The sequence below is a fragment of the Arthrobacter sp. JUb115 genome (genome assembly GCF_004365035.1).
Taxonomy (GTDB): domain Bacteria; phylum Actinomycetota; class Actinomycetes; order Actinomycetales; family Micrococcaceae; genus Glutamicibacter.
Window position 1 is genome coordinate 171,728 of the sequence record NZ_SOBS01000001.1, and the last position, 228,899, is coordinate 400,626.

The window sequence follows — 228,899 nt, forward strand, 5'->3', positions numbered from 1 at the left end:
TAGCCTGCCAGCGCGCCAATGGCACCGCCGAGCAGCACCACGATGAGGGTAGTGAATACGCCTACGAGCAGCGAAGCACGCGTGCCGTAGATCGTACGGGCGTAGATGTCGCAACCCTGCAGGTTGAAGCCCATGATATGTCCTTGGCGTGCTGGCTCATTGGAATTTTCCAGCAAGCATGCCTGGTTGCCAGTCGGATCAATGGACGTGAACAGCTGCGGGAACGCAGCTACAACCACGACGGCGATGATCAGAAGCGTGGAGATGATGAACAGCGGCTGCTTGCGCAGTGAACGCCATGCTTCAGCCCACATGGACAATGGCTTGCCGGTTTCCTTGACAGAATCCACCGCCTGCAGCGGAGTCTCCTCCAATGGGGCCACGTAGTGCTCAATTTTGTACTTGGAAACTTTGCCGGCACGGGTGTTTCGGATGGGAAGGCCGTCTTCGGGATTAAAGTTCTGGTTCTCAGGCATAACGGATCCTTGGGTCAAGCAGTGCGTACAGCATATCCACGATCAGGTTGGCGATCACGAAGACGATCACCAAGACGCCTACAACGGCAACCACCGTCGGGGTTTCGCCCTTCTGGATTGCCTGGTAGAGCAAGTGGCCGACACCGGGGACATTGAAGATACCCTCGGTAACAATGGCGCCGCCCATGAGTGCGCCCAAGTCGGCGCCAAGGTAGGTCACGACTGGAATCAGCGAGTTGCGCAAGATGTGCACGGTGACAACGCGGTTGCGGCTCAGGCCCTTGGCAGTTGCGGTGCGCACATAGTCAGCGGTTTTGTTCTCAATGATGGAGGTACGCGTCAGTCGCAAAACGTAAGCCAGAGAAACGAGTCCCAGGACCAAGGCCGGCAGGATCAGTTCGCCCCAGGTTGCCGAACCGGAAACGGTTGGCTTTGCCCATTCGAGCTTGACTCCGACCACGTACTGGAGCAGGAAGCCCAGTACGAAGGTTGGAACTGCGATGACCAGCAGCGATGCGATCAGGACGGTCGAGTCGAACAATTTGCCCTTGCGCATGCCGGCGATGACGCCGAAGATGATGCCGAAGACAGATTCGATCAGCAACGCCAGTATCGCCAGGCGTGCAGTGACAGGGAATGCTCGTGCGAGCATCTCCTTGACTTCTTGGCCCGAGAATGAAGTTCCCAGGTCCAAAGTCACCAGGTTCTTCAAGTACAGGCCGTATTGGACCCAAAAAGGCTTATCCAAGTTGTATTGCGCAGTTAGGGCCGCTTGGGTGGCATCACTCATTGGCTTGCCGCCGGAGAGTGCCGCGATTGGGTCACCGGGAGTCGCGAAAACCAAGAAGTACACCAGCAAAGTAGCACCGATAAACACCGGGATCAGCTGCGCGATTCTCTTCAGGGTAAAACTTAACATGCTTGCATCTCACCTCGAGACACATGAGGGCACAAGGCCATTTTTATCCTCTTTCCGTCGATAAAGTAATCGACGTTTATTTTTGCGAGGCAGGACGGACACGCCAAAGGGAGACCCTGAGCTGCTCGGATCTCCCTTGACGAGTTTTCAGCTTCTATTCGCTCTGATTAGGCCGAATGCTGAAGGAAACTTATTTGCCAGTGATTTGCTGGTACATAGGAACACCGTTCCAGCCGAACTCAACGTTATCCACGTTTTCGCTCCAACCACCCTGAACTGCCTGGTACCACAGCGGGATAGCCGGCAGATCCTTGAACAGGATTTCCTGTGCTTCGTTGAAGATCTTCGCACCCTCAACAGGATCCGTGGCGGACAGGCCCTCGGTCAGCTTGGCGTCGAATTCCTTGCTGGAGTACTTGCCGTCATTCGAACCAGCCCCGGTACCGAATAGTGGACCAAGGAAGTTGTACAGCGATGGGTAGTCGGCCTGCCAACCGGTACGGAATGCACCGGTCATCTCGTAGCTGGTGACCTTCTCGCGCAATTCCTTGAAGGAGCTGAATGGCTTGGCCACGGCGTTGATGCCCAGGTTGCTCTTCAACTGGTTGACGACAGCTTCGACATATTCCTTGTTGCCAGCGCCATCAACGTTGTAGCCGACGGAGAATTCATCGCCGGAGTCCCACTTGCTGATTGCATCAGCCTCTTCCCACAGCTTCTTGGCTTCAGCCCCGTCGAAGTCCAGGACTTCGCTGCCTGGAACCTCTGCGTTATAGCCTTCAAGTACCGGTGCGGTGAAGTCGTCGGCCTTGATCTTGCCGCCGTTGTACACCTTGTCGATGATCAGCTGGCGGTCAATGGCGCGGGAGATCGCTGCACGGCGGAGGTTGCCCTCTTCACCCTGCTTGAAGTGCTCCAGGTAACCCGGAATGGTAATGGTTGCGTTGCCAGCGTAGGGCGAGTTGATCGAGCGGTCGCCCAGATCAGTCTCGTAGGAAGCCAGCGAGCTTGGCGGGATCTGGTCCAGCACGTCCAAGTTGTTGGACTGCAGATCGCTGTACGCCGAGTCGGTGGACTGGTAGACCTTGAAGTCGATGCCGGCGTTAGCCGCCTTGCGTGGTCCGTCGTAGCTCTCGTTGACGTCCAGCTTCAGGTTCACATCGTGGTTCCACTCGGTCAACGTGTATGGGCCGTTGCCGATTGGCTTTTCGCCAAAGGCCTTTGGATCCTCGAAGGCCGCTTCAGGCAACGGCATGAACGCCGTGTAGCCCAAGCGCAGCGGGAAGTCGGACTCAGGCTGGGACAGCTCGACGGTGAAGGTGGTGTCATCCACTACCTTCAGGCCTTCCATCTCTTCCTTCTTGGAGCCTTCCTTGTTGACCTCATCGAAGCCCTTGATGGATTCGAAGAAGTACGAGTTCAGCTGTGCGTTCTTTGCCGCGGCGCCGAAGTTCCAGGCATCCACGAACGAAGCAGCAGTTACTGGGGAACCATCCGAGAAGGTATGTCCGGCCTTCAGCTTGATGGTGTAGTTCTGGGAGTCTTCGGTTTCGATGGACTCAGCGAGTTCATTGACCGGAGCGCCCTTTGCGTCATAGCTGACCAAACCGGTGAAGATCAGGTCCATTACGCGGCCGCCGCCAACTTCGTTGGTGTTAGCCGGCAGAAGGCCATTCTGCGGTTCGGTGGTGTTTGCGGTGACGACGTACGAGCCGTCACCTTCGCCACCGGCGGTTTCATTGGAACCGCCGCCACAAGCGGACAGGGTCAGCGCCAAGGCTGCAGATAAAACGACAGCCTTAGATGCGTGCGAGTATCGCATCCTATTTCTCCTCAACAGATCGTTGCTGCTTCTGCATTTCGCAGAGCCGTGCAGGCAAGCGTGAGCTATAGCACGTAGTGAATGAGATTACATCAAACATTGCGAAACAACCAATGAATAGTCATGAAAGCAATGCTTGAAATCGGGTTACTCACCCGGCTGAAATAACTTCAGCCGGGTCAGTTTTTATTTAAGCTCAAATAAAAATATTCATCATTCCGGGGTCTTCCAATACCGAGCCGACACCTGCGAGGAACTCGCTTGCTTCCTTGCCGTCAACCACTCTGTGATCGAAGGACAAAGCCAAAGTCATGGTATGGCGAAGGGCAACTTGGTCTTGGTATTCCCAAGGCCTTCGTTTCACTTGGCCTAATGCCAGGATTCCAGCCTGCCCCGGAGGTAGAATCGGGGTCCCGGCATCCACGCCGAAAACCCCCACATTGGTAATGGAGAATGTGCCACCGGTCAATTGGGCTGGTGACAACGTTCCTTCGCGGCCCTGGAGAATAATCTCGCTGAGTTCAGTTGCCAATACGGGCAACGTCTTGGCTTGGGCATTTTTCAGCACCGGAACCAGCAAGCCGCGGTCACTTGCCACAGCCATGCCCAGATTCACTGACCCGAACTCAATGATTTCGTCAGCCTTTTCATCCCACGTCGAGTTCAGCGCAGGATAAGTCTTCAGCAATCTCGTCACCACGAGCGCCGCCAACGTTGTGATGTTGAGTTTCCGGTCCTTCAGCAAGCGATGCGAACGCATTCTTTCCACCAACGCCATGGATTCGGTGACGTCAATAGTGAGGAACTCGGTGGCATGCGGTGCAGTAAACGCCGACTGCACCATCGCTTTGGCTGTGGCTCTGCGGACGGCGGTGATCTTCACATGGCGGTCCACATCCGGCGAGGACGCTGGCTCATTTCCCCTTGCCGATGAGGTGCTGGTACCTACGGAATCGATGGCCTGCTGAACATCCCTACGCAGCACCAGCCCACCCTCGCCGCTGCCGGCGAGCGCCGAAATATCGACTCCATGATCGCGTGCCAGCTTGCGTACGGGCGGTGTGCATCGAGTCGTCTCATGTTGCTCGCGCTCAGGACTGGCCGGCGCGGCATCCGGTGCGGATGCAACTGGTTCCGCCAATTGCGCCGCTCCCCCGTTGCGGGAGCCACGAGCTTTTCGCGTTGGACGGTTGCCGGTGTCTGCCGGGGCACCGTAGCCAACGAGGGTTGGGGTGCGCTCGACGGCCGCACTTTCCCCATGATTTCCGGGACCTGCTGCTGGCGGCTGCCCGCCGGAAGCGCCTGGCTCCTGATCAAAAGTGACCAGCGGACCGCCAACCTGCACTGTTTCACCTTCGGTGGCATGCAGAGCCTGAACGAAGCCGGCATACGGCGAGGGCAGTTCAACCACTGCCTTGGCGGTTTCAACTTCGGCAATGATCTGGTTGAGCGCAACATGCTCGCCAACCTTGATTTTCCAATTCAGCACCTCGGACTCGGTGAGCCCTTCGCCGAGGTCCGGGAGTTTGAATGTGTGGGCGGTCATCACTTGGCAGCTCCTTCGGTTGCCTCGTTGTGGCGCATCACGGTATCAACCGCGTGCATCACTCGATCCAAATCGGGCAGGTGGTGGCTTTCGAGCCGCGATGGCGGATACGGAATATCGAATCCGGTGACGCGCAATGGGGCGTGCTCCAGATAGTCGAAGCAGCGCTCGGTGATTTCGGCACAGATTTCTGCACCGATACCGCTGGTGCGGCTGGCTTCATGGACTACAACCAGCTTGCCGGTGCGCTTGACGGATTCGGCCACGGTGTCGATATCCAACGGATCCAGGGTGCGCAGGTCGATGACCTCCAGACTGGTACCTTCATCTTCTGCGGCCTTGGCCGCATCCACCAAGGTGTAAGTGGTCGGGCCATAGCCGACCACGGTGACATCTTCACCGGGTCGGATGATCTTGGCCTTTGGCGATCCGTCTGGCGTTGGAGCCAGAAGTTCAGCTGTGCTTTTCTCGTGGTAGCGGCGCTTCGGCTCGAAGAAGATGACCGGATCATCGCAATCGATGGCCTGGCGCAACATGCTATAGGCATCTTCGACACTTGAAGGCGCGAAGACGCGCAGACCGGCGGTGTGGGCGAAATATGCTTCCGGCGATTCGGAGTGGTGCTCCGGTGAACCGATTCCTCCGCCGTAGGGAATTCGAACTGTCACCGGCATCTTCACACGGCCCCGGGAACGGTAATGCAATTTAGCCAGCTGGGATACTAGCTGGTCAAAGGCCGGGTAGGTGAAGCCGTCAAACTGGATCTCCACTACTGGGCGATAGCCTCGGTAGGCCAGGCCGATGGCGCTGCCGACAATGCCGGATTCTGCCAGCGGGGTATCGACGACGCGGTGCTCGCCGAATTTGGATTTCAGGCCATCGGTGACCCGGAAGACGCCGCCGAGGGTTCCGATGTCTTCACCAAGCAGGATGACTTTCTCGTCCTCGTCCAGGGCATCGTGCAGCGACTTGTTCAGCGCCTTGAGCATGGTGGTTGCCACAGTTACTCTCCACCTTCAAAATCTGCCAAGTAGTCCAGATAGTTCTTGGCTGCGCGTTCGGTTGGTTCGTGCTTCTCGGCATATACATTGGTGAACAGCTCTTCCACCTTGGGGTCCTCCATGGTGGTGATCGCGACGCGAAGCTTCGCGGCCAGATCATCGGCTGCGTTCTGGGCACGCTGCTCGTAGGACTGCACATCGGCACCCATCTCATGCAGGTACTTCACCAGGCGGTCGATAGGGTCCTTGGCTTTCCACTCTTCGAGCTGCTCGCTCTTGCGGTAGCGGGTTGGATCATCGGCGGTGGTGTGCGACCCCATGCGATAGGTGACCGCTTCAATGAAGGTTGGGCCCAGGCCGTTGCGCGCGTGATTCAGGGCGGCCTTGGTGGCTGCGTAGACTGCAAGGATGTCATTGCCATCCACCCGCCAGGTCTTCAGCCCGAAGCCGTGGGCACGGTCGGCAATCTGGGTGCGGCTTTGCAGGTGGACTGGTTCGGAAATGGCCCACTGGTTGTTCTGGCAGAAGAACAGCACTGGCGCCTGGTAGCTGGCGGCGAAGACCATGGCTTCGCTCACGTCGCCCTGGCTGGTGGCGCCATCGCCAAAGTAGGCCACAGAAACTTGCTTGCCCCCGTCGAATTTGATTCCCATTCCGTATCCGGCTGCGTGCAAAGCCTGGGAGCCAATGACAATCTGCTGGCAAGCAATATTGACTTCATTCGGATCCCAGCCGCTAGCCTGGGCCCCGCGCCACACGCTGAGCAGATCTTCTGCTTTCACTCCCCTGGCCCATGCGACGCCATGCTCGCGGTAGGAAGGGAAAATGAAGTCATCCGCTTCGGTGGCGCGGACCGAGCCGATTTGTGCGGCTTCCTGGCCTAGCAACGGGGCCCAGAGTCCCAGCTGGCCCTGGCGCTGCAATGCGGTGGCTTCATTGTCCATGCGGCGCAGGACCACCATGTCGCGAAGGAAATCTGCAAGGTCCGCTTCTTTGAGGTCCTTCAGATAATGGTCAAGTTCTTCGTCCGGGATTCGTTTCCCGTCGACGTTCAGCAGCTGATGCGTGGGTAGGCATCCGGCGGCTACGTCAATGTGCTGTGTGGACACGATCGGCATCCTTACTCTCACGTAGTCGGTTGCGGGTTTTCATTCACAAACACCGCTTAATGTGATGCTACTCACGCAAGGCAGGATGCACAATGGTGTTTTTGGAATTAGAGCAAAACGCACTGTTTATGAGAACCGGTCAGTGCTAACGTGCACATTATGCTACTTCTGGACACTACCGACCGGCGCATCCTGCTGGCCCTCTCGACCGCAGCCAAGCGCACCGGCTCGGCTATCGCCACGGCTTTGAACCTCGGGCGAAATACCGTGCAGACGCGGATGACCCGCCTGGAGAATGAAGTTCTTGATTCCATTGACCGCCGCATCCCGCCCGAAGTGCTGGGCTACGGGCTGCTTTCCTTTGTCGAGCTGCATGTTGAGCAACGCCATCTCGGGGACATCGCCGCCAAGCTCGAAGCCATCCCCGAGGTGCTTGAAGCACACGGGCTCACCGGCTCTGCCGACATCTTGGTGCGGGTAGCGGCCAAAGACGCCGAGGAGCTGTTTCGGGTCCATGGACAGCTGCTGCATATAGACGGAGTGAATCGTGCCGACTCGGCACTATCCATGGCCGAGCTCGTCCCCTATCGCACCACCGCTTTGCTTCAGCACTCGCTAGCCGACAACGCGTAGCACTCAGGGCAGCAAAAAAGTTCCGGGAACCAGCCTGCTGGCTGGTTCCCGGAACTTCGCTATTGAGTTTTATGTATTCTTCGCCTTAGTGGTCGACTGCCTTCTCGGCACCGACACCGGTCAGCGAACGAACTTCCATTTCCGCCTGCTTGGTAATGTCCTCGAAACGCTTGTCGGTAACCGAGCCCAGCCAGCCTAGGAAGAAGGCCAGCGGAATGGAGACGATACCCGGGTTAGCCAGCGGGAAGATCACCATATCGATGCTTGGGATCATTGCGGTCTCCGAGCCCGAGAACACTGGCGAGAAGATGATCAGCAGCAAAGCCGAACCCAGGCCGCCGTACATGGACCACACTGCGCCGCGGGTCTTGAAGCCCTTCCAGAACAGCGAGTACAAGATGGTTGGCAGGTTAGCCGAAGCGGCCACCGCGAAGGCCAATGCCACCAGGAAGGCCACGTTCTGCCCCTGGGCACCGATGCCGCCAGCGATAGCGAAGACTCCGATAACCAAGACCGTGCGGCGGGCAATCTTCATTTCCTTCTCTGGAGTGGACTTGCCCTTGGCAATCACCGACGCGTACACGTCATGGGCGAAGGATGCCGCCGCGGTGATGGTCAAGCCCGCCACCACAGCAAGGATGGTTGCGAAGGCCACTGCAGAGATCAGGCCCAGCAGCACTGTGCCGCCCAATTCGTAGGCCAGCAGCGGTGCCGCAGAGTTCACGCCGCCTGGAGCCGCCTGGATTCGATCCGGGCCAATCAGTGCACCGGCGCCGAAGCCCAGCACCAGGGTGAACAGGTAGAAGGCGCCGATCAGCCAGATAGCCCAGACGACGGACTTGCGGGCTTCCTTCGCGGTAGGAACGGTGTAGAAGCGCATCAGCACGTGCGGCAGGCCGGCGGTGCCAAGCACCAAGGCCAGGGCCAGCGAGATGAAGTCCAGCTTGGCAGTTTCAGAAACACCGTACTTCATGCCCGGATTCAGGATCTCAGGGTTGCCGGCTACTTCAGCTGCCTTGCCCAGCAGGTCGGAGAAATTGAAGCCGAACATGGCCAGCGTCCACACGGTCATGATCAGCGCGCCGGCGATCAGCAGGCAGGCCTTGATGATCTGCACCCAGGTGGTGCCCTTCATGCCGCCAACCAGCACATAGAGGATCATCAATGCGCCAACGATAACGATCACCAGCGACTGTCCCAGCTTCTCGTCAATACCCAGCAACAGGGAAACCAGCGCGCCGGCGCCAGCCATCTGCGCCAGCAGGTAGAAGACGCACACTGCCAGCGTGGAGATGGCCGCGGCGATGCGCACCGGACGCTGCTTGAGGCGGAAGGACAGCACATCGGCCATGGTGAATTTGCCGGTGTTGCGCAGCAGCTCCGCAACCAGCAGCAAGGCAACCAGCCAAGCAACCAGGAAGCCGATCGAGTAGAGGAAGCCGTCGTAGCCCTGGATGGCGATAGCGCCAACGATCCCCAGGAAGGAGGCTGCCGAGAGGTAGTCACCGGCAATTGCGGTGCCGTTCTGCGTTCCCGTGAAGGAACGGCCGCCTGCATAGTAATCCGCAGCGGTCTTGTTGTTCTTGGAGGCGCGGAGCACGATCACCATGGTGACGCCCACGAAGGCCAGGAAGATGGCGATATTGACCAAGGGGTTGCCGACCTGGGTCGACTCTCCCGCGGCCTGGGCCAGGATGCTGAGCTGGTTCATTTAGTTCACTCCCTCGCTCTCTAGGCGTTCACGGATTTTGGTTGCCTTGGGGTCGAGCTTCTTATTCGAAAAACTGACGTAGGCCGCGGTGATCGCGAAGGTCGACACGAACTGCAGCAACCCGAGAACAATACCCATGTTGATATTGCCGAGAACCTTGATGGACATGAAGTCGTGGAAGTAGTCGGCTAGCAGCACATAGGCGAAATACCAGACGAGGAAGAAGACTGCCATCGGGAAAACAAAACTGCGGTGGGTCTTTCGCAGTTCCTGGAATTCCTCGGATTGGCTCTCCTTGACGAAATCAACGTCAGCAGCGACGCCGTGTTCCGGGTTGGCACTCATGATGCCCTCCTTGAGCGAGTTGATGATGTGACTGGGCGCACATCGGTTTTGTGACTAAGTTCACTATTGGCGATAAACCCGTTGGCGACTAGGGGGCTTGCACAGCTCGTGGCTCAACGGACTGCTTTCTGCGCCCAACGGCGCAGCATGGCGCGCTGAACGGTCGGCAGATCAGGCAGGGCCCTAAGATGGGATACATGTCTCCAGCGCTGCAAGTCACCCTGATCGTCGCCATTGCGATGGTCGGAATCGCTCTTGTCGGCTACATCGGTTTCAGGATTTCCCGCTCCACCAAGGAAATGGGTACCGACGTCGAGGAAGCCACCTACAAGACGTTGCACCACATGTCCGTTGCGGTTCCCCATTTGGAGCGCGGCCTGACTGAGGACGGGGCGGCCAAAAGCGCCAAGGCGCTGCGCAGGCTCTTGAACTGCCAGGTATTGCTGATCAGCGACACCACCCATGTGCTGGCCACCGATGCAGGGGCCGATTTCACCGCGGAACTCGAAGAAGCAGCCTCCAAGGTTTCCAAAAGCGCGCTGGCAACCGGCAAAACCCAGGTAGAACGTTCCTCCGGCATGGACTTCGTGTCCGCGCCGATCACCGTAGGAGATCAAAGCGTGGGAACGGTGACCGCGCTATCACGCAGGGCCGGCGCCAGCTTCGTTCGGGCAGTTTCCGAGGTAGCGGTCTTTGTATCCGCGCAAGTTTCCACCGCCCAGCTCGATGAATCCAAGGCCATGCTGCTCGAAGCGCAGATGCGTGCCTTGCGCGCTCAGATCTCCCCGCACTTCATCTACAACTCGCTGAATGCGATCGCCTCGTTCATCAATACTGATCCCGCTCGAGCCCGTGAGCTGGTCATAGAATTCGCCGACTTCACCCGGTACTCTTTCCGCCGCCGCGGTGAATTCACCACCCTGGCCGAAGAACTGGAAGCCATTGACCGCTACCTGTTGCTGGAAAAGGCCCGTTTCGGTGAGCGCATCAAGGTCTCCTTGCAGATCGCTCCCGAGGTGCTGCCCACGCAAATTCCCTTCCTGGCCTTGCAGCCGCTGGTTGAAAACGCGGTACGCCATGGACTCGAAGCCCGGCCAGATGGCGGAGTCATCTCCATCACGGCCACCGAAGACGGAATGCACGCAGTCATCAGCGTGGAAGATGACGGCATGGGCATGGATCCCGAGCAGCTGTCCAGTGTGCTAGCTGGCGATACCCCGAATATGCACGTAGGCCTGCGCAACGTCGACCTGCGCATGCGCCAGCTCTACGGCAATTCCAATGGACTGGTGGTGGAGACCGCGCCGGGGGCCGGAACGCTGATCACTTTGCGTGTCCCGAAGTTCCGTCCGCCCAACACGATCACTTCCGATGCATAGAAAAATCCAATAAACGGTAGAATTTTCGCATGATTAACGTGGTGGTCGCCGATGATGAACTTCCAGCGGTAGAAGAAATCGCTTTTCTGCTCAGCCAGGATTCCCGCATCGGGAAAATTCACCGCGCCACCTCTGGTGCCGCGGCGCTGAAGGCGCTGGAGGAAAATACTGTCGACGCACTTTTCCTCGACATCCACATGCCGGCTTTGTCAGGCCTGGACATTGCCGGCGTCATCTCCCGGTTCACCAATCCCCCACTGATTGTTTTTGTCACCGCCGATGAAGATCAAGCGCTGCAAGCATTCGAGTTGGCCGCCATCGACTACGTGCTCAAGCCCATTCGCCCGCAGCGCCTGGCCGAATCCGTTCGCCGCATCTGCGAGCTGGTCGAGGAGACCCCTGCCAAGCCGGAAATGATCACGGTGGACCAGGGAGGCATCACCAAGCTGATCCCTCGGGCGGATATCGCCTACGTTCAAGCCCAGGGAGACTACGCCCGGCTGCACACCAAGGATTCGAGCTATCTCATCCGGGTTCCGCTCAACGATCTGGAACAGCAGTGGGGCGAGTCCGGTTTCGTTCGGATCCACCGTTCCTACCTGGTGTGCATGGATAAGATCGAAACCGTTCGCTTGCAGACCGGCAAGGCCGCTGTGCTGGTCAACAGCACCGAACTTCCGATTTCTCGTCGCGCGTTGCCATACCTGCGGGAACGCTTGGCTGCCAACCGCGTCCGCCCGCTGTAGGAAGCTGCTGGCCTTCCGTGGAGCACCTTCCCCAAGACAACAGCCGGCGAGAGCCCCTCATGCCCGGACGTTTCGCTGAGCAGCGTCCAAAACGCGTGCGTGTCCAGGCTCCGCAGGATGCATCCTTGACTGTCTCCCCCGACCGTCCCGAGCACACAGCAGAAGAATTCTATGTTCGCCAGCTGATCCGCTCCCAGCTGCGGCTGGCCTGTGCCGTCGCGGCGGGCCTGCTGGCGATGCTGGTAGGCATCAGTGCATTGCTCGTCTTTTGGCCGGTCTTCGAGGACATCCACCTGCTGGGCCTGCCCCTGCCATGGTGGGTTTTGGGCATCGGCATGTATCCACTGATCATCGTGGCCGGAATGCTCTACAACAGGGCCGCGGGACGCAATGAAGAACGGTATCGGAGCATCAGCCGTGGCTAGCCTGCTGTCCGTTTCCTCCCTGGTGATCGTTTGCCTCACCACCATGCTGATCGCCTTCCACGGCCTGCGCCTGTCCCGTACAACTTCCGACTTCTACGTAGCTTCACGCACCGTACGCCCGTGGTGGAATGCCTCTGCTATTGGCGGCGAATACCTGTCGGCGGCTTCGTTCCTGGGCGTTGCCGGACTGATTGTGCTCTCTGGGCAATCAGGTTTGTGGTTCCCCATCGGCTACACCGCAGGCTACTTGATGCTGCTCCTGTTTGTTGCCGCTCCCCTGCGACGTTCCCGGGCATACACAATTCCCGATTTCGCGCAGATCCGTTTCGAAGGCTCGCCGATGCTGCGGAAAATCACCACCTATCTGGTGGTGGTGATCTGCTGGCTCTATATCGTTCCGCAAATGCACGGAGCAGCCCTGACCCTATCCATCGCTACCGGATTCCCGAGTTGGGCCGGTCCGGTCATTGTTGCCGCGGTTGTCTGCGTGACGGTGCTGTCCGGCGGGATGCGCTCGGTGACCTTCGTCCAGGCCTTCCAGTACTGGTTCAAGCTGGCGGCCTTGGTTATTCCCACGATTTTCCTGCTGGGGCGGGCCATCCCCGAGCATTCGGCATCCGGGCATGCCCAGGCCCTGTATGCGCAGCTGGAGTCCGTGAACGCGATGAACCTCTACGAGACGGTATCCATCATCTTGGCATTGCTCTTCGGCACCCTGGGGCTGCCGCATGTGCTGGTGCGCTTCTACACGAACCCCACAGGCCAGGCTGCGCGTACCACCACGGTGATTGTGCTGTGCCTGCTCTCCGCGTTCTACCTCTTGCCGACGACTTTGGGCGTGCTGGGCTTGCTCTACACCCCGGAGCTCGGTGCCACCAATGAAACCGATGCCACCATCCTGCTCTTGCCCGGGCGCCTCTTCGACGGATTCCTGGGCGACGCCTTGACCGCAATTGTCGTCGGTGGCGCATTCGCAGCTTTCCTCTCCACCACCTCCGGTTTGGTGGTATCCCTGGCTGGTGCGCTGTCCCAGGAATTCTTCTCGGGTACCGTGCGGGGCTTCAGGATCTCTACCGTGCTGGCCACCGCCCTGCCCGTCCTGGTCGCGGTGGTGACCAATTCATTGGCCTTGGCGGGCGCCATTGGAAACGTCTTCGCCTTCACTGCATCCACCATCTGCCCGCTGCTGCTCTTGGGCATTTGGTGGCGTTCACTGACCGCTCGAGGTGCTGTTGCCGGACTGCTGGCTGGCGGCATCTCCTGCGGGCTGGCCTTGATGACCGGCGCCTTCCTGCCCCAGGAAGATGAGATCTGGATCCACCTCTTGCGCCAGCCTGCGGCGTGGAGCGTTCCCTTGGCCTTCATGGTGATGATCTTCGTATCGCGCAGCACCAAGCGGAGCGTGCCCGCCAACGTTGAACGCGTCATGGCGTTGCTCCATGTCCCGGACTGGCGGGCGAAGTTCTAGCCAGTCTCCACGGATTCTCCGGCAGGCGCGTCGCGGCCAGATGCTTCGCGTGCCGAAGCTGATCTGCGCCGGGATCCCTTGGCCAGCCCCAGAAGGACTCCGCCGAGAACCAAGCCCATCCCGATCAGGCTTTGGAGGCCGAGGCTTTCCGCTGCCAGCAATGTTCCCAGCAGGACCCCTGTCACTGGATTGAGCAGGCCAATGAGGCCAACTGACGATGCAGGGAGATGGCGCAGCCCGGTGAACCAGGCAAGATAGGCAGCCGCGGTGGCAATGAGGCTGACATAGCCGAAGCCCGCCATCGCCTGCAGGTCAAGCGCAGGGGGTGCTCCATGCACGAACAGCGCGCAGGGGACCAGTACTGCCCCTCCGGCCACCAGCTGCCACGCGGTGACACGGATAATCGGCATCCCTTCAGACCATCGTTTGGTCAAGATGAACCCGGCACTGGATAGGACCATTGCTACCAGCGACAAGACGATCCCCAGGATATCGATGCCGGCCTGTGCATCGAATACCATGATGCCCACGCCGACGAAGCCCAAGAGGGCCCCAACCAAAGGCCAACGTGCAGGACGTTCACCGAGCAATAGCCATGCGAACAGCATGAGCACACCGGCAGAAATCGCCATGGTCGTAGCAGCGACACCCGATGGCAAAAGTTGCGCCACCACGTAGATCAGGGCAAAGAAGGCACCGATATTCAGCACGCCCAGAACCGCGGATTTCCACCACCAGCTGCCCTGCGGGAGTTTCCTGGCTAGCCCCAGCAACACCAAGCCCGCCGGCAATGCGCGGATCGCCGCACCCCAGAGCGCTGAGCCGTCGGGAAGAAATTCCTTGGTGACATAGTAATTGGAGCCCCACGCGATCGGGGCTATCGCGGTCAGTGCTACCCAGCCCAGCGTTCGAAGCCGGTGCCCCGCGGAATTCAAAATATCTTCCATGGAAGATACTTTAGCTTCCTTGGAAGATATAATAAAGGCATGGAGCAAAACGACCACGTATCGCGCATTCAACAGCAGTGGGCAGAACAACGGCCGGATCTCGACCCAGCGCCCCAGGGAATCATCGGCCGGCTGCATCGCTTGGCTAATTACCTGACCGAGGAGCTCTGCACGGTTTATGCAGAGCATGGGCTGACCGAAGCTGAATTCGATGTGCTCGCGGCCTTGCGGCGGGCAGGAGAACCCCACTCCCTGGCCCCCGGCGAGCTGGCACAGCAGACGATGGTGACCACCGGAGCCATGACCAAGCGGCTCGACAAGCTGGTCAGCAACGGCTGGGTCACCCGCGCGCTATCCGGTGATGACAGGCGTGGGCGCCGCATCTCCTTGACGGCTAGCGGCAAGAAGAAAATCGATGAAGCGTTTACCGCCCACATGCGCAACGAAAAGCGCCTCGTGGACCAGCTGGCCCCCGCTGATCGTCCTGCGCTCGAAGAAATGCTGCGAAACTGGTTGGCCCACTATGAACAGACCCGGCCCTAGCCATATGGGCCAGCGCGTCGCCAAGAATGCAAAAAGCCGCGCAGGGCAGCGGGAAGAATTTCCCACTGCCCTGCGCGGCAATGCGTTTGCGCTGGAGACAGCTGCTAGTCGATCGAAGCCATCAGCTCGACCACGCGGTCAAGGAATGCATCGACCTGCGATTCCTCGTAGCCATCGGTTCCCTGCGAAGAGCGGAATTCCACGCGGCGTACGGTGTCAACGGCCATGGGCACGTCGTTCTCGAAATAGTCGATGAGCTGATCGCATAGGCGATCGACATCTTCGATGTTGTAGCTCGACGCGTTGGAACGCGACGGGCGACGGAAACGCTCACCCTTGGCACGGTGCAGGCGGCCACGCAGGATCGCGGCCAGGCGGCCTACCTGCTGCAGCCAGACCTCCTCGCCCTGATGGGCAATCAAGTCGTCGCGCTCGCGCTTGGCAAAGACATCTTCCAAGCGGTCCAGCGCACCATCGACTTCGCGGGCCTGGTACCCGCCCTTCTGCGGCGCAAAAGTGGTGCGGCGGATCAGGTGGCTGGTGACCACACTGTCGTCGTTTCCTCCACCGTTGAAGGTGGCGCGGGCACGGCTCAGGAATGCATCAACTTGCTTTGCATTGTAGCCGAATTCCGAGTCCGGTACGCGGGAAAACGGAGCATCTTGCTGCTGCGACACGACAGTTCCTTTTTCTCTAGAGAGATATCAGTTGGGTACCCCGGTAAGGCGATACCCCTCATATTCTATTGGCTTGGGCCAATAGTTGGCTTAATGGCCACACCAGCCAGTGCATTCCAGTAGAGGATCACACCCGCTGGCGGGACCGGTCAGAAGACTTCGACGCTCCAGGCCAACACATGCGAAATCACGTAGCCCAGAGGAATGACAAACAATATCGAGTCCAAGCGATCCATGATTCCGCCATGGCCCGGCAGCAAGTTGCTCATGTCCTTGATGCCCAGTTCACGTTTGACCATGGATTCCGCGAAGTCGCCAGTGGTCGCGGCAATGGTGGTGAAGAACGCCAAGATGACGCCCGTCCACCATGGCATTTCCAGCCAGAAGTGCATTGCGCAAGCACCAATAGCCATCGAACCAATCATTGATCCGGCGAAGCCCTCCCAGGACTTTTTCGGAGAAATCTTTGGCGCCATCGGATGCTTGCCTATTAGCACACCCACGATGTAGCCGAAGGTGTCGTTGGCGACCGCGAGCAGCAAAAGCGTGGCAATGAGCCATTGGCCATTCTCGGAATCAAGAATCAGCAGGGCGAAGGAAAGCAGCAGCGGCACCCAGCTGATGATGAACACGCTGCTCATCACCGAGGCCACAGCACCCTTGAGTCCTTCCATGAGCCGGAAGAGCAGAGCGATGAGGATACAGGCAATGTAGCTGAATCCAAGGGCTTCCACCCCGCCCCAAATGGCACTGACCGGCAGCAAGACCGAGGACAGGTACAACGGCAATTGAGGCACCGCGGTCTTGGCGTGAGTAGTAGCTCTCGCAACTTCCCAGCAGCCAATGCCGCTGAGCGCAATCAGCGCGATGACCAGCAATGGCTGCGACCACATCAGGCCAACGAGGACGACGCCGAGCATCAGCAAGCCTACGCCGATTGCCGCGGGCAGGTTGCGTCCGGCGCGCGATTTCTTCGGCTCCGGGGTTCCTATCAACAGCTCGGCAGGGATGTCTGCTTCTGCCGCGTCGGGCTGGCCGGTCTCGGCCAGGTCCGTGGAGTCGGAAACCGGTGGAGCAGGCACCTTGCCCTCGGCAGGCGCTGGATTCTGCGCCGCTGATTCGGCGTCCGGTTTGGTCGCTTCGCCCTTCGCTGGCATACCACCCTGGGCAGCTGGGGCCGCTAAGATCTTGGCTTTGCCGGGTTCCGCCGATTCTACGGGCTCAGCCGGTTCCTCGGCTGGTCCGGCCTGCTGGGCAGCTACCGGCCCCGGAGCCGCCACCGACTTGGACGTATCAGCCTTGAAGGCTGCCTTGGCACGCTCTTTCGCTTGCCCGGTATCAGCCGTAGCGGCTGCATCCTTGCCTGGGGAAGCCTCGGCTGCCGGGTTCGCGCCAGCCCCTGGCTGAGGGGTCGGCAAAACGCCATCGGTGCCGGCAACTTGCTCCACGGCTGGTGCCGGTGCTGGCGTGGCCATTGGAGCAGCTACCGGATTGGCCGGTCCAGTCGTGACCGGTTCTTGGATTCCAGTGGCAGGTTCTGGAGTTTCCCTAGCCGCACGGTTCTTCATGAAACCGCGTTTTTTCCCCTTGGCGGCAGCCTCGCGCTGGGCACGAGCTTCACGTCGGGTCAGGGGCTGGGATTCTCCGGATGCCACTGAGGGCACCGCCGAAGCGTTGCCCTCAGTGTTGTCTGTCGAGCCTGGCATTAGACTTCCAGCAGCTCTGCTTCTTTTTTCTTCAAGATCTCGTCAACTGCGTCAACGTGCTTCTTGGTCAGCGCGTCGAGGTCCTTTTCTGCACGGGTGCCCTCGTCCTCGCCAATTTCGCCATCCTTGACCAACTTGTCGATGGAGTCCTTGGCCTTGCGGCGGTGGTTACGCAGCGCAACGCGGGCGTCCTCACCCTTGGCCTTGGCCAGCTTGACGTATTCCTTGCGGCGTTCTTCGGTCAGCACTGGAAGGACAACGCGGATCATCTTTCCGTCCGAAGATGGGTTTGCCCCAACTTCTGGATCGCCCAGAGCCTTTTCGATTGCGCGCATAGCGGTCACATCGAATGGGGTGATGGTGATGGTGCGTGCTTCTGGCACTGCAAAGGAAGCCAACTGCTGCAGTGGGGTCGGGGAACCGTAGTAGTCCACCATGACCTTCGAGTACATGCCTGGGTGGGCGCGACCGGTACGGATCGTCGCGAAGTCCTCCTTGGCGGCCTCAATGGTGCGTTCCATCTTTTCGGCGGTTTCCGCCAGCGTTTCGTCAATCACCGGTACTCCTCAAGTACTTCATCTGTGTTTCCGCTACGGGAAATTAAATCTACTTCAATCCTAAGCCACGATCACCGATTAGACGGTGACAGTGGTGCCAATCCGCTCGCCGCGAATTGCCGCGGCCACGTTTCCTTCGCCTTCCATGCCGAAGACCAGCATATTGAGCTTGTTGTCCTGGCACATGGTCATGGCGGTCTGGTCCATCACGCGGATGTCGTTGACCAGCGCGTCGCTGTAGGTCAAGGTCTCCAGCTTCTTGGCGGTCGGATCCTTCTTCGGATCCGCGGTGTACACGCCATCGACGCCCGACTTGGCCATCAGAACTTCGTCAGCATCGACTTCCAGGGCACGCTGCGCGGCCACGGTGTCGGTGGAGAAGTACGGCAGGCCTGCGCCAGCGCCGAAGATGACAACGCGGTCCTTTTCCATGTGGCGGATGGCACGGCGTGGGATGTAGTTTTCTGCGACCTGGGCCATGGCGATGGCCGACTGGACGCGGGTTTCGACGCCGCATTGTTCCAGGAAGTCCTGCAGTGCCAGGCAGTTCATGACGGTGCCAAGCATGCCCATGTAGTCTGCGCGCGAGCGGTCCATGCCGGAGGCCGAGAGTTCTGCGCCGCGGAAGAAATTGCCGCCGCCAACCACGATTGCGACCTCTACTTCGCCTACGGTTTCAGCGATCTGCTTGGCGATGCCGCGAACGGTATCCGGGTCAACGCCGATCTTGCCGCCGCCGAATACTTCACCGGAGAGCTTGAGCAGTACGCGGCGTCGTTTGGTTTCTGGGGTGCTTGGCATGAGGTGTCTTACTCCTGGAGGTCGGAATCAAGCTGGGGGTACTACTTCCCAGATCCCAAGCTATCGTGAGATCCGGGCTCAAGAAAAGGGAGGCGAGTCACCGAGTTTTCTCTCGGTGCTCACCTCCCTTTGATCTTGTGCACTCAGGTTGCCCTGAACGCGGTTCGCTTAATGCGTACGGCTAATGCTTAGAGCTGTAAAAGCTTAGGCACCAACGCGGAAGCGTGCGAAGGCAACTGGCTTGGTGCCAGCTTCTTCGAAGACCTTGCCTACGGACTTCTTTGCGTCCTTGGCGAAAGCCTGGTCAACCAAGACGATTTCCTTGAAGAAACCGGTCAGGCGGCCTTCAACGATCTTGGTGAGTGCAGCTTCTGGCTTGCCCTCCGCGCGAGCGGTTTCGTCTGCGATGCGGCGCTCGTCGGCAACCTTGTCAGCTGGAACCTCCTCGCGGGACAGGAAGGTAGGAGCCATTGCAGCGGTGTGGACAGCAACGTCGTGTGCGACGGTTGCGGCAGCTTCGCTGTCAGCGTCAACAGCCATCAGAACGCCAACCTGAGCTGGCAGGTCCTTGCTGGTCTTGTGCAGGTACGAAGCAACCTTGGCACCCTCGATGCGTGCAACACGGCGTACAACAACCTTCTCGCCGAGGATTGCGCCCTCTTCGATAACGATGTCGCCAACGGTCTTGCCGTCCAGCTCGTAAGCCAGCAGTGCTTCTGCATCTGCAGCACCGGAAGCCACAGCGGCATCCAGGACCTTGTTGGCCAGTGCGATGAACTTCTCGTTCTTGGCAACGAAGTCGGTCTCGCAGTTGATCTCGATCATGACGCCGACGTTGCCTTCAACCTTGGCAGCAACCAGGCCTTCAGCGGTCGAACGGCCTTCGCGCTTGGTAGCGCCCTTCAGGCCCTTGACGCGGATGATCTCGATGGCCTTCTCGGCGTCGCCGTTAGCCTCGTCCAGTGCCTTCTTAACGTCCATCATGCCGGCGCCAGTGCGCTCGCGCAGTGCCTTGATATCAGCAGCGGTGTAGTTTGCCACGTGCAATCCCATTCAGCTAGGAGTTTCAAGTTTATTTTGCTTATGGGACGGGTCGGATTTCCGGCCCGTCCCACAAGACTTGGTGAAGTTCACCCCGAGCTACACGCTAGTGCGCCCAGGCAAACTTCTGGAGTCACCGAGGTGACTACTTGGCTTCTGGTGCCTCAGTTGCATCGTCTGCAGCTGGTGCTTCAGTTGCAGCTTCTGCAGCTGGAGTTTCGGCCTTGGCCTTCTCGCCCTCAAGCAGCTCGCGCTCCCACTCAGCCATTGGCTCAGCAGCACCCTCAGTCTTGCCGGCAGCCTTGTTGTTCTTGGCGATAAGGCCTTCGGCCACAGCGTCAGCAACAACGCGGGTCAGCAGGTTGACGGAGCGGATTGCGTCGTCGTTGCCTGGGATTGGGTAGGTAACTTCGTCCGGATCGCAGTTGGTGTCCAGGATGGCCACAACTGGGATGCCCAGCTTCTGTGCTTCGTCGATAGCCAAGTGTTCCTTCTTGGTGTCAACGATCCAGATAGCGGAAGGGGTGCGGGTCAGGTTACGGATACCACCGAGGTTGTTCTGCAGCTTGGTCAGCTCGCGCTTCAGCAGCAGCAGTTCCTTCTTGGTGTGACCGGAGCCAGCAACGTCCTCGAAGTTGATCTCTTCCAGTTCCTTCATGCGCTGAACGCGCTTGGAGACGGTCTGGAAGTTGGTCAGCATACCGCCGAGCCAACGCTGGTTCACGTATGGCTGGCCAACGCGGTTAGCCTGCTCGGCGATCGATTCCTGAGCCTGCTTCTTGGTACCGACGAACAGTACGGTGCCGCCGTGGGCAACGGTCTGCTTGACGAACTCGTAAGCGCGGTCGATGAACGACAGCGACTGCTGCAGGTCGATGATGTAGATGCCGTTGCGCTCGGTGAAAATGAAGCGCTTCATCTTTGGGTTCCAGCGACGGGTCTGGTGGCCGAAGTGGACGCCGCTGTCAAGCAGCTCTCGCATGGTTACGACTGGCATGTCGCAACTCCTTTCAGCAGTGGCGGACCGGGCGCGCATGCGCCCGCGGTAACTGCTCTTGTTTGTTCGGGTTGATGCAGATAGCCATTGTGGATATCCGCCCTAGCATGAATACCGATAGATGCTTGGCATCTCGCCTTCGGTCCACCGATTCTCTCGGACCACTGGAACCTCAGGCCACAGCTCATGAAGCTGTGGATACTCATACGCGAAGTCAATCCCCTGCCCGACGCACCCAGTTTTGGACACACCTGTGACAGGACACTGCTGTTTCAAGTGTACTACAGAGAACTCAACGCTTTACACGGCGATATCGGTGATCTGCAGCCCATTCGCTTGCCCACAATTCGCTCTTCCAACTGCTTAAGATCCGGCTATTGGGTCCATCCTGAGAGGATGAAATCCAAGTATCTAGTCGCCGGGCTGCAGGTTTTGCTGCTGGCCTTCAGTGGTCCTCCGGCCTCGCCCCTGACTGCGGCGCCACAACCAGTCCAAGCACAAGCTGCACTCGCCGCCGGCAACGGCTGGCGTTGGCCGCTAGCTGGCGAACCGGAAATTCTGGAGCCCTTCGATAAGCCGGAGGAGAATTGGCTTCCCGGTCATCGCGGCGTGGATTTGGCTGCCAGCTCCGGAGACTCGGTCTTCGCGCCCCAGCGCGGCCAAGTCGCCTTCGCTTCAGTGATCGTGGATCGACCCGTGCTGGTCATCGACCACGGTTCCGGATTCAGGACCAGCATCGAACCGGTAGCCGCCGGAGTCTCGGTGGGCGATTGGGTCGAGGCTGGCGCGAAGGTGGGACAGGTAGCAACCGGGGCGCACTGCTCGGGCCGATGCATTCACTGGGGCGTGCGACTCGAAGGAGAATACATTGACCCGGTGTTGCTGATCCGCGACATGCGTCCATCAATACTCTTGCCGCTGCACGAATGACCGTGAAGGCTCCCAGGGGTGCACCATGAAGAGCCACGGTTACTGTCGCGGGTCTTGCAGACCGGATCCTCTGCGTGTTCTTGCCCCTGGCGAGAGCTCCATGCCGCGCAGCCGCGTGGCCTGTTCCTTGGACTGCCATGAGAGTTGCAAGTTGGCACCGCGCAATGGGCCGGGAACTGGCTTCTTCCATTTTCCAGACCCCGGAACGAAAAATCGTCCAGCAGCTTTTTTGCATAAGCTGCTGGACGATCTTGTTTGGTAGGGAGTATGGGACTTGAACCCATGACCAAGGGATTATGAGTCCCCTGCTCTAACCAACTGAGCTAACTCCCCACATGGGCCCATCGCCGAAGCGGCGTAACCACACTCGAAATATTCTAGGGCATCACTAGCCGAAACACCGACTTGACGCACCCGATGACGATGAACCTATTAATGGGTGGAAACTTCGTGGCCGCGGTAAAGGGCTTCGAAGGAGTTCATTGTCTTTTCCTGCGCGTGGTTCTTCACCTTTTCGTGCCCGGCTTCACCCATCTTGGCACGGCGCTGCCCATCCAAGGCAAGAACCTGGTCTAGCTTGTTGGCCAGATCCTGCCGGTCTCCCGGCGTGAACATGTAACCATTGATGCCTTCGTCTACCAGGTGCGGCAGGGCCATCGCGTTGGCCAGAACGACGGGTTTGGAAGCCGAGAGTGCTTCCAGGGTTACCAATGACTGCAGTTCGGCGGTGCCTGGTTGGCAGAACACATCGCAACGCAGGTAGGCCTGGCGCAGTTGTTCATCACTTACATGCCCAAGGAAACGGACACGGTCTCGCAGCTGCAATTCGTCGGCGATCTTCTCCAAGTGAGCGCGTTGCTCTCCCCCGCCAACAATTTCAATGATGGCATCCGGCACCTGGCTCATTAAAGGCAATGCCTCGATGAGTTCATTGATGTTCTTCTCAACGGCAAGACGGCCTGCGAACAAGATCGTGGGGAACTCGTTTTTAATGATTTCTTCCCCTGCCGCCAGCTCGTAGTTGCCGATCTCGATCCCGTTAGACAGCGGAAGCACCCGGTTCAGTTTGGCACGCTCACGCATTGCCTTGGCCGCCAGTGGAGTCGGGGTCGTGACGGCGTCTGCCCGCCCAAAGATCTTCCCCATGTCTCTCCACGAATTCTGCGCGACAATTCGCTTGAACCACTGCGGGAAAGGCAGGAAGGGGTCAAGGTTTTCCGGCATGAAGTGGTTCGTGGCGATGGAACGAACCTTGTTCTTGCGAGCCCATCCGATCGTGCGCTGGCCAATCATATAGTGGCTCTGGGCGTGGACTACATCGGGCTTGATATCCGAGAGCAGCTTGCTGATCTGCCGATTGACTTCCCACGGGAACACGATGCGGAAGTACTCGTGGGTAGGTACCGAATGCGATTCCAGACGATGCACAATTGCTTCATCACGGATCTCGGTGTAGGTCTTGCCCTTATCTCCACGGGCCGCCAGCACATGCACCCGGTGGCCGCGTGCATGCATCGCAGTAGCCAACCGGTAGCAAAACATCGCTGCACCGTTGACGTCTGGCGGATAAGTGTCAGCAGCAATGACGATGGTCAGCGGTTTTTCCTTGGCCACGAGCATCCTTCGGCGTTCACACGCGTTGTAGTTTCTATTAAAATCTGCAGCTTCAGTCTATTTGGAATCAGGCATGGATTTTTCTGCTTCAGACTGGTTCCGGCGTTCAATAACATCCGGGTGATGTCTGGACAGTGCGGTCACACCGACGATAGCCAAACCAGCAGCCACCAGCATCAGCACGGTGACCAGTACCGGAACATCAGGACGCAGCTCCCCTAGGATGCCGATTCCAATGGCAATGCCAATTATCGGGTCAATCACCGTCAACCCTGCGATGACAAGGTCAGGAGGTCCCTTTGAGTAGGCCTTTTGCACAAAATACGAGCCGAGAAGGCCAGCTACAACTACCGCTAGGCCAGCCAGCCAAGGCAGCTGGACAAAGCTGCCGTCGCCGATATTCATCACGGCGATTGCAATGGTTCGAACCAGTACGGCGACGAATCCGAATAGGACGCCAGCACCGAGGATGAAGAAGAACGCACCGAGCTTCTTGTGGAAGAAGATGGTGGCCAATCCCACGATGGCAACGACTACCGCCAAGATCATTTCAATCAAGTGCGCTTCGTAGTCGTTTACCTCCTGGTTGCTGCTAGTGGCAGTGACGGCCAGAAGCACGAAGCCAACCGAACCCACCATGCAGCTGATGATCGCCAATACGGTGGGACGATTCATCGTCAGGTCGGTTTCCTTGGCATTGACCATCGCAGTGATCACCAATGCAATGGCACCAATTGGCTGCACCACCGTCAAGGGCGCGCTGGCTAGCGCGAAAACATTCAAGGCCATGCCAAGAGCCATCAGCCCCAGTCCGCTCATCCAGCGTTTGTTGCGGGCCAGCTTCCCGACATTCTTAATTGTCAGGTCCAGACCGCCAACAGCACTGCGGACTGCCTGCGATTGGAAGTGCGCTCCAAAGGCAAGACAAAAGGCACTGCATAGTGCCGCTGCAATAGCGATCCAAACCATGTCAGTGCCTTTCTAGCCTAAGTTTTCATACGACGGGGCACGCGCACGCTTGGTACGGCTAATGCCTGGCCCCGTCGGCGAAAGACCTAGGAGCGCTTGAACAATGCGCGGACAACAGCCATCAGCGCCAGCCCGGAACCTGCCATCACGATATACGGTCGTGCCTGCTCTAAGCGGTTTGAGCCGGCTCTGTCAGCCTCCGATTGGTCTTCGGAAGACGAAGACGGGGAAGGGCGAACGAATCCCTTCGCCTTGGCAGCTGCTCCGGAGAACTTTTCCCCAGCTCCCTGGGTGAACGAACGAATCTTGTCGATCTTGGCCAGTGGCGCTTGCACGCTCTCGCCCAGGTTGTCACGCAGAGCCTGGATCTGGCGGCGGCGACGCTTGGTGCGAAGGATCAGCTCATCGGCACTCGGTGCCGGAGGCTTCGGTTCCTTCTTCTTTTCAGCCTTCTCGTCATCCTCAGCCGACTTCTTCTTCAGCGGCTCATCAAGAGTGCTGACATCGAAGGCGCTGCCGTCCTTGAGCACGCCCAAGTCGTGGCGGAGTCCGCGAATAGCTGCTTCCGGCTTCAGCGGCAGTGCCTTCTTGACCTTGGCATATCCAACCAATCCCAAGATGGCAGCAACCAGCAAGAAGAATCCTGCAACGATCAATGCGGCTGCCCAACCGGGCAACCAGAGAGCCAATACATTGACCAGGGTAACTACAACAGCAATGACGAAGAGCAGCACTACGAGCAGTGCAGCTCCGGCGAGCGCCGCCGCCATGCCAATGCTGATTCCCTTGCCTTTGAGTACCGTAGTCGCGAGTTTGATCTCGTCCGAGAGCTGTTGTGGAACAAGCTCCTTGAGACCATCAACCTGCGTCTTAGCACTCTTGACACTCGACTTAAGGCTTTCGTCAGCTTGCGTCGATTCAGCTTCAGACATGGTTTCTCCATATTCTCGATCGCTCAGCAACCGGTACATCAAACGCTAACACCCCGGTTGCCGCATACGACTCAGTCTTCAGGCGTAAAACCCACTGCATTTATCTCATGCTGTGGGTGTAACTGTTAACGATTCGAAAGTCTATCGTCTAATCACCTGTGGTTATAGGAGGTTCGGGTGTTGCTGGGTTTTCACTTCGAATTTGCGCATGGCAACGACCGCTTTTGGGTAAAACAAAACCTCCCAGCTACTTGCGGAGCTGGGAGGTTTCTTTGGCTCCTCCAACTGGACTTGAACCAGTAACCCTTCGATTAACAGTCGAATGCTCTGCCAATTGAGCTATGGAGGAATGCAACGAGTAATACTTTAGCACTGGCCAAGTGCCGTTTTCAAATCGGAAGTTCCCGTTGCGGAGCATGCGTTCCCTGCCCCGAAATTCCGCCATTTTCCGGGCGAGACCGGATGCTTATCCACCAAGCAGCAGCAAACTACTTTCTGTGATCTGCCGCATATCTGGCCAAATCCAGCAGCTGCTGCGCTGATTGTTCCCATGAGTAGTGCCCGGCTCGTTCCACGGCGCGTTGCGAATACTGTCTCCAGGTAGCCTGCTCATCCAAAGTGCGTACTTGGTCCGCGAAGCCTTGTGCATCATCTGCCGAAGCGTACAGCGCGGCGTCATCCGCGACTTCCCTGAAAATCGGCATATCGGTGGCAATCACCGGAGTTCCCATGCTCATCGCTTCGACCAGGGGAAGCCCGTAGCCTTCTTCTCGCGAAAGGGTTACCAAGGCAGTGCATTCGCTGAGCAGCCGCTCGTATTCCTCATCGCTGACACCGCGGTGGAATACCACTGTGGATTGCGAGGGGATGAGCTTGGATAATTCAGCATGACGTTGCTCGTTGATCCCGCTTAGCAGGTGCAGCTCATAGTCCGGCAGGTGCGCCATACCGCGGATGAGTGTCTCGACGTTCTTGTATTCCATGAAGGAACCCATATAGACCAAGGTCTTCTTTGGGCGCTTCGCTTGGTCTCGACGAGCAAAATTTCCGGTGGGGGCGTTGGACACCAGTCCAATGCGCTTCTTGGTCAGTCGATGCCTGCGCATGAGTTCGGCTGTGGTGTTGGAAACGGTAGCCACCGCGTCGGCCCGATTCAGGAGCATCCGCTGCGGCCAGTAGACCTGATGGAACAAGAACCATCCAGCGCGAATCGGAGCAGGCAGGAACTTCGGTGCATGCGGATGCGAGTAGTAGATCAAATCATGCAGGGTCAAGACCAAGGGATATTTCCGCCCCAACGATCCGATGGTCTGCATGGGCGAGAACACGACATCCGGCTTGAGCTTGTTGATCTGCAGGGCGACGAATGGCTCGAGCACGCTCGTGGGGCCGGAAATCTTCAGATACGGAACATCGGGGAGCATTGCCAGCTGCCTGGTGTCATTGACCAGCATCGTGACCTCGGCAAGCTTGCTGGCGGCCTCGATCAACCCGGCGGTATACCGGCTAATGCCATCATGGTGGGTGATGCGGGTGTATCGAGCGTCGATAACGAGTTTCACGTGCGCGGTTGCCTTTACTTCGTGGTGCGTATGCTTTCCAGCCTAACGGCTTGCGGGGCCGCGCATCACTAGGTAGCTAATAACTGAGAGGGTTGCGGCAACGACCCAGGCAAGCAGTCCAGCGGTAATCCCCCACGCGCTGGCCAATGCGCCGCCCGCCAATCCGCCAACGGGTACGACTCCAAAGGTGAATAACCGGCGTGCGCTTAGGACCCGGCCCAGCAGCTGCTCCGGAACGATCTGCACAATCCAGGACGAGGCAGCAATGTTGAAGAGCAGCACGACGATTCCCCATCCCAGCGCGAAAATTCCCAGCAGCGCCATGGACCACATTTCGGTTGCATAAGCCGCGGCCAATACGCAGCCCGCCAAAACTGCCTGCATCGAACCGGTGTAGATCAGCAAGGTTGCCGGAGCGAATTTTCCAGCCAGCGTTCCTGCGATAGCAGCTCCAATTAGCCCGCCAACGCCACCCACCGAGGCGAAAAGGCCGTACCCGAATTCGCCAAAGCCGAGCTCGTTGATAATGAAGATCGCTTCCACGGATGACCCGATGGCCAGCCCCAAGTTGGAGAACATCACTGCAACGGTAATTGCCAAGAGCAGGCGGTGCCGGGCCAGATACCTGAGGCCAGCCAGGATGCCGCCCTTTTCAGTCGACGGCCCGGGGCGGCGGCCAGGGCCTTGCGACAGGCGAGAGGAACGCACCTGCAGCGCCATCAGCATTGCCAGCAGGCCCAGAGCCGTCGAGATGCTCAGCAGCGCTGGCGCTCCCCACAGCGCGAAGCCGGTTCCCGCCAAGGCCGGGACAATCACGGTCATTGACTGGTCCGCAGCTCCCAGCGAGGCGATCAGCTTGCTAATGCTCGCCGCTCGGACTTCAGGCTCATCTCCGATGAGCTGCGGAACGGCAGTGGTTTGGGACGTTTCGGAAAAAACATTGCAGAAGCCGAGCAATGCGCACAACAGCATCCCCAGCGGGATCGTTAGCTCCTCGGCGAAGGACAGCGCCGCTAGGCACCCCAGCAGGAAAAGCTTGGACCCGAGACCGATGCGCAGGACCCGCAACGCGGAATACTTGTCGACCAAATGGCCCGCGGGGATGCTGGCGAGCACAAAGGAAAGGGAACCAAGCGCATTGAGCACTCCCATCTGCATGGCAGTTGCGCCAAGGGTACCTACGAACAGCAGATCAATCGTGATATCAAAAAGTGAGCGTCCTGCCGCGTCCGTTGCGTTCGACCCGAGGAGCAGACGCTGGGATCGCTGGACTTTTCCTGGGCTTGCCGTGGCCACTTGCCCTCCCTTGCTCTAACTGTTTGATCATACAGTTCTAGCTTGAAAGTGCAATCAAACGATTAGTGATAATTCCGGGACATTGGAAGTCGAGAAGTTCTCTCCATTTCAACCTCGCAGGGTTCCAACTTCAGCCTCGCTCAGATGCAGGTCAGCGGGTAACTTATCACAGCCGGGCGCCACCCGCAGGAAAATGTAGAAACTTTTCTTCTGGCGGAGAGAGTGAATTACTCGGCTTGCATTAACTAATTGAAGTGTGTTGTTAATAGATTCTTGTTAGGTGAGCCTGACCAACTATTGATTGTCTCTATCTGAGGAGCATGCTTTTGGGTGCCTCACTGCCTACCCTGCAAATGCCTGATCTACCACTGCCGATCTACGATGATTCGTTGCTCTGCGCAGACACCGCCCGTGTCTACGAAAACGAGTCGCGTGAAGCCATTTCACGCGTGGCCCACCGATTGGCATCGGTGAACGCGCCGACGACCGGACCGACTCCGCAGCAGTTGCAGGAACGCATCGACCTGGTCGACCTGCATAGTCCGTTGGGTTCAACCCAGGACTCGTTCACCGAGCTGAATGAGTTGTATTTCAACGACGCGGTCTACTTCCACGACCCGAAGTACGCGGCGCACTTGAACTGCCCCGTCGTGATCCCTGCGGTGGTCGCCGAGAACTTCGTCACTAGCATCAACACCTCGATGGACACTTTTGACCAGAGCGCTGGAGCAACACTGATCGAGCGCAAACTCATCGATTTCACCGCCGATCTGATCGGCTTCGGGACCGGGCAGGCAGACGGAATCTTTACCTCTGGCGGAACTCAATCCAACCTTCAGGCCATGCTGATCGCACGAAACACCGCAACCGCAAAGCTGCGGGGCACCTTGCCTGAACGGCTGGCTAATCTGCGGATCTATTGCTCGGAAGATGCGCACTTCTCGATTCGCAACGCCGCGATGCTCCTTGGCCTGGGCTACGACGCGGCCGTGGCGATCCCTACAGACGCCCAGCACCGCATGGATGCGCAGGCATTGCGCGTGCGCCTGGACGCAGACCTCGCCGCCGGTTTGGTGCCCATGGCCATCTCCGCCACCAGCGGGAATACCGACTTCGGGGCCATCGATCCGTTGCCCCAGCTAAGTGCTATCGCCACAGAAGTAGGCGCGTGGTTCCATGTGGATGCCGCATACGGTTGCGGCCTGCTCGTCTCCAACTCCCACCGCCACCGGTTGGACGGCATTGAATTGGCCGACTCGGTCACCGTGGATTACCACAAGTCCTTCTTCCAGCCCATCGGCTCCAGCGCCTTGGTGGTCCGCTCGGCAGCCTCCTTGGAATCCATCGCCCACTATGCCGAGTACCTGAACCCGCGTGCGGAGGCCGAGTCCACCCCCAACCAGGTCTCGAAGTCCCTGCAGACCACACGGCGCTTCGATGCGCTGAAGCTGTGGGTCACGTTGCGCTCTTTGGGGGCCAGCCGTTTGGGTGCCATGTTCGACCAGGTCATCGCCTTGGCAGAGGACGCTCAACAGGAAGTTGCCATGCGCGCCCAGCTTCGGATGGCAGCCGACGTGCAGCTGAGCACGCTGGTCTTCTCCTTTGAAGATCCACAGCACCCACTGGAACTGGACGAGCACAATGCCCTGGCCAACCAGATCCGCCAACGCCTCTATGCCAGCGGCGAAGCGATGATCGCCGCCACCACGGTCAAAGGCAAACGCCTGCTGAAACTGACGCTGCTCAATCCGAATACGACCCTGGCCGATATCAGCGAGATCCTCGACGCTATCTGCCGGATTGGTTCCGGACTGCTGGCCGAACGCACCCTTGGAGAGAAGAAATGATTGAACCTACCGAGCACTTTGACGTCATCGCTATTGGCGCTGGCCCTTTCAATCTGGGTTTTGCCGCCTTGGCCGATGGATTGGATGATCTGCACGTTGCAGTTCTGGAAGCCGGAGAGAAGTTCGTCTGGCACCCTGGCATGATGCTTCCCGGAACCCATCTCCAGGTTCCCTTCATGGCAGATCTGGTGACCATGGCGGACCCGACCAGCAAGCATTCGTTCTTGAACTATCTCAAGGAAAAACAGCGGCTTTACCCGTTCTATATCCGCGAAGACTTCTACGCCTTGCGCGAGGAGTATTCCAACTACCTGGCGTGGGCCGCAGAAAATATTCAAAGCGTACGATTCGGGCACCGGGTGCTCGAAGCCGAATACCACGACGGGGTCTACCTGTTGTCGGTGCTCACTGCCGCAGGACTGACCCGATTCACCGCAGACAAGTTGGTGCTGGGCACCGGATCCCAGCCTTATCTGCCGCCGGTTCTCACCACGGAAGCACAAGCCACCGGCAACGTGGTGCACTCAAGCGACTACGCCTTCCACCGCGAGAAACTCCTATCCTCCCGGACCGCAGGTTCCGGCCCGAAAGTAACTGCTGTGCTCGGCAGCGGCCAGAGCGCCGCAGAAATCTTCTTGGATCTTCTGCGCAGCTTGCCAGAAGAGGATCATCTGGTGTGGGCAACGCGTTCAGAACGCTACTTCCCGCTGGAATACACCAAGCTCACTTTGGAGATGACATCTCCGGAATACATCGACCACTTCCATGCCCTGCCCATGGATCAGCGGGATGTCCTGTCAGCAGAGCAAAAGGGGCTCTACAAGGGGATCAACGCGGACTTGATCAACGAAATCCACGAAGAGCTCTACCAGCGAAGCGTCAATGGCGCAGCGAATGTGCACCTGCGTACCGGCTGCGCGGCCACGAGCATCGGCGCTGACACGGATCACCTGGCCATCAGCTTGCGCCATGAACGCACCGGTGAAGACCTGGAATTCCTCGCCGACCACCTTGTCATGGCAACCGGCTACCGCGCAGGCACTCCGGACTTCTTGCAAGGCATCAGCCAACGCATCGATTACCTTCCCGATGGCCGCTTCAATGTAGATCGCGAATATTCCATCGGGTTGGACCAGGACATCTTCGTGCAGAACGCTGAACTGCACACCCACGGCTTCACCGCTCCGGATCTGGGCATGGGAGCCTACCGCAATTCAGTAATTATCAACCGCTTGGCTGGACGCGAGGTCTACCCGGTCGAGCGACGGATCGCTTTCCAGCGATTCGGCGCCGCCGAACTCAGCGGCTTGCCCACTTCCGCCAATGCCAGCGCACGAGCCTAAGGAACTTCCGATGACCAACTACACTTTCCGTTCCGTGACGTTGCCCGGGGATACTGCGCTGCTGCATTCGTGGATTGCCACCGCGCATGCCTCCTTCTGGGGCATGGCCAACGCAACCGAAAAGGAAATCGAAGCAGAATACCGCACATTGCTTGGCACCCCAGGCTACGAAGTCCTCTTCGGCATCGACGCGTCAGGGGACGAGAAATTCCTTGTCGAGCTCTACGACCCAGCAGCATCGCCACTGGCCGATGCGTACAACTGCGTCCGCGGCGACCGTGGACTGCACTTCCTGGCTCCGGCAGCCACCGAGCCGCAGCCTGGGTTCACCCTCGACGCTCTCTCCTCGGCCATGGTCCAGGCTTTCGCCCTGCCCGGAACCGAACGAATCATCGTGGAACCTGACCTGCGCAACAAAGCCATCCATGCCCTGAATGCCCGCGTTGGCTTCAGCCCGGTACGTCCAGTGGAGCTTTCCGAGGCAGACGGCTCAATCAAGCAGGCTCTGCTGTCCATCTGCACTCGCCAGGATTTCGAAACCGCTACCGGCCGCGGCTTGGAATCCTCATTCCTCTCCCCTGCACGTTGGGACATCGCCAACCGCCATGTCTTGGCCAAGGCCCTGGGCGAATTTTCGCATGAGCGCCTCCTGGAGCCTGCCGGCCATGGAGAAAACCGCTACTCAGTCCAGAAGGATGCCCACCGCTACAGCTTCAGCGCCCAGCGGTACCAGCTGAACCACTGGTTGGTTTCACCGCAGTCCGTGGAACACCACCACTTCGTTGACGGCAGCTGGCAGCAGGCAGAGGTGGGCGCCATTGAGTTCATCACCCACTTCTGCCAGGAACTCACGCTTTCCCCGGTGCAGCTGCCCACCTACCTTGAAGAGCTCTCATCCACGCTGGCCAGCCACTGCTACAAGCAGGTTCATGCAACCCATAATTCAGCACAGCTGGCCCGGTTCGACGGCACAGCCGCACAGTCCTTCCAGCTCATCGAATCTTCCATGACCGAGGGCCACCCGTGCTTCATAGCCAACAACGGAAGAATGGGCATCGGGCGCACCGACTACCTGAGGTACGCCCCCGAAACCGGTTCCGCCCTGCACCTTGGCTGGGCTGCCGCCCACAAGTCCCGAGCACAATTCGACGCCGTGGATTCGCTGGATTACGAAGGGCTGCTGGCCGCCGAGCTGGATCCAGCCGAGCGCCAGCGCTTGGATGCGGCCCTGGAGGCCTCCTTGTTCGGCACCGGCTATGCAGCCGGGGACTACATCTTCATTCCGGTGCACCCTTGGCAATGGGAGAACCGCCTGTCGATCACGTTCGCCAATGATATTGCCCGCAAGCAATTGATCTGGCTGGGCACCAGCGTTGACGAGTACCAGGCGCAGCAGTCGATCCGCACCTTCTTCAACCGGTCCAACCCGGAACGACACTACGTCAAGACGGCAATGTCGATCTTGAATATGGGGTTCATGCGCGGGCTCAGTGCCGAGTACATGAAGGTGACTCCCGCGATCAACCAGTGGTTGGGCGAGCTGTTCGCAAAGGACCCGGTGCTCTCGATCCAGCCGGTCGCCCTGCTGCGTGAAATTGCGGCCGTAGGCTACCGCAACCCGCAGTTCGAAGCAGCCACCGGCAAGAGCGATCCGCAGCGGAAGATGCTGGCTGCGCTGTGGCGGGAGTCCCCGATCAGCCTGCTGGGCCCGGAAGAAAAGTTGGCTACGATGGCCAGCCTATTGCATGTCGATGCATCCGGCAGGTCCTTTGCCGGCGCCCTCATTCGCCGCAGCGGGCTAGCACCGGCCGACTGGCTAAGCCGTTACCTCGATGCCTACCTCATTCCGCTGGTGCATTGCCTGGCTGCCTATGATTTGGTGTTCATGCCGCATGGCGAAAACGTGATCATGGTGCTTGAGAACGGTGCTGTGAAGAAGGTCCTGCTCAAGGATCTGGGCGAAGAGATTGCCGTGCTCTCGGACCGGGTGGAACTCCCGGAGGAGATTCGCCGGGTACGCACCGGTGGAGATCCGGTATTGTCGGTCTTCACGGATGTCTTTGATTCGTTCTTCCGCTTCCTCGCGCCGCTGCTGGATGCCGAAGAACTGCTTTCCGAAGCAGATTTCTGGAAGACCGTAGTTCAACGGCTGCTGGATTATCGCGGGCAGCATCCGCAGTTCGCTGAACGCTTTGATCAGCTGGGACTTTTCGCGCAGAGCTTCCCGCTGTCGTGCTTGAACCGCCTGCAGTTGCGCAACAACCAGCAGATGCTGGATCTCGCCGACCAGTCCGGAGGCCTGCTCTACGCAGGCGATCTGGAGAACCCGCTGGCCACCGCCCTCATTCCCGCTGGCTGATTTGCCGGCTTCCCCAGCATCGCGCCGTACAGTCATCGTGCGGCGCGATGCTTGCTATTTCCGCGGCTGTGCCGTGATCCTGCGTGCCAGCTCGCCGACCCCTGCGCCCTGAAGCCGCGGGAGGACCTGTTCCCTTCCGGCCATCGCCAGGACCAGATCCAGCAGTTCGCCACGCACCTCGGGACCGTTCCCGCAACTGAAAGCGTCGTCCGCCGCCGACATCCGCAAGCCCTTGACCAGGGTGCTGCTATTGACTGCGAAGTCCTTGGAGGCGAAGAATCCTGCCACCGCTCGCAGTGCCGTGGGTTCAGGCCGCAGGATCAGATCGAGTGCCTGGGCGATGTCCTGCCCGTGCACTACCACTTCGCCCAGCAAACCGGTCACCGATTTCAGCGGGGCAATGGATTTGCTGGCAGAACGATTGAAATTATCCAGCGTTTGCCGGGCGCCGTCCCCGAGCTGCAGGCGCAGCAGCCGCTCGTTGTGCCGGTCGGCATTGAATCCGGAACGAGCCATATTCACCAGCCAGCGGGCGGTCGAGGTGGATCCGGCGGCCGCCAGATGCGCCGCCACATCGCGGATCTGCCAGTTCGCGCAGAGCGATGGGGCGTTCCACTGCTCCGGAGCCAAGCTGCCCAGCAATCCTGTCAACCGCGCACGCTCGGCATGGACCAGCTCCCAATGCCATCTCGCATCCTTCATGGCGCCTCATCTCCATAGATCCAGTACCGGCTCAGCTTCCAGGAGCATACCGGATTTCCGGTTGCGCCATCTTGCCACTGGTCAAATGGCGGTTCTCCAAAGCTCCGAAAAATATCTGGAAAATCTTGGTACTAAGTATTGCTAAATACCGCTACTTAGTTCTACTATCTACTTGTACTCAATGACACTAAGTAGAGAGGGGTGCACCATGGCCACACAGATGACCGAGATGCTCAAAGGCACCTTGGAAGGGATCGTCCTGGCGATCCTGGCCGAACGCCCGGCCTACGGATACGAGATCACCACGGAACTGCGCGAACGCGGCTTCACCGATCTGGCCGAGGGAACGATCTACGCGCTGCTGGTGCGCATCGAGCAGAAAGGCCTCGTCTCGGTGGAGAAAGTCCCGTCCGAAAAAGGGCCTCCCCGCAAGGTCTTCACCCTCAACCCCAGCGGCAAGCAGCAGCTCGACGACTTCTGGACCATCTGGAACCTGCTCGTCTCCCGCATCAACAACCTCCCCCACCCGAGCACCCCGCAGAAAGGGCACTGATCATGGTCGCCAAATGGATTGAAGCTTTCACCGGCTCACTGGAGCAGAAGAAGCAGTACAAGCAGAGCATGGCACGCCTCAAGGCCCTGCCCCAGCCCTATGCCAAGGCCGCTGCAGGAGTGCAGCGCTACCTGCTGAACCAGAGCGGGGTCACCGACGCCGAAACGATGATCTCCATGTATTCGGACCTGGCCGACCTCTTCGAAGGAGCAGCCGCCAACGGCACCGCGCTGCGCGAACTGCTTGGCCAGGACCCGGCGGAATTCGCCGATGACTTCGCCCAGGCCTACGGGGGCAAGCGCTGGACCGACAAGGAACGCACCCGCCTGGCCGACACCATTTCCGAAGCAGAGAACGAATCGAAGGAGCAATGACATGAATACCGCATTGGCCCCGGAACCGGCCATCGAGGTCACCGGACTGGCCAAGTCATTCAAGAAGCTGCCCGTGCTGCGCGGACTGGACTTCACCGTGCAGCCCGGCAGCATCTTCGCCTTGCTCGGTTCCAATGGCGCCGGCAAGACGACGCTGGTGCGGATCCTGGCCACCCTCCTTCCCGCCGATGCGGGAACCGCCCGGGTCTGCGGAGCTGCAGTGCGCGAGAACCCGGTCCAGGTCCGCCGGTCGCTGGGCCTGACCGGGCAATTCGCCGCAGTGGACGAGGTCCTGACCGGGCGCGAAAACTTGCTGCTGATCGCGCGGCTGCTCCGCTTGGAGAATCCGCGGTCCATCGCCAACGGCTTGCTGGAGCGCTTCAACCTCTGCGACGCAGCGGACCGGCCCGCAGGAACCTACTCCGGCGGGATGCGCAGGCGCCTTGATATCGCCATGGGACTGGCCGGCAACCCGCCGGTGCTCCTGCTCGATGAGCCGACCACGGGACTGGATCCCCAATCGCGCCGCGAGACCTGGCAGGTGATCCGCGACTTGGCCAAGTCCGGCACCACGATCCTGCTCACCACCCAGTACCTGGATGAAGCAGAGCACCTGGCCGATCAAATCGCCATCCTCCACGAGGGCACCATCATCCACCAGGGCACGCTGGCCGAACTCCAGGCCCTGCTGCCGCCGGCCACCACCGAGCTGGTGGCCAAGCGGCCGAGCCTGGAGGAGATCTTCCTGGAACTGATCGGCCACCACCAGCGAACCGAAGGGAGCAAGCCATGAGCATCGCGACACTGCGGGAAACCAGAATCCTCACCGGGCGCTCGATGCGCCACGTTGTCCGCAGCCCCGACACCATCATCACCACGGCCATCACCCCGGTGGCCATGATGCTGCTGTTCACCTACGTTTTCGGCGGGGCTATCGGCACCAGCGCCACCAGCGCCACCGGGCCGTATATCAACTACCTGCTGCCCGGGATCCTGGTCATCACCATCGCCTCCGGGGTCGCCTACACCTCCTACCGGCTGTTCCTGGACCTGCGCGATGGGCTGGTGCAGCGCCTGCGCTCCATGCCGATCTCCCGCTCCAGCGTGCTCTGGAGCCATGTGGCGACCTCGTTGGCGGCGAACCTCCTGTCCCTGGCGCTGGTACTGGGGGTCGCTCTGGCCATGGGCTTCCGCTCCTCCGCCTCCATGGCAGCGTGGATCGCCGTGCTCGCGCTGCTGTGCCTGGTGACCCTGAGTCTGACCTGGGTAGCGGTGCTTGCCGGCTTGAGCGCGAAATCGGTGGATGGCGCCAGCGCCTTCAGCTACCCGCTGATCTTCCTGCCCTTCATCTCCTCGGCGTTCGTTCCCACCGAGTCAATGCCCGGGCCGGTGGCCTGGTTCGCCGAGCACCAGCCGATCACTGCTATCGTCGATTCGCTGCGCGCCCTGCTGTCGCAAGAACCCGTGGGTTCCGAGCTCTGGATCGCCCTGGCCTGGCTGGCAGGCATCTTGATCCTGGCTTGGGCGCTGGCCACGCGGATCTACCGGAGCAAGACCTCCAGCTGAGCGGCGGGCGCTCCGCACGGGACGCGCGCCGTCTGCAACTGCTGTGGAAAGCAGCGCAAGCTCCCGACTTGAACATTGTTCGAGTCGGGGGCTTTTCGTGTACATTGGTGCCAGCAATTGAACACCGTTCAAGAATGGCTGCACCTTGGCAGGCAGCCATCCAACCAGGCGAAGGAACCCATGAGCATCCACGCGCAGCGCACCGACACCGCAGATTTCACCGAGCTGGCCGCACGCATCTCCGCTGGCCACCAGCTCACCGCAGCAGAGGCCCTCGGGCTGCTGGCCACCAGCGACGCGCAGACGTCGGCACTGGTCAGTGCGGCCGGGGTGCTGCGGCGCAAGCATTTCGGCAACACCGTGAAGGTCAACTACCTGGTCAACCTGAAGTCCGGCTTGTGCCCCGAGGACTGCACCTACTGTTCCCAGCGTCTGGGCTCCAAGGCCGAAATCCTGAAATACACCTGGCTCAAGCCCGGCGAAGCGGTGCGCCAGGCAGGTTTGGGCATCGCCGGCGGCGCCTCGCGGGTCTGCATGGTCGCCTCCGGCAAGGGACCCACGGACCGCGATGTGGAACGCGTCGCGGACATGATCGGCGCATTGAAGGAAGCGCATCCGCAGGTCGAGGTCTGCGCCTGCATCGGCATCCTGAAGCAGGGGCAGGCCCAGCGGCTCAAGGAGGCCGGTGCCGACGCCTACAACCACAACCTGAATACGGCCGAGTCCCTCTACCCGGAAATCTGCAGCACCCACAGCTTCGCCGAGCGCGTCTCCACCGTCCAGCAGTCCAGGTCAGCCGGCCTCTCCCCCTGCTCGGGGCTCATCGTTGGACTGGGCGAAACACCCGAGCAGCTGGTCGAGGCGATCTTCGCCTTGCGCGCACTGGAGGCCGATTCCATTCCGGTGAACTTCTTGATGCCTTTCGACGGCACTCCGCTGGAAGGCACCTGGAACCTGACCCCGCGCGCCTGCCTGCGGATCCTGGCCGTAGTGCGGCTAGCCTGCCCGGACAAGGAAATCCGGATGGCCGGCGGACGCGAAATGCACCTGCGTTCCTTGCAGGCCAATGCCCTGGAAGTGGCCAATTCGCTGTTTCTCGGCGACTATCTGACCAGCGAAGGGCAGGATGCGAAAGCCGACCTGGCGATGATTGCCGACGCGGGGTTCGTGGTGCTGGGCCAAGAAGGCCAGGACCCGGCGCAGCTGGCCAGGACGCTGCGCGAAGCCGCCGGCCATGCTTCGCGCCAGCCGGAGGATGCGGGCAACGCCGGGGCCAGCGGGTGCAGCGGATCGTGCTGCACCTCCGTTGCTTCCCCGGCCTGCGGCAGCGCCTCCTCGGGCTGCGGCACCGGCAGTGCCGAACCGGTGCTCCGCCGCCGCGGCGCCGGCACCGGGGAAAGCCCGAACGCCTGATCGCCGCCATGCCGGCCTCTGCCTATGCCGAGAGGTCGGTGGGCAGGGTGAGAATCTCCGCGCCAGTTTCCGTGATGGCAATGGTGTGCTCGGTGTGCGCCGTGCGGCAGCCGGTGGCGCTGCGCAGGGTCCAGCCATCGCGGTCGGTCACCAGCTTGCTGGTATCGGCCATGACCCACGGTTCGATGGCCAGCAGAAGACCGGGACGCAGCGTGTACCCGCGTCCGCGGCGGCCATCGTTGGAAACGTGAGGATCCTGATGCATGGTGCTGCCGATGCCGTGGCCGCCGAATTCCATGTTGACCTTGTACCCTTCGGCGGTCAGCACCGATCCGATGGCGAAGGACAGGTCGCCGATCTTGGCTCCGGGACGCGCCTCGGCGATAGCCGCAGCCAGGGCGCGCTGCGTGGTCTCGATCATCTTCAGGTCTTCTGCACGCGCAGCCGTGCCGACAATGAAGCTGATCGCCGCGTCGGAGGCGATGCCTTTCAAGGTGACGGCCAGATCCAGGGTGAGCAAGTCGCCATCGGCCAGCTGGTAGTCGCGAGGCAGTCCATGGAGCACCGCATCGTTGACTCCCGTGCAGATGTAATGGCCGAAGGGGCCGCTGCCGAAGGACGGGGCGTAGTCGAGGTAGCAGGAGACCGCGCCGGCCTCCTCGATCATTTCCTTGGTCCAGGCGTCGATTTCCAAGAGATTGGTGCCGACCTGCACGCGGTGCTTGAGCGTATTGAGGATGTTTCCGACAAGGCGTCCGGTCTCGCGGGCGCGCTCTACTTCGCTGGCTGTGAGAATCTCGATCATTCCAATTACTATACCGGTATTTTAATACCGGTATAATGGTCTCATTATGGTCAGACTGCCGCTTACCGCCCGGGAAATCGAACAGGGCAAGAACCTCGGCGCGCTGCTTCGGCAGGCACGCGGCGAACGAACAATCCTCGACGTCGCGATCCAAGCCGGCCTCTCCCCCGAAACCCTGCGGAAAATCGAAACCGGCCGCGTCGCCACTCCCGCTTTTTCCACCATCGCCGCTGTCGCGGCCGCGCTGAGCCTATCGCTCGATGAGATCTGGTCAACCATCAACTCGCAGAATACCTGCGGCTCTCCAGCGCTTCACCCCTCACAGCTATCGCACCGCTAATTCGCAGGGCCTGATCCCTTCTGCATGTACATGTTGACGCGTACATAACTAGTATGTACACTTTTTTGCGTACATGCACGCCTTTCGGAGTTAAGGAAATGAACGTGGCAAGCCGCCTCACTCGACCTCTAACCATTCCCTCCGAAGAGGAAATGGACCTATTCGAAATCATGGCCGCTCTGGCCGATCCGGTCAGGCGCGCCATCATCGCTCACATTGGCGCAACCCCCGGTGGCGCGTGCAGCAGCTCGGACTTTGGTGTCTCAAAGTCGGCACTCACCCGGCACTGGCGCATCCTCAGGGAATCCGGCTTGATCAGGCAAGAGGTTGATGGCACCCGGCACCGCAACTGGTTGCGCACCGAAGAACTGGATCATCGATTCCCTGGACTCATGGATACGGTTCGCCAGGAACTTGCCCGCACCACATAAAATTCTTCACCCTTAGATACCTCATCGACCACAAGATAAGAATTCGGAGCAACCCATGAGCACAACCAAGATCGGGATTATCGGTAGCGGAAATATCGGCCAGGCCATTGCTCGCCTAGCTGTGGCCGCTGGCGCCACCGTGGCCATCGCGAACTCACGCGGCACCGCCTCGCTCGCCGACGTGGTGGAAGAACTCGGCGACAACGCGCACGCGGCAACCGTTGCTGAAGCCGCTGAATATGGCGATATCGTCGTGTTGGCCATCCCGCTGTCGGCTTATTCGGACCTTCCAACCCAGGTGCTTGCCAACAAGACGGTCCTATCCACCGGCAACTACTACCCATCCCGCGACGGGCGCATAGAAGTTCTCGATTCCTTGAAGTCCACTACTGCGCAATTGGAAGCATCGCTCCTTCCCGGCGCCCGCATCACCAAAGCCTTCAACAACATCGTGGCGCATCACATCCCGCTTCTGGTCAATTCAGCTCCGAGGACCGCGTTGCCAATATATGGCGATGACCTTGCTGCCAAGACCGAAGTGCTGGAACTTGTCCAAGCGTTGGGCTTCGACACGGTCAATGCCGGAACCTTGGCTGATTCGTGGCGCGCCGAGCCCGAATCCGGTGGCTACACTCACGTCTACGCCCAAGATCCCGCTAATTTCTACTCCGCGCACCTTGCCGATCGCGGTCAGCCAGTGACTATCGCGCAGCTCGAAGAGGCGCTCGCCACTGCGCATCGAGCCGGCGTCGCCGCCCGCCAGTTCTAGCAGACCACGAGGCTAGGACTGGAATAACCATTCGAGACTACTTGTTGCCTCAAGCATGAAGAACATCGGATTCTTGTCCTTCGGCCACTGGACCGACCACCCGCAATCAGGCACCCGCACCGCCTCCGATGCCCTGCTGCAGGCCATCGATCTGGCGGTCGCCGCCGAGGAGCTCGGCGCGGACGGCGCCTATTTCCGCGTGCACCACTTCGCCCAGCAATACGCCTCCCCGTTCCCGCTGCTGGCTGCCATCGGCGCGCGAACCAGCCGCATCGAGATCGGTACCGGCGTCATCGACATGCGCTACGAGAACCCGCTGTACATGGCTGAGGATGCAGGCTCCGCCGACCTGATTTCCAATCGCCGCCTGCAGCTGGGCATCAGCCGTGGTTCGCCCGAGCAGGTCATTGACGGCTGGCGCCACTTCGGCTTCGAGCCGCGCGAGGGCGAATCGGATGCCGATATGGGCCGCCGGCATACCGAGCGCCTGCTCGAGGTGCTTTCCGGGGAAGGCTTCGCCGAGCCTAGCCCGAACCCGATGTTCCCCAATCCCCCGGGCCTGCTGCGCATCGAGCCGCATTCGGACACCTTGCGCGAACGCATCTGGTGGGGTTCCGGATCCAATGCCACTGCAGTGTGGGCCGCGAAGCTGGGCATGAACCTGCAGAGCTCCACGCTCAAGGACGATGAATCGGGCAAGCCCTTCCACGTCCAGCAGGCCGAGCAGATCCAGCTCTACCGCGACGCCTGGAAGGAAGCCGGCCACTCACGCGAACCGCGCGTCTCGGTGAGCCGCAGCATCTTCGCACTGACCGATGAGCGCGACTGGCAGTACTTCGGCCGTGACCGCTACAGCTCGGACCAGATCGGCAACATCGATGAGAAGACCCGTGCGGTCTTCGGCAAGTCCTATGCCGGGGAACCAGATGAACTGGCCAAGAAGCTGGCCGAAGACGAAGCCATCGCCGCGGCGGATACGCTCCTTCTCACCGTTCCAAACCAGTTGGGCGTGGACTACAACGCCCACGTCATCGAATCAGTGCTCAAGCACGTGGCCCCGCTGATGGGCTGGCGCTGAACCGGCTCATTCGTTACGCGGATCCCTTCCCCATTTATTCCATTGAGACCCACGCCACTAGGCTAGATCAAAAGACTTAGACATTTGCACGCAGAATCAGGGAGCAACTCATGAGCAAGCCATTGAACGTCGCCTTCATCAAGGCCAGCTGGCATGCGGATATCGTCGACCAGGCCCTGGCCGGCTTCAAGGCCGAGATGGATTCTTCCGGGCAGGAATACACCATCAATGTCGTCAGCGTACCCGGCGCCTACGAAATGCCATTGCAGGCCCAGCGCCTGGCGAAGACCGGCAAGTACGATGCAGTGGTAGCCGCAGCCCTCGTGGTTGACGGCGGCATCTACCGCCACGACTTCGTTGCCCAGGCGGTAGTGGACGGCTTGATGCGGGTCCAGCTGGATACCGATGTACCTACTTTCTCGGTCAGCCTGACCCCGCACCACTTCCACTCGAATGATGAGCACCAGGGCTTCTACTTCGAGCATTTCCTGAAGAAGGGCGCCGAGGCGGCACGCGCGGTTCAGGCCGTGGCGGCTATCGAGCTCTAGGGAATACGCGAAAAACAGGCGTGCTGCCTTGAACGCCGTTGTCAACGGTCAAGGCAGCACGCCTGAGCCGATTCTGGGCCAAGCCCTAGGCGCGATTTACGAATGCCTTATTTCGCGCTTTCCTTGCTTCCATAATGCAATATCCAAAACTCGTAATAACGACAAGTGAGGTTGGCCAGCCTCAGCCCTGATCGCTCTGAGCTTGTCTACAAATTCCGCGGCCTCGGAGGAACCGTCGTGGAAGGCTGAGTACCAAACGATCCACTGTTCTCCACTGCCTTTGATCCCGGCAACTGCTTCGACAACCGAATCGTAAACCGGAATCAAGTCCGGCCGCTTGCGAGCCATGATCTTGCTTGCCGTGGTTTGTCCAACCTTCCAAGGGTCTTCATGTTGCCGTAGAAGCGACCACAATTTATCCGCAGGCGATCCCTCAGCGAGATATTTCTCGAATGATTCTGGTGTCAAATTCTCAAACTTCAAGTCCTGCGGAATCTGGGACAGCAATTCGCTGATTTGCTCGGCTAGCGTTTCGAGGATTCCCAAGGAAGCCTGCGCTGGCACGTCAACGGAGAGCATCGATACCGCCACCAAGTCGGTCGCAGTGATTCGATGTGGATCAGTATCGACACCTTCACCCAGAGTTTCAAAGCGCGATCCAGAATACTTGGGCCGACCGTTTCCCATGGTCCCGAAATAGTCCCTTACATCTTCTACCGCAGTGCTGAAGTCTACTTTTGATCGAAGTTGCATTTACACTGACCCCCATTATTGGTTGAAGATTTGATTATTTCACCGTACCTGAAAGTACCGACAAGTTGGGCTCTCAGCCACGATTCGGGAAATTAGTCGTCGCCTATTTGTCCCTCATCCTTCGTACGCTCTTTACATGATTGATTTCAATAATTCCTCTGTCTTCAAATTGGGCCCATGGGACCTTTCACAAGTCGCACCGGAGATCGTACCCATGATGGTCACTGGCGAAGAGCTACTAAGCGCTTTCAAGGGTGCACGCGACTACGTGGTCTTCAGCAACAAGCGACTCATCGCCGTCAATGTGCAAGGCATGACCGGCAAAAAGCGGGATTACACCTCGTTACCGTATTCGAAAGTCCAGTCGTTCTCCGTTGAAACAGCTGGAACCTTCGATCTGGATGCGGAGCTGGACCTGTGGTTCAGCGGGTTGGGCAAAGTTCGTCTGGAGTTCAAGGGCAAAGTTGATGTCCGGGCCCTCTCTCAGCTCATCGCCTCCTACGTGCTCTAGCAAGGCAGCACGCTTGTTCCTATTCAGGGCGCGACCGCTGGCTGCTACCAAGCCTCGCGCGGGCTGAGCCGGGCTGCTGCCATTGATGCACCCAGGATGATGGTGCGCATGAAGCGTTCGGCCGCTTCGATCAGCAGCCGCTCCCCGTCATCCACTGCTTCTTGCAGCGTCATCGGGATCGGCATGATCGAGGCAATGGCGTCAATTCCGATATCGTGCACGTCTCGGCAGCCGCGGCCCAGAGTTCCTGCCAAGGCCACTACCGGCACCCCATGCAGCGCCGCGCGCCGTGCTACCTCCGCCGGCACCTTGCCCTTGGGCGTCTGGAAGTCGATGGCGCCTTCTGCGGTGATGACCAGATCCGCTCCGCGCAGCATCGAGTCCAGATCGATGCCGGCCAAGCCCGAGTCCAGGATCGCCTCGAAGCGAGGCAAGAGCACCGCCCCCACCGCCGCCAAGCCAGCACCCAGCCCGCCCGAAGCACCCGTCCCCGGGGCCAAAGCGAAATCCGTTGAGCGCGAGGACTCCAACGCATCGCGGCGCAGGATCGAGGCCCAGCGTTCGAAACCTGCTGACATGATTTCGACCTGTTCCGGAGTTGCCCCCTTCTGCGGACCAAAAACGCGGGCCACTCCGCGCGGGCCGGTCAGCACATTGTGCGGGTTCAGCGCCATGGTGATCCGGACATTCCCGGCAGCCAGGGCCGGGTGCAGGCCGGACAGATCCAACCGGTCCACCGATCCGAGGTAGTTGCCGCCGGCCTTGACCTCATGGCCGCTGGCATCAAGGATTCGTGCACCCAGCGCCTGCAATGCACCCATGCCTCCATCCGAGGTACCCGAGTCGCCGCAGCCCACGAGGATCTTGGAGGCCCCGGCATCAATGGCGGCCGCGATCAGCTCGCCCACACCGTAGCTGGTGGTGGTTCCCGGATCCCGCTGGTCGCGGGGAACCAGCCGCAGGCCCGCAGCGGCGGCCGTTTCGACGACTGCCGTTCCGGCCGCTTCGCCACCGAGCATGGCGTAGTGGGACTCGACTTGCTGGCCGACCGGACCGGTGACTGCCATTGGCACCAGGTGGCCGCCGGTAGCGCACGCCAGGGTTTCTGCGGTGCCTTCGCCGCCATCGGCGATGGGCACTGCCTTGACCGTGGCTCCGGGCAAGGCCCGGCGAACCCCGGCGCCGATGGCCGCCGCGACTGCCGCCGCGTCGAGGGATTCCTTGAATCCGGAAGGGGCTACCAGGATGCGTTGTGGAAGTGCGTGTGCCATGATTCGTTGTCCTTTTCAGTGAGGATGAATGCGATGAGATGTGAAGCTATGAGGTGGTTCAGAGGAACAGCGGCAGTCCCATGGCCGGCCAGATCCAGAAGGCGAAGACCAGGACCAGCAGGACCATGAGCGGTCCGAGCACCGCGCTCAGGCGCAGCAGGTCTGCCGGCTTATAGGTTTCGATGCCCTCGATCTCGGAGAACAGGTTCACCGGCTTCGCGCTGCTGGTCAGGGTGTGGCAGAAACCGGCGGCGGCGGTGGAAGCCAGGGCAATGGCTACCGCGTTGACCCCGACGCCCGGGGCCAGCGAGACCACCAGCGGAATCAGCACCGCTGAGCGGGCCGAACGGGACTGGATGACCAGATGCGCCGCGGCAGAGACCACCACCACGAGGACGGTGAAGACCCAGGGTGCGGCAGCGCCGAGCTGCTCGACAGGGCCAAGCACCTTGCGGGCCAGCCATTCGGCGGCTCCGCTTCCGGCGAGCGCCGTGCCCAGGGTGAGGGTCGCGGCCATGAAGATGAGCATCGACCACGGCACCGCCTTCAATGCCTTGGCCAGGCCTACAGAGCCATATCCCGGGCTGGCTACCAGCAATGAACCAAGCAGGGCCACGATGGCGGGATGGAGCTGGTGCAGGGGCTCGGTGCACCAGAGCACCACCACGGCCGAGACCAGCAGCGCTGCCCTGGATTGCCCCACCGTGAGCGGGCCCGAGAGCGGCACCGGCGAATACTGCTGCAGCCGCTCGATGCCCACCGCCAGCGGTTCTGCGCGGTCCTCCTTGCGGGTGAACATCCACAGCACCAGTTCGGCGCACAGATGGGAGGAAACGAAAGCCAGCGGCAATCCGTAGACCAGCCAGCCGGCGAAGGAGAATCCTTCATGGCCCGCGGTGGCGAGGATCTGGCTGGTGATCAAGTGCGCTCCGGCTCCCAGATAGGATGCCACGGCCGAAAGCAGGATAACCGAGGGGAAAACCAGGGACAGGGCCAGGACGATGCGGCGGCGATCCGCCAGCGCCTTGGCCAGGGCAATGAAGACCGGAATGGCCAGGGCCGCGCGCCCGGAAGTGGACGGCACCGCGAATGCGGTAGCGACCAGCACCCCGGTGGTCAGGTGGATCAGCTGCCGCGGGGTGTTCGCCCCTGCGGCTATCCATGCTGCGGCGCGGGTAGCCAGTCCCGTGGCGGTGATCCCCGCCGCGATCACGAAGGCGGCCAGCAAGAGCCAAATGGTGTCTTCTCCCAGCGAGGAGAACAGTTCGGCTTCGGGCAGCACGCCCATGAGCACCAGCACCACTGCTGCGCCCAAGGCGATAAAGGTATCGCCTACTGGCGAGAAGACCCAGAGCCAGATGGCCAAGGCGAAGACCGCCAGGGTCAGGGCCCCTTGTGCCGGCAATGCCTGCGCTGTCCCCGCATCTGGGCCGAAGGCTCCGTAGGCGCACCAGCCGAGAAAGCCCAGCAAGACCAGTGCGGCGATGATTCGCGCTGCGTTCTGCTTGCTCCACCGGTTTCGTACCGCACCGTCGTTGCCCTGTTCCGCGGCCTGGTCCGTGGACCGCTGGGCGGTGTAGCGGAATCCCGAGCGTGGCGCAGTTGGCTTGATGCTCATGACTCACCGCCCAGGCTGCTGGCCATGGATTGGGCGAATTCTTCTTCGCAGCGGATGCCTTGTCCGGCATCAGCTTGCGGGAGGGAAAATCCGAAACTGGTCCCGTTGCCGTTTCCGGATTCCACCCAGGCCGTGCCGCCGTGGGCTTGCGCGACCGCTTTCACCACGGCCAAGCCCAAGCCCATGCCGGATCCCTGCTGGCCGGCTTCCGGGGCACTGCGATAGTTTTCCAGCAGGGCACGGGCCTGGTCCGGGTCCAACGCCGGTCCATCGTTGGCAACCCAGAAGCTGGCCATGCCCTTTGCTGCGGCAGAACCGATCCGGATGCTTTCTCCATCCTCGGTATGCGCGACGGCATTTTGAATCAGTTGGTGCATGGCCTGGGCAACGCGCAGCGGATCCAGCCACGCCTGGGCCTTGGCAGACTCGGCTATGCGGAATCGGCGGTCCGGGTAGGCGCCCGGGCGGGCGGCTGCCGCGGCAACGTCCGCCGTGACTTCGCCGACGGGCACCATTCGGCGCTGGATGAAGTCCGGGTCCGAGCTTTGCGCCAGCAATTCCAGGTCGGCAAGCGTCTGCCCCATCAGCGAAATGTGCGCCTGCGCGGTGCTGATGATCCTGCCGCGTTGCTTCCGGGGCACCTCTTCCTCGTTGAGCTTCTGCAAGGCAGCTGCCATCTTGCGTTGCGGGCTTCCCAGGTGCTCTCGTGCTTCGGCGATGAAGTGGCGTTGGGCCAGATGCGAAGCTTCAACCCGGTCAAGCATCGCATTCAGTGTCCTGGCCAGCTGCGCCAAGTCGTCGCGTCCTTCAACCGGAACGCGGGCCGAGAGGTCATTGGCGCTAATCGAGGCGGCGGTTTCGCTCATGGTGCGGATGGGACGCATGATCTGCCCAGCTGCCAACCAGGCGATCCCCGCGGTCAAGGCCAGTCCCCCGGCGGCCACGCCGAAGAGCATGGTTGCCTGCCGGTTGGCTTCTTCCTGGGCCCCGCCAATGAAGTGCGCGACGACCAGATGGGCTTGGTGCCCCGCCCCGCTGGCTCCGGAGGCATCCTTGGCCTCGGCCTTCGCCCAGCGAACCGTCCCGTGGTTGCTCTCCAGGATTCCGGAGGTCTTCGCGTCATCGAGAATACGGCCCAGGAGCACGGGGTCATCAGCCAGCCAGGTCCCGGCCTGGTTGGCTGCGGTGCCTGCGGTGAGCACCCGTCCATTGGCCTGCGCGAGAATCGCTTCGCCGGCCATCGGCTGCTGGCGGGCCAGATAGCGTTCCATCAATTCACCGATCGAGGAAAACGGGCGAGCTGTCTTCGGGTCCAGTCCCTCGGCGGCGAAGGTCCGGAACTCCTCGATTTCCTGCGCGATGCCCACGTTGGCAGCTTCGGCTACTTGGCCGGACATGATCGAACGCATCGAAACCGTTACGGCCAGCAGGGCCAGTGCAGTAGTGAGCACGATCCACCCGACAATGCGCAACCGTGCCGACACCGTTGATCCCTGGTGCTCATGGATATCAGCCATTGGCGATCAGCTCCTCAGCTTGCGCTTGTGCAGCAGCGGGCTCGGGAGCCGGTGAGAGCTGGACAATGATTGGCTGCTGATGCGGGATGGGCGGATTGGCCTTGTCGGCAAGTGCCTGGCTGGCACCGGCCAGTCCCGCTGGCACGGCCAACACCATGAGGATGAGAAGTATGCGGCGATTCATGCTTTGAACATTAAAAGACCCTTGTGAGGAGCGCATTAGGCGGTGGTGAGAGGATTATGGCGCGTCCATGAGAAGCAAATGAGAGCGAGCGAATCGCCCCGGGTTCTCGCGTATTTCCGAGGTCCGGCAGCGCGGGGAATTCCTTGAAAATTTTTCCGATCTTCCTATTTTCGGTGTTCATGTTGTGGTCGCAATCCGCGAGCTGCGGGCTTCCTCGCCGCCAGGGCAAAAGAAAAGAGGTTCCGCCACCCCTGATGGGATAGCGGAACCTCTGCGAATTCGAGCTACTTCGCAGCCCAGAGCACCGAGTCGTCAGTGAACGAGAGCGTTTCGCTCATGCGGATTTTCGCATCTGCCACGGCCTCGGCCGGCACGTCGAAGACCACCTGGTAGCTTCCCTTCCCGCCCTTGGCCAAGGTAGGAACGTCCATGCCCGGCTTGGCGGTGATCGCAGTCGCGCTGCTGGTGCTGTAGATGCTTGCATCCGAGCCCACCAGCTCTGGATTAAGGTCCAGCCATGCGTCGCCTTCTTCTTCTCCGTTGTAGACAACAGAAAGGTCCACGAGGACATACTGGCCTTCGGCCTCCTGGTTGAACTCATTTGCCTTGGCGATCTGTGCGCCGGCATCCAGGTTCACCGCACTGACATTGACCGAATACTCGCCAACAGCAGCGGCCTGCCCCAAGGCCAATACCTGTGTTTCGTCTTCGGCTTGCTCGATGATCTCAGCCGGTGCCGCCACTTCGCCGTCGGAAGCGTCGGCAATGCCGTTGGCGACCTCGTCGATCGCCTTCACATAGGCTGCCTGGGTGGCGAACACAAGAACGATGGCTACGATGGCGATGATGCTCGATGCAACGCCCAAGCCCTTGCTGCCACGGCGCTTGGAAGCGACAATGAGCGAGACGATGCCCAGTACCAGAGCAATGAAACCGAGCACGGCGGCAAAGTTGTTGACGATCGGTACCCAGCACAGGGCCAATGCAACGATGGCCACGACCAGGGCCGCAATGCCCAGGCCCTTGCCAGCTGAGCTCTTGGCAGGCGGTGCCGGTGGCACCATGTTCGGATCGACCGGATTTTGTACGGACATGAAAGCTTCCTTCGAGTGAAGACGGCGCCACGCTGGCGCCGAGGCGGATATCAGCCCAAGCGGATGAGGACTTCGGCCGAAAAGAGTCTTTGTTGACTCTTCAAGAATCATGCCAGTGCCTACGACAATTTAGCTTGTCCCGGATTCGGCTCCAGCCGAGCTGCCCAAGGCAGCTGCAGTTTCCGGAAGCCAAGTGCGGGCGATTGACGTGCACCATTCAGGTGTTCCAGCAGGTGCATCTGGCCCGCGGACCGATGCCTGCGATTCTCCCGGGAATTTTCCTGCGCTAGGCGGGCCCGTTGGCAAAACCTGGGTGATTCATTACAGAATGCACTTATGGCCACTTCCCTTGAACACTCCCCGGGCCGCAGTACATTGCGCTATGTGCGCCTCATGCTGCTCGCGGTGCCCCTGCTCCTTGTCGTTGCCATCGTCATCTATGGCATTGCCAACCAGCGCATTGAAGACTCCCTGAGTTCCTATTACCTGGGTCCAGCACGGGACTTGTTCGTTGCGATGCTGGTGACTACCGGAGTGCTGCTGGTGGTTTACACCGGAGACGAGCTGGAGGACTATGCACTGAATTTGGCCGGCTTCTACGCCATGTTCGTCGCCTTGGTTCCCACCAAGCTGGGTGAAACGCTGGCGCAGCTGCCCCTGGGCGAGCAGAGGCGGCTCATCTTCTCCGTGCAGGTATCGGTTATTGCGGTTCTCGTCGTCAGCTCGGTATTCATCTGGCTGGGAATCAGGACTAGCCGCGCTCCGCACCGCGCGCTGTTCCACAGCACCGCGACCAAAGCGCTCGGTTTGCTGAGCACCCTGCTCCTGGTCGGCTTTGTCCTGCTGCTGCTGTGGCGGACCGTTGAAGGCAAGCAGTTCGCCGGCGTGCATGCCAGCGCTGCATTCCTGCTGATCTTCTCCATGGGCATCGCCATCGCCAGCCACCTGGACCACAAGCCGCTGTGCGCGATGGACACCAGCGGAGGCAAGAAGCTGCACTACGCAATCATCCTGGTGCTGATGCTCATCGGATTGATTGCCTGGCCGATCCTGCTGGCCGCGGGCATCCAGGAGGCCCTATTCATTGTCGAATGGTTCGAGATCAGCCTTTTCTCGTATTTCTGGTATCTGGAATCCCGGCGCTTATGGAACCCGGCTGCCTGAATCCGCTAGGCAAAAAACCCGCCGCTGGTCCAGCAACTGGCCCCTGCTACCTAACTCGGCTTTTTCCTGGCGAGGCTAGTCAGGACTAGGTGCCAGAATTCCGGTTTCAGGCGAAAATAAAAGGTTCCGACTCGCGAATGCGAGCCGGAACCTTCTTGTAAGCTCCTCCAACTGGACTTGAACCAGTAACCCTTCGATTAACAGTCGAATGCTCTGCCAATTGAGCTATGGAGGATTGCAACGAGATATAACTTTACCCAAGATTCCCGCGAATGCAAAATCGGGATCCTAGGTTCCGCGAAGGATCCTCCGGCGCATCTCCAGTTCCATCAGTTCCCGGTTGATCTGGGCATATTCTTCACCCTCGGGTGCCATTTCAGCACGCTGCAAGCGGCCGATCAGCTCAGCCTTGCGGTGTGTGATTTGAAGCTCAATCAAGCCGTTGATGATATCGGCGCAGTAGCGGTTCAGGCTATGTTCGTCAGATGCCGGAATGCTGGTCACTGCGAGTTCTGAAACGAAGCTGCGCAACTGCTCGGGGACTTCGTCGCGAATGACTTCAACCCAGGAGGTCGCCGAAGCGCCTGCGCTGGACGCGGCAACGACGCCATCGTGGACAGCAGAGTGCGCCGGGGCCAGGAAGCGAGCCTCGTAGAACGCCTGCCATTGCTCGTCCTTCAACCGCTGCGGCTGCTGGATCACCACTTCCAGGGCCTGTCGTTCAAGGCGCATCACCGGGTCGCGGTGATCCGGGCGTTCAAAGGCCGCCGCCGGGATTGCCTGTTCAGCCTCCCCCGGTTGCGGGTGTGGTGCCTGCAGGTCGGCGTTCTTCGGCAACCGGGCGCGTTTGATGGAGGCGCCCACCGAGCGGTTGACGTCCTCATTATTCATTCCCAGCCAGCCGGCAAGCTCACGGGCATATGCCGGACGAATGGCCGAGTCGCGGATCTGCGCAACGATCGGAGCGGTCTGGCGCAAGGCCTGGACACGTCCTTCAACGGTGTTCAGATTGAATTTCTTCAATTCGGCACGGATGGCGAATTCAAACAGCGGACGCTTGAGCTCGATGAGCTCGCGTACAGCTTCGTCTCCGCGGTGCAAACGCAAGTCGCACGGGTCAGCACCGGTTGGTTCAACACAAACGTAAGTCTGGGCAATAAATCGCTGGTCTTCTTCGAAGGCGCGCAGCGCGGCCTTCTGGCCTGCGGCGTCACCATCGAAGGTGAAGACGACTTCGCCACCGGTGCCGTCATCCTGCAGCAGGCGACGGGCAATCTTGATGTGGTCCGTGCCGAAAGCGGTACCGCAGGTGGCCACCGCGGTGGTGATGCCAGCCAGATGGCAGGCCATCACGTCGGTGTAGCCTTCCACCACAACGATCTGGCGGCTCTTGGAAATCTGCTTCTTGGCCAGGTCCAGGCCATAGAGGACCTGGGATTTCTTGTAGAGCTGGGTCTCCGGGGTGTTCAGATACTTCGGGCCCTGGTCATCCTCGTAGAGCTTGCGTGCACCGAAGCCGATGGTGGCACCAGACAGGTCGCGGATCGGCCACATGACACGTCCTCGGAATCGGTCATAGATTCCGCGATTGCCCTCGGAGAACATGCCCGTCAGCTTCAGCTCATCATCAACGAAGCCCTTGGAGCGCAGGTGCTTGAGCAGCGAATCCCAGCCCTTGGGCGCATAGCCCACGGAGAATTGGGCTGTGACTTCCTGGTCAAAACCGCGACCGGCAAGGAACTCGCGGCCGGCGGCTCCTTCCTCGGTAGCCAGCTGCGCGCGGAAGAATTCCTCGGCGACCTTGTGCGCGTCGACCAGGCGCTGGCGCTTGCCGTAGTCTTCGCGGCGCGGTCCCGGTCCCCCGTCTTCATAGCGAAGCTCGTAATTGATCCGGGCAGCCAGAAGTTCCACAGTTTCGGTGAACGAGGAGTGGTCCATTTTCTGGATGAAGGCGATCACGTCGCCGGACTCGCCACAGCCAAAGCAGTGGAAGGTTCCTAGCTGCGGGCGAATATGGAAGGACGGACTGCGTTCGTCGTGAAAAGGGCACAGGCCCTTGAACGAGCCAATGCCCGCGGATTTGAGCGTGACATAGGATTCGACGACCTCACGGAGGTCGGTGCGGTTACGCACCTCGTCGATATCTTCACGCTTGATCAGCCCTGCCATGATTCCCTTCTAGAACAACTTTGCGTCAGGGGCTTCGCCCTTGACCAGATACGAGTGCCATTCGGTGGCTGAGACGTCAGTGAGCGAGGCGACCTGGTCAATCACCACACGCAGCTGGGCCGCTTCATCAGCGGCGTCTTCCCAGTCAGCTGCGAAGATCGGCTCCAGATTATCCCGGCCCGTTTCACAGAGCAGTTCGACCAGCTCGGTCAGCAGCGTGCGCTGATCCAGATAGAGCGGCTGGCGCACTTCCGAAGCCATCACGTAGCTGGCCGCGATGCCCTTCATCACGGCAATCTCGTGCTCGGTTTCCTCGGGCACAATCAGGTTCGCGTTATAGCGGGTGAGCTTGCCTTCCCCGAAGCGTGCCCGGGTGGCATCCATTGCGGCGGCGGCGAAGCGGCCAATGAATTGGCTGGTCATGTCCTTCAGCGCCGCCATGGAACGCCGTGAGCCGTCAAAATGCGAAACCCACTCATCGCTGATTTCCAGGCGGCGCAACGCCGCGTCGATGTCGGCCTCCCCAGTGGTCGGCAAGTACCAGTCCTTGGTCACCTGCAACGCGCGCTCGCGCTGCAGATCCTGCTTGAGCCAACGCAGTTGCAGCTTGCCGCCGACAATTGCGTCTTCCACGTCATGGACCGAGTAGGAAATGTCATCAGCCAAGTCCATGACCTGGCCTTCCATGCAGACTGCTCCGGCGGTGGCTTCCGGGACATTGCGCAACCAGTTGAAGACGGTGGCGTCATCCTCGTAGACACCGAACTTCTTGGTTTTCTTGCCGTTGACCTCTGGCGCATCGGTTTTGAGCCACGGGTACTTGCACGCTGCATCCAGGGAGGCCCGCGAAAGATTCAACCCGGCCGAATGCCCGTTGTGCCGGAAGGTCTTGGTTTCCAAGCGAGTGAGCAAACGCAAGGTCTGGGCATTGCCCTCGAATCCGCCTATGTCCTTGGCTGCCTTGTCCAGCGCCTTCTCGCCGTTGTGGCCAAAGGGCGGATGACCCAGGTCGTGCGCCAAGCAGGCGGTGTCGACAACATCCGGATCGCAGCCAAGGGCCGCACCGAGCTCGCGGCCCACCTGGGCCACTTCCAATGAGTGGGTGAGCCGGTTGCGCACGAAGTCATTCTGGTTCGGTGCCACTACCTGGGTCTTGGCGCTCAAACGGCGCAAGGCGGAGGAATGCAGCACGCGGGCACGGTCCCGCTCAAAGGCAGTACGGTAGGACTTCTTCGCTGGTTCAGGCACCCACCGCTGCTGGTCGGCTTCGGTATATCCGGGGATCTGAGTCATAGTTCCTAGTCTAGTAACTCTTTGCCGGCATTGAGGAGTTATCCACTAGTGGCGTAGCCGTGGCTATCCCGGGGTGGCTAGCCGCCGGAGATATCCAGCTCGGCGGCCTTGATCATTTCGCGGTGGGCATCGCTCATCACGCGGTTATCCAGCCAGCCGTCGGGGACGTGCGTCTTCTTCGGGTGGCCCGCACGTCCGCGGGTGCCTTCTGCGGCAACCCCCGGGTACGGCAGGTCCAGATCCAGCTGGTCCAGCAGTTCGCGCAGCACTGCCAGGGATGGCACCTGGGCCAGCTGCGAGCGGATTTCGCCGCCTACCGGGTAGCCCTTGAAGTACCAGGCAATGTGCTTGCGGATATCGCGCATGCCCTTGCCCTCGTCCTCGAAGAATTCGGCCAGCAGTTCGCCATGGCGGTATACGGTGTCGGCGACCTTGCGCACGCCCGGGCGGAAACGGTCTTCACGGCCCTCGAAGGCCGCCTGCAGGTCGCCGAAAATCCATGGCCGGCCCTGGCAGCCACGGCCTACCATGACGCCGGCGGCACCGGTCTGCTCAACCATTTCAATGGCATCCTCGGCACTGAAGATATCGCCGTTGCCCAGCACCGGCATGTCATCCATGGCTTCGCGCAAGGTCGTGATCGCGTCCCAGTCGGAGTGCCCCGCGTAGTACTGGCCGGCGGTGCGCGCGTGCAAGGTGACTGCGGCCGCACCGTGGTCCCGGGCAATTTTCGCTGATTCCAGGTAGGTCAGGTGGTCCTTGTCGATGCCGATGCGCATCTTCACGGTCAGCGGGATATCGCCCTTGGCGGCCTCTGAGGTCGCGGCTTCGATGATGGAGGTGTAGAGATCCGACTTCCAGGGCAGGGCCGAGCCGCCGCCCTTGCGGGTGACCTTTGGAACTGGGCAGCCGAAGTTCAGGTCAACGTGGTCCGCCAGGTTTTCGTCAACCACCATGCGCACGGCAGCGCGCACGGTGCCGGGGTCCACGCCGTAGATCTGGATGGAGCGGATCTCCTCGTCGGGATCGTGGGAGATGATGCGCAAGGATTCGGGGTTGCGTTCCACCAGTGCCCGGGCGGTCACCATTTCGGTCACGTACAGCCCGCCGCCATATTCGCGGCAGAGGCGGCGGAAGGCGCGGTTGGTCACCCCAGCCATCGGAGCAAGAACCACCGGGGTATCAATGGTCAGCTTGCCCAGCTGCAATGGAGGCAGCTTGAGGGTCGGGGTGTTGGTTGGCGCATCAGTCAGGGTCGTCACCCATCCATTATCCCGCACGAACGCAAAACAGTAACTGAGATCTTCATCAAATCTTGATGCCGAGGCGCTGGATTATTGTCCTGATGTGGACCAAAATGATGCAATGACAAGTAAATTTTCGGCGGCGCGGGTGGTTCTGCTGGCCCTTGCCGCCGCCATTGTGGCTTTGGTTATAGCCGCATTGCTCGTGGTTTCGCTGCGTTCGGCACCAGAGGTCCACGGGGAGAACACTCCGGAAGGGGTCGTGCAAAGATATCTGATGGCTTTCGAGGCCGAGGATTTGCCGGCCATGCAGGGCTACACCGTTGAAGGCCAATCCAGGACGCTGTGCTCTCCCGAACCCTATGCCCCGCAGCCGCTTGATGTGCAGCTGCTGCGCAGCAGCGTCGAGGAGTCCAGTGCTACCGTGCGCACCAGGTTCAATACCCGCGACGCCCAATTCCTGCCCTTGGGGAATCTGTCCTCATATGAAGAGGCGTTCGAGCTGCGCAAGATCGATGGAGCATGGCTGATTGACCGCATGCCGTGGCAGGTCGGCCTGTGCACCGCCGAGGAGATGGGTTACTGATGGCCGCAACCGCCCCGGCGTTCCACGTGCAAAGCAGCAGCGTGCTGCGTCCAGTGATCCTCCACGGCTTGCTGTTCGTGCTGTTGATGGTCTCGGCTACGGGCTTGTCTACGCTCTTTACCGCGCTCTTCCATGGTTTCGATTCCTTGCTGGTCAGCACCGAGCAGCTGGCGATGGCCTTCACCTTCACCCTGGTTGGAATCCCCTTGGCCTGGCTGTTGTGGCGTTCCATCCGCAAGCGCTTGGCCCGGCCGTCGGCCTTCGACTCAGCCATCTGGTCCTTGCAGGCCTCGGCCGCGTACCTTGCCACCCTGGCTGCCAGCAGCTGCGCCGCGCTGGCGTTCCTGGCGGGACTTGTTTCCGCAGCCCGCGACGGTGCATGGCAGTCGACGCTGGCGGTGGCCTTGGGCTGGGGCACGGTGTGCGCCTGGCAGCACCGCCAAATCACTTCATCGCGTACGGCACCGCGGCAATTCGCCCAGCTGGCGGCCACCGCGGGAAATTACTTCAGCATGGTGCTCTTCGCGCTTTCGCTGATTGCCACGCTGACGGTCGCGTTGGAAATCCTGGTCGTGCCGGAAAACACGCTGGTGGGCCCCACCGGCATGCCGAATCTGCTGATGGCGCTGGTCTGGCTGGCAGGTTCCTCGGCCCTGTGGTTCTGGCATTGGAAACTGCGCAGAGTCCAGAAGATGTCCAATCTCCTGAACAGCGTCCTGCTGGTTGTATTGGGCCTGGCCGCACCGGCGTTGGCGTTCCTGCTGGCGATCGCCGAGCTGGTTTCCTGGGTGTGGCCGCAGGCATGGACGGCGCAGGAACGCACCGAGCTGTTCCTCGACGGCGGTCCAAGCCTGCTGGCCATCATTGTGGCGGCCGCGGTTCTCTGGATTTACCACCAGTCCCAGCTGCGTTCCGGGCTGCACCCTGCCGCCGTGGTTGGCGCAGCGCACCTGGCGCTGAGCGGTGTCAGCCTGGCCGTGCTGGCTACCGGGCTGGGCATGGTGGTCAATGCGCTCTTCGCAGCACTCGGGTCCAGCGTCTCGGTGGGCTACTCCGCGGGTTTGCTGGGCCATGGTCTCGGCTTGCTCGCCTTCGGAGCCGCCGCATGGCTTTGGTACTTCAAGCCCTGGAAGCCCTTCCCGGCAGACTCGCGCAGCGCCTATTTGGTCCTGTTCTTCGGAGCCAGTTCCGTCGTCGCGCTGGTTTCCCTGCTGGTCTTCGGGTACCGGATTTTCGAGTTCTACCTGGAACCCGATTCTCGTCTTGATTCCCTCCTGGACACCGTTCGCGGCACGCTGGGCTGGCTGGTTGCGACCGCTGCCGTGGCCGGCTACCACTTTGCGCTGTGGCGTTCGGATAAGGATTCCAGAGCCGGTTCTTCCGGAGAATCCATTGCCTCTCAGGGGGCGATAACACGTCGAGCAGTGGTAATCGTTGGCCCGGCGGCTTCCGAGCCGATGGCGGCTCAGCTCAAAGCGCGCCCGGAGCTAGCGGTGACGTGGATGGCTTCGTCCGGCCCTGCATTGGACGACCGGGCCGAGGTGTCGGTGCTGGCGCGCATCGAGGAATACCTGGCAACTCATCATGATTCCTTCATGGTTCTTGCCGAAGCTGACGGGTCGGTGCGTTTTATCAATCTCGCCTAGTCGGAACGCATTCAGCACCAATTTGTAAATAGGTGCGTCTATTGTGACTTATTTTGCCCTAAACTAAAAACATCATGGTAGTGTGACTTTTTGTGCTCGCGATTCAGTGAGTGTTCCCTAATTACGGAAAGTCGCATGACCCTCCTTGCGCCGCATCAGCCCGCCAACAAGTCCGATCAAGCCAAAGCCGCCCATGGATCAGCAGGATTGGCCGCCAGCAATGCTTGGAAGTCAGCGGCGTTGGCCCTCTGCCTCGGCTTGCTCGCAGTCGCCCTCTTCGCGTCTTTGGGCATTGGAGCAAAGGCGATTGCGCCGCTGGCTGCCGGGCAGGCGCTATGGGGAATTGGCACACCCGAAACACTGGTGATCATCAACGAGCTGCGCCTGCCGCGCACCGCGATTGGGCTCCTGGCAGGAATGTCCCTGGCTGTTGGCGGCGCATTGATTCAGGCACTGACCCGCAATCCGCTGGCAGATCCCGGTATCCTCGGGGTCAATGCGGGCGCCGGATTCGCCGTCGTGCTCGCTGTGGCGTTCCTCGGCATCACCCACATTTCCCAGTACATCTGGTTCGCCTTCGCCGGAGCCGTGCTGGCCACCCTCGCGGTATACCTCATTGGATCGCGTGGCCGCGGTGGAGCGACACCGGCCAGGCTGACCTTGTCCGGCGTCGCACTGGGCGCCGTGCTGGGAGGAATTTCCAACGGGATGACCCTGCTCAACCCCGAGGCTTTTGACCGCATGCGCTATTGGGGCGCGGGAACCTTGAACAACCGCACCCTGCCCATGGTGGGCGTCATCGCCCCTTTCGTTATCCTGGGGCTGGTCTTGGCGGTGCTGTGCACCCGCTCGCTGAACACATTGGCCTTGGGCGATGAGGCCAGCCTCGCGCTGGGTACCAATATCGGCCTGACCCGCGCAGTGGTGATTGTGGCGGTCACCCTGCTCTGCGGCGCAGCGACCGCCGCCGCCGGCCCGATCGGCTTCGTGGGCTTGATGATCCCGCATATCAGCCGTTGGATCGTCGGACCGGATCAGCGATGGATCCTGTGTTTCTCGATGATCCTCGGCCCGGTGCTGTTGCTCGTTTCCGATGTGCTCGGCCGCATCGTTGTCCCGCCCGGCGAAATGCAGGTGGGGGTCGTCACGGCCTTGCTTGGCGCTCCGGTGCTGATTTGGCTGGTTCGGCGCAAGCAGGCTAGCGGACTATGAGTGCTGTGGATTTTGGCCCGGGCCACCGGGTACTGCGCATTGGACGCATCTGGTTGCGCGTGCAACCACGTCAGCTGCTTCTCGCCGCACTCCTCTCGGTGTTGGCGGCCGCCCTGGGCCTCTACGCGTTGGCCACTGGCGACTACACGCTGGGCTTGGGCGAAGTGCTCAATACCCTGGCTGGAGCCGGGGAGGCCAGCAGCCAGCGGGTGGTGCTGCAATGGCGGCTGCCCCGCGTTCTGATGGCACTGCTATTGGGCGCAGCGCTAGGCGCCAGCGGGGCAATTTTCCAATCCATGACCCGCAATCCCCTGGGTTCTCCAGACATTATCGGATTCAATACCGGTGCCTATACCGGTGCGCTGGCCGTCATGCTGGTCTTCGGCGGCGGGTATTTCCAGGTGGCACTCGGTGCATTGGCTGGTGGCTTGGCCACCGCGGCCGTGGTGTATGCCTTGTCCTTTAAGAACGGCTCTGAGGGATTCCGGCTGATCATCGTCGGGATCGCGGTCAGCGCGATCCTCGCTTCGGCCAACACCTGGCTGATCTTGCGCAGCGAGCTGGAGGACGCCATGTCCGCGGCCATCTGGGGTGCCGGCTCGCTGAATGCCATCGGCTGGGACCAGGCCATACCGGCCGCAGCGGTCGCGTTGCCTCTCGCGCTGGGCGCCATGGCCTGCACGCGCAGGATGCGCCTGCTGGAATTGGGCGATGACGCTGCTGTGGCGCTGGGCGTCAACACCGAATCCAGCAAGCTGTCCTTGCTGGTGATCGGGGTGGCGTTGACTGCCCTGGCCACCGCGGCGGCAGGCCCCATCGCCTTCATCTCGCTAGCTGCTCCGCAAATCGCGCGCCGGATCATGGGCAGCGCAGGCGTGTCGTTGGCTTACTCGGCATTGCTCGGCGCCGTGCTGCTGCTGGCCAGCGATGTGCTGGCCCAGCGCGTTTTGGAGAACACTTCCCTGCCGGTTGGCGTAGTCACCGTCAGCATCGGCGGGGTCTACCTGATCTGGCTACTACTTCGTGAGGCACGACGCCAATGAGCATGACCCATCCGCAGCTATCCGCCGACCGGCTCACCTTGGGCTACGGGCCATCGGCCATCTCCGAAAACCTCTCGCTATCCATCCCCCCGGGCTCGTTTACGGTCGTCATTGGACCCAACGCCTGCGGCAAATCGACCTTGCTGCGCGCCCTGTCCAGGGTGCTGAAGCCTTCCTCCGGCCAGGTCATCCTGGATGGCAAACCGATCCTGTCCCTGCCAGCCAAGCAGGTGGCCCAGCGGCTGGGGCTGCTGCCGCAGTCCTCCATCGCCCCGGATGGCATCACCGTTGCGGATCTGATCGCCCGCGGCCGCAGCCCGCACCAAGGCTTGTTCTCCCAATGGTCTGCCGCGGACGAGCAAGCAGTGCTCAGCGCCATGCACGCCACAGGCACCACCGGGCTCTCCCGGCGGCTGGTCGACGAACTATCCGGCGGGCAACGCCAACGCGTCTGGATCGCTATGGTACTGGCCCAGCAGACTCCTTTGCTGCTGCTCGATGAACCGACCACCTTCTTGGACATCTCCCACCAGATCGAAATCATGGAACTGTGCCGCAGGCTCAACGAGCAACAGGGCAATACGGTGGTTGCGGTGCTCCATGACTTGAACCAAGCGTGCCGCTACGCCACGCACCTGATCGCGATGAAATCCGGTGAGATCGTCGCCGCAGGACCTCCCTCGCAGATTGTCACCGAGGAACTGATCCGCGAGGTTTTCGCCTTGCCCTGCACCATCATCCAGGATCCCGTCTCGCACACACCACTCGTGATCCCGCTGGGCCACGAGGCCATCTAAGAAGGAAAAGAACATGCAACCAATGACCCGACGCGTCTTTTTCGGCGCAGCTTCGCTGGCCGCAGCCCTGGCCCTGGCCGCCTGCAGCCCGAGCACCCAGGCCGCTTCCCCTTCAAGCGGCGAAGCCAGCGCAGCGTGGAGCTTCACCGATTCCGGCTATGGAAAAACCATCTCCATGGATGCTGCACCGCAAACGCTGGTCACCGATTCCTATTCGGCTGCGGCACTCTGGGACTACGGCATCCGCCCCTCGGGCGTCTTCGGATACGGTTTGGACGAGTCGGGCAGCCTGGCCCTTGGCAGTGCGGATCCAGCAGAGATGACCATCATCGGCCAGGACGGAGAGTTCAGCCTGGAGAAGTTGCTTGGCCTCGACCCGGATCTGATCGTGGGCTTCGGCAATGCCGAAGGCACGGGCTGGACCTGGTGGGATGACAAGGTCCAGGCAGAGGCCACTGCCACGGCTCCATTCCTGGGCATCAAATTTGGCAACCGGCCTGTTCTGGAGGTCATCGAGGACTATGAATCATTGGCCAAGTCATTGGGTGGGGATATTGCGTCGCAGTCCGCCGCCAAGGCCGACTACCAAGCCAAACTGGAACAGTTGCGTGCCTTGGCCAAGGACCAGCCGTTGCGGATCATCGCGCTCAATGGGTATGACGACCTGTACGTCGGCCAGAAATCACTGGGCCAGCTGGCCCTGCTGGATGAACTCGGATTCGATATTGTCGGCCAGACCGAGGACAGCGGCTGGGCTTCAATGAGCTGGGAGAAGGTTGCCGATTACCCTGCCGATGTGGTGCTGAGCTATTCGGGCACCGCGCAGCAGGTCAAGGACCATCCCGTCTTCGCGTCTTTGCCAGCGGTAGAGGCCAGCCAGGTGGTCGAATGGGATGATAAGCGTCCGTTCACCTACAGCAGCTATGCGCAATGGTTCGACGAGCTGATCGCAGTGCTCAACACAGCCAAGAGCCTGAACTAGGGGCATTGCGCCGAGGTCCGGTACCCGGGGGCCACGAGGCGCACCGGGGTGCCGGCCCCAGCAGCTCACCGAGCCTGCCTAAGCCAGCACGCCCAGCAGCACTCCCCCGAGCGCACCGATGGCCACGACAATCCATGGGGCCATCTTCCAGGCGGTCAGCAAAACAAAGCAGAGCAAGGCCAGGACGAAAGCGGGATCCGAAGTAATCGCCGAGGTGAAGACCGGGTTGTACAGTGCGGCGGCGAGCACCCCGACCACTGCCGCGTTGGCGCCATGCATGATGGCCCTGGCGGCAGGCCAGTGGCTCACCCGGTTCCAGAACGGCAGCACGCCGAGCAGCAGCAGGAAGCCCGGAAGGAAAATGGCAAGCAAGGCGATGAGCGCTCCGGCAGCGCCGCCGGGACCCGAGTCGACGAGGACGCCAAGGTACGCGGCGAAGGTGAAGAGCGGTCCGGGCATGGCCTGGGCCGCGCCGTAGCCGGCGAGGAATTCTTGGGAACTGATCAGCCCGGGATCCACGACTGCGCTTTGGAGCAGCGGCAGGACCACGTGCCCGCCGCCAAAGACCAGGGCGCCGGAGCGGTAGAACGCATCGATGAAGCCCAGCAGATCCCAGCCCGTTGCAAGGGCTGCCACCGGCAACCCGAAAAGCAGGATGGCGAACAGCGACAGGCAGCTGATGCCCACGGTCCTTGATACCGGAAACTGCATAGCCGCCGCTGCTCCGGCATCCTTGCCGCGGCACCAGAAATATCCTGCCAATGCGCCGAAGGCAATGGCCAGGACCTGCCCGAAGCTTCCGGCCAAAAGCAGCGCCGATCCGGCGGCGACAACCGCAATGGCGGCACGGGCACGATCCGGAGCCAGGTTCCTTGCCATGCCCAGTACCGCGTGGGCGATGATGGCGACCGCAACGATTTTCAGGCCGGCCAGCAGCCCGGTACCGATGGGACCGCTGAACAGCGAAGCGCCGAAGGCGAAGACCGCCATCACCACCGCAGAGGGCAGGGTGAACGCCAGGAATGCCGCCAGGGCACCGCGCATTCCGGCCCGGTGCAAGCCCAAGCCGAAACCGACCTGGCTGGATGCCGGGCCCGGCAGGAACTGGCTCAATGCGACCAGTTGGGCGTACTGCTGGTCATCGAGCCAGCGGCGGCGATCAACCAGTTCGGTGCGGAAGTATCCCAAGTGGGCGATGGGACCGCCAAAAGAGGTCAAGCCGAGCTTCAGGAAGACCTTGAAGACTTCCCTGGCCGAGCCCTGTGCCATGCGCTGTGGTTCCATGGATTCCAGCATAAGTCGTGGAGGAAAACGGAAGGTAAACAGCGATAGCGCGCCACGCTAATTGCGTGATGCCACCGGGATCCGGGGGCTGGTGCGCTTCGCGTTCCGCGCTCCTGAGATCGAGGCCAGGCCAACAGCGAGCAGTGTCAGCAAGGTACCCATGACAGTTGCGGCGGTGACGGACGACCCGGGAGCCGGGAAGAAAACGTCCAGGAGCAGCGAGCCCACCAGCTGGCCGCCAACGGCCGCGAGGCTGGTGACCAGCACTCCGAGCCGCTTGACCACCAGGGCGGTGATGCCGACGAACAGGCAACCGAGCAGTCCGCCGATGTAGTACCACCAGGTGCCTGGCAGCGGGTCCAGGCCGATGCCGGCAGGCAACCGCACCAGCATCACCATCGCCAGGACCACGAACCCGACGGCAAAGTTCACCAGGGTCGCCGCCGTGGCGCCGCCATAAGCCGCCGCTTGCGCGCCGTTGGCAGCTGCCTGGAAGCCCATGAGCATGCCGACGGCTGCCGAAAGCGCCATCGGCAGGAGCAACGCGGAAAGGTCCGCGTCGGCTCCGCGCGGACTGACCGCCCAAACCACGCCGATAATGGTCAGCACCACGCCGAGGATGCGCAAGGCATTGATCTTGCGCGGCGCGGCCCCGCCAAAGCCCACCCGGTCCATGAACATGGAACCGATTGCCTGGCCGGTCACCAGGCAGACGGTGAACAGCGCCACCCCAATGAGCGGCACCGCGGCGGCCTGGCTGAAGACAATCAGGGCACCTACCGCGCCGGCCACCAGGTACCAGCGCGGGAAACGGCCCTGGGCCAAGGCGCGCGGCACTTGCGCCACCGAGCCGCGCACCGCGGGAACAAAGATGGCCAGCAGTACCAATGCCGCCAAACCGACACCGAAGCTGATGGTTGATGCCGCGATGGCGTCCCCCAGCTTCGCGCCCAGCGCCCCGTTGATGCGAGACTGCACGCACAGCAGCAGGCCCGAAGCGATGGCAAGCAGGATGAACAGGATCTTTCCGCCGGAGCGGACCTGCGCGGTCATGGTGGTGCTGGTGGTCAACGGAGTTCTTTCACGAAGTGGAGGCTGGTGCAGAATGGCAAAAACGGGACCCGCCAGGCGGGTCCCGTTCTTGCTGGCATTACTTCGCCGCGTCGCTGGCGAGGATATGCGTCGTGGATATGACGGTGGCCTGGTCAACCACGGCCAACGCATCAATCAGCGAGGAGAGGATGAACATCGACGAGTCGACTTCCAGCTTCACCGGGTACTGGTGGATCAGCATGGCGACCATGTCGCGCACCGCTTCTGCCACTTCGTCATCGCTGAAGGCCGGGTTGTGGCCTACCAGCACGTCGGTCGGGGCGTTCTCGCGGGCGGGCACGTAGCTGACCGCGAAAGCCAGCGGAACACCGCCCTCGCGCTTCGGCTTGTCGCGCAGCACCAGGGCGCCCTGCGCGCCGGTGTGCTCGTCGAGCAGCATGCGCTGCGCCGAACCCACGGTCATCTTGGCTGGATCCCAACCGGTGTGCACCGCGTTGTAGAAATCCATCACCAGCTGGGTCAGCTCGACACTGCCGGTGGACAGGTCCTCGATCACCCGGTCATTGGTGTCGAAAACCGGTTCAGCCAGAGCCCCCGGCTCCAGGATGACATCGCGCGAGACCTGGATTTCTCCCAGGCCCAGCGACTGGCAGAAGCCAGCCGCCGCGGCAGCAGGATCGCCCGCGGTCACCGTGTAGCGGGCCTTGAGCTCCTGCGCCTGGCCGGCCGGGATCTGCTTGCGCAGCTGTTCCACCAGGGCGGTGCCAACGCCGGACCGGCGCTGCTCGGCGGCTACCTCGACATAGAGCCACAGGCGCTGCGGATGCAGCGAGGAAGCGAACACCACCCCGGCGCCGATAGCCACCTGGTCAACGGTGGCTACCAGAGTGCGGGAGAACGGTGCATCGCTGTTTTCGCGCAGCATGGTGCGATCCTGGTGGGCCTGCGGGGAACGCGGGTCGCCGAAGATCTGAAGCAGCTGGAGGTCGTCCCCGGAGCGCCACAGGCGGAATTCCAGTTCGTTCATCGGGCTCTAGGCTCCGTTCAGGCGCTCGGAAAGGTAAGCGGTGACCTGGTCCAGGGAAACACGTTCCTGGGACATGGTGTCGCGTTCGCGGATGGTCACGGCCTGGTCCTCGAGGGTGTCGAAGTCCACGGTGATGCAGAACGGGGTGCCGATCTCATCCTGGCGGCGGTAGCGGCGGCCAATGGCACCGGCGTCATCGAAGTCGATGTTCCAGCGCTTGCGCAGCTCGGCAGCCAGGTCCTTGGCCTTCGGGGAAAGGTTCTCATTGCGGCTCAGCGGCAGCACCGCGGCCTTGACCGGAGCCAGGCGCGGATCGAGCTTGAGCACGGTGCGCTTGTCCACGCCGCCCTTGGTGTTCGGTGCTTCGTCCTCGGTGTAGGCATCGACCAGGAAGGCCATCATGGAACGGGTCAGGCCGAAGGAAGGCTCGATCACGTAGGGGGTGTAGCGCTCACCGGTGGCCTGGTTGAAGTAGGACAGCTCGGAGCCCGAAGCCTTCGCATGGCTGGACAGGTCGTAGTCGGTGCGGTTGGCAACGCCCATGAGCTCGCCCCACTCCGAACCCTGGAAGCCGAAGCGGTACTCGAAGTCGATGGTGCCGGCCGAGTAGTGCGCGCGCTCGTCTTCTGGCACGTCGAACTGGCGCAGGTTCTCTTCCTTGATGCCCAGATCCAGGAACCATGCCCAGCAATCCTTGACCCACTGGTCGAAGAAGGCGGGGGCATCTTCCGGAGCGGTGAAGAACTCGATTTCCATCTGCTCGAACTCGCGGGTGCGGAAGATGAAGTTGCCCGGGGTGATTTCGTTGCGGAAAGCCTTGCCGATCTGGCCGATGCCGAATGGCGGCTTCTTGCGCGAGGCGGTGAGCACGTTGGCGAAGTTCACGAAGATGCCCTGGGCGGTCTCCGGACGCATGTAGGCCAGGCCGGCTTCGGTATCCACTGGGCCCAGGAAGGTCTTCATCAGGCCGGAGAACATCTGCGGCTCGGTGAACTGGCCCTTGGTGCCGCAGTCAGGGCAGGCGATCTCGCTCATCCCGTCCTTGGCCGCACGGCCCTTCTTGGCCTCGAAAGCCTCGATCAGGTGGTCCTGGCGGTGGCGCTTGTGGCACTGGATGCATTCGACCAGCGGGTCGGTGAAGGTGGCCACGTGGCCCGATGCTTCCCAGACAGCCTTGGGCAAGATGATCGACGAGTCCAGGCCAACCATGTCCTCGCGGCCGCGAACGAAGTTCTGCCACCACTCGCGCTTGATGTTTTCCTTCAGTTCGGTGCCCAGGGGACCGTAATCCCATGCCGAACGGGAACCACCGTAGATTTCACCAGCCTGGAAAACGAATCCTCGACGCTTTGCGAGGGAAATAACCTGGTCTAGCTTGGACTGTGGCGCCATATCAACTCCAATGGGAATTACGAGGCCGCTGGTTGCGGTCCGTAGAAAAATACATACCTTCCAAGGGTATCGTTTCCGCGGCCTGCAGACGAAGCCGAATCAGGTAACGCCGACGTGAACTTCCACGCCTTTGGCCGATTCTAACGATGCAGCGCGCTTATTTAGGGAAGAATGGAAGCCATGAGTGCCAACGAAGCTTTTGACCTAGAAATCCGCGACGAGTCCATCCGCTTGGGCCAGTTGCTCAAGCTTGCCTCCCTGGCCGAGGATGGCATCCACGCCAAGGAAATGATTTCCGACGGAATCGTCACCGTCAACGGAGAGGTGGACACCCGTCGCGGGGCGCAGATCCGCCCCGGCGACGTGGTGTGCGTGAATGGTGAATGCGTGAAGGTCACCGCGCAGCAGTAGTCAGCTTTTCCCCAGGACGACCCTGTTGAGGAACTCGGCCACATCCTGCAGTTCTTCCATGCACACCGAGTGGCCAATCTGCCGGTAGGTTTCACTGGCCAATTCGGTGTGCCCCGGAACCCACCCCAGGGTGTATTCGATCTTGTCCCGGGTGATCACCGGGTCAGCCAGGTCGCGGCCCCAGAACAGCGGCAGCGGCTTTTCTGCCAGCTTCGCGTCGTCGAATATATCCAAGGGCCCGGGATCCACTGCGAAGCCCGAGAGCCCGACGACGGCTTCAATGGAATCGGGCTGGTAGCGTGCCAATGAAGTGGCCATGGCCATGCCCTGGGAGAAACCGAGCAGGGTGATCGAGGAGTGCTGCTTTACCAGCGGTTCCAGCAATGCCCATAGCGCTTCGACGCTGCGTGCCACCGACTCGATGGAGTAGTCGATTTCCTGGGTCAGCGGGAACCAGCTGTACCCCGGGCCTGCTTGGAGCGGTGCGCGCACCGAGAGGTAAGTGAACTCTTCGGGCAGATGCTGCGAGAGCCCCATGAGGTCTTGTTCATTCGAGCCATAGCCGTGCAGGAACACCAGCAGCGGAGTTCCAAGGCGGGATTCGTCGTTACGGGAGATGATGGCCACTGGAGCCTGGTCCGGGATAGTCATAGTTCCCCAAGACTATCGAACAGGACCTCGCTAGCTCAGCGCTTCCGCGGCCCGATTCCATCAAGTCCCCGGCCACCGGCGATGGCAGCGCCCGGGTGCAGCAGAACTTCCCCGTAATCACCGTCGAATCTCCTGAAGGCGTTGGCCGGCACTATCCTGGAACCATGGTCTTCCAAGGCCTCGAAATCCAGTTGACATGTTACAAGATTATAAATCTTCAAAAAATTGCCTAGCTTTTCAAGTTTTTCGTGTTCAACTGGACCAAGGGCCTCACGGTCCTCCGGAACGCCGCTCTCGCCGGACGAGACAGCGACAGAGTTAGGAATAGGCGCCATGGACGAAATTGAATACAGCGAAGATATTCCGGGGCAGCTGCAAGAGGATCTCGATAGTTTCGGGTACATCGAACCGGACCCGGGAAGCGCTTCGTCCCTATTCGATAACGTGGACACCGTATTTTCAGTCGGCACTCCCCTGTTCGCCATGCTCTTTATCGCCGTTATCGGATTGATCATCTTCGTAGCGGTGCGCAATTACCGCAAAGCCAAGAGCGCCGGTTTTGATCCGCTGACCCTGGAAACCGAACTGATGGCAAGAGCCGCTAATTCAGCTATGCTGGCGCCGGAAAAATCCCTTGAGGACAAGCTTGCCGAACTCGATTCCCTGCACTCGCGAGGAATCATTACCCGCGACGAGTACTTGCAGGCGCGCCGGGACGCTTTGAGCGACTAGCACGGCGGTTCATGGAATCATCCTCGGGAATGATTGACTATAAGTTACCCTTTGGTAACAATAGATTCGTGCCAAACGATTCTGCTTCTGAACCATCAACATCCGCCAATGCCCCACTGCATCCGTGGCGCCGCTATGTCGCCATTGGGGACTCGTTCACCGAGGGCATCGGCGACCCCGACCCGTCGAGCACCGGCCGCCACCTTGGCTGGGCCGACCGCTTGGCCCATGAGCTCAGCCGCACCGTCCCGGACTTCTCGTATGCCAATCTCGCCATTCGAGGCCGGCTGATTGGCCAGATCGTTGCCGAACAGCTCGATCCCTGCATTGACCTGAAGCCCGATCTGATCTCGCTCTGCGCAGGCGGCAACGACGTCCTGCGCCCGGGCGGGGATCCAGACAAGATTGCAGATATCCTCGACAATGCGGTAGCCAAGCTCACCGATACGGGTGCCACGCTCTTGCTCTTCACCGGGCCCGATATTCGCGATACCCCGGTTTTGGGAAGCATCCGAGGCAAGGTGGCGATCTACAACGAAAACGTGCGCACCGTAGCCGCCCGCCACGACGCCATCGTGGCGGACATGTGGGCCTTGCAGGAGTTGCACCAATCCCAGATGTGGGCACCGGATCGCCTGCACTTCTCCCCCGCCGGGCACCAGCGCATTGCCGCCATGGCACTGGACTCGCTGAACGTCGCGCATCCGCTGGACACCGAAATCGTTCCGGCCGTGGATGAACGCAGCTGGCGGGAAGCCCGCAAGGAGGATCTGCAGTGGGCGCGTGAGCATCTTGCTCCCTGGGTATTGCGCCGCCTGCGCCACCAGTCCTCCGGCGACGGCATCACCCCGAAGCGGCCCTCGGCCACGCCGTTTGCGCAGACCAAGCCAAACGACTCGCTCGGCGCCGGCGACAGCGCCAAGTAGGCACGAAAAGCCTGAAGCAGTTCCACCGATTACTGGCGGAACTGCTTCAGGCTTTGAAATCTTCCCGAGCCCCTTCCGGGGCTCAGTCTCCGAACACCAAGGTCCGAAGCACGCCGTCGAGCTGCGTGGCGTCGGTCAGGAATCCATCGTGGCCAATCGGCGAATCAATGTAGTGCACCGGTTTTGGCTTGGCCAGCGACGAGGCCAGCTTCACTGACTGCTCAGGAAAGTACAACCGGTCAGTGGTTACCGCGGCAACCACCACGTTGATCTTCGCCAGTCGCGCCAAGGCGGCTTCCAGGGATTCATGGCCGCGAGCCACATCATGGCTCATCAGCGCCTCGGTGAGCACCAGGTAGCTGTTGGCGTCGAAACGATTCACCAGCTTGCTGGCCTGATGGTCAAGATAGCTTTCCACCTGGTACCGCCCGCGAGGCCCCTCGAGCAGACCCGTCGGCTTCTCGCCATCCTGCGGGTTGCGCGAGAAACGGGTTTCAAGCTCGGCCTCGGAACGATAGGTGATGTGGGCCAGGCGGCGAGCCAAGCCAAGACCGGCGTCCGGGCGGGCATCGTTGCCGTAGTAGTCGCCATTGCAGAAGTGCGGGTCCAACCGGATGGATTGGGTTTGCACCTGTGCAAAGGCAATTTGCTCGGCAGTCGCCTGCGCGCTCGAGGCCATCACTACGAGATTCTTGACCTGGTCGGGGAACTCGACGGCGTATTCCAACGCGCGCGCACCGCCCATCGAACCGCCAATGACCGCATGCCAGGAATCAATTCCCAGTTTCTTGGCCAGCCGCGCTTCAAGGCGCACCGAGTCCTTGATGGTGACGAAGGGAAAGCTCGAACCGTAGGGCAGGCCCTGGTCGCCCAAGGACGAGGGGCCGGTGGAACCATTGCAACCACCCACCATGTTGATGGACACGACAAAGTACTCATTGGTGTCAACCGTGGCGCCGGGGCCTACGAGCTCTTCCCACCAGCCGGCGCTTTGCGAATCGCCTTGCGCAACGTGGGCGTCACCGGTGAGCGCATGCATCACCAGCACCGCGTTGGAGCCATCAGCTGCTAGCGTCCCCCACGTTTCATAGGCCAGCACCACGTCCGGAAGGAATCCACCGAATTCGAAGTGGTGCTCCCCCACGGACTTACGGCGCAAAATGCCGTCTTGCCCGCCGGCGAGCTCTTCGGCGCGCAGAGTATCTTCAGTAGTCACAATGGATGCCATGCCTAGAGGGTTTCCTGCAGTTCCTTGTTCTCGAGGGCTGCAACTGCTTGGAAGCCCAGTTCCAGATCGGCCAGAATATCCTTGATATTCTCCAGTCCAACGCTCAGCCGCACCAGTCCCGGGCTCACGCCGGCCGCAACCTGCTCAGCTTCGGAGAGCTGGGCGTGGGTGGTGGAGGCCGGGTGGATGACCAATGAGCGCACGTCGCCGATGTTCGCGACATTGGAGTGCAATACCAGTGCGTCCACGAAGGCCTGGCCGGCTTCCGAACCGCCCTCCAGTTCGAACGCGATGATCGAGCCGGCGCCCTGATCGCTGTACTTCTGCGCACGCTCATGCCAAGGCGAGGACTTCAGGCCTGCGTAGGCGACCTTCTGCACTTCCTCGCGGGCTTCGAGCCAGTTGGCAACTTCTACGGCATTCTGGCCGTGGCGTTCAATGCGCAGCGACAAGGTTTCCAGGCCCTGTGCGATCAAGAACGCGTTGAACGGCGCAACCGAGGAACCCAAATCGCGCAGCAACTGCACGCGGGCCTTGAGGATGTAGGCCAGATTGGCGCCCAGGATGCCGTTGACACCCAGGTCGCGGGCGAAGACCAGGCCGTTGTAGGACTCGTCCGGGGTGTTGAAGCCCGGGAAGCGGTCGGCGTCCTTGGCGAAGTCGAAGTTGCCCGAGTCCACGATGACACCGGCAATGGCACTGCCGTGTCCGCCGAGGAACTTGGTGGCTGAATGGATCACGATATCCGCGCCCCACTCGATCGGGCGGATCAAGTACGGGGTGGCCAGGGTGTTGTCCACCAGCAGCGGCACGCCAGCTTCGTGGGCGATCGCCGAGATGCCCTCGATGTCCAGGACGTCCTGTCGCGGATTGGAGATGGTTTCCCCGAAGAAGGCCTTGGTGTTCGGACGCACCGCGGCGCGCCAATCATCCAGGTTGTCCGGGTCGGAAACGAAGGTGACCTCGATGCCCAGGCGCTTGAGCGTGTGCTTGAGCAGGTTCTGGGTTCCGCCGTACAGGCTGGGGCTGGCCACCAGGTGGTCGCCGGCTTCGGCCAAATTCAAGATGGCGAAAGTGGTGGCAGCCTGTCCCGAGGAGAGCAGCAGTGCTCCAACGCCGCCCTCCAGGTCAGCGATGCGGGTTTCCACCGCGTCGGTGGTCGGGTTGCCGATACGGGTGTAGATCGGCTCCAGTTCCTGCAGCGCGAAACGTGCAGCAGCGCTCTGGGCGCTGGGGAAGACGAAAGAGGTGGTTTGGAAAATCGGGAGAGCCCGTGCCCCGGTCGTCGGATCCGGGGTCTGGCCGGAGTGGATCTGACGGGTTTCAAATGACCAGTTATTGCTCATGGTTTCCTCCAAATAGCGTTTCATGACTATGGGGGTACGCCACTGAAAAGACACCGACAGGAAGCACCATATCGTGACGACTTCCAGGGGTAACCCGCGCTTGTCCTTGATGCCTTGTGCGTTCAAGGGCCAGGTCTTCACCCGGGGCACCCCACCGCGGTTGGAGGGTTGCCGCCCAGTAAGCCGGGGCTTGTTACTGGGACTCATGACCTGGTACCAGTTTGCCCGAAAACCGAAGATCTTTGCAACGCAAGGGCTGGTGATTGGACTCAATCGGTCATATTTCGCGAATATTGCAGGTTCATCGCAGAGTATTCGATAGCATCACGGAACTTAGGTGTGCCTAAGTAGAGACTCGCATCACATGTTGTCATGATGGGCACATGATGAGGCTAGATCACGTAAGTTATGCATGCGGCCCGGACGGGCTGTTGCCAACCGCTGAAAGAATCTCCGAGTCCCTTGGACTGGAATTCGTCAAGGGCGGCGTGCATCCACGATTCGGAACACGCAATGTCATCTTCCCGCTCAAGCATGGCCAGTACCTGGAGGTGGTTGAAGTCCTGAACCACCCGGCCAGCGACAAGGCACCCTTCGGACAGGCGGTTCGCGCCCGTTCGGAGCTCGGCGGCGGCTGGATGGGCTGGTGCGTCTCGGTGGAGGATCTATCCAGTGCCGAGGACCGCTTGGGCCGCAAGTCGGTGCCGGGCAACCGGAAGTTCCCTGATGGCCGCGAACTGACCTGGCAGCAGATTGGCATCAAGGGCCTGATCGCCGATCCGCAGTGCCCGTACCTGATTTCCTGGGATGAAGGATCCGAGGAGCTGCATCCGTCCAAGGCGCTGGAACCTGCCGGCGCCATCAGCCAGATCTCCATCGCCGGCTCGCGTGAACGGGTGCTGGATTGGCTGGGCCAGCCGCAGAACGTCAATTTGGGCGCTGTCACCATGCAATATGAAGCGCCGAATGGCACTCCGGGCATCATGTCGGTTACCTTTGAGACCGAGTCCGGAACCGTGGTGCTGTAAACAGTTCCGCAGAGATCGCAAGTAGGCGGGGACAATGGCGTCCCCACCTACTTTCTTTTCCTTAAGGCCGGTCCAGCCGCTTCCCCAGGACCGCGACGTGCTGGTCTTCGAAGCCCCGCCGTTCATAGAAATCGATGACGGCAGAGTTCTCCTCGCGGACCATGAGCTGCACCTTGGGCACGCCGAGATCCCGCAGCCACAGGACAGCGGCATCCACCAGCGCCCTTCCCAGGCCGTTGCCCTGCCGGCACGGATCCACCGCAACATAGTAGAGCCAACCTCGGTGGCCATCATGGCCAACCATCGCAGTAGCCATGAGTTGATCGTTCTCAACGATGGACAGCACCGTGGAAGTAGGCTCGGCCAAAGCCCGTCGGGCGTCGGCGAGCGCATCATTCCACGGACGAGTCAGCCCAGTTGCTTCCCACAATTCAACTGCTTGGCGAAGGTCCTCCTCGCGCAGCACGGTAATCTGCATTGGCTCAGCTTACCGGCGCTACTGGCCGATTCCGATGGCCGGCCCGACCAAGGCGTATCCCACGAAGCCGATGGCATCAAGCAGGAAGTGCGCGATAACCAGCGGCATCACCCGCCCGTACTTCTGGTATACCCAGCCGAAGACGACGCCCATGAGCATATTGCCGATCATCGGCCCCACCCCCTGGTAGAGGTGGTAGCTGCCTCGGATTATCGCAGAACCAATAATGGTGCTCCACAAGCCCAGCTTCAATTTCTTGGCGTAGGTGAACAGGAATCCGAGCATCAGCACTTCTTCGAGGACTGCATGACGTGCAGCCGACAGCAGAAGCACGGGAACGCTCCACCAATAATCGCCTAGATTCGCTGCTGACAGTGCTGTGGTGACGCCCAGTGCCCGTCCAGCGGCATAGACGCCCAGCGTTCCCACTCCCATGGCCAAGAACATCCCCGCCCCGAGCAGTGCGTCCTTGCCCGGCTTGCGCATATCGAAACCGATGTCCCGGATAGTTCGTCCGGTCGTGCGCTTCATCAGGTAGAGCGCCAGCACGACGGGTACCAATGCAAAGAAGATGTCCAGCAGCTGGTAGGAGAAATCAAAGAACTCGCGGGTGCTCAGCGGGTTGTTCAAGGATGTAGTCTGCTCGCGCAGTGGCGCCCGGGTGACCTTATCGGCAAAGCTCAGCAGCGAGTAGACCGCGCTTTGTCCCAAAGACAGGGCAAGAACCAAGACGATCTCGAACTTGAGGGTCTCGCGGGTTGCTGTCTGCTTAACTTGTTCAGCGTTCACGTTTCCGATCATAGGCTGATCTGGCTGTGCGCGTACTGAGCAGCCACGTGGCAAACCTGCGATAGCCTGAGGTTGAGACCACCAGCAAGCTGAACGAGAAGAGTGCGAGTGAGCCGTCCTGCCACCATTGGAGAACTGCAGATTGCCCGTCAGCTCTGCCCCGATCTTTCCTGGGAAGACGCGGCGGTGAACGAAGGCGGACAATTCCACAAGGTGGTCATTGGCAATCCGCAAGCGGTGATTCGCATGGCGCGCACGCCAGCGGCCACGGAACAGATGCCCCGTTCCGTCAAGCTGCTGTCTTTGCTGGAGGGCCAGCTCAACTACCAGATTCCGGTGGCGGTTTCCGAGATCCTGCACGTCGACGGACTCAGCTCCGTGGCCATGTCTTTCATCCCCGGCAGCGCCCATGAACCGCATTACGGGGATCCGAAGGTGCTGGGACAGCTGGTCAAGGATTTGGCCGAGCTGCCGCTGGAGCCGATCAGCGAGCATCTGGCCAAACCGTTTTCATTCCGTGGCGAATGGACCCAGGCCAGGCAGCAGCAATGCTTCGATGCGCTGCCCGAGGAGCTGCGAGGGCCTGCTACTGAGCTCTGGGCCCAGCTCGATATCCTGGCGCAGGTTCCTGCGGGCTTGGTTCATGGCGACTTGGCCGGCCACAACATGCACTGGATCGGCGAGAAACTGGTTGGCATCTTGGACTGGGACCTGGCCGCTGCGTGGGACCCGGCTTTGAACACCGCTTACCTGAGCCTGTGGCATGGGTTGGAAATGGCGGATTTGATTGCTCCCAGCGCCGAGGAAGCATACAGGGCCAAAATCTGGTTGGGCCTGATGAGTCTTGAACGGCTATCGGATACGCTCTCGCGCACCGACAACCCGAAGATGGGCAAGCTCATGCGCAAGATTGGTCCGCGCATCCTCACCGCTGCGCAGTCAATCAATGGCTAGGACGCATATTCTCGAGCCCCATCAGGTCGCTGCCAGGCTAGCCGCCCGCCGTGGCGCACGCGAGCTGGCACTAACCGGGGAAGGCACCGAATTCCTTTTCTACAGCTCGCTGCGCGGGACCCGCTACGAGGGCTACCGCATCCCTCGAATGCGGGTCTACAACACCAGCAACAATCCGCAGATTCCGGCCAGCAGCCTTCAGATCAAGGAATTGAACTGCAGCATCTGGGCTCAACAACATGGGTTGCCCAGCGCACGGGCAATTGATCTCGTAGATCAAGACGGGTACCCGGTGTTGATCACCGAAGTCATCGAAGATGACGGCTCACCAGTGGACGCTCACGCATTGGGCTCGTTGCTGGCTTCTTTGCACGAACTTCCGCCGCTCGCTTTCGACGAGGAAGGCAGCCAGGCCGGCACAATTTATGCGACGGTTGCCCAGCGCATCGCTGACCGCTACGCGAAGCTAGCCCGCCAGCATGCGATGCCAGCCTTGCCATCGGCCGACGTGTTGCGTGCTCTTCTCGAAAGATCCTTGCACCGGCGCAGCCTGTTGCATCTGGATATCCGTAGGCAGAACGTTCGTGTTCTGGCTGGAATGCCCCTGGCCATATTCGATTGGAGTAATGCCCTCTGCGCTGCCCCGGAGATGGAACTGGCACGCATCGAGGAATACGCTGCCATTGCCGAAAACGGTTTGGACAGCGAGCGCTTGCGTACTGCATACACCGGAAATGGCGGCAGTTTCGACGACACTTCGGCAGCGTGGACTGTGCTGAGGCTGGATGCTGCGGTGATGCTCGCCGGGGTATTCAACTCCGTGGCTCCCAATAGCAATCGTGAACAGCTCTTCCTCGCGCGAAGCCGGGCGTTGCTTGAAAACCTGGGCTCCTCGCTTTGACCTGTGCGGCCGGCCCTGCTTGTTGCGCGCTTTGCTTTGACAGGACCAGCGCAGGCCATCGGAAAAGATAGTGCTTGGCATCCGCTGGTTCCGCAAGCACAAACGCCGACCGGACCAGCAGCTCGGTGGGCAGTTCCAGCGCAGCTAGGATTTCTCCTCGGGCCGATATTCCGCCACGTCCATGGCTGCACGCATGCCGGCCTTGGCCAAGGCACCCAGTTGCTCGCTTGTGGCGTCGTTGTCCGTGATGATGCCGGTCAGGTTCTGACGATCCAAGATGACAAACGAGCGCCTGCCGATCTTCGATGAATCGGCCACCAGGTAGCTGCTGCTCGATTGCCGGATCATTTGCTCATTGACTGCCGCTTCCATTTCATCGCTGACCATCGGACCGACTTCGGGATCCAACCCGTTGATTCCGACAAAAGCCAAGTCAATGGTGATCTTTGCCAGAGAGGACTGCGCCATTGGACCAACCAGCTCGTAAGAACGGTCGTTGAGCACGCCGCCAGTAACCATCACCCGGATATGCGGGCGGACGGCCAGCATCGAGGCAATGTTCACCGCGTTGGTGACCACGGTCAACGTGACCCGGCCCGGTTCACCCACCAGGTCTTGGCGCAGGCTCAGTTCGCTGGCGATCGCCTTGGTGGTGGTTCCCCCGGATAATCCGATGACCATATTCTGCGAGACCATGTCGGCTGCCAGCTTCGCGATTTGCGCCTTCGCGCGGTCGTTGCTATCGCGCTGGTAGCGGGAAGGCAGGTCGTAGGCCACCGAGTTGGAGACCGCACCTCCGTGAGTGCGGGTAAGCAGTGATGCGGCGGCCAATGCGTCCAGGTCCCGGCGCGCCGTGGCCGGGCTGGTACCCAGTTGCTTGACGACTTCCTCTACATCGATCTGGCCGCGGCTGGCCAGCAGATCGAGGATCTGGTTCTGCCGTTCCTCGCGTTTCATCGTGCGCGCTCCTTAATTTTCCAGTTCATCAAGCGTGCAGCGCAGTTGGCGCACCTGTTGCTCAGATACTTCGATGGTATCGGCATAGCGGGTCTTGGCAGAAGAATGAACGGCTGCGACTCCCAGTCTGCGTACGGATTCAATATCTGTTGCCTGCAGCCCGCCACCGCACATGATCTCGATCCGGCTGCCGGCGGCTTGAACCATGGCCTCGATCGTGGCCATGCCCTGGCCAACGGTTCTTCTCCCGCCGCTGCTGAGCACTCGGTGAGCCGGGAACTCCAGAAGCCTGGCAAGTTCCCCTATTGGGTCTCGGCTGGCATCGATGGCCCGGTGCACCGTGATTTCCAGCCTCTGGTTCACCGCCAGGGCGGCCTCGGCCCAGGGCCGCATCATGGCCAAGTCCAGTGCCCCGCGTGGATCCAGCGCACCGAGCACTATCCCGTCTACCCCCGCGGCAGCAAGACGTGCAGCTTGCCTCTCCATGAGCGCGGCTTCCTCGGTGGTGTAGCGGAAATTTCCCGGACGGCTGCGCAGCAGTGCGTGCACCCCTCGTGGAGGCCGATGCTCAAGGATCTGTTCGAGCGCTTCCGGGTTTGGCGTGAGCCCGCCTAGTTCCAGCGCTTGGCAGGCTTCGAGCCGATCGGCTCCGGCCCGCGTTGCCCGTTGGGCGCATGCACCAGACGTGGCCACGATTTCCAGCGCCGGCAACGCCGTGCCCACGGCTATTTCACCGCACCGGCAGCCAGGCCGCCGATCAGCCGCTTCTCGATCAATGCGAAGAGCACGATCACCGGAACGATGGCCACAATGGATACTCCGAAAACGTATTGCCATGCAGTGGAGTACTGGCCAACGAACTTGGTCAACGCGACGCTCAACGGCTGGTTCTCGGCGGTGGAGAGGATCACCAGCGAGGCAGCGAATTCATTCCAGCAGGAAACAAAAGTGAAGATCACTGCTGTGACAATACCCGGCCAAACCAGTGGAAGGTTGATGGTGAACAGCACCCGCAGCTTTCCAGCCCCATCAATCTGCGCAGCTTCATCGATGCTGCGTGGTACGCCTGCGAAGAAAGAGTGCATGATCCATACCGCGAAGGCCAAGTTGAAGGCGGCATTGATCAGGATCATTGCCAGCCAAGTGTCGTTCAGATTCCAAGCCAGCATCTGCTTGAACAAACCTGCGGTGAGCACGGCAGGTTGCAGCATCTGCGTGACAATCACCAAGAACATGAACACCATCTTGCCCGGGAACTTGAATCGGGCGGTGTAGTAGGCGGCCGGGGTCGCGACCAGCAGTACCAGCAAGGTGGCGAAAACCGCGATCACGATGGTGGAGATCAAGTTGTAGGGCACCGGAGTTTCCGGGGTGTCCCACATGGTGATGTAGTTGGAAAACTGCGCACCATCCTGCGGCAGGTATTTTGGCGGGATAGCCAGGATTTCGGATTGGGTTTTCAGCGACCCGATCAGCATCGTGCCGTAGGGAATGAGGAAGATAATGACTACCGCGAAGCCTACAACCATCCGGCCGATGACAGTCTTCTTCGCGGCTCGATCTTCGGTTACCAAAAATGTCACGGCTAGATCTCCTGCATGGGTTTGACGGTTTTCACGTAGATCGCCACAATCACCAGCACGATTGCGAAATTCACAACCGAAAGTGCCGAAGACAGATCCAGTCGGCGGTCGAATTGCAGCACCTTGAAGATGTAGGTCATCAGCGTGTCTGCGCTGTTGCCGGGGATGGATCCGGTCATCACTTTCAATATCGGCAAGTTATTGAAGACGTTGATGATGTTAATCAGCATCGAGACGGCCAGCGCGGATCGCAGCTGGGGAATGATCACCAACAGGTAGGTTTTCCATCTACCGGCTCCATCTACGCGGGCTGCTTCCAAAGTTTCTTGCGGGATTGCTTGCAACCCGGCCAGCAGGGTGTAGGTCGTAAAAGGGATGGAAACAAAGATGGCCACAACTACCGAAACGGCAATGGCGGGAACGGCGTTCTTGGTCCATCCGTAGCCTTCATCCATCAAGCCGAGTTGAACAAAGAAGTGGTTGAAGATGCCGTAGTTCGGATCCAGCCCGTAGTAGAAAACTGTGGTGGTCATGACTACTGAGGCGGCCCATGGGACGATAACCGCCATCCGGACGATGGTGCGTCCAGGGAAGGGTTTGTTCAAGAACTGGGCCAGGACCAGTGACAGCAGCACGGTAATGACCACCACCGACACCACCCAGAGAACGGTGTTGAGCAAAACGCGGGGCAAGACCGGGTCTTGGAAGATGGTCACGAAGTTCTCCAGGCCTGCCGATTCAAGATCGGTTCCCACCGAAGAGATCTTCCTGGTCGAGTTGTAGATCATGTAGCCGGCGGGGAACACCACGATGGCCAGGATCAGCAAGAGTGCCGGCCCAATCCATGGCAAAGAAGACAAGAATGTCTGGGAATCCGTGCCTCGGCGGCGGGTGCGCCGGGCCCGGTTCGTAGCTGGCAGTACGGAGCTCATAGTCGGCTCGCTTTCGTTGCGTTCGGCCAGGTAACCCTGGGACCGGAGATTCTCGGTTGTCCAGCACGGCAGGCCCGGCGGTGTTACGCCGGGCCTGCCGTGGAATGCTTCCGGTAGCAGTTCCTAGCTTGCGGCGTCGGCCTTGGCTTGGATGCTCTCGAGTACTTCCTGAGCAGACTTGCCGGTCCCCAACTCGCCCATCAGTGACTTGAATGCACCATCGGTGGCGTTCCATGCCGGGTTTGTCGTCGGGTAGAAGACCGCGTTAGGCAACATGTCCAGGAATGGCGTGAGTGTTTCGTCTCCAGCCATCTTCTCGGAGCCGGACTTCGTCGTTGGCAAGAATCCTTCGGTGCTCACCCAATCGGTGTAGACGTCAGCGGAGAAGAAGTAGTCCATGAATTCTTTGACGGCAGCAGACTTGCTGCCGTCATTCCTGAAGGACATCAAGCGATCGGCAACACCCAGCGTTGCAGGCTCACCGGATTTCGTCGGCACGGCAGCCACACCGTAGTCCAGCTTCGGGTTCTCGTCCTCAATCTGCCCGATTGTCTGCGGCAGCGCGTAGGCGAAGCCGAGCTTGCCTTGGACGAACGTGTTGAGCATCGGGGTACGCTGTGTGGCACCGGGATCATTCTGGGTGACACCGTCGTCTACCATCTTCTTCATGAACTCGGCCGCTTCGAGGTTTTGCGGCGTATTCACCGAGATCTTCTGCGAGTCTCCGAAACTGCCACCGTTTCCGGCGAACCAGATCAGCGATTCGCCCTGGGCTTCCTCGCTGCCCAGGGGCATCCCGTAACCATCGGCCTTGGTTTTCTCGCTGATCAGCTTCGATGCATCATGGAGTTCTTCCCAGGTGGTAGGAACGGCATCAACGCCGGCTTCTTCCATCAGGGCCTTGTTGTAGAACAAAGCCCGGGCCGAAGCGATCAATGGCAAACCGAATTGGGTGCCTTCGAACTTCTCCGCGTCCGCAAAAGTCGTTTGGAAATCATCGATGGTTTCCTGCGAGGCAATGTCACTTGCCGGTGCAAGCAGGCCCTCGGCAGCGAACTCCGCGAAGGCTCCGCCGTTGTAGATGTCAGGAGCTTGTCCACCCTGCAACTTGGTTTTCAGCACACCCTCGATGTTTTCCCAAGACTGGACTTCGAGGTTGACGTCAATGTTCTCGTGCTCGGCTTCGAAGTCAGCGATTACGCCTTCCCAGAGGCCCTTGGTCCCATCCGAGTAAGTCGGTACGAGCATGTTCAAGGTCGTAGTGCCACCTGAAGCATCCGCGGATCCGCCACCATTATCAGAAAAACCGCAACTGGTCAGTAGCAATGCCGCGGCTGTTGAAAGGGCGAGAACCCCGGTTCGCGTCGTACGTTTCATGGTTGCTCCTCATCGCTGTGATGCTTTTGCATCGATGCAAGTGTGAATAATTCGTGACTTTTCTTGCCGATATAAATCAAGAAAAGTCAGATTCACTAAAAAGTATGAAGTGTTACAGATCACAGGTCAAGAGAATTTTGATATTTAGAGATTTAACTTGTTCGAAAAAGCTCATAAGTAATCATTAATGCATGCTTCTTTGCCAGTTTAGTGCTCAAGCAAGGCAAAGAGGCGGAGCAGGCGGGCCGCTTCTGAGGCCAAGGCTGCGCGGCCAGCGCCCACATATTTGCGTGAGTCAACGGCACCAGGATTAGCTTCGAGCCAATCACGCACGGCACGGGTAAAGAATCCATTCAGGTGCGTGGAAACATTAATCTTGCGCATGCCGGAGTTAATCGCCTTGACCAGCGTAGTGTCGGGGACCCCGGATGACCCGTGGAGCACCACTGGTATGGCCAGCGTTGACGAAAGCTGCTCAATCAGTGGCAAGTCCAGGCTGGCAGATCGCTCAAGCATGGCGTGCGAGGAACCGACGGCCACGGCGAGGGCATCAACCTCTGTCAGAGAATGAAAATGCCGTGCTTCGACAGGGTCGGTGCGTACCCCAGGAGCGTGGGCACCGTCCTTTCCGCCAATTTCTCCAAGTTCTGCCTCGACGTAGACCCCTTGGCGATGGGCGGCTTCCACTACTCGTATGGTGGCTGCAACGTTCTGCTCAAAGGGCAGTTTGGCGCCGTCGAACATGACCGATCCAAATCCCAGATCCATTGCCTGGTATACCAGCGATTCATCCTCGGCATGATCCAGATGCACAGCCACCGGGACTTCGGCAGATTCGGCCAATGCCAGTGTTGCAGCGGCAATCGAGTGGAGTCCACCGTGGTATTTCACGCAATTCTCGCTAATCTGCAAGATCACCGGCAACCCGACCTGCTCAGCACCACCGATTATGGCTTGGGCGGTCTCGAGGTGAATAACATTAAAAGCTCCTTGGCCTCGGCGTTGCTTTACTGCCTGATCCATAATTTGGCTGGTGGGAACCAATGGCATGGTCGTGCTCCTTAGATTTGTTCGTTCGCAGGGATAATGCGGTAGTTGGTGTCTCTAGCCAGCTCGATGTGCTGGGGTGACAGGCTCCCTGCAGTTGGCATGAGTACCGTAGCCGCGGACCAGGCGACAGCCCGTCGCAAGATCGCTTCCCGGTTCAGCAGCTGCACAAACCCCGAGGCGATAGCGGCCACGGCCGAATCCCCTGCCCCAGTTGGGTTCCCGGACAGCGTTCGGTTGAGTTTGGCATGGGCGACCTGCGGTGTTTCCCTGGTGAAGTGGTACAGCCCTTGGGCCCCGGCACTGACATAGACTTCCGGGGCGCCAAGACGCAGCAATTCCCGCGCTCCCCCACCTATGCTGGCGCAACCGGTGGCCTCGCGCAGCTCATGATCGTTGGGCTTGAGAACTGCCCCGCATTTGGCAGCGAGCAGCAGGTTTGGCCCGCTGGTATCCACCACAGTCCACAGTCCTTGGCCGGTGGCGTGGCCAATGAGCCTGCTGATTGTTTCCTTGGGAGTTCCCGGTGGCCAGGATCCGCAGATGGCCACCGCGCTCGCTGTCGATAGCAAGGCCTGGAACTCGTCTTCTATACGCGACCATTCGGCAGTTGCCAGCGCGGTACCTGTTTCGTTGAAGATGCTCGTCATGTCGGACTCCGCGTCATGGAAAGCCATGGAGCGGCGGGTGGGGACAGAAGTGCGAACCGGATTGATCGCAATGCCCTGCTGTCCTAATTCGACAGCGAATTGCTCTCCAAGGCTGCCACCCAGCGGACATATGACTTCGACGTCAATGCCCTGGGAGTGCAGTACCTTGGCTACGTTGATCCCCTTGCCACCTGCTTGGCGATGCTGCAGCGTGACCCTGTGGCTGGAGTCCAGCTTCAAATTCGGGGTCAAGTAGGTTTCGTCCATGGCCGGATTCGGCGTGAAGCTAAGAATCATGGGTGGCGCCCTGCCCCGGGACGTGTTGCCTGGCGGGCGAGCAGCAAGGCACCTTGCAACCCTGCCTCCGCGCCAAGCCGCGCCGGAACAATCCGTGGTCTGCGTTGGAAAGATAATCGCCGTTCTAGCGATTGTTCTATCTCAGCAAAGAACGATGGCCCGGCTTGAGCCAAACCTCCGCCAATGATGATTCCTTCTGGCGCGGTTGATGAGCATAGTTGAGCCAGCGTGAAGCTCAGAGCCTCAATGGCCTCCGCGATGATCGTTGCCGCTTTGGCGTCTCCAGCGGCCCGGGCGGCGAAGATTTCTTTGGCACCGGCCGATGTTCCCGTGGCTTGTTCGTATCTTCGTGCGATGGCACCGGCCGAGGCGAGGGTTTCCAGGCAGCCTGTGGCACCGCAAGCACAGAGCAGGCCTCCGGGGACCGGCGCATGCCCCAGTTCCCCTGCGTACCCGCCAGCTTCCAAGAGACGGCCGTCGACCACCAAGGCCGACGCAATCCCGGTTCCTATGATCAAAATGGCGCTGTTGCGCCGCAGTGCGTCGTCGTGTGCGCCGCTTCCTAACTCCAGTTCTGCACGGGCAGCCGAAGCCACATCATGCCCGAAGCCCACAGGCAGTCCGAGCGCGTCAGAGACCAGCCGCTTCATCGGAACATCGCGCCAGCCGAGGTTCGCTGAGAACACTGCCATCTCGGCAACCGGGTCTACCAATCCGCAGACCACCAGGCCCGCTGCCGCCGGCTGCTGGTCATTCGCTTCACGGAGCTTGGCTGCGAGCCCGAGCAACTGGTCAACGAGTACCTGGGCGGCAAGCTGCGGGGATGCCTTGCGCGTAGGTTCTCGCAGTACCCGGAGAATTTCACCTTCTTCTGTGGCCAGCCCGGCTTTAACGTCGGTGCCTCCGACATCGAAGAGCAGATATCGCTTTAACATGGCTGAGTACTCAGCCTTCCAGAATCACCGAGCGCGTGAGGTTGCGCGGGTGGTCCGGGTCCATCCCCCGGGCACGCGCCCGGTCCAGGGTGACCCTGTGAATGTAGGCAAGCTCGGCCAACGGGTGACGGTCTTCATTGATGTAGATGGCGCCAGTGCTGCGCACCTGGATATCCAGGTCCTCGGGCTGTTCGCCGAGCATCCACGTCACTCGGTTGGGCGCGGCAATGGCGATCGGCCCGTGACGGTAGTCCATTGCAGGGTAGGCTTCGGTCCACCCTTGGACAGCCTCTCTCATTTTCAAGGCGGCTTCATGGGCCAGGCCCACGGAGAATCCCCGTCCAAGGAAGGTGAATTGTTCTGCGTCCACTAGTTCTTGTGGTGTTGGCGAGTTCACCAGCGCTTCGGCTTGGGTCATTGCGTGATCCAGCTTTTCCCCCACGCTGGAGAGCAAATAAGCCAGGGCAGTGGTAGCAAAACGCGTCTGGACGACGGACTGCTCATCGGCATAAGGCAGCTGAATCACGGCATCGACCCTGTCCACTATGGGCGAGGCCACGTCCCCGATGATGCCTACGGTGTGGATGCTGTCATCGAGTTCGGCCAGCAGTTGGAGCACTTCAGAGGTGGTGCCCGAACGAGTAATCGCAACCACGGCATCGTAGTCACGCGTAGCGATACGCGCTTCAGATGCGGCGAAGGCATCAGTCACACCGTGGCCTGCTGCTTCTCTCGCCGCGGCATAGGCTTCAGCCATGAACCATGATGTCCCGCATCCCACTACGGCAACCTTCGCGCCCTTGGCCGGCAACAGGTTTTCGCGCTGTTGCTGCGCTACTGCACGACGCCACATCTCTGGTTGCGAGACCAGCTCTTCTTCCATATGTGCGCCTAGCACGGTTCGCTCGCTCATGCGTTTGCTCCTTTTGGCATGCAGTGCCCGACAGATCAGGATTGATGTTTTATGATTATTTTTAGATGATAACAGTCAGAAACAATCTATTTCGAGTATAGGGTGAGAAACCCGTCTTGAGAATGCCTGCCCAGAAATTCTCCAATTCCCGCCAGTGGCAGACCGCTCCCAAAAGTGCGGCAGCAATCGACTATTGATGGGAATTAACTAGTCAGCGAGGAAATTACCGCGTTGTTCCAGGCATGCAGATTCTGCTCGTCCGATAGCCGGTCCACTGATGATCAACCTCGGCGAAATGTGTTCCCACCACAAGCCACGTGAGATTTGGCTTGATCGACCGATGGGATTACCGGCTTGGGCATAAAGAAAGCCCGCCTGAAAAATTTTCAAGCGGGCTTTCATGCACCGTTTCCGGTGCAAACAATATCTAGTTCAGTGCTGAGATGGCTGCATCGTAGTCCGGCTCGGTGGTGATCTCCGGGACGATCTGGTTGTAAACAACCTGGCCGTCTTCATCCAGGACAACAACCGAACGGGCCAGCAAGCCAGCCAGTGGACCGTCAACCTGGGTCACGCCATAGTCCGAACCGAAGTCGGAACGGAAGACCGAAGCAGCGGTAACGTTCTCGATGTCTTCGGCACCGCAGAAGCGTCCCAGTGCGAATGGCAAGTCAGCAGAAACGCACACCACGGTCGTGTTCTCCAGGCCGGCAGCCAATTCGTTGAAGCGACGCACGCTGGCAGCGCAAACGCCGGTATCAACCGACGGGAAGATGTTCAGGACAACGCGACGGCCAGCCAGCGATTCGCTGGTGACATCTGCAAGGCCGGTGTCGGTGAGAGTGAAAGCTGGAGCCTGCGAGCCAACGGCCGGCAGATCACCAATAGTCTGTACAGGGGTTCCCTTGAAAGCAGTATTAGCCATAGGTCTTGTTTATCATGAATGCCTAATCCGGAGCTATATTTTCTGCCTACTAGCGCAAACAAGTCGCTCACCTCTCGTTCCTATGCAAAACTGTGGACATGGGCCCCGACTACGATTCATACGCAGCGAAGATGCGTGCTCAGACCCTTGACGGCACTGATTTGGAAGTAGTCGCCCGTTTCACCGACATGCTCTGCCGCCGCAATTCACGAATTCTCGATATCGGTTGCGGGGTAGGCAACACCGTCAACGCCTTGCGCCGCTTGGGACACCGTGGCTACGGCATAGATCCCACACCCCAAGTGCTGGATGTAGCTGCAGAGCTATTCGACGGGAGCTGGTTCCGGCAGCTATCGGCGAACCAGCTGGCCCTGGGCTCATTGGACGAGCATGACCTGCCAAGGACGTACGACGCCATATTGTTGACCGGTAATGTGCCTGCTTTCATTTCTCGCGATGAACTGCGAGGCATATTCAACTTAGCCGATCCGGTACTCAGCGTCTCGGGCGTACTCGTTGTCGGAACCACCCGCCATGCCAGAGGCGGACCGGAAGACCAGGACGAACTTCGCGAAGGGACCTCGCTGCAGCTCGTGCAGCGATTCGCCGATTGCCATTTAGCTCCCTACCGTTCTGGCTCCCAATGGTCTGTGAGCGTGTACGCGCGCACCGGTCAGCGTTCAGGATTCGAGAGCCCAGATGGGATATTCATTCTGCCCTCCTAGCCTCGTGGCTATTTGCGAAACGCCGCCAGGTATTCAACAGGCGGCAACTTTTCAAGGCCTGGAATCGCTGCCTAAATGCGACCGCTGTTTCGTAGCCAACTGACTTCGCAAGAGAAGCTGCCGTTTCATAGGTTTCCACGAGCCGCCGGCAAGCCTCTTTTATTCTCAGTGACATTGGGACAGTGGGCATCCCGAAGCTGAACTGTGCTGAGCCAAGCGGGGAGAATTGCCCATGGCTCCGGGCACAAGACGCTGATTTCCCAGCGCTAGGAAGCTACCGGTCCGGGAAGGCACGGAGGCTTGCCTCGATCTCGCCAGAAGCCGCCAACAATCGTCGGGAATTGGGAGTATCGGACCTGCGTGGCCAGCAGGTGCAGGCATTGAAGGCTTCTCATCGCTTCGATCTACCGGGCGGACAGAATGCAGAGTCCTAGTTTTGCTTACGGCTTGGACTGCTTCAATCCGCAGCACGGCTCGGGGCCGAAGAATCCTTGCGGCCGGATTCCTGCCGCCCCTATCCCCTTCCCTGGGCGCGCGCGATCCAGACAGATTTTAGATGCGCTCTCACAAAGCTCTAGATCGCTTTGCCGGCCCGATACACGCTGTGGGTCAAGTTCATCCCAGGACGGTACGCCAGATGCGCAGCAACTGGCGCGTCAAGAACATGCAGATCCGCACGCTTGCCGATCTCAATGGATCCCACTTGGTCGGCAACCCCCAGCGCGAGCGCCCCTCCGTAGGTTGCCGCCTCAATGGCTTCAGCCAGGGTCAGGTCCATTTGGAGCACTGCGGTAGCCACGCAGAAGTTCATGTTGCTCGTGTAGCTGGTACCCGGATTGCAGTTGCTTGCCAGTGCGATTCGCACGCCTGCATCGAGCAGTGCACGGCCCGGTGCCAGCGGTTGCCGTGTCGACAGGTCGCAGGCGGGCAAGCAGGTGGCGACGGTGCCCGCAGTCCCTGTTCTTGTTCCCGTGTCCCAGCCAGCCCAGCTTCCGGCGAGCGCCTGGAGGTCCTGATCGTCCAGGTAATTCACGTGGTCTACCGAGTGGCTGCCGAACTCTACGGCCAGCTTCACGCCCGGCCCTGGACCCAGCTGGTTTCCGTGGACCTTGGTTGCCAGTCCCTTGTTCCTTGCGGCGTCCAGGACCCGGCGCGACTGTTCTTCGGTGAATGCGCCGCGTTCGCAGAAGACATCCACGAAGTCGACGTTGGCCGCCACGGCATCCAGCATCGGTCCGGTGACCAAATCGGTGTAGTCATCGGCGTCCCATCCTGCCGGTACCAGGTGAGCGCCAAGGAAAGTCAGGGAATCGACCAGCGGCTTGCCCAGCACCGAATGCCGGATTTCTTCCTCCAGTGCCAGTCCGTAGCCGGTCTTGGTTTCCATCCAGGTGGTGCCCATCGCAAGAGCTTCACGGCGGCGATCAGCCACGAGGTCGGCCAGCTCCTTGTCCGAGAGCTGCCCGGTGGCCGATGTGGTGACCGCGATGCCTCCAGCGGCATAGGACTGGCCTGCCATGCGGGCTACGAACTCCTCGGCGCGGTCGCCGCCGAAAATCAAGTGGCTGTGGGAATCAACCCAACCGGGCAGCACCGCACGGCCGCCCAAATCGATCTCGTGTCCTGCAGCAGGTGCATGCGCCATGTTGCCGATCCATGCGACCAGTCCGTCCTCGATCAGCACCGCCGCGTCTTCCAGCACGCGGCCCTTCGCGTCAACCGTAGTCAGCTGTCCAATGTTGGTAAGCAACAAGGTTGCCATGAGCGCTCCGCCTTCGTGGTATTTCCAATCCTTTAGCCAAGAGCCTACCCATGGCTTGTTGCCTATGGGGCAGAACAACAGGGTGCCCGTCTGGGATTTCAGACTGGCACCCTTTTGTTCCCACTTCAGGCCAGGGTTACCCCTTGGTGGCACCTGCCAGCAATCCCCGCACGAAGAACCGTTGCAGGGCGAAGAAGACCGCCAGCGGAATGATCATCGAGATGAAAGCGCCTGCGGTGAGCAGCTCCCAGGATTGCCCGTAGGTACCCGAGAGGTCTTGGAGCGCTTTCGTGATCGGCAAGCCTCCACCCGAGGTGAAGACCGTCGCCACCAAGAGGTCATTCCACACCCAGAGGAACTGGAAGATTCCGAAGGACGCAATAGCCGGCATCGACAGGGGCAGGACGATCTTCGAGAAGATCTTCCCGTGCCCGGCTCCGTCAACACGCGCAGCCTCGATGACCTCATCGGGGATCTCCGAAATGAAGTTGTGCAGCATGAAGATCGCCAACGGCAAGGCGAAGATCGTGTGGGCAATCCAGACCTTGGCGTAGGCGCCATCCAGCCCGTTGACTCCCAAGCCCGGCAGGATATACAGCCCACCGATCTTCACTCCGTCCGAGAACAGCTGGAGCAGCGGAACCAGCGCCATCTGGATCGGAACGATCTGCAGGGCGAAAACGAGAACGAAGAGCGTATTGCGCCCCTTGAAGTTGATCCACGCGAAAGCGTAGGCAGCCAAGCTGGCGACAAGGATCGGCACGATCGCCGCCGGAATGGTGATGACCAGCGAATTCAGGAACGCCTTGGACAGCGGAAGGCTGTCGCCGGAGGCAAAGGCCTGCGCATAGTTATCGAGCGTGAATGAAGGGTTGGACAGGGCCGTCCACCAGCCCGAGGTCTTGATGTCATCAGCCTGCCTGAAGGAGGAGGCAAACAGGCCGAAGGTGGGGATGGTCCACACCGCGGCAATGATGAACGCCGCAATGGTGGCTGCGCGGGAGGTGGTGGCTTTGCGCAGTTTCCCGCTGGTTTTCTCGGTAGCCGCCAAGAGGCGTCGAGAGGATTCGCTGACGGTGCTCATCGGATTCCCCTTTGCTTCTTATGCTGGCGGACGTTGTAGATGATGATCGGCAGTACCAGGATGAACAGGATGACGGCCAGGGCCGAGCTGTAGCCGGTGCGTGCCCCGAGCTGGAACTGGCGCACCATTTCGAATGCCAGCACCGTTGTATCCGAGCGTCCGCCGGTCATCGATGAGACGATGTCGAAGACCTTGAGCGAGGCGATGGAAATGGTGGTCAATACGACGATGACGGTGGAGCGGATCCCCGGCAGCGTGACATTGGCGAAACGCTGCCATGGGCTGGCCCCGTCCAGGGATGCTGCTTCGATTTGCTCTGCGGGCACGCCCTTGATGGCCGCGGACAGGATGACCATGGCGAATCCCGCCTGTGTCCAGATCAGGATGACCACCAGGAACAACGTGTTCCACGGTTCGAGCCCGAGCCAGTCGACCGGCGTGGCCCCGAATGCCGTGATGATCGCGTTGAGCACGCCTATTTGCTCGCCCTGGCGGATGTCGTAGAAGAACTTGAAGATGATCGATGCGCCAACGAAGGAAATCGCCATGGGCATGAACACCAGCAGCTTGAAGAACTTCTCGCCACGGCTCTTGTCGATGAATACCGCGTAGGCCAATCCGATAATAGTGGAGACCACGGGCGCCACCAGAACCCACACCAGGGTATTGAGCAGGGCGGTCAGGCCATCGGGGCTGGTGAAGACCCAGCGGAAATTCCCCAGGCCGACGAAGCCGGATCCGTCGTTGGCCATGAAGGCGCTGAGCGCGGTGCGGACCGTGGGGTAGATCAAGCCGATAGCGAGCAGCAGCATGGCCGGAGCCAGGAAACCGGACAGCTGCAGCAGCGAGCCGGCGCCGGATCGCGAGCGCCGGTCCAGGAAAAACAGCACCGCGCCGAGCACCGCGGCCAGCGCGGCCACCCACATCACGGAGTTGTACAGGCCCAGGACCAGCAGGATCGCCACCGGGACCAAGACCGCGGCGGCAAAGCGCACGACGGCGAAAACCCGTCCGCCCTTGGTCGCTATCTCGACAAAGGCGAGGATCGCTGCGATCAGGACCGCGAAGGCGACCAGGACGATCGGCACTTGGACTAGCGGCGGAACGCCAGCCAGCCACTGGAAGAATTCAGACATGCGCTCAGGCTCCTACAATCCCGCCAACGGCCGGGGCTCCCGGCCGTTGGCAATGGACCAGATGGCGACTAGGAGTCATAGCCGGACTGGATATTTTCAAGCACTTCCTTGGTCGGCTTGCCATCGATCCAGTCCACCAGGCCCTTCCAGAAGGAGTCGGAGCCGACGCTCTTGGGCATCAGATCAGACCCGTCGAAGCGGAAGGTGGTGTTCGGATCCTGCAGCAATTCAACAGCGGAACGCAGCAGATCGCTGCTGGCGTTCTTCGGATCAAGCCCGGAGTTCGCCGAGATCACGCCGCCGAGTCCAACGCGGCTATTGGCCCAATCCGCGCTGGCCAGGTATTCCTGGACCTTGGCGGTATCCTCATCATTGGAGAAGGCGGCAACGAATTCACCGCCGCCTACAACAGATACGGGGTCATCGGCTTTGGCTGGCGGGGCAACGAAGGCCCAGACATCCCCGTTAGGCGCCACGGTAGCTTTCTCGCCATCGGCGTTCTTGGAATCCAGGACGTATCCTTCCAGGAAGGATGCCTGGTGGGTCAGCGGGCAGGTTCCCTTGGCCACGGCCGTGCCAACATCGCCGAAGGCGGTGGCGTTGATCGACTTCACGTCGCCATATCCGGCGTTGACTTGCTCTGGGTCCAGCAGGATCTTTCCAACGGAATCGAAGGCGCTGGTGATTTCTGGCGAAGTGAATTCCAGATCTCCCGAAACCCACTTGTCGTAGGCTTCGGTTCCGGACTGGCGCAGGACCGCGTCTTCAATCCAGTCGGTGCCCGGCCATCCCGATGCCTCGCCCGAAGCGAATCCGGCACACCAGGCCGGTTCATTGGTCTGCTTCGAGATTTCGGTGCCCAGGGTGGTCATTTCATCCCAGGTTTCCGGGACGCTCAAGCCCCACTGCTCGAACTGCTTGGGCGAGTACCAGATGTAGCCTTTCACGCTGGCCATCAGCGGCACCCCGTACTGCACCCCATCGACCTTGCCGTAGTTCTGCCAGTCTTCGGACCAGTTGCTCTGCAGCTGGGACTGCACTGCCTCGGGAAGTTGCTGCACCTTGCCCTGGGCCACGGTGGCCTGCAGCAAGCCCGGTTGCGGGAAGACGGCCAGGTCCGGGGTGTCGCCGCCTTGGACCTTGATTCCGATTTGGGATTCGAAGTTCTTGTCGCCGGTGTAGCGGATCTTGATGCCGTTCTCCTCGGACCACTTGGCCCAGGATTCTTCCAGCAGTTCCGCTTCAATGCCGGTGACCGGGCCGTAGATATCGACGACTCCGTCGGCTTGGCCCACTTGCGCTTCGCCACCGCCGGAGGCGTTGGGGTCATTGGGGTCTGCTCCGCCCGAGCAACCGGTCAGGAGCAGGCCGATTGCTGCCACCGAGATAACCGGCGCGAACTTCAGCCCGCGTTTTGCTTTAGTCATGATGCCCTCCACGTTGGGTAATGCCCTGCCGGATGAGGCGGCCTGGCACGAGTGATCCCCTCAATAGTGACGCAGGTCATCGACGCGCGTCAACAGTTATGGGTGAACACCGTGGAGAAATTGGCGCGGGCAGGTCATTGCGGTGCCGGGCCCGAGCTGTCCCGGACCACCATCAGCGGCGCGACCAGTTGCTGCACCGGCGCTTGGGAGCGTCCCTCGATCTGCTGCACCAGGGCGTCCACCGCCGCATGGGAAATGGCCTCCCCCGGCGGGGCCACCGTGGTCAGCGCCGGGGCAACCATCTCGGCCGAACGGTCCCCGACCCCCAGTGCGATCACCGAGAGGTCATCGGGGATCCGCAACGCAGCCATGCCAGCGGCGTTGACAAATCCCGCGGTGGCGAACTCCTTGAGCGCCAGCACCGCAGTGGGGCGCGGGTGCAGTTCCAGGTAGGCATCCAGCGCCGCGCGGCCGCCGCGGGCGTTGTTTTCCACCGGCACTTCCTGCATCGCCATGCCCCGATCGCGCACGGCATCGCAGATGGCCCGGGCCGTGCGGATGGCCGGGCCGTTGCCGGCTTCCTGGTCTTCCACCGATACGTTGATGTACATGATGGATTGGTGGCCGAGGCTCGCCAAATAGTCCACCGCGATGCGCCCGGCCTGGGCAAAATCATTATCGACATAGGACAGGTCCGCGCTGTCATCGGGACGGCCAATGGAGGCAAAGGCAATGCCCGCGCGCCGCAGGACATCAAAGCGCGGGTCATTGATCGACACTTCCATCAAGAGCACCCCGGCCACCAGCTTCTGCCCGACCAGGCTTTCCAATCCCATGGCATCGGTCATCGGGTTGGACCACAACAGCATGTGGTAGCCCAGCGCGCGGGCACGCTCCATGGCGGCGGTGACGTACTCGAACTCGGTGGAAGAATAGCCGTCCACGCTGGTGGGAAAGTGCAGGGCAAGGATGCCCCGGCGCGATCCGGCCAGGCCCTGGGCAAAGGCATCCGGGGTGTAGTTCAACTCCCGCATGGCCGCCAGGACCCTGGCCTTGGTCGCCTCGGAAATGGTGCGCCGGCCGCTGATCACGTAGGACACGGTACTAGGAGATACGCCGGCCAAGCGCGCCACGTCATTCCTGGTAGCCATGGGCCCACCGCCTTTGGTTATTCCAACTCGTCATCCCTATTGAAACACGGCGCCGGGCAATCCCCCTGGGTCAGCGGCTGGCGACGAATGCTTGCACGCAGGCCTCGATATCCTCAGCCGAATGCGCGGCAGAAAGCTGGACGCGGATGCGCGCGGCCCCCTTGGGCACTACCGGGAAGCTGAAGGCCGTCACGAAGACGCCCTGCTCCAGCATCTTGCCTGCGACCTCTGCGGCCTTGACCGCGTCGCCGAACATCACCGGAATGATGGCGTGCTCGCCGTCGAGCAATTCGAAGCCCTCTTCGGTCATGCGGCGGCGGAAGTGCGCAGCGTTCTCGAAGAGCTTCTCGCGCAGGTCCCCGGAGTCCACCACCAGGTCCAGCGCCTTCAACGTGGCAGCGACAATCGATGGAGCCAGCGAGTTGGAGAACAGGTACGGGCGGGCCTTCTGGCGCAGCATCGCGACAACCTCGCCGCGGCCGGACACGTAGCCGCCCGAGGCGCCGCCTAATGCCTTGCCGAAGGTGCCGGTGTAGATGTCCACGCGGTCCGAGACTCCTGCATGCTCCGGAGTGCCTGCCCCGGTGGCGCCCATGAAGCCCACTGCGTGGGAGTCATCGACCATGACCAGCGCGTTGTACTTGTCAGCCAGATCGCAGATGGCCTCCAAGGGAGCCAGGTAGCCGTCCATGGAGAAGACGCCATCGGTGACGATGATGGTGCGGCGGGCGCCCGCCCCGCCGTTCAGCTGCGCGGCAGCCTGCAGCTGGGTTTCCAGGTCGGCCATGTCCTGGTTGGCGTAGCGGAAGCGCGCGGCCTTGGACAAGCGGATGCCATCGATGATCGAGGCGTGGTTCAGCGCATCGGAGATGATGGCGTCTTCCTTGCCGAACAGCGATTCGAACACGCCGCCGTTGGCATCGAAGCAGCTGGAGAACAAGATGGTGTCCTCGGTGCCCAGGAATTTAGAGAGCTTGGCTTCCAGTTCCAGGTGCAGGTCCTGGGTGCCGCAGATGAAGCGGACCGAGGCCATGCCGAAGCCGCGCTCATCCATGGCGGTCTTGGCCGCGTCGATGATCTGCTGGTTATCGGCCAGGCCCAGGTAGTTGTTGGCGCAGAAATTCAGCACCTTCCGCGCATCGTCGCCCAGCGAGCCGGCCATGATGGAGGCGGACTGGGCCGAGTCGATGTGGCGTTCTGCCTTGAACAGGCCGGAGGACTTCAGCTCGTCCAATTCGGCGGCTAGCTGGTCTTTGAGATCCGTGTACATTGCAAATGCTCCTTGTTGATGCGGGAAATTCTTAGCCTGAGAAAACGGTCCAGTCGAGCACGACCTTGCCGCCGTGCCCGCTGCGAGCAGCTTCGAAGCCCTGCTGCCATTCGGTGGCCGGCAGGAAGTCGGTAACCACCGAGGCAATGCGCTCGCGCATCACCTCCGAGGAGGTGAGCATGGCGCTCATGGCGTACCAGGTCTCGAACATTTCGCGGCCGTAGATGCCGCGCAGGGTCAGCATGTGGGTGACAACCTTGCCCCAGTTGATGTCGATCGAGGTGCTGGGCAAGCCGAGCATGGCGATCTTGCCGCCATGGTTCATGTTCTCGATCATTTCCGGCAGGGCGGTCTTGTGCCCGGACATTTCCATGCCGTAGTCGAAGCCTTCGACCATGCCCAGCTTCTGCTGCGCTTCCTTGATGCGGGTGGTCGCGACATTCACGGCCAGATCGATGCCCATGGACTGGGCCAGTTCCAGGCGCTGCTCGGAGACATCGGTGATGGCGATGTTGCGGGCGCCGACGTGGCGAGCCACTGCCGCGGCCATCAGGCCGATGGGTCCGGCACCGGTGATCAGCACGTCCTCGCCCACCATCGGGAACTGCAGTGCGGTGTGCACGGCATTGCCGAACGGGTCGAAGATGGCGCCGAGCAGTGGGGTGATGCGCTCATCGCGGTGGATGTAGACATTGCTTTCGGGGATCACCACGTATTCGGCGAATGCGCCGTCGCGCTGCACGCCTACCGAATCGACGTTGATGCACATCTGCTTGCGGCCGGCGCGGCAGTTGCGGCATAGGCCGCACACGACGTGGCCTTCACCCGAGACGCGGTCGCCGATCTTGACCCCGTGCACGAAGTCGCCGATTTCCACGACCTCGCCGTAGAACTCGTGGCCCGGAACCAGCGGGGTGTTGATCATGGCCTTGGCTGCATCGTCGTAGGCTTCGATGTGCAGGTCGGTGCCGCAGATTCCGGCGGTCATGACGCGGATCTTGACCTCGTGGGCGCCGGTCTCTGGTTCTGGGCGATCAACGAGTTCCAGCCCCGCGTGCGGGCCGGACTTGTACAGTGCTTTCATGCGGGTTCCTTTGGATTGGGCACCTGGGTGCGCGCAACACAGACATGGGGTCGCTTCAAGTGTCGCACCCGACAGCACGGTACAACACCTTAGAAGATCACTGATTTACTGATCCAACGATTTAGAATTTACTTCATGGAATTGCATCAGTTGAGGATTCTGCGTGAACTCGCGGATTTGGGCAGCGTCAACGCCGTGGCGAAGGCCCTTTTTGTCTCGCCCTCGGCGGTCTCGCAGCATTTGGCCCAACTGCAGCGCAATTTCCCTGTGCCACTGACACAGAAAGAGGGACGGCGGCTAGTACTCACCAGCCAAGGAAGGATCTTGGCACAAGCCAGCGCCCAGGTTGCTTCAACTCTCGCCGAGGCAGACTCCAAGATCAGGAACTATGAAGGCAACTTTGCCCAACCGGTACTCATCGCTGGATTTCATTCCATTGGCCAAACGATCTTCGCGCCGTTACTGAATTCCGGTGATGATGACCTGCCGCCCTTGCGTTTCTTTGATGAAGACGTTTCACAACAAGATTTTCCGGCCCTAACTTCTACATATGATCTGGTCCTCGCTCACCGAATGCCGCATACCGAGGCCTGGCCTGCCGACAGAGTTTCCGTAATCCCATTGGCCTTCGAACCCCTAGATATTGCTGTGCATCAAGATCATCCACTGGCACGGTTTGAAAGTCTCTCGCCAGCTCAAGTTATCGAAGAGCCTTGGGTGGTCTCCCGCCCAGGATTCTCGCCGGCTGATGTGCTCGATACCATCGCCGCGTTGTCGGGGTCGGCTCCTCGAATTGAGCATCGGGTCAACGACTACGGCACGGCAGCCGCACTGGTACGAGCCAGTCATTGCTTGGGAATTTTGCCTCGCTTCACTTCGCGGTCCATGCTGGGCAAGGATGTGACTTTACGACCAGTTTCAGGCTTGGAATCCGGTCGACAAATCGACATCCTGGTACGCGCCGAACACCTTCACAGACCGACAGTTATTCGAGTTATCGATGCCCTCAGAGAGACGGCGCGGAAGTTGGTGGCCGAAAATCTCTAGCGCCGGGTTAGTTCGCGTTGGAGGCCATTTCTTGGGAGGCTTTACCACTTTCCCGGACAGCTCCGAACAGCAAGGCGGCCAGCTCAACCTAGAGCGTTGAGCTGGCCGCTTTGCTGACCAATGATGTAAAAATACCGAGCCTTGGGCATTCCGCTTATTTGATGGCGCCAGCTGTCAGGCCTGCTTTCCAGAAGCGTTGCAGGAACAGGAATAGCAACAGCAACGGAATCACGGAAACCAGTGCTCCAACGACTACCAGCGACATTGGCACCTTGCCATTGGAAGCAAACCAAGCCACCAAACCCACTGTCACGGGCTGCAATGAGGAGTCATCGATGACCATTGCAGGCAACAGATAGTTATTCCAGATTTCTACAAAATTGATCAAGAAGATGGTCACCAGAGCGGGCGTCATCATGCGCACACCCACGCGGAAGAAGATCCCAACCTCACTTACCCCGTCAAGACGCGCTGCTTCAATTACTTCGTCAGGTACGGACTGCGCGGCGAAGACTCGCGAAAGGTATACACCGAAGGGGCTGACGATACTGGGCAGCAGGACAGCCAATGGATTATTGATCAATCCCAGCTCTGAAAACATGAGGTACAGGGGCAAAGTGAAAAGAATCTTGGGAATTAGTACCGCTGCTAGCACCACACTGAAAACTACTTCGCGTCCACGAAAGCGGTATTTGGCCATGGCATAGCCAGCCATCGATACCAGTAACGTCCCAACCAGGGCACCGATCCCGGCATAAAATACGGAATTCATAATCCACCGCAGGAAAATTCCGTCGCGTGCCGCCAACAACTCGGCGATGTTGTTCCCCAGGTGCATTCCGTTGAACCAAAAACCTGGAGCAGCAAACTGCTCGCCCATCGGTTTTGAAGCCGACACCAGTAACCACCATATTGGTGCTAGGAAATAAATCGCAAAGCATCCCAACACGATAGTGACAATCAGCCGACTCAACAACGTAGTTTCACGATTTGATTGAACCGGTTTCACGAATACGAGCTTTCCCAGTCTGGATTTAGCAATCGTCGAGCCCGTCTCAGACTGATTGCGGTCCTGCGCGGTAGAAGTACTTATTTTCGAATCTACATGGACGCTCATGAATCGGATCCTCGACGCGGGCGCTCCGTCGCCAGGTAGGGTAAAGGCTGAGCGGATCCAACCTCTCCCAGCGTACGTCACCTCTTTGAGACAAAGCGCGCCCAGATTCACGGCCTTTGAACTTTGTACATTGTGCGCCTAAAACCAAACACGTTCAAACACCAGCCGTGCCGTAGCTCTGACAGTCCGGTTACACCAAAGTTTCATTCTTCAGTCACCTTGATAGTATGGCTTCAAATGGTTAAACGTCTTTCTCCGGTCATCATGCCAACTGTCCTTATTATCGGGTTGGCCTCTTGCTCGTCGATGCCTGAGGTCGATTGGAATCAGTCACAAAACGAGGCAAGTATGTTCCTGGAGGCAGCCACGTCTGCAAAGGGATCCCTCGGTGGGGGCACCCTGCGCGTTGGCCAAGGTACTCCGGGAGATACTGATTCGGGCATCGTTCTCAACTATGACTCCGGCGCCCGGATCACGGGGATCCGCGTCAGTTGCTTCGGAGAGGGAACGCTTCGACTCGGATTCGCCACCCAGACTGGGTCCAGTTGGAGCGGCAACGATACTGTCGAAGTCATCTGCAATGGCGAGGAGAACAACGTATCGGTTTCAGAGATCCTGTCTACGGCACAGGTCGATGCGGTGCAATTCAACGGCATCCTCGGTGAGGGAACGGGTGGAGTCCTCGCCGTGGCTATCTCCGGGGTGGCGAACTAACGCCCGCTGCAGTTGCAAGTTCGGCATTCGAAATCTCCAAAGGCGAACTTACGGCGCTGATAGGCATGATTCTCAAGCAAGTACGCGCCGTTGCGTTCTCCAACCGTGACTGCGGCAGAAAAAAATTTGCCGTACCAGCAGGATGCCGAACCGGAGACAGCACGCGTCGCCGATCTGTCTCCATTTGACTGTATAGCTGGCCGACGGGCGAAACATGATTTCTACCTACATTTTTCCGCAGAGCATTGATCAATGGAAACTGTACGATCCGCCGTATAGCTGTATCAGACGCATAGTCGTCCGTCACTCCATAATGCTTGTGGCCAGCCGGCGCCAGTGCAGAAAGTCCGCATCCGAACAAATCCTCGGACTATCCAAGCCATAGATGCTGCCCGTGGCCCGATGAGGGCACAGGCAGCATCTTGGTTGTTGTCATCAAGTTAGCCGTTGAAGGTGTCCGGGTTTGGGCCGGTGCGTCCATCGCGATCAAGGGCATCAATGCTTGCCAGTTCGTCGCTGGTCAATTTGAAGCCGAACAAGTTCAAGTTGGCGATGATGCGTGATTCAGTCACAGACTTCGGGATGATCACCCGGCCCTGCTGCAGATGCCAGCGCAGGATGACCTGAGCCGCGGACACCTCATGTGCCCGAGCGATGCCCACGATGGTTTCGTCGGTGAGCATTGCACCCTGAGCCAGCGGGCTCCATGCTTCGGTGACGATACCGTGCTGCGCGTTAGCTGCAACGACTTCGCGGTTCTGCAAAGCTGGGTGGAGCTCCACCTGGTTCACGGCCGGAACGATGGTTCCTTCGGCGACCAGCTGCTCCAGGTGCTCAGGCTGGAAGTTGGAAACTCCGATGGCGCGGATCTTCTTCTCTGCATACAGCTTCTCCAGCGCCTTCCACGTCTCAACGTAGAGATTCTTTTCCGGGGCTGGCCAGTGAATCAAGTACAGGTCCAGGTAGTCCAGGCCCAAGCGCTCAAGACTTGCATCAAAGGCTTCCAGCGCCTGCTCGTAACCCATGTCCGCAATCCAGATCTTGGAGGTGATGAACAGGTCTTCTCGGGCGATGCCGGACTGGGCCAGTGCTGCGCCCACGCCTTCCTCATTGCCGTAGATGGCGGCGGTATCGATGCTGCGGTAGCCGGCCTTGAGCGCTGAACCCACTGCAGCAGTGGTCTCTTCGTTGGGAACCTGGAAGACTCCAAAACCTACCTGAGGCATTTCAACGCCATTGTTCAGCGTGATGGTTGGAATGGGGGTAGTCATGTCTAACTCCTAGAAATTGGTTGGGGACTGAACAAAACTGTGGATTAGCCAGCTGTAACCAGCTGGGGTGATGCTGCCGAAGACTTCTTGGCCAAGCCCATGGCCAGGAGAATAACGACCAGTGCGACGAGGGTGATCAGTGCGCCGATCCAGATCGGCGAGGTGTAGCCCAGGCCTGCCGCAATGCCCAGGCCGCCAGCCCATGCGCCCAGCGCATTGCCGACATTGAACGCACCGATATTGGCGCCGGATGCCAGGGTCGGTGCATTGCCGGCGTACTGCATGATGCGGCTTTGCAGACCGGGAACGGTTCCGAACCCGAAGCCGCCCATCAGCAGCAAAGCGATAACGGTGGCGATCTGGTTGCTTGCGAAGAATCCGAAGAGGACAAGGACCACCAGCAGTACCGAGATGAAGATGAGCAGAGTGCGGTCGATGCTCTTGTCAGCCATGCGGCCACCGATCCAGTTGCCGACGAACAGACCCACGCCGAAGAGCATCAGCAGCCATGGAACGCTGGTCTCATTGAATCCGGTGACCTCGGTCAGGGTGTAGGCGATGTATGTGAAGGCGCCGAACATGCCACCGTAGCCAAGGACCGTGACACTTAGGGACAGCCAGACCTGCAGCGAGGTGAAGGCCCCGAGTTCTCTGCGCAGGGAGATGCCTTCGGCTGCGTGCTTGATGGCTGGCACCAGCACGAGGATGCCGATCAGGGCGATAATGCCAATGCCGGAGATGGCCCAGAAAGTCGAGCGCCAGCCGGAATGCTGCCCCAGCAGGGTACCGAAGGGAACACCCAGTACGTTGGCGGCGGTCAGCCCGGTGAACATGATGGCAATGGCGCCAGCCTTCTTGTTGGCCGGGACCAGGTCAGCTGCCACGACCGCGCCGATACCGAAGAAGGCACCGTGGCACAGGGCGGCGATGACGCGGCCGATCATGGCCACTTCGTACGTTGCGGCCATCGCGGTAAGCGAGTTGCCGATGATGAAAAGTACCAGCAACCCGACGAGCACCGGCTTGCGCGGCAAGCGGACGGTGGCTGCGGTCAGGCCGAGGGCGCCGGCCACGACGCTCAATGCGTATCCGGAAATGAGCCAGCCAGCTGCGGCCTCGCTGACGCCGAAGTCGGCTGCCACATCCGGCAACAAGCCCATGATGACAAATTCGGTAAGCCCGATGCCGAAGGCACCGATGGCCAACGCAATAAGACCGAGCGGCATAGCGTTACTCCTGATAGACTAGATAAATTAGTTGCACACGCTTGTTATTGCGCGATGAACACTATCGTTGCACACGCAACTAACCAGCGCAAGCAAGTACTTTTGGAGGAACCCATGGGAATCGCAGATGATGCTGTCGAAATCCGTGCCCGAGGGTGGCGCACTTTGGCGTCGTTGCACGGATTAATCGATACTGCACTTGAAAAGGACCTGACGGCGCAGGTGGGGCTCTCTGTGGTCGAGTACACACTTCTGGATGCCCTGAATCGTCAGGATGGCTGGCATATGCGCATGGCGCAGCTGGCCCGCGCCACGGCACTGAGCCCCAGCGCAACGACGCGACTGGTTACCAGGCTCGAAGACCGCAATCTGCTCTCGCGGGTGCTGTGCGCCGATGACCGCCGCGGCATTTACACCGAGCTCACTCCCACTGGCCACGAGCTGTACCAGAAGGCCAAGCCCATTCACGATGCCACGCTGGAACGCGTGTTGAAGCAGGCAGAAGAGCAGCCCGAGCTGGCGCCGCTGGCCCGCATTCTCCACGAATTCTCTGCCGCGTAGCCAATTGCTGAATCCTTGGAAGGGACCGTCCTTGCTGCATCCGAAATTTTCCGCCGTGCTTTTCGATTGCGATGGCGTCCTGGTGGATTCCGAGTCCATCACCAATTCCGTGCTCCGCCAGATGCTCATCGAGCTGGGCTGGGCGATCAGCCCCGAGCAATGCATCGAGATCTTCATCGGCAAGGCGTTGAAAGACCAGTGGCAACCCATTCTCGACCAGACCGGATTCCGCATCGACGACCAGTGGATTAGCCAGTTCCGCGCACGCCGCGACGAAGCGCTGCGCTCGGAGCTGCAGCCGATCCCCGGAGCGCTGGAAGCAGTCAAGCAGATTTCCTCGGTCTACGGCCAGAACATTGCCTGCGCCACCGGCGCAGACCGGGCCAAGGTCGAAATGCAGCTGGCCCTGGCCGGGTTCACCGAGTACTTCGGAGACCGGGTCTTCAGCGGCATGGAATGCCCACGCAGCAAACCGGCACCGGATGTCTACCTGGCCGCAGCCGCGTCGCTGGGCATTGACCCAGCTGGCGCACTGGTTATCGAGGACACTGCCACCGGGGTGGCTGCCGGGATCGCGGCCGGCGCGACGGTGTACGGCTATTCCAACGGCGGACCCACGAGCACTTCGCCCGAGCTGCTGCGCGCAGCTGGCGCAACGCAGGTGTTCACCTCCATGGATAAGCTGCCAGCTTTGGCATCCAAGCAATAAGCCAGAGCCCCGGGGAGCTGGCCGGTTCGCCTAATCTTGGCAGGCTCTGCCTGCTCAGAACGTTGAAGCGACCGCCCAGCTGCACCAAAAATGCCAGCCCCATCGAGGTCAGCTAACGGCCGCCGCCTGCTGGTTGGCAGCGAAATACTCGGCGAGCTGTCCATCGAGCGCTGGAATTTGCAGGGCCTCTCCCTCCGCGCGCATTGAGCGGGCGCCGTAGTCGCCCACGGCCACTGCCGCGCGAGCGGCAACCGGGGAAGTATCGGTCGCTCCCCCTTCGCGGGCAAAACGCAGGAACTCTGCGATCAAATTCGGATCTGCGCCGCCATGGCCTTCATCATCGCCATTGACTTCGACCTTCAAATCCGGTTCGGCGAATCCATGGGTGCTGCGGGTGTTCCACACGTGAATGAAGTCCCCGGGACCGTCGCCGAAATTCTCCAACCGCCCGGCGCTGCCGATCACTGTGTAGTTGCGCCAATAGTCAGGGGTGAAATGGCACTGCTGGTAGGAAGCCAGCACCCCGTTATCCAGCTTCATCTGCACCATTGACAAGTCTTCCACGTCCAGTTCTGGGTTCAGTTGCGTCTGCTTGGCCGGGGGCCAGTTCGACAGCGAGAACCAGTCGCGCATGCGCAGATCCGAGTTGTCCCGCCGATCGGTGACGTCCCCGTAGACGGCCAGCGCGCCAACGCCCGAAACCTGGGTGCTGTAGCCTCCGGCCAGCCAGTGAATAACGTCAATGTCATGGGCTCCCTTTTGCAGCAGCAGCGTATTCGCATAGCGCTGCTGGGCATGCCAGTCCTTGAAGTAGTAATCTCCGCCGTTGCCTACGAAGTGGCGGCACCAGACGGCCTTGACCTCGCCGATGGTCCCGGAGTCGATGAGCTGCTTCATCTGCCGAATCACCGGCATATGGCGCATATTGTGTCCAACATACAGCCGGGTGCCTGTGCGCCGAGCGGTATCCAGGATCTCGTCGGCCGCTTCCAAAGTGATATCCAGCGGCTTCTCCACGAAGGTCGGAATACCGGATTTCAAGGTGCGCACCACCACGTTCCGGTGCGTGTAGTCGGGGGTGAGCACCAGCACTGCGTCCAGCTCGAAGTCCAGCAATTCCTGCAAATCCCCGGTGACTACCGCATCAGGAAGCGCCTCAGCGGCATCCTGACGGCCGCGTTCGCTGGTGTCGCAAACAATGGACACGACGCTGCCTTCGTTTGGGCGCTGCAGGTAGCGGTGCAGGGAAGCGCGCAGCCCGAAGCCGATAATGCCAACTTTCAAATCCATGTTTCAGTCTCCTTGGGATAGTTCTGTGCTGATGGGGCCCGGATAGAAGCAGCGGGCGCGGTGGCCATCGGCCACCGGATCCAGCTCCGGCTCGCTAGTTGCGCAGTCCGGCCGGGCGACCGGGCAGCGGGTGTGGAAGCGGCAGCCGGAGGGCGGGTCGATCGGCGAAGGCGGGTCGCCTTGCAGCATGATCAACTGGCGCGCATGCGCCGGATCCTGGCGCAGTTCCGGTGCTGCCGAGAGCAATGCTTGGGTATAGGGATGGGCGCTGGCGTCATAGACCTGGGCGTAGGAGCCGGTCTCGATCACCCGTCCCAGGTACATGGTGGCCACGGAGTCGGAAATATGCCGCACGATCTGCAAGTCGTGGGCGATGAAGACGTAGCTCAGACCCAGTTCGCGCTGCAGCGAATCGAGCAGGTTCACCACTTGGGCGCGCACCGATACGTCCAGGGCCGAGACCGCTTCGTCGCAGATCAGCACCTTCGGATTCAGTGCGATGCCGCGGGCGATGCCGATGCGCTGCTGCTGGCCTCCGGAGAAGTTGTGCGGATAGCGTCCCAAATGATCGGGGTTCAGCCCGACCAATTCCATCATCTCGCCCAGATTAGCTCGGCGGGAGCCGCGCTTGGCGATGTCCGGGTGGATTTCGAAGGGCTCGGAGAGGATCTGCTCAATAGTCATGCGCGGGTTCAGCGACGCGTAGGGGTCTTGGAAGATCAGCTGGATATTCCGGCGCATCTGCGCCCGCTCCGCTCCGCGCAGCGCATTGATGTCGTGGCCCTCGAACAGCACCTGGCCAGCAGTGGGCTTTTCCAGCCCGCTGAGCACGCGGGCCATGGTGGACTTTCCACAGCCGCTTTCCCCGATGATTCCCAGGGTCTTGCCCTGTTGCACCTGCAGGTCCACCCCGTCCAGGGCCTTGACTACTTTGCGCGGCCCGATGGGCAGAGAACGGGCCACCGGGTAGTGGCGGGTAACCCCGCGCATTTCCATCAGCGGGGCGGCATCCGGTGTCGCGGTCTCTGGCAGGGTCTGCGGGCTAAGCATGGGCTAGCACCTCCTGGGAGTTGAAGCAGGCCGTGTGGCGCTGCGCGGCGATTTCGTCTAGTTCCGGGACTTCGGTGGCGCACTGCTGGTTGGCCAGATGGCAACGCCCAGCGAAGGCGCAGCCAGCCGGCAGGTTCAGCAGGTCCGGCGGGCTGCCCGGGATTGCTGGAAGAAGCTGGCCCTTGAGCTCCTCGCTGGCCACCGATGAGGCCAGACCGCGGGTGTAGGGGTGTGCCGGTTCGGAGAGCACCTGGGCGGTGGGCCCGTTCTCCACGATCCGCCCGGCATACATCACCGCCACCTGGTCGGTGACCTCCCGGACCACCGAGATGTCGTGGGTGATCAGGATCAAGCCCATGTTGTTCTCCACCTGCTGCTCGGTCAGCAGCTCCAGGATCTGGGCCTGGACGGTGACATCCAGCGCGGTGGTCGGCTCGTCGGCGATCAGCAGTTGCGGGTTCAGGGCCAGGGCCATCGCGATCACGATGCGCTGGCGCATGCCCCCGGAGAACTGGTGAGGGTAGTCGTTCACCCGACTGGCTGCAACTGGGATGCGCACCCGGTCCATCATCTGGATGGCCGCTTTCTTGGCCTCTGCCGGGCTGTAGCCGCGGTGCACGCGGTACAGCTCGCCGATCTGGCGGCCCACCGGGTGCACGGGGTTCAAGGCGCTGAGCGCGTCTTGGAACACCATGGCCACGCTGGCCGAGTTCAGCTCCCGGCGGCGCTTGGGGGTCACTGCGAGCAGGTCTTCTCCGTCCAGCAGGATCTGCCCACCGGTGACTTTCGCCGGCGGAGTGTCCAGCAGGCCCATGATGGTTCGCGCGGTCACGGACTTCCCTGAGCCCGATTCACCCAGTATGCCCAGGGCGCGGCCGCGCGGCAGCGAGAGATCCACGCCGTTGATCGCGGTGGCAACTCCCTGCCGGGTGGCGAACTCAACGCGCAGGTCCTTGATCTCCAGCAGCGGGTTTGCTGCTTCGTGCGCAGTGCTCATCACTTGCCCTTCGGGTCGAACTCGTCGCGCATGGCTTCGCCAAACAGGACGAAGCCGAGCACGGTAATGGTCAGGAATACGGCTGGGAACAGCAGCAGGTGCGGGGCGGCATCAATATAGTCGCGGGCCGCTGCCAGCTGCAGGCCCCAGGACACCGACGGCGGGGTGAGCCCGATGCCGATGAAGGTCAGGCCGGCCTCGGCAGAGATCATCCCGCCCACACCCAGGGTCTGCAGCACGAGCAGCGGTGTGATTGCATTGGGCACGATGTGCTTTGCGATGATCCGCCCATTGCTGGCGCCCAGCAGCCGGGAGGCCTGCACGTACTCGCGGTTGCGCACTTCCAGCACCGAAGAGCGCATGAAGCGCACGCCCCCGGGCCATGCGAACAGGGACAGCGCGAAGATCACGGTCCACACGTTGCGCTCGCTGAACAGCTGCAGCACCACGATCGCGGCCAGGATGAACGGTAGGCCGAAGGCCATATCACACACCCGGGAAATCACTGCGTCCACCCAGCCTCCGAAGTATCCGGCGACGGCCCCGACCAGCGCGGCGATGCCAAAGGCGATGGCCGAGACCACGATGCCCACTAGGATCGAGGCGCGCGCCCCATATATGACATTGGTATAGTAGTCGCAGCCCTGGATATCGATGCCGAACAGGTGCGCGGCGCTAGGCGGCTGGTTGGATTTGAGGATGTCGCAGCTCTCCGTGGGCCCGGGACCAAAGCCGGTAAACAGCTGAGGGAACGCGGCCATCAGGATCATCAGCAGCACAATGGACCCGGAGATCGCGAAGCGCGGCTTCAGCCACCAGCGCCGGTGCGCGCCGCGCGACTTCTGCGGGGAGCGGTCCACCGCCTGGGCGCCATCGGCGGGATTGACTGTGCTCATGCTCGAACTCATATTCTCACCCGTGGATCGATCAGGCCGTAGGTCAGGTCAACCAGCAGGTTGAAAACCAAGTACACCAGCACCAGCAAGGTAGCGATGCCAACCACGATTGTGCCTTCCTTGTTGTTGATGGAGCTGACCATCAGTCCCCCAATGCCCGGGATGTTGAAGATGGCCTCGATGATGACCGCGCCGCCGAGCATGCCGGCTAGGCTCAGGCCCAGGTAGGTCACCACCGGGATCATGGCGTTGCGCAGTGCGTGGCCCCAGATGATCCGCCGCGGGGAAAGGCCCTTGGCCTTGGCGGTGCGCAGGTATTCAGCGCGCAGCACTTCCACCAGCGAGGTGCGAGTCAGCCGGGCCAGCCCGGCGGCGGCCTCGAAGGCCATGACCAAGGCGGGCAGAATGAAGGCCATGGGCCAGCCCGCGCGGATGCCGGCCGGGTCCACCCAGCCCAAGTGCACACCGAAGTAGGTCTGTGCGCCCAGAGCGATCACGAAGCCCGGTACACCCATGAACAGCACCGTGAACACCAGTGCGAAGTGGTCTCCCGACTGTCCGCGGCGCAGCCCTCCGTAAACGCCGATAACCAGGCCAATGAACAGCTTGAGCACCCAGGCAGTCAGCGCCAGCGCGAAAGTCACCGGCAAGCGCTCGAGGATCAAATCCAGTACCGGGCGGCCGAAGAAGTCGATGCCGAAGTCCCCGCGGAAGACCCCGAGGATGTAATTGCCGTACTGGACGAAAAACGGGTCATCCAAATGGTAGGCCTGGCGGATCTGCATCACGGTGGCCTCGGGCAGCGGGCGTTCGCCGGTGAGCGCCGAGATCGGGTCGCCCGGCATCAGAAAGGTCAGTGCGTAGATAATGAAGGTGGCGCCCAGTAGCACCGGGATCATCTGCAAGATGCGCCGCACGGTATAACCCAGCATTGGTTACCCCTTAAGAAGAATAGTGTGTACCGGCGGGAGGACCCATGACTCGTTTCATGGCCCGCCCGCCGGAGACTGGTGGTGCTAGCAGCCGTAGCCCGCGCGGTAGTACTGCAGGTCGCCCTGCACGTCGTTGAGCACGGCGCACTTGGACTGCAGGCCGTAGTCGGTCGGGATGAACAGCGGGATGGCTGGCAGATCCTTGATGATCTTCGCCTCGGCATGCTTGAACAGCTCGGTGGACTTCCCATCATCCATCTCGGCGCGGGCCGCGCGTAGCAGCTTGTCCACTTCTGGATTGGAGTAGCCGGTGGCCAGATTGCCGTCGCCACCGGTCTCATACTGGCTCAGGTACTGGTCAGGAGACATGTACGACCAGCCCCACAAGCCGAAGGCTGCGCCTTCGAGCTTCTGGTTGTTGCGGCGCTCGGACAGCTCGGTGCCCAGCATCGGCTTCATCTGCACCTTGATGCCCAGGTTGTCCTGGATCTGCTTGGCAATGGCCTGCACCAGCTGCTGGTCGGAGTTGGAGTTGCTTTCGATAGTCAGCGTGCCTTCAAAGCCGCCGTCATCAGCCAGGATCTCCTTGGCTTCCTTGGGGTCGAAGGTGCATGCTTCGCAGGATCCGGGAACGTAGGATTCCAGCGATGGCGGGACCAATGAGTCAGATGGCTCGGCGTGACCCTTGAGCAGCGAGGTGGCGATCGCTTCGCGGTCAATGGACATGGAGATCGCCTGGCGCAGAGCCGGGGAAGTCAGTTCATCGACGTAGGCAGGGACCTGCAATGTCTGCTGCTTGGAGCCGATTGCGACCTTGTACAGCGCTTCTTCGCCCAGCTGGCTGGAAGCCTTGTCCACCATGGTGGCCGGCACGTTGCGGATCATGTCCAGGTTGCCTGCGGTCATGTCGGTGTAGGCCGGATCCACGGAAGTGTAGATCTTACCAATCAGCTTCTCGGCTCCGCCACTGAAGCCCTCGGCACCCTTGAAACCGTCCCATTTCTCCATCACTACCTGCTGGTTGTGATCCCAGGAGTCGAACTTGTATGGTCCGTTAGAAACTGGTGCCTGGTCGTAACCGGTCTCGTCATCGAATGCGCTTTGCGGCATCGGGCAGGTCGGGTTGGTGCTCAGAATTGCCGGGAAGTCGCGGTTCGGCGCCTTCAGAGTGACTTCCATGTGGGTGTCGTCCACAACCTTGACTCCGGAGAGCTCGCTGGCCTTGGCTTTGCCTCCATCCAGCGGGTTCATTTTGTCATAGCCTTCGAAGGAGACGAAGGTGCCATTGCCCTGCCAGGCGTTGGATCCGGTGGCGGTGGCGTTCCAGGCATCGGCGAAGGATTGTGCCGTTACCGGGGTGCCATCGTGGAAGGTCCATCCGTCTTGCAGCTCGATATCCCAGACCTGGGCATCATCGCTGGTCACCGATTTGGCGGCCAGCGGTTCCAGCTTCTGGGTTTCGGAATTCACTTCCATCAGGTTCGCGCACAGCGCCATACCGATCTGGCTTCCGGGATCCTTCTGCGGCACGATGCTCTTTGGCTCGCTGGTCATGAATGACAAGGTTGCCTCACCGGATCCATCACCGACTTGCTCCGCTTGGCTGCTGGCTGATGAGCAGCCGGTTGCGGCGAGCATCAGCGATACGACACAGGCAACGAGCGCAGTTTTCTTCTGTCGTTCCATCTTGTTCCTCCCTGAGCGGCTACCGGCACCTGTGCCGGGCTCGTGGCCGCTGTCACTTTATTTATTTTATGAAATAAAGTAAACATTGCAGAAGGTGTGACTGTCAACACTTTCCGGGGCTTATTCTGCCTCTGTCTCCGCATGCAGCCGATCAATAAAGGCCAGCGGATTGGCCAGCACTTCGTTCACCATCAAGCTGGCTGCGAAGATCGACAGCGACAGCGAATGGTCGCTGGAGTAGACTACGCGGCTTGAGGCCTGGGCGCCCTGCAGGGAATTCTCCGCGACCACCGTTTGGACCAGGGTCCGGGTTTCGGGGCGTTCGGCCGGGGTCCCGGCGATTACTAGCAGCCCCGGGTCCAGCAGGTCGAAGAGCATCGCAGCGGCCCGGGCGACAAAGGTGTCGCGATCAGCGACCAGGGCACGGATCTGTTCATCACCAGCGTCATAAAGCCGATCAATATCGCCATAATGCATCACATCAAGGCGACCGGCCTCATGCGCCCGGCGTACGGTAGCTTCGTCGGTTGCCATGACTTGCAGGCAGCCACTGCGTCCGCAATCGCAAGGGAACCCCTGGTCACTGACTTGAAGATGGGCAATGTTCCCGGCATGCTGCGACCAGCCGGCGCGGATCCGCCCGTCACTGACTAAAACCGCGCCCAAATCCGAGGTGATCACCATGAGCAGGAAATCGCGCTCCGTGGCGCCATGCCCATAGAACAGCTCGGACTGCGCCGCTGCGCGGGCATTGTTGTCCAGAATAATCGGCTGGGGCAATTCTTCGAGCATCTGCACCGCGGGAACCTGTTGCCAACGAGCACCGCGATTCTCCACAATCCGCCCGTTGATCCGGTCGACAATGCCGCCGGTGGCTACCCCGGTCCCCAAGATTGGCCTCCCCTTGGCATGCTCGTCCACCAGCTGTTTCGCTTGGTTAATGACCAGCTTGAAGGACTCTTGGGCGCCCAAGCCATCATGCGGCACGAGAACCGAGGCCTTGGCCACCCCATCCAGCCCGGTAAGCACCACGCCGGTGACTCGCGGTCCCAGGTGGATGCCCATCACCAGATTGGACTTGGTATCAACGTGCAATGGGACCCTGGGCCGCCCCTGCCCCACAGCCATTGGTTCGGCTTCGCTGATTAATGAGCTTTCCAGCAAGCTCGCCGCAATGCCGGTAACCGATGCGGCGCTGATGCCCAGGGCATCGGCGACATCCTTGCGGGAGCCGCCGGGCGAAGAGAAAATCTCCTGGAGCACCATCGAGTAGTTGCGCACCCGGGCCGGGTCGGACTTGCGGGACATGCGGAGAAGGTCCTTTCCATGACAGCAACCTGAAGGGGCTACTTGGCTTATTGTGTCACTGTGCGGGTCAACTTCGGGAACACAGGTGGCATTCAGAGGCCATGATTGAGCAGAATTACGCAGCCCAACCAGCTATTACACCAGGAACGAAGCGGACCGGTTCGTTCTGGTTGGTTCGCCATTTTCTGGGGCCGCAGCATCCATTCGGACCACTTTTCGCTGCCCCATTCGCTGGCTGCGGCATATTCCCCGTCAAGCCGCAAGTACGCCATCAACAACATGTGATGCAAGGACTCTCGCATTTCGCTTCGTTCGGCGCAGCGGGTTTCTTTGTACGGAAAACCGGTTGATCGCGCCCTTTCCAACGCGCGCACTTTCAGCGGCAGAAGATCCCGTGTGGGAAGCCGCGAAGCTGGTGGGTAAAGTAGGGCGGACTGCGGGAAACAGCGCGCTTCGGAACTTGAAAAGCAATGTTGTGCCCCGTGTGCTAAACCCGGCGATATGGGATCACCTTGCCGCCGATCCACAACACCATCTGCCAGCCCATAGCCCGGTTGGACGGTGCTGCTGTTCAAGGAGCTCGGTCCCCCGCATTCGACATTTCTGCTGCTGTCGCGTAGAGCGTTCTTCTATCGCTGTGGCCGTAAGAGGCTAGCAAGTCGCTTTCATCAGCCCTCGAACCGAGCAGCTTGAAGCACACTTTTCCAGCTAAGAAATACGTCCGCCTTTGCCGAATCGGCGTGGCTGCAAAGCATGGTTGTGGGAAGGCTCAACCAAGTTCATTTTGGTCTTTACTCCTCTCCGACTGGAACCATATCAAGCGAATCGGGCTTCACTGGATTCAGCCATCGAGCCAGGGTAGTCTACGTCCATGCATACCTCGCGCTATGAAGCCGATATGCATCCAGCAGAAGCTGTCGCCAGGCTGCTGGACTAAACGGGAAACACAGTGACCTCAGTGATTCCCTCTGGTTACGAATCGTATGTGCTGGTCCTCAATCCGGTCGAACTTCGAGACGGTTCAACTATCCTCCGGACGGATGTCATGGGCAGGAACGGAGTCAGCCTCGGGCATGGATCCAGTGGCCCGAGCTCGCAGTGAAAAAAGACGCCAAGTAACCGGAGGGTTACTGGCGGGTACCCGACAGGGGAAATCCACCCGCCAGTCTTGCAAGGCAACTGACCAAAACCCTCGATCCAGATCCGAGCACCCACTCTTTCGCTTCCTGGGCCGGGTATGCCATGGATTTCATGAACAGACCACGATGTTTTCTCCGTATCAAAGCGAAATGCTGCTCTACTCCGGAAAATTGACGGATCAGCGCGGAGCTTCCCTCTTGTCCACGACGTCAACGGAGCGTGTGCCGATGTACTGGTGGCCCTCGAATCTTCGCTGGTTCGTCGGTCAGGACATCTACGCGAGAAGTCTCGTAGTCGGATGCGAGCGACGGACCGCGCAAAAGATCCTCCAGGATCCTCTTCTTGATGCTTACCCCATCAACCCTTCAGATACCGTACCCTCAAATGAATATTGACCTGGGCAACATCTCTCAGTTCGACGCGCTTCCGTAACTCTTCACCCGCAAATCATCTAGACAACAGTGATGGAATCTTAGAGTAGAGAAAATAGGCTGAAAGCCCAGCTGACCACCTAAAAGGTATTCGAAGCTCATTCCCATGGCGCATTGTGTTACGGACCCGCCCATCGTTCAATTACCGGCAATCGCCGCTGATTCGGAATCGGTAAGCAGGATTCCCAATGTTTCACGGCCAATGACGCCCAAAAGATCATCAGGGCCGAGGTCTGCGGTCAACATTGCATATCTCAGACCCCAGCCTCGACTACGTCGCCATAACGAGCTTCGGGGTTCTGCCCCGTACTGGTCGAATGCCTCCGAAATTGCTGCAGGGCTGAAATGCATCCAGAACATGCCAAGGTCGCTGGCTGGATCACCAATGCAGAGATCTCCGAAATCAACCAACGAAACCGTGGCATCGTCGTTGGCTGAGTCGTTGACAATCGTGTTGTGCGGATGCGGATCACCATGCAACCAAAGCGGTGCGCCTTCATGCGGTGCCGCGGCCACTGCGTCTTCCCAAAGTGCAAGGGCCGGTTCGTGCAATGTAGGGTCCAGCGCCGAAATCTGCTTGCGGGTTTTCTTGTCGAGCGCGGCCAGCGGCACCCCGCGGAATTCACTGTGCGGTCCGGACGCTCCGGCAGGCTGGTGCAGCCGGTACAAGTACTGCGCGAATTCTCCGGCGTAGCCATCGCGCCTGCGGCGGTCCACCGTCGCTGCGCTGCGGCCCGGGACATAGGGGCAGATGGAGAACGTGAAGGGGTACTGCGGCGCGGGCCGGCCAACGAAGACCGGCATGGCGATGGGCAGTCCGGTCTCGGCGGCCAATTGCGGCAGCCAACGCCGTTCCTTGAGTCCAATGGCCTCGCCTAGTTCCCGGCGCGGCAGGCGCACCACCAGCTCAGCACCCAGCCGGTACACCTCGTTATCCCACCCGGTAGCCAGATAGGCAATGTCCTGGTTCGCCCAGTTCGGCGCCTGGCTAACCAGCAGGTGCCTGACCAGCTCCGCGTCAATTTCAACTTCGGCTGGCGGCATTCCCTTATCCGTGGAGACAGAAGAAGTCATTGCTCAATGCTAGTGCACCCCGCATGGCTCACGCTGCCGCGCGAATCGTTCTAGAATCGGTGCATGGACTCCCCTGCACCCGGCGAGCAGATCCTCGCCACGCTCCTGCTAGAGAAATTCGACCAGCTTACCGAAGCCTTGGCGAGCATTCCGCAGGAACAAGCCAATAGCGTCCTGCCAGTTCACGGCAGCAATTCGCCGGTGCAGCTGGTGCTGCATTGCTGCGGGATGATGCGCCGCTGGTCTTCCACGGTCAATCTCGGCCTCGAGGTCCCCCGCGATCGGGCCGCCGAGTTCACCGCGGTGATGGACAAGGAGGCTGCCCTGCAACTGGCGCATGAGGCCAGGAAGGCGTTCGCCAACGACCTGGCGCTCACGGGCATGAATGATGCTCCCGTTGCGGCCCCGCCAGGCAGGGAGGGCGAATACTGGATGTCCACCTGCCAGGGCGTGCTGCTGCATGTGCTCGAAGAGCTCTGCCAGCACTTGGGGCATCTGGAAATCACCCGGGATCACTTGGCCAAGGACGCGTCGTGAAAGGCATCCGGCAGGTCACAGCTGGCCTACCCATGGCCTTTCCCGGGGCCTGAAGAGCGTCCGCGCGCAGAGCCGTCCCAAACGAGCAAGGCTCCTGCAGCAGGCAAGAACAAGAGAGCTGGAAGCCACTGGAATGCCATCAATGCCACCATGGCGGCCAGCAGCATGGCCAGCGCCGCGATTCTGGGCCATGCAGCCATGACTGCCCTCCTAGAAGCCTTCTACCGCTCAGCGGTAGTTGATTTGGTGTGAAACCCTAGCAGGATCAGTGCGCAGTTGCCAGAGGCGCCAAATCAAATGCCGCAGGACCGCGCGCCGCTCACAGGTCCAGATCTTCCCAATCGAAGCGGGTAGCGGTCCCGGATTCCCAATCCTGGCGCAGGATCGCGTAGGCAACCGAGGCGAGATGGCGCCCGTCGCCGGTGGGCCACGCCATCCGGTAATGCGCCTCCTTGAGGAATCCGGCGCGAAGAAAAGTCTTGCGCATCGCGATGTTGTCTTCCCTGGTTTGGCCTTCGAAGCGCAAGGTGCCGGGGAAATCAGTGAACACCTTGGCGGTCAATTCCCTCAGTACGAGGGTACCCAGGCCTGATCCCCGGTGCTTTTCCGCCAAGCGCAGGTGAAGCATGGGAGTGTCGTCTTCCAGATCTTCGAGTACTGCCATTCCCAAGCATTCTCCCTCGCCAATAATCCAGAATCCTTGGCGCTCGCTGTTCCAATATCTTCCGCTATCGACTAGTCGTCTCAGCTCCGGCTCTGTCCAGTTCCGACGGACATGGAATGGGAAGCTGTTGCTTGATAGAAAAGCGGCGATGGCACTGCTGTCTTCCGGTACCATTGCTGTGAACGAGATATTCATGGGGCCAGCCTATAGAAGACATGCCGGATCCAGTCAGCGTAAACATGAATCCGGTGGCGACAGCACCCGGCCGAATATCTGCTTCCATGTCAGGCCGCTTTCAATGAATCCAGAATCTCTTGCGTCGAAACCACCAGCGCAAAGCCGTCTCCGTGAAGATTGGTCGCCGTAACCTGCATCAGAGTGGCTGCCGGTATTACCGTGCCGTCAGGTCCTGCCAGATCAAAAGTTCGTGTGGCATCGAGAGGCACAATGACGTCAAATCCCAGATTTCCGCCCATCCGGGCGGTGGTTTCTACACACAAGTTGGTTTGGATTCCGCAAACCACGATCTTTTTGATCTGATTGGACCTCAGCCACTGGCCCAAATCCGGGGAGCCATAAAATGATGAGTTCACTGACTTGGTTACGAACAGATCAGGGGTGACCGCTTGCACCGATTCGTGAAGATTATTGCCGGGACTTTCCACGAACAAGGGCGAGTCCGAATTTCGGCTATCGTGCCTGACGATCACTATCGGCATGTTCTTTTGGGACCACTCCAAGAGAAGCCGATCAACGTTGTTCTCGCATTGCGGGTAGTTGGTTGTCGGGCCCCATGAGGTGTCGTAGAAACCCTGCTGCATGTCAACCACGATCAATGCGGTCTTTGTACTTGTCATCATGCTTCTACTTCATCAGGGATCGAGGAACCCAACCAGTGGCATAAATGACATGGTTCGATAAGATTGCGCCATGACCATCGTGGGGATTCTAGTTGGGCCGGGCCGTCGAGCATTTGATATCGAAGTTGCACGCGAGGTGTACGACGACCGAACCGACCGTGGTCTCCCCCGGCCCGCAGTTCGAATCCTCGCAGCAACCACGGTCACCGCTCTTGACCCGGTTCGCTCAATACGGCGCACACATCCGCTTGCTTCGGTGGAGCAACTCGACATGATGGTGGTTCCAGGAAGCGAGAATCCGCTCGCAGAACCTCACCCGCAGGAAGTGGCAGCAGTTGCACGAGCTGCTTCCGCCGGGGTCCTTGTCGCCTCGTTGTGTACCGGCGCATTCACACTCGCCGCTGCAGGACTGCTCGATGGGCGAAGCGCGACGACTCACTGGCGTTTTGCCAATGAACTTGCAAGGCGTTATCCAGAGGTCAACGTCAAGTCGAGGGATTTGTATTGTGGCGAGGACAAAGTATGGACTTCGGCTGGAGTCACCGCAGGAGTTGATCTATTACTCCATCTAGTACGTCTAGACTGGGGAACCAGCGCTGCAGAAACTATCGCGAAGGCCATGGTCACCCCTGTTTTCAGACCGGGAACCCAAGCGCAATACGCGGATACCAGCATCCCTGGGAATTCATCGCCGTCAGTTGAACAACTGCATCTGGCAGTCAGCCAAGATCTTCAACGGCATTGGAACGTCCAAGAACTAGCAGCGGTCTGCGCAATGTCACCACGGACTTTTCACCGGTGGTTCTCAGACGCGGTCGGGACAACACCTATTGCATGGCTCAATGATCTTCGAATCAGCGAGGCCCAACGCCTACTGGAACAAAGCGACCTGTCGGTTGGCGCCGTTGCCCGTCAGGTTGGCTTTGCTTCTGATGATCTGCTGCGCAAGCATTTCTCGTCGCGATTGGGGATCACGCCGACCGGCCATGCAGCGGCTTTCCGTCGACAACGTCCTTGATGAATTGCGCCTTGCCTCGCGCATAAGCGATCCTGTCATCCCCGACCCTCGTGGCCAAGTCCTGTTTCAGCTCGGCATATGCGGTAGCAACATTGGCGTCTTCCCTCAGTCGATCGCGGAACACCAGATGCTCGCGTTCCCAGACCGAACCGAGTTGGCACACGTGAACATGCACTGTTCGGGGCTCTCCCGCGGGCGGACGAAAGAAGAGATGGCCGGTCTCCCGTTGCCGCAGCACAAGCCCCAGCGCTTCGAGGCCGCTGCGGTACGCGGACTCTTCTGAAATATCCGGAACAGCTATTTGGAGGTCGAGAACTGGTTTGGCGATGAGGCCCGGAACTGCTGTCGACCCGATATGCTCTGCAGATGCCGCGGCAGGACCAATGGCGTCCTGGATGCGCAGCATCCAATCAGCGGCCTGGACGGCCCACGACGGATCATGCTCGACAAGATGGACAGGTTCACCACCGGGCTTATCAAACCATTCGCTATTCATCTATCCAGTATGCCTCGATGCCGGAAGCCGGAAGGTGCAATTCCAGGCAGGTTCCACTTCGCCCTATCCAGCCGGCTGGCCGTTTTCACCCAGCACCGCTTCCCCGTCGGTATGCAGCGGGTTTTTCATCGTCGGCATCCACGCGCAGCGCGTCTGCATGCCCGACACCGCTTGCCCATCCCTGATCAGCACCGTGCCCAGCATCCACTGCCCGTCGTCGGTGACCTTTTCCATGGCTTCCGGTCCGGCCAGGTAGCCCATCATTTCTTGATCGTCCAGAGGCATCTCGCTCTTGGCGTTCGGGGCAGAATAGACGGGGATCGACACGGAAATGGTGTCGCCATTTGCCTCCGGGTGGCAGTATCCACCGTCGCCTCCAAGACCGTCCGTGCGCACGAGGTAGTACTGGTCATCGCCGGAATACTGTTTTACGCCTACCGTTCGAACCTGTTCCAGCGGGCCATTTTCCGCGCAGGCAGTATTCTGGAAATCGCTGCGCAGGTACTCAGTGACCTTGACGCCCTGCGTGGCTGGCACCACGCTCGCAACGGTGGATCCGCAATTATGCGAATAAGCGATCTCGCCGGGAACCTGGACTGGCCCCTCCTCCGTCGCAACCCAGGCAACGAAGTGCTCCCAATAGGCATTGCCGGACGTGCTGATGAACGATGCGACGGCATCGTCTACGCCGTCGCCATCCAGATCCGCGTAGACGATCTTGCCCAGCTCATAGCTGTTGAATTCATCGCTGGCTTTCGAATTCTCAAGACGGATCTTCGAGGGTTTGCCATCGAGCGCCATCGGATCCATCCAGGTTGCGTTTCCAAGATCCGCATCTCGCAGGGATTCGATCCCAGGTTCTTCCTTGCTCGGCGAAGGAACTGCCGTTGGCGTTGAGGATTCCAGGTCCGGCTCTGGTTCGCTGCACCCAGTGAGCAGCAGCCCAACCGCGGCCACCGTGCTGAAAATTCTTGCTCCACGAGATGCATCGATCATGTTCAGATGATAACTGAATATAAAAACGACTCATAAAAACTTGTGCCATCAAGACCGCTTGCGCGTAATGCTTGATAAAAAACGCCAGCCTCGGACTTCACGCTTGGAAGTCCGAGGCTGGCGCCAGGGCTGGAGTCCGGGACTAGAGTCCCAGCTTCTCCATCACGATTTCGCGCACGCGGCCGGCGTCGGCCTGTCCGCGGGTGGCCTTCATGACAGGGCCCATCAGCGCACCGATGGCCTGCATCTTGCCGCCCTTGATCTTCTCGACCACATCAGGCATGGCAGCCATGGCATCATCCACGGCCTTGCCCAAGGCATCATCGTCATTCACAACAGCCAAGCTGCGCTTCTCGACGATTTCGCTTGGGGTGCCTTCGCCGGCGATGGCGAATTCCAGCACCTGGCGGGCGATCTTGTCGTTGATCTTTTTCGCCTCGATCAGCGAGTTCAGCTCAACGATGGTCGCAGCGCTCACGCCCAGATCGGCGATGTCCTTGTCCGCGGCCTTGGCCAGGCGGGCGATCTCGCCCATCCACCACTTGCGGGCCACAGCGGCGCTGGCGCCAGCGGCAATGGTCTGCTCGATCTCGTCGAGCACACCGGCGTTGACCACGTCGCGGAATTCCTTGTCCGCGTAGCCCCACTCGGCCTTCAGGCGCTTGCGGCGCTCGGCTGGCGGTTCCGGCAGGCGGCCGCGCAGCTCTTCGACCCATTCGGCGGTGGTGACGATAGGCACCAGATCCGGCTCCGGGAAGTAGCGGTAGTCATCGGCATCCGACTTCGGGCGGCCCGAGGTGGTCGAACGGGTGTCCTCATGCCAGTGGCGGGTTTCCTGGACGATCTTCGCACCGGAGTCCAGCACCGCGGCGTGGCGCTCGATCTCGAAGTGCACGGCGTGCTCCACGGCGCGCAAGCTATTCACGTTCTTGGTTTCGGTACGGGTGCCGAACTTCTGGGCGCCCTTGGGCATCAGCGAGACGTTGGCATCGCAACGCACGTTGCCGCGTTCCATCTTGGCATCCGAAACGCCCAGGTTCTTCACGATTTCGCGCACGGCGGCCACGTAGGCCTTGGCCAACTCGGGAGCGCGCTTGCCGGCACCCGTGATTGGCTTGGTCACGATCTCCACCAGCGGAACGCCAGCACGGTTGTAGTCAACCAGCGAGTAGTCCGCACCCTGGATGCGTCCGGCAGCGCCACCCATGTGGGTCAGCTTGCCGGCATCTTCTTCCATGTGGGCGCGTTCGATCTCGACGCGGAAGACTTCGCCGTCTTCCAGCTCGATGTCCAGGTAGCCGTCGAAGGCAATTGGATCATCGTACTGGGAGGTCTGGAAGTTCTTCGGGGTATCCGGGTAGAAGTAGTTCTTGCGGGCGAAGCCGCACTTCTGCGCGATCTGGCAGTTCAGTGCCAGGCCGATCAGGATGGAGTACTCCACGGCGGTCTTGTTGACCACCGGCAGCACGCCGGGCAGGCCCAGGTCTACCGGGGTGACGTTGGTGTTCGGGGCATCGCCAAAAGCGTTCGGCGCGTCGGAGAACATCTTGGTCTTGGTGTTCAGCTCGACGTGGACCTCGAAGCCCAGGACCGGGTCGTAGCGATCCAGTGCCTCGTCGAAGTCGACCAGTTCATCGGTGTAGTTGCTCATGGTGCCTAGGCCTCCTGCGCGATCGAAGCGGTGTCAATGGCTGGTGCCTGCGAGATCAGCGAGTGGCCCCACTGCTTCTCGAGCAGGGTTTCCAGTGCTGCGCCGGCACGGTACAAGCGGGCATCCTCGTAGGCCGGGGCCAGGAACTGGATGCCTACCGGCAGGTTCTCGGACAGGCCGCCCGGGACGGTGATGCCCGGAACGCCAGCGAGGTTGGCCGGGATGGTGGCCACGTCGTTGAGGTACATGGCCAGCGGGTCGTTGTCGTTCGCGCCCAGCTCGAAGGCGACGGTCGGCGCGGTGGGGGAAATCAGCACGTCGGCCTGCTCGAAAGCGGCCTCGAAGTCGCGCTGGATCAGCGTGCGGACCTTCTGCGCCGAGCCGTAGTAGGCGTCGTAGTAGCCGGCGGACAGGGCGTAGGTGCCCAGGATGATGCGGCGCTTGACCTCGTCGCCGAAGCCGGCGGCACGGGTGGAGCCCATGACGCGCTCGATGGTCATCGGGCCCTCTTCCGGAAGCACGCGGTGGCCGTAGCGCACACCATCGAACTTGGCCAGGTTGGAGGAAACTTCCGACGGCATGATCAGGTAGTAGGCGCCCAGCGCGTACTTGAAGTTCGGGCAGGAAACCTCGACGATTTCTGCACCGGCGGCCTTGAGCAGTTCCAGCGACTCGTTGAAGCGTGCCTGGACACCCTCCTGGTAGCCTTCGCCGGTCAGTTCCTTGATGACGCCAATGCGCAGGCCCTTGATATCCCCGGTGGCGCCGGATTCAGCGGCGGCAACCAGGCCTTCGAGCGGGTTGGGCAGCGAGGTGGAATCCTTGGGATCGTGCCCGCCGATCAGTTCCTGCAGGTAGGCCGAGTCCAGCACGGTACGGGAGACCGGGCCGATCTGGTCCAGCGAGGAGGCCATGGCGATCGCGCCGTAGCGCGAGACAGCACCGTAGGTCGGCTTCACGCCGACGGTACCGGTGACGGCGCCTGGCTGGCGGATGGAGCCGCCGGTGTCGGTGCCCAGTGCCAGCGGAGCTTCGAAGGAGGCCACGGCTGCGGCCGAGCCGCCGCCGGACCCGCCCGGAATGCGGTTCAGGTTCCACGGGTTGCGCGTCACGCCGTAGGCGGAGTGCTCGGTGGAGGAACCCATGGCGAATTCATCCAGGTTGGTCTTGCCCAGCATCGGCAGCTTGGCAGCGCGGATCTTCTCGATCACGGTCGCGTCGTAGGGGCTCATCCAGCCTTCGAGCATCTTCGATGCCGCGGTGGTCGGCTGGCCCTTGGTGACGATCAGGTCCTTGATCGCGATGGGCACGCCGGCCAGCGGGTGCAGGGCTTCGGCCTGCGCGCCGCCGGCGGCACGGATGGCGTCAACTTCGGCTGCGACGGCGAGCGCTTCTTCGGCGTTCACGTGCAGGAAGGCATTCAGTGCGCCGTCAACCTCGGCGATGCGGTCCAGGTGGGCCTGGACTGCTTGAACGGAGGTGGCTTCGCCGGCGCGCAGCTTGGCGGCCAGCTCGGTGGCGGAAAGCTTAATCAGTTCATTCACTTGGATTATTCACCATCCAGAATAGCCGGGACCTTGAAGCGGTCCGAGTCCGAATCAGGCGCGTTGAGCAGAACTTCTTCAATGCTCAGCGTCTGCCCCACCGTATCTTCGCGCAACACGTTGGTCAGCGGGATCGGGTGGCTGGTGGCTGGGACGTCGGAGGCGGCGACTTCGCTGACGGACGCGATGGCACCGACGATAGCGTCGAGTTCACCGGTCATTTTGTCCAGCTCTGCGTCGCTCATCTCGATGTGGGCAAGGTGTGCCAGATGCACAACGTCCTCACGGCTGATGGCAGACATGTATCTCCCTAGAATGGCGGTTGGGTTTCATAGACAAGTCTATCCCTTACGCGCCTGCCCCAATGCCTATATGCGGGGCATTAGTTATGCTGTGCGCAATACCAAACCGCTCAGGTCCTGGCCGAGGGCGTTCTCCCAGATCCCGATAACACCGGCTTCGGCGGGATCGCCGGCTACCGGTTTGCGGATGATCACCGCGTCTTTGCCCCGACTCTCGCCGCGGACCAGGATCCGCGGATCCGCGGTAAAGGACTCGGACCGGTGCTGCGGCGTGGCATTCCCGGCCAGCAGTTCACGTGCCTGGGCGATGAAAATGGGGTCGCCGGCGGCGTCATAGACAAAGCGGGTGCCCAGAATCGCGTGCTCGCTCGTTCCCAGGAGGTAGCGTTCCGCACCGTCAACCGGGGCATCCCGATAGGTCAGCGGAACGTGGTAAATCACGTCAGAGGTATCGCTGTGGTCAGCGTAGAAGCTCAGCTCGATACCGACTTCACCCTGCGGGTCTTCCAGACGGAATCCGCCAACACTTTCAAGTTTCGGCGCGCCCTGGCCGGTGTAGAACTCCTGCTTGGCCAACCAGGCTGCCACCAACTCGGTCTTAGTTGGAGACATGGTGGTGTTGTAGACGATTCCCATGAGCTTAGTCTGTCAATTGCTGGTATTAGGCACAAGTGTTAGCGCAACGGTTCTTTGGCCAGCCGATAGCTCCTACGATGGTTTCATGCACACACATGAGCCATGGGATGAAGTTCAGCAGGCGCAGCAGTACGGGCAGAACCTGCTGCGGGATGCCGCCATTGAACTGCGCGAGTCCGAGCACGAGGACTTCTCGGTCATGGCCGGGTGGTGGAACGATCCGGCCTGGGCGGTGCTCCAGCAACGAACCATCAAACCGCGTCCCGGGGCTCCGCTCGTGGAAATGTTCGCACAGTGGAGCGAGAACAAGCCCTCTTCCGGCGATGCCGGCTTCAGCATCTTCGAGCGCGGCAGCGGAACCTTCATCGGGCACATCACGCTGCATGGCGGCCAGTTGCCCCATCGCGCCGCTGAAATGGCGGTGATGATCGGCCCGGACTTCGTCGGCCAGGGTTTCGGCACCCGTGCCACCGCGTTGATGTCCGGCTATGGTTTCCGCGAGTTGGGACTGCACCGGATTAGCCTGTGCGTTGCCGCCTTCAACCAGCGGGCCATCCGGGCTTATGAGAAAGCCGGGTATACCCAGGAGGGGCGCCAACGCGAGGTGTACTTCCACAATGGCGTATTCCACGACCAGGTGCAGCTGAGCCTGCTCGCCGGCGAATACTTCGCCCAGCGGGGCTGAGCAGCACCCCGCGGTACTATTTGGCCGCTTCCTCCAGCATGGACTTCACCAGCGGTCCCGCCGTCTGGGCTCCGCCGTCTCCATCCTCGACGAACGCGGCAACCGCCAGATCGCCTTGGGCGGCGATGGCCCAGGCATGCGCGTTCTTTTCGCCGTCGTATTCGGCGGTGCCGCTCTTGCCGATGATCTTTCCGCTGCCTACTGCCTTCAGGTCCTCCAGGGTTCCGTGGTCCACGACCTCGGCCATCATGGTGGACAGCTGCCCTGCTTCCTCTTCGCTCAGCGTGGAAGCCGGCTTGGCAGGTGCCTGGGGTTCTGGCGCCAGGATCAGCTTGGGCTGCACTGTGGACTTCGCCTGGATCGATGCCATCACGGTGGCCATGCCCAGTGGCGATGCTTCCACCACGCCCTGGCCAATCATGTTCGCGGCCTGGGTGGTGCCTTCAGAATCTTCGGGCACCGAACCGAACACTGCGCCGGCACCGGTTCCGTCCTCTGCCAGCAAGCCGAGAGCAGCCGCGGCTTCAGCCAGGTTCTTGCCGCCAATTTCCGTTCCCTGATTCACAAAGACCGTGTTGCATGACTGCGCGATTGCTTCGGATAGCGGGATGGTGCCTACGGCGGCAGCAGGATAGCCGTCATAGTTCTTGAAGCTCTTGCCATCCACCACCGTGGTTGCCGGGCACTTGACCTCGGTGCCCGGTGTCGCTCCGTCACGCAGCATCGCCAAGGCGCTCACGACCTTGAAGGAAGAACCCGGTGCATAGGAAGCTTGCAAGGAGGTGTTCAGCCCGGAAGAAACCGGGCCCGAGGAGGCCGCGAGGACGCTGCCGTCAGAGGGCCGAATGACCACGATGGCAGAGTTCGATTCGGCTTCGGCCAGCAGTTCATCCGCGGTTTCCTGCAGTCCGGTGTCCAAAGTGGTCTTCAGGTCCTTGCCTGCTACCGGGGCTGCGGTGATCAGTTCCGCTACCGCTTCATCTTCAGCGTTGTACTGCGATACCGAGACTCCTGCAGTTCCCGCGAGGGTGTCATTGTAGGCGGCTTGCAATCCTGATTGGCCTACCTGGTCACCGGCCTTGACCTTGCCTTCAGACTTCTCGATATTCTCGGCGGTGGCCTTGCCAACGCTGCCTAGCAGCGGGCGGGCGAAGGAGCGAGTGGGTGCCAAGGGCAGCTCGTCGTTGTGGAAGCCGGCACCCGGAATGCCCTTGATTTCCTCGTCGGTGACTTCCCGCGTTGCGTCATCGCGCAAGACAATAGCTTCCACCCAGGCTTTGTCGCCAGCGGCCATCACTCGTTGCGCATAGGCCTGTTCATCGATGTCCACGAGCTTGGCCAGTTTCTTCGCCGAGCTTTCCCAGTTTTCTTTTCCGGTGTGGGTCTTATCCATGCCAACACGAATCACCGGCCGATTGGAGACAATGCTTTCGCCTTCAGCATCGGTGATGCTGCCTCGTGCTGCAGGGTCGAAGGCCGCTTTGAGGTAGTCGCCGGTTTCGAACTCAGGGGCAAGAATTGACGGGTCAAAGCGCAGTTTCCAGGAATCGGATTCCTTGTCGAATTCCCACACAGCCTGGGTGTCGTAGCTCAGATCCTTGTCCGACTTGTCGATATCCCATACCGTGGTGATGCTCGCGGTAGCTGTCTTGACCCCATCTTGCTCTTCTTCGTCTTCGGCCACCGAACGAACGGTGCTCGTGTGCTTGATTTCGCCCATGGCGCCAAAGGCAGTTTCCTGGGCTTTCGCTGCATCTTTCGGGCTGGTCCCAGCGAATTGCACTGAGCCGAAATCGCCGCTATTCATGGCGGATACCAGTGCATCGGCCGAAGGCGCCGGGTCTGGCGCGCCAGCGCTGCAGGCACTTAGTGCGCCCATGGCCAGGGACGCAACGGACAGGGCGGCAACACTTCGGCGAATAGCACTCATGGCGCCATTCTATTCACGCGCTCGGACAGACCACAACGTGTGTCCGCCGAAGTCATGGGCGGTTCACCTGGATCCAGGCTGAATCCTTCTTGGCTGCAGGCTATAGGCGTAGACAACCAATTCGATATCGGTGTTCGGCACAAACCAGTCGCGTTCGGGATAGTGGATGAATCCGAGGGATTCATACAGTCCCCGGGCAGAATCCCAGCTGCTGCCGGTAGTCAGGGAGACGGCATTGATTCCGGGAATGAGCCGGGCGCGCTCGATGGCGGCCTGCACCATGCTCCGGCCAACACCCCTGCGCTGCGCGGCCGGATCAACGCTGAGCATGCGGATTTCCAGCTCGTCCGCTCTGGCAATGTCCGCATAGTCGCTGCCCGCCCGGATCAAGGTCATGGAACCGATGATCTCTTCTTCCCGGCGCACCACGTAGATTTCGGTCTGGGCTGCACGCTCGGCCACCTTGCGCACGAAGTCCAGGTACTCGTTATCCGGGCTGTCGAAATGCCCAGCGGCAAAATAGGACTCTGCGGTCAGCTCCCCCACATGCTGGTAGTGCTCGGGAGCAGCCAGTTCAATCGACAAGTCGCCAATGCTGGTTGAAAAAGTTTGCGTGTCAGTCATGATGCTCCAAGTGTGCCACGAGCTCAGGGGGTTCCTGCACGTCACCGAGCCCAAGGCAAATGATGCTCTGGCTGAAATTTTTGCTGAGCAATTCTTCTCTGATCTGCAGTGATTCGCGGTGGGAAATAGCGCCTTGCGAATAACTGGGAGAAAAACTTGCCCGCAAGTTTGTTAATGGAGTTAACTAACCCTGTGACTTCCCCACGCAAGGACTGGAATGTGCTGTCGCACGGCAGCGCTATTTTGCCGTCCCATGGAAGGGAGCACAACCTCTCTCTGGTTCTGCAAACACTTTCGGACCAAGGCGCTTCGAGCCGTGCCGATCTGGCACGCGCTACCGGCCTGACACGTGTCACCGTCTCGGAACTGGTCGCGGAATTGATCAACCGCTCGCACGTCATTGAGACCGGGCAGCAAGAGCAAAAACGCCCCGGCAAGCCCTCCACCCTCGTCGATTTGAATCGCCCGGGGCTCAGGATCATCGGCGTGGACTTATCCGGCGTTGTCCCGTTCCGGGCGGCCATCATGGATCTGGATGGCGCCATCCTCAAGAGTTTTTCTGCCCAGGCACGTGAAGCAACCGGTGAGGCCGCGACGGTCCAGCTCCTGGAGCTGCTCGACACCGCACTAGCCGAATGCGACGCACCGGTTCTGGGCGTGGGCATTGGCTCGCCCGGCGTAGTGACCGATCGGGGAATTGTCCTCGCAGCCGAAAAGTTCGGTTGGCGCGACTACGACCTGCGATCTGCGGTCGAGCAGGCTACCGGCCTGGCCGCTCATGTCCTCAATGACGCCGACTGCGCCATCCTTTCCGAGCACACTTTCGGCCAAGGCAGCGACCACATGATCTTGCTGCGCCTGGGGCGCGGTGTAGGCTGCGGCGTCATCACCCACAACACCCTGGTGCGCGGCTCGGATTTCGCCGCCGGCGAGCTGGGCCATGTCCGCCAGCGTGCGCAGGACACTGTCTTATGCAGCTGCGGGCAAATCGGCTGCCTGGAAGCCTATGCTTCCGTTCCTGCAATCTGGAAGTCCCTGGCCGAGGGGGAACCAAAGGAACAGCTGGATCAGCGGATCGCCGCGTATCTTGCTGGCGCACTTGCCCCGCTTCTTTCGGTACTCGACATTCGCGATGTCATTTTCACCGGGACCCCGGAAGTCGTGGATCAGCCTCTCGCGCAAGCGCTACGCGAAGCACTGGCCCTGCGCTCGCATACGGCACGCGCCGAGAACTTCCGGCTTTCGCTGAGCGAAGATCCAGAGCATCTGGTGCTCCGAGGTTGCGCGGTCAACGTGCTATTCCATGAACTGGGGATCACCTAGCGGGGCCGCCCGGTTTCTCCATACCTGTATTCCACTAATCATCACTGCCAAGATCGGAGAGTGCCCACCATGCGAGTGCTCATTGGTTCATCCCCTGAAGAAGTTGCACGCATCGCTGCCGACAACGTGTTGGCCGGCCTGGCCCACCACAGCGCTGGAGCCCCCTCGAATTTGGGGCTTGCCACAGGTTCGTCTCCGTTGGGCCTGTACCGTGAACTTTCCCGTGCGGTCCAGGAAGGCCGTGCCGATTTCACCGATACCCAGGGTTTCGCCTTGGATGAGTACATCGGGATCCCGGACACCCATGAACAGTCCTACCGCCAGACGCTGATCAACGAGGTCTGCTATGTCATCGGCTTGCCTGCCCGCTGCCTGCATGTACCGCAGGGCATGGCCGCATCCGTGGAAGCCATCGAGACGGCGGCCCGGGCGTACGATGCCTCTATCGCCCAGGCCGGTGGCATCCACGTACAGATTCTGGGCATCGGATCCAATGGGCATCTGGGCTTCAACGAACCAGGCAGCGCGCTGCGAAGCCGCACCCGCATCAAGCGCCTCGCGGCCAATACCCGTGAAGACAACGCCCGGTTCTTCGACGGCATCGAGCACGTTCCCACCCACTGCGTCACCCAGGGACTAGGTACTATTCTTGACGCCGGCCGCTTGGTCCTGGTGGCTGTAGGCGCGGGCAAGGCCCAAGCCATTGCCGCTGCCGTAGAAGGGCCGCTGTCAGCTTCCTGCCCGGCATCCGTCCTGCAGCTGCACCAGGATGCCGTGGTAGTAGTTGATGAAGCGGCAGCCAAGGGGCTGAAACTGCGTGAATACTACGATGACGCGGCTGAGGAACTGACCGTCGTAGACCTCGTGGTCACCTAAACCGCCCAGTCAATGGCATACTGAAGCCATGGCCGTCTACTTTGAATGCGTTACGCTTTGCGGTGCTTCACGTGCCGACCTCTTCGAGAAATCGCTCAGCATCGACGCGCACGCCGGTTCAATGGCCGATTCGCAGGAAAAGGCCGTGGCGGGGGTTACCAGCGGCACTATCGGATTAGGCGAGCAGGTCACCTGGCGTGCCAAGCATTTCGGCATCCCCTTCCGGATGACCTCGAGGATTTCCGACCTGGATGCCCCGCACACGTTCACCGACCAGCAGGAGCGAGGGCCTTTCAAGTCCTTCCACCACGTCCATGAATTCTACGAGTCGGACCAGGGGACGTTGATGGTGGACAAGATCCGCTTCAGCGCTCCATTGGGTCCCTTGGGCTGGCTAGCCGAGCGGCTCGTGCTTGGCTGGTACCTGCCCAAGCTCATCCGGATCCGCAACGACTACCTGGTCAACGCGCAAGGCTAATCCTGCTCGCTAGCGGTCCTGTGGCTCGATGACCACAGCCCACTGGCGCACCGCGCAGGAGTCGGATTCCCCGCATTCTCCGGTCAGCGGCTGCGCCTGGACTATGACGGCCATCGGGCTGGGCAATTCATTGGGAACCACCGGAGGCACATGGCTGAACGAACCGTCGGTGTTAACCGGGATCTTCAGATCCGGGCCTTGATCCGATATGGCTTCGCCCCGCTCCAAGATGACGGAGTACACGGTTGCAGTGCGGATTGGAAGTTGGATCCGAGGGCTCATCGCCGTCGGCCTGCGAGGGGAATTATTGACGGCTCCACGTGTACAGTGGATTAGTCGCCACGACGGCAGTAAACCGCTACCCCTATCAAGGCCAATGACCCCGATGCAGCAGACCTCGACAGCCAGCTCACCTCTTTCGGTGCGAAAAATCGCCTTAGTGGTTTCGCACGTGCTCTCCCCCATTATCCTGGCCACCGTGTTGCTGTTGGCAACGCCATGGCGGGATTCCTCAGTGCGCTGGACCGAGTCGATTGTTGCCGCCTTGTTCACCACGATTATTCCGTGGCTGATCCTGGCCGGGGCGAAACTGCGCGGCAAGGTCACCGATATGCACGTGACCGTACGGCGTCAGCGGCATGGGATCTATGCCTATACCGCAGGATTGATCCTGTGCGGCCTGCTCGTGCTGCGGGTCATGGATGCCGGTTCCGGGATCTTCCTCGAAGTGCTCAGCATCCTGCTTGGATTGGCGCTTGTTGCCGTGATCAATTTGTGGTGGAAGGTCTCGGTGCACCTGGCTGTGGGCACCTACGTTGTTTTGCAGGTGGCGGGACAGCAGGCCGAGCTGATGCCGCTAGTGGTGTTCTTCCTTGCGGTGCTTTCCTGGGCCCGGATCCGCAGCTGCCAGCACACCGCCACACAGGTGTGCGGCGGTGTAGCTGTGGGCATCGCCATCCATTACGCGCATCAGTGGATAGCAGCTTTGCTTCCCTAGGCGCTAGGCTCCGCGAGCTTGGCTGGATCCACCAATCCGGCGTACTGCCAGCCCGGGTTGCTGCTGGGCCTGCCTACCTGGCATCCGGCTTCCTCTGCAATCAGCGCGCCGGCAGCCCAGTCATACTCCTGGGTGCCATATTCGGCGTAGGCGTCCAAAGACCCCTCGGCCACCAGGCACAGGTCCAGCGCGGCCGAGCCGAGTCGGCGCACATTGACGTAGTCCTGGAGCATCTGCCCGAGCACTTGGGCTTGGAACTGGCGGCGCTGGGAATCATAGCCGAAGCCAGTTGCCAGGATCCTGGTCTCGGATTCGGCCGGCCCGGTGAGCTGTGTGAGCTTCCCGGATCGCAGATCAAGCTTCCATGCACCCAATCCCTTTCCGGCGAAGTATTCCACCTGCAATGCAGGGGCGACGATGGCCGCGGCTACCCAGGTCTCGCTGCCATCCTCGTTGCGTTGGCAGACGCCCACCGAGGAGCAGTAATAGGCGATGTTGCGCACGAAGTTCGTGGTGCCATCCAGCGGATCAATGCTCCAGCGCAAGCCGCTCGGGTTCGCAGGCTTGGCACTTGGATATTCCTCGCCGGTCAATTCGTCGTTGGGCCGGGAGGTCAGGATGGCCGCGCGAATTGCTTCCTCGGCGGCACGGTCGAAGTCGGTCACCCAGTCCCCGGCCGCCGATTTGTCGGTGAGGTTGAACTGCGATTCATCGCGGCGGTTGAGTACTTCGGCGCCGGCGGCGGCGGCCCGGCGGGCAACCATTACCAGCGGATCATGAGTCACTGCGCGGTCCATTTCTAGCCTTCCGTTAGTGCGGCGAGGGCTACCTCGCGCGCTGCGTCTGGGCCCTGTTCAAGCAGGACGCCGAATCCGGTTTCGTCCAGTACCGGAACACCCAGGGACTGGGCTTTGTCCAGCTTTGACCCTGCGGCTTCGCCGGCCACCAGGAAGTCCGTCTTCTTCGAAACGCTGCCGGTGGCCTTGCCGCCACGGACAATGATCGCTTCCTTGGCGGTATCGCGGGAATAGTGTTCCAAGGTACCGGTCACCACAATGGCCAAGCCTTCGAGGTTCTTGGTGATGTTCGCATCTTGCTCGTCTTCCATCTTCACCCCAGCGGCCTGCCAGGAGGAGACAATTTCACGGTGCCAATCCACCTTGAACCAGTCCACCAGCGCGTCGGCAATGATTGATCCGACGGAATCGATTTCGCTCAGTTCAGCCTCGGCGTTGCCCGAGTCAAGGACCTCGAGCAGGGCATCCATGGAGCCGTAGCGGGTGGCAATGGCCCGCGAAGCGTTCGGGCCAACGTGGCGGATGGACAGTGCCACCAGCACGCGCCACAGCGGGTTGCCCTTGGCCTTTTCCAGCTCATCGAGCAGCTTCATGGTGCTCTTGGTTGGTTCTGACGGCTTCTTGGCGGTGGCCTTGGAGTAGAAGTACGGGACGAGCTCGAAAATGCCGGTGCCTTCCCCCTTGGAACGCTTTTCCCGCCATACCTTCACCTCGCCAAGCTCGTCGAGCATGTCCTTGAGGTTGAACAGTTCGGCTTCATTCTTCAGCGGGCCGGAGCCAGCAGGCAGAATGATGCCGCCCTGGGTGGCAGGGTCCTCGCCCGGACCGCTGGTCAGGGCCGCTGCTGCTTCGTAGCCCAGCGCCTCGATATCAAGGGCGCTGCGTCCGCCGAGGTAGGCCACGCGTTCGGTGAGCTGGGCCGGGCAGGATTCAGCGTTGAGGCAACGAATGTCCACATCGCCTTCCTTGGCCGGCGCCAGTGGCTGCCCGCAGGATGGGCATTCGACAGGCATGACGAAATCACGCAGGTCATCGTTGCCCTCACGCAGTGGCAGCACCGGGCCAACAATTTCAGGAATGACGTCTCCCGCCTTGCGCAGGATAATGGTGTCGCCAATCTTGACGTTCTTCGCCTTGACGACTTCCTGGTTGTGCAGGGTCGCGCGGGCAACGGTGGAGCCAGCGACGAGGACCGGTTCCATCACGCCGAAAGGCGTCACGCGGCCGGTGCGCCCCACCTGGACCTGGATGTCCAGCAGCTTGGTGTGCACTTCTTCTGGCGGGTACTTGTAGGCGACAGCCCAGCGTGGAACACGCGAGGTGTAGCCCAGCTGTTCCTGGGTGGCCAGGTCATCGACCTTGATGACGATGCCATCGATGTCATGGATCAAGTCGTGGCGCTTCTCGCCGTGCTCGGCAATGTAGTCCTTGGCTTCCTGGCGGCTGCCGACAACGCGGCCGTAGGGCGAAACCGGAAGACCCCAGTTGCGCATCAGCTCGTAAGCCTGGGACTGTTCAGCAAGGTTGAAATCGCGGCTGCGGCCCAGTCCGTGCACGAACATGCGCAGCGGACGCTTGGCAGTCTGTTCCGGGTCCTTCTGGCGCAAGGACCCGGCGGCCGCGTTGCGCGGGTTGGCCAGGGGCGCCTTGCCCTGGGCAATCAACGCTTCGTTGAACTTGTTGAAGTCATCGGTGGCAATGAAAACTTCGCCGCGGACTTCGAATTCTTCGGGCCAGCCGGTGCCGGACAACTCCTGCGGGATGTCGCCGATGGTCAGCGCATTGTGGGTAACGTCTTCACCGGTGGTGCCGTCGCCGCGGGTAGCTGCACGCACCAGCTTGCCCTGGCGGTAGGTCAGGTTCAGTGCCAGGCCATCGATTTTGACTTCGCACAGCCACTTGACCGGGGTTTGCGGGTGCAGGCGTTCGGCATTGACCTGGGCACGTTCGAGCCACGCTTCGAGTTCATCAAGTGAGAAAACGTCTTCCAGCGAGTACATGCGGCTTGCGTGGGTGACCGATGCGAAGGCGGCGGAAACTTCGCCGCCGACTTCCTGCGTGGGCGAATCCTGTCCAGCCAGGATGGGATAGGTTGCCTCGAGCAGCTGGAGCTCATGGAACAACGCATCGTATTGCGCGTCGGAGACCAGAGGAGCATCGTTTTGGTAGTACGCCTCGCGGTGGGCACGGATCTGCTCGACCAGCTGTTCATAGCGGGACTTGTCAGCTTCTGGCGGAACGTTGGTGGCCTCAACTGGTGTTACGTCTTTTTCACTCACGTATTCAATTGTGCCCCACCGGCGGACAGTTTAGCTGGCTTGGAGCCCTAGTTCCCGGGTGCGTCAATTTGCGCGGACTCGGCTGCCAGCACATCAAGGACAATCACCGCGATGTTGTCCCGGCCGCCAGCTTCCAGTGCGGCCCCGGTGAGAATCCGGGCCGCTTCGGTGCGGTCCTTGTAGTTCACCAGCAAGGTCTGCAAGATGTCTTCGGTCAGTTCGCCCGAGAGCCCGTCGCTGCACAGCATGTAGCGGTCGCCGATGCGCGGCTGCAAAACGGTGAGATCCGGCTGGCTTTCGGCGCCGGCGCCAAGCGCACGGGTAATCAGATTCCGGTGCGGATGATTGCGGGCTTCCAACTCGGTGATCTGCCCGGCATCCACCATTTCCTGCACGGCCGAGTGGTCACGGGTCAGCTGCTGCAGGGCGCCATCACGCAGCCGGTATCCGCGCGAGTCCCCCACGTTGACCAGCAACAGGCTCGGGATTTCATCGGCGACTACCGGGATCGGCTCGGTAGCTGGAGCCAAACTGGCGCGGTGGTTCTCCAGCATTTGCGGAGTGATCTTGGAGATGACATCAGTGTTCTGCGTCATCGCGAAACTTGAGGTCCAGGGCGGCACCGCGGCCAGTGGAGCGGTCACATTGTCCCGGCCTTTGCCCGGGGTCTTGATCTGCACCAATGCGCACAAGGTAGTGCCGCCACGTGATTCAAGCGCTTCGCGAATGCGGTCATCAGCCAGCTGCACCTGGCGCTGGACATCCGGCACGGATGGCAGTTTCCGAACCGACGTCTTATTGGCGAAGGTGCAGATTTCCTGCATGGTTTCCACCGCAAGCTGGCTGGCCACCTCGCCAGCTTCGTGACCGCCCATGCCGTCGGCTACCGCATACACGATGTCGTGAATCAGGATGCGGTCCTGGTTTTGCGTTCGTTTCCGGCCCACGTCCGTCAGCCCTGCCGCGGCGAGGATGAACGGTACCGGTGCTGGTTCTTTAGCCATTAGTCGATCACCAGTCCTGCTCCCTCGCCTGCCGAGAGCTCATAGGGTTGAATGTCTCCAAAGCCGCGCACCGCGGTGATTTCCTGGGCGGTGAGCACAAAGCGTGCGTCATTGCGCAGGGTGTTTGCGGTAATCGCGTCGGTCAGCACGGTGCCCGGTTCCGCCAGCGAGGTCAGCCGAGCCGCCATGTTCACCGTAGGACCATAGATATCGCCCAGGCGTGAGAGCAGCCGGCCCCAGACCACCGCGCCGCGGGTTTGCGGGAAGAGCTCGTCCTTGGCCAGCTCGCGCGACAGGGACAGCGCAATCTCGGCGCCGGCCTGCGGGGTTTCGGCCACGTAGAGCACTTCATCGCCAATGGTCTTGACCAGGCGGCCACCGCCCACGGAAATGACTTCGGCGCATTTGGCTTCGAAGCGCTGCACCAGCTGGGCCAGGGTGCGCTCGTTCATGCGGCGCGACAGCGAAGTGTAGGAGACCAGGTCGGCAAAGCCCACCGCACGGGCCAGCGGCAGCGGGGTGCCGCCATCTTCGTCGCCACGGTCTTGGTTGTAGGCAGCCACTCCCGTTTCCACCCGCAATGCCATGCGGTGCACGGCAGAGTTCAGCTGGCGGCGCCATGAGTAGAGCAGCAGGTCTTCAATCGCTGGAATGATTTCGGGCAGCAGGCCGAAAAGCTGGCGGCGCGCCTGGCGATCCGACATGTTCTGGTTGGCGATCATGTCCTCAACCAGGGCTTCGATCTGCCATACCACCATGCGGTCAGTCATCTGGCCAACCGAACGCATCAGGGAAATGGCGGTTTCTTCGGTCAGCTTGCCTTCGCGGACCATCCCCACCATGGTGCCCAGGGCTTCCTTGTCGGCCTGGGTGAAGAACACTTCATCATCGCTGAGTTCAGGGAAGCCGATGGCGCGCCAGAGCTTGCGCGCGGAGTGCAGGGAAACACCGGCCTCGGAAGCGACCTCGCGTCGACGGAATTCGCGTTGGCCGCCGATGAGCCGCCTTTCCAGCGAAGCGACGGTGTCGCGGACAGCGTCGGGGGTGTGGGCCGGAATGCGCAAGGGGCCTTCCATGGCCTGCGCAAGTTCGAAAATTGGATCCGACTCGGCCGGTGTGGCCACAGGGGGGTGCTGGCGGGCGCCGCGGACAGCCTCGGCGGCGGACTGCGGAGAGTCTGCTCGGGGTGTGTTGGTGTGCTCGGTGCTCATGCCCCCATGCCCTCACTGTTCGTCGTTTCGGTGTGCGCCGCATTCTGGTTGCTGCGCAGGTTCGCCATCGCCTCCATTGCCAGGGAACGGAAATACGGTACCGAGGGGACATGTGAGAGTCTCACATATCCCTGGTTCAGCACGATATCCAAGGTTCCCGCACGCGTCATGGTGTTCTTCGCCTTGCTGTGCGCGACGAGGTCGCGAACTGTAAATAATCCTACAGATTGCAGCTTGCCATCGTTGTATGTGGGCCGGAACATGATCCGCTCGGTGGTCAAGACGATTTGGCTGCGTAGCCACCGGGCCCAGGGAATCACGCTCCAGATCAGCACCAGTGCGGCCCAGAGAACCACCGAAACGACCATCCACACATTCGCGTTGCCAGCTAGCCAGTCCGAGAGATCGTCCCGGGAGAGATAGCCCAACGAGAAGGTGCACACGGCAGTCAATACGAGGAAGGCTCCCACGGGCTGGCGCAGCACTCGCGAATGTTCACGAGTTTTGATAATCACTCGTTCCCTTTCATGCAGCGGCAACTTCATCGTGTTGTTCCTCGCCCCTCCTGTTCTCGACTCCGTGTTTCGGTCATCATCTCCAATAATAGTCCCGGGCCAAGACCCAAGTCTGGTTAGGCATACTTTCCGTCGGCGCGCCGTACGTGGTGCACGTCCCCTGCCATCACGTGCTTCCGCTGCCCGGTTCCATATTCCAGGACCAACGAGCCGTCTGCGCCCAACTCGACCGCGTTGCCAACCAGCGTGGATCCATCGGGGAATTCCACACGCACTTCATGTCCCAGTGTGGCCAGCTTGTCGCTGACGAGCTGGCGCAAAGATTTTCCATTATTTCCCGGCAACGGCATCTGCGCAAAGCCGCCGACCCGGCGGAAACCCTGATCCAGTGCTGCGAATTGCTTCAGGTACTCAGCCAGCAGTTCGGTGCGGTCCAAGTTCTGGGCGCCAGCCAAACGCAGGGACGTCGCGGTGGGCACCGGAAGCTCGTCCCGGTTCTGGTTCACATTGATTCCGGTGCCAACCACTACCCCGTAGCCGTTGCCAGTTGGAACCATTTGCGCCAGTATGCCGCAGACTTTTTGCTCTCCGGCCAACAAATCGTTGGGCCATTTGATGCCCAAGGGGACGCCGCCGATATTCTCGGCGGCCCGGCTCCAAGCCAGGGCCGCAAGCATGGTGTACCAAGACAGGGATTCGGCAGGGAAGCTGGGACCGGGCACTGCCAAGACACTGACGGTGAGGGAGGATCCTGCCGGAGTTACCCATTCACGGCCCAAACGCCCTTTGCCTGCCTGCTGGTGCTCCGTGAAGTACACGCTGAGGTGACCGGCCTCGCCATTGCCAGCCAGTTGCGCCAACTCGGTATTGGTTGAACCGGAGGTTGGCTTGATATTAACCAGCCCCAATCCCAGTTGGGCGGTGAGCTCGGTGAAGAGCCGGGAATCGAGAACTGCGCGGTCGGTGCCATGCGGGTTTTCCATACCTCCAACCCTATGGCACCGGCCGATGATTACGCTTAGTCCTGCCTCGTCATCTGCCTAGAGGAAGATGTCTTCAACCAGCGGGACTTCGGGGTTCAAGGTGTACTTCTCCAGGTCCGTCTCGCCAGCCAGCGTCAGCACCTGTCCATCCGTGAAGAAGTTTCCGCTGACTCCGGCTGGCGGGCTGGCAAGAATGGCCATGGCGGCATCTGCCACGACCGAAGCATCGCGCGCTCCCTGAACCATTTCCTGTCCGCCCGGCAGGTTCCGGATGGCTGCGGTATCGATCAGGGTTTCGGGCCAGAGCGAGTTCACGCCGACGCCATCGTCCTTCAGCTCTTCGGCCAGGCCAAGGGTGGTCAGCGACATGCCGTATTTGGCCATGGTGTAGGCCAAATGCCGTCCAGCCCACTTCGGTTCCAGGTTCAATGGCGGGGAGAGGGTGAGTACATGGGCATGCTCGGAGGCGCGCAGGTACGGGAGCGCGGACTTTGAGAGCAGGAAGGTGCCGCGGACGTTGATGTCCTGCATCAGGTCGTAGCGCTTCATATCAAGCTGATCGGTCTTGGCCAGGTTGATGGCCGAGGCGTTGTTGACCACAATGTCGATGCCGCCGAACTTTGCCACGGCCTCTTCCACCGCGCGCTGCACATCGGCGTCCACGCGGACATCGCCAACTACGGCCAGGCCCTTGCCACCTGCTTCTTCGATTTGCGCAACGGCGGTGTGGATGGTCCCTTCCAGTGCCGGATGCGGCGTATCGGTCTTGGACAGCAGGACCACATTGGCCCCATGCTTGGCTGCGGCCAGGGCGATAGCCAGGCCGATGCCGCGGCTACCGCCGCTCATCAGGATGGTGCGGTTTTCCAGGTTCCCGGGAACAGGTGCGATAAGAGTGCGCGATTCACTAGTCATGTGATATAGATTACGCGATAGTCCGCCACTAAGCTACTGTTCAGTAACTTATTCTGGCGTGCCACGCACCAGATATCGGGCCATTTTGTAAGATTCCTACAAACAAATGAGCTGTTTGCCCAGCTAGACTGGCTTAGTTGGCATTTTTCTTGTGCCATTCCTACACATTGAAGACAACTCGAGGGAGTCGAAGGCATGACGCAGGGCAGAACCGAGGCAGCCGAGTCAATCGACCTGTCCACCACCGCCGGAAAGCTTGCTGAGTTCCGCCGCCGCCAGAAGCTCTCTAAAGCGCCAAGTGGCGAAGCAGCGATTGAAAAGCAGCACTCCCGCGGCAAGCACACTGCCCGCGAACGCATTGAAATGCTCATGGACGAGGATTCCTTCGTTGAGTTCGACGCCCTCGCAGTCCACCGCTCCACCGCCTTCGGCATGGAGAAGAAGAAGCCATTAGGCGATGGCCTGGTCTCCGGCTACGGCACCGTCGATGGCCGCCTGGTGGCTGTCTACTCCCAGGACTTCACCGTCTACGGCGGCTCCCTGTCCCAGGTCAATGGCGAGAAAATCGTCAAGGTCCAGGAATTTGCGCTGCGCAACGGCTGCCCAGTTGTCGGCATCCTGGATGGCGGAGGTGCCCGCATCCAAGAAGGCGTCGCTTCCCTGGCCATGTTCGCCGACATCTTCCGCAACAATGTCCATGCCTCGGGCGTTGTCCCGCAGATCTCGCTGATCATGGGCCCATCGGCCGGTGGTGCAGCGTACTCCCCTGCACTGACCGACTACGTGATCATGGTCGACAAGACCAGCCACATGTTCATCACCGGTCCGGACGTCATCAAGACGGTTACCGGCGAGGAAATCGACATGGAAACCCTGGGCGGCGCCCGCCAGCACAACGCCAATACCGGTACCGCCACCTATCTTGCGTCCGATGAAGAAGACGCCGTGGAGTTCTGCAAGGAACTGCTGGACTTCCTCCCGTCGTCCAACCTCTCGGATCCGCTGATTGCCGAATTCGATGAAGAGCTGGATATCACTGCCGAGGACCTGGAGCTCGATACGCTCATCCCGGACTCCGCCAACCAGCCTTATGACATGCGCACGGTCATCGAGTCGGTTGTCGACGACGAGCATTTCTTTGAAATGCAGTCGCTGTACGCACCGAACGTGATGATTGGCTACGCCCGCATCGAAGGGCGCACCGTGGGCATCGTCGCCAACCAGCCAATGCAGTTCGCTGGCACCTTGGATATCGCCGCCTCGGAAAAAGCTGCCCGCTTCGTGCGCAACTGCGACGCCTTCAACATCCCGATCCTCACCTTCGTGGACGTGCCAGGCTTCCTGCCGGGCAAGGACCAGGAATTCCAGGGCATCATCCGCCGCGGTGCGAAGCTGCTCTACGCCTACGCCGAGGCCACGGTGCCGAAGCTGACCGTGATCACCCGCAAGGCCTACGGCGGAGCGTACATCGTGATGGGTTCGAAGAAGCTGGGCGCGGACCTGAACCTGGCTTGGCCTACCGCGCAAATCGGCGTGATGGGTGCCCAGGGCGCAGTGAACATCCTCTACCGCCGCGATCTGGCCGCAGTGGAAGCCGAAGGCGGAGACGTCGAGGCCCGCCGCAAGCAGATTATCGACGACTACGAGGCCGAACTGCTCAACCCCTACCAGGCGGCGGAGCTGGGTTACGTGGATGCGGTCATCGCCCCGAGCGAGACCCGCTTCCAGCTGGTTCGCGGCCTGCGCGCGCTGCGCGAGAAGCACGTTAGCCTGCCTCCGAAGAAGCATGGCAACATCCCGCTGTAAGCAGCAGTGCCTGCCCGCCTAGTACCAGCTAAAACCAATAAGGAGCACTCCCATGGAACAGAACGCTGCGTTGCCTGTTGCCCCGCAGATCCGCGTCACCAAGGGAAACCCCAGTGACGAGGAAGTGGCGGTAGTTACCGCGCTGCTCGCTGCCATGGGCAATACTCCGGCTCCTGCACCAGAAGCCGCAGAGCCCAAAAAGCGTGTAGCCCGGATCCGCAGGCGCCGGGCGCTGGCCCCGCGTTTGGGCTGGACTATTGGCCGGCGCTAAGGCCTGCTGAAAGCGATGGCCCGGAACGTTCCCTAGCGGAATTTTCCGGGCCATTGCTCTGTGCAGCGCCGCTGGCAACCTAGTCTTCGTCGGGAACTTCGAAGTCCAAGATGGCTAGGTCTGCACGAGTCACCAGATGCGAACTCACAGCATGTTCCACCAGTCGCGCCCTGCGGTTGGTGGCCAATTTTCCAGGCCCCCCGCGCAGCCCGGCCACGCCGGCCTTGTCCAATTTGTCGCAGACGTTATCGAGTTTGCGATTGAACTTCGTAATTCCCCACCCCAGCCGGGCGGCGGCAGCGGCACTCGTGGGAATTGAACTCAAGCCAGTGCCTTCACGGCGCAGCATCGGCTCAGCCAGGACAACGACCAAGGCCCGCTGGGCACTGGTCAGCAGCACCGGGCCAATGGTAGTCTCGCCCGAAGCGTCGTAGTCCATGTAGGCCTGCCGGAATGCCGGCTGCGCAACATGAATCGATAGCTCGTAGGTGGTGGGACCGGCGGTGAAAACCACGCCCACCCGGTTCAGCACCAGGGGCAGGCTCGATTCCGGCGAGAGCCAGGCCTGCAGTCCGCCGGTACGGTCAGCAATCGTCGCGGTCAGCCGGCTACCGACGTTATTAAGCCACCACAGCCCGCTTTGCTTGGTAATCGTCAAGAAGTGCCGGTGCAAGTAGGGATTGTCGTCGATGGCCAGATCGCCTTCTCGGCCGATGGTGAAGGGCTTGGCGTCTTGGACAGGATAATACTGTCCGCAGTACTCGATAGTTACTTCACTCATCTCTCTTGCCTACTTTCCTGAACCTGCGGCGGTGCAGAACCGTGCTCCATCCGAGATACGTCCATCATCGCGCACGAGCTTGACCTCGATACAGGTTTGTCCGCCTTTCCCGATCTCGGTAGTGGCGCTTGGGGACATCGTCTGCTTGTATTCTCCCGTTTCCGTGGCGGTAATTGGAGCCCACCGGTAATGGTCTGCCTTATTCGGTTCTGGGTTGGACCAACGGAAAGTTACAGTTTCTCCGACCGTGGAGTACGCAAAATTATCCACCTTCGGCACAGTGCCGCCAACCAATGCATCCTTGGGCCCGTCCGTCGCTGTAATAGGCGGGCCAGAACGCTGTGCAGCATTTTGGTCGGGCAAGTACATGTTGGCAATGACAGCGCCGCCAACCAGGAGAAATAGCACAAGGCCCACTGCGATGAAGACCTTCGGCAGTCCCTGGCGCGGCTTCGGTTCTGCCGGCGCGTCCACCGGCGTTCCTGATTCGCCTGGAGCTGCGCTCTGCTGGCCCGGAGCCGAAATGGAATCCTTCGGCATTTCCAGCCGCGGTATTGGAACTGACGGTCCTGCCTGCCGCAGCCGTTGCCCGGGAACGGAGGAAATCATCGGTGGGGTAGGCAGCGGACGCTGCGCATCGCTAATCGAAGTAACATTGCGAACGCGAGTGCTCTCGCCGTGATCTTCGTCAACCGCTTCTGCAGGTTCTTCAAGTACTTCAAAGGGCGTGACCGAGAAGCCCAGCTCGATCTGGATTCGTTGCATCGAGCGGGCCAGTTCGGCAGCCGAGCCGAATCGCGACGCCGGGTTCTTCGCCATGGCTACCGCCAGCGCCTGGCTCAATGATTCAGGAACATCAAGCCGTTCCAACGGCACCAACGGCGTATTGCAAATCCGCTCAATGAGTACTGCCTGCGAATTATCCTGTCCAGGACGGACGAATGGCGAATGCCCGGCCAAGATCGTATAGATCGTGGCACCGAGCGAGTACACATCCATGCGCACACCCGGAGGCATGCCATCGCCGAAGGCTTCCGGTGCGGACCATGGCACCGAAAGCCCAGCGGTGTGTGAACCGATAGTTCCCGAGATGCCGAAGTCGGTCAGCGCCGGCCTGTTGTAGTCGGTGGTCAGCACGTTTCCCGGCTTGATATCGCGATGCACAATGCCAGCAAGATGCGCAGTATGCACCGCTGAACACAACTGGATCGCCAGGGACAGCGTTTCATCAATGCTCAGGACGCCACGACGGTATCGGACGTCCAAAGAAGGCCGGGAACAATACTCCATGGCCAAATAGGAACGTCCGTCTTCGGTGATCTCCGCTTGGTAGATCGTGACAATATACGGATGGGTGGACAGCTGGGCCATCAAGTTGGCTTCCGCCTCGAATCGCTGGCGGGCTTCCTCATCGCTGACATCCGCCAGCAGCACCTTCACCGCCACCTTGCGGTTGGGCCGGTGCTGCTCGTACAGGTAGACATCGGAAAATCCGCCCGTGCCCAGCGGCTTGACGTAGGTGAATCCCGGGATCTGCGGTGCCGGAGCTGGCGCGCGCCGCAGGCTCACGCCAGATCCTCGAAGCGTATGCTCACGCCATCGCCCAGATCAGCAACATCGCCGTTGATCAGCATGATCTCCTGGTGCCGGGACAGGCGCCGTGGCCGCTGCCCTTCGCGCAGGAGCACGGTGCCATTAGTCGCACCCAGGTCAACCAGCTGCACATGCCATCCTTCCACTCGCACATGCAGGTGCGAACGGGAGATATCACCGCTTGGGCTTTCCACCTTCAGCAGGCGGGGTTCGGTGTCGGATTTGATGGCTGCTGCGCTTGGCTGGCGCCCCAGGATCACCGAGCGGTTCAGTTCATGGGCGTATTCGCGGGCGCCACTGTGATCGCTGACAATCATGCGCCCCATGGCCGGTTTGCGAACTTGCTGCGCTTGGCCGGTGAGGCGCTCGCCGCATTCCCGGCAGGTCGAGGCAGTTGGAGGGTTGGGATGCCGCTTGGAGCAAGAGCGGGCCAAGATGAATTCATTCAGCGACACCGAATTTTCGGTGCCGTCCTTGGCGTCCAAACCTGAAGCGGCGCTGGATTTCGGAACACTGGAGCCGCGGATGATCGTGTGCTCGTCGTCGGCTGGTTCAACCGGCCGCGCCGAAGAGGCAGGACTTCCCGGGCGCGGTTTGATAATCGTGTCCAGATCATCGCCCTGGCCGGTATCGTAGACGGTCTCTGCTGCACCTCTGGCGCCCAGCAGCTGTCCGCCCAGCGATAGTTCCTCCGAGTAGGCTTCCTGCTCGTATTGTGCTGGATCCTGAGTTTCTTCCGAGACTTCGGTCGGCGGCAGCGCATAACTCGTTGCCGTGCCATCTGTCTGCTCATCCCCGGCACCCTGTGCAGATACCTTGGCCGCGTCGGCTGCCTTGGCTGCTCGTGCCAGCACAGCTGCGGGGCCCTTGGGATCTCCTGCTTCTTTGGACGGCGCGGCGGCGCCCGGGTCGGATGCCGGCTTGGCGGCAGTTGGCGCTGGTTCTTTCGCTGCCGCTGGGGCCTTTGCCGGCGCGGGCGCAGCAGCAGGCTGGGCCGCGGTTGCTGCGGGGGTCTTTGCCTGCGCGGGCGCCGCCGCAGGCTTAGCCGCAGCTGGCACTGGTTCTTTCGCTGCCGCTGGAGCTTTTGCCGGAGCAGCCGCCGGCTTGGCAACAGCGGGGGCCGCCGCAGGCTTAGCCGCAGCTGGCGCTGGCTCTTTCGCTGCCGCTGGAGCTTTTGCCGGAGCAGCCGCCGGCTTGGCAACAGCGGGGGCCGCCGCAGGCTTAGCCGCCGTTGCTGCGGGGGCTTTTGCCTGCGCGGGCGCAGCAGCAGGCTTAGCCGCAGTTGGCGCTGGCGCCTTTGCCGGAGCCGCAGCAGGCTTGGCCGCAGCGGCGGCAGGCGCCATCACGCTTGGAGCTGCTTTGGCCGGAGCAGAAGGGGTGGCAGGTGATTTGGATGCGGCACCGGCGGGCGCACCAGCAGCGGCGTCCCCTTCGGTGCCCCACTCAAGGCTTGATACTCGAACAATGCCTTCGCTAATTGGCAGCGCGAACGCAGCTTCAGGATTCGCCGAACCGGTGCTCAAAGTCCATGACTTCGACTCGCCAAGTTTGCGTTCGGTCCAGGTCGCAATGCCGGCACCGCTGACCAGCTCGTCACCGGCAGCTGTCCGTGCGGTAAATTCTGGGGCTCCCCGCAAGACCAGATGCGGTGCCCTGTCCCGGGAAACCAAAGCGAAGTTCGGCAGCTCGGCAATGTTCATCTGGTAAAGCGGCAACAGCTCTGAGAGCAGTGCTTCCACCGTCGTCTTCCCAACGAGGTTGGACCACAAAACGTTGACCTGTTCGGCGCTGGCGCTGGCAGGAAGCAGGACGATGTGCTGGTTATTCACCAGGGCGTACCAGTCTCCGGGAATGTAACTCAGGCCGTTCATGATTTCTCCTCTTGGTGGCTCGTGGTCGATATGCGTGGGATTGTAATGCCAACATCATCGGGGTGCCCATACTGCACGTCGGCGACGATCACGCTGATATTATCGCGTCCTCCGGCGTCGATGGCCGCTTGGACCAGTTCCTCGGACGCCTGCTGCGGATCCGGGAAACGCGAGAGGATCTCCTGGATTGCGGCGTCGCCGACTTCGCTGCTCAGCCCATCTGAGCAGACCAGAATGCGTTCGTGCCCTGCTAGTGGCACCAGCCAGTAATCGGGTTGGCTGTTGGCGTTGATCCCCAATGCGCGGGTGATGACGTGCCGGCGCGGATGGGTGGCCGCTTGCGCGGCGTCCAGCTGGCCGATATCCATCAGCTCCTGCACTTCGGAGTGATCGATGCTGACCTGTTGCAGCAATCCTTGGGCCCACAGGTAGGTGCGCGAGTCGCCCACGTTGAAGACCAGCAGTTCGGGTTGTTCTTCCTGCCCGCTGGAGGTCCTTGCATCAATCAGCACGGCCCCGGTGAGTGTGGTTCCGGCTCGGCCGGAGCCTGCCTCCACAATGCTGCGGTCAGCTTCAAGCAGCAGCGCGTCCAGGGTTTCCGGATCGAGATTGGTGCCGGCGTCTTGGAATCCTGCACTCAGGATCTTGAGGCACAGGGCGCTAGCTATTTCACCGGCCTCATGCCCGCCCATGCCATCGGCAATGGCCAGCAACCGTTCCGAGGCCAGCAAGCTGTCCTCGTTCAGGGCGCGGCGCAGTCCACGGTCAGTTGCCTGGCCGTGGCTGAATCTGAGGCTGGCTGCCGGGCTAGTATCTGTCATGGACGTTCCACCTGGAAGTAGCGGTCACCGAAGTACACCGTATGGCCAATCATTGCCTGTTCCGGCTTGCCCGGGACAAGTTCGCGCACGTTTCCGTCTTCATCGACAATGGATGAGCCGTTGCCCGAATCCCGGTCCGTAACCCAGACACTGCCTACTCCCGGCTCGATCAGCAGATGCGTTTTGGAGACGGTGCGTTCCGGATCATCCACCACGGCCAGGTGAACACCTGCATCGCCCTCTGCGTAGGAAGGGTTGCGTCCGATCAAGATGCTGCCAGCAAGGTCAAGGCACCGGCTATCGTCAAAGAGCAGATGCAAGGCATCAGGCGATTGCGAACGAATCTGCGTGTGACCGAGATCTGCATCCGGGTCACCACCGGACTTGGACGAAGCGACTTCAACGATCTTCGCCTCCGGCTTAGGCTGCGAGGCAGGACGGGGACGAGACGCTTTGAGCGCCTCAGGCGCAGTGGCGCGCACGGCGCCTGGCACCGAATCGATGACTCCCGAGGACTTGCCGGGCTCTTCTTCTGGTTCGCCCACGAAGCGACGGCCCGGAGCATACTGCGGCTCAGGCGCGAAAGACCCCGGTCCCCCGGTACCACCGGTAGTCAGCGGATCCCGTCCAGCCTTGATATCCAGTACCAGCGTCCCGGCCGCCTTATCGTGCCATCCCTGCTTCTTGCCGTTCGCGTCGAATTGGTTGGAGATCACCATAAGCACCGGTCCCAGGATCGGAACGATACCCGCGACGGCTATCAGCAAACGGCGAATAATGGTCTTGCCCCAGCCCGGGCGCTCGCCTGACACAGTAGCGGTGCGTAACCCGAGGAGCACATTGCCAAGACTCTTGCCTGCAGCAGCTTCCCACCACCACAAGAACACCGTGTAGGCCAGAGCCAGGACGCCGTACAGGATGTACGTTCCGGCGATCTCGCCCATGATCTGCGGCGCATCCAGCGAGTTCACCATCCTGGATCCGATCATCGGCAGGAAAATAGCCGAGAGGACCAGTACTGGCAGGAAGTCGACGAGCCACGAAAGCAGCCGCTGCGCAGTTCGGGCATCTACCAGGTCCATTTTTACCGCCATGGCTTGCTCCTGTTTTTCCGTTGCAATGTTCGTGCCCTGGTGACCGTTTTAGCCGCCAACTCGTGTATCAGAGAGCGTGGAGAGTATTTCACCCGCATCTTGCCGAAGAAGCCCAGCGGCTCCTGCATCTTCTGGGTCTGCGCAATGACATCCTCCCAGTACTTCCGCACTTGCTCTTCGGTCGGTTCTTCAAGCGCGAAGTTCGCCGCATCCGCACGCTGCGCCAGCGACTGCACCGGGCTGGACAGCGCCGGGAAACCGTCGGCCAGCACGCCGGCACTTTCCCGCCGGGTCGCACCGCTGGCAGTCGCGATTCGGTGGTCAGTGGCATGGCTGAGCAATTCCTGCCAGCCACCGCTCACGCGGTCACCGGCGCTGCCGGTTTGAGAACGCTTCTGCCTGCGGCGCAGCTTCAGCAAGGCAACCAGCAGCAGCGGCGAGAGCACAAGCAGCACCGAACCCAGCGAAATGCCGGCGACAATGATGACCTGGCCCCAGCGTTCCCAGAAGGTTTTCGGTTCCTCTTCGACTTCCTGCGGCTCCGGTGCAGTTTGCGGAGGCAAATCCGCTTCTTCCTGCGCCGGTGGTGGCGGTTGCAGCACCTGCGGCTGCGGCACAGCCTTGGGTTCCTGTTCCGGAGGAGTGGGCTGCTCGTCTTCATTCGGCGTCGGGTTGAAAGCAACCCAGCCTATTTCCTCGAAAGCGATCTCCACCCAGGCATGAACATCGGACCCCTTGATTTCAACGGCTTTCCCCGGCGCGTATTCCTCCGGGTAGAAACCCATGACTACGCGCGCAGGGATCCCTTGCTCGCGGGCCATCAGCGCCATCGCGACAGCATACTGCTCGTCATCGCCGATCATCTGCTCGGCATCGAGCAGGCTGGTGATACGTCCCGCTCCGTGCCCGGAGAGCGAGGGAACCTGGCTCTCGGTGCCGTTGGAGAAGAATCCGGTTCCGGAAAGCATGGCTTCAATGCTCCGCACGCGCTGCAGGTCGCCGCGTGCCGTACCGGTGAATTCGGCGGCCTTGGCTCCCGCCGTGGCTGGCACATTGGCCAGCTCTGGCATGCGGAACTGCGCCAAATCCAGTTCATTGAGCTGGTCATCGCTCGGCTTGGCGGGGAAGAGCACCTTAGCCGTGTAGGCATCGCCCTTCTCCAGGCCAATGGAGCTCAGCGCGCTTTCAGAGGTATCGCTGTAGAACAGGGAACGGGCCAGTTCATCTTCACGACCGCCGGCCAGATCCAAGCCCATGAGCTTGCCTCCGGAAGGAACCCACACCCCTTCATAGTCCTGGATCGAGATTTCAAGTTCAGCCGCTTCGCGGCCTTCCAGCGTCTGGGCAGAACGAATATCGCTGGCATCACCCACGGGGGCAAAACTGCCACCAGCGGAAGGATCCACGTTGATGACCATGCCGTTGTAGGAATCCAATGCGGCCAAGCGGATGCGCTCGTCCTTTGGCAAGCCCTTGACGGTCAGCAGGGTGTCGTCAGCCATTGTCTTCACATACTTGCGGAAACTCGTCAGCGGGCTTGGATAATCGTAGAGATCCACCGGTGGTTCCAACGCATCGCGCAACACCTGGCGCGGGGTTTCGGGGGCCAGCAGCGGAGTGGCCGCGGCGGTCGCTACGCCGGCTCCGGCCAGCACCAGGGCTCCGGCGATGATGCGGCGCAGCAACATCTGCTGGCCGCCATGGGAATCAAGCTGCTCGTGGTTCACCGAGCTGAATCCGCCGGAAATGCGCGTGTCCATGAAGCGCCGCCAGGCAAGCCAACCGACCAATACCGCAATCAAGGCGACGCCACGGGCGATCGGCATCGGCACGTCGCGGGTGCCGAAAACAATACCCAGCACGAACATCGCCAGCAGCGGCAGCAAAGTCCAATACGGCGAGCGCAAATGCCAGGCCGCCAAGCCGGCCAGCAGCGCGGTGAGCAGCGCGGAAAGGAAGGCCACGATCAGTACGCCGCCGTAGGAGCCTACCGGTGGCGCCACGGTGAGCATGTCTTTCCAGCTGAAGACCAGGCCGGTCAGCAAGGTGCGCAGGGATTGCCCGGTGGGCAAGATTCCGAAGGCAGCCTCGCGTGGAGTCGCCAACGGCGTGCCCAGTACGAGGTACAGCAGTGCGAACAGGGCCATGGTCCGCCACGTGCCCAGCTTGAAGTGCACATTGGCCCAGGCCAAAGCAAGACCGGCAACAATTCCGCCCACGGCAGCCAGGATGAAGTTCAAGCTCGCGCCGTAGGCGTCCAGGAGACCCAGGGCACCAAGGACCAGGGCCAATCCCAGGCAGGCCGCGTCAACGCCGAAGCGCCAGAGGGGCAAAGTCTGTTTCATGCCACGGCCTTTCGCAGCATCAAGCCGAGTTCTTCCAGTTTGCCCAGGCTCAGTACCGTCAGCTCGCCAATGTTCGAGCGCGTCGGCTCCATGCCGGTCTCGCACCTGATAGCGATGGCGCGCACTCCGGCAGGCACATGCATCCAGGCTTCGCGCAGCGACTTTGCACTGGTCCTGGTGCCGGTGAGGAAGAAAAGCACCGACGCTCCGGGCACGATATCGGCGGTGTGGCGAACCACCTGCACCAGGTTCTCGCGCTGGCCAGCGGCTGCTTCGATGCGGGTCAGCGAGTCCATCATCATGCGGCCGCTGTCGGTGCGCACCGGACCTTGCTGGGTCACGATGGCCAGCTTGCGCTGTTCCGCCACTGCCTGCTGCCCGATGGAGGCAGCGACCGAAATAGCCAGTTCGAAATCTTCCTCTGCGTGCGCCTCGCAGTACTCGTCCAGATTGGTGCTCAGGCTCAGTGCCAGGTGCGAACGCCGGGTCTCTTCGAACTGGCGGACCATCAATTCACCGGTACGCGCCGTTGACTTCCAGTGGATATGGCGGCGGTCGTCTCCTGCCTGGTATTCGCGCAGGGCGTGGAAGGACACATCGGAGTTCGAGAGATCCGAAGTGGGCATGCCTTCGAGGTCGCGGATGAAACCAGCAGAGGAGCCATCGAGCGCGGTGGTGCGCGGATGGATGAACAGCTCGTAGCGGTCGGTCCATTTCACCTGCCGGCGCAGAATGGCGAAGGGGTCCTGGCGGACCGAGCGGACCGGCCCCACCTCCAGCACCTGGCGGCGCTGGGTCGGGATGGTGAACAGGTCTTCGTGCGTTCCTTGCGGCTCCAGGCGCGGGATCCGGAACTGGGCGGCACCATGGCCTACCGGAAGTTCCATCATCACCGGCGCTGCGCTGCGCGAGGCCTGGTTGGCCACCTGCAGGGCGCCAACGGCGCGGTCCCCCACAGCGACACGGGTGCGGTGCAGGTCCAGGTCCACGCTGAAATCATTGCGGCCCAGGATGAATCCCACGGAAGCCAGCAGCAGCAAGGTGGCCATGAAGGCGCCGAGCAGGGCCTCCTGCCAGCCGAAACTGGCGCCCAGGATCCACAGGAGAATCGCTGTACCCAGCAGCACGAAGCCCAGCGGCGAAATGACCGTGGTGACCGGTGCGAGGAAACGGGTGCTGAATTCCTTGACCCGCGCTGTTGCAGGGCGCAGGTATTCGCGCAGCACCTGCATTGCTTCGCTGGCCATGGTCAGCGACATTTCGGCCCTGCGATTCAGCCTGGTGCTCCGTGCAGAACGCTTAGCTCGTCTGCTCATTAATGCTCGTCCTGGTCCTTGCCGGCGGCCGGAGCGGAGTCTTCATTGCCACGGCGGGTTGGGGCCGGGACCTTGCGCAGCACCGAGGTGATGACCTGGGCGGAGGTGGTGCCGGTGAATTCCGCTTCCGGGTCCAGCACCAGGCGATGGGTGAAGATATAGGGCGCCAATTCCTTGATGTCATCCGGCAGCACGTAGTTCCGTCCCTGGCTGGCAGCCCACACCTTGGCCGCGCGCACCATCGCCAGGGCTCCGCGGACCGAAACTCCCAAACGGGTTTCCGGAACTTCGCGGGTCGCTTCGCACAGCGCCGCGACGTACTCCAGCACGGCGGTGTCCACATGCACGGTGGTTGCCAGCTCGGCCATTTCCACCACTGCTTCGGTAGTGATGATGGCGCTCAGCGCGGTCGAGCGGTCACGCTGGGTGCTGCCCGAAAGCAGCGCCACGGTGGCTTCCCGGTCCGGATACCCGATGGAGGTCTTGATCAGGAAACGGTCCAGCTGGGCTTCGGGCAGCCGGTAGGTACCGGCCTGCTCGATCGGGTTCTGGGTGGCAATCACCATGAACGGGCGAGCCTGCGGGTAGGTGGTGCCATCGACGGTGACCCGCCCTTCTTCCATGACTTCCAGCAACGCCGACTGGGTCTTTGGAGACGCGCGGTTGATCTCATCGGCCAGCACGAGGTTGGCGAAGATCGGTCCATGGTGGAAGTCGAACTGCCCGCTGCGCTGGTCGTAGATGGTGATGCCGGTGACGTCCGAGGGCAACAGGTCCGGGGTGAATTGGATGCGCGAGTTGCTGCCCCGCACCGTGGCGGCCAGCGAGCGGGCCAGCATGGTCTTGCCGGTGCCCGGTGCGTCTTCGAGCAGCACGTGCCCTTCGGTGAGCATGGCAGTTAGCACCAGCTTGATGGCCTGGTCCTTGCCCAGCACGGACAGTCCGACATTGGACACCAATTTGGCGAAGGTATCGCAGAACCAGTTGGCCTGCTCGGTGCTCATGGTCATGGCAGTGTTTGTTCTTTCTGTACGTCTTGATGCTCGGTCGATGCCGCGCTTATCTGAAATTAACCCGGTCGGATTCCGTGCCGTCGATTTTCGCGAAGTACGGCTGGGCATATCCCGATTCGATCACGCATGGCAGGTCCTTGGAGGCCCGGCCATTGCCGTCGACGTTGAAGGTCACGTAATTATCCGAGAACATTCCCTTGGAGTGGTAGCACTGCGCCAGGTAGGTGTGGGTGCCCGGGTCGAAGTCGTAGAGCTCCACGTGGTACTTGTAGCAGTTCGGCGGGCAGGTGGAGTTCGCGTAGCCGTTGTACAACGGTCCTTCGGACAGCTTCACCGAACGGGCCGGTTTAGGATTGGTCTGATCCGTTTTGGACCAGGACTTGCTCTGGCCTTCGGTATCCGTTGCCACGATCTTGAGGGTGCGGCTCGTGGAGTAGCCCAGGTTGCTGACCTTCTCCGTACCGTCGTTAGCCGTGTTAGACCCGCCAATGGCTACCGTCTGGGTGACCTTGCGTCCGTTGGATTCGCCGGCGGCTGTATTCCAGCTGAAGGAAATCCAGTTATCGCCATGCGACGAGGAAATCTTCGCGTTGTCGCGCAGCGGACCGTAGGCGCTGGTCTGGTTGCTGGCCGGGCTGGGGTCTCCCGGGCCGGCAGCATTCAAGGCACGCACGCGCCAGGTATGCGCGGTGCCGTTGGAACCGGTGTCGATCACCGAGCCGGGGCCGCCGAAGGACTGCCACCCTCCGCCATCGGCGGAGTACTGGTATCCGGTGATCTTCGAGCCGTTGGCCGCAGGAGCCTGGAAGCCCAGTTGCACCATGCGATTGGCGCCGGTGGCCTTGGCGCTCACGCTGGACACGGCCTTTGGACGCCCGTACGGGGTCACCGCCACCGAATTCGAGCTCTGTTCCGAGCTGCCCTTGCGGTTGGTTGCCGCGATGGTGAAGGTGTAGGAACCCGAGGTGCTCAGGCCGGTGACCGACTGGCTGGTCTGGTTGGCCGCAATGGAGCCAATGGTCTTCTCCAGGGTTCCGGACTTGTAGACGCGCAGGGCATAGCCGGTGATCGGTGCGCCATTGGTGCCCGGTGCGTTCCAGGCGACGTTGACCACGCCGCCATCCACCGCGGATTCCTTGCGGGCCGCGGTGGGGGCGGACGGCTTGAACGGCTTGCCAGCCGGGGTCACGGCTGCCGAGTAGGCGCTGAAGGCCGATGGCTTGGACGCCTTGTTCACCGCACGCACGCGGACCTGGTAATCGGTGCCGTTCTTCAGGCCCTTCCAGGTATAGGAAGTGCCGGTAATGCCGGTGACCTGGGTGACGCCGTTGGCCGGTGCCGGGGAGATCTCCAAGGTGTAGCTCTGGATGGCCGAACCCCGGCTGGCGGGGGCAGTCCACTTGAAGGCCGCCTGCTGGTCGCCGTCGGTGCCGGTCGGGGCGGCAGGCTGTTCGGGTTCCACGTCCGGTCGGGCATCGGCTGACGGCGCCGAGGCCGGGGACTGGCCGATCTCGTTGGCGGCGGTCACCGTGAAGTTGTATACGGTGTCGTTGGCCAGCGGGGTGATGGTGCAGGTGGTGGTGGCGCACCGCTGGGTGTGCCCGCCGCCGGTCACGGTGTAGTGGGTGATCTGCGAGCCGTTGTTGGCCGGTGGATCCCACTGCAGCACAGCCTTCTCATCCCCGGTGGACTGGACGCGTGGCAGGCCCGGGGCTTCCGGGGCGCCCTTGACGTTCAGCGTCACGGTACCGATGACGTTGCGTGCCACGTCTTCGGTGACATCGCCAATGGTGTATTCCACCCGCATGGTGCCCACGAAGTTGTCCTTCGGGGTGATGGATACCTTGTCGCCGCTCGTTTCCACTTCCCCGGTGTCTTCCAGGGCGCGGGCGTTGATCAGGCGCAGCGGGCCTTCATCCGCGTACGGGTTGTGGTCGTTGGCCAGCACATCGACCACTTCGGTCTTGCCCTGGGCCGCATCGGCCACGTTATCGGCCACAGCTACCGGCAGCTCGCGGACCGAGCCGGTCACGGTGATGTTCATGGCGGCCGGAACCGGCGGGTTCACACCGTCGCTGACCGTGACGGTGACGGTACCGGTGGTGCCCTTCGGGGTCGAAGCTCCGGCGCTGACCTTCAGGTTATGCTCTTCGACCAGTTCGGCCTGGACACCTTGGATATCCACCGAAGAGATGGCGAACTTCAACTTCGGAACGTCGTCTTCATTGGCATCGTTGGCGGCCATGCGCAGGTCCAGGAAGGCTGGCTCCTCGCCCTGGCCCACGGCCAAGGCATTGGCCTGCAGGGTCGGAGCGAAGTTCTCTTCCTGCGGCTGCTCTTCTTCCTCTTCCTCTGGCTCTTCCTCCTCCGGTTGGCCTTCCTCGTTCTGGTTCTGGCGTTCCTCGGAATCGTTCTGGCGCGGAGCCGGGGTGACATTGATTGGCAGGGTCAGCTTGGACTTCAGGCCCATTTCATCGTCGGGGCCGGTGCCGTCGGTGACTTCGAAGCTGACGGTAGCCGAGCCGTCGAAATCGACCGGTGCACGGAAGGAAAGCTCGGTGGCGGACTTCACCAGCTCGCCGTCGTTTTGCGGCATCGAGGCCACCGACTCTTCGGTGGTCAAGCGCGGGGTGCGTCCCTCGCGGACGAGGACCAGGTCATCCAGGTTCAGTGGCAGGACCTGTCCCGCCTCGACCTGCAGATTCAGCCCGCTGCGCAGGATTGGCCGTGCTCCAGCGGTGCCTGGCACATGGACGAAGGCAGTAGAAGCCAGTTCGTCGGGGTCGGTCAGGGTGTAGGCAATGATCTGCGCGTCCTCGGTGGCGGTGACGACCAGGCCATCTTCGGTGACTTGGGCAGTAGACGGGTTATCCGGCAAGCTGATCTCCAATTCGCTGGAGCTGCCATCCGGGTCCTCGTCATTGCGCAAGATATCTACGGTCACTTGTTCATCGCCGATGACTTCTTCCAAGGAAACCCGGTCATCGCGGGCAATGGGCGCCAGCAGCTGGGCCTCTGGATCGGACTTGATGCTCAGCGTGCCCGCCGCGGTACCGCCGCGGCCGTCGGAAATCATGTAGCGCACCGAAACGTTGCCGTCTTCCGGGGGCGAGGTCAGGGTGACGCGGCCGTCAATGACTTCCACCTCCGTGCTGGCTTCGGTGGAGACTTCGCTCATCAAGGCGATCGGGTCGCCATCCGGGTCGGTGTCGTTGTCCATCACGTCCACCGCCACCGGGCGGTTGGGGCGCACGGTCAAGAAGTCGTTGACGGCAACCGGGGAATTATTCGATTCGGCAAGCGGTGCCACGCCGATCTTGATCGTGCCGGTGGCGCGGGCACCCAAACGGTCTTCCACCACGTAGCTGAATTCATCGGTGCCCGAGGCATCGGGGTTGGCCGTGTAGTCGATGGAGGCCCCGCGGATCTTCGCGGTGCCCATGCGCGGGGAATCGCCGAATTGCACGAGGGAGACCGAGTCGCCATCGGGGTCGATAGCGTCAATCGGGACCAGCACGTTGGTGCTGGAGCCGGCGAAGACCCGCCCGGTGACTGGTTCCGGGTTCGGCGGGGTGTTCTTTTCCAGGTCATTGGCTTCTGCCTCGGGCAGGACGTTGAAGGTGACGCTGGCGCTGGTTTCCTGGCCATCAGGTCCTGCCACGGTGTAGACCGCGGAAACCTGCTTGGCCTTGCCGCCAAAGTCGCCGGCGCGGAATCGAATCGTTTCGTCGGCAACCGAGATCAGGGACCCTTCTCCCAGATCATCAGCTTCTTCCAGCTCGGGACGCAAGAGCAGCTCTCCGCCGTTCGGGTGGATGTCGTTTTCCAGAACCTTGACGGTGGCCACGTCGTTCTCGCGGACGGTGACGGTGTCCGGGTTGGCCTGCGGCGGATCCATGCGTGGTGGTGCCGGAATCGGAATCACGCGGATGGAACCGGTCGCTTCACGAGAGCCATTGGACACGGTGTAGCTAATGGTGGTCGGGTCGGTGAGGCCGCGCACGTCGGTGATGCGGACAAAGGTATTGCGTTCTACGGAGGTGGAGAACGGCTTGTCGCTGGCGGTCTGCACGCCGGTTACCACCAGTACGCCACCGGCCGGGTCGGTGTCGTTGCCCAGCACGTTGACCAGTACATCCTGGCCGGCAGGCAGCAAGGCGACATCGCGTACCGCGATCGGATCCTCGGCATTTTCTTCCGGCTTCTTGATATCGATGCGGGCCAGGCCCGGGGCGCTGGCCGGGCCGTTGGTGGCCATGTATTCAACGTAGTAGGTTCCGGCGCGTTCGGCGCGCGCGGTCACGGTTCCGGTCTGTGCGTTGGTTTTGATTTCCAACCCGGGAACATCATCCACCCCGGCCAGCCGCAGTCCGTCTCCGCTGGGATCAGTGTCATTGTCCAGCGGGGAGAAACTGGCGGATTCATTGATATTGGCCACCACATGATCGGTCGCGGTCACCGGTTTCACGGTGGCGTCGGCCAAGACCTCGATCAGTATCCGGCCCTTGGTGCCCTCCTGCCCGTCGGAAACCTGGATGGCCAATTCCTTTTGCCCCAGCTTCTTTCCGTCATCCTGGAAGGTCAAGGTGCCATCGGGTTGGACGCGGATCACGTCATCGCCATCGGAGGTTCCACCGAGCAAGCGGAGGTCATCGCCTTCCGCGTCGGTCCAGTCAGCGAGCACGTTGTGGCTGACTGACTCGCCCTGCTGCACGCGCAGCACGGTGGTGCGCTTTTGTTCCGGAGCCTTGTTGGTTTCATCGTCCACCACGTTCAGCTTGACGGTCGCGGTGTCCTGTCCCCCGCGACCGTCTTTGGTGGTGTAGGAAAAACTCGCGCCGCCCCTGGCATCTTCGGGGACCACAATCTGGAATCCGGTGCCGTCATGGACCGGCTGCACGGCACCTACCGAGGGCGCAGCGCCTTCCAGGTTCGCGGTCAGCAAATCGCCGTCCGGATCCACGTCGTTATAGAGCACCGGCAGCAAGGTGGTGCGGCCGGGGCGTACCGAATAACTGTCGTCCTCGGCGATCGGCTTCTTGTTTTCCTCGGTGCGGTTGGGCAGCTCGATGGCGTCGGTGATTTCCTTGGTTTCTTCTTCCTTGGCTTCGCCCTTGCCAGCAGGCGGTTCCAGATCACTCCAGTTGCTGACGATTTCCATGCCTTCATTGGCCAACCAGACTTGCCCCGAATGCACGTCGTTGAGCACGACCACGTCCCGGTTGACGCGGAACGCCAGTTCAGCGCCTTCTGGCATTTCCGGAATTGCGGTGCTCTGGTTATGTGCCGGGTCATCGCAGAAGCGCAGATACTCGCCGCTGGTCTGCCAGGCCGCGTAGGTGCACGTTCCCACGCGCACCGGCTGGATAGGGGTGCCAGCGGTTTCCAGCTGCTCATAGTTGGTGTCCTTGCCGGACAGGCTCACCGTTGCCAGCGACTGGTCCAGGGCCACAGCAATGTTCTCGGCTGCCGGGCCCGGAGACTGGATCCGGGCGTTGGCAGGATTCTCGAGAATTGCGGAGTTGCCCTCCGAGGTGACCAGTTCGCCGGTGGCTTCATCGAAGACCACGCCGATCTTGCCGACGGCCGAAAGCTGCGGCTCCTTCATTTCGGCCAGTTCCGGAATTTCGAATTCCTGGGCGAGTTCGGCTTTCCCGTCGTCGTCCAGGGTGAAGCTGGAAAGGGTTCCTGCGCCGAGGTCTGCGGCCCAGATGGTGTCGTCGGCGCCAACCACGGCGGCGACTTCGCCCTTGGACTCGATCAGCGGTTCGGCGCCTTCGCCCTTGAAATCGGCAATCTGTTCGAGGTTGCTGGCCTGGACAGTTCCGTGTTCCGCGTCGGTGACGGCGACAACGGACGCACCGAAGGAGAAGGATGAGTTAGCTGGCAGGTTGTTATCGCCAGCAAATTGCACCATCGCGGGGTCAATAGTGGTCAGCGAGGCCTGTTCCAGGTTGCGTACCAGCACGCTTTCTTCATGCTGCACCAGGTCATAGTTGGCCAGCGGGGTGGCAACGCCACCGTCGATGGTGCGCGACTGGTAATTGACATGCCCGATCTTGCCTTCGGACTGATTGACTACCCAGACACCACCGTCGTTGAGTTCCACGTCAGCTGTTTCGAAGCCCGGATAGATAATGGCGCCGGTGACGGCAAGGGCCGCCACGACTGGGATCGCAGTCACCTTGAACCCGGTGCTTTTGAGCAGTCCGGTCCATCCGGTCGAAGCGGCTTTGGCCATCTAGAGGTCAGTCCTTGGTTTGCTGGTACGAGTGTGCGCCAGAATCCGGCCTTATTCCCCATAGCCAGACTCAACGCCCTCCAATTCTAACGAACTGACAAAACCTCCGCCATGGAGAGTTCTCCCCATGGGCACTGACTGGGCGATTCATCAACGCAATACAATTCGCGTGCTTCATCTTCATCAGCGGGAACCGCCTATGCGACCGCAGATGCCCTTTAATTCCTTTTCGGCAGGTCCAGCGGCATAACCCGCGCCTGGAAGCACCTGCTAGACGACCGCGGAAGCAGTTCAGAACGAACCTGCGCAAAAGTCTTCAACAAATCTTTCATATCAACTACTGTTAGTTACATGACATCCTCTGCACCGCACCGCGAGCCTTCGGCAATCGACCAGATCGCCGAAGCCTTCTTCGCCAAGTCCCTTGAACTGACCCCGGAATGGGGAGTTTCCCTTGGCTTGCCAGGCTACGAGACCACCTATGGCGACTACTCCCCTGCTGGCACCACCCAGCAGATCAGCTTACTGCGGGAGACTTTGGGCGCATTGGCCAACGCCACTGCGGTCGACGCAATTGACGAAGTCTCGCTTGACGCGATGACCGAGCGATTGAGCCTCGAACTGGAAATCCTGTTCACCGGGCGCACCGAGCTGAACAATATCGCCAGCGCGGCACAGGAAATCCGCTCAATCATCGATTTGATGCCGCAGGAGTCCTCCGAGGACTACGCTTTCATCGCCCAGCGAATGTCCAACATTCCGGCTGCGATTGACGGCTACATCGCATCTTTGCGTGATTCCGCTTCAAATGATCTGGTTGCGGCGCAGCGCCAAGTGTCCATAGTGATCACGCAAACCACCGATTACGCCAAGGATGGCGGATTCTTCGACCAGTTGGCCACCTCCGGCACCGCAGTGGATACCACTTTGCAAGCACAGCTGGAAGCCGGAGCCGAAGCCGCGAAGAAGGCCTACCGCAAACTCACCGCGTACTTGCAAGATGAACTCCTGGCACAGGCACCGGCCGAAGACGCGGTGGGCCGAGAGTACTACTCGCTGATGTCCCGCCGTTTCCTGGGCGCCGCAGTGGATTTGGAAGAGACCTATGCCTGGGGCGTCGGCGAACTCGATGCCATCATCGCCGAGCAGCGGCGCGTCGCCCAGCAGATCAAACCGGGCTCCACGATCGAGGAAGCCAAGAAGATCCTCAACGAGGATCCGGCGCGCAAGCTCTCAGGCACCGACGCCTTGCGGGAGTGGATGCAGGGCAAGGCTGACCAGGCCATGGCGGACTTGTCGGGCAAGCACTTTGACATCCCGGCGCCAATGGACCGCATCGAATGCATGATCGCTCCGACCCAGGATGGCGGCGTGTACTACACCGGCCCATCAGAAGACTTCAGCCGCCCGGGACGGATGTGGTGGTCGGTTCCGCCTGGAGAAGATGAATTCACCACGTGGGCCGAGCTCACCACCGTCTATCACGAGGGCGTTCCCGGCCATCACCTGCAGATCGGTACAGCCCAAATGCAGGCTTCCACGCTCAACAGCTGGCGCCGATTGATGTGCTGGGTTTCCGGCCAGGGCGAAGGCTGGGCGCTGTACTCCGAACGCCTCATGCACCAGCTGGGCTACCTCGATGACCCGGGCGATTACATGGGCATGCTCGATGCGCAACGCATTCGAGCCGCGCGAGTGGTCTTTGATATAGGAGTTCACCTGGGCTTGGAAGTTCCTGCACAGTGGGGCACCGGCACCTGGAACGCCGAAAACGGCTATGAGTTCCTGGAGAAGAATCTGGACATGTCCACGGGTCAGCTGGACTTCGAGTACAACCGCTATTTGGGATGGCCAGGCCAGGCTCCGTCCTACAAGATCGGCCAACGGCTCTGGGAGCAGATCCGCGACGATCTCGCGGCCGCCGAGGGCGAGGACTTCTCGCTCAAGGAATTCCATACCGCGGCGTTGAAGCTCGGTTCAGTTGGCCTGGATACCTTGAAGCGCGCCCTAGTGAAGTAGCCTCCAGGAAATCGGCTTGGCGGTCCTGCTTATTGGCAGGACCGCCATTCGTTTTATCCCTTGTAGCTGGAAATCTGGATCAGATTGCCACACGTGTCATCAAAGGTCGCAACCACGACGGGTCCGGCATCCGTCGGTTCTTGCGTGAACTTCACGCCCAGTGAGCTAAGACGCTCGAATTCCACCTGGACATCATCAACGGCAAAGGAAGTTGCCGGGATGCCGTCTGCTTTCAGTGCTGAACGGTACGGCCCAACGGCAGGGTGTGCTGAAGGCTCCAGAAGCACTTCAGGACCTTGCTCCTGGTCCGCTGCAACAAGGGTCAGCCAGCTGTATTCGCCCACAGGGATATCGTGCTTGACCTTGAAGCCCAGCACCTCGGTATAGAACGCTTTAGCTTTCGCCTGATCATCCACGCACACACTAGTGATATAAACCCGCATTATTTCCTTCTTTCAGTTCCGGCCCATGCAGCAACCACGGATTCCCCACGCCTTGCTGGCTTCTACCTTTCCATATGGTTCCGACAGGTCAAGATCACGGAAGCAGCACTGAAGAGCCCAGCTTCATATTCCAGGGATAAACGATTACAAGCTATTGATTAACGATAGATAATAGCCGACAATCATTAGATGACCAGTCTCGCTATTTTACCCGCCCGAATCGCACTCATCGCAATCTTCCTCGGGGCGCTCCTTGGCCAAGTGCTGATTTTGCCGATGTTCATCGAGGAGACCACCTACATTCATCCCGAAGTGGCCCATCTGGCGACCCCGTACCGGTGCACAGTGACGGCCGGGCTTGTTTTCCTGCAGATTGCCCTGATTTGTTTTTGGATCCTCATATTGAAGCTTCGGCGCCGAACCTTCTACCAGGCCAGCTCACTGCATTGGTTCAGCATTGCCATTTGTGCCGCCGCTGCAGCAACCCTGCTGGTCCTGGGGCTGGGAATTCACCTCTTGGGGTTTATCGGCGCCGGCGGTCCCGGTGTCGTCCTTGCCGTTGCCGGCGGGGCGGCACTGGGAGGAACTGCCACTTGCTTGCTGGTCGCACTTCGCGGCATGCTCGCGTCCAGGATACGAAAGCAAACTGCGTGAAGTGAGCGATGCTTCTTCAAGCACAGCCGCGGCGATTAGTCCAGCAACAATGGCACGGAGCCAAAAATTCCCATGTGAAGATCTGTGTCCTCGCACCGAAGTCTTTGCACAAATCGTGCGTCATTTCGCCGGTCCAGTGACCCTAGACACCGCTTTTCAGTGCAATAAAGCACAAACGGCGAAATACCGTCATGTTGCGTAACATAAACTGCCGCCGGCGAAGAAAAGCGCCCTAATCTTGAACGCATGTCTACTACCGCACCTTCATCTAAGCTTCCACGCTGGATGACCAATTTCGGCCCGCAGATCATTGCGGCGCTGATTGCTGGTCTTCTACTGGGTCTCCTAGCCAAGTACACCGGCAGCACCGCCGAGGAACCCAACGGGCTGGGTGAAGCCCTGTCGATCATTGGTTCCAGCTACGTTGCGTTGCTGCGCACTGCAGTGATCCCACTGATCTTCTTTGCGGTTGTCGCCTCAATTGCCAATTTGGCCAAGGTCACCAATGCGGCACGCCTTGCGTGGCAGACCCTGCTCTGGTTTGCCATCACTGCCTTGATCTCGGTAATCATCGGCATGGTTCTTGGCACCGTTTTCCGCCCCGGAGCGAATACCGGCCAGGGCATGCCAGATGAATACGATGGCAAGACCGGCGACTGGCTCGGCTTCCTCACTGGCCTGGTCCCAGCCAACTTCCTGGGTCTGGGCGCGAGCACCAAGCTGGTTGATGAAGCAACCGCTTCCACCTCGATCAGCTTCAACGTCCTGCAGATACTGGTCATTGCCATCGCCGTGGGCGTCGCTGCCCTCAAGGTTGGCAAGGCGGCCGAACCATTCCTCGCGTTCTCGGCCTCTATCCTGGCGATCATCCAGAAGGTCCTCTGGTGGATCATCCGCATCGCGCCGATCGGCACGGTTGGCCTGATCGGCAACGCTGTTGCCACCTATGGCTGGGACACTATTGGCGCACTGGGCAAGTTCACCGTTGCGATCTACGTCGGCTTGGCACTGGTGCTATTCGCGCTCTACCCGGTACTGGTCCGCGCACATGGCCTGTCAATCAAGCAGTACTTCTCGGGTGTATGGCCTGCAGTGCAGCTGGCCTTCGTTTCACGCTCTTCGATTGGCACCCTGCCATTGACCCAGCGCGTGACCGAACGCAACCTCGGGGTGCCTTCGGGCTACGCTTCCTTCGCAGTGCCGCTGGGCGCGACTACCAAGATGGACGGCTGCGCTGCCATCTATCCGGCGATCGCAGCAATCTTCGTTGCCCAGTTCTTCGGTATTGAGCTGTCCCTCACCGATTACTTCTTGATTGCGCTGGTTTCCGTATTGGGCTCGGCAGCAACCGCAGGCACTACCGGCGCCATCGTCATGCTGACGCTGACCCTTTCCACCCTGGGCCTGCCGCTGGCAGGCGTTGGCCTGCTGATGGCCGTTGACCCGATCATTGATATGGGCCGCACCGCGGTAAATGTCGCCGGCCAAGCACTGATTCCAACCATTGTCGCCAAGCGCGAGGGCATCTTGGACATCGACATGTACAACGCACCACGCAATGGCAACCCCTTCGCTGATGAAAGCATCTCAGCGGCAGATGCTGAGGCAGCTGCAACCAAGTAGGCATTGCTGAAGGAAATCGGCGCACGAGCACTATTGCTCGTGCGCCGATTTCCGGTTAAAGGTCACACGGATTCACTTTGCACAGGGTGCAACTTTGCACGTAGTGTAAGTTATGTGACTTCCCCGAGTACCGGCACCCGCCGCGAACTAAACAAACGAGCAACGAAACAAGCCATCGTTGAAGCCGTCGCGGACCTGCTTCGCAAAGGCTCTGCCACGGCGCTTACCGCTACGCAGATCGCTGAAGCGGCCGGTGTTTCGCGCCGTACACTCTTCAACTATTTTCCATCAGTAGATGCGGTCTTCTCCTATCCCCTGCACCAGGTTCTGGGAACCATGGTGGATTCCATTAGCGACCTGACCGACTCCATGCCTCTGGTCGAAGCGATCATCGAATCGCTCAAGTCTGATGACGTGTCGCAGATGCTCGGGCAAGTGGCCCAGTTTGGTGCATTCTTGCGAACGGAAGAAGCCAACTGCGGCTTCCCCGCCACGATGAACGAATGGCGGACAGCCACCACGGAAGTCATCGAAAAAGTCGCCCGCCGTTATCCGCAGGCCGACAGTTTTTCCATCAGAGTCTTTACCCATGCTCTGCTCGGCGCAGGCCAAGCAGCATTTGATGAGTGGATCGAGCGTCTGCCAGCTACCGAAACTCACGGTCTGGATATTTCCCCCGAGCTCATCTCCGTCTTCCATTCCTTGATTACCCAGGCCATGAAAACCCTTGACCAGGGTTTTACCGCCTTGCCGCTGACCAGCACTAGCACCTTGAAGGACATCTAAGCTCATGGCTTCCCTCCTCTACCGCCTCGCTCGATGGGCACACCTGCACCGCTACCGCGTCATTTCAATGTGGCTGGCGGCCTTCATCTTCATCGGCCTGTGCGCCAGCTTGTTCATGGGCCAGCTATCGAATACCTTCACCCTGCCCGGAACTGAAACCCAGCGCACCCTCGACCGGATGAAGGAAGAGCTCCCGGATCTCGCCGGCGGCTCTGGCTCGATTGTGTTCCGTGAAAGCTCGAACCGGCCGCTGAACGAAACCCAGAAGCAGGCCGTCGCCGAGTCCCTGGAACAGCTGGCCATGCAGTCCCAGGTAGTCGAAGCCATGAGCCCCTTCGAACTGCAGGAACAGCTCGATAAGGCGCAGCCAGAGCTGGAGAAAGCGCAGCAGGAACTCGTTGACGGCCAGGAAAAGCTTGACGATGCCAAGGTGCAGATTGCCGATGGCAAGGTGCAGCTCAAGGAAGGCCGCGAGGAACTCACCGATGGCTGGGCACAGTACTTTGACGGCCAGAAGGAAATCCAGGCTGCCGAGCCGCAAATTGCCGCCGCCGAAAAGCAGCTCGCCGATAGCCGCGCGCAGCTGGAAACCGGCCAGCGCGAGCTGACTTCGGGTCGTGCCCAGCTGGAAGCCGGCGAAGCGAAGTACAACGCCGGATTAGCCGAGTACAAGGACGGAACGGCCGAATACAACGCTGGCCGCGCAAAGTTCGACGCTGGCGAGCAGAAGCTCGATGCCGCTGACGCCAAGCTCGCCGCGGGTGAGAAGGAGTACCAGGCTGGCATGGAACAGCTGCTGGGCGACTCTTCCCGCGAAGAATTCGACGCAACCCTGTCGGCCGGCAAGGAAGAAGCCACCACGGGTCTGAAGTCAGCTGAAGATGGCCTGGCCGCCGCACAGGCCGGACTGGCCGAGGCTGAAGCCGCTATCGATGATCTGAAGATCCAGGTTGCAGGCGTGCAACAGCAGCTTGATGCCGCTGAAGAAGCTGGAGATGAAAAGAAGATCTCCGAATACACCGCTGCGTTGAATGCCCTGCAGGACGGTCTCGCCGAAGCCGAAGCCGGCAAAACCTCGGCTGAATCCGGCATCGCCCAAGCGACCGCCGGCAAGCAGCAGGCCACCGCCGCACTGGGGCAGATCGCCAAGGCCGAAGCCGGTTTGAAGCAGCTTGACGCCGCCCGCAAGGAACTCGACGCTGGACAGGCCCAGGCCAAGGCAGGCCATCAGGAACTGGAAGCGAACCGCAGCCAGCTCGGTGCCGCCAAAACCCAGCTGGACGATGCCAAGGCGCAGCTGGATGCAGCGAAAACTGAGATCGCCAGCAACAAGGTGAAGCTGAGCGAGGGCCAGGCCGAGCTCGATGCCGGCAGGGCCAAGTTGGAGGCCGGGCAACGTGAATTCGATGCCAAGAAGGCCCAGTTCCTTGCAGGCAAGGCCGAGCTGGCAGAAGCCAAGAAGCAGCTTGAAGACGGCGAAAAAACCATCAAGGAAAAGACCGCCGAGCTTGAGCAGGGCGAGAAGGACATAGAGCAAGGCCTGAAGGATCTGGAATCCGGCCGAGCTGAACTGGAATTCGCTTCGCGCCAGGTGGGCGCAAGCTCCGATATGCGTTTCGTTTCCGAAGACGGCAGTACTGCAGTTTCTCAGGTGACCTTCAAGGTCCAGACCGACGCTTTGACTCCCGATGACCGCGAGCAGATCAAGGCTATCGCCGCAGGTCCCCAGGCTAACGGCGTGGAGGTGCTGTTCTCCAAGGAGATCATGCAGGACATGTCCCAGGTCTTCGGAGCCTCAGAAATCATTGGTGTGGTCATCGCTGCCATTGTCCTGATCGCCATGCTCGGAACCTTGGTCGCCGCCGGACTGCCGCTGTTGCTGGCGATCCTCGGTGTGGGCGCTGGCGTGGGCACTACGATGGCCTTCTCCTCGCTGATTGACATGGCTTCGATTACCCCTGCCCTGGCTCTCATGCTGGGCCTTGCAGTGGGCATCGACTATGCGCTGTTCATCATCCACCGCCACCGTTCGCAGCTGCTGTCCGGCATGGAGGTCGGAGAGTCGATTGCACGCGCCGTCGGAACCAGCGGCAACGCTGTAGTCTTCGCTGGTCTGACCGTGATCATCGCACTGGCCGCACTGGCTGTTCCAGGACTTCCGTTCCTGACCGTCTTGGGCCTGTCGGCCGCGTTCACCGTGTTCTGCTCGGTGCTGCTGAACATCACTTTGCTGCCAGCACTGCTGTCCCTGGCCGGAACCAAACTGGTTTCCAAGCGGGCCCGCAAGAAGGCAGCCGCGGATGCCGAGAATCCCCAGATCAAGGAATCGTTCTCCATTCGCTGGGTTCGCATGGTCACCAAGATCGCTGTTCCGGTGACCCTGCTGGTGATAGTCGTCCTGGGTGCCATCGCCCTGCCGGCTACGCAGATGCGAACTGCATTGCCTGATGGCAGTGCGGAACCTGCCGATTCGCAGGCCTTCCAGGCCTACGAGCAAACCAGCGACAAGTTCGGTTCCGGCTACAACGGCCCGCTGCTGGTCTTAGCTGATCTGCCTGCCGGGCTCAGCGAGCGCGAAGCTGAGGAAACTAGCCTCGACGTGGCCGAGAAACTGCGCGAATACAACGGCGTGGTGGCCGCAATTCCAGTCACCATGACCGAAGACCGCACCTTGGCAGCCATCCAGGTGATCCCTACCGATGGCCCTTCCTCGGAAGCTACCGAAGCGCTGGTGCACCAGCTGCGTGCGGACTACTCGGAGTTCTCCGAGGCCACGGGTGCCGACATTGCCGTGACCGGCCAGGTTGCCGCGCAGATTGACGTCTCCGAAAAGGTCACCGCCGCCCTGGTCCCGTACCTGAGCATCGTGGTTGGCCTGTCGCTGATCCTGCTGCTGCTGGTCTTCCGTTCGGTCGTGGTTCCATTGCTGGCCACCGGCGGCTTCCTGCTCTCGCTGGCCGCGGCCTTCGGCGCCAGCGTCATGGTTTACCAGTTCGGCTGGTTCTCCGGCCTCTTCGATGTGAACGTTCCCGGTCCGCTGCTCAGCTTCCTGCCGATCCTGCTCACCGGCATCCTGTTCGGGCTGGCCATGGACTACCAGGTCTTCCTGGTCTCGGCGATGCGCGAACGCTACGCTCACGGCGAGCCGGCCAAGGACGCGGTCCGCTCCGGTTTCTCGATGGCCGCACCGGTTGTCACCGCCGCCGCGCTGATCATGATCTCGGTCTTCGCCGGCTTCGTGTTCTCGCACCTGGCAATGATCCGCCCGCTCGGTTTCGCGCTGGCTTTCGGTGTGCTCTTCGATGCGTTCATCATCCGCATGACCTTCATTCCGGCAGTGATGCACCTGCTGGGCGACAAGGCCTGGTACCTGCCTAAATGGCTGGACAAGATCCTGCCGGATGTTGATGTTGAAGGATCGAAACTCAACGATATGCTGGATTCCGGGGAAAACAATTCCGCTGATAGTTCCAGCCAGGACCAGGCCAAGGAGAACGCCGCCGTATGAGCGAACAGATGAAAACAGGACCCCGGTTGCTGCTGGCTTCCGCTTCGTGGGGACGCAAGAAGGTTCTGGCCGATGCGGGCATCAAGTTCACCACCCAAGTTTCCGAGGTGGATGAAGATGCGGTGCTGGCAGCCGCAGTGGCCCGCAATGGCGAGCAGAGTCCAGCGCAGACCGCATTGCTGCTGGCTCGTGCCAAGGCCGAGAACGTGGCCCAGGCAGATCATGCGGATGGCACCGTGGTGCTGGGCTGCGATTCGGTCTTCGAACTTGATGGTGCGGCCTACGGAAAGCCGCACACCAAAGAGGTAGCCCGCGAACGATGGCTGCAGCTGAGCGGTTCTACCGGAATACTGCACTCAGGCCATTGGCTGATTGATCCCGCCAATCCGGAACAGGCCCGCGGCCAGGTATCTTCCACCGTGGTGCATTTCTCCACCGTGGATGATGCCGAGATCGAGGCTTACGTCGCCAGCGGGGAACCGCTGCCCTGCGCCGGGGCATTCACCATTGACGGGCTGGCTGCAGCCTTCATCGAGTCCATCGAAGGCAACTTCCAGAACGTCGTCGGATTGGATGTCTTCGTGCTGCGCGGCCTGCTGGCCCAAGCCGGGATCAGCATCGTGGATCTCTGGAAATAATCCGGTTCCGGCCGGCAGATGGTGCCTTCCGCCCCAAAGCGGATGGCACCATTTTCATGCCTGCAGTTCCCTGCTCAGCAGCGTCTGTTCGCGCCCGAACCCACGCTGGATCATGATGTGGCGCCGGCAGCGGCGGCAATGGAAGTATTCAACAATCCCGGCGGAAGTCCGATGGCTGGATCCGATCTCCCAGCAGTGCTCATGGACATCGGTTTCCTGCCCGGAATCAACGGCTTGGCTGTGCTGTGCAATAGTCATGGCTCCAGCATGATGTAATGTTCTTATGCAACTCAACCCTTACGGAGAATATGCGGTGCTCCTCGCTGCGTCTCTGGCCAATGACTGGCCATCGGACCGCGACGGCATCGAACAACGCACCCGGCAGAGCGGCATGACCATGCCTTTTCCGCGGTTCGCCTCGGACTATGCCGAAACGCGCGCGGTGGTGGATGACTGGCTGGACATCGTTGATGCGCCGTCCGATCCCGAGCGGGCGCTGCTGCTGAATTTGCAGGCGGCTCGCGCTTCCGCCTATCCGCGCCTGGTGGACCACGATGGGGAGGGTTGGCACCTGCACTATCGCGATGACGGCCAGAGCATGCCCCAGGTGCTGCGCTCGGTCTTCTGCGTGGGCACGGCATTGCACCTGACCACCAGGGGCATGCACCGGCTGCGGCGCTGCGAGGCCGCACCGTGCGGCCACGTGGTTGTGGACGTGACACGCAACGGGCGCCAGCGTTTCTGCTCGGTGCGTTGCGCCAATCGCGCGGCCGTCAGGCGGCACCGCGAACGGCAGGCGTAGCTGCCAGGGCTGATTCATGCCAGGCCGGAACCATGGCGTGGCGGCGCACGGCGGGAGGCCGGGTTGGCTTGGCTAGGATATGGATGTGACTTCAGCTATCCGTTCCGCGCGCCGCGCGGATATTCCCAGTGCGTCCTCTACTTTGGCCGAGGCGTTTGCGTTCTACCCCTGGACACGGTGGAGCATTCCAGCCGATCGCTACCTGGAGCGCTTGGAACGCCTTCAAGCCGTCTACCTTTCCCACGCTCTGGAGCATGGAGTCGTCCTGGTCAGCGAGGACCTCGACGGTGTCGCTGCGCTCCTGCCACCAAGTTGTCCAGAGCCTGGCTTGGGCATGCAGGAAGAGATTTCGCAGCTGATGGGCGATCGCTTGGAGATCGCCTACGGAGCCGACCTGCCACAGCGGCCTGAGAACGCGTGGGACTTTGCCACGCTTGGGGTTGCTGGATCCAGCGTTGGACGGGGTCTTGGTTCGGCACTCATCAGCCGGTGCCTGAACCATATTGCCGCGTCGGACTATCCCGAGGTGTCGCTGGAAACATCCAACGAGAGAAACGTCCGCCTATACGAGCGGCACGGTTTCGAGGTATTGCATCGCACCGCGATAGCAGAGGGACCTGTGGTGTACACCATGGGCGCCAACCTTGGATAACCCAATCCTGCAGGCGTCAAGCGGCCCTTCAGGAATCCCTTGGCTTCCGGCCAGCTAGAACACCAGAATGTTCTCGTGGATCCTGGTCCAGCCCGCCTCTTCCAAGTCCGAGAAGTCGGCTCCGGCCCGGACCAGCATCATCCTCGTTCCAGGGGCGCTCACTTCGACGATGGCATCCGCGTCCCCGGCCCCGCCGCATCCGCCAGCTGCGGAAGCCTCTCCCTGGGCGAATTTGAACAGGCAAGCCGTTTGCTCATCTGCCGATGCGGTGGCGAAGTAGTCGGCGTTGCCGTGCGTGACCAGAAATCGCACGGATTGCATCCCAAGGTTCTCCAAGTGGCTCCTATCCCCCGGCCACTGGTCGGCTCCAGCCGGATCGCGGTCAAGCGCCGGGATGCCGGTTGCGCTGGAACAACCGGCCAAGGCGAGCAGTCCAGCAGCCAGCAGCGCACAGAGCGCTTTGCCTCGATTTCCCACGGCGGCCTCCTTGTTTTCCATCTTGGCGATAGCCTAGTTCGCCGGGTGCGCGAAGACTAGGGCAGATGCCAGCGCTGCCGGCACACCAGCGGAGAGCCGCGCCCCTTTCCAGGCCTCGCGGGCGACAGGGTCTACAAGCCTCGCGGGGCAGGTTCCGCGAAGAGCCAGTACGAAGCTCCTTTGTAGGATTCCTCCAAAAAATTCGCCCTAACACCCTCGTTCTAGGCGATAACTACATATAGTTCCCACAAAAACGATAGGCTCGTAGCTGAGAAACCCTATTTTTAAAAGACAAGGTTCATGATGAATCCATTGACGAAGGTGCTTATCGCCAACCGCGGCGAGATTGCAGTGCGTATTATCCGTGCCGCACGCGATGAAGGAATCGAGTCCGTTGCGGTCTATGCCGACTCGGATCGCGAAGCCCTGCATGTGCGTCTGGCTGATGAAGCCTACGCGCTGGGCGGTACCACCGCCGCTGAATCGTACCTTCGCATTGAGAAGATCCTGGACGCGGCTGAACGCTCCGGCGCCGACGCGATCCACCCGGGCTACGGCTTCCTCTCGGAGAACGCCGAGTTCGCCCAGGCTGTTATTGACGCGGGCTTGACCTGGATTGGCCCTTCGCCAGAGTCCATCGACCAGCTCGGCGACAAGGTCAAGGCCCGCCACATTGCTGAAAAGGTGGGCGCTCCGCTGGTTCCCGGCACCAAGGATCCGGTGGCCTCGGCCGACGAGGTATACGCCTTCGCCGACGAGCACGGACTTCCACTGGCCATCAAGGCTGCCTACGGTGGCGGCGGACGCGGCATCAAGGTGGTCCGCAACCGCGAAGAAATCGGCGAGATGTACGACTCGGCAGTGCGTGAAGCTGTAGCCGCTTTCGGCCGCGGCGAATGCTTCATCGAACGTTTCCTGGATGCACCGCGCCACGTGGAGACCCAGTGCTTGGCCGATATCCACGGCAACGTGGTTGTCGTTTCCACCCGCGACTGCTCGCTGCAGCGCCGCAACCAGAAGCTGGTTGAAGAAGCGCCGGCCCCGTTCTTGAGCGAAGAGCAGACCACCCGGCTGTACGAAGCTTCCAAGGCCATCTTGCGCGAAGCGAAGTACAACGGCGCAGGCACCTGCGAATTCCTGGTAGGCCAGGATGGCGCCATTTCCTTCCTCGAGGTCAATACCCGCCTGCAGGTTGAGCACCCGGTCTCCGAGGAAGTCACCGGCCTGGACTTGGTGCGCGAGCAGTTCCGCATCGCCCGCGGCGAAGAACTGGGCTACACCGACCCGGAGATCCGCGGCCACTCCTTCGAGTTCCGCATCAACGGCGAAGATGCCGGCCGCAACTTCATGCCGACCCCAGGCACCATCTCCAAGATGAACCTGCCATCGGGGCCCGGCGTTCGCGTTGACTCGGGCATCGAGCAGGGCGAAAGCGTTTCGGGGAACTTCGACTCGATGATCTCCAAGCTGATCGTCACCGGCAGCACCCGTGAAGTGGCTGCGGCTCGTGCCCGCCGTGCGCTGGAAGAATTCCAGATCGAGGGCATGGCTACCGTGCTGCCATTCCACCGTGCAGTGATGAGCGACCCATCGTTCGTTCCGGCCCAGGGGCCGTTCAAGGTCCACACCCGCTGGATCGAAACCGAATTCGATACCGCCATCGAGCCCCACCCGATGCCAATGGACGGCGAGGACGCAGCCGAAGACGAGCGCACCAGCGTGACCGTTGAAGTTGGCGGCAAGCGCCTGGAAGTCACCCTTCCTTCGTCGCTGGGCTCGGTATCCTCCAACGGTGCCGAGAAGGCCGCAGGCAAGAAGAAGCGCAAGCCGGGCCGCAAGGCAGCCAGCTCCGCTGGCGCGAACAGCGCAGAACTGCGTTCGCCGATGCAGGGCACCATCGTGAAGGTTGCCGTTGAGAATGGCGAGGCCGTGGCCCAGGGCGATCTGATTGTCGTGCTGGAAGCGATGAAGATGGAGCAGCCAATTACTGCGCACCGTGATGGCGTGGTCAGCGGCTTGGAAGTTGCCCCGGGCGAGACCCTGTCCTCGGGCGCGGTCATCGCTTCGATCGAAGAAGCCAAGTAGCACTCGTTGGTATCGACGCAGGGCCTGGACAGATATGTCCAGGCCCACCGTCGTTCTGCAACTGGAATCTTCTACTCTGGCACCTGTCCATGTTCTGCCCAGTGCGCCATGGATGCCCTGAGATGATCGGGCATGAGCAGGAACTTCGGTTCAAGCTCTTCCCAGCCAGGCATTTTCGCCTGGCGGCTAGCCGCCTCGTGCGCCGCATCGATATCCTGCTGCGCATCGAGCCCACCGCCGTTCTCGCCTACCAGGCTCAGGTGGTAGATCCATGTTGAACCATCGGCTTCCACATGCCTGAATGTTGCTTCCAGCGCTGCCCGTTGTGCCGATAAGGATGCTTCGCATTCCTCGTAGCGCGCATTGAGCATATCCATCCAGGCTCCAAAGTTCTCCTCCTGCCCATCCTTGATCCTTGAACGGCTCAGCTCCAGCCGCATGCCTTGCGGCACTGAAGCCGGCATCGCAAAGCCGGGAAAGTCCCGAGGCGTGGGATTGTAGGGAACATGCGGTTCTTTTTCGTCCATGACGTGATGCTTCCAGAATCCGCCTGTTTTGTCACGGCTATTCGGAGGCTGGAAGTTCCCGCATGCCAGCCAGTGGATACTGAATAAGGAGGCTGGTTCGGGCTACTGCCGAGCTAGCCAGGCATCGAAGGTTTCGTGGCCCAGCCGGGCGGAACCGCCTGGCAGCAGTCCCCCGTCACGCATGGCCTTGCCCATGGGGCCAGGAACAGGCACTTCAACCATCTTCGGAGACCTGCCTTGGGCCTGCAGGTACTTGGCAAACAGGGCGGGAGCGTACTCTTCTTGCGGCCCAGCAAGGTCTTGCACCACGCCCTGCGCCGGCCCCTCAGCAAGATCCACTAGTGCCGCGGCCACTTCGATGCCCGCGATGGGCTGCATCCTCATTTTCGGCGCCATCTGCACCGGACCCGCGCCCAGACGCTTGATATTCTGACCAACGAATTCGTGGAATTGGGTCGTGCGCAGCAGGGTATAGCCACCGGGAAGCATTTGCAGCATCCGCTCTTGCACGGCTTTGCCCGCGTAATAGCTGGAATCCACTGTGGCCGCTCCGATGATCGAGAGCGCCACGTGGTTCTGCACCCCGGACTCGCGCCCCACGCTGACGAGGTTGGCCGTCGATTGGGTGAAATACCGCATGGATGCAGCAGAGCTGGTGGTGGAAACTCCGGAAACATCGATGACCGATTGGCAGTCAACCAACCACTGCTTTACCGCGTTGCGGTTCGCCAGGTCGCATCCCATGGACCGTGCGAGCACCACTGGTTCGTGGCCAGCACTCTTGAGTTTCTCGACCACCAGCGTGCCGATAGCGCCGGTGCCTCCCGCAACTGCAATACGCATGAGCGTTCCCTTTCGGTATTGGATATTCCGCGTCCCATGCTTCCATGCCGCGCATCAAGTTGTCAGGGGTCGATGGCCCTTTTCAGCTCGTATTCATCCAGGCTGCACGGAAACGGGAAACGGCTCGGCGAATCATCATGGCTTGATGATTCGCCGAGCCGTTCCCTCAGCAAGACTGTCGAACTACTCGACCCACTCTTCCATGTCCATGTCAGAGGTATCGCGTGTCATGAACAGCGCGACCAAGGTCAGTACCGCGCCAAGTGCCAAGTACAGGCCAACGCCGGTGGTGTTGCCCGCACCGGCCTTCCACAGGGCTACAGCCACGAAGGAAGCAGGAGCCGCACCGATCACCGAGGACATGTTGTAGGCAACAGCCGAGCCGGTGTAGCGGACATTGGACGGGAACAGCTCAGGCAGATACGCAGCCATCGGACCGAAAGTCAGACCCATCAGGGTGAACCCGATGATCAGCCCGGCCATGGCAGCGCCCTGGCCTGGACCGAAGAACAGGGTCCACGACAGTCCGAAGACGAAGATGCCCGCGGTAACCCAGATCAGGAACTTGCGGCGGCCGAACCTCTCAGCCAACGGGCCCGAAACCACGGTGAAGATGCCGAAGAAGACGACGCCGATGATCAGCATGGTCAAGAAGGTCGGGCGTTCAATGCCCAAGCCCGGAACGAAGCCTGCGGCGTCAAAGGCCTTGCCCTTGGCTTCAGCGGCAGCAGTCGCCTGCTCGACGGTAGACGGTTGGGTGCCGTAGGTCAACGTGAAGGAGGTCATCAGGTAGAACAGCACATAGGTTGCCAGCATGATGAAGGTACCGGCCAGGGTTGGGCGCCAGTGCTTCTTCATGGTCACCGCGAACGGCGACTTCACTACCTTCTTCTGGTCCAGGACTTTCTTGAAGGACGCGGATTCAACCAGCTTCAGGCGTACCCACAGGCCGATGATCACCATGACTGCCGAGAAGTAGAACGGAACGCGCCAGCCCCATGCCATGAATTGCTCTGCAGTGCAGAAGGTTTGCAGGGCCACGAACATCAGGTTCGCGATGATGAAGCCGATGGGCGCGCCCAACTGGGGGAAAGTGCCGTAGATGGCGCGCTTGTTCTTCGGCGCATTCTCGGTTGCCAGCAGCGCAGCGCCGGACCATTCGCCGCCCAGCGCCAGCCCCTGGGCAAAGCGCAGCAGCACCAGTGCGGTCGGAGCCAAAACGGTCCAGTTGCCCGCGGCCGGCGGCAGGAAGCCGATCAGGAAGGTGGCAATGCCCATCAGCAGCAGCGACGCCACCAGGGTGCCCTTGCGGCCGAGCTTGTCGCCGTAGTGGCCGAAAATGATCGAACCCAGTGGACGAGCCACGAAAGCCACGCCGAAGATCGCGAACGATGAAAGGATCGCGTTGATGGTGGAGGCGTTAGGGAAGAACAACGCCGGGAAAACGAGAACCGACGCGGTGGCGTAGGCGTAGAAGTCGAAGAATTCGACAGTGGTGCCAATCATGCTGGCAAACAGCACGCGACCGCGGGTGTTTTCCTTCGGCGCCACTGCTTGGTTAGCCTGCGACATGGAGGCTGCTCCTTAGAGTGAAAGTACGAGTCAGATGTTCATTTACGTTGCCATAATCGTAAACCTCGGTGACCAGTATTCGGATATTGATGTCCAGTATTTGGACACCAGATGAAATGAAACTGAACAGCAAACAGCAATTCACGGGCCTACTAGCAGGAATATGCGCTTCCACATATTGAGACGTGACCTGAGAAAACAGTTTTTACACTTATATCAGAGTCGGTCGCCAAAGTGAATGGCGTCACAAGAGCTTGTATTACGGCATTAATGGCAGAAGGACGGCATCTCCCTGAATGCAAGGGAAATGCCGCCCTGGAAAAGTTCTTCAGAACCTACCGATGACGGTGCAGGCGACGTGCCGCTTCAGCCAGCGAACCGGACAACGACGGGTAAACGGTGAAGGTTTCAGCCACGTCATCAACATGAAGGCTGTTCTGGACTGCCAATGCCAGCGAGAAGATCAGCTCACTCGCACGCGGAGCAACCACAACACCGCCGATGACGGTGCCCGAGCCCTTGCGGGAAACGATCTTCACGAAGCCCTGGTCCACGTTCATCATCTTGGCGCGAGCGTTGGTGTTCAGGTCAACCTTGATGATGTTGGCCTGGTACTTGCCTTCGGCAACCGCACGCTGGGTCACACCCACGGTAGCGATTTCCGGGGAGGTGAAGACGTTGGATGCCACGAGATCCAGGTTCAATGGCTTTACCGAGTCGCCGAGCAGGTGGGCCACGGCGATGCGTCCCTGCATGGCTGCTACCGAAGCCAGGGCGAAGACGCCCGTGCAGTCGCCGGTAGCGTAGATGTTGGTTGCGGTAGTGCGCGAAACGCCATCGACCTTGATGTGGCCTGAGTCAGTCAGCTGCACACCGGCTTCTTCCAGACCCATGTTGGCGGTATTGGGGATGCCGCCCACTGCAACCAGGCAGTGGCTGCCTTCGAGCACGCGTCCGTCCGCCAAGGTGACCAGCACCCTGTCGCCCTGGCGCTCCACGCCCTCGGCGCGAGCCTGGGAAACAACATTGACGCCGTTGTCCTTGAAAGCATCTTCCAGCACGCCCGCCGCGTCTGCATCCTCGCCGGGCAGCACGCGGTCGCGTGAGGAAACCAGCGTGACCTTGGCACCGAGCAAGTTGTACGCCGAAGCGAACTCGGCACCGGTAACGCCGGAGCCTACAACGATCAGGTGCTCAGGCACCTCGTTCATGTTGTAGATCTGGGTCCAGTTGAAGATTCGCTCGCCATCAGGCTTGGCGGTAGGCAGTTCGCGCGGATGGGCTCCCACGGCAATCAGCATGGCGTCCGCTTCGATTTCCTGCTCGGAACCATCCGGATGCGATACGGCAACCGTGTGGTCGTCAAGCAAGCGGCCCTCGCCGATCACGATGCGCACGCCAGCGCGTTCGAGGGTGGTGCGGATATCCGAGGACTGCTCCTTGGCAAGATCCAGCAGGCGGTGGTTCACCACCGAGAAGTCGGTGACGGCCGAGTCGAGGCCGTCAACGTGGACTCCAAAGGTCTCTGCGTGCTTCACCCGGCGCACTGCGTCCGCCGTAGCGATCAGGGTCTTGGAGGGCACGACGTCGGTCAGCACCGCTGAACCGCCCATGCCTGCACGCTCCACGACGGTGACATTGGCGCCCAGCTGGGCTGCACCCATGGCAGCTTCGTAGCCGCCAGGTCCTCCGCCGAGAATAACTAAACGGGTTGCTTCATTCCTACGATCTGCGCTCACATTCACTATTGTTCACCATGCACGGTGATTGCGCACATCGAAGCACGATCCCGGAACGTGATTTTGAATCTGAAGCACTAGTTTCACCTGACAAAGCGCCCCGCTACCGGTAGCGTATTTCCCGTGACTGATATGCAAAATGACCCACAGGTCCTGGCGGCACAAGCTGCCCAGGCAATCGCCGAACAGACCGGCGTCGAAAAACACGACATCGCGGTGGTCCTGGGCTCCGGTTGGGGCCAGGCCGCCGAACTCATCGGCGAAACCACCCACACCCTGGATGCCGCCTCCATTCCAGGCTTCCATGCCCCGGCCGTACCCGGGCACAAGGGCAGCATCTCCTCGATCCTGACGTCCACTGGAAAGCGGGTCCTGGTTCTGGGTGCCCGCACCCATTACTACGAAGGGCGCGGCGTGCGCGCTGTCGTCCACCCCATCCGCACCGCGGCAGCTGCCGGCTGCGAGCAGCTGGTGCTCACCAACGGTTGCGGAGGCCTGAATCCGGACTGGACCCCAGGCACCCCGGTAATGATCTCGGACCACATCAACTTGACTGCCGCCTCCCCTTTGGAGGGCGCGACCTTCGTTGACCTGACCGACCTGTACTCCTCGCGCCTGCGCGAGATTGCCCTCGCAGTTGATCCGACCCTGGATCAGGGCGTGTACGCGCAGTTCACCGGACCGCACTACGAAACCCCGGCCGAAGTCCAGTACGCCAAGGTGATCGGTGCTGATCTGGTCGGCATGTCCACCGCATTGGAAGCAATAGCCGCCCGCCATGCAGGCATGGAGATCTTCGGCATTTCCCTGGTGACCAACCTGGCCGCCGGCATCAGCCCGGTGCCGCTGAGCCACGAGGAAGTCATCGAGGCCGGCCAGGCCGCCGGTCCGCGCATCTCCAAATTGCTGGCACAGATCATCGCGAAGCTCTAAGCCTCGCATTATCGGCGCAAAGAAGCAGTCAGTGTCCTTCGAAGGGAAATCAGTGAATCACACGCAGAAAATCCAGTTGCTTGATGCGGCGGGACAATGGGCAGCCCAGGATCCCGATCCGCAAACGCAGGAAGAACTGCAATTACTGATCCAGCGCGTCACCGACGGCGACACGCTGGCCTTCGAGGACATCGCCGACCGCTTCAGCGGAGTCCTGGAATTCGGCACCGCAGGCCTGCGTGCCGAATTGGGCGCCGGCCCGATGCGCATGAACCGTGTGGTGGTCCAGCGCACCGCTGCGGGCATCGCCCGTTTCCTGGGCGAAAAGGCCAACGGCGGATATGTCCCGAAGGTCGTCATTGGATTCGATGCCCGTTTCAACTCGGATGCCTTCGCCAAGGATTCAGCCGCCGTCTTCGCCGCTGCCGGTTTTGAGGTGCTGCTGATGCCCTCGGCCTTGCCGACCCCGGTGCTGGCTTGGGCCGTTCGTGAATTCAGCGCGGAAGCCGGCGTCATGGTCACGGCCAGCCACAACCCTCCGCGGGACAACGGCTACAAGGTATACGTGGGCGGCAGGATCACCGATGCGTCGGGCCGCGGGGCTCAGATCGTCTCCCCCATCGATGCGCAGATCGCTTCCTTGATTGACCAAGACCAGCCAGTGGCGCAGATCCCGCTGGCACAGTCCGGTTGGGAAGTGCTCCCGGCCCCAGGCGAAGAAGGCGATATCGAGGCAGCCTATCTCGCTTCCATCCACCCGATCATCGAAGCGAACCAGCCGCAGGGCCTGGTGCGCAAGAATCTGCGAATTGTGGTTTCGGCAATGCACGGCGTGGGTGGCCACACCATGCGCCAAGCCCTGCTGAACGCTGGATTCGACGACGTGCACATGGTCGTTGAGCAGGAACACCCCGATCCGCTCTTCCCTACCGTGAAGTTCCCTAACCCCGAGGAGCCAGGGGCCATCGACCTGTCGCTGGAACTGGCCCGCACGGTCGGTGCTGATCTGGTCATTGCCAATGACCCCGATGCCGACCGTTGCGCGGCAGCCATCCTCGACGGCGGCAGCTGGCGGATGCTGCGCGGCGATGAGGTAGGTTGGCTGCTCGGAGACCAGGTCTCCAAGACCTTGCCAGAGGGCAAGAAATTGGCCAATTCCATCGTGTCTTCGCGCATGCTGGCAGCCATCGCCAAGGACGCCGGACGCGAGCACGAAGAAACCTTGACCGGATTCAAGTGGATCTCACGCGTTGAGGACCTGGGCTACGGCTACGAAGAAGCCCTGGGCTATTGCGTAGCCCCGGAACTGGTGCGCGACAAAGACGGGATTTCTGCCGGGATCGTCCTGGCCGATCTGGCTGCGCAGTTGAAGGCCTCGGGCAGCTCCATCCCGGACCGCCTGGATGAACTGGCCGCCAAGCATGGCGTGCACGTCACCGACCAGCTGTCCCTGCGCTTCACCGACTTGGCGCAGATCCCGGTGCTCATGGAAAAGATCCGCAAGAACGCTCCGGCCTCGCTGGGCGGCTCCGAGGTTTCCGAGGTGACCGACCTGTCCAGGGGCACCGAGAAGCTCCCTGCGACCAACGCCATGGTCTTGCATACATTTTCCGGTGCCCGCGTGATCGTTCGGCCCTCGGGAACGGAACCGAAACTCAAGTGCTACTTGGAAACTATTGAGCCGGTCGATGATCTGGCCGAGGTCCCTGAAGCCCGCAAACGCGCTACCGCGCAGGTCTTGGCAATCAAGGATGAATTGGCAGCTTACCTGAATGCCAACTAGGCTTACCCCTTCGAGACCTTCATTTGAAATGATTGAAATCTTTATTGTTAGAGGAAATGATGACTGAACTAAGCGCCCGCGAGATCGCAAGCTACATCGATCACACCTTGTTGGCTCAGAATGCTTCCCGCGAACAAGTTGTGCAGATCTGCGACGAAGCCAAGAAGTACGGCTTCAAGTCGGTCTGCGTCAACCCGTTGTGGGTTTCCACCGTTTCGCGCGAGCTGGAAGGCTCGGACGTACTGACCTGTTCGGTCATCGGTTTCCCGCTGGGTGCCTCGGCCACCGATACCAAGGTATTCGAAACCAAGCACGCAGTTGCAGACGGTGCCAACGAAATCGACATGGTGATCGACGTTGCCGCCGCCCTGCGTGGCGATCGGGATGCCTTGGTCAACGAGATCTTCGCCATTGCGCAGGCCGCGCATGAAGGTGGAGCCATCTTGAAGGTCATCATCGAAACCTGCTTGCTCACCGAGGAAGCCAAGGTCCTGGCCTGCGAGGCCGCAAAGGCCGCTGGCGCTGATTTCGTCAAGACTTCCACCGGTTTCTCCACCGGCGGCGCGACCGTCGAAGACGTCGAGCTGATGCGCAAGACCGTCGGCCCGGAAATGGGTGTCAAGGCCTCGGGCGGCGTTCGCAGTGTTGAAACCGCGCGGGCCATGATTGCGGCCGGTGCGACCCGGCTAGGTTCTAGCTCAGGAGTTGCTATCCTAGAGGGAGAGCAAAGCGGTTCCAGCTACTAGGAAATCGCACCAATCCGTTTTCCCAAGGAGAAAAAGTGTACTCGAACGGCAAGAACACTGCCCATTCCGGTGAAGGCCGCCTTGTCGGCAATATCGTCAACCTCGTGATCTTCTTCGTGATGTTCTCGGCTGGCGTCTACACCTTGGGCTACTGGACCCTTGAGGTTGCTTGGTGGCCGACCCTGGTCAGCTTCGCTCTGATGTTCTTGGCTTTCGCTATCCCGATGCACCTGATGGGTCGCGCGGAAAAGGCTGAGGATCTGGTTGCGGCAGCTAACGCCCACCAGAATTAATTAGAACTTTTCAAGAGAGGGAAACCCGTGTCCGGGTTTCCCTCTCTTGCGTTTAAGCTGCCTTGCCTCGCTTAGACTGGCCCCATGGAATCATGGGATCAGCGCATCGAAGAGTTCTGGAACTCAGCCAATGGCAAACGCCCTGAACAGTTGCGCACCGAACTGGCACTCCTGGTGCAGGGCAAGGATCCGCAGGATCCGCGGGTGCTCTTCGAGGTCGCGTCCCTGCACGACTACCTGGGGGAAGAAGAACAAGCGGTCGGCCCCTACCGGGCTGCCCTGGAAGCTGGGCTGGAAGCGCCAAGGCACGATGAAGCGCTGCTCCAGCTAGCCAGCACGCTGCGCAATCTCGGGCAGTACACCCAGTCCATCGAACTGTTGCAGCAGATCACTGCCGATTCACCGATCTTTACCGACGCCCAGGCCTTCCTGGTTCTGGCCCTGCACGATGCCGGGCAATCCACCGAAGCGGTCCAGCTGGCGGTCAGCGCATTAGCGCGCCATGCCTCGCTCTACGCCCGGGCGATCAAGGGCTACGCCGGAGAACTGGCCTCGCCTGCTGCCTCGGGCCAGCGGTAGCAAACGCCGGCCAGCAGCCTGCCGGAAAAGGCATCCTACTGGCCCGCGAGTTCAACCGAATCAGTCCTTTGCTGCCGGTGCGGCTGTTGGCTCGAAAATAGCGTAGAGCAGCTTCTCCGCCCACTCCAGGATCTCCCCGTCGGCCAAGTCCCGTCCGCCAATGGGCGAGGTCTTGGGCTTCGGGATGAAGATCGAATTCAGCGCCGGCTTGTTCGCAGCCCCCGGGTACAGGCGTTCCAAGCGCACCTGGCGCGAAGCTGGCAGGTCTTCAATTCTGGCCGGAGCCAGCTTGATGTGGTTGCCGACCTGCTGGATATCATGCAGCCCCGCAGCACGCGCGCGAATACGCAGGGCCGCGACGCGCATGAGGTTCTCCACCGGAGTTGGAAGCTTGCCATAGCGATCCACCAGCTCATCGCGGACTTCACCCAGCGCCTCGTCGGTCTCGGCCTGGGCAATGTTGCGATAGGCTTCCAAACGCAGTCGTTCACCAGGTACATAGTCGTGTGGCAGGTGGGCATTGACCGGCAGGTCAATCTTCATCTCGGCGGCTTCTTCCTCGCCTTCGCCCTTGTAATCGGCCACGGCCTCGCCTACCAGGCGCAGGTACAAGTCGAAGCCCACACCGGCGATATGCCCGGACTGCTCGCCACCCAGCAGATTACCGGCTCCACGCAGTTCCAGGTCCTTCATGGCCAGCTGGTAGCCGGAGCCAAGCTCGTTGTGCGCGGCAACGGCTTTCAGGCGCTCCAGGGCGACCTCCCCCAGCGGTTTCTCTACATCCCACAGGAAGTAGGCGTAGGCACGCTCACGGCCGCGCCCTACGCGCCCGCGCAGCTGGTGCAGCTGGGACAGGCCGTAGTTGTTCGCGCGGTCCACAATCAGCGTGTTCGCATTGGAAATATCCAGGCCGGTTTCGATGATGGTGGTGGAGACCAGCACGTCGAATTTCTTCTCCCAGAAGTCCTGGATGATCCGCTCCAGCCGGGATTCGCTCATCTTGCCGTGCGCTACCTCCACGCGCGCTTCGGGGGCCAGCTCGCGCAATTCGGCAGCTACCCGCTCAATGGAGCTGACCCGGTTGTGCACGAAGAACACCTGGCCATCGCGCATCAGCTCACGCTTGATGGCCGCGGAAATCTGCTTGTCGCTGCGTGGACCCACGTAGGTCAGCACCGGATGGCGTTCTTCGGGCGGGGTCGCCAAGGTGGAGGTTTCGCGGATGCCGGTCAGCGACATCTCCAAGGTACGCGGGATCGGGGTGGCGCTCATCGCCAGCACATCCACGTTGGTGCGCATCTTCTTGAGCTCTTCCTTGTGCTCCACTCCGAAGCGCTGTTCCTCGTCAATGATGACCAGGCCCAGGTTCTTGAACCCCACGTTCTTGGAGAGCAGGCGGTGGGTGCCGATGACAATGTCCACGCTGCCGTCCTTGAGGCCGGCCAGGATTTCCTTCGATTCCTTGGCGCTCTGGAAACGCGAGAGGGTCTTCACGCGGACTGGGAAGCCCGAATAGCGTTCGGTGAAGGTCTGGTGGTGCTGGGAAGCCAGCAGGGTGGTAGGAACCAGCACGGCAACCTGCTTGGAGTCCTGGACGGCCTTGAAGGCGGCGCGAACCGCGATTTCGGTTTTGCCAAAGCCCACGTCACCGGAAATCAACCGGTCCATCGGGATTTCCTTCTCCATATCGGATTTCACCTCGTTGATGGCGGTGAGCTGATCCGGAGTCTCGATGAACGCGAAGGCTTCCTCCAGCTCGTTCTGCCACGGGGTGTCTGATGCGAAGGCGTGGCCACGGCTGGCCATGCGTGCCGAGTAGAGCTTAATCAGGTCGCCAGCAATTTCCTTGACGGCCTTGCGCGCCTTGGACTTGGTACTGGCCCAGTCCGAACCGCCCATTTTGGACAAGGTCGGCGCTTCGCCGCCGACATACCGGGTGACCATATGCAGCTGGTCCATCGGGACGAACAGACGGTCCCCCGGGGCTCCGCGCTTGGAAGAGGCGTACTCCGCCACCAGGTACTCGCGCTTGGCATCCTTGCCCGAGCCATTGACCTTGCGGGCCACCAGCTCGACGAACTTGCCGATGCCGTGCTGTTCGTGGACGATGTAGTCCCCGGCCTGCAGGCTCAGCGGATCAACGGCATTGCGCTTGCGCTTGACCGTCAGCTTGCGGCCCTTGCGGTTCGGGTACGCGCTGGAGCGGCCCAGCAAGTCTGCTTCGGTGAGCAGTCCCAGCTTCAGTTCCTCGAAGACAAACCCGCGGCCGGCGGTGGCCTGGGTGATCTCGATCAGTCCAGCGGTGGGTTCCGCGGACAGGTCATCCACCCTGTGTGCCGGGATCTTGAACTCGGCGAAAAGCTCCGAGAGGCGGGCTGCCGGGCCGGGACCCTCGGTAGCCACGACGAAACGCCATTGGTCCTTGACGCGTCCGGCGATGAATTCCATCATCGCCTCGATGTCGCCCTGGTAGCCGTGCGGTTCACGGGCCGGGACACGGATGGTGGCCGCGCCCAAATCCAGCTCGTCATCGGCACCCAGGGAGGTAATAGCCCACCAGGAAACCTTGGCGGCTTGTGCGTGTTCTACGGTTTCTGCCAGCGAGGCAAAATCACCGGTAGCCAGCTTTCGCTCGGAATCCGCGGTGGTCAGATCCAACGGAGCGCTGGCTCCATCCGAAGCCGAAGCCCACGCGGCAGCCAGGAATTCGGCATTGGTGGCGTTCAGGTCATGCGCGCGGGCGCGCACGCGCTCTGGCTCCATCACCAGCGCAATGGACGATTCCGGCAACAAGGACAGCAGCGGAACCATCTTGTCCACCAGCAGCGGAGCCAAGGATTCCATGCCTTCAACAGCGATGCCGCCGGCAATCTTGGTGAGCATTTCCTGGGCCGCCGGGAAATGGTTCTTCAGATTCGCTGCCCGGCTCATCACCTGCGGGGTGATGAGCATTTCACGGCAGGGCGTGGCAATGATCCGGGTGGGACCGGGATCATCAGTGGACCGCTGATCTGCGATGGCGAAGAATCGCATCGAGTCGATCTGGTCCCCGAAGAAATCAATACGGACCGGATGGTCCAATGTCGGCGGGAAAACATCGATGATGCCACCACGCACCGCAAACTCGCCGCGGTGCGTCACCATGTCCACTCGGGCATAAGCCGCAGCAGCCAAGTCCTTGATGACTTTATCGAAGCCCGGCTCGGCATCCAGTTCCAGGATGACCGGGCGCAATTCGCCAAGGCCGGCGACCAACGGCTGCAGCACGGCACGAATTGGAGCAATGATGATGTTTAGGCTCTCATCCCGGTCGTGCAGGCGGCGCAGCACTTCCAGGCGGCGTCCCACGGTATCGCTTCGCGGCGACAAGCGCTCATGGGGCAAGGTTTCCCAAGAAGGGAACTCAGCGATCTGGCCTGCCGGGAGGTAGGCACCCAGTGAGCTGGAGACTTCTTCGGCTTCACGGCCGGTCGCGGTGACGATGAGCGTCACCCCCGAATGCTTGCTTTCACGCAGCGCCTGGCTGATATGCGCCGAGAGGATCGGTCGCATGCCCTGCGGGGCCGCGATTTCCAGCTCTTCGATGCGCGTCGGGTAGTCATGAGCTGCGCTTTGCCCAATACGCCTGAAGGAAGGTTCCTCGCGCAGGAAATCATGAAGTCCGCTTAGGCTCATGGGGGTTCGGGTCCTCTCATGCAGACGCTTGGCCGGGTGCATTCATACTGTATTACGTCGAAACGACACCACGAACGCCGACCGTAAATGTTTTTCCACGGCCGGAAACGTCAATATGCTGTTTTGGGTGCAGTCCTAGCCTACCCAATGCGGCTTTGCAGATAGTGTTAATACTGTCCGTTGCCGGGCCTGCGATTTCGTTGCCCGGCCACTTAGATTTCCAGATTGGGATTAGCTTTCATGGCATTGAACGCAAGCACTCAGATCGCCCACCCTGCAGACCAGGTCATCGCTACGCTTAGCGATCGTGGCTTTGCCGAGCACCTGACCAAGGTCGCCAACGGTTCCTTGACCGATTTCTCCGTGAACGGCGATACCGCAGGCGCCTTCACCGTGACCACCGTTCGTTCGGTCCCCACCGATCGCGTTCCGGATATCGCCCGCAAGTTCGTTGGCGCGACCATCGAGATCACCCAGGTAGACCAGTGGACGGCACCAGATGCTGCCGGCAACCGCTCGGCTACGGTAAAGATCTCCGTTGCTGGTGTTCCGGTGACCGTCAGCGGCACCGAACAGCTCAAGGCCCAGGGCGAAACTTCCGAGTTCTCCATTGACGCCAAGGTTTCTTCGTCAATTCCATTCATCGGCGGCAAATTGGCTTCGGCTGCGGAGCCATACCTGGGCAAGGCACTGAATTTGCAGGCCGCTCAGGTCAATGCCTGGCTTTCGAAATAAGCCACTCCAAATAGTTTCCTTTCACATTCAATCCCCGGACGTGCGATTTCTCGCAAAGCGTCCGGGGATTTGTGCTCTGAAGCACTGTTGGCGCTAGGGTTAAAGACAGGTGTGCCGGGAAGTCTGGTCGGCGAGAAGTATCCATTTAACGAAGTAAGCGAGTTACACGTATGACCCAAACTCCGTCTTCGGGTTCCAGCAAGAACCTGTTTTCGCGCCCCAGCTATAAAGAATCGGTCCGTATCGGCGATATCCTGCGCAAGGAGACCGTCGGTGGCATGGTTCTCATCGCCGGCGCTTTGCTGGCGTTGGTTTGGGCTAACACCCCGTTGCGCGAGTCCTACTTCGCTCTGCGTGATTTCCACTTCGGACCGACCCTTTTCGGTGTGGATCTGAACCTGTCCATCGGCCACTGGGCTGCCGATGCACTGCTGGCAGTGTTCTTCTTCTTGACCGGCTTGGAGCTGAAAAAAGAATTCGTCATTGGCGACCTGCGCAATGCGAAAACGGCAGCCGTACCGGTCGCGGCCGCCTTTGGCGGCGTGCTGGTGCCGGCATTGATCTTTGTCGCTATCGCTTCCATGTCCGGTGGCGGCGAGCTGTTGCGTGGCTGGGCCATTCCGACAGCAACCGATATTGCGTTCGCCGTGGCTGTGCTCGCGGTGATTGGTTCGGCGCTTCCCGCAGCGCTGCGCATCTTCCTGCTGACGTTGGCCGTCGTTGATGACCTGATTGCTATTGTCATTATCGCCGTCGTGTTCACCGATGACCTGAAGCTGTCCTACCTGGGCCTGTCGCTGATCCCCATCATTCTCTTCACGGTCCTTGCCCGTTTCCTTGGCAAGTTCTTCGCCAAGCGTGCGTGGGCCGCGTGGGCAATCCTGCTGCCGCTGGGTGTCATTACCTGGATCTTCGTCTTCGGCTCCGGCATCCACGCCACCATCGCCGGTGTGGTCTTGGGCTTCTGTGTCCCGGTCAAGCGCACCGATGGCCGTGACGGCATCGGCCTGGCTGAACGATTCGAGCACCGTTTCCGCCCGCTGTCCTCCGGCATATGCATTCCCATCTTCGCTTTCTTCGCCGCCGGCGTGACCGTGATTTCCCCTGACAATGGCAGCGGCGGCCTGCTCACCGATCCAGTGTTCTGGGGCATCGTTCTGGGTCTGGTGCTCGGCAAGCCGATCGGCATCATGGGCTCGACCTGGCTGCTGACCCGGTTCACCAAGGCCTCGCTGGACAAGGATGCCCGCTGGGGCGACCTGCTGGGTGTCACGTTGCTGGCAGGTATCGGTTTCACCGTATCCCTGCTGGTCTCCGAACTGTCCTTCGGCTTGGAGTCGGCGCACTATGAGCATGCCAAGGTAGCAATCCTGGCTGGTTCATTCATTGCAGCGATCCTCGGTGCCCTGTGGCTGATTCCCCGTAACCGCCGATACAAGGTCCTGCACGAGCGAGAGACCCGCGATGCCGATAAGGATGGCATCCCTGATGTGTACCAGCAGGACGACGAAGGAAAGTAGCCTTCTGGAATCCTGAAGAAATAGCTCGGGCGCCGGCTTTCACATGTGGAAGCCGGCGCCCGAGCTGTTTGGTTTTGCTATTACTTGCGGGCCTCGTGCATCGCGACCTCAGCGGCCACCCAAGCGAGCATTGCGCACTTGACGCGTGCGGGGAACTTGGAGACGCCGACGAAGGCAGCAGCGTCTTCCAGCACCTCTTCATCCGGCTGGAAGTTTCCCTTGGAGCGCATCATCTCGCGGAAATAGTCCCGCTTTCCAAGAAATTCTTCCTTGGTCAGTTCAGGCAGCATCTCGGCCAGCACCGAAGCAGAAGCCATGGAGATGGAGCACCCATCGCCTTCCCAGCTCATCGACGTGAAATGCTCCTGTTCATCGAGCTCTACGCGGACACGGATCTGGTCGCCGCAGATCGGGTTGTGCTGGTGGGACTCGCCGTGCAGCAATCCTTCGGTGGTCTCGACCAGCGGCGAACCGATGCGGCGCTTCGAGTGGTCCAAGATGACCTGTTGGTATAACTGATCCAATTCGTTCATTTAAACTCCAAAGTATTCGCGCACGGAGCTCAAGGCCTCAAGCAGGGCCTTGATGTCTTCTTCCGTGTTGTACAGATACGTGCTGGCGCGGGTCGTGGAATTCACGCCCAGGGCGCGGTGCAGCGGCTGCGCACAGTGGTGGCCCACGCGCACCGCAATGCCGCGCGAGTCAAGGTACTGGCCGACATCATGCGGGTGCACCCCGATCACTTCAAACGGGACAGTACCGATACGCTGCGCGTCGGCCGGACCGAAAACGCGCACGCCTTCGATTTTCGAGATGCCTTCATAGAGCATCGCTCCGAGGTGCTCTTCCCAGGCCGCGATACGGCCCATGCCGATTTCATCCAGGTAGCTGACTGCGGTAGCCAAGCCGTGGGTCTGGGCGATGCGCTGGGTACCGGCTTCGAAACGCTGCGGCGATGGCATGTACTCTGCGTGCTCCATGTCCACCACGGTGATCATCGATCCACCCGTGAGGAACGGTGGCATTGCGTTGAGCAGTTCTTCACGCCCGTAGAGTGCGCCGATTCCGGTTGGGCCGAGCATCTTGTGGCCGGAGAAGGCCATGAAGTCAACGTCCAGGGCTTTCACGTCGACCGGCAGGTGAGGCACGGACTGGCATCCGTCCAGCACGGTCAGGGCGCCGACCTTGCGGGCAGCGTCAACGAACTTCTGGGTATCGGTGATGGTGCCCAGCACATTCGAAACGTGGGTGAAGGCAACGAGCTTGGTTTTCTCGGTAACCAGCTCATCAAGCAATTCGTAGCGCAGTGCACCGTCTTCGGTGACTGGCACGTAACGCAGCGTAGCACCGGTGCGGAAAGCCAGTTCCTGCCACGGGATCAGGTTCGCGTGGTGTTCAAGTTCGGTGGTGAGGATTTCATCGCCCGGGCCCAAGCGGAATCGGGCCGCGGCCTCTCCCCCGCGCCCCAAGGAGGCATTGGACATCGAGTAGCTGATCAGGTTCAGCGCTTCGGTGGCATTAGCAGTCCACACCAGTTCGTTGGTGCGTGCACCGATGAACTTGGCGACTTTCTCGCGGGCTTCCTCAAAGATCTCGGTCGCTTCAACTGCCAAGGAATGCGCACCGCGGTGTACTGCTGCGTTGGCGTTCTCGTAGTAGTGCTGCTCGGCTTCATAGACGCAACGCGGCTTCTGGCTGGTGGCGCCGGAGTCCAGGTACACAACGTCAACGCCGTTGACTTGGTGCTCCAGAATTTCAAAGTCGGCCTTGATGCGCTCAACTTCTCCAGCTGTCAACGCCTCAAGGGCTTCTGGCTGACCGGTCATCGTGTGCACGTGGTCCTCCGAATAATTGTCATGGATGCCCGGCAGGCCGTGGCAAAGAATCGTCACAGGCCTATTAGGCAAGGGGTACATTGGGTAATTATTCCACTCCGGGCCTCGAAGCACATCTAAGTTAGGCCTTAGTAAGGAACGCCTCGGTCCATAGCTTTCCTAATTTAATGAAGTCGAGGACCGCTGCGGACCGTTCAAGTCCCCAGCGGTCCCCGCTTGGCTTCACCGCGCCCCATAGGGATCAGCGGTCAGCTGATATGGAATTTTGCCTGGGCAGCTTCCAAACCCGAGTTCATCAGCAATTCCACTGCGTCAGCGCAATTGTCGATCAGAAACGGAAGATCGGCCTTTTCGGTCTTGGAGAAGTCCTGCAAAACCCATTTGGCAGTATCCATGCGGCCCGGAGGGCGCCCAACGCCTGCGCGCACGCGCAGGTAGTCCTTGGAGCCCATGGCCTTGGAGATATCCCGCAGGCCGTTATGCCCGCCTTCACCGCCACCGCGCTTGAGCTTGATGGTATCGAAGGGAATGTCGATCTCGTCGTGCACGACAATCAGCCGGGCGGCATCGATGCCGAAGAACTTTGCCGCGTTAGCTACCGGCCCGCCCGAAAGATTCATGAAAACCATGGGCTTGGCCAGCACGATGCGTGGACCGCCAACCCCCATGCGTCCTTCGACAACCTGGGAACGCGAGGAGTGAGTCTTGAATTTCGAGCCGACTCGATGAGCCAGCTCATCGAGCACCATCTGCCCGATATTGTGTCTATTGCCAGCGTAGCCGGACCCGGGGTTTCCGAGTCCGGCTACGAGCCAAGTTCCATCACTCATGATGCTCAGCTAAAACCTAGTTCGCTGTAATTAGGCAGCGATGATCAGGTCCATGTGATCAACGGTGCGGTTCAGCGCGTGGATCTGGATGTCCTTGATGGTGGTCTTCACGGTCTTGCCTTCGATGTTCAGAACCAGCTCAACACCGCGGTCGCGAACGGCCAGGGTGGTTTCGCGGCCTGGAAGCAGTACGTGCTGTGGCTCGGAGCCTGCACCGTAGACAACTGCTGGGATCTGGCCATCGCGGCGAGCCTGGCGGGCAGCGCCCTTGCCGAAATCGCTACGTACAACGGCGTCAAGGTTGACAGATGCCATGATAATTCTCCTTAGGAAATGAATGCTTCGTTAAGGCCCTTGCGTGGACTCGGGAAGCATCCAACATCTAGGAGATGAAAGAGCTTTTCCGGCCTTGTCGATAACGGTCCCACCATTGCTGGTGTTTCCCTCGCCTGGGCACAGTCAACAATTCTACCAGCTGCCATCGCCAACGGGAAAACCTGTAGCGAACGCCACTATTCCTGGATTCCGCTCAACGGCTTTGGAAAATAAAAGTATCGTCCAGCGTAAAGCCGTGGGCGTCATCGCAGCGATAACCGCGCAGCCGCGGCACTCCATCCACCATCCGCAGATAGAATCCGCGCGGGAATTCCTGATCGCCGGGTGCCGCGGAAGCGACGGCCAACGAATCAGCCGGCTTCTTCCCATCACTGAGCACTGAATTGCTGGAAGACGCTTGGTCCAGAAAATCCAGTCGCAGATACGGGCCGGTCATGGCGGGGCACAACTTCAATCCGACGCTGACTGCGCGTTCAAGGACCTGAGTCAACGTTGCTCCGACCTACAGACCAAGCTGTCGCAGATTACGACTTACCACGGTCACCTTTTGGGGCCGACACAACCTCATCGAAAATCCGGTGGGCTAACAGCATTTTGGCGTAGTCGTTAAGCTGAACCCCTGTTTGGACCATGCGTTGCAGTAGCTCAGCGCGTTCCAGCCCTCCCACAGCGACCTGGCGTATGCCAAGTTCCATGCTGCCCCTCTTGGTCCTTGATCCACCATAAATAATAGTTTTCCGTGTCTGTATAAGGCACCTTCACCGGGCATTTTCTCGGGCGGGGTATATGGGAATCCGAAGTGTTTGAAAACTCGGTGTTTCAAAGATTAGCCGAGTCAAGAACACGTATATCCCGTATGACGACCGGCTTGCGGGACACTCTCAACGAACTCCCCAGAAAGTCACATTGCCTCAGCTGGACGTGCCTATTCTCGAAATTAGATAGTCTGGTGTAATGAAATCACTATCGATTGGTGCAACTGTCCTACTCCTGGTCGCTGCGGGTTTTGCTTTTCCGGTCAATCCGCTATGGGGTGCACTTTCGCTTGCTGCCGCGATCTGTTCAGCAGCGACTTATTTCGTATACAGAAAACAGGCAAAAAACACGCGCTAATTCTGGACATCTCGAAACTCTAGTCCCAGTGAACGTTCCCCTTAAGGGATACCCTGGCCGGTGACGACCGGATGCCCCGATACGGCACTACTCCGCGTTCTACATCAGCGCTTTGGGCCAAGTCAGCAAGCAACGATAGGGTTCTTCTTGTGAGACTGGTGGTTTCCAAACCGCCGCCAACCATCAGGAGATGAAGCGCGATGACACCCCAAGCAGAGACGGAAAGCCTCAGATTCGCAGAACGCTTGCCCGGTTGGCAGCGGTGGAGCGGTTCCCTCATCTTTGCAATCCTTGCGGTTATTTTCGCCGTGGTAGCTGTCATCGAATCGCTTTGGGGATTCTATTTAGTTGCTGTTGCCCTGATTTTTGCTGTCATGTGGTGCTGGAGGCTGGCAAGGATCACGGTGACGGTTGATGATCAAGCGGTCATTCTAACCGGTCCTGCCTGGAAGCGGGTCGTGCCACTACAGGACGTGCATGAAGTTTCGGTTTCAACGGATAACGGCATGAACCTTGGCTTGGTGAACTGGCCCGTCACGACGCATGAACACGGCTCCCTCACGAGACTGAATATGGGTGGAACCGCTGCCGTGACCTTCTCGGATTCAAAGGGCTACCGCTATCAGTTCGTATTGGCCAACCTTCAGGACGCCAGGCTAGTTGCGGAAGCGATCACTGGCTAATCCTCGCTCCACCACACGGAACGAAGCATGAAGCAGAGCGACACCGGCATTTATTTCGAGCTGTCCCAGAAGGGGTTCCTCTTACGGGCACTGTCAATGATCGCTTAACCGCCTCTGGCCGGCACCCTAAGGTGCCGGCCAGAGGCTTTGCGAAACGAGGGCTGCTAGGCGCGGCCGTCAAACAGGTTCGTGACCGAACCGTCGTGGAATACTTCCGAGATCGCGCGGGCGATCGTCGGGGCGATCGAGAGCACGGTGAGGTTCTCGAAACGCTTCTCTTCAGGGATTGGCAGGGTGTTGGTGACAACAACCTCGCGGGCACCGCAATCAGCCAAACGCTGGGCAGCCGGATCCGAGAAGACCGCGTGGGTAGCCGCGATGATGACGTCCTTGGCGCCGGCTTCCTTCAGCACGCGCACAGCGCCTGCGATGGTTCCGCCGGTGTCGATCATGTCGTCGATCAGGATCGCGATGCGGCCCTCCACCTGGCCAACCACGGTCTTGGACTCGGCCTGGTTAGGCACCGTCAGATCGCGGGACTTGTGGACGAAGGCCAGCGGGGTGCCGCCCAGTCGATCTGCCCACTGCTCGGCAACGCGCACGCGGCCGGTGTCAGGGGAAACCACGGTGACTTCATTTACATCGACCTTGGACTTGATGTAGTCAGCCAGCAACGGGAAGCCGAACAGGTGGTCCACCGGACCGTCGAAGAAGCCCTGGATCTGTGCGGTGTGCAGATCGCAGGAAATCACGCGGTCAGCACCGGCGGTCTTGAACAGGTCGGCAACCAGGCGGGCCGAGATCGGCTCGCGGCCGCGGCCCTTCTTGTCCTGGCGCGCGTAAGGGTAGAACGGCGCCACGACAGTGATGCGGCGGGCCGAAGCACGCTTCATCGAGTCAATCATGATCAGCTGTTCCATCAGCCAGTTGTTCGTTGGTGCTGGGTAGGACTGCAGCAGGAAAACGTCCTTGCCGCGAACCGACTCATCCGAACGCACGTAGATCTCGCCATTGGCGAAGTCGTAGGCGTTCAACGGCAGCAGTTCGGTGTCGAGTTCCTTGGCTACTTCTGCAGCCAGCTCAGGGTGCGCACGACCGGTGGCCAGCACCAGCTTCTTGTCGACGTTATGGCTGATTTCACTCATGGGGTTTGCTTTCTCGCTCGCTTCGCTATCACGTATGAGGTTGTTGTCGAGGAAATGAAGTCTGTAGCTGAATTACTCGGAAGCCGAAGAGTTCAGCGAGGACTTGAACGCTGCGTCAGCCGAGGAGGTGCCTGGGCGCTTTTCCAGCGTCCACCCCTCGGAGTTGCGCTGCGGTGCCACAGACAGTGCCAAGGCACCGGCCGGGACGTTCTTGCGGACGATGGCTCCGGCTCCGGTGTAGGCGCCGTCCCCGATTTCAACCGGGGCAACGAATACGGTGTTGGAGCTGGTGCGCACATGCGAACCGATCTTGGTGCGGTGCTTCTTTTCGCCATCGTAGTTTGCGGTGATGTTGCCGCAGCCGATATTGGTGAATTCACCGATTTCAGCATCTCCGGCGTAGCCGAGGTGCGAGAGCTTGGAGCCACGGCCAATCGTGACGTTCTTGGTTTCGTAGAAGGCGCCGATCTTGCCATCCGCACCGAGGTCGGTGCCGGGACGCAGGTAGGCGAACGGGCCAACCGAGGCGCCATCAGCGATGCGCGAGTCGGTGGCGTCGGTGCGCTTCACGGTAGCGCGCTGGCCAACAACCACGTTGGTCAGGGTGCTGTCCGGGCCAACAGTGGCATTGGCGCCGATGATGGTCTCGCCGTGCAGCTGGGTGCCTGGCTTGAGGGTGGCGTCCTGGCCGATCATGACGTCAGCGTCGATCCACGTGGTCGCCGGATCAACGATGGTCACGCCCTGGCGCATCCAGAATTCGGTCTTGCGCTCGTTGTAGATGCGGGCCAGATTGGAAACCTGGACGCGGTCGTTGGCGCCCTCGATCTGCCAGCGGTCAGCGATCTGCGAGGAGGCGACGCGGCCACCGCGTGCGCGGGCGATGGCGAGCACATCGGTCAGGTACATTTCGCCCTGCGCATTTTCGGTGGTGACCTCGGTCAGCGCCGAACGCAGGATCTGGGCATCGAAAGCGTAGATGCCGGAGTTGATTTCCTTGATCAGCAGTTCTTCTGCCGAAGCGTCCTTCTGCTCGCGGATTCCTGCCACCTCGCCCTGTTCATCGCGCAGGATGCGGCCGTAGCCGTTAGGGTCATCCAATTCGGTGGTCAGCACGGTCACGGAGTTGCGGTTCGACTCGTGCGTAGTAACCAGTTCCTGGAGCACCTCGCTGGTGAGCAACGGCACATCGCCATAGGTCACCACAACGGTGCCTTCAAGCGATGGGTCCACGGCTTCCAAGCCCAACTGCACGGCGCGGCCGGTACCCGGGATTTCATCCTGGTCGGCAATGGTGATGGAAGGGAACTGTCCCAGAATGTGCTCTGCGACCAGATCACGCTGGTGGCGGACCACCGCTACCAGGTTCTGCGGCTCCAACGCGGAAGCCGCGTAGAGTGCGTGGCCAATCATCGACCGACCTGCGATTTCATGCATGATCTTCGGCTTCGCCGATTTCATGCGAGTGCCAGCGCCGGCGGCTAGGACGATGACAGCTACTGGTGCGTTGACCTGATCACTCAAGTGCATTCTCCTGCAAATTGGATTCAAGGTTTTGGGCAGAGAAGTAAAACCTCAAAGCAAGTCTATCGCGAGCTCCGGGGTGCGCTGAAACTGGTTAAAAAATAAAAGCGCCACTTGCGTGACGCTTCATCATTGGTTCCGCCCCTAGGATTCGAACCTAGAATGCACAGCTCCAAAGGCTGGCGTGTTGCCATTACACCAGGGCGGAAAATGGCTTGCGCAGGTCATGCCCGACAAGCACGCTAATTATTCTGCCATGATCAGCCCGATGTGCGAAATCGCAAAACACCGTAGCTAAACTCACTTTTATTCTCTGCTTTAAAATGCCCAAGCCCCCTGGCACGGCACACGCTCAGATGGTCCTGCCAGGGCCTCGATTTGCTCCCGGAACGTAAAATGGAAATTGTGGCTCATTTACTCGGGGGCGAAGCCCTACATCTGGAATATCCCACCCATGTCGTTTTCGACTCGGTAACCATCGGCATTTCCGATGGCGACCGCATCGGCCTGGTGGGTCGCAACGGCGAAGGCAAGTCCTCGCTGCTCGGCATGCTCTCTGACAAGATCGAGCCCAACTCCGGGCGTGTTACCAAGCGCAACGGCCTGCGCGTGGGCGTGCTGGACCAGTCGGACACCCTGGATCCCGAAGCGACCGTGCACTTCTGCGTGGTGGGCGAGATGGACGACCACGAGTGGGCCGGCGAAGCGCGCATCCGCGACATCATCTCCGGGCTGGTCGCCGACCTGGACTGGGAAGCGAAGGTCAGCACCCTCTCCGGCGGCCAGCGCCGCCGCGTGGCTCTGGCCGCGCTGCTGGTGCAGGACTGGGACGTCGTCATCCTGGACGAACCGACCAACCACCTGGATGTCGAAGGCATCTCCTGGCTCGCCGAGCACATCAATAACCGCTGGTCCAAGAACGCCGGCGGCCTGATGGTCGTCACCCACGACCGCTGGTTCCTCGACGCGGTCTGCACCACCACCTGGGAAGTGCACGACCGCCTGGTCGAGCCCTTCGAGGGCGGTTACGCCGCCTACGTGCTGCAGCGCGTGGAACGCGACCGCATCGCCGCGGTCACCGAAAACAAGCGCCAGAACATGATGAAGAAGGAACTGGCCTGGCTGCGCCGCGGCGCCCCGGCCCGTACCTCCAAGCCGAAGTTCCGCATTGAGGCAGCCAACCAGCTGATCGCCGATGTCCCGCCGGCACGCAACCCGCTGGAGTTGCAGAAGATGGCCACCAGCCGGCTGGGCAAGGACGTCATCGACCTGCTGGACACGGAGGTCTCCTTCGGCGCCAAGCAAGTACTCAAGCCCTTCACCTGGCGCATCGGCCCGGGCGAACGCACCGGCCTGCTCGGTGCCAACGGTGCCGGCAAATCCACCTTGCTGGGCCTGATCGCCGGGACCGTGGAGCCAACTGGCGGCAAGATCAAGCGCGGCCAGACCGTGAAGCTGGCCGTGCTGGACCAGCAGTTCCGCGAACTGGAGCAGATCGGCCAGGACAAGGTCCGCGAAATCCTCGCCCGCTACCGCACCACGTTCAATGTGGATGGCAAGGACCTGACCCCGGCCCAGCTGCTGGAGCGCCTGGGCTTCTCCTCGGCACACCTGTCGACCAAGGTTGCTGAACTCTCCGGCGGCCAGCGCCGCCGCTTGCAGCTGCTGATGATCCTGATGGATGAGCCCAACGTGATGATCCTCGATGAGCCCACCAATGATGTCGATACCGACATGCTGGCGGCCCTGGAAGACCTGCTGGATTCCTGGCCCGGCACCTTGATCGTGGTCTCCCACGACCGCTACCTGCTCGAACGCGTCACCGACCAGCAGTACGCGATCCTGAACGGCAACTTCCGCCACGTGCCCGGCGGCGTGGACGAGTACCTGTTGCTGCGAGCTGCCGAAGGTTCCACTGGCGGGTCCAATCCTTCGCAGGCTTCTTCCGAAACTGCCGCCAAGCCTGCTGGCCCTTCGGGCGCAGAGCTGCGTGCCGCGCAGAAGGAACTGAATGCCAATGAACGCAAGGTCGGCCAGCTAGAGGAAAAGATCGCCAAGGTCCACGCCAAGATGGCCGATCATGACCAGAGCGACTATGAAGGGCTGGGCAAGTTCACCGCTGAGATCAACGAGTATCAAGCGCAGATCGACGAATTGGAAGAACGGTGGCTGGAACTGTCCGAGCTGCTCGGATAGCGTCTGCGTACTGTGACTGAGCTGGAGGGTCCGGAAACGGTCGTTGTTGAGACACACGCAGACGAGTTAAGGCGACGCTACTGTTAGTTTATTTGGTACTGGCTTGCCACGTTACTGGCTGTGTACGGTTCCTAAAATATCACTGCCGTGCGCCTTTAGAAGGGTCCCTGCGACAGTCCCGTCGACGATTCATTGGTGAGGGAATCCAGCTCTCCAGCTACTTGCGACGCCACACGGATGTATTCCAGAGCTGATTCAAGGCTTATATCTCCCACCCCATGAGCGGCGGCATTTCGAAGCGAAGCTAGTTCGGTCACAGCATTTTTTCAGATTACTGGGGGCGGAGGAATCTCGTCGAAAGGCGGTGATGGACGATCCAGCACGTGAGGGCTAGGAACCAACAGCCTTAAGATACTTTCCGACTTGCCGCTCAACCTCGAGAAATGCGTTAATAACCCCGGCCGATGGTTTCACCTTCGCGAGTTGCGATGAGAGCTCGTCCGATGGCTCAGAGCCAACAGTCTGCTCTTGACCTAAACTCTTGATTCCTTCGGACAGGACTTTGACTGCAGCGGTGCTCCACGAAGCCTCAAGCCAAGGACTTTTCAGGCTTTCCATGCTGGGCAAACGGTCTTTTATCGCTTCCAAGAGACTTTCTAATCCAGTGCGGAACTTCATGAGTAGAAAAATGACGGCCAGTGGCCGAGCAAGAGAAGCTACCACCGACGAAATAGAGACGAAGACGTCGGGCCAAAGATCGTGCGCTGACGTTTCGACTGGAAAAAAATATACTGCAAACAATGAATACACCACCCGCACTTTCCAAAATGGAGTGATGTCGATCAAGGACGTCTTGGGATGGGCCACCAACCCAATCGTCGGGCCAGCCATGATCGCGACCAAGCCCGAGCCGGAGCGTGCTGCGATCAAGGACGAACTCGACGCCTTGAATGCAAATCCAGCGGCAAAATACCGTAGGCTTCCAATGTCCGATTTCCCATTCTTCCGTCATTTCCCGACGTTGCTGGAAGACCGCCTGAACCACCGAGATGATCCGCAGTTCTTTTCCGAGAGCTGCGTCGAGCGCGAGGAAGCGGCACGCATCGAAGTTCCAATCGCCCACATTGGCGGTTGGTTCGACCTCTTTACCCGCAATACGGTGCGGCAGTTCGAGCTGGCCAGCGAGATGACATCGACCGATCAGCTCCTGGTCGTCGGCCCGTGGCAGCACGGAAACTTCGTCAGCGAAAAATTGTCTGACGTCAAACTTCCTGGCAGCACGGTGGATACCAACCAGATCGTGTTCGACTGGATCGCATCGCGCAATCGAGACAGCAAGCGAGATGAGTCGAGCCCATCGGCGTACATCTACGTTTTGGGTGCCAACAAGTGGCGCGCTGAGCAACAGTGGCCCATCGCTGGAACCAAGATCACCTCCCACTACCTTCGCGCCGACAACAGGCTCAGCGTAGATCCAGGTCCAGAAGGTGAATGCTCATTCGACTACGATCCGCGCAACCCATACGATGCCAAGTCCGTCGTTGGCGGCCTGCCCGATGTCGGAGCGCATCACGACCATCCTGGTGTCCTGGTCTACCAATCGGACGTGCTTACTGTCCCGGTCGAGATTACCGGATGGCCAAGCGTCGAGCTCAAAGCTCGAACCTCCTCTACAGACGTCGACTGGCTGGTTGAGCTGAATGTCGTTTCAGCATATGGAACCTCGCGGCTTTACAGCGAAGGCATCACCCGCGCACGGTACCGGAATGGCCGGGACAAGCCCGAGGCCGTGGTGCCAGGCGAAGAAGTCACCTACACCATCGAGATGCGCCCGACCTCGGTCCAAGTCCAACCCGGAGAAAGGATTGAAATTGCCATCTCGGGCGGCAAGTTCCCCACCTACGAACGCAACCCAGGCAGCTTCATCGACCTGAATACGTGCACCGAAGATGACATGGTCGTCTCGCACAACGACATCTTGTCCGGCGTAACCGGTTCCAAGGTGAATCTGCCCATCGTTCCAGTCGAAGCACAGGGGGAATGGATCAAGAACCCTTGGCCTGGTTCCCTCAAGTGGCGCCTGACCATGGGCTTGACGGCACGGGCGCTGATGTCGGTTTCAGGGCACGCGACGACCTGAGCTGAATACTGGCAACTGCCCCGTGGCGCTGAGCGCGCCACGGGGAATTGTGTTCGTACGCCGGTTATGTGGAGTGATTACACACAGCTGAAAGTCTCAGGATCATTCACCCCGCAGCGGGCGAAGGTCGAGCAACGGCATTGATATCTCGCAATGCCTGCATGAACCATGCGCGATCCGCCTAAATAAGGCCAAAGCGAATGAATCGCTCAACGACTAGAAATCATTGATAACGGAGCCCCAGACGCGGCTAGCTGACAATTCAGGCGACGACTACCTATAAACCTAGCGACGATGCGCCACTCGGGCGACCGTGACGACAAGAACCTCGTCCATCGCTTCATAAAGTACCCGGTAGTCACCAATACGAATCCGCCACGCGTTAGTTTCACCTACTAGTTTCTTACACCCGCTAGGACGAGGATCCCTCTCCAGATGAGCAATACCTAACAAAACGCGACGCCGTATACCAGGGTCTAGCTTCTTCAGTTCTTTAGCAGCCGAAGTGGTAAATTCGACGCGGCAAGAGGTCACGCGTCGAGCTCAGCGCGCAGTTCGCTGAGGCTAATGCGCTCGCCATCATCGACCAGCTTGGCGGCTCGATAATCGGCGACATCCCGGAACATCTCCAGTTGCTCCAAAAGCTCAAAATCTTCAGGTCCAATGAGGACCGCAGCAGGCTTTCCATTCTTCGTAATCTGCACACGCTCATGCCCATAGCTAGCACGGCTAACAGCATCAGCAAGACCATCGCGAAGTGCGCGAATCGTGACAGAGGAGGTGATGGAGTTCATTGTTCTACGATATCATTTGTGTACACAATATACATAATGGACAGTTTCAATTGAAAACTAAAGCATCGGCGGTGCGTGTCAAAATCGTCGTTTACGACACATCAATCAACTTCCCTTGACGATATTTTCGACAGTTGAAAAATCAACAGATTTTCCAAGTCATTTCGTAGTTAAACCCAGTTCCATAAACCGCCTATCCGTAAAGCACTCTTCCCATGAGTATTGATACATCTAGGCTCATTGGATATCTCTTGGGGCTTACCAGGCGCTGATTAGTACCCCCAACGTGTGGCAATTTTTAGTGCTTCTGCTTTTGAATTCACATCCAACTTGCGGTATAGAGAACTAATCTGGGATTTAACAGTATTAGGCGAGACAAAAAGCTCATCTGCGATCTGACCGCGTGAACGGTCCGCACGCAGGCCTGCGAGCACACTGAGTTCACGATCAGTCAAAACAGGCCTGACTTCGACACTGGTGGGTGGCATAAAAATCTTCAATCTGCCCAGCTGATCGGAAGTAAGTTGCAGCAACTCTTCCAATTCCAACATGCTCCCGCTCATCCAAAACGGGGCCAAATCAATCAGCTCACCATCCAATGCATGTCGTTTTGCAATGTCCTCCAGGACGCCTTCCGGCAGCACCCCAATGTAACGTGCTGCTAGCCGCGTATTTCGGATCAGATTATCGTGCCGGGCTCCAGTCACTAAGCTCGGCGTTGCCGCCAGAACAGCAAGAGCCCCGTTGCGGTCCCCCCGATACAGTCGATACAGCGCACGGGTTGCAATGAGTTCAGGTGAAGAAGCGGGTATTGTGGACGCGCCTTGATGGTTCAACGCATTGAAACCACCCTCAACACCCAGAAATGCTGCGGCATGATGCAAGGCTCTACCGGCCATGGGTGAATTGGCTGCATAGGGGCGGGAGAGCACAAGTGCCCCCAGAATCCGGTGCGCTGCCTCTGCTCGATCAGTCGATGCCGCATGGATGGCAAGTAGCAGCGCGTGCACCGCCCAAAACTCATCGTTATCAGGCTCATCTGGCAGTTGACCAAGTACTGAACCCAATTTTCCGATATCCAACTCGGCGAAAGCCACGAATGCTTCGGCAAGTTCTGCAGCTCGACCGACCATTGCCGAACCCCAACGAACCTTGGAATGATGATGGCGGAAGCTTACGAGCCAGCGACGAGCAGCACGGGTGTTGCCTTCCTGAGCATGAACCAGCGACAATTTGGATGCTGCATCCGCGGCAATAAAATGGTTTTCCGTAACCTCGGCCAAGGACCACGCAGATTCGTAAGCGGCTGCCGCCGCAGGGCGTTCGTTGGCGATATCCATCGACATTCCGGCATGTAATTCAGCCATGGCTGCCAACGATGGTCTGACATTGCCAGCAGCTGTTGCCTGCCGGACCGCACGACGTAGACGGCGTGCGGCATCTGCCCCTTCGGAACCGTAGTGGCCGTGGAACCTCAGTATTCCCAACTCAACCAAGCCCGCGAAGATAGCCTCAGATTTCGGTTGCCTATAGAGCTCGATGGTGTGCTCGCGTAGCAATTGGGCAGTCTGATCCGTCAAATAGTCAGGCTCCGTTGTCGGAAAAGGAATAACCATCCGGTCTTTAACGGCCGCGGCAGCGATCTTCATCGCAGGACCATAGATTTGCGATCGTCGAGTAGCCCATCGAGGCAACCGGGTGCCTGCCTCGAATAGGAGACGTGGCTCAGTGGTAAAAAGGTCCACCCACCCATCGACGAGGACGGTGGAAAGAGCCCGCCACGAATGTCTGCCTAGTGCTGAACGTACGGCCTCGCCGGTTCTTCCAGCCGCATGCATGGATTCGATGGCGTGCTCGTGGAGCCACTGTGCACGCTGGGGCTCCCGCCACTCCAAGTCGTCAATAATCACCTGCCGAAGCAATTGGGGCATAGCCCAGTCCCCGGACAGAGAGCGTTGTGCCATGGCCGCGCGGCTAAGGGCCGAGATACTTGGAGGGTTTGGATAACGATCGCCATAGAAAGCTACCATGAGATCTTCAGTAAGTTCAGGAAGGAACGCGCACTCCCTCAATATGCCTTCAGGATCAAGAGCATCAATCCATGGCAAGGCTGCACGACGCAGCGCATTGACTGCAGCATTTTGATTAGAGGAATCCGCCAAGAGACTACGCACACAACCAGGCCAACCACCGGTCAGTTGCCATAATCTTTCTGCATCAGGGAAATCTTCTCCGGTCAACGTGGATATATCTGAAGCGGTTAAGAAAAGATCCTTGAAATCAACAACGTGAGCATTGAAATGGCGCAGCATCTTGGCGGCGGGAAAATCAGCAGGAAGAATGACCGCTATGCGTGTGTTGGGTGCACGCATCTGCTGTTCGGCAATTTTATCGAAGATCTCCTCGGGCGGAATACCCACGTTGATCAGCTCGCCTTGGCCATCGAGCCATCGTAGAGCCACCCGGTGCCGATTCGATTCTTGCGGCGCATAGATCAACAACAAGCGTATCTCCGGATCGAGGCTTGGGGCTATCCGGTCCCATAAAATCTCGGCAACAAGTTCTTCAGCGGGAGGCCTTGACTGCGTTTGGGGGTCCATGCCCAAATTATATCTTTTGACTTGGGATCTTTCGGAAGGAGTTCCGGGTAGTTTTTTGACACAGGGGCACCGCCGGACTTTAGCTCACACGGTCGAGAAATATTGCTAGGAATAGGCAATGCCCGGATCTCCTAAATGGGAAATCCGGGCATTGCTTTTTGTATTACTTCAAGAGCTGACTAGCTGTGACGTCCGCGAGTGCGTCGAGCCAAAACTAAACCAGCCGCCGTCAAGACCAAACCAAGCGCCAGTAGCCACAAGGCAGTGAAACCGGTGCTAGCCAGTCCATCGTCTTTTGGCTTCTGCGTCTGCTGCGGTTCCTCGGAACCATCCACAGAGTCCGAGCCTGAAGGCTGATCAGACTTCTCAGCAGAGGTTGGATCCTGTGAAGGATCCTTGCTCTTCTCTGGCGACTCGGTTGAATCTTCTGCAGGTTCCTCGGTTGGATCCGTCGGGCTCGGCTCAGTTGGATCCGTCGGGCTCGGCTCAGTTGGATCCGTCGGGCTCGGCTCAGTTGGATCCGTCGGAGTCGGTTCAGGATCTTCGTCTAGATAGAAGCCGAAGTCGAGAGTCCCGTCGTGATCCCCATCTTCGGTCAGACCTTCAGACTTAGCTTCCCAAGTCGAAGAGTCCTTATCCCGGTCGGTACCATTTTCCTTGGTTGGCAGGTAGCCATCCAAAGCATCAGCGGATTCCTCCCGATCAATGACCACCGTGTAAGACTCTCCATCCTTCAAGACCGGAAGATCCTTGAAGTTGTAGTAGCCATTCTCGTCAGTGGTTACCGGACCGACTGGGTTCCCGTTGACATCAACAACTTCCTTGCCGTCCGGGCCGATCAGTTTCAGCACGACACCCTCAATTGGGTCTTCGTCCTTATCCTGAATTCCGTCGCGGTTCTTATCGACCCATACATAATCGCCCAAGGAAACCGAAGGTTCCTCAGTCGGCTCAGTCGGCTCAGTCGGCTCCACGATAGGTTCCGTCGGAGTCGTAGGTTCCGTCGGTTCCGTCGGAGTCGTAGGTTCCGTCGGTTCCGTCGGAGTCGTAGGTTCCGTCGGTTCCGTCGGAGTCGTAGGTTCCGTCGGCTCCACCGTAGGTTCCGTCGGAGTCGTAGGTTCCGTCGGCTCCACCGTAGGTTCCGTCGGAGTCGTGGGTTCCGTCGGAGTCGTAGGTTCCGTCGGCTCCACGGTAGGTTCCGTCGGAGTCGTAGGTTCCGTCGGCTCAACAGTTGGTTCAGTCGGCTCTGGTTCTGGTTTCAGAACCACACCGGCATCCCACGTTGGGTCGATACCCTCAGTAGCCTTGAACTCCTGATCGGCGTAATCCTTGGTCAACGAAGAATTCTCGTCATCCAAGGTGAACTTGATAGTCAGGCCAGACTTCGGATCAGCATCCGAGTCATTCGCATCATCTTCCCCAGCATCCTGCGAAGTAAATTCATACTTCTCAGCCTGCTCGGCAGTCAGCTCGAACTTGACCTGGTAATCGCCGGCCAGCAGCTCATCAAAGATATAGCGGCCATTCTTATCGGTAGTCGTCGAGGAAACTTCCTCACCGTTACCGTCAAGCAGAATTACCTTGACGCCATCAAGAACTTCAGAATCGCCTTGCAACCCATCATTGTTCTTATCAACCCAGACATAGTCGCCCACGGCATAAGTCTTGACCGGCTCAGGTTTCAGTACAAAACCGAAGTCCAAGGTTGGATCGTGCTGACCATCTTCGGTCAGACCCTCCGACTTGGCTTCCCAAGTCGATGAATCATTCTCACGGCTATCTTCCGTCTCAACAGTTGGCACATAAGGAGCCAAAGCTTCCTTAGATGCTTCTCGGTCGATGCTCACCGTGTAGGACTTACCTTCTTCGAGTACAGGAAGGTCCTTGAACTCGTAGAAACCGTTCTCATCGGTAGTAGTCGGTTCAACAGGATTACCGTTGACATCCACTACAGGTTTGCCATCTGGACCAACAAGAGTCAGAACAACATCCTTGATGCCCTTTTCATCCTCATCCTGTAGTCCGTCGTTGTTCTCATCAACCCAAACGTAGTCACCAACGGAGACCCGTGGTTCCTCTGGAGCAATAACAAAACCGAAGTCCAACGTTGGATCATGCTCGCCATCTTCAGTCAAACCCTCCGAAATGGCTTCCCAAGTCGACGAATCATTCTCACGGCTACCATCGGTCTCAATCGTTGGCACGTAAGGAGCCAACGGTTCCTTAGACGCTTCTCGATCAATGCTCACCGTGTAGGACTGCCCCTCTTCGAGTACAGGAAGATCCTTGAACTCGTAGAAACCATTCTCATCGGTAGTGGTCGGTTCAACAGGGTTACCGTTGACATCCACTACTGGCTCACCATCTGGTCCAACAAGCTTCAGAACGACATCCTTGATGCCCTTCTCATCCTCATCTTGGATTCCGTCACGGTTTTCATCGACCCAGACGTAGTCACCAACGGAGACCTTCGGAGCAATGAACCCGAAGTCCAGGGTTGGATCACGCTGACCGTCTTCAGTCAGGTCACCCGACTCAGCTTCCCAAGTCGAGGAATCTTTATCTCGATCGGCGCCGTTTTCCTTGGTTGGCACGTAAGGAGCCAATGGTTCCTTCGACGCGTCCTGATCAATGATCACCTTGTAGGACTGCCCCTCTTCAAGTACAGGAAGATCCTTGAACTCGTAGAAACCATTCTCATCGGTAGTAGTCGGTTCAACAGGGTTACCGTTGACATCCACTACTGGCTCACCATCTGGTCCAACAAGCTTCAGAACGACATCCTTGATGCCCTTCTCATCCTCATCTTGGATTCCGTCACGGTTTTCATCGATCCAGACATAGTCACCAACGGAAACCTTCGGAATCGTGACGAAACCGAAGTCCAACGTTGGATCATGATCGTCATTTTCAGTCAAACCCTCCGAAATGGCTTCCCAAGTCGACGAATCATTCTCACGACTGTCGTCAGTCTCGATGGTCGGAATGTAAGGAGCCAAAGGTTCCTTCGACGCTTCACGATCGATGCTCACCGTGTAGGACTGTCCATCTTCGAGAACCGGCAGGTTGTCAAAGACGTAGTAGCCGTTTTCGTCGGTGGTGGTTGGCCCAACAGGCTTCCCGTTGACATCCACTACTGGCTTGCCATCCGGCCCGGTGATGGTCAGAACGACATCCTTGATGCCCTTCTCATCTTCATCCTGGATTCCGTCACGGTTTTCATCGATCCAGACATAGTCACCAACGGAAACCTTCGGGGTAACAAATCCGAAGTCCAAGGTTGGATCGTGCTGCCCGTCTTCAGTCAGCCCCTGTGAAATGGCTTCCCATGTCGACGAATCATTCTCACGACTGTCGTCAGTCTCGATGGTCGGAATGTAAGGAGCCAACGGTTCCTTAGAAGCTTCCCGATCGATAGTCACCTTGTAGGACTGTCCATCTTCGAGTACCGGCAGGTCCTTGAATTCATAGAATCCATTCTCATCGGTGATAGTTGCTTCAACGGGGTTGCCGTTGATATCAACTACTGGTTCACCGTCAGGTCCAGCGAGTTTCAGAACGACATCCTTGATGCCCTTCTCATCTTCATCCTGGATTCCGTCACGGTTTTCATCGATCCAGACAAAGTCGCCAACGGAGACCTTCGGGGTAACAAATCCGAAGTCCAAAGTTGGATCATGCTGGCCGTCTTCGGTCAGACCGGTAGAGGTTGCTTCCCACGTCGAGGAGTCATTCTCACGGCTATCATCTGTCTCGATGGTCGGAATGTAAGGAGCCAACGGTTCCTTCGACGCTTCGCGATCGATGCTCACCTTGTAGGACTGTCCGTCTTCGAGGACTGGTAGGTTCTCGAAGATGTAAAGGCCGTTCTCATCGGTCATGGTCGGCAGCACTGGGTTACCGAAGACATCGGTAACTTCCTTGCCATCCGGCCCGGCGAGGGTCAGAACGACATCCTTGATGCCCTTCTCATCCTCATCCTGCAGACCATCACGATTTTCATCGATCCAGACGTAGTCACCGACCGAGACCTTCTCCTTCTCCTCAGGCTTGAAGGTGATACCAGTCTTGATTGGCTCCTGGCTGCGGTAATCGGTTTGGCCATTTACCTGAGCCTGGGCTGCGTAACCAAAGGAGTTCCACGCCGGCGCGAAGTCCGAAGCGCCCTCGGGCATTTCAGTTTCCGAAACGGTGGTGAAGGTCAGCGATACTCTCTCGCCTGGCGCAAACCCTTCGGACGAATCCAGGACAAGTTTGATGCCCTTGATTTCCTTCGGATTAGCGGGACGCTCGGTGGTCCAGTTTCCGTCGCAACCAGCCCATGGATCCTGCATATTTGCGCCGGTTGGCTTGCACAGCGCAGGGTCGCCGGTCAGGTAAGAGAGCACCATGTCGGTTCCTGCAGGCACTTCTGGCAGCTTGATGTCCAAGAGGGTTGGAATCCACTGGGAACCACGCGGGGTGCTGGCTTGGGAACCCGTTACACCGGTGTCACCGATGTAGGGGAAGATATCCAGAATTTCCATGTGCTGCGCGTTGACGTTACCGGTGTTGGTGACGCTGAGGTTCCACTCGGCAATACCGCCCGGTTTGGTCTCCACGATGCATGGGTAACGATAGAATCCGCCTTCAAATTCGTAGCAGGTGTCAGCGTTTTCAACCTTAGAGTTGACGTTGTACACGCCGGTCTTCTCGGTCTGTCCACCTGTCAGAACCTCGCGAACGAGCTTACGTGATGAGTAGGCTTGGCCTTCGATGATCGAAACGAGATTGTCATCGCTGCTCTCTTCGGAGTTGTCACCGCTGAAGGTGACCTTGTTCTCCAGTTTTTCTTTCGCGTTCAGCCCTCCACGCACCGTGGTTGGGAGCTTCACGGTGATCGATTCGCCCGGGTACAGTTTGGTTCCCTCGGGGAAGCTGAACTTCAGAGAGTTGCCTTCTTCAACCGCAACAACCTTCGAGGTATCAACCGCGCTGCCTTCCGGCGCTTGGTTGAACTTCTTGTCAAAAGAATACGTAGTCAGCGACTGCCATTCAGGATCAAGAATCAGCTTCGGACCCTGAGCATCGCTTGGCAATATATCGGTAATGACAGGATTCAAGATCGCGTCGGTACCGTTGTTGGTGGCCGTGAACGTGTAGTTCAACTCACGGCCCGGCGCGATCTGACCGTTGCGAGCATCCGAAGTCTTAGAAACCTCGGAATGGGTCTTTCCCGGGTTGAATACCAGATCGTCGGTTGCGTCGTCGGTGTCACGATCCTTGCCCAGACGGGAGACCTCTGCCGAAGCAGTGTTCTCGGTTGCCAGTGCCTGGGTTTCGCCAGGATTACTCTGACCGTCTTCGAGTGCAATCAGTTCACCACTGCGCAGGGTGTACCGCGGCAGAACATTGAACTTGATGGTCGTGTCATTGCTGACAAGTTCTTCAAAGTTCCGACCTTCAGCAGTGACTCGAACGCCTTGAACCTGATCATTAGCAGGCGCAGTAGTAGTCCAGTCGCCGCCTTCAGCGACCAGCGTTCCATCCTTCGACACATACTCCGCACCGGTGAAGTACTCGATGGTGACATCGTAGACACGGCTGTTTGGGACGGGATCCCACCCGGCGAAGTCGAAGGTGTTCCAGAATGTTGGATCCTGATCCACAATCTGAACATAGTCGGCCTTGTGGGTTCCGCTATTAACGTTCAAGGTGACGTTTACCGGTGCGGGGTTACCGTTGCTGGTAAAGAAGTCGATCGGGCCTTCGGGGTTGAACGTCTTGGTCAAAGTTGCATTGAGATCCACCGAGTTTTCGGTGATGATCTCCAGCGGTGCCTGTGGTTCTTTGACAGCCGATTCGTCACCGCGCTGAACGGTCGCTACAGCCGTGTTAGGCAGAACGTAGCCGCGCTTGCCGTCAATACGGTCAAGCTCGGCCAATGCTGCGTCGATGGGTTGTGCCGGATCCGAGCCACGGAGGTCATCGCGCAGCTTGGTGCCAACAGAGAGCCAGAACTCGGCGTCGCGTGGAACCAGCTTTTCGCCGTCCTTCGCGAGGCTGAATTCAAATGCTGTGACTTCTTCCCAGCTGCGTCCGTCCGAAAGCGTTGGGGTCAGAGCGTCCGCACCGGTGAAGTTCAGGTCCCCAGCAGCGGTCTTCAAAGTCAGGTGGGCTAGATCCTGGAGTGCTTCGTCAGACAGTCGCACACTGATACTTGTAATGTCAACGTAGTCAAAAGGATTAACCTCGCCGTCTTTCGAATCAACGATCGACAGCTTGTCGACACCATAGGTTGAAGTGTTCTTCGCCCATAGGCTCAAGGCGCTCGTTGGGTTCTTGTTCGTCGGCGCCTCGGAAACAGGTTTCTGAACGATGACGCTCGGGTCCCAAGACTTCGAACTTTGCAGCTGAATCTTCTTGTCGACCCAGACTGACCCTTCGGTATCGTCACCGTTGTTGACACCCAAGACGTTGTCGGTCTTCAACTCATCGGATAGCTCCGTAATGACCTCGAAGTTGACTAATGCCTGCACATCCTTGTCGTGCGGGAACGAGCCTGAATCGCGAGTGTAGGTAATCTGAACTCCGGTAGCACTTTCGGGCAAGATGGTGTTTTCGATTGCCTTGCCGTCTTCGGAGATGACCAAGTCATGCCAATCACCGCTGGCATCCTTATATTTTACAACGACCTTAGTGGCCCCCTGGGTAGCCGGCACCGAGATGCTGTTGGCCTTGAGTGCGGGGACCATTGATGAGAAGTCGTCGGTCTGCACGATCTCGCGGACGTCCATGTTGGTGTTGTTCTGATCAACCTTGGTGTTTAGCCAAACGGTAGTCTTGTCGCCCGGTATACCTTCGATGCGGTGAGGGGTAAACCCCTTGCCACCGATCAACGCGAATTTTGGCTCCTGGACCAGCAAGGTCGCATCGGCTTCGTCTTCGACGACATCTTGGTTTCCAGAGGGAGTGCCCTGGCCCAGAACAACGTTCTTGTAGCCGTCGGGAGAAACTGCGGTTGCCAGAACACCGAATTCGAACTCGTATCCAGATCCAGGGGCGAAAGTGCCGTCGAAGGAGATTTCAAAGCCCTTGACGTCACTACCCGCAGGAAGATTGTCAGGCAAGGAGATCTTTCCGTCATTGTTCTCAAGTAGGTATTCTATGCCGTCAACCGTCAGCACACCCGCGGTGGCTCCGGCTGGCCAGGTGCCGCCGTTGAACTGGTCGAAATCAATACCTTCGCCGAACGGTGAAGTACCCGTTGCGGGTTCCTTCAAAGTTAGATTAGTGAGATTTCGATTTGAGGTGTTGGTCAGTCCAAGCTTCACCGTAGAAGCATTGCGCCCTTCACCAATTTCTGCGGCATCACCAGCAACGACCAACTCCGGGGAGAAGGACTTCGTGGCATCTACCGTGTAGTTTGCCGACTCAATCACGAAGCTATCTTCAGCAGTGAAAGGGTCATTCTGTTCGCCGTTAGGGAGTACAGCGATGATGTTGGTTTCATTCGCGACCACAGCGGCTTCGGCACCATCGCGTAGGACGGTGTTCAGTGGAATCGATCCAGTTGTACCGTTGGCGATGATTCCGCCTTCGGTGTCGGTTGATTTCGTTGAGGTGAAGACGAATTTAAACCCGGTAATGGTTTTTAGATCAAAGCTCTCCGGGAATACAGGCGGTGCGTTAGGGTTGGCGGTTTCTAGAACCTGAGGTTCTGGCGCGTCACCCACGAAGTAGGAAACGACGAGTTCATCGGCACCCTCGGGGTAGACAATGTCACCGAATCCGGTGAATTCAACTGAAGCGAATGGAGCGGAATTGCCTGATGGCTCCTCGATGATCAGCGAAGTTGCGCCCACCTTTGAGGTGTTCTTGATTCCTCCGAGCGTCGCGCTGATGTTCTTATCAGCTCCTTGCTCCAGCACATCTTCGGACCACTGCTTAGTAATTTCGGCGTTGGGAGCCAGATCAATGTTCGGAACAACAGCTTCGGCTGGGTCCTTGATGGATCCAAGGTCAGAAGTGAGTTCTGCTTCGTTAATCAGCTGCTGGCCGTTGAATTTTGGGTCCGCGTTATCGGGGAACTTTGCCACGATGGTTATCGTGTAGTCGGTGCCATCGTTGATACCGATTTTCCCGGGGCGGTCCTCAGAGGTTTCATTGAAAGTCAGCTTTACCGAAGTGCCATCTTCCGAGGGTTCTTCGGTAATATCCTTCGCGAACCCGTTGTAATTAATGCTTTCCAGCACCAATGGTTCAGGAAGGGCATCAATCAGAAACGCATCGCTACACGGTTCAGTGTTTGAGGAGCAGCCCAGCTTGATCTCGTAGTTGACGAAATCGCCCGGACGAATCACTTCATTACTGGTCAGATTCTTTTCCAAGAACATGCCAGCACCGGCGGCGGCACGAGTACCAACTTGCGGTGCTATTGTGCCCTGAATATTATTGACTGCTGTGGACTCTTTGTCCGCTCTTGAATCACTTGCTTCTTGACCTTCCGGTCCGCCTTCTTGCGAGTCGGCGCTTGCGACAGCTGTATCTGCTACAGACGAATCGGAGGAAGGCGCGGCCACTGCTGGCGCTACACCTGCCATTCCAATTCCGACGGTTATCGCAAGGAACGAGGCAAGCATAGATTTCCAGCGTTTTGATACGCCAGATTCGTGCTCTATTCGCATTTTCATATTCCCAATTACCGTTGTTTAGCAGGGTGGTAAACACCCGTCTGGTTCCCTAAACGCAGACTTCCCCCACTGTGGACATCGCGAGTCTAGCAAGGTGATAAATGGGACTATCAGGTTGGAAATAGCTGAGGTCAGGGAAGGATTACTATGCGAATTTGCGCGTTATGCATACGAGCTAGATTTCCAGAAGCTCGCAACCACGGATTTTATGATCGAAGATCGCTATTCTCTCTCAGATACATTCATGCTGAGCCAAGTACGCGTTTCGATTTGAAAATTTTCATACCTTACTAAATTTGGCGTTGGAAAATGATTTTGACATGGCTATATTTAGAACAGCTCTCTCGGTGAGTAGCAATTGAAGTCATTCGCGCCAGAGGATTTCACTTTTCGTGACACTGGAGCACGAAGGGAAGGTGAAATAATCACGCGTCAGAAGTGATGTGATTCTTCCCAATTTGGAGCTCGTGAATTATCTACCATCTTCACAGAACTGCAAGTACTTCAAGAGTGTCCAACTGAAAATAACCTTTCGTCGGCTCACGGGTTAAATTCACCCCAAAATTCACCCTTTCTAACCCATGAGCGCTAAATCTCTAACTCACGAGTTCTAGGTCGATCATTTCCGCTGACACAGTTATTGCTGACTCAGTTATTTAGTAAATCCCTCGTGGCCAAGTACGCGTACAAAGGCTGTTCGCCGGCATCCGGCGGGTTTCTTAATTTCCGGCACCTCTAAAAGCGCCTTACTGCTGACGACTGTATCGGCCACTCGATCGTCGAATGCAATGGGCTGATTCTAAGTGAACCCCTCGATGCAACGGTTGCTTTTTTCATAGACCCGGGGGCTACCTAAATAAGAAGACAAACAAGGTAAATACATTCGGCGACATGTCTTGTAACCAATAGGTTGCAAGACGTCTCTTCGAACACCGCTCCCCCGCATCAAAAGCACTGAAAATTCAACGCTTCGAAAGTCTCGCAACCATGGGCTTCAAGTAGCAACATCTAGTCGTGCGTACAAGCCCGTTGCGAGACCTTGCTGACATGGAATTTCGGTCGATGTGAATACTTGCATGCATTTGTGAATTGAAAAGTTACTCTGTGCCCGTGTTTATCCCTGGATCACCGAGATGACGGTAGAACGTGGCACGGCTCCACCCGACCAGGCGTGCTGCGTCTTCGGCGGTGCGTCCCTTGCGCCAGCCTGCACTCCGACCTTGATCGAAGCCAACAGCTCCGTTCAATTACGCATGCTTCGTGAGGGCAGGCAAAACTTGGCGATGCTCCATCAGCAACCCCCTGACGAATACGCCTCGTGGAAGCTACGCCAGGAAGCCTTTGGCCTGGCCATACGACCTGGTTCGGCGCTCATGCATGAGGCCGAGCTGACTGTGCCCTCCTTGGACGGCGTTCGTGTGCTTATCCACTCGCGGGATCAGGTGCCGACGCCGCAACAGGAGGGGATTCTCGGCAGTGCCTTGGAGGCGGGCGTGCAGCCAAAGTGGCAGTTTGCGCAGTTCGTTGAACACGCCAGGGCAAGTGCGGAGGTTGCAGATGCCGATGTGGCGCTGGTCAGCCAGATGACAGCCCAACGCCAGTTGCCTGGTTGGCGTTGGCGGCCAATACTTGGCCTCCCGCTCGAGATTACGATGTGGCTGGTGTCTCAACGGCAAACACGAGCAGCCGTCCAGGCCGCAGCTCAAGCCGTCGTAAGCTATGCCGCAGCCAATCCGCCAGGAGGTGAACTTTAGTGGTTCATATCCGCCTCGTTGCTGGAAAGCCGCCAATCGAAGTTACGACTTAACCGTCAAACGAAGCTAACAATCACACCTGCGTAAGTCGGCCAAAAAGAATTCCCGGAAATACTGGTTTCCGGGCCATCTCCTTATACTGTGATTTTTCCCCAATCCACTCAAGATCGTGGCAGACTGGCGAACATAGGAATTGTGATCATGGAGGGCCGGTTGCTGTGCGCGGACGCGGCTGAGGCTGAATTGGTGGAGAAATTGCTGCCGGAGCATATACGCCTCACCAAGGCGGAAGACGGCTGCATTTCTTTCTCTGTCACGCAAACCGGCGATCCCTGGGTCTGGCTGGTGCACGAGGAATTCGAAGACAGTGCCGCTTTCGAGGCCCACCAGCAGCGGGCCGCGAAGAGCGAATGGGGCCAGACGACCTCCGGATTGCAACGAATCTACAAGATCAAGGGCTTATAGCCAGGTGCATTTTGAAGCCCACATGCGACGCGGTAAATCCTAGCCCCTCGTAAAAGCGGTGCGCGTCCTGGCGTTGCGCGTCGCTTGTCAGCTGGACCAGCGGAATTCTCTTGCTTTCGGCTTCGGAAATGGCCCAGCGGATCATTTCCGTTCCCAGGCCCCCGCCGCGCAACGCGCTGGCCACGCGCACTGCCTCGATCTGCATCCGCTTAGCTCCCCTGCGCGCAAGACCCGGCAACATGGTCAGCTGCATCGTGCCGGCAATGGCTCCGTCATTGCCCTCCACCACGATCAGCGTATGCGCTGGGTCTGCGTGAATCTCGTTGAAAGCCTCCAAATACTGTTCCCCGGCGTCCCCAGCGTCCGCATGCTCTGCACGACGGATCTCATCATCTGCCATCAAGGCAATGATCTGTTCAAGATCCGTTGCCCGTGCTTCGCGCAGGAGGTAGTTCTGGCCGCGTGCCGACAAGCTGCAGGCGCCCATGGGCTCCTCGCGCACCTCAGGCACGGGCCCTGGGCGTACGCGCCGCACCCACCGAGATGGCCATGACGATGATTCCGGCACCTTGCAGTGCCCAGCCAAGGATTCCGGCCTGCATCAGCGTGATCATCAAGACGCCAGAAATAATGAGCACTAGTGCTAGTGCGCAAACATAGATTCCACGTTTATCAAGTCCCATGGCCACAGCCTATGTCCCGCAGTGCCAGCGCTCAAGGCTTTCCGGTGATTCTATCGGCCAGCACGGCCAGCGGCGAGGAGCTCCCCCGTCCTTTCAGTTCGCTTCGATCTGCGGCACCATAGGCTGCATAGAGCCCCTTGGTTGCCAGCCAGCGCAGTGGTTCCGGCTCCCATTTGCGCACCTGGTGATTGACCCACGGCAGATTGGCCAATTCAGTGCTTTCCCCGAGGATCAAGTCGCGCAAGGTTCGTCCGGCCAGGTTCGCTGCGCCGACCCCGGTGCCGACATAGCCGCCGGCCCAGCCCAGTCCGGTCGCCGGGTCCAGCCCAACGGTAGCGGCCCAGTCCCGCGGCACTCCCAGTACCCCGGACCAGGCATGATCGATTCTCGAATTCCGGGTCTGCGGGAACATGCGGTGCAGGATTTCCTGCAGTCCCTCCACGGTGCTTTGCGGCGTCTGGCCATCGGCATCCGTGCGCGAACCATATTTATACGGCACTCCCCGGCCTCCAATGGCAATGCGGTGATCCGCGGTGCGCTGGGCATACATGTAGACGTGGGCGTAGTCCCCCAGCACCTCGCCGTTGTTCCATGCCAGTTCGTCCCAGATGGATGGAGCTAGCGGTTCGGTGGCAATCAAGGACGAATTCATCGGGAGCCACAAGCGCTTGTGTCCTGCTAGCCCGGCAGTAAACCCTTCGGTGGCACGGATGATGTACTCGGCGTTCAATGACCCACCGTCGAATTCGATGCGGCGTGCGCGCAGTGTGGTGGCGCGGGTGTTTTCATAGATCCGTACGCCGAGCCGCTCCACGGCTTCGGCGAGTCCGCGTACCAGTTTTGCAGGATGGATTCTGGCCGCGTGCGGATGCCACAGCCCGGCCCGGGCATTGGCGACGTTGACCTTGCCTTGCGCTGCCTCGGCTTCAAGCAGTTCGGTGTGCGTGTGTTCCCATTGCGCGTCGGCCATGGCATCGGCGCGCAAGCGCTTTTCCTGGGCAGGGGTGTAGGCAACTTCGAGTTCGCCGCCCTGCAGGATATCTGCATCGATCCCCTCGGCAGCGCACACCTCGATGACCTCGGCGACGGTCCGGTTCATGGCCAGCTGGAAGTCATTGACTGCTTGCCTGCCATGGGATTTCAGGTAGCGTTCGCGGGCAGCGGTGATGGTGTTGGTCAGCCATCCCCCATTGCGCCCCGAGGCGCCGTAGCCCACGTGCCGGGCTTCGAGGATCGTGATGCGAAGATCCGGGTTGGCCTTGGCCAGGTAATAGGCGGTCCACAGTCCGGTGAACCCGGCACCGATGATGGCGACATCTGCGGTGCCCTGACCGCGTAATTGCTGGCGTGGCTCTGGCAGGCCGATGTTTTCCCACCAGTGCGAAACGTGTCCATTGAGCATGTTGTATTCCGCCCCAGATCCAAAATGAATGGCTCTCAATAATTGCCTTGGGACTCAGCCTAGGGCCGGGCCCAGGGCGCAACAAGAGGGGTGGCGGAAAATGATGCAGGAAATCCCTGCCCGGCCCAAGGCCAGACAGGGACTTCCGGAAAAATTATTCGGAAACGGTGATGTGCGCTCCGGGCGCTGGAGCGGTCACCGGGATGGTAGCGACGCCCACCTCATCGCCCAATTGGGCCATGACCTCTTCAGCATGCTCGGCATCTTCGACCAGCAGAGCCAAGGTCGGCCCCGAACCGGAAACCATGGCTCGCAGGGCACCGGCGCCTTCTGCCATATCGCGCATGGTGCCTAGTTCCGGGGCAAGGGCCAAGGAAGCCTGGGTCAGGTCATTGGCGAGTACTTGGGCCAAGGCTGGCGCGTCCGAAGCCATCAGCGCTTCGATGACCGCCGGATCGATTTCCTGCGGGACTTCGATCTCCGTGCCGGAACGCAAGCGATCGAGCATGCCATAGACTCGTGGGGTCGACAGGCCAAAGCTGGCCGGGATCAGCACCCAATGGGTCTTGGCACGAGTCAGCAACGGGGCAAGCTTGTCGCCGATGCCCAGGCCGATGGCGGCCCCGCCCATCAAGGCGAAAGGCACGTCAGCACCGAGGCGTGCGCCCAAGCGGCCGAGTTCTTCCCGGTCCAACCCGGTTCCCCACAACTCGTTGCAGGCTACCAGTGTGGCCGCCGCGTCTGCAGAGCCTCCACCCATTCCGCCGGCGATCGGGACGCGCTTGGTGATGTGCAGGTTCGCTCCGAGGCTGCAGCCCGTGTGCTCGCGAAGCAGCTGGGCTGCCTGGTGCACCAGATTGCCTGCACCCAGCGGAAAGCTTTCCGGTTCGGAGACCACAGGGGAATTCGGTTCCAGGCTCAGCTGCAATTCCCCGTCGGTGCGCAGCGTCGCTTCAATCTGCTCGGCCAGGGAAACCGCAACGTAGAGGCTCGCCACTTCGTGGTATCCGTCTTCGCGAGGAGGACCGACCTTGAAGTAGCAGTTGATTTTGCCCGGTGCGGTCGCGATGACACGCTGCTTAGACATGCTTATGCCTCGCTAGCTGGAGCTTCAGCCGGAATATCCTGTGCGGCACGGGCAATGTCGATGTACTGGTCAATATCCAGCTTCTCGCCGCGTTCCTTCGGATCAATGCCTGCTGCAACCAGGATCTGTTCTGCACGAGCACCGGAGCCTGCCCAGCCGGAGAGGGCAGCGCGCAGCGTCTTGCGGCGCTGGGCGAAGGCTGCATCGATGATGGCGAAGACTTCCTTGCGATCCGGGGCATCGCTGCGGTCCTTGTCGCGGGTGAACCCCACTAGGCCGGAGTGGATCTTCGGAGCTGGCCAGAAGACGTTCATGCCGATCACGCCAGCCTTGCGCATGGTTCCGTACCAGGCGCCCTTCACCGATGGGACGCCATAGATCTTATTGCCCGGGGTGGCGGCCATCCGGTCGGCAACTTCGTCCTGCACCATGACCAAGCCATTGCGGATGGACGGGAAGTGCTCCAGCAGGTGCAGCACCACCGGGACGGCAACGTTATAGGGAAGGTTGGCGACCAGCGAGGTTGGCTCGCCGGGAAGTTCGGTGACCTTCATGGCGTCGGAAAGGATCACGGTCAGATCGTCTTCTCGGCCAGGGCGGAACTCGGCCATGGTCTGCGGCAGTCGCTTTGCCAGGGGTGGATCGATCTCCACGGCCACGACTTTGGCGGCGGCATCCATGATGCCCAGGGTCAGGGAACCTAGGCCCGGGCCTACTTCCAGCACTGTTTCGGATGGGTCGACTTTGGCGGCGGCGACAATGCGGCGGATGGTGTTCCCATCGATTACAAAGTTCTGCCCCAGCGTCTTGGTAGGGCGGATTCCCAGCTCTTCGGCCAGACGACGGATTTCGGTGGCCCCAAGCAGCGGCAAAGATTCCTTAGACATCACAAATCCAATTCTAGTTCAGCTAAATTGATCCAAACATAACAACGCGACGCATCCACCGTGATGGTGGACGCGTCGCGTTGTTATTCGGCTTTTGCTTTTAGCGCAGGCCCAGCTTGGACGAGCACGATGGCCAGTGGCCCCAGCCGCCTGATCGACGCAGCACTTCAGCTGCAGCGATCTGCTCCTGCGGAGTTGCCTGGTGCGGCAGCGGTGCGTACCGGGTGCCACCCACATTGCGCCACGACGATGCAGAGAACTGCAGTCCGCCGTAGTAGCCGTTGCCGGTGTTGATCGACCAGTTGCCGCCGGATTCGCACTTGGCCAGTGCAGCCCAGGTCGAGGAAATGCTGCTCGGGGTTGGAGTGTTCTTGGAAGTTGAAGTTTCCTTCTTCTCTTCCTTGGTGCCAACACGGATTTCCTCGGCAACGGGCTTCTTGGTGACCTTGGACTTGAGGACTTCTTCCTCGCCCTTCTTGCCGTTGCGGGTTTCCTGGCGCAGGGTCAGCTCACGCTCGCCCTTCTTGCCTTCGGTCTTGACCTCGGTGTCGCCCTTATCCAACGAGCTGTCCTTGACCTTCTTGGTCTCGAAGTCGATGTCGCGCGTTTCGTCCCACGTCTTGACCGTTACGTCGATCACCTCGACAGTGGTGCCCGCGGCCAGCTTGACGCTGTCCTTGACGTCCTTGTCGGTTTCGTCCTTGATCTTGACGTTGATTTCGTCGTTGCCGTCGACCTTGATCTTCTCGTCGGCAAGCAATTGCTTGACGGTCAAAGCAGTCGTTGCGATTTTCTTCTTCTTGTCCTTGACGACCAGGGTCATTTCCTTGGGCGTGATGACTTCCAATTCATCGCTCAAGGCTGCGAGCTGCATGTCCTCATCGAGGGAAACCTCGGAATCCTTATCCAGGTCGAGCTGTTCAACCACGTCGGCAACGGTCATGCCGGTAGTGTGCACAACGCGCTCGGTGCCATCCACGGTTACTTCGATCGACTTGTTGCGCTTGATATCAACAAGCTGCTGGTCGGCAAGCTCGGAATCCAGTGCTGCGGAGATCTCGTCGCGCTCAGCCAAGGCAACATCCTGCTGTTCCAGCAGTGCGCCAACGGTGGCAGCACGGGTGGTGATTTCCTGGCGCTGGCCGTCCACCGACACGACGACCGATTTCTGGCCAGAAATATAGAAAACAGCACCGGCAATAACCACAGCTACGGCGAGCGCCTGAGCCAGGTATTTCACCCAGGTCTTCTTGAGCAAGTGAGTCACGGTAATGAGGTCCCCATCGTTTGTAGACCCAACTGCGGGAATCCTGTCAGGATCTCCGGTTGGGCCCGGCAGTGTTCGCTGCCTGTCCTTCAGTCAAAGTTGCGCCGTGTTTCCACTTGCAGCAAGGCGTGAGGATCAGGCTGTCCTGAACACACCGTGCCGAAAATAGGCGGGGGCGGTACCGGACATCTCATCCACCGTAACCGAATTGTTATATTTGTGGCAAGTGTCCTGTAACGAGACACACAACCTCCGGGTCTAGAATTCTCCGTACACTTCTCGCGTATTCGCATCGATCCGGGTGCAGAATTCGGCCAGATCGATCCCCTTGGTTTCCGCCAAGAACCTAGTCGTGTACGGAATCATGTAGCTGGCGTTCGGGCGGCCCCGGAAGGGGTGCGGCGTCAAGAACGGTGCGTCGGTTTCTACCAGAAGCAGTTCTGGATCCGCCAGCGCCAAGGCCTCGCGAAGATCATGCGAATTCTTGAATGTCACAGTTCCAGAGAACGACATGTACCAGCCGTTGTCGTTGCAGATCCGGGCTAATGCCGCGTCCCCAGAGAAGCAGTGGAAGACCACTTTCCCCGGCAATGGCGCGTCCTTGAGCACACGAACCACGTCCTCATGGGCATCCCGGTCATGGATCTGCAGGGCCTTGCCCTGCTCCACCGCAATGCGCAGATGCTCCCGGAAGGAATGCTCCTGGGCGCCACGTCCGTCTTCACCGGTACGGAAGTAGTCCAACCCGGTTTCGCCAATTGCACGCACCCGCGGATCCGCGGCAAGTTCTTCGATCCGCGCGATCGCTCCTTCCAGCTCCCCGCGTTCAGCCAGACGCGCGGCATCGTTGGGGTGAATGGCTACCGCGGCCAGGATATTCGAGTACTCGTTAGCTACCTGGACCGCGTATTCCGATGACTCCACGTCGCAGCCGACCTGGATCAGCCCTTTCACGCCAACAGCTGCCGCCGCCGCCAGGGCATCGGCAGCCGTGACCTTCACAGTTCCGTCAAGGAAATCCAGATGCGTATGGTTATCGACCACTGGCACTGGAAGCGCTTCTGGCGCTTCCGGGTACTGCAAATTGCGCTGGCTTCCGCCCTTTTCATTGCCAGAAGCACGCGACCGCTCCCCCTGCTCTGCTGCAGCGGCTTGCTCCGTCGGGCGGTAGGCCTCGGGAACCAGGGTGGGATCAGTGTGCTTCTTCTTGGACACGGTTATCCTTTGCGCGTGAATACTGGGATCGAATCTGTGGTTAATTGTGGCACCACTAGGGGTAGCAACGACAATCAGGTGCTCAGCTCCCGGTAGTTAGGCTCTGTTGCTGGACAAAAGATCCCCATATGATGTGATGCAAGACCCAATTGAATGAATGCTGCGGCGATCGATCTTGCCAACGATTCGTTCTTCAGGAGGAACCGCGCATGAGTGCAAACCGAACAGTGCCGTCGCTTGATTCGGCATTCCAGTCCAATTGCCAGCGCATTTTCGATGCTGTCCAGAGCGTCATCACCGGCAAGCCGGAGGCGGTGACTAGCGCATTGACGGTTCTGCTGGCACAGGGCCACCTGCTGGTGGAAGACGTTCCCGGGGTCGGTAAGACCATGCTGGCCAAGTCATTGGCGCGCAGCGTCAATGGTTCGGTGCACCGCATCCAGTTCACCCCGGACCTTTTGCCCAGTGACGTCACCGGTGTCTCGGTTTACTCCCCGCAGACTCACGAATTCACTTTCCATCCCGGACCGGTCTTCGCCAATATCGTCATCGCCGATGAAATCAATCGTGCGAATGCCAAGACCCAGTCGGCATTGCTGGAATGCATGGAAGAAAAGCAAGTCACCGTCGATTCGATCACCCATCGACTGGAGCAGCCTTTCATGGTTGTGGCCACGCAGAACCCGGTGGAATCCGAGGGCACATTCGCCCTGCCCGAGGCGCAGCGTGACCGATTCATGGCGCGGCTTTCGCTGGGTTACCCACAACGCGACGCCGAAATCACCATGCTCACCGGCCGGCACCAGTACGACCCATTGGAAGCACTGCAAGCCGTGGTGCAGCTGGCTGATCTGGGATACATGATTGAGCAGGTTAAAGCGGTGACGGTCACCGAACGGCTAGGCGCCTACGTAGTGGATCTGGGCCGAGCCACACGCGAGCACCCGCAGGTGGCGCTGGGGGCCTCGCCTCGCGCACTGATTCAGTGGGTTCGCGCGGCCAAAGCCCATGCCGCGATCCATGGACGCGACCACGTCTTGCCAGAAGACGTTCGCAGCGTGGCCCAGATGGTGCTGAACCACCGGTTGATCCTGACCCGGCGAGCGGTTGCGGACGGCTTGGATGCCAGCGCCGTGATCCAAGAGCTTGTTGCCAGCACCCCCGTGAGCTAACGGGCAGCCATGGAGAAGATTCCCCGCTACGATTCGCGCGATGCCCTGTCCTGGACGCGCACCGAAAATTCGGCGACAGCCCTGCGACGTTGGCACCTTGATCTGTTCACCGTGCGCGGTTGGTGCACTGCCGGAGCTGGCGGCCTGCTGGTGTTCGTGGCATATCTCCTGGGCCGGCACGAAATGATGGCTTTGGGCCTGGCCCTGGTGGCGCTGGCTATGGCGAACTGGGGTTTGGCCTTGCGCCTGCGCGGACGCACGATTATCCACCGGGAGCTGCTCTCGGCGGTTCCCAGCGTTGGCGAGGTCAGCAAGTTCCGCTTGTCGTGTGCTGAGCGTTCCATCATCCAGGAACAATTGCCGGAGGATTTCGGGCCCGGCCCACGATTCCAGGCCCCGGGTTCAATCGAATACGAATTGGTGTTCCGCACACGCGGGATCCACCTTGTGGGACCAGCCCAGCAAATAGTCGTGGACCCTCTGGGGCTGATACAGGGAATGGTGCGCACCGGAGCGAGCCTGCAGATTCCCGTGCGTTCCCAATTGCACCGGTTGGATCGTTTCGCCCCGCTCGGCGAACGAACGCTCACTGGCGATGCGAAATTCTCCAGGAGCACCACCACCGACTACTACGATGTCGCGACGCGCGACTACCAGCAAGGCGACTCCGTCCGCCAGGTGCATTGGAAAGCCAGCGCCCGGCACGGAAAGCTCATGGTCCGCCAGGAAAACCGCGTGGCAACCGCGCAGGCGCTCCTGGCCCTGGACACTTCCTTCGAGCATTGGAATCACAGCGGATCGGATCTGAGGATCTCGTTGCCGCAGGCTCACGCCGAAGCACTCACCAGCAGCCGCCGCTTTGAAAATGCGTTGTCGTTGGCCAGCAGCATCGGCCTGAGATATGCCACTAGCGGCTACCAGCTCGCCTTCCGGGACCTCACCGGGGTTTCGTTGGCGCAACGGGACCCGCAAAGCGTCTCCGAGCTCGGCGCGCTGAACAGTTTTGAAGACTTCCATGCCGCAACTTCGGACCTGGCCTTGGCCAACGGAACAGTTGAAGCCAACGGTTCCGAGATTCTGGGCAATACCCTGCGCAAGGAGCTCTTGGTGTTCCGTGAAGAACCGGTCATCATGATCCTCGGAGAGCTCACTGCGCCGCAGGCAGCTTGGCTGGCTACGCTCTCGCGCACCGTGCGCAATGTCGAGGTTTTCCTGCTGGTCAGCCACCCTGAACGCTATGGGCAGATACAACTTGAATTGGCTCGCACCAGCTGGAAAGTGCATATTCTTCCCGGCGATATGGCGATAGACGAGATGTGGGGATGATGAGCGCTGGCCGTGCTGGGGCAAGCATTCTGGCCCCGACTCCTGAAAACCCGGCACCGAGCGTTGGCTCGGCTCCCGCGATGCGGCTTCTGCTCGTGCGGGTTGCTGCTGCCTGCTGCCTTGCAGTCGCTGTATTAGCGGGTGCCGCCTCGCTGTCCGGGGTCATTGAAGGCTCCAGCTGGTTCCCGGCCTTGGTCCTCCCGGTCTTCGCCGTGCACCTGTGCGCCGGTCTGCTGCGCGCAGTCCGGCGCTTGCGCTGGAGTGCTGTTCCTGCTGCGGCAATCGTCGCCGTGGCGTCCATTGCGCTCAGCGATGCCCGGGAAAGCAACATCTACGGTTTGCCTCTCGCCCAATGGGTGTGGAATGTGCTTGGTGAAGCGGGAATCCAGCTAGCTACCCAGGTGCCGCCGGTAGCCAATTCCCGCTCTGTGGCTTTCAGCGTATTGTGCTTCACTTTGGCAATCAGCCTGATCGTGGAAATGCTGGCCAGCTCGCGGCGCATGGCCATGCTGATCATCATTCCCTTGTCCCTGGCGCCGATCATCGCGTCGCTGTTCAAGCAGGAAGGCGCCGGAATTGGCTATCTCGCGCTGCTGTTGTCGGCAGTGCTCGGCTATATTGCGCTGATTCCGTATCTCTTTGCCCCTGCATCTTCCAAGCATTCCCAAGTGATGCTTCCCGCGCCCAGGACACTGGGAATTCTGGGTGTCAGCGTGATGGCCTGTGTCGGTGCCCTCTTGGCGGCCAGCATCTGGATGCCTGGTTTCCGCAGCGGCATGTTCTCCGAAGGGCAACGTCCTTCGGGTGATCTGCTGGCCAGCAATGTCGATCCGCTGATCAACCTCGGAAGAGACCTCCGCTCGAACAGCGGTGTTCCCATCCTGGACTACTACACAACTGCTGAAGAAGCGCCTTACCTGCGCACTCAGGTGATCAAGGATCTTTCCGCAGACCGCTGGGAACCAAGCGAAAGCTCCATGCAGCACACGCTTGATGGCACCTCCGCGGTGTCAACGAATTTCAGCACGTTCAACAGCACCGACGAAGTCTTGCGAATGACTTGGCCTGATGGCATCAGCAGTCCGGTCCTTCCTTTGCCCAACCAATCCTATTTCGTGCAGGGCATCGTCGGGGATTGGAACTGGACCTACGAGACCTCGGTGGCTAGGCTCACTGGCGACGCCATGGCATCGACCAACGACATTTCAGTGGCCTACGCGGATTTGGCCATCAGCACGCAAATGGTCCGCAATGTCGGGCACATGGGAGTCGACGCCAGCGACCAGCTGCCCGAGGAATACCTGCGTCTTCCGCAGGATCCTGACAACGGATTGGAACCGTTGCTGCAGCAAACCCTCGATGAGGTTTTCGGCAAGAAGGGGAAGCCTGCCAACGACATTGATACCGCCGTGGCTTTGCAGCATTTCTTCCGTTCCGGGAATTTCGTGTACTCCGAACGCACCCCGCTGCGCGAAGGCTACGACGGGGCCAATCGTCGAGTTGTCGAAGCATTCCTGGCCCGGCGCCAGGGGTATTGCGTGCACTTCGCCTCGGCGATGGCCCTGCTGGCTCGTGAAGCCGGAATCCCTTCGCGCATTGCCGTGGGGTATGCACCCGGTGAAGCCAGCGGAGACACTCTCGAAATCACCGGGGACACCGCCCAGAGCATGCTGGAACGGCGCCTGGAAGAAGGTACCGAGCTCACCGGATATACCGTCAGCGGGAAACAGGCCCACGCGTGGCCAGAATTGTATTTGAACGGGCTGGGTTGGATTCCGTTTGAGCCCACCCCGGGTCGGGGCTACTCGCCAAGTTACGCGCCGGAACCAACTCCTACGTCGAACCCGCAAGAAAGCACTGCACCCCAAGTGCCCACCGAGCGCGGCAACCCGAGCCTACCGGCCAGCGCCGCGCCTTCTGCGCCGGCACCGTCCGCAGATTCTGGGACGCAGGGCACAAAGGCAGTGTGGCTGTTGCCAGCGGTCTTGTTGCTGGCTTTCCTGGCACTGGGTGTTGCCCCGTGGCGGCGCCATCGCCTGCGTGAGGAGCGGCTAGGACGCGTGCGCCGTGGCGGCCATGATGCCGCTCCAGCTCTGCTGGCCGAGCTGCAGGCTATTGGGGCCGATTACCGGGGGCCGGCTGGCAGCCACGAGTCGGCCGGTGACTACACTACCCGGCTGGGCGAAGACCATCCCCAAGTCGCCAAGGATTTGCAGTCCCTGAAAACTGTCATCCAAGAGAGCTTCTACGCCAACAGGCATCCCAGCGCTGATGATGCCGCTCCGCTGCTTGACGCCTTGCACGCGATCCAGGGCAATTTGCGCAGCGAGCTGTCCTTTATCCAACGAATCAGGGCATTCTTGTTCCCTGCTTCGGTGCACCCGCGTCATTCGCGCTCGGAAGAATCCACGCGAATCGACATGTAGCCATCGGTTTAACCGGCCAAGGCCCGACCGGAAGAATCCGGTCGGGCCTTGGCGCGAGCTGGAGAATCTACTTCTTGGCTGCGTAAGGATCGGCAATGCCGATGTACTGCACGGTGGTGTATTCCTCCAGGCCTTCGGCGCCGCCTTCGCGGCCCAGGCCCGACTGCTTCACGCCACCGAATGGTGCCGCGGCGTTGGAGATCACGCCAGCGTTGAATCCAACCAGGCCGAATTCGATCTGCTCCGAAACACGGAACATGCGGTTGAAGTCCTGCGAGTAGATGTAGGAAGCCAAACCGTATTCGGTGGAGTTGGCCAGCTTGATAGCCTGGGCCTCATCCTTGAACGTGGTCACTGGTGCCACTGGGCCGAAGATTTCCTGGCTCAGGATCTTGGCGTCGTTGGCGACATTGGCCAGCACGGTTGGCTGGTAGAAGTAGCCCGGGCCGTCAACTGGCGCGCCGCCGGTGATGGCAGTCGCACCGGCGGCGACGGCGGCTTCAACCAGCGAGTGGACTTCGTCGCGGGCCTTTTCCTCGACCAGCGGGCCTACCGTGGTGTCGGCTTCGGTGCCGCGCCCTGGCTTCAGGGCCTTCATCGCTGCAGCGAACTTGGCGGTGAATTCCTCGGCAACGTCCTCATGGACCAGGAAGCGGTTAGCAGCGGTGCAGGCTTCGCCCATGTTGCGCATCTTGGCTGCCATGGCGCCCTCGACAGCGGCATCCAGATCGGCATCTTCGAAGACGATGAATGGTGCGTTGCCACCCAACTCCATCGAGGTGCGCAGGACCTTGTCTGCGGCGTCCTTCATCAGCTGCTTGCCCACCGGGGTCGAGCCGGTGAAGGAAACCTTGCGCAGGCGGTCATCTTGCATCAGCGGGCCGGAGATCTTCGAGGCCGAAGCGCCGGAGACCACGTTCAGCACGCCAGCTGGAAGGCCTGCTTCCATCATCGTGGCTGCGAAAAGCTGGGAAGTCAGCGGGGTCAGCTTGGCTGGCTTGAGCACCATGGTGCAGCCTGCCGCTACTGCCGGGCCGACCTTGCGGGTAGCCATGGCCAGCGGGAAGTTCCATGGGGTGATCAGCAGGCATGGGCCAACCGGCTTGTGCTGGACCAGTACCTTGTTCTTGCCCTCGGGGGTGGTGAGGTAGCGGCCGTAGTGGCGTACGGCTTCTTCGGAGAACCAGCGCAGGAATTCGGCGCCATAGGTTACTTCGCCATAGGCCTCGGCCAGTGGTTTGCCCATTTCCAGGCTCATCAGCAGCGCAAAGTCATCCTTGCGCTCGGTGACAAGGTCGAAAGCACGGCGCAGGATCTCCGCGCGTTCGCGTGGTGCGGTCAGTGCCCATTCGGCTTGGACTGCGTCAGCTGCATCCAGTGCAGCCATTGCGTCTTCGCTCGTAGCACTGGCCAGCGTCAGCAACTTCTCGCCGGTAGCCGGGTCGAGCACGTCGAAGGTGCCACCGTCGGAGGCATCCCTCCATTCGCCATTAATCAATAGGCCGGTTGGCACCTTGGCAAGCAGTTCCGCTTCGCGCTGGGCAGTAATCGACATACGAGCATCTCCTGATAGAAAATAATGAAAACTAATCGTCTTTGATGTCTACGCTATTCCTGGCAGGTGGTGGCTGTAAATTGCCGTCTGCACGATAAACGCGAGCATTCATTGTGCATTTAGCCTATGCGACTTCGGCTATTTTCCCGCTTCGTGACGTGCTGCCAGAACAGCTTCATAAAGCTCGCGTTTCTGCACGCCGAATTTTTCGGCGACTTCGGCCACGGCCTGCTTCATGCGCATGCCTTCCTCCACGAGGGCTGCAACCTTGGGAAGCAAATCCTCGATGGATGCGGCCTCGGCTTCCGGGGCTCCGTGGACAACCACAACAATTTCTCCGCGTACGCCATCTTCTGCCCATGCGCGCAGATTTGCCAGTGAATCTCGACGGACCTCTTCAAACTTCTTGGTCAGCTCGCGGGCTACGGCGGCCTGGCGGTCTTGGCCAAATGCTTCGATAGCGGCATCAAGGAAGTCGCTCAGCCGGTGAGGAGCCTCGAAGAACACCATGGTGCGATCTTCGGCGAGCAAGGAATCCAGGCGCTTGCGGCGTTCCCCCGCCTTGCGCGGCAGGAAGCCTTCAAAGGTGAAACGGCCAGTTGGCAATCCGGACAGGGCCAGCGCGGTGAGCACCGCAGAAGGGCCCGGTACCGCGGTGACACGGATGCCAGCACTCAAGGCAGCGGCCACCAATGGGTAGCCAGGGTCCGATACCGCCGGCATTCCTGCATCGGAAACCACCAGCACAGTCGCGCCCTCGGCGGCCAGGTCAATCACATCGGAGAGCTTGTGAGCCTCGTTATGCTCATGCAAGCTCATCACCCTCGCAGTGATTTTAATGCCCAGGGCATGGGCCAGGTGGTGGAAGTTTCTGGTGTCCTCCGCGGCGATGATATCGGCACTGGCCATAATCTCCCGCAGACGCGGGGAGGCGTCGGACAAATTGCCAATCGGGGTGGCTCCCAGGACGATTACGCCCTCATTATCTGAGTTCTGCACATTCTTAAGCCTACGCGACGCAGGAAAAGCCCACTTTCTGGACTTTCCACCGGTAGCATGAATTGGTGATGGGCACCTCGGTTTTAGACACTCCGGACTCCGGCCACGTACGCTCGGCGCGACAGGCCTTCACTTTCGAGAGCCTGAAACAACGGCTCCTGCCTGTGGTGGCTCCCAGCGGCCCGCTGATGTGGATCATTCCGCTGGTCGTGACACTGATTGCCGGCCTCTTGCGCTTCGTCAATCTGGCGCACCCGCACCTGCTGATCTTTGATGAAACCTATTACGTCAAGGACGCTTTCGCGATGCTGCAAAGCGGATACGAGCGCGAATGGGCTGACGACAGCGACGGAAAGTTCATCGCAGGGGACCCGCAGCTGGAAGCTGAAGCTTCTTTTGTCGTCCATCCGCCGCTGGGCAAGTGGATGATCGGCGTGGGCATGCTCCTCTTCGGTGATTTCAATGGCTTCGGTTGGCGTTTTTCCACAGCGCTCGTCGGCACCCTCTCGGTCCTGCTAGTCACTCTGTGCGCCCGCTTGCTCTTCGGTTCCCACGTCCTTGCCGGCATCGCCGGTTTACTCATGGCCATCGACGGCCATTCCATAGTCATGTCGCGCACCGCGTTGCTGGACATCTTCTTGATGTTCTTTGTGCTTGCCGCGTTTTATGCCCTGCTCAAAGACCGGATACATGGCAGAACCGTGCTTGCCCGGAAGCTTTCAGTACCCGAGGGTAACCGGCCAGATGACTTCCTGCTCGTTCATGGCCCCATGCTCTGGTGGCGCCCATGGCGGCTGATCGCAGCGATCATGCTCGGTGGCGCAGTTGGCATTAAATGGTCGGCGCTGTCCTTCGTAGCTGTATTCTGCCTCATGGCGGTACTTTGGGACTTTGGTGCGCGGCGCACCGCAGGAGTTCACAAGTGGCAGTCGGCGGCATTCATCCGCGACGGAATCTATTCCTTCTTCACCATGCTGCCGCTGGTGCTGCTGACCTATTTGTCCACGTGGACCGGGTGGCTGATCACCCAGGGCGGCCGATACCGCCATTGGGCCGAGGAGAATCCCGGCGAAGGCATTAGCTGGCTGCCCTCGCCGTTGCGTTCCTTGTGGCATTATCACCAGGCTGGCTACGAATTCCATACCGGGCTCGACTCCGAGCATGGCTGGCAATCCTCGCCGTGGACGTGGCCCTTCGCCGGACGTCCAGTGCTGTTCTACTTCGAAGGCTACGACAAGGGCGCCAACGGCTGCGGGCTGGAGCGTTGCACCGAGGTTATTACCGACCTGCCTAACCCGTTGATGTGGTGGGCCTGCACCATCAGCATGTTCTTGCTGATTCTGTGGTGGACTGGCGCCCGTGATTGGCGCGCCGGAGCGATCCTCTCATCGGTAGCGGCCGGGTTCCTGCCGTGGCTGATGTACCCAGAACGCACAATGTTCTTCTTCTACACCCTGCCACTGGTTCCGTTCATGGTGCTCGCGTTGACGTATATGATTGGCAGGTTCATTCCACGCGACCCTAATTCCAGTGCCGCGCACCGATCACGCATCATCGTACTCACCATATTCATGGCGCTATTCCTAGTCACGTCGGCCTTTTTCTGGCCGATATGGAGTGGGGAAATGATCGCGGATGATTACTGGCGCTTGCACGTGTGGCTCCCCAGCTGGGGCTAGGCTGCCCGTGGCTTGGCCACCTGTTTCCATGAAATAGGCCACTAAGACGACCATCAAATCCCAAAGGACAATTCTTCAATGCAAGAAGTAACCGTCGAGCTACTCACTGATCTAGCACCAGAAGTAAACACGACGAGCCTACTCCTTGATCGCGTAGCACGTGGGGCGCAACGACCACTGTTCAGCGTGCAGCGCGACGGCACCTGGCATGATCTCAGTGCCGGTGATTTCCTCATTGATGTCAAGCGCCTGGCAATGGCGCTGATCAATGATGGGCTGCAGCCCGGTGACAAGGTCGCCATTATTTCCCGTACCCGCTATGAATGGGCTTTGGCAGAGGAAGCGGTGTGGTTCGCCGGAGGCGTGACGGTTCCCATCTACGAAACCTCCAGCGCCTTCCAGATCGAATGGATCCTGCGCGACTCCGGTGCGCGCGTGGTTTTCGCCGAAAACCACGAGCTGCGCGCCAACGTCCGCCAGGCGGCGGCTCAGCTGGGCGAACCGGTTCGCACCCACATCTTTGAAGGCTCCGACACGGCGGACAAGACGCTTATTCCCTCCGCTGGCCTGCATCAGCTGATGGTTCCTGCCAACCAAGTCGATGAGCAGCTGGTCGAATCCCGCCGTGCTTCCATGACCCTCCAGGACGTGGCCACGATGGTCTACACCTCGGGTACCACCGGGCGTCCCAAGGGCTGCAATATGACCCACTCGAACTTTGCCATGGTGGCGCATAATCTGGCCGGCCATATGCTCGAAGTGCTCGGTGAAGAGCGCCGAACGCTGATGTTCCTCCCGCTGGCCCACGTATTGGCTCGTGCCGTCCAGCAGACCTGCATCCACGGCGGATCGGTGATTGCGCATTCCAGTTCCATGGCCAATCTGGTCGAGGACATGTCCGCGGTCAAGCCCGGCTTCCTGCTGGCCGTGCCGCGCGTCTTCGAGAAAATTCGCACCACCGCTTTGGCCACGGCCGAACGTGGCGGCAAGGCCGAGCTGTTCCTCAAGGCAGAACAGGCAGCCATCGAGGTTTCCAAGATCCGTGATGCGCGTGCGCGTGGCCTCAAGACTCGCATGCCCTTGGGCCTGCGTGCCCGCCATGCCTTGTTCAGCAAGGTCCTCTACCCGAAGTTGCAGGCCGTCTTTGGCGGCCACTGCGGTTACGCGATTTCCGGAGCCAGTGCATTGAACCCGGACTTGGCTCATTTCTTCCGCGGCGCTGGCATTGAACTGCTCGAAGGCTACGGCCTGACCGAAACCACCGCCCCAGCCACCGTGAATCAAGCATCACGAATCCGCGTGGGCACCGTGGGACGTCCGCTTCCCGGCACCTCCATCAGGATCGCCGATGACGGTGAAATCCTGGTCAAGGGCATTGGGGTTTTCGCGAGCTATCACAACAATCCTGCCGCCACGGCTGAAGTCTTCGATGAAGACGGCTATTTCAAGACTGGTGACACCGGTGTCCTGGATGATGGAGGATTCCTCCAGGTCACTGGCCGCAAGAAGGAACTGATCGTCACCGCCGGCGGCAAGAACGTCTCACCTGGCCCGTTGGAAGAGATGGTCCGCGCCGGACGCATCGTCTCCCAGTGCGTACTGGCTGGCGAACAGCGCCCATTCATTACGGCCATGATGACCCTGGATCCCGAAGAACTGGTGCTGTGGGCCAAGGCCAAGGGGCTTGAAGCCATGACCCTGGCTGAGGCGGCGATCAACCCAGCAGTGATCGCCGAAATCCAGAGCTACGTGGATACCGCTAACTTGACCGTTTCCAAGGCTGAGTCCATTCGCAAGTTCGTGGTCTTGGAAGAGGAATTCACCGAAGCTTCCGGGCACCTGACCAACTCGTTGAAGCTCAAGCGCCAGAGCGTTCTCGAAGAATTCGAAGGCCGCGTGGAAGCCCTCTACCGCCAGTAATTCCCACTGCGTAAAGCAATGGGGAGCAGTTCACCATGAACTGCTCCCCCAGTGCTTTAAGCCTTGTGCCAGCTAGTTGCCAATGCCGAACGCACGGGCCTCCTGGCGCAGCCGGGCCGCCTCACGGCGGCGGCCGGTTGGCCAGCAACTGATCAACACAGCGACGATCGTGGCCAGCACCAGCACGGCGATGCCGATGGCGCTATCGAGCCAGTACTGCTCTGGGTACAGGCGGATCAGCGTATCGCTGACGTTGAAGGTCCAGGTGCCGTCGGAGAAGAAGAGGGCATGGAACTGGGTGAAGAAATTGTCCCATCCCACAATCGCGGAGACGGCCAGCGCAGCAATGCCCGCCAAGGCCAAGATCGCTCCCGAGAACAATGCACGCCGTACGCCGCCTGCATAGCGCTTGGCGAGGTACCAAACACCGATGATCAAGATGACCGCTAGAACAGCGCCGAGGATATAGGCGAACCCGATGAGGTTCTTCACGTCCACCATGTGCTGGACTTCCCCTTCGGTGAACATGCTTGAACCGGTGGAAAGCTTCAGGCCGGCCAAGTATTCGGGGCCGGCAAAGTTGTTCAGGTAATCCACACCGTAGCTGCCGTAGGTCAGGCGTTCAGAATCGGTGAAACCAAAGGAATCGCTTGGGAATCCAGGGCGGCCGTAGGACAGGGCCAGGAAAGCCGGCGTGGCAACCAAACGGATGGCAGCGATCAAGGTCAGCAACGGGAAGACCAGAGCCACGATCACCTGGGCAGTACGGCCCAGGGCCGGCTTCGAGTTCAGTGCCCGTTCGCGCGCAACCCGGCGCTTCACGGCCGCTTCGGAAGGTTCCGGTTCTGGCGCGTAGCTGCCAAAGACGCGGTTACGTGCTTGGGCAACGGCAGCCTTTGTTGTTGGCAGGGATCCGGTCTTCGGAGCAGCAGACACCGGTGGCACGCTTTGCGCGGTGGTTGCCTTCTCGCTGGCTTGCGGCTCAGCGGACTTTCCAGCACCGGCGGCGGCTTCGCTTTGCACCTGCTTCTCAGCTTCGATTTCGTGCGGCAGCTTGATGGCGCGAATGACATCTTCTACTGGCTCTTTAGCGGCCGGCTTCGCAGCGGGCGCCTTGGCGGCAGGCTTCGCGGCCGCAGGTTTGGCCGCAACTGGCTTGGCGGCTGCCTGCTTGGACGCCGCGGGCTTGCCGGGCGCTGGCTTGACCGGCTGCTTGGTTGCCGGGGCTTTGGCCGCAGCAGGCTTGGCCTCAGCTGGCTTGGCCGCAGGGGTCGCGGCAGGCTTGTCTGCCGCTGGCTTCACGGGGGCAGGCTGCGCCTTGGCTGCAGGAGCTGCAGTTGGGTTCTTGGTCTCGGCGTCGGTTTTGCCGGACATCGCGCGGCGGATGGCCTCTTTGCGGGCTTCTTCCTTTTGGGCAGCGGCGTTTGCCTGGGCCTGGTTCTTGTGCTTTTCCAGGCGCGCAGTAAGCTCTTCAGCTTTTTGGCTCAGGCTGGTCTGTGGGCTTGGCATGTTGCCAGTGGCAGCCGGTGCCGGCTGGCCCGTAGTTCCTTGCCCTCCAGTGGGGTTTTTCGCCGCCTCAGCCATGAGGAGTCCTCCTGCAATTCGCGCGATGGTGTGCTGTTTTGGGGTTGCTTTACGGGCCGAGTACGGCGCACGCGCCTTTAGCATATCCAGCGAGGCGAGTCATCTGACGGATTACCACACCACAATTGGATTTCAGCTAGGACACAAAGAGGTGCTGCAGATGCCGCCGAAGTGCCGATGCAGGTTCAAGAATTCTTCGAGAAGAAGGTCTAGGCTTCTTCGTCGCCAGCTGGGAGC

202 protein-coding genes, 4 tRNA genes, 2 pseudogenes and 1 riboswitch (2 of these 209 running past the window's edge) are annotated in these 228,899 nt (G+C 60.2%); of the genes and pseudogenes, 76 read left to right on the top strand and 132 right to left on the bottom strand.

The genetic code is table 11. The annotated features are described in order from the left end of the window. The 6 genes from EDF61_RS00800 to pdhA form a co-directional block, all read right to left on the bottom strand. Window positions 1-476, bottom strand: the 5' end (the start) of a protein-coding gene (locus tag EDF61_RS00800; RefSeq protein ID WP_286134154.1) for an ABC transporter permease. 547 nt of this gene lie to the left of the window's left edge; the window shows 476 of its 1,023 coding nt (coding positions 1-476); its start codon is at window positions 474-476; its stop codon lies beyond the left edge, outside the window. After that, window positions 469-1,395, bottom strand: a complete 927-nt coding sequence (locus EDF61_RS00805; protein WP_105657254.1) for an ABC transporter permease — start codon at window positions 1,393-1,395, stop codon at window positions 469-471. Before EDF61_RS00805 ends, EDF61_RS00800 begins: the two co-directional genes overlap by 8 nt. A gap of 190 nt (window positions 1,396-1,585) precedes the next feature. Continuing rightward, the gene (locus tag EDF61_RS00810) at window positions 1,586-3,217 is read right to left on the bottom strand and encodes a peptide ABC transporter substrate-binding protein (protein ID WP_105657253.1); all 1,632 of its coding nucleotides are present in this window, start codon (window positions 3,215-3,217) and stop codon (window positions 1,586-1,588) included. Window positions 3,218-3,413: 196 nt separating this feature from the next. Then, window positions 3,414-4,763: a dihydrolipoamide acetyltransferase family protein gene (locus EDF61_RS00815; protein WP_105657252.1), complete on the bottom strand. Its 1,350-nt coding sequence runs from the start codon at window positions 4,761-4,763 to the stop codon at window positions 3,414-3,416. Next, window positions 4,763-5,752, bottom strand: coding sequence for an alpha-ketoacid dehydrogenase subunit beta (locus EDF61_RS00820; protein ID WP_105657306.1), 990 nt, complete (start codon window positions 5,750-5,752; stop codon window positions 4,763-4,765). Before EDF61_RS00820 ends, EDF61_RS00815 begins: the two co-directional genes overlap by 1 nt. 14 nt (window positions 5,753-5,766) lie before the next feature. Next, a complete protein-coding gene (gene pdhA, locus EDF61_RS00825) occupies window positions 5,767-6,882 on the bottom strand; it encodes a pyruvate dehydrogenase (acetyl-transferring) E1 component subunit alpha (RefSeq protein ID WP_105657251.1) in 1,116 nt (371 codons plus the stop codon). Window positions 6,883-7,032: 150 nt separating this feature from the next. On the opposite strand from pdhA, the gene EDF61_RS00830 reads away from it, so the two are divergent. Then, the gene (locus tag EDF61_RS00830; RefSeq protein WP_105657250.1) at window positions 7,033-7,506 is read left to right on the top strand and encodes an Lrp/AsnC family transcriptional regulator; all 474 of its coding nucleotides are present in this window, start codon (window positions 7,033-7,035) and stop codon (window positions 7,504-7,506) included. Window positions 7,507-7,591: 85 nt separating this feature from the next. Here the strand turns inward: EDF61_RS00830 and EDF61_RS00835 are convergent, their stop codons facing one another. Then, window positions 7,592-9,217, bottom strand: coding sequence for a monocarboxylic acid transporter (locus EDF61_RS00835; RefSeq protein ID WP_133833001.1), 1,626 nt, complete (start codon window positions 9,215-9,217; stop codon window positions 7,592-7,594). Then, complete coding sequence (locus EDF61_RS00840) at window positions 9,218-9,562, bottom strand: DUF485 domain-containing protein (RefSeq protein ID WP_105657248.1); 345 nt, start codon at window positions 9,560-9,562, stop codon at window positions 9,218-9,220. It abuts the gene before it with no gap. 197 nt (window positions 9,563-9,759) lie between these two features. Here EDF61_RS00840 and EDF61_RS00845 point away from each other — a divergent pair, with 197 nt between their 5' ends. The 4 genes from EDF61_RS00845 to EDF61_RS00860 all read left to right on the top strand — a co-directional run bounded on the left by EDF61_RS00845 (window position 9,760) and on the right by EDF61_RS00860 (window position 13,580). Next, window positions 9,760-10,941, top strand: a complete 1,182-nt coding sequence (locus EDF61_RS00845; RefSeq protein WP_105657305.1) for a sensor histidine kinase — start codon at window positions 9,760-9,762, stop codon at window positions 10,939-10,941. 29 nt (window positions 10,942-10,970) lie between these two features. Then, entirely contained in the window at window positions 10,971-11,687 is a 717-nt protein-coding gene (locus EDF61_RS00850; protein WP_133833002.1) for a LytR/AlgR family response regulator transcription factor, read from the top strand. Window positions 11,688-11,812: 125 nt separating this feature from the next. Continuing rightward, window positions 11,813-12,112 carry a DUF485 domain-containing protein gene (locus EDF61_RS00855; RefSeq protein ID WP_286172046.1) on the top strand — a complete coding sequence of 100 codons (300 nt, stop codon included), beginning with the start codon at window positions 11,813-11,815 and terminating at the stop codon, window positions 12,110-12,112. After that, window positions 12,105-13,580, top strand: coding sequence for a sodium/solute symporter (locus EDF61_RS00860; RefSeq protein ID WP_388023966.1), 1,476 nt, complete (start codon window positions 12,105-12,107; stop codon window positions 13,578-13,580). The genes EDF61_RS00855 and EDF61_RS00860 overlap by 8 nt, the downstream gene beginning before the upstream one ends. On the opposite strand, the gene EDF61_RS00865 is transcribed toward EDF61_RS00860, so the two are convergent. After that, a complete protein-coding gene (locus EDF61_RS00865) occupies window positions 13,577-14,527 on the bottom strand; it encodes a DMT family transporter (protein WP_105657244.1) in 951 nt (316 codons plus the stop codon). The two genes, EDF61_RS00860 and EDF61_RS00865, sit on opposite strands and share 4 nt — an antisense overlap. 39 nt (window positions 14,528-14,566) lie before the next feature. Here EDF61_RS00865 and EDF61_RS00870 point away from each other — a divergent pair, with 39 nt between their 5' ends. Next, complete coding sequence (locus tag EDF61_RS00870) at window positions 14,567-15,070, top strand: MarR family winged helix-turn-helix transcriptional regulator (protein WP_105657243.1); 504 nt, start codon at window positions 14,567-14,569, stop codon at window positions 15,068-15,070. 104 nt (window positions 15,071-15,174) lie between these two features. Here EDF61_RS00870 and EDF61_RS00875 read toward each other — a convergent pair whose 3' ends face one another. The 6 genes from EDF61_RS00875 to rpsB all read right to left on the bottom strand — a co-directional run bounded on the left by EDF61_RS00875 (window position 15,175) and on the right by rpsB (window position 20,849). Next, on the bottom strand, window positions 15,175-15,747 hold the full coding sequence (locus EDF61_RS00875; RefSeq protein ID WP_105657242.1) for a DivIVA domain-containing protein: 573 nt from the start codon (window positions 15,745-15,747) through the stop codon (window positions 15,175-15,177). Window positions 15,748-15,896: 149 nt separating this feature from the next. Continuing rightward, entirely contained in the window at window positions 15,897-17,453 is a 1,557-nt protein-coding gene (locus EDF61_RS18980; RefSeq protein ID WP_286172047.1) for a phosphatidate cytidylyltransferase, read from the bottom strand. Continuing rightward, window positions 17,453-18,010, bottom strand: coding sequence for a ribosome recycling factor (gene frr, locus EDF61_RS00885; RefSeq protein WP_105657241.1), 558 nt, complete (start codon window positions 18,008-18,010; stop codon window positions 17,453-17,455). The genes EDF61_RS18980 and frr overlap by 1 nt, the downstream gene beginning before the upstream one ends. Before the next feature lie 78 nt (window positions 18,011-18,088). Beyond that, window positions 18,089-18,811, bottom strand: coding sequence for a UMP kinase (pyrH, locus tag EDF61_RS00890; protein ID WP_105657240.1), 723 nt, complete (start codon window positions 18,809-18,811; stop codon window positions 18,089-18,091). Window positions 18,812-19,015: 204 nt separating this feature from the next. Continuing rightward, the gene (tsf, locus tag EDF61_RS00895) at window positions 19,016-19,852 is read right to left on the bottom strand and encodes a translation elongation factor Ts (RefSeq protein WP_105657303.1); all 837 of its coding nucleotides are present in this window, start codon (window positions 19,850-19,852) and stop codon (window positions 19,016-19,018) included. A gap of 145 nt (window positions 19,853-19,997) precedes the next feature. Then, complete coding sequence (gene rpsB, locus EDF61_RS00900) at window positions 19,998-20,849, bottom strand: 30S ribosomal protein S2 (protein WP_105657239.1); 852 nt, start codon at window positions 20,847-20,849, stop codon at window positions 19,998-20,000. 396 nt (window positions 20,850-21,245) lie between these two features. Between rpsB and EDF61_RS00905 the strand changes: the two genes are divergently transcribed. Next, window positions 21,246-21,779: a M23 family metallopeptidase gene (locus EDF61_RS00905; protein WP_105657238.1), complete on the top strand. Its 534-nt coding sequence runs from the start codon at window positions 21,246-21,248 to the stop codon at window positions 21,777-21,779. A 256-nt stretch (window positions 21,780-22,035) separates the two neighbouring features. On the opposite strand, the gene EDF61_RS00910 is transcribed toward EDF61_RS00905, so the two are convergent. The 7 genes from EDF61_RS00910 to EDF61_RS00940 form a co-directional block, all read right to left on the bottom strand. Next, window positions 22,036-22,112 (bottom strand) — tRNA-Ile (locus EDF61_RS00910). Between the two features lie 99 nt (window positions 22,113-22,211). Further along, the gene (locus EDF61_RS00915; protein WP_105657237.1) at window positions 22,212-23,399 is read right to left on the bottom strand and encodes a glycosyltransferase; all 1,188 of its coding nucleotides are present in this window, start codon (window positions 23,397-23,399) and stop codon (window positions 22,212-22,214) included. A gap of 51 nt (window positions 23,400-23,450) precedes the next feature. Then, a complete protein-coding gene (locus tag EDF61_RS00920; protein WP_105657236.1) occupies window positions 23,451-24,362 on the bottom strand; it encodes a DMT family transporter in 912 nt (303 codons plus the stop codon). Window positions 24,363-24,448: 86 nt separating this feature from the next. Next, window positions 24,449-25,294: a phage holin family protein gene (locus EDF61_RS00925; protein ID WP_166650650.1), complete on the bottom strand. Its 846-nt coding sequence runs from the start codon at window positions 25,292-25,294 to the stop codon at window positions 24,449-24,451. Between the two features lie 273 nt (window positions 25,295-25,567). Beyond that, a tRNA-Asn gene (locus tag EDF61_RS00930) sits at window positions 25,568-25,643 on the bottom strand. A 139-nt stretch (window positions 25,644-25,782) separates the two neighbouring features. Further along, entirely contained in the window at window positions 25,783-26,856 is a 1,074-nt protein-coding gene (locus EDF61_RS00935; protein WP_105657234.1) for a glycosyltransferase family 4 protein, read from the bottom strand. 42 nt (window positions 26,857-26,898) lie between these two features. Further along, window positions 26,899-28,152: an MFS transporter gene (locus tag EDF61_RS00940; RefSeq protein WP_133833003.1), complete on the bottom strand. Its 1,254-nt coding sequence runs from the start codon at window positions 28,150-28,152 to the stop codon at window positions 26,899-26,901. Window positions 28,153-28,505: 353 nt separating this feature from the next. Here EDF61_RS00940 and EDF61_RS00945 point away from each other — a divergent pair, with 353 nt between their 5' ends. The 3 genes from EDF61_RS00945 to EDF61_RS00955 are packed head-to-tail and all read left to right on the top strand — an operon-like array spanning window position 28,506 to window position 33,701. Then, window positions 28,506-29,999: a pyridoxal phosphate-dependent decarboxylase family protein gene (locus EDF61_RS00945; protein WP_105657302.1), complete on the top strand. Its 1,494-nt coding sequence runs from the start codon at window positions 28,506-28,508 to the stop codon at window positions 29,997-29,999. After that, window positions 29,996-31,342 (top strand): lysine N(6)-hydroxylase/L-ornithine N(5)-oxygenase family protein, encoded by a 1,347-nt coding sequence (locus EDF61_RS00950; protein WP_105657232.1) that lies wholly within the window; start codon window positions 29,996-29,998, stop codon window positions 31,340-31,342. Before EDF61_RS00945 ends, EDF61_RS00950 begins: the two co-directional genes overlap by 4 nt. Window positions 31,343-31,352: 10 nt before the next feature. Next, on the top strand, window positions 31,353-33,701 hold the full coding sequence (locus EDF61_RS00955) for a GNAT family N-acetyltransferase (protein ID WP_105657231.1): 2,349 nt from the start codon (window positions 31,353-31,355) through the stop codon (window positions 33,699-33,701). 54 nt (window positions 33,702-33,755) lie between these two features. Here EDF61_RS00955 and EDF61_RS00960 read toward each other — a convergent pair whose 3' ends face one another. Next, entirely contained in the window at window positions 33,756-34,403 is a 648-nt protein-coding gene (locus EDF61_RS00960; RefSeq protein WP_105657230.1) for a maleylpyruvate isomerase family mycothiol-dependent enzyme, read from the bottom strand. 208 nt (window positions 34,404-34,611) lie between these two features. Between EDF61_RS00960 and EDF61_RS00965 the strand changes: the two genes are divergently transcribed. From EDF61_RS00965 to bioB, 5 genes are all read left to right on the top strand, one after another. Continuing rightward, entirely contained in the window at window positions 34,612-34,956 is a 345-nt protein-coding gene (locus EDF61_RS00965; RefSeq protein ID WP_105657229.1) for a PadR family transcriptional regulator, read from the top strand. A gap of 2 nt (window positions 34,957-34,958) precedes the next feature. Further along, window positions 34,959-35,330 carry a DUF1048 domain-containing protein gene (locus tag EDF61_RS00970; protein WP_105657228.1) on the top strand — a complete coding sequence of 124 codons (372 nt, stop codon included), beginning with the start codon at window positions 34,959-34,961 and terminating at the stop codon, window positions 35,328-35,330. Window position 35,331: 1 nt separating this feature from the next. Beyond that, window positions 35,332-36,123, top strand: a complete 792-nt coding sequence (locus EDF61_RS00975) for an ABC transporter ATP-binding protein (protein ID WP_105657227.1) — start codon at window positions 35,332-35,334, stop codon at window positions 36,121-36,123. Next, window positions 36,120-36,896 (top strand): ABC transporter permease, encoded by a 777-nt coding sequence (locus EDF61_RS00980; RefSeq protein WP_133833004.1) that lies wholly within the window; start codon window positions 36,120-36,122, stop codon window positions 36,894-36,896. Before EDF61_RS00975 ends, EDF61_RS00980 begins: the two co-directional genes overlap by 4 nt. 180 nt (window positions 36,897-37,076) lie before the next feature. Beyond that, window positions 37,077-38,309 carry a biotin synthase BioB gene (gene bioB / locus EDF61_RS00985; RefSeq protein WP_105657225.1) on the top strand — a complete coding sequence of 411 codons (1,233 nt, stop codon included), beginning with the start codon at window positions 37,077-37,079 and terminating at the stop codon, window positions 38,307-38,309. A 22-nt stretch (window positions 38,310-38,331) separates the two neighbouring features. Here the strand turns inward: bioB and map are convergent, their stop codons facing one another. Then, entirely contained in the window at window positions 38,332-39,114 is a 783-nt protein-coding gene (map, locus tag EDF61_RS00990) for a type I methionyl aminopeptidase (protein ID WP_105657224.1), read from the bottom strand. 46 nt (window positions 39,115-39,160) lie between these two features. Here map and EDF61_RS00995 point away from each other — a divergent pair, with 46 nt between their 5' ends. From EDF61_RS00995 to EDF61_RS01015, 5 genes are all read left to right on the top strand, one after another. Beyond that, entirely contained in the window at window positions 39,161-39,454 is a 294-nt protein-coding gene (locus EDF61_RS00995) for a helix-turn-helix domain-containing protein (protein ID WP_105657223.1), read from the top strand. A gap of 104 nt (window positions 39,455-39,558) precedes the next feature. Next, the gene (locus tag EDF61_RS01000) at window positions 39,559-39,885 is read left to right on the top strand and encodes an ArsR/SmtB family transcription factor (RefSeq protein ID WP_105657301.1); all 327 of its coding nucleotides are present in this window, start codon (window positions 39,559-39,561) and stop codon (window positions 39,883-39,885) included. 16 nt (window positions 39,886-39,901) lie between these two features. Then, the gene (locus EDF61_RS01005; protein ID WP_286134163.1) at window positions 39,902-40,654 is read left to right on the top strand and encodes an NADPH-dependent F420 reductase; all 753 of its coding nucleotides are present in this window, start codon (window positions 39,902-39,904) and stop codon (window positions 40,652-40,654) included. A gap of 55 nt (window positions 40,655-40,709) precedes the next feature. Then, window positions 40,710-41,732, top strand: coding sequence for an LLM class flavin-dependent oxidoreductase (locus EDF61_RS01010; RefSeq protein WP_105657221.1), 1,023 nt, complete (start codon window positions 40,710-40,712; stop codon window positions 41,730-41,732). Between the two features lie 110 nt (window positions 41,733-41,842). Further along, complete coding sequence (locus tag EDF61_RS01015) at window positions 41,843-42,280, top strand: 6,7-dimethyl-8-ribityllumazine synthase (protein ID WP_105657220.1); 438 nt, start codon at window positions 41,843-41,845, stop codon at window positions 42,278-42,280. Between the two features lie 96 nt (window positions 42,281-42,376). On the opposite strand, the gene EDF61_RS01020 is transcribed toward EDF61_RS01015, so the two are convergent. Beyond that, a complete protein-coding gene (locus EDF61_RS01020; protein ID WP_105657219.1) occupies window positions 42,377-43,033 on the bottom strand; it encodes a DUF6308 family protein in 657 nt (218 codons plus the stop codon). A 136-nt stretch (window positions 43,034-43,169) separates the two neighbouring features. Between EDF61_RS01020 and EDF61_RS01025 the strand changes: the two genes are divergently transcribed. Beyond that, on the top strand, window positions 43,170-43,544 hold the full coding sequence (locus EDF61_RS01025) for a PH domain-containing protein (RefSeq protein WP_013348303.1): 375 nt from the start codon (window positions 43,170-43,172) through the stop codon (window positions 43,542-43,544). Window positions 43,545-43,588: 44 nt separating this feature from the next. On the opposite strand, the gene EDF61_RS01030 is transcribed toward EDF61_RS01025, so the two are convergent. The 5 genes from EDF61_RS01030 to EDF61_RS01050 all read right to left on the bottom strand — a co-directional run bounded on the left by EDF61_RS01030 (window position 43,589) and on the right by EDF61_RS01050 (window position 49,228). Next, window positions 43,589-44,815 (bottom strand): glycerate kinase family protein, encoded by a 1,227-nt coding sequence (locus EDF61_RS01030; protein WP_105657218.1) that lies wholly within the window; start codon window positions 44,813-44,815, stop codon window positions 43,589-43,591. Between the two features lie 58 nt (window positions 44,816-44,873). Beyond that, the gene (locus EDF61_RS01035; RefSeq protein WP_105657217.1) at window positions 44,874-46,433 is read right to left on the bottom strand and encodes an SLC13 family permease; all 1,560 of its coding nucleotides are present in this window, start codon (window positions 46,431-46,433) and stop codon (window positions 44,874-44,876) included. Continuing rightward, entirely contained in the window at window positions 46,430-47,950 is a 1,521-nt protein-coding gene (locus EDF61_RS01040) for an ATP-binding protein (RefSeq protein ID WP_133833005.1), read from the bottom strand. Before EDF61_RS01040 ends, EDF61_RS01035 begins: the two co-directional genes overlap by 4 nt. Then, window positions 47,943-48,134, bottom strand: a complete 192-nt coding sequence (locus EDF61_RS01045) for a hypothetical protein (RefSeq protein ID WP_133833006.1) — start codon at window positions 48,132-48,134, stop codon at window positions 47,943-47,945. The genes EDF61_RS01040 and EDF61_RS01045 overlap by 8 nt, the downstream gene beginning before the upstream one ends. A 284-nt stretch (window positions 48,135-48,418) precedes the next feature. Continuing rightward, on the bottom strand, window positions 48,419-49,228 hold the full coding sequence (locus tag EDF61_RS01050; RefSeq protein WP_166650651.1) for a DUF4352 domain-containing protein: 810 nt from the start codon (window positions 49,226-49,228) through the stop codon (window positions 48,419-48,421). 336 nt (window positions 49,229-49,564) lie between these two features. On the opposite strand from EDF61_RS01050, the gene EDF61_RS01055 reads away from it, so the two are divergent. Then, entirely contained in the window at window positions 49,565-50,392 is an 828-nt protein-coding gene (locus tag EDF61_RS01055; RefSeq protein WP_105657214.1) for a hypothetical protein, read from the top strand. A gap of 162 nt (window positions 50,393-50,554) precedes the next feature. Here EDF61_RS01055 and EDF61_RS01060 read toward each other — a convergent pair. From EDF61_RS01060 to dusB, 4 genes are all read right to left on the bottom strand, one after another. Beyond that, window positions 50,555-50,627, bottom strand: a tRNA-Asn gene (locus EDF61_RS01060). Between the two features lie 53 nt (window positions 50,628-50,680). Beyond that, window positions 50,681-52,561 carry a DNA primase gene (dnaG, locus tag EDF61_RS01065; RefSeq protein WP_105657213.1) on the bottom strand — a complete coding sequence of 627 codons (1,881 nt, stop codon included), beginning with the start codon at window positions 52,559-52,561 and terminating at the stop codon, window positions 50,681-50,683. Window positions 52,562-52,570: 9 nt separating this feature from the next. Beyond that, a complete protein-coding gene (locus EDF61_RS01070; protein ID WP_105657212.1) occupies window positions 52,571-53,854 on the bottom strand; it encodes a deoxyguanosinetriphosphate triphosphohydrolase in 1,284 nt (427 codons plus the stop codon). A gap of 77 nt (window positions 53,855-53,931) precedes the next feature. After that, window positions 53,932-55,116: a tRNA dihydrouridine synthase DusB gene (gene dusB, locus EDF61_RS01075; RefSeq protein ID WP_105657211.1), complete on the bottom strand. Its 1,185-nt coding sequence runs from the start codon at window positions 55,114-55,116 to the stop codon at window positions 53,932-53,934. A gap of 103 nt (window positions 55,117-55,219) precedes the next feature. On the opposite strand from dusB, the gene EDF61_RS01080 reads away from it, so the two are divergent. The 6 genes from EDF61_RS01080 to EDF61_RS01105 all read left to right on the top strand — a co-directional run bounded on the left by EDF61_RS01080 (window position 55,220) and on the right by EDF61_RS01105 (window position 61,364). Beyond that, window positions 55,220-55,684: a hypothetical protein gene (locus tag EDF61_RS01080; protein ID WP_133833007.1), complete on the top strand. Its 465-nt coding sequence runs from the start codon at window positions 55,220-55,222 to the stop codon at window positions 55,682-55,684. Beyond that, window positions 55,684-57,330 (top strand): DUF5671 domain-containing protein, encoded by a 1,647-nt coding sequence (locus EDF61_RS01085; protein WP_105657209.1) that lies wholly within the window; start codon window positions 55,684-55,686, stop codon window positions 57,328-57,330. Before EDF61_RS01080 ends, EDF61_RS01085 begins: the two co-directional genes overlap by 1 nt. A gap of 135 nt (window positions 57,331-57,465) precedes the next feature. Beyond that, window positions 57,466-58,542 carry a FecCD family ABC transporter permease gene (locus EDF61_RS01090; RefSeq protein WP_105657208.1) on the top strand — a complete coding sequence of 359 codons (1,077 nt, stop codon included), beginning with the start codon at window positions 57,466-57,468 and terminating at the stop codon, window positions 58,540-58,542. After that, complete coding sequence (locus EDF61_RS01095; protein ID WP_105657207.1) at window positions 58,539-59,585, top strand: FecCD family ABC transporter permease; 1,047 nt, start codon at window positions 58,539-58,541, stop codon at window positions 59,583-59,585. Before EDF61_RS01090 ends, EDF61_RS01095 begins: the two co-directional genes overlap by 4 nt. After that, complete coding sequence (locus EDF61_RS01100) at window positions 59,582-60,382, top strand: ABC transporter ATP-binding protein (RefSeq protein ID WP_105657206.1); 801 nt, start codon at window positions 59,582-59,584, stop codon at window positions 60,380-60,382. Before EDF61_RS01095 ends, EDF61_RS01100 begins: the two co-directional genes overlap by 4 nt. Before the next feature lie 13 nt (window positions 60,383-60,395). Next, window positions 60,396-61,364: an ABC transporter substrate-binding protein gene (locus EDF61_RS01105; RefSeq protein WP_102598153.1), complete on the top strand. Its 969-nt coding sequence runs from the start codon at window positions 60,396-60,398 to the stop codon at window positions 61,362-61,364. 78 nt (window positions 61,365-61,442) lie between these two features. Here EDF61_RS01105 and chrA read toward each other — a convergent pair whose 3' ends face one another. The 4 genes from chrA to EDF61_RS01125 form a co-directional block, all read right to left on the bottom strand. After that, window positions 61,443-62,648: a chromate efflux transporter gene (gene chrA, locus EDF61_RS01110; RefSeq protein WP_133833008.1), complete on the bottom strand. Its 1,206-nt coding sequence runs from the start codon at window positions 62,646-62,648 to the stop codon at window positions 61,443-61,445. A gap of 57 nt (window positions 62,649-62,705) precedes the next feature. Then, window positions 62,706-63,719: a DMT family transporter gene (locus tag EDF61_RS01115; protein ID WP_353615990.1), complete on the bottom strand. Its 1,014-nt coding sequence runs from the start codon at window positions 63,717-63,719 to the stop codon at window positions 62,706-62,708. Window positions 63,720-63,798: 79 nt separating this feature from the next. After that, entirely contained in the window at window positions 63,799-64,728 is a 930-nt protein-coding gene (locus EDF61_RS01120) for a GNAT family N-acetyltransferase (protein ID WP_105657204.1), read from the bottom strand. 6 nt (window positions 64,729-64,734) lie between these two features. Continuing rightward, a complete protein-coding gene (locus EDF61_RS01125; RefSeq protein WP_105657203.1) occupies window positions 64,735-66,120 on the bottom strand; it encodes a glycine--tRNA ligase in 1,386 nt (461 codons plus the stop codon). Window positions 66,121-66,300: 180 nt separating this feature from the next. Here EDF61_RS01125 and EDF61_RS01130 point away from each other — a divergent pair, with 180 nt between their 5' ends. Beyond that, entirely contained in the window at window positions 66,301-66,531 is a 231-nt protein-coding gene (locus EDF61_RS01130) for an RNA-binding S4 domain-containing protein (RefSeq protein WP_181148825.1), read from the top strand. Here the strand turns inward: EDF61_RS01130 and EDF61_RS01135 are convergent, their stop codons facing one another. After that, window positions 66,532-67,182 carry an alpha/beta hydrolase gene (locus EDF61_RS01135; protein ID WP_105657201.1) on the bottom strand — a complete coding sequence of 217 codons (651 nt, stop codon included), beginning with the start codon at window positions 67,180-67,182 and terminating at the stop codon, window positions 66,532-66,534. A gap of 35 nt (window positions 67,183-67,217) precedes the next feature. Continuing rightward, complete coding sequence (locus EDF61_RS01140) at window positions 67,218-67,517, bottom strand: hypothetical protein (protein ID WP_105657200.1); 300 nt, start codon at window positions 67,515-67,517, stop codon at window positions 67,218-67,220. Here EDF61_RS01140 and EDF61_RS01145 point away from each other — a divergent pair. Both EDF61_RS01145 and EDF61_RS01150 read left to right on the top strand, forming a co-directional pair. Next, window positions 67,516-67,914, top strand: coding sequence for an SHOCT domain-containing protein (locus tag EDF61_RS01145; RefSeq protein WP_105657199.1), 399 nt, complete (start codon window positions 67,516-67,518; stop codon window positions 67,912-67,914). The two genes, EDF61_RS01140 and EDF61_RS01145, sit on opposite strands and share 2 nt — an antisense overlap. Window positions 67,915-67,982: 68 nt before the next feature. After that, entirely contained in the window at window positions 67,983-68,840 is an 858-nt protein-coding gene (locus tag EDF61_RS01150) for an SGNH/GDSL hydrolase family protein (protein ID WP_402472421.1), read from the top strand. Between the two features lie 82 nt (window positions 68,841-68,922). On the opposite strand, the gene metX is transcribed toward EDF61_RS01150, so the two are convergent. Together metX and EDF61_RS01160 are read right to left on the bottom strand one after the other, a co-directional pair. Beyond that, on the bottom strand, window positions 68,923-70,068 hold the full coding sequence (gene metX, locus EDF61_RS01155) for a homoserine O-acetyltransferase MetX (RefSeq protein WP_105657197.1): 1,146 nt from the start codon (window positions 70,066-70,068) through the stop codon (window positions 68,923-68,925). A gap of 2 nt (window positions 70,069-70,070) precedes the next feature. After that, window positions 70,071-71,414, bottom strand: a complete 1,344-nt coding sequence (locus EDF61_RS01160) for a bifunctional o-acetylhomoserine/o-acetylserine sulfhydrylase (RefSeq protein WP_105657299.1) — start codon at window positions 71,412-71,414, stop codon at window positions 70,071-70,073. Between the two features lie 91 nt (window positions 71,415-71,505). Continuing rightward, window positions 71,506-71,625: riboswitch (SAM riboswitch) on the bottom strand. Between the two features lie 172 nt (window positions 71,626-71,797). On the opposite strand from EDF61_RS01160, the gene EDF61_RS01165 reads away from it, so the two are divergent. Further along, window positions 71,798-72,442: a VOC family protein gene (locus EDF61_RS01165; RefSeq protein WP_105657196.1), complete on the top strand. Its 645-nt coding sequence runs from the start codon at window positions 71,798-71,800 to the stop codon at window positions 72,440-72,442. A 61-nt stretch (window positions 72,443-72,503) separates the two neighbouring features. On the opposite strand, the gene EDF61_RS01170 is transcribed toward EDF61_RS01165, so the two are convergent. Next, complete coding sequence (locus EDF61_RS01170) at window positions 72,504-72,920, bottom strand: GNAT family acetyltransferase (protein ID WP_105657195.1); 417 nt, start codon at window positions 72,918-72,920, stop codon at window positions 72,504-72,506. A gap of 18 nt (window positions 72,921-72,938) precedes the next feature. After that, window positions 72,939-73,721 carry a CPBP family intramembrane glutamic endopeptidase gene (locus EDF61_RS01175; protein WP_105657194.1) on the bottom strand — a complete coding sequence of 261 codons (783 nt, stop codon included), beginning with the start codon at window positions 73,719-73,721 and terminating at the stop codon, window positions 72,939-72,941. 96 nt (window positions 73,722-73,817) lie between these two features. Here EDF61_RS01175 and EDF61_RS01180 point away from each other — a divergent pair, with 96 nt between their 5' ends. Both EDF61_RS01180 and EDF61_RS01185 read left to right on the top strand, forming a co-directional pair. Continuing rightward, window positions 73,818-74,663, top strand: a complete 846-nt coding sequence (locus tag EDF61_RS01180; protein ID WP_105657193.1) for a phosphotransferase family protein — start codon at window positions 73,818-73,820, stop codon at window positions 74,661-74,663. Then, the gene (locus EDF61_RS01185) at window positions 74,656-75,564 is read left to right on the top strand and encodes a phosphotransferase family protein (RefSeq protein ID WP_105657192.1); all 909 of its coding nucleotides are present in this window, start codon (window positions 74,656-74,658) and stop codon (window positions 75,562-75,564) included. Before EDF61_RS01180 ends, EDF61_RS01185 begins: the two co-directional genes overlap by 8 nt. A 144-nt stretch (window positions 75,565-75,708) precedes the next feature. On the opposite strand, the gene EDF61_RS01190 is transcribed toward EDF61_RS01185, so the two are convergent. The 10 genes from EDF61_RS01190 to tpx all read right to left on the bottom strand — a co-directional run bounded on the left by EDF61_RS01190 (window position 75,709) and on the right by tpx (window position 85,180). After that, window positions 75,709-76,521, bottom strand: a complete 813-nt coding sequence (locus tag EDF61_RS01190) for a DeoR/GlpR family DNA-binding transcription regulator (RefSeq protein ID WP_105657191.1) — start codon at window positions 76,519-76,521, stop codon at window positions 75,709-75,711. 12 nt (window positions 76,522-76,533) lie between these two features. Continuing rightward, complete coding sequence (locus EDF61_RS01195; RefSeq protein WP_166650652.1) at window positions 76,534-77,244, bottom strand: copper homeostasis protein CutC; 711 nt, start codon at window positions 77,242-77,244, stop codon at window positions 76,534-76,536. A 2-nt stretch (window positions 77,245-77,246) separates the two neighbouring features. After that, entirely contained in the window at window positions 77,247-78,104 is an 858-nt protein-coding gene (locus EDF61_RS01200) for a carbohydrate ABC transporter permease (RefSeq protein WP_286134151.1), read from the bottom strand. 2 nt (window positions 78,105-78,106) lie between these two features. Next, window positions 78,107-79,036, bottom strand: a complete 930-nt coding sequence (locus EDF61_RS01205) for a carbohydrate ABC transporter permease (protein ID WP_105657189.1) — start codon at window positions 79,034-79,036, stop codon at window positions 78,107-78,109. A gap of 123 nt (window positions 79,037-79,159) precedes the next feature. Beyond that, a complete protein-coding gene (locus tag EDF61_RS01210; protein WP_105657188.1) occupies window positions 79,160-80,413 on the bottom strand; it encodes an extracellular solute-binding protein in 1,254 nt (417 codons plus the stop codon). 207 nt (window positions 80,414-80,620) lie between these two features. Next, window positions 80,621-81,463, bottom strand: a complete 843-nt coding sequence (locus EDF61_RS01215; RefSeq protein ID WP_105657187.1) for a class II fructose-bisphosphate aldolase — start codon at window positions 81,461-81,463, stop codon at window positions 80,621-80,623. A gap of 11 nt (window positions 81,464-81,474) precedes the next feature. Next, window positions 81,475-82,377, bottom strand: coding sequence for a 1-phosphofructokinase family hexose kinase (locus tag EDF61_RS01220; RefSeq protein WP_166650653.1), 903 nt, complete (start codon window positions 82,375-82,377; stop codon window positions 81,475-81,477). A 26-nt stretch (window positions 82,378-82,403) separates the two neighbouring features. After that, a complete protein-coding gene (locus EDF61_RS01225) occupies window positions 82,404-83,342 on the bottom strand; it encodes an ROK family protein (protein WP_105657185.1) in 939 nt (312 codons plus the stop codon). 10 nt (window positions 83,343-83,352) lie between these two features. Next, on the bottom strand, window positions 83,353-84,255 hold the full coding sequence (locus EDF61_RS01230) for an SIS domain-containing protein (protein ID WP_105657184.1): 903 nt from the start codon (window positions 84,253-84,255) through the stop codon (window positions 83,353-83,355). A 427-nt stretch (window positions 84,256-84,682) separates the two neighbouring features. Next, complete coding sequence (tpx, locus tag EDF61_RS01235; RefSeq protein ID WP_105657183.1) at window positions 84,683-85,180, bottom strand: thiol peroxidase; 498 nt, start codon at window positions 85,178-85,180, stop codon at window positions 84,683-84,685. A gap of 98 nt (window positions 85,181-85,278) precedes the next feature. Between tpx and EDF61_RS01240 the strand changes: the two genes are divergently transcribed. Continuing rightward, window positions 85,279-85,905 (top strand): class I SAM-dependent methyltransferase, encoded by a 627-nt coding sequence (locus EDF61_RS01240; protein ID WP_105657182.1) that lies wholly within the window; start codon window positions 85,279-85,281, stop codon window positions 85,903-85,905. A 574-nt stretch (window positions 85,906-86,479) separates the two neighbouring features. On the opposite strand, the gene hutI is transcribed toward EDF61_RS01240, so the two are convergent. From hutI to tdh, 7 genes are all read right to left on the bottom strand, one after another. After that, on the bottom strand, window positions 86,480-87,667 hold the full coding sequence (hutI, locus tag EDF61_RS01245; protein ID WP_133833010.1) for an imidazolonepropionase: 1,188 nt from the start codon (window positions 87,665-87,667) through the stop codon (window positions 86,480-86,482). A gap of 136 nt (window positions 87,668-87,803) precedes the next feature. Then, window positions 87,804-88,751 carry a carbohydrate ABC transporter permease gene (locus tag EDF61_RS01250; RefSeq protein WP_105657180.1) on the bottom strand — a complete coding sequence of 316 codons (948 nt, stop codon included), beginning with the start codon at window positions 88,749-88,751 and terminating at the stop codon, window positions 87,804-87,806. After that, on the bottom strand, window positions 88,748-89,887 hold the full coding sequence (locus EDF61_RS01255; protein WP_133833011.1) for a carbohydrate ABC transporter permease: 1,140 nt from the start codon (window positions 89,885-89,887) through the stop codon (window positions 88,748-88,750). Before EDF61_RS01255 ends, EDF61_RS01250 begins: the two co-directional genes overlap by 4 nt. Before the next feature lie 68 nt (window positions 89,888-89,955). Further along, window positions 89,956-91,314, bottom strand: a complete 1,359-nt coding sequence (locus EDF61_RS01260) for an ABC transporter substrate-binding protein (RefSeq protein ID WP_105657178.1) — start codon at window positions 91,312-91,314, stop codon at window positions 89,956-89,958. Between the two features lie 134 nt (window positions 91,315-91,448). After that, window positions 91,449-92,465 (bottom strand): LacI family DNA-binding transcriptional regulator, encoded by a 1,017-nt coding sequence (locus EDF61_RS01265; protein WP_105657177.1) that lies wholly within the window; start codon window positions 92,463-92,465, stop codon window positions 91,449-91,451. Between the two features lie 70 nt (window positions 92,466-92,535). Next, window positions 92,536-93,735: a glycine C-acetyltransferase gene (locus EDF61_RS01270; RefSeq protein WP_105657176.1), complete on the bottom strand. Its 1,200-nt coding sequence runs from the start codon at window positions 93,733-93,735 to the stop codon at window positions 92,536-92,538. A gap of 31 nt (window positions 93,736-93,766) precedes the next feature. After that, window positions 93,767-94,819 carry an L-threonine 3-dehydrogenase gene (gene tdh / locus EDF61_RS01275; RefSeq protein ID WP_105657175.1) on the bottom strand — a complete coding sequence of 351 codons (1,053 nt, stop codon included), beginning with the start codon at window positions 94,817-94,819 and terminating at the stop codon, window positions 93,767-93,769. Between the two features lie 135 nt (window positions 94,820-94,954). Between tdh and EDF61_RS01280 the strand changes: the two genes are divergently transcribed. Further along, the gene (locus EDF61_RS01280; RefSeq protein WP_105657174.1) at window positions 94,955-95,866 is read left to right on the top strand and encodes a LysR family transcriptional regulator; all 912 of its coding nucleotides are present in this window, start codon (window positions 94,955-94,957) and stop codon (window positions 95,864-95,866) included. Between the two features lie 154 nt (window positions 95,867-96,020). Here EDF61_RS01280 and EDF61_RS01285 read toward each other — a convergent pair whose 3' ends face one another. After that, a complete protein-coding gene (locus tag EDF61_RS01285; protein ID WP_105657173.1) occupies window positions 96,021-96,983 on the bottom strand; it encodes a carbohydrate ABC transporter permease in 963 nt (320 codons plus the stop codon). A 348-nt stretch (window positions 96,984-97,331) separates the two neighbouring features. On the opposite strand from EDF61_RS01285, the gene EDF61_RS01290 reads away from it, so the two are divergent. Continuing rightward, complete coding sequence (locus EDF61_RS01290; protein ID WP_105657172.1) at window positions 97,332-97,697, top strand: hypothetical protein; 366 nt, start codon at window positions 97,332-97,334, stop codon at window positions 97,695-97,697. A 440-nt stretch (window positions 97,698-98,137) separates the two neighbouring features. On the opposite strand, the gene EDF61_RS01295 is transcribed toward EDF61_RS01290, so the two are convergent. After that, on the bottom strand, window positions 98,138-98,968 hold the full coding sequence (locus EDF61_RS01295; protein ID WP_105657171.1) for an aldo/keto reductase: 831 nt from the start codon (window positions 98,966-98,968) through the stop codon (window positions 98,138-98,140). A gap of 44 nt (window positions 98,969-99,012) precedes the next feature. Further along, window positions 99,013-100,194 (bottom strand): MFS transporter, encoded by a 1,182-nt coding sequence (locus EDF61_RS01300; RefSeq protein WP_105657170.1) that lies wholly within the window; start codon window positions 100,192-100,194, stop codon window positions 99,013-99,015. Window positions 100,195-100,308: 114 nt separating this feature from the next. On the opposite strand from EDF61_RS01300, the gene EDF61_RS01305 reads away from it, so the two are divergent. Beyond that, window positions 100,309-100,755 (top strand): MarR family winged helix-turn-helix transcriptional regulator, encoded by a 447-nt coding sequence (locus EDF61_RS01305; protein WP_105657169.1) that lies wholly within the window; start codon window positions 100,309-100,311, stop codon window positions 100,753-100,755. A gap of 31 nt (window positions 100,756-100,786) precedes the next feature. Continuing rightward, the gene (locus EDF61_RS01310) at window positions 100,787-101,464 is read left to right on the top strand and encodes an HAD family hydrolase (protein ID WP_286134150.1); all 678 of its coding nucleotides are present in this window, start codon (window positions 100,787-100,789) and stop codon (window positions 101,462-101,464) included. A gap of 108 nt (window positions 101,465-101,572) precedes the next feature. Here EDF61_RS01310 and EDF61_RS01315 read toward each other — a convergent pair whose 3' ends face one another. The 7 genes from EDF61_RS01315 to EDF61_RS01345 form a co-directional block, all read right to left on the bottom strand. After that, window positions 101,573-102,754 (bottom strand): Gfo/Idh/MocA family protein, encoded by a 1,182-nt coding sequence (locus EDF61_RS01315; protein WP_133833012.1) that lies wholly within the window; start codon window positions 102,752-102,754, stop codon window positions 101,573-101,575. 3 nt (window positions 102,755-102,757) lie between these two features. After that, window positions 102,758-103,804, bottom strand: a complete 1,047-nt coding sequence (locus EDF61_RS01320; protein ID WP_105657167.1) for an ABC transporter ATP-binding protein — start codon at window positions 103,802-103,804, stop codon at window positions 102,758-102,760. Further along, on the bottom strand, window positions 103,797-104,801 hold the full coding sequence (locus EDF61_RS01325; protein ID WP_105657166.1) for an ABC transporter ATP-binding protein: 1,005 nt from the start codon (window positions 104,799-104,801) through the stop codon (window positions 103,797-103,799). The genes EDF61_RS01320 and EDF61_RS01325 overlap by 8 nt, the downstream gene beginning before the upstream one ends. After that, on the bottom strand, window positions 104,801-105,697 hold the full coding sequence (locus tag EDF61_RS01330; protein WP_105657165.1) for an ABC transporter permease: 897 nt from the start codon (window positions 105,695-105,697) through the stop codon (window positions 104,801-104,803). The genes EDF61_RS01325 and EDF61_RS01330 overlap by 1 nt, the downstream gene beginning before the upstream one ends. Window positions 105,698-105,705: 8 nt before the next feature. After that, a complete protein-coding gene (locus EDF61_RS01335) occupies window positions 105,706-106,629 on the bottom strand; it encodes an ABC transporter permease (protein WP_105657164.1) in 924 nt (307 codons plus the stop codon). A gap of 84 nt (window positions 106,630-106,713) precedes the next feature. After that, window positions 106,714-108,315, bottom strand: coding sequence for a peptide ABC transporter substrate-binding protein (locus tag EDF61_RS01340; protein ID WP_105657163.1), 1,602 nt, complete (start codon window positions 108,313-108,315; stop codon window positions 106,714-106,716). Between the two features lie 120 nt (window positions 108,316-108,435). Then, window positions 108,436-109,623 carry an ROK family protein gene (locus EDF61_RS01345; protein WP_105657162.1) on the bottom strand — a complete coding sequence of 396 codons (1,188 nt, stop codon included), beginning with the start codon at window positions 109,621-109,623 and terminating at the stop codon, window positions 108,436-108,438. A 101-nt stretch (window positions 109,624-109,724) separates the two neighbouring features. Here EDF61_RS01345 and EDF61_RS01350 point away from each other — a divergent pair, with 101 nt between their 5' ends. Next, window positions 109,725-109,973 carry a hypothetical protein gene (locus EDF61_RS01350; RefSeq protein ID WP_133833013.1) on the top strand — a complete coding sequence of 83 codons (249 nt, stop codon included), beginning with the start codon at window positions 109,725-109,727 and terminating at the stop codon, window positions 109,971-109,973. 1,359 nt (window positions 109,974-111,332) lie between these two features. Here EDF61_RS01350 and EDF61_RS01355 read toward each other — a convergent pair. After that, window positions 111,333-112,268 (bottom strand): aminoglycoside phosphotransferase family protein, encoded by a 936-nt coding sequence (locus EDF61_RS01355; RefSeq protein ID WP_105657161.1) that lies wholly within the window; start codon window positions 112,266-112,268, stop codon window positions 111,333-111,335. A 63-nt stretch (window positions 112,269-112,331) separates the two neighbouring features. On the opposite strand from EDF61_RS01355, the gene EDF61_RS01360 reads away from it, so the two are divergent. Beyond that, window positions 112,332-112,805, top strand: a complete 474-nt coding sequence (locus EDF61_RS01360) for a mycothiol transferase (RefSeq protein WP_105657160.1) — start codon at window positions 112,332-112,334, stop codon at window positions 112,803-112,805. Window positions 112,806-112,831: 26 nt separating this feature from the next. Here the strand turns inward: EDF61_RS01360 and EDF61_RS18675 are convergent, their stop codons facing one another. The 3 genes from EDF61_RS18675 to EDF61_RS01370 form a co-directional block, all read right to left on the bottom strand. After that, on the bottom strand, window positions 112,832-113,005 hold the full coding sequence (locus EDF61_RS18675; protein ID WP_166650654.1) for a hypothetical protein: 174 nt from the start codon (window positions 113,003-113,005) through the stop codon (window positions 112,832-112,834). 119 nt (window positions 113,006-113,124) lie between these two features. Then, the gene (locus tag EDF61_RS01365; protein WP_105657159.1) at window positions 113,125-113,664 is read right to left on the bottom strand and encodes a GNAT family N-acetyltransferase; all 540 of its coding nucleotides are present in this window, start codon (window positions 113,662-113,664) and stop codon (window positions 113,125-113,127) included. Window positions 113,665-113,753: 89 nt separating this feature from the next. Further along, window positions 113,754-114,329 carry a cysteine hydrolase family protein gene (locus EDF61_RS01370; protein WP_208294210.1) on the bottom strand — a complete coding sequence of 192 codons (576 nt, stop codon included), beginning with the start codon at window positions 114,327-114,329 and terminating at the stop codon, window positions 113,754-113,756. 70 nt (window positions 114,330-114,399) lie between these two features. Here EDF61_RS01370 and EDF61_RS01375 point away from each other — a divergent pair, with 70 nt between their 5' ends. Next, the gene (locus EDF61_RS01375; protein WP_105657158.1) at window positions 114,400-115,347 is read left to right on the top strand and encodes a GlxA family transcriptional regulator; all 948 of its coding nucleotides are present in this window, start codon (window positions 114,400-114,402) and stop codon (window positions 115,345-115,347) included. Here EDF61_RS01375 and EDF61_RS01380 read toward each other — a convergent pair. The 6 genes from EDF61_RS01380 to EDF61_RS01405 form a co-directional block, all read right to left on the bottom strand. Then, window positions 115,301-115,843: a GrpB family protein gene (locus tag EDF61_RS01380; RefSeq protein ID WP_105657157.1), complete on the bottom strand. Its 543-nt coding sequence runs from the start codon at window positions 115,841-115,843 to the stop codon at window positions 115,301-115,303. The two genes, EDF61_RS01375 and EDF61_RS01380, sit on opposite strands and share 47 nt — an antisense overlap. 63 nt (window positions 115,844-115,906) lie before the next feature. Then, complete coding sequence (locus tag EDF61_RS01385) at window positions 115,907-116,839, bottom strand: hypothetical protein (RefSeq protein ID WP_133833014.1); 933 nt, start codon at window positions 116,837-116,839, stop codon at window positions 115,907-115,909. Window positions 116,840-116,981: 142 nt separating this feature from the next. After that, window positions 116,982-118,490 carry an Asp-tRNA(Asn)/Glu-tRNA(Gln) amidotransferase subunit GatB gene (gatB, locus tag EDF61_RS01390; protein ID WP_133833015.1) on the bottom strand — a complete coding sequence of 503 codons (1,509 nt, stop codon included), beginning with the start codon at window positions 118,488-118,490 and terminating at the stop codon, window positions 116,982-116,984. Between the two features lie 5 nt (window positions 118,491-118,495). Continuing rightward, window positions 118,496-120,034, bottom strand: a complete 1,539-nt coding sequence (gatA, locus tag EDF61_RS01395; protein ID WP_402696449.1) for an Asp-tRNA(Asn)/Glu-tRNA(Gln) amidotransferase subunit GatA — start codon at window positions 120,032-120,034, stop codon at window positions 118,496-118,498. A gap of 5 nt (window positions 120,035-120,039) precedes the next feature. Beyond that, window positions 120,040-120,336 (bottom strand): Asp-tRNA(Asn)/Glu-tRNA(Gln) amidotransferase subunit GatC, encoded by a 297-nt coding sequence (gatC, locus tag EDF61_RS01400; RefSeq protein WP_038989805.1) that lies wholly within the window; start codon window positions 120,334-120,336, stop codon window positions 120,040-120,042. An 84-nt stretch (window positions 120,337-120,420) separates the two neighbouring features. Further along, window positions 120,421-120,972, bottom strand: coding sequence for a maltokinase N-terminal cap-like domain-containing protein (locus EDF61_RS01405; protein WP_133833017.1), 552 nt, complete (start codon window positions 120,970-120,972; stop codon window positions 120,421-120,423). An 85-nt stretch (window positions 120,973-121,057) separates the two neighbouring features. On the opposite strand from EDF61_RS01405, the gene EDF61_RS01410 reads away from it, so the two are divergent. Next, a complete protein-coding gene (locus EDF61_RS01410) occupies window positions 121,058-121,657 on the top strand; it encodes a GNAT family N-acetyltransferase (RefSeq protein WP_166650655.1) in 600 nt (199 codons plus the stop codon). A 16-nt stretch (window positions 121,658-121,673) separates the two neighbouring features. Here the strand turns inward: EDF61_RS01410 and EDF61_RS01415 are convergent, their stop codons facing one another. Beyond that, window positions 121,674-123,587, bottom strand: coding sequence for a penicillin-binding transpeptidase domain-containing protein (locus tag EDF61_RS01415; protein ID WP_133833019.1), 1,914 nt, complete (start codon window positions 123,585-123,587; stop codon window positions 121,674-121,676). A gap of 63 nt (window positions 123,588-123,650) precedes the next feature. Next, window positions 123,651-124,211 (bottom strand): GNAT family N-acetyltransferase, encoded by a 561-nt coding sequence (locus EDF61_RS01420; RefSeq protein ID WP_133833020.1) that lies wholly within the window; start codon window positions 124,209-124,211, stop codon window positions 123,651-123,653. A gap of 192 nt (window positions 124,212-124,403) precedes the next feature. Here EDF61_RS01420 and EDF61_RS01425 point away from each other — a divergent pair, with 192 nt between their 5' ends. The 3 genes from EDF61_RS01425 (at window position 124,404) to EDF61_RS01435 (ending at window position 126,888) form a co-directional block, all read left to right on the top strand. Further along, complete coding sequence (locus EDF61_RS01425) at window positions 124,404-125,534, top strand: ROK family transcriptional regulator (protein ID WP_166650656.1); 1,131 nt, start codon at window positions 124,404-124,406, stop codon at window positions 125,532-125,534. Window positions 125,535-125,603: 69 nt separating this feature from the next. After that, window positions 125,604-126,410, top strand: coding sequence for a glucosamine-6-phosphate deaminase (locus tag EDF61_RS01430; RefSeq protein ID WP_133833242.1), 807 nt, complete (start codon window positions 125,604-125,606; stop codon window positions 126,408-126,410). 28 nt (window positions 126,411-126,438) lie between these two features. Continuing rightward, on the top strand, window positions 126,439-126,888 hold the full coding sequence (locus tag EDF61_RS01435) for an SRPBCC family protein (RefSeq protein ID WP_133833022.1): 450 nt from the start codon (window positions 126,439-126,441) through the stop codon (window positions 126,886-126,888). A gap of 9 nt (window positions 126,889-126,897) precedes the next feature. Here EDF61_RS01435 and EDF61_RS01440 read toward each other — a convergent pair whose 3' ends face one another. Further along, complete coding sequence (locus tag EDF61_RS01440; RefSeq protein WP_133833023.1) at window positions 126,898-127,170, bottom strand: hypothetical protein; 273 nt, start codon at window positions 127,168-127,170, stop codon at window positions 126,898-126,900. A 157-nt stretch (window positions 127,171-127,327) separates the two neighbouring features. On the opposite strand from EDF61_RS01440, the gene EDF61_RS01445 reads away from it, so the two are divergent. Next, window positions 127,328-127,885 carry a hypothetical protein gene (locus EDF61_RS01445; RefSeq protein ID WP_133833024.1) on the top strand — a complete coding sequence of 186 codons (558 nt, stop codon included), beginning with the start codon at window positions 127,328-127,330 and terminating at the stop codon, window positions 127,883-127,885. Here the strand turns inward: EDF61_RS01445 and EDF61_RS01450 are convergent. From EDF61_RS01450 to EDF61_RS01480, 7 genes are all read right to left on the bottom strand, one after another. Further along, window positions 127,882-128,682 (bottom strand): inositol monophosphatase family protein, encoded by an 801-nt coding sequence (locus tag EDF61_RS01450; RefSeq protein WP_105657144.1) that lies wholly within the window; start codon window positions 128,680-128,682, stop codon window positions 127,882-127,884. The genes EDF61_RS01445 and EDF61_RS01450 overlap by 4 nt on opposite strands. A 2-nt stretch (window positions 128,683-128,684) precedes the next feature. After that, on the bottom strand, window positions 128,685-130,961 hold the full coding sequence (gene ligA, locus EDF61_RS01455) for an NAD-dependent DNA ligase LigA (protein ID WP_286172049.1): 2,277 nt from the start codon (window positions 130,959-130,961) through the stop codon (window positions 128,685-128,687). Window positions 130,962-131,008: 47 nt separating this feature from the next. Next, window positions 131,009-131,965 (bottom strand): PP2C family protein-serine/threonine phosphatase, encoded by a 957-nt coding sequence (locus tag EDF61_RS01460; protein WP_133833026.1) that lies wholly within the window; start codon window positions 131,963-131,965, stop codon window positions 131,009-131,011. After that, entirely contained in the window at window positions 131,965-133,176 is a 1,212-nt protein-coding gene (locus EDF61_RS01465) for an adenylate/guanylate cyclase domain-containing protein (RefSeq protein ID WP_105657141.1), read from the bottom strand. The genes EDF61_RS01460 and EDF61_RS01465 overlap by 1 nt, the downstream gene beginning before the upstream one ends. Further along, entirely contained in the window at window positions 133,173-133,721 is a 549-nt protein-coding gene (locus EDF61_RS01470; RefSeq protein ID WP_133833027.1) for a hypothetical protein, read from the bottom strand. Before EDF61_RS01470 ends, EDF61_RS01465 begins: the two co-directional genes overlap by 4 nt. A gap of 86 nt (window positions 133,722-133,807) precedes the next feature. After that, window positions 133,808-134,674 carry a biotin--[acetyl-CoA-carboxylase] ligase gene (locus EDF61_RS01475; RefSeq protein ID WP_133833028.1) on the bottom strand — a complete coding sequence of 289 codons (867 nt, stop codon included), beginning with the start codon at window positions 134,672-134,674 and terminating at the stop codon, window positions 133,808-133,810. A gap of 57 nt (window positions 134,675-134,731) precedes the next feature. Further along, window positions 134,732-135,589, bottom strand: a complete 858-nt coding sequence (locus EDF61_RS01480) for an SDR family oxidoreductase (RefSeq protein ID WP_133833029.1) — start codon at window positions 135,587-135,589, stop codon at window positions 134,732-134,734. Between the two features lie 195 nt (window positions 135,590-135,784). Here EDF61_RS01480 and EDF61_RS01485 point away from each other — a divergent pair, with 195 nt between their 5' ends. Together EDF61_RS01485 and EDF61_RS01490 are read left to right on the top strand one after the other, a co-directional pair. Beyond that, a complete protein-coding gene (locus EDF61_RS01485; RefSeq protein WP_105657137.1) occupies window positions 135,785-137,395 on the top strand; it encodes an acyl-CoA carboxylase subunit beta in 1,611 nt (536 codons plus the stop codon). Between the two features lie 52 nt (window positions 137,396-137,447). After that, the gene (locus EDF61_RS01490; protein WP_105657136.1) at window positions 137,448-137,666 is read left to right on the top strand and encodes an acyl-CoA carboxylase subunit epsilon; all 219 of its coding nucleotides are present in this window, start codon (window positions 137,448-137,450) and stop codon (window positions 137,664-137,666) included. Between the two features lie 79 nt (window positions 137,667-137,745). Here EDF61_RS01490 and EDF61_RS01495 read toward each other — a convergent pair whose 3' ends face one another. Genes EDF61_RS01495 through EDF61_RS01535 form a run of 9 tightly spaced genes read right to left on the bottom strand, consistent with a single transcriptional unit; the run spans window position 137,746 to window position 154,741 of the window. Further along, on the bottom strand, window positions 137,746-138,447 hold the full coding sequence (locus EDF61_RS01495) for a hypothetical protein (RefSeq protein ID WP_133833030.1): 702 nt from the start codon (window positions 138,445-138,447) through the stop codon (window positions 137,746-137,748). A 9-nt stretch (window positions 138,448-138,456) separates the two neighbouring features. Next, a complete protein-coding gene (locus EDF61_RS01500; protein WP_133833031.1) occupies window positions 138,457-140,016 on the bottom strand; it encodes a serine/threonine-protein kinase in 1,560 nt (519 codons plus the stop codon). Continuing rightward, on the bottom strand, window positions 140,013-141,911 hold the full coding sequence (locus tag EDF61_RS01505) for an FHA domain-containing protein (RefSeq protein ID WP_133833032.1): 1,899 nt from the start codon (window positions 141,909-141,911) through the stop codon (window positions 140,013-140,015). The genes EDF61_RS01500 and EDF61_RS01505 overlap by 4 nt, the downstream gene beginning before the upstream one ends. Further along, the gene (locus tag EDF61_RS01510) at window positions 141,908-142,732 is read right to left on the bottom strand and encodes a PP2C family protein-serine/threonine phosphatase (RefSeq protein WP_133833033.1); all 825 of its coding nucleotides are present in this window, start codon (window positions 142,730-142,732) and stop codon (window positions 141,908-141,910) included. The genes EDF61_RS01505 and EDF61_RS01510 overlap by 4 nt, the downstream gene beginning before the upstream one ends. Further along, window positions 142,729-143,826: an RDD family protein gene (locus EDF61_RS01515; protein WP_133833034.1), complete on the bottom strand. Its 1,098-nt coding sequence runs from the start codon at window positions 143,824-143,826 to the stop codon at window positions 142,729-142,731. Before EDF61_RS01515 ends, EDF61_RS01510 begins: the two co-directional genes overlap by 4 nt. Continuing rightward, entirely contained in the window at window positions 143,817-146,171 is a 2,355-nt protein-coding gene (locus EDF61_RS01520; protein ID WP_133833035.1) for a DUF4129 domain-containing transglutaminase family protein, read from the bottom strand. Before EDF61_RS01520 ends, EDF61_RS01515 begins: the two co-directional genes overlap by 10 nt. Continuing rightward, window positions 146,168-147,487 (bottom strand): DUF58 domain-containing protein, encoded by a 1,320-nt coding sequence (locus tag EDF61_RS01525; RefSeq protein WP_105661753.1) that lies wholly within the window; start codon window positions 147,485-147,487, stop codon window positions 146,168-146,170. The genes EDF61_RS01520 and EDF61_RS01525 overlap by 4 nt, the downstream gene beginning before the upstream one ends. Next, window positions 147,487-148,497 carry an AAA family ATPase gene (locus EDF61_RS01530; RefSeq protein WP_105661752.1) on the bottom strand — a complete coding sequence of 337 codons (1,011 nt, stop codon included), beginning with the start codon at window positions 148,495-148,497 and terminating at the stop codon, window positions 147,487-147,489. The genes EDF61_RS01525 and EDF61_RS01530 overlap by 1 nt, the downstream gene beginning before the upstream one ends. A gap of 49 nt (window positions 148,498-148,546) precedes the next feature. Further along, window positions 148,547-154,741 (bottom strand): Ig-like domain-containing protein, encoded by a 6,195-nt coding sequence (locus tag EDF61_RS01535; protein WP_133833036.1) that lies wholly within the window; start codon window positions 154,739-154,741, stop codon window positions 148,547-148,549. Window positions 154,742-155,092: 351 nt separating this feature from the next. Here EDF61_RS01535 and EDF61_RS01540 point away from each other — a divergent pair, with 351 nt between their 5' ends. After that, window positions 155,093-156,760 (top strand): DUF885 domain-containing protein, encoded by a 1,668-nt coding sequence (locus tag EDF61_RS01540; protein WP_133833037.1) that lies wholly within the window; start codon window positions 155,093-155,095, stop codon window positions 156,758-156,760. Window positions 156,761-156,813: 53 nt separating this feature from the next. On the opposite strand, the gene EDF61_RS01545 is transcribed toward EDF61_RS01540, so the two are convergent. Then, entirely contained in the window at window positions 156,814-157,203 is a 390-nt protein-coding gene (locus tag EDF61_RS01545) for a VOC family protein (RefSeq protein WP_105657125.1), read from the bottom strand. A 189-nt stretch (window positions 157,204-157,392) separates the two neighbouring features. On the opposite strand from EDF61_RS01545, the gene EDF61_RS01550 reads away from it, so the two are divergent. The 5 genes from EDF61_RS01550 to EDF61_RS01570 all read left to right on the top strand — a co-directional run bounded on the left by EDF61_RS01550 (window position 157,393) and on the right by EDF61_RS01570 (window position 164,412). Continuing rightward, window positions 157,393-157,857: a DUF2975 domain-containing protein gene (locus tag EDF61_RS01550; RefSeq protein WP_133833038.1), complete on the top strand. Its 465-nt coding sequence runs from the start codon at window positions 157,393-157,395 to the stop codon at window positions 157,855-157,857. 246 nt (window positions 157,858-158,103) lie between these two features. Continuing rightward, the gene (locus EDF61_RS01555; protein ID WP_105657123.1) at window positions 158,104-159,480 is read left to right on the top strand and encodes a dicarboxylate/amino acid:cation symporter; all 1,377 of its coding nucleotides are present in this window, start codon (window positions 158,104-158,106) and stop codon (window positions 159,478-159,480) included. 3 nt (window positions 159,481-159,483) lie between these two features. Beyond that, window positions 159,484-160,266, top strand: a complete 783-nt coding sequence (locus EDF61_RS01560) for a TetR family transcriptional regulator (protein ID WP_105661747.1) — start codon at window positions 159,484-159,486, stop codon at window positions 160,264-160,266. 4 nt (window positions 160,267-160,270) lie between these two features. Beyond that, window positions 160,271-163,774, top strand: coding sequence for an MMPL family transporter (locus tag EDF61_RS01565; RefSeq protein ID WP_133833039.1), 3,504 nt, complete (start codon window positions 160,271-160,273; stop codon window positions 163,772-163,774). Then, a complete protein-coding gene (locus tag EDF61_RS01570) occupies window positions 163,771-164,412 on the top strand; it encodes a Maf family protein (protein WP_133833040.1) in 642 nt (213 codons plus the stop codon). The genes EDF61_RS01565 and EDF61_RS01570 overlap by 4 nt, the downstream gene beginning before the upstream one ends. Before the next feature lie 54 nt (window positions 164,413-164,466). On the opposite strand, the gene EDF61_RS01575 is transcribed toward EDF61_RS01570, so the two are convergent. Further along, window positions 164,467-164,670 carry a hypothetical protein gene (locus tag EDF61_RS01575; protein WP_133833041.1) on the bottom strand — a complete coding sequence of 68 codons (204 nt, stop codon included), beginning with the start codon at window positions 164,668-164,670 and terminating at the stop codon, window positions 164,467-164,469. A 25-nt stretch (window positions 164,671-164,695) separates the two neighbouring features. Between EDF61_RS01575 and EDF61_RS01580 the strand changes: the two genes are divergently transcribed. Continuing rightward, window positions 164,696-165,214: a CGNR zinc finger domain-containing protein gene (locus EDF61_RS01580; protein WP_133833042.1), complete on the top strand. Its 519-nt coding sequence runs from the start codon at window positions 164,696-164,698 to the stop codon at window positions 165,212-165,214. Window positions 165,215-165,299: 85 nt separating this feature from the next. Then, window positions 165,300-165,866 (top strand): GNAT family N-acetyltransferase, encoded by a 567-nt coding sequence (locus EDF61_RS01585; RefSeq protein ID WP_400290185.1) that lies wholly within the window; start codon window positions 165,300-165,302, stop codon window positions 165,864-165,866. Between the two features lie 54 nt (window positions 165,867-165,920). On the opposite strand, the gene EDF61_RS01590 is transcribed toward EDF61_RS01585, so the two are convergent. Further along, window positions 165,921-166,364 (bottom strand): hypothetical protein, encoded by a 444-nt coding sequence (locus tag EDF61_RS01590; protein WP_133833044.1) that lies wholly within the window; start codon window positions 166,362-166,364, stop codon window positions 165,921-165,923. Between the two features lie 282 nt (window positions 166,365-166,646). On the opposite strand from EDF61_RS01590, the gene EDF61_RS01595 reads away from it, so the two are divergent. Then, the gene (locus tag EDF61_RS01595; protein ID WP_166650687.1) at window positions 166,647-168,428 is read left to right on the top strand and encodes an acetyl/propionyl/methylcrotonyl-CoA carboxylase subunit alpha; all 1,782 of its coding nucleotides are present in this window, start codon (window positions 166,647-166,649) and stop codon (window positions 168,426-168,428) included. Between the two features lie 71 nt (window positions 168,429-168,499). Here EDF61_RS01595 and EDF61_RS01600 read toward each other — a convergent pair whose 3' ends face one another. The 4 genes from EDF61_RS01600 to EDF61_RS01615 form a co-directional block, all read right to left on the bottom strand. After that, window positions 168,500-168,955, bottom strand: a complete 456-nt coding sequence (locus EDF61_RS01600) for a DUF6176 family protein (RefSeq protein WP_286172050.1) — start codon at window positions 168,953-168,955, stop codon at window positions 168,500-168,502. A 102-nt stretch (window positions 168,956-169,057) separates the two neighbouring features. Then, window positions 169,058-169,798, bottom strand: a complete 741-nt coding sequence (locus EDF61_RS01605; RefSeq protein WP_133833046.1) for an SDR family oxidoreductase — start codon at window positions 169,796-169,798, stop codon at window positions 169,058-169,060. A 183-nt stretch (window positions 169,799-169,981) separates the two neighbouring features. Then, window positions 169,982-171,370, bottom strand: coding sequence for an MFS transporter (locus EDF61_RS01610; protein ID WP_133833047.1), 1,389 nt, complete (start codon window positions 171,368-171,370; stop codon window positions 169,982-169,984). 335 nt (window positions 171,371-171,705) lie between these two features. Continuing rightward, window positions 171,706-173,115, bottom strand: a complete 1,410-nt coding sequence (locus tag EDF61_RS01615; RefSeq protein WP_181148819.1) for an NAD(P)H-quinone dehydrogenase — start codon at window positions 173,113-173,115, stop codon at window positions 171,706-171,708. Window positions 173,116-173,241: 126 nt separating this feature from the next. Between EDF61_RS01615 and EDF61_RS01620 the strand changes: the two genes are divergently transcribed. The 5 genes from EDF61_RS01620 to EDF61_RS01640 all read left to right on the top strand — a co-directional run bounded on the left by EDF61_RS01620 (window position 173,242) and on the right by EDF61_RS01640 (window position 177,443). Continuing rightward, window positions 173,242-174,042 (top strand): purine-nucleoside phosphorylase, encoded by an 801-nt coding sequence (locus tag EDF61_RS01620; protein WP_133833244.1) that lies wholly within the window; start codon window positions 173,242-173,244, stop codon window positions 174,040-174,042. A gap of 52 nt (window positions 174,043-174,094) precedes the next feature. Then, the gene (locus EDF61_RS01625; RefSeq protein ID WP_133833048.1) at window positions 174,095-175,825 is read left to right on the top strand and encodes a phospho-sugar mutase; all 1,731 of its coding nucleotides are present in this window, start codon (window positions 174,095-174,097) and stop codon (window positions 175,823-175,825) included. 59 nt (window positions 175,826-175,884) lie between these two features. Then, window positions 175,885-176,571: a deoxyribose-phosphate aldolase gene (gene deoC / locus EDF61_RS01630; RefSeq protein WP_400290567.1), complete on the top strand. Its 687-nt coding sequence runs from the start codon at window positions 175,885-175,887 to the stop codon at window positions 176,569-176,571. A gap of 35 nt (window positions 176,572-176,606) precedes the next feature. Continuing rightward, window positions 176,607-176,864, top strand: a complete 258-nt coding sequence (locus tag EDF61_RS01635; RefSeq protein WP_105657110.1) for a hypothetical protein — start codon at window positions 176,607-176,609, stop codon at window positions 176,862-176,864. 84 nt (window positions 176,865-176,948) lie between these two features. Then, window positions 176,949-177,443 (top strand): tetratricopeptide repeat protein, encoded by a 495-nt coding sequence (locus EDF61_RS01640; protein WP_133833050.1) that lies wholly within the window; start codon window positions 176,949-176,951, stop codon window positions 177,441-177,443. Window positions 177,444-177,503: 60 nt separating this feature from the next. Here the strand turns inward: EDF61_RS01640 and mfd are convergent, their stop codons facing one another. Beyond that, window positions 177,504-181,118, bottom strand: coding sequence for a transcription-repair coupling factor (gene mfd, locus EDF61_RS01645; protein WP_133833051.1), 3,615 nt, complete (start codon window positions 181,116-181,118; stop codon window positions 177,504-177,506). Window positions 181,119-181,358: 240 nt separating this feature from the next. Between mfd and EDF61_RS01650 the strand changes: the two genes are divergently transcribed. Continuing rightward, entirely contained in the window at window positions 181,359-181,853 is a 495-nt protein-coding gene (locus tag EDF61_RS01650; protein ID WP_105657107.1) for a DUF2505 domain-containing protein, read from the top strand. Between the two features lie 170 nt (window positions 181,854-182,023). Beyond that, entirely contained in the window at window positions 182,024-183,373 is a 1,350-nt protein-coding gene (gene nhaA, locus EDF61_RS01655; RefSeq protein ID WP_133833052.1) for a Na+/H+ antiporter NhaA, read from the top strand. 80 nt (window positions 183,374-183,453) lie between these two features. Here the strand turns inward: nhaA and sufU are convergent, their stop codons facing one another. The 5 genes and pseudogenes from sufU to EDF61_RS01680 all read right to left on the bottom strand — a co-directional run bounded on the left by sufU (window position 183,454) and on the right by EDF61_RS01680 (window position 186,864). Further along, window positions 183,454-183,906 carry a Fe-S cluster assembly sulfur transfer protein SufU gene (gene sufU, locus EDF61_RS01660; protein WP_133833053.1) on the bottom strand — a complete coding sequence of 151 codons (453 nt, stop codon included), beginning with the start codon at window positions 183,904-183,906 and terminating at the stop codon, window positions 183,454-183,456. Beyond that, on the bottom strand, window positions 183,907-185,199 hold the full coding sequence (locus tag EDF61_RS01665) for a SufS family cysteine desulfurase (protein ID WP_133833245.1): 1,293 nt from the start codon (window positions 185,197-185,199) through the stop codon (window positions 183,907-183,909). Between the two features lie 257 nt (window positions 185,200-185,456). After that, window positions 185,457-186,038: an aminoacyl-tRNA hydrolase gene (gene pth / locus EDF61_RS01670; RefSeq protein ID WP_105657104.1), complete on the bottom strand. Its 582-nt coding sequence runs from the start codon at window positions 186,036-186,038 to the stop codon at window positions 185,457-185,459. Window positions 186,039-186,080: 42 nt separating this feature from the next. Continuing rightward, window positions 186,081-186,353, bottom strand: a pseudogene (locus EDF61_RS01675) (50S ribosomal protein L25); the annotation flags it as partial. A 214-nt stretch (window positions 186,354-186,567) separates the two neighbouring features. Next, window positions 186,568-186,864, bottom strand: coding sequence for a hypothetical protein (locus tag EDF61_RS01680; protein ID WP_133833054.1), 297 nt, complete (start codon window positions 186,862-186,864; stop codon window positions 186,568-186,570). Window positions 186,865-187,328: 464 nt separating this feature from the next. Here EDF61_RS01680 and EDF61_RS18680 point away from each other — a divergent pair, with 464 nt between their 5' ends. Together EDF61_RS18680 and EDF61_RS01685 are read left to right on the top strand one after the other, a co-directional pair. Beyond that, complete coding sequence (locus EDF61_RS18680) at window positions 187,329-187,487, top strand: hypothetical protein (protein WP_166650657.1); 159 nt, start codon at window positions 187,329-187,331, stop codon at window positions 187,485-187,487. Window positions 187,488-187,687: 200 nt separating this feature from the next. After that, window positions 187,688-188,170, top strand: a complete 483-nt coding sequence (locus tag EDF61_RS01685; protein WP_133833055.1) for a hypothetical protein — start codon at window positions 187,688-187,690, stop codon at window positions 188,168-188,170. A 164-nt stretch (window positions 188,171-188,334) separates the two neighbouring features. Here the strand turns inward: EDF61_RS01685 and EDF61_RS01690 are convergent, their stop codons facing one another. From EDF61_RS01690 to EDF61_RS01700, 3 genes are all read right to left on the bottom strand, one after another. After that, entirely contained in the window at window positions 188,335-189,315 is a 981-nt protein-coding gene (locus EDF61_RS01690; RefSeq protein ID WP_105657098.1) for a ribose-phosphate diphosphokinase, read from the bottom strand. A 72-nt stretch (window positions 189,316-189,387) separates the two neighbouring features. Further along, window positions 189,388-190,839 carry a bifunctional UDP-N-acetylglucosamine diphosphorylase/glucosamine-1-phosphate N-acetyltransferase GlmU gene (gene glmU / locus EDF61_RS01695; RefSeq protein ID WP_400342585.1) on the bottom strand — a complete coding sequence of 484 codons (1,452 nt, stop codon included), beginning with the start codon at window positions 190,837-190,839 and terminating at the stop codon, window positions 189,388-189,390. A gap of 133 nt (window positions 190,840-190,972) precedes the next feature. After that, window positions 190,973-191,047 (bottom strand) — tRNA-Gln (locus EDF61_RS01700). Window positions 191,048-191,244: 197 nt separating this feature from the next. On the opposite strand from EDF61_RS01700, the gene EDF61_RS01705 reads away from it, so the two are divergent. Next, window positions 191,245-193,035 carry an ABC-F family ATP-binding cassette domain-containing protein gene (locus EDF61_RS01705; RefSeq protein WP_133833057.1) on the top strand — a complete coding sequence of 597 codons (1,791 nt, stop codon included), beginning with the start codon at window positions 191,245-191,247 and terminating at the stop codon, window positions 193,033-193,035. Between the two features lie 390 nt (window positions 193,036-193,425). Here EDF61_RS01705 and EDF61_RS18685 read toward each other — a convergent pair whose 3' ends face one another. Next, window positions 193,426-193,881 (bottom strand): hypothetical protein, encoded by a 456-nt coding sequence (locus tag EDF61_RS18685; protein WP_166650658.1) that lies wholly within the window; start codon window positions 193,879-193,881, stop codon window positions 193,426-193,428. Between EDF61_RS18685 and EDF61_RS01710 the strand changes: the two genes are divergently transcribed. Beyond that, window positions 193,871-195,175 (top strand): CocE/NonD family hydrolase, encoded by a 1,305-nt coding sequence (locus EDF61_RS01710; RefSeq protein WP_166650659.1) that lies wholly within the window; start codon window positions 193,871-193,873, stop codon window positions 195,173-195,175. The genes EDF61_RS18685 and EDF61_RS01710 overlap by 11 nt on opposite strands. Window positions 195,176-195,460: 285 nt before the next feature. Here the strand turns inward: EDF61_RS01710 and EDF61_RS01715 are convergent, their stop codons facing one another. The 4 genes from EDF61_RS01715 to EDF61_RS18690 all read right to left on the bottom strand — a co-directional run bounded on the left by EDF61_RS01715 (window position 195,461) and on the right by EDF61_RS18690 (window position 206,944). Then, window positions 195,461-195,709, bottom strand: coding sequence for a type II toxin-antitoxin system RelE family toxin (locus tag EDF61_RS01715; protein WP_105657094.1), 249 nt, complete (start codon window positions 195,707-195,709; stop codon window positions 195,461-195,463). After that, window positions 195,706-195,969, bottom strand: a complete 264-nt coding sequence (locus EDF61_RS01720) for a type II toxin-antitoxin system Phd/YefM family antitoxin (protein WP_105657093.1) — start codon at window positions 195,967-195,969, stop codon at window positions 195,706-195,708. The genes EDF61_RS01715 and EDF61_RS01720 overlap by 4 nt, the downstream gene beginning before the upstream one ends. 272 nt (window positions 195,970-196,241) lie before the next feature. Further along, window positions 196,242-198,569, bottom strand: a complete 2,328-nt coding sequence (locus tag EDF61_RS18985) for a helix-turn-helix transcriptional regulator (protein WP_133833059.1) — start codon at window positions 198,567-198,569, stop codon at window positions 196,242-196,244. A gap of 179 nt (window positions 198,570-198,748) precedes the next feature. Further along, on the bottom strand, window positions 198,749-206,944 hold the full coding sequence (locus EDF61_RS18690) for an SdrD B-like domain-containing protein (RefSeq protein ID WP_166650660.1): 8,196 nt from the start codon (window positions 206,942-206,944) through the stop codon (window positions 198,749-198,751). Between the two features lie 1,508 nt (window positions 206,945-208,452). On the opposite strand from EDF61_RS18690, the pseudogene EDF61_RS01765 reads away from it, so the two are divergent. Further along, a pseudogene (locus tag EDF61_RS01765) lies at window positions 208,453-208,995 on the top strand (type 2 periplasmic-binding domain-containing protein); the annotation flags it as partial. 141 nt (window positions 208,996-209,136) lie between these two features. Beyond that, a complete protein-coding gene (locus tag EDF61_RS01770) occupies window positions 209,137-209,460 on the top strand; it encodes a putative quinol monooxygenase (RefSeq protein ID WP_286172052.1) in 324 nt (107 codons plus the stop codon). On the opposite strand, the gene EDF61_RS01775 is transcribed toward EDF61_RS01770, so the two are convergent. The 7 genes from EDF61_RS01775 to EDF61_RS01805 all read right to left on the bottom strand — a co-directional run bounded on the left by EDF61_RS01775 (window position 209,447) and on the right by EDF61_RS01805 (window position 216,001). Further along, window positions 209,447-209,947 carry a GNAT family N-acetyltransferase gene (locus tag EDF61_RS01775; RefSeq protein ID WP_105661729.1) on the bottom strand — a complete coding sequence of 167 codons (501 nt, stop codon included), beginning with the start codon at window positions 209,945-209,947 and terminating at the stop codon, window positions 209,447-209,449. The genes EDF61_RS01770 and EDF61_RS01775 overlap by 14 nt on opposite strands. Window positions 209,948-209,963: 16 nt before the next feature. After that, window positions 209,964-210,143 (bottom strand): hypothetical protein, encoded by a 180-nt coding sequence (locus EDF61_RS01780; RefSeq protein WP_133833061.1) that lies wholly within the window; start codon window positions 210,141-210,143, stop codon window positions 209,964-209,966. Window positions 210,144-210,174: 31 nt separating this feature from the next. Then, the gene (locus EDF61_RS01785; RefSeq protein ID WP_133833062.1) at window positions 210,175-211,545 is read right to left on the bottom strand and encodes an NAD(P)/FAD-dependent oxidoreductase; all 1,371 of its coding nucleotides are present in this window, start codon (window positions 211,543-211,545) and stop codon (window positions 210,175-210,177) included. Window positions 211,546-211,699: 154 nt separating this feature from the next. Beyond that, window positions 211,700-212,632: a 4-(cytidine 5'-diphospho)-2-C-methyl-D-erythritol kinase gene (locus tag EDF61_RS01790; RefSeq protein ID WP_105657483.1), complete on the bottom strand. Its 933-nt coding sequence runs from the start codon at window positions 212,630-212,632 to the stop codon at window positions 211,700-211,702. 2 nt (window positions 212,633-212,634) lie between these two features. Beyond that, a complete protein-coding gene (rsmA, locus tag EDF61_RS01795) occupies window positions 212,635-213,519 on the bottom strand; it encodes a 16S rRNA (adenine(1518)-N(6)/adenine(1519)-N(6))-dimethyltransferase RsmA (RefSeq protein WP_105657482.1) in 885 nt (294 codons plus the stop codon). Between the two features lie 100 nt (window positions 213,520-213,619). After that, complete coding sequence (locus EDF61_RS01800; RefSeq protein ID WP_133833063.1) at window positions 213,620-214,786, bottom strand: resuscitation-promoting factor; 1,167 nt, start codon at window positions 214,784-214,786, stop codon at window positions 213,620-213,622. A gap of 258 nt (window positions 214,787-215,044) precedes the next feature. After that, window positions 215,045-216,001: a TatD family hydrolase gene (locus EDF61_RS01805; protein ID WP_105657480.1), complete on the bottom strand. Its 957-nt coding sequence runs from the start codon at window positions 215,999-216,001 to the stop codon at window positions 215,045-215,047. A 209-nt stretch (window positions 216,002-216,210) separates the two neighbouring features. Between EDF61_RS01805 and EDF61_RS01810 the strand changes: the two genes are divergently transcribed. The 3 genes from EDF61_RS01810 to EDF61_RS01820 are packed head-to-tail and all read left to right on the top strand — an operon-like array spanning window position 216,211 to window position 220,925. After that, a complete protein-coding gene (locus EDF61_RS01810; RefSeq protein ID WP_133833064.1) occupies window positions 216,211-217,173 on the top strand; it encodes an AAA family ATPase in 963 nt (320 codons plus the stop codon). A 9-nt stretch (window positions 217,174-217,182) separates the two neighbouring features. Next, window positions 217,183-218,499 carry a DUF58 domain-containing protein gene (locus EDF61_RS01815; protein WP_133833065.1) on the top strand — a complete coding sequence of 439 codons (1,317 nt, stop codon included), beginning with the start codon at window positions 217,183-217,185 and terminating at the stop codon, window positions 218,497-218,499. Then, a complete protein-coding gene (locus EDF61_RS01820; protein ID WP_286172073.1) occupies window positions 218,496-220,925 on the top strand; it encodes a transglutaminase TgpA family protein in 2,430 nt (809 codons plus the stop codon). Before EDF61_RS01815 ends, EDF61_RS01820 begins: the two co-directional genes overlap by 4 nt. A 67-nt stretch (window positions 220,926-220,992) precedes the next feature. Here EDF61_RS01820 and EDF61_RS01825 read toward each other — a convergent pair whose 3' ends face one another. Further along, window positions 220,993-222,480 carry an NAD-dependent succinate-semialdehyde dehydrogenase gene (locus EDF61_RS01825; RefSeq protein WP_105657476.1) on the bottom strand — a complete coding sequence of 496 codons (1,488 nt, stop codon included), beginning with the start codon at window positions 222,478-222,480 and terminating at the stop codon, window positions 220,993-220,995. Between the two features lie 138 nt (window positions 222,481-222,618). Beyond that, window positions 222,619-223,479 carry a 16S rRNA (cytidine(1402)-2'-O)-methyltransferase gene (rsmI, locus tag EDF61_RS01830; RefSeq protein WP_133833067.1) on the bottom strand — a complete coding sequence of 287 codons (861 nt, stop codon included), beginning with the start codon at window positions 223,477-223,479 and terminating at the stop codon, window positions 222,619-222,621. A gap of 68 nt (window positions 223,480-223,547) precedes the next feature. Here rsmI and EDF61_RS01835 point away from each other — a divergent pair, with 68 nt between their 5' ends. Both EDF61_RS01835 and EDF61_RS01840 read left to right on the top strand, forming a co-directional pair. Then, on the top strand, window positions 223,548-225,158 hold the full coding sequence (locus EDF61_RS01835; protein ID WP_133833068.1) for a dolichyl-phosphate-mannose--protein mannosyltransferase: 1,611 nt from the start codon (window positions 223,548-223,550) through the stop codon (window positions 225,156-225,158). A 78-nt stretch (window positions 225,159-225,236) separates the two neighbouring features. Continuing rightward, window positions 225,237-227,078, top strand: a complete 1,842-nt coding sequence (locus EDF61_RS01840; protein ID WP_133833069.1) for an AMP-dependent synthetase/ligase — start codon at window positions 225,237-225,239, stop codon at window positions 227,076-227,078. Between the two features lie 72 nt (window positions 227,079-227,150). On the opposite strand, the gene EDF61_RS01845 is transcribed toward EDF61_RS01840, so the two are convergent. Beyond that, the gene (locus EDF61_RS01845; protein WP_133833070.1) at window positions 227,151-228,587 is read right to left on the bottom strand and encodes a TIGR01906 family membrane protein; all 1,437 of its coding nucleotides are present in this window, start codon (window positions 228,585-228,587) and stop codon (window positions 227,151-227,153) included. Between the two features lie 284 nt (window positions 228,588-228,871). After that, on the bottom strand, window positions 228,872-228,899 hold the 3' end of the coding sequence (locus EDF61_RS01850; protein ID WP_208294212.1) for a DUF3499 domain-containing protein. The gene runs 374 nt beyond the window's last position; only the last 28 of its 402 coding nucleotides appear in the window; its start codon lies off the right edge, out of view; the stop codon is at window positions 228,872-228,874.

What these genes read in the sequence shown, in the direction of transcription:
- EDF61_RS00805 (WP_105657254.1), bottom strand. Translation starts at nt 1,395, where the DNA reads ATGTTAAGTTTTACCCTGAAGAGAATCGCGCAGCTGATCCCGGTGTTT.
- EDF61_RS00810 (WP_105657253.1), bottom strand. Translation starts at nt 3,217, where the DNA reads ATGCGATACTCGCACGCATCTAAGGCTGTCGTTTTATCTGCAGCCTTG.
- EDF61_RS00815 (WP_105657252.1), bottom strand. Translation starts at nt 4,763, where the DNA reads ATGACCGCCCACACATTCAAACTCCCGGACCTCGGCGAAGGGCTCACC.
- EDF61_RS00820 (WP_105657306.1), bottom strand. Translation starts at nt 5,752, where the DNA reads ATGCTCAAGGCGCTGAACAAGTCGCTGCACGATGCCCTGGACGAGGAC.
- pdhA (WP_105657251.1), bottom strand. Translation starts at nt 6,882, where the DNA reads ATGCCGATCGTGTCCACACAGCACATTGACGTAGCCGCCGGATGCCTA.
- EDF61_RS00830 (WP_105657250.1), top strand. Translation starts at nt 7,033, where the DNA reads ATGCTACTTCTGGACACTACCGACCGGCGCATCCTGCTGGCCCTCTCG.
- EDF61_RS00835 (WP_133833001.1), bottom strand. Translation starts at nt 9,217, where the DNA reads ATGAACCAGCTCAGCATCCTGGCCCAGGCCGCGGGAGAGTCGACCCAG.
- EDF61_RS00840 (WP_105657248.1), bottom strand. Translation starts at nt 9,562, where the DNA reads ATGAGTGCCAACCCGGAACACGGCGTCGCTGCTGACGTTGATTTCGTC.
- EDF61_RS00845 (WP_105657305.1), top strand. Translation starts at nt 9,760, where the DNA reads ATGTCTCCAGCGCTGCAAGTCACCCTGATCGTCGCCATTGCGATGGTC.
- EDF61_RS00850 (WP_133833002.1), top strand. Translation starts at nt 10,971, where the DNA reads ATGATTAACGTGGTGGTCGCCGATGATGAACTTCCAGCGGTAGAAGAA.
- EDF61_RS00865 (WP_105657244.1), bottom strand. Translation starts at nt 14,527, where the DNA reads ATGGAAGATATTTTGAATTCCGCGGGGCACCGGCTTCGAACGCTGGGC.
- EDF61_RS00870 (WP_105657243.1), top strand. Translation starts at nt 14,567, where the DNA reads ATGGAGCAAAACGACCACGTATCGCGCATTCAACAGCAGTGGGCAGAA.
- EDF61_RS18980 (WP_286172047.1), bottom strand. Translation starts at nt 17,453, where the DNA reads ATGCCAGGCTCGACAGACAACACTGAGGGCAACGCTTCGGCGGTGCCC.
- pyrH (WP_105657240.1), bottom strand. Translation starts at nt 18,811, where the DNA reads ATGCCAAGCACCCCAGAAACCAAACGACGCCGCGTACTGCTCAAGCTC.
- rpsB (WP_105657239.1), bottom strand. Translation starts at nt 20,849, where the DNA reads ATGCCAGTCGTAACCATGCGAGAGCTGCTTGACAGCGGCGTCCACTTC.
- EDF61_RS00905 (WP_105657238.1), top strand. Translation starts at nt 21,246, where the DNA reads ATGAAATCCAAGTATCTAGTCGCCGGGCTGCAGGTTTTGCTGCTGGCC.
- EDF61_RS00915 (WP_105657237.1), bottom strand. Translation starts at nt 23,399, where the DNA reads ATGCTCGTGGCCAAGGAAAAACCGCTGACCATCGTCATTGCTGCTGAC.
- EDF61_RS00920 (WP_105657236.1), bottom strand. Translation starts at nt 24,362, where the DNA reads ATGGTTTGGATCGCTATTGCAGCGGCACTATGCAGTGCCTTTTGTCTT.
- EDF61_RS00925 (WP_166650650.1), bottom strand. Translation starts at nt 25,294, where the DNA reads ATGTCTGAAGCTGAATCGACGCAAGCTGACGAAAGCCTTAAGTCGAGT.
- EDF61_RS00945 (WP_105657302.1), top strand. Translation starts at nt 28,506, where the DNA reads ATGCCTGATCTACCACTGCCGATCTACGATGATTCGTTGCTCTGCGCA.
- EDF61_RS00950 (WP_105657232.1), top strand. Translation starts at nt 29,996, where the DNA reads ATGATTGAACCTACCGAGCACTTTGACGTCATCGCTATTGGCGCTGGC.
- EDF61_RS00955 (WP_105657231.1), top strand. Translation starts at nt 31,353, where the DNA reads ATGACCAACTACACTTTCCGTTCCGTGACGTTGCCCGGGGATACTGCG.
- EDF61_RS00960 (WP_105657230.1), bottom strand. Translation starts at nt 34,403, where the DNA reads ATGAAGGATGCGAGATGGCATTGGGAGCTGGTCCATGCCGAGCGTGCG.
- EDF61_RS00965 (WP_105657229.1), top strand. Translation starts at nt 34,612, where the DNA reads ATGGCCACACAGATGACCGAGATGCTCAAAGGCACCTTGGAAGGGATC.
- EDF61_RS00970 (WP_105657228.1), top strand. Translation starts at nt 34,959, where the DNA reads ATGGTCGCCAAATGGATTGAAGCTTTCACCGGCTCACTGGAGCAGAAG.
- EDF61_RS00975 (WP_105657227.1), top strand. Translation starts at nt 35,332, where the DNA reads ATGAATACCGCATTGGCCCCGGAACCGGCCATCGAGGTCACCGGACTG.
- EDF61_RS00980 (WP_133833004.1), top strand. Translation starts at nt 36,120, where the DNA reads ATGAGCATCGCGACACTGCGGGAAACCAGAATCCTCACCGGGCGCTCG.
- bioB (WP_105657225.1), top strand. Translation starts at nt 37,077, where the DNA reads ATGAGCATCCACGCGCAGCGCACCGACACCGCAGATTTCACCGAGCTG.
- map (WP_105657224.1), bottom strand. Translation starts at nt 39,114, where the DNA reads ATGATCGAGATTCTCACAGCCAGCGAAGTAGAGCGCGCCCGCGAGACC.
- EDF61_RS00995 (WP_105657223.1), top strand. Translation starts at nt 39,161, where the DNA reads ATGGTCAGACTGCCGCTTACCGCCCGGGAAATCGAACAGGGCAAGAAC.
- EDF61_RS01010 (WP_105657221.1), top strand. Translation starts at nt 40,710, where the DNA reads ATGAAGAACATCGGATTCTTGTCCTTCGGCCACTGGACCGACCACCCG.
- EDF61_RS01015 (WP_105657220.1), top strand. Translation starts at nt 41,843, where the DNA reads ATGAGCAAGCCATTGAACGTCGCCTTCATCAAGGCCAGCTGGCATGCG.
- EDF61_RS01020 (WP_105657219.1), bottom strand. Translation starts at nt 43,033, where the DNA reads ATGCAACTTCGATCAAAAGTAGACTTCAGCACTGCGGTAGAAGATGTA.
- EDF61_RS01025 (WP_013348303.1), top strand. Translation starts at nt 43,170, where the DNA reads ATGATTGATTTCAATAATTCCTCTGTCTTCAAATTGGGCCCATGGGAC.
- EDF61_RS01030 (WP_105657218.1), bottom strand. Translation starts at nt 44,815, where the DNA reads ATGGCACACGCACTTCCACAACGCATCCTGGTAGCCCCTTCCGGATTC.
- EDF61_RS01035 (WP_105657217.1), bottom strand. Translation starts at nt 46,433, where the DNA reads ATGAGCATCAAGCCAACTGCGCCACGCTCGGGATTCCGCTACACCGCC.
- EDF61_RS01040 (WP_133833005.1), bottom strand. Translation starts at nt 47,950, where the DNA reads ATGGCTGATATCCATGAGCACCAGGGATCAACGGTGTCGGCACGGTTG.
- EDF61_RS01045 (WP_133833006.1), bottom strand. Translation starts at nt 48,134, where the DNA reads ATGAATCGCCGCATACTTCTCATCCTCATGGTGTTGGCCGTGCCAGCG.
- EDF61_RS01050 (WP_166650651.1), bottom strand. Translation starts at nt 49,228, where the DNA reads ATGTCCGTACAAAATCCGGTCGATCCGAACATGGTGCCACCGGCACCG.
- EDF61_RS01055 (WP_105657214.1), top strand. Translation starts at nt 49,565, where the DNA reads ATGGCCACTTCCCTTGAACACTCCCCGGGCCGCAGTACATTGCGCTAT.
- dnaG (WP_105657213.1), bottom strand. Translation starts at nt 52,561, where the DNA reads ATGGCAGGGCTGATCAAGCGTGAAGATATCGACGAGGTGCGTAACCGC.
- EDF61_RS01070 (WP_105657212.1), bottom strand. Translation starts at nt 53,854, where the DNA reads ATGACTCAGATCCCCGGATATACCGAAGCCGACCAGCAGCGGTGGGTG.
- EDF61_RS01080 (WP_133833007.1), top strand. Translation starts at nt 55,220, where the DNA reads ATGACAAGTAAATTTTCGGCGGCGCGGGTGGTTCTGCTGGCCCTTGCC.
- EDF61_RS01085 (WP_105657209.1), top strand. Translation starts at nt 55,684, where the DNA reads ATGGCCGCAACCGCCCCGGCGTTCCACGTGCAAAGCAGCAGCGTGCTG.
- EDF61_RS01090 (WP_105657208.1), top strand. Translation starts at nt 57,466, where the DNA reads ATGACCCTCCTTGCGCCGCATCAGCCCGCCAACAAGTCCGATCAAGCC.
- EDF61_RS01095 (WP_105657207.1), top strand. Translation starts at nt 58,539, where the DNA reads ATGAGTGCTGTGGATTTTGGCCCGGGCCACCGGGTACTGCGCATTGGA.
- EDF61_RS01100 (WP_105657206.1), top strand. Translation starts at nt 59,582, where the DNA reads ATGAGCATGACCCATCCGCAGCTATCCGCCGACCGGCTCACCTTGGGC.
- EDF61_RS01105 (WP_102598153.1), top strand. Translation starts at nt 60,396, where the DNA reads ATGCAACCAATGACCCGACGCGTCTTTTTCGGCGCAGCTTCGCTGGCC.
- chrA (WP_133833008.1), bottom strand. Translation starts at nt 62,648, where the DNA reads ATGGAACCACAGCGCATGGCACAGGGCTCGGCCAGGGAAGTCTTCAAG.
- EDF61_RS01120 (WP_105657204.1), bottom strand. Translation starts at nt 64,728, where the DNA reads ATGAACGAACTGGAATTCCGCCTGTGGCGCTCCGGGGACGACCTCCAG.
- EDF61_RS01125 (WP_105657203.1), bottom strand. Translation starts at nt 66,120, where the DNA reads ATGGCGCCACAGTCCAAGCTAGACCAGGTTATTTCCCTCGCAAAGCGT.
- EDF61_RS01130 (WP_181148825.1), top strand. Translation starts at nt 66,301, where the DNA reads ATGAGTGCCAACGAAGCTTTTGACCTAGAAATCCGCGACGAGTCCATC.
- EDF61_RS01135 (WP_105657201.1), bottom strand. Translation starts at nt 67,182, where the DNA reads ATGACTATCCCGGACCAGGCTCCAGTGGCCATCATCTCCCGTAACGAC.
- EDF61_RS01145 (WP_105657199.1), top strand. Translation starts at nt 67,516, where the DNA reads ATGGACGAAATTGAATACAGCGAAGATATTCCGGGGCAGCTGCAAGAG.
- EDF61_RS01140 (WP_105657200.1), bottom strand. Translation starts at nt 67,517, where the DNA reads ATGGCGCCTATTCCTAACTCTGTCGCTGTCTCGTCCGGCGAGAGCGGC.
- metX (WP_105657197.1), bottom strand. Translation starts at nt 70,068, where the DNA reads ATGGCATCCATTGTGACTACTGAAGATACTCTGCGCGCCGAAGAGCTC.
- EDF61_RS01160 (WP_105657299.1), bottom strand. Translation starts at nt 71,414, where the DNA reads ATGAGCAATAACTGGTCATTTGAAACCCGTCAGATCCACTCCGGCCAG.
- EDF61_RS01165 (WP_105657196.1), top strand. Translation starts at nt 71,798, where the DNA reads ATGATGAGGCTAGATCACGTAAGTTATGCATGCGGCCCGGACGGGCTG.
- EDF61_RS01170 (WP_105657195.1), bottom strand. Translation starts at nt 72,920, where the DNA reads ATGCAGATTACCGTGCTGCGCGAGGAGGACCTTCGCCAAGCAGTTGAA.
- EDF61_RS01175 (WP_105657194.1), bottom strand. Translation starts at nt 73,721, where the DNA reads ATGATCGGAAACGTGAACGCTGAACAAGTTAAGCAGACAGCAACCCGC.
- EDF61_RS01185 (WP_105657192.1), top strand. Translation starts at nt 74,656, where the DNA reads ATGGCTAGGACGCATATTCTCGAGCCCCATCAGGTCGCTGCCAGGCTA.
- EDF61_RS01190 (WP_105657191.1), bottom strand. Translation starts at nt 76,521, where the DNA reads ATGAAACGCGAGGAACGGCAGAACCAGATCCTCGATCTGCTGGCCAGC.
- EDF61_RS01205 (WP_105657189.1), bottom strand. Translation starts at nt 79,036, where the DNA reads ATGAGCTCCGTACTGCCAGCTACGAACCGGGCCCGGCGCACCCGCCGC.
- EDF61_RS01210 (WP_105657188.1), bottom strand. Translation starts at nt 80,413, where the DNA reads ATGAAACGTACGACGCGAACCGGGGTTCTCGCCCTTTCAACAGCCGCG.
- EDF61_RS01215 (WP_105657187.1), bottom strand. Translation starts at nt 81,463, where the DNA reads ATGCCATTGGTTCCCACCAGCCAAATTATGGATCAGGCAGTAAAGCAA.
- EDF61_RS01220 (WP_166650653.1), bottom strand. Translation starts at nt 82,377, where the DNA reads ATGGACGAAACCTACTTGACCCCGAATTTGAAGCTGGACTCCAGCCAC.
- EDF61_RS01225 (WP_105657185.1), bottom strand. Translation starts at nt 83,342, where the DNA reads ATGTTAAAGCGATATCTGCTCTTCGATGTCGGAGGCACCGACGTTAAA.
- EDF61_RS01230 (WP_105657184.1), bottom strand. Translation starts at nt 84,255, where the DNA reads ATGAGCGAGCGAACCGTGCTAGGCGCACATATGGAAGAAGAGCTGGTC.
- tpx (WP_105657183.1), bottom strand. Translation starts at nt 85,180, where the DNA reads ATGGCTAATACTGCTTTCAAGGGAACCCCTGTACAGACTATTGGTGAT.
- EDF61_RS01240 (WP_105657182.1), top strand. Translation starts at nt 85,279, where the DNA reads ATGGGCCCCGACTACGATTCATACGCAGCGAAGATGCGTGCTCAGACC.
- hutI (WP_133833010.1), bottom strand. Translation starts at nt 87,667, where the DNA reads ATGGCAACCTTGTTGCTTACCAACATTGGACAGCTGACTACGGTTGAC.
- EDF61_RS01250 (WP_105657180.1), bottom strand. Translation starts at nt 88,751, where the DNA reads ATGAGCACCGTCAGCGAATCCTCTCGACGCCTCTTGGCGGCTACCGAG.
- EDF61_RS01255 (WP_133833011.1), bottom strand. Translation starts at nt 89,887, where the DNA reads ATGTCTGAATTCTTCCAGTGGCTGGCTGGCGTTCCGCCGCTAGTCCAA.
- EDF61_RS01260 (WP_105657178.1), bottom strand. Translation starts at nt 91,314, where the DNA reads ATGACTAAAGCAAAACGCGGGCTGAAGTTCGCGCCGGTTATCTCGGTG.
- EDF61_RS01265 (WP_105657177.1), bottom strand. Translation starts at nt 92,465, where the DNA reads ATGGCTACCAGGAATGACGTGGCGCGCTTGGCCGGCGTATCTCCTAGT.
- EDF61_RS01270 (WP_105657176.1), bottom strand. Translation starts at nt 93,735, where the DNA reads ATGTACACGGATCTCAAAGACCAGCTAGCCGCCGAATTGGACGAGCTG.
- tdh (WP_105657175.1), bottom strand. Translation starts at nt 94,819, where the DNA reads ATGAAAGCACTGTACAAGTCCGGCCCGCACGCGGGGCTGGAACTCGTT.
- EDF61_RS01280 (WP_105657174.1), top strand. Translation starts at nt 94,955, where the DNA reads ATGGAATTGCATCAGTTGAGGATTCTGCGTGAACTCGCGGATTTGGGC.
- EDF61_RS01285 (WP_105657173.1), bottom strand. Translation starts at nt 96,983, where the DNA reads ATGAGCGTCCATGTAGATTCGAAAATAAGTACTTCTACCGCGCAGGAC.
- EDF61_RS01290 (WP_105657172.1), top strand. Translation starts at nt 97,332, where the DNA reads ATGTTCCTGGAGGCAGCCACGTCTGCAAAGGGATCCCTCGGTGGGGGC.
- EDF61_RS01295 (WP_105657171.1), bottom strand. Translation starts at nt 98,968, where the DNA reads ATGACTACCCCCATTCCAACCATCACGCTGAACAATGGCGTTGAAATG.
- EDF61_RS01300 (WP_105657170.1), bottom strand. Translation starts at nt 100,194, where the DNA reads ATGCCGCTCGGTCTTATTGCGTTGGCCATCGGTGCCTTCGGCATCGGG.
- EDF61_RS01305 (WP_105657169.1), top strand. Translation starts at nt 100,309, where the DNA reads ATGGGAATCGCAGATGATGCTGTCGAAATCCGTGCCCGAGGGTGGCGC.
- EDF61_RS01315 (WP_133833012.1), bottom strand. Translation starts at nt 102,754, where the DNA reads ATGGATTTGAAAGTTGGCATTATCGGCTTCGGGCTGCGCGCTTCCCTG.
- EDF61_RS01320 (WP_105657167.1), bottom strand. Translation starts at nt 103,804, where the DNA reads ATGCTTAGCCCGCAGACCCTGCCAGAGACCGCGACACCGGATGCCGCC.
- EDF61_RS01325 (WP_105657166.1), bottom strand. Translation starts at nt 104,801, where the DNA reads ATGAGCACTGCGCACGAAGCAGCAAACCCGCTGCTGGAGATCAAGGAC.
- EDF61_RS01330 (WP_105657165.1), bottom strand. Translation starts at nt 105,697, where the DNA reads ATGAGCACAGTCAATCCCGCCGATGGCGCCCAGGCGGTGGACCGCTCC.
- EDF61_RS01335 (WP_105657164.1), bottom strand. Translation starts at nt 106,629, where the DNA reads ATGCTGGGTTATACCGTGCGGCGCATCTTGCAGATGATCCCGGTGCTA.
- EDF61_RS01340 (WP_105657163.1), bottom strand. Translation starts at nt 108,315, where the DNA reads ATGGAACGACAGAAGAAAACTGCGCTCGTTGCCTGTGTCGTATCGCTG.
- EDF61_RS01345 (WP_105657162.1), bottom strand. Translation starts at nt 109,623, where the DNA reads ATGTCCCGCAAGTCCGACCCGGCCCGGGTGCGCAACTACTCGATGGTG.
- EDF61_RS01350 (WP_133833013.1), top strand. Translation starts at nt 109,725, where the DNA reads ATGATTGAGCAGAATTACGCAGCCCAACCAGCTATTACACCAGGAACG.
- EDF61_RS01355 (WP_105657161.1), bottom strand. Translation starts at nt 112,268, where the DNA reads ATGACTTCTTCTGTCTCCACGGATAAGGGAATGCCGCCAGCCGAAGTT.
- EDF61_RS01360 (WP_105657160.1), top strand. Translation starts at nt 112,332, where the DNA reads ATGGACTCCCCTGCACCCGGCGAGCAGATCCTCGCCACGCTCCTGCTA.
- EDF61_RS18675 (WP_166650654.1), bottom strand. Translation starts at nt 113,005, where the DNA reads ATGGCTGCATGGCCCAGAATCGCGGCGCTGGCCATGCTGCTGGCCGCC.
- EDF61_RS01365 (WP_105657159.1), bottom strand. Translation starts at nt 113,664, where the DNA reads ATGAATATCTCGTTCACAGCAATGGTACCGGAAGACAGCAGTGCCATC.
- EDF61_RS01370 (WP_208294210.1), bottom strand. Translation starts at nt 114,329, where the DNA reads ATGATGACAAGTACAAAGACCGCATTGATCGTGGTTGACATGCAGCAG.
- EDF61_RS01375 (WP_105657158.1), top strand. Translation starts at nt 114,400, where the DNA reads ATGACCATCGTGGGGATTCTAGTTGGGCCGGGCCGTCGAGCATTTGAT.
- EDF61_RS01380 (WP_105657157.1), bottom strand. Translation starts at nt 115,843, where the DNA reads ATGAATAGCGAATGGTTTGATAAGCCCGGTGGTGAACCTGTCCATCTT.
- EDF61_RS01385 (WP_133833014.1), bottom strand. Translation starts at nt 116,839, where the DNA reads ATGATCGATGCATCTCGTGGAGCAAGAATTTTCAGCACGGTGGCCGCG.
- gatB (WP_133833015.1), bottom strand. Translation starts at nt 118,490, where the DNA reads ATGAGCAACTACACCGATGAACTGGTCGACTTCGACGAGGCACTGGAT.
- gatC (WP_038989805.1), bottom strand. Translation starts at nt 120,336, where the DNA reads ATGTCTGCCATCAGCCGTGAGGACGTTGTGCATCTGGCACACCTTGCC.
- EDF61_RS01405 (WP_133833017.1), bottom strand. Translation starts at nt 120,972, where the DNA reads ATGGGAATCGTCTACAACACCACCATGTCTCCAACTAAGACCGAGTTG.
- EDF61_RS01410 (WP_166650655.1), top strand. Translation starts at nt 121,058, where the DNA reads ATGCACACACATGAGCCATGGGATGAAGTTCAGCAGGCGCAGCAGTAC.
- EDF61_RS01415 (WP_133833019.1), bottom strand. Translation starts at nt 123,587, where the DNA reads ATGAGTGCTATTCGCCGAAGTGTTGCCGCCCTGTCCGTTGCGTCCCTG.
- EDF61_RS01420 (WP_133833020.1), bottom strand. Translation starts at nt 124,211, where the DNA reads ATGACTGACACGCAAACTTTTTCAACCAGCATTGGCGACTTGTCGATT.
- EDF61_RS01430 (WP_133833242.1), top strand. Translation starts at nt 125,604, where the DNA reads ATGCGAGTGCTCATTGGTTCATCCCCTGAAGAAGTTGCACGCATCGCT.
- EDF61_RS01435 (WP_133833022.1), top strand. Translation starts at nt 126,439, where the DNA reads ATGGCCGTCTACTTTGAATGCGTTACGCTTTGCGGTGCTTCACGTGCC.
- EDF61_RS01440 (WP_133833023.1), bottom strand. Translation starts at nt 127,170, where the DNA reads ATGAGCCCTCGGATCCAACTTCCAATCCGCACTGCAACCGTGTACTCC.
- EDF61_RS01450 (WP_105657144.1), bottom strand. Translation starts at nt 128,682, where the DNA reads ATGGACCGCGCAGTGACTCATGATCCGCTGGTAATGGTTGCCCGCCGG.
- EDF61_RS01460 (WP_133833026.1), bottom strand. Translation starts at nt 131,965, where the DNA reads ATGGCTAAAGAACCAGCACCGGTACCGTTCATCCTCGCCGCGGCAGGG.
- EDF61_RS01465 (WP_105657141.1), bottom strand. Translation starts at nt 133,176, where the DNA reads ATGAGCACCGAGCACACCAACACACCCCGAGCAGACTCTCCGCAGTCC.
- EDF61_RS01470 (WP_133833027.1), bottom strand. Translation starts at nt 133,721, where the DNA reads ATGAAGTTGCCGCTGCATGAAAGGGAACGAGTGATTATCAAAACTCGT.
- EDF61_RS01475 (WP_133833028.1), bottom strand. Translation starts at nt 134,674, where the DNA reads ATGGAAAACCCGCATGGCACCGACCGCGCAGTTCTCGATTCCCGGCTC.
- EDF61_RS01480 (WP_133833029.1), bottom strand. Translation starts at nt 135,589, where the DNA reads ATGACTAGTGAATCGCGCACTCTTATCGCACCTGTTCCCGGGAACCTG.
- EDF61_RS01485 (WP_105657137.1), top strand. Translation starts at nt 135,785, where the DNA reads ATGACGCAGGGCAGAACCGAGGCAGCCGAGTCAATCGACCTGTCCACC.
- EDF61_RS01490 (WP_105657136.1), top strand. Translation starts at nt 137,448, where the DNA reads ATGGAACAGAACGCTGCGTTGCCTGTTGCCCCGCAGATCCGCGTCACC.
- EDF61_RS01495 (WP_133833030.1), bottom strand. Translation starts at nt 138,447, where the DNA reads ATGAGTGAAGTAACTATCGAGTACTGCGGACAGTATTATCCTGTCCAA.
- EDF61_RS01505 (WP_133833032.1), bottom strand. Translation starts at nt 141,911, where the DNA reads ATGAACGGCCTGAGTTACATTCCCGGAGACTGGTACGCCCTGGTGAAT.
- EDF61_RS01510 (WP_133833033.1), bottom strand. Translation starts at nt 142,732, where the DNA reads ATGACAGATACTAGCCCGGCAGCCAGCCTCAGATTCAGCCACGGCCAG.
- EDF61_RS01515 (WP_133833034.1), bottom strand. Translation starts at nt 143,826, where the DNA reads ATGGCGGTAAAAATGGACCTGGTAGATGCCCGAACTGCGCAGCGGCTG.
- EDF61_RS01520 (WP_133833035.1), bottom strand. Translation starts at nt 146,171, where the DNA reads ATGAAACAGACTTTGCCCCTCTGGCGCTTCGGCGTTGACGCGGCCTGC.
- EDF61_RS01525 (WP_105661753.1), bottom strand. Translation starts at nt 147,487, where the DNA reads ATGAGCAGACGAGCTAAGCGTTCTGCACGGAGCACCAGGCTGAATCGC.
- EDF61_RS01530 (WP_105661752.1), bottom strand. Translation starts at nt 148,497, where the DNA reads ATGACCATGAGCACCGAGCAGGCCAACTGGTTCTGCGATACCTTCGCC.
- EDF61_RS01535 (WP_133833036.1), bottom strand. Translation starts at nt 154,741, where the DNA reads ATGGCCAAAGCCGCTTCGACCGGATGGACCGGACTGCTCAAAAGCACC.
- EDF61_RS01540 (WP_133833037.1), top strand. Translation starts at nt 155,093, where the DNA reads ATGACATCCTCTGCACCGCACCGCGAGCCTTCGGCAATCGACCAGATC.
- EDF61_RS01545 (WP_105657125.1), bottom strand. Translation starts at nt 157,203, where the DNA reads ATGCGGGTTTATATCACTAGTGTGTGCGTGGATGATCAGGCGAAAGCT.
- EDF61_RS01550 (WP_133833038.1), top strand. Translation starts at nt 157,393, where the DNA reads ATGACCAGTCTCGCTATTTTACCCGCCCGAATCGCACTCATCGCAATC.
- EDF61_RS01555 (WP_105657123.1), top strand. Translation starts at nt 158,104, where the DNA reads ATGTCTACTACCGCACCTTCATCTAAGCTTCCACGCTGGATGACCAAT.
- EDF61_RS01565 (WP_133833039.1), top strand. Translation starts at nt 160,271, where the DNA reads ATGGCTTCCCTCCTCTACCGCCTCGCTCGATGGGCACACCTGCACCGC.
- EDF61_RS01570 (WP_133833040.1), top strand. Translation starts at nt 163,771, where the DNA reads ATGAGCGAACAGATGAAAACAGGACCCCGGTTGCTGCTGGCTTCCGCT.
- EDF61_RS01575 (WP_133833041.1), bottom strand. Translation starts at nt 164,670, where the DNA reads ATGACTATTGCACAGCACAGCCAAGCCGTTGATTCCGGGCAGGAAACC.
- EDF61_RS01580 (WP_133833042.1), top strand. Translation starts at nt 164,696, where the DNA reads ATGCAACTCAACCCTTACGGAGAATATGCGGTGCTCCTCGCTGCGTCT.
- EDF61_RS01590 (WP_133833044.1), bottom strand. Translation starts at nt 166,364, where the DNA reads ATGGAAAACAAGGAGGCCGCCGTGGGAAATCGAGGCAAAGCGCTCTGT.
- EDF61_RS01595 (WP_166650687.1), top strand. Translation starts at nt 166,647, where the DNA reads ATGAATCCATTGACGAAGGTGCTTATCGCCAACCGCGGCGAGATTGCA.
- EDF61_RS01600 (WP_286172050.1), bottom strand. Translation starts at nt 168,955, where the DNA reads ATGGACGAAAAAGAACCGCATGTTCCCTACAATCCCACGCCTCGGGAC.
- EDF61_RS01605 (WP_133833046.1), bottom strand. Translation starts at nt 169,798, where the DNA reads ATGCGTATTGCAGTTGCGGGAGGCACCGGCGCTATCGGCACGCTGGTG.
- EDF61_RS01610 (WP_133833047.1), bottom strand. Translation starts at nt 171,370, where the DNA reads ATGTCGCAGGCTAACCAAGCAGTGGCGCCGAAGGAAAACACCCGCGGT.
- EDF61_RS01620 (WP_133833244.1), top strand. Translation starts at nt 173,242, where the DNA reads ATGCAAAATGACCCACAGGTCCTGGCGGCACAAGCTGCCCAGGCAATC.
- deoC (WP_400290567.1), top strand. Translation starts at nt 175,885, where the DNA reads ATGACTGAACTAAGCGCCCGCGAGATCGCAAGCTACATCGATCACACC.
- EDF61_RS01640 (WP_133833050.1), top strand. Translation starts at nt 176,949, where the DNA reads ATGGAATCATGGGATCAGCGCATCGAAGAGTTCTGGAACTCAGCCAAT.
- mfd (WP_133833051.1), bottom strand. Translation starts at nt 181,118, where the DNA reads ATGAGCCTAAGCGGACTTCATGATTTCCTGCGCGAGGAACCTTCCTTC.
- EDF61_RS01650 (WP_105657107.1), top strand. Translation starts at nt 181,359, where the DNA reads ATGGCATTGAACGCAAGCACTCAGATCGCCCACCCTGCAGACCAGGTC.
- nhaA (WP_133833052.1), top strand. Translation starts at nt 182,024, where the DNA reads ATGACCCAAACTCCGTCTTCGGGTTCCAGCAAGAACCTGTTTTCGCGC.
- sufU (WP_133833053.1), bottom strand. Translation starts at nt 183,906, where the DNA reads ATGAACGAATTGGATCAGTTATACCAACAGGTCATCTTGGACCACTCG.
- EDF61_RS01665 (WP_133833245.1), bottom strand. Translation starts at nt 185,199, where the DNA reads ATGACCGGTCAGCCAGAAGCCCTTGAGGCGTTGACAGCTGGAGAAGTT.
- pth (WP_105657104.1), bottom strand. Translation starts at nt 186,038, where the DNA reads ATGAGTGATGGAACTTGGCTCGTAGCCGGACTCGGAAACCCCGGGTCC.
- EDF61_RS18680 (WP_166650657.1), top strand. Translation starts at nt 187,329, where the DNA reads ATGAAATCACTATCGATTGGTGCAACTGTCCTACTCCTGGTCGCTGCG.
- EDF61_RS01685 (WP_133833055.1), top strand. Translation starts at nt 187,688, where the DNA reads ATGACACCCCAAGCAGAGACGGAAAGCCTCAGATTCGCAGAACGCTTG.
- EDF61_RS01690 (WP_105657098.1), bottom strand. Translation starts at nt 189,315, where the DNA reads ATGAGTGAAATCAGCCATAACGTCGACAAGAAGCTGGTGCTGGCCACC.
- EDF61_RS01710 (WP_166650659.1), top strand. Translation starts at nt 193,871, where the DNA reads ATGTCGATCAAGGACGTCTTGGGATGGGCCACCAACCCAATCGTCGGG.
- EDF61_RS01720 (WP_105657093.1), bottom strand. Translation starts at nt 195,969, where the DNA reads ATGAACTCCATCACCTCCTCTGTCACGATTCGCGCACTTCGCGATGGT.
- EDF61_RS18985 (WP_133833059.1), bottom strand. Translation starts at nt 198,569, where the DNA reads ATGGACCCCCAAACGCAGTCAAGGCCTCCCGCTGAAGAACTTGTTGCC.
- EDF61_RS18690 (WP_166650660.1), bottom strand. Translation starts at nt 206,944, where the DNA reads ATGTTCTTGGAAAAGAATCTGACCAGTAATGAAGTGATTCGTCCGGGC.
- EDF61_RS01775 (WP_105661729.1), bottom strand. Translation starts at nt 209,947, where the DNA reads ATGGGCGCCTGCAGCTTGTCGGCACGCGGCCAGAACTACCTCCTGCGC.
- EDF61_RS01780 (WP_133833061.1), bottom strand. Translation starts at nt 210,143, where the DNA reads ATGGGACTTGATAAACGTGGAATCTATGTTTGCGCACTAGCACTAGTG.
- EDF61_RS01785 (WP_133833062.1), bottom strand. Translation starts at nt 211,545, where the DNA reads ATGCTCAATGGACACGTTTCGCACTGGTGGGAAAACATCGGCCTGCCA.
- EDF61_RS01790 (WP_105657483.1), bottom strand. Translation starts at nt 212,632, where the DNA reads ATGTCTAAGCAGCGTGTCATCGCGACCGCACCGGGCAAAATCAACTGC.
- rsmA (WP_105657482.1), bottom strand. Translation starts at nt 213,519, where the DNA reads ATGTCTAAGGAATCTTTGCCGCTGCTTGGGGCCACCGAAATCCGTCGT.
- EDF61_RS01810 (WP_133833064.1), top strand. Translation starts at nt 216,211, where the DNA reads ATGAGTGCAAACCGAACAGTGCCGTCGCTTGATTCGGCATTCCAGTCC.
- EDF61_RS01815 (WP_133833065.1), top strand. Translation starts at nt 217,183, where the DNA reads ATGGAGAAGATTCCCCGCTACGATTCGCGCGATGCCCTGTCCTGGACG.
- EDF61_RS01820 (WP_286172073.1), top strand. Translation starts at nt 218,496, where the DNA reads ATGATGAGCGCTGGCCGTGCTGGGGCAAGCATTCTGGCCCCGACTCCT.
- EDF61_RS01825 (WP_105657476.1), bottom strand. Translation starts at nt 222,480, where the DNA reads ATGTCGATTACTGCCCAGCGCGAAGCGGAACTGCTTGCCAAGGTGCCA.
- EDF61_RS01835 (WP_133833068.1), top strand. Translation starts at nt 223,548, where the DNA reads ATGGGCACCTCGGTTTTAGACACTCCGGACTCCGGCCACGTACGCTCG.
- EDF61_RS01840 (WP_133833069.1), top strand. Translation starts at nt 225,237, where the DNA reads ATGCAAGAAGTAACCGTCGAGCTACTCACTGATCTAGCACCAGAAGTA.
- EDF61_RS01845 (WP_133833070.1), bottom strand. Translation starts at nt 228,587, where the DNA reads ATGCCAAGCCCACAGACCAGCCTGAGCCAAAAAGCTGAAGAGCTTACT.